This is a genomic window from Collinsella sp. AM15-2 (assembly GCF_003471985.1).
In the GTDB taxonomy this organism is placed as follows: domain Bacteria; phylum Actinomycetota; class Coriobacteriia; order Coriobacteriales; family Coriobacteriaceae; genus Collinsella.
The window spans coordinates 57,672-238,035 of record NZ_QRKO01000002.1; the positions used below are offsets into that span (position 1 = coordinate 57,672).

166 protein-coding genes, 7 tRNA genes, 3 pseudogenes and 1 riboswitch (1 of these 177 running past the window's edge) are annotated in these 180,364 nt (G+C 59.8%); of the genes and pseudogenes, 41 read left to right on the forward strand and 135 right to left on the reverse strand.

Features of this window, described 5'->3' with window-relative positions; genetic code table 11:
• Window positions 1-793, reverse strand: the 5' portion of a protein-coding gene (locus tag DW171_RS01325) for a U32 family peptidase (RefSeq protein WP_158567775.1). It extends 1,166 nt beyond the left edge of the window; only the first 793 of its 1,959 coding nucleotides appear in the window; it begins with the start codon at window positions 791-793; its stop codon lies beyond the left edge, outside the window.
• Between the two features lie 162 nt (window positions 794-955).
• Here DW171_RS01325 and DW171_RS01330 point away from each other — a divergent pair, with 162 nt between their 5' ends.
• The gene (locus tag DW171_RS01330) at window positions 956-3,166 is read left to right on the forward strand and encodes a transglycosylase domain-containing protein (RefSeq protein ID WP_118270224.1); all 2,211 of its coding nucleotides are present in this window, start codon (window positions 956-958) and stop codon (window positions 3,164-3,166) included.
• Window positions 3,167-3,350: 184 nt separating this feature from the next.
• On the opposite strand, the gene DW171_RS01335 is transcribed toward DW171_RS01330, so the two are convergent.
• The 24 genes from DW171_RS01335 to yqeB form a co-directional block, all read right to left on the reverse strand.
• Window positions 3,351-3,788, reverse strand: coding sequence for an arginine repressor (locus tag DW171_RS01335; RefSeq protein WP_006235280.1), 438 nt, complete (start codon window positions 3,786-3,788; stop codon window positions 3,351-3,353).
• Window positions 3,789-3,920: 132 nt separating this feature from the next.
• A complete protein-coding gene (locus DW171_RS01340; RefSeq protein WP_147357331.1) occupies window positions 3,921-4,919 on the reverse strand; it encodes a glycosyltransferase in 999 nt (332 codons plus the stop codon).
• A gap of 203 nt (window positions 4,920-5,122) precedes the next feature.
• Window positions 5,123-5,947, reverse strand: coding sequence for a tRNA pseudouridine(38-40) synthase TruA (gene truA, locus DW171_RS01345; protein ID WP_118270226.1), 825 nt, complete (start codon window positions 5,945-5,947; stop codon window positions 5,123-5,125).
• 92 nt (window positions 5,948-6,039) lie between these two features.
• On the reverse strand, window positions 6,040-6,507 hold the full coding sequence (rplQ, locus tag DW171_RS01350) for a 50S ribosomal protein L17 (RefSeq protein ID WP_006235277.1): 468 nt from the start codon (window positions 6,505-6,507) through the stop codon (window positions 6,040-6,042).
• 30 nt (window positions 6,508-6,537) lie between these two features.
• Window positions 6,538-7,479, reverse strand: a complete 942-nt coding sequence (locus DW171_RS01355; protein ID WP_006235276.1) for a DNA-directed RNA polymerase subunit alpha — start codon at window positions 7,477-7,479, stop codon at window positions 6,538-6,540.
• Window positions 7,480-7,511: 32 nt separating this feature from the next.
• Window positions 7,512-8,108: a 30S ribosomal protein S4 gene (rpsD, locus tag DW171_RS01360; RefSeq protein ID WP_006235275.1), complete on the reverse strand. Its 597-nt coding sequence runs from the start codon at window positions 8,106-8,108 to the stop codon at window positions 7,512-7,514.
• Between the two features lie 19 nt (window positions 8,109-8,127).
• Window positions 8,128-8,532 carry a 30S ribosomal protein S11 gene (rpsK, locus tag DW171_RS01365; RefSeq protein WP_006235274.1) on the reverse strand — a complete coding sequence of 135 codons (405 nt, stop codon included), beginning with the start codon at window positions 8,530-8,532 and terminating at the stop codon, window positions 8,128-8,130.
• A 14-nt stretch (window positions 8,533-8,546) separates the two neighbouring features.
• On the reverse strand, window positions 8,547-8,921 hold the full coding sequence (gene rpsM / locus DW171_RS01370) for a 30S ribosomal protein S13 (protein ID WP_022094275.1): 375 nt from the start codon (window positions 8,919-8,921) through the stop codon (window positions 8,547-8,549).
• A 14-nt stretch (window positions 8,922-8,935) separates the two neighbouring features.
• Window positions 8,936-9,049: a 50S ribosomal protein L36 gene (gene rpmJ, locus DW171_RS01375; protein ID WP_006363204.1), complete on the reverse strand. Its 114-nt coding sequence runs from the start codon at window positions 9,047-9,049 to the stop codon at window positions 8,936-8,938.
• 150 nt (window positions 9,050-9,199) lie between these two features.
• On the reverse strand, window positions 9,200-9,418 hold the full coding sequence (gene infA, locus DW171_RS01380) for a translation initiation factor IF-1 (protein WP_035137443.1): 219 nt from the start codon (window positions 9,416-9,418) through the stop codon (window positions 9,200-9,202).
• Between the two features lie 145 nt (window positions 9,419-9,563).
• Window positions 9,564-10,352: a type I methionyl aminopeptidase gene (gene map, locus DW171_RS01385; protein WP_118270227.1), complete on the reverse strand. Its 789-nt coding sequence runs from the start codon at window positions 10,350-10,352 to the stop codon at window positions 9,564-9,566.
• Window positions 10,349-10,975, reverse strand: a complete 627-nt coding sequence (locus DW171_RS01390) for an adenylate kinase (protein ID WP_118270228.1) — start codon at window positions 10,973-10,975, stop codon at window positions 10,349-10,351. The genes map and DW171_RS01390 overlap by 4 nt, the downstream gene beginning before the upstream one ends.
• An 18-nt stretch (window positions 10,976-10,993) precedes the next feature.
• Window positions 10,994-12,280, reverse strand: coding sequence for a preprotein translocase subunit SecY (gene secY / locus DW171_RS01395; RefSeq protein WP_118270229.1), 1,287 nt, complete (start codon window positions 12,278-12,280; stop codon window positions 10,994-10,996).
• Window positions 12,274-12,723: a 50S ribosomal protein L15 gene (rplO, locus tag DW171_RS01400; protein WP_006235267.1), complete on the reverse strand. Its 450-nt coding sequence runs from the start codon at window positions 12,721-12,723 to the stop codon at window positions 12,274-12,276. Before rplO ends, secY begins: the two co-directional genes overlap by 7 nt.
• Window positions 12,724-12,726: 3 nt before the next feature.
• Entirely contained in the window at window positions 12,727-12,909 is a 183-nt protein-coding gene (rpmD, locus tag DW171_RS01405) for a 50S ribosomal protein L30 (protein WP_006235266.1), read from the reverse strand.
• A 2-nt stretch (window positions 12,910-12,911) separates the two neighbouring features.
• The gene (rpsE, locus tag DW171_RS01410; protein WP_118270230.1) at window positions 12,912-13,436 is read right to left on the reverse strand and encodes a 30S ribosomal protein S5; all 525 of its coding nucleotides are present in this window, start codon (window positions 13,434-13,436) and stop codon (window positions 12,912-12,914) included.
• 14 nt (window positions 13,437-13,450) lie between these two features.
• On the reverse strand, window positions 13,451-13,819 hold the full coding sequence (rplR, locus tag DW171_RS01415) for a 50S ribosomal protein L18 (RefSeq protein WP_118270231.1): 369 nt from the start codon (window positions 13,817-13,819) through the stop codon (window positions 13,451-13,453).
• A gap of 75 nt (window positions 13,820-13,894) precedes the next feature.
• Entirely contained in the window at window positions 13,895-14,431 is a 537-nt protein-coding gene (gene rplF, locus DW171_RS01420; protein ID WP_118270232.1) for a 50S ribosomal protein L6, read from the reverse strand.
• A gap of 33 nt (window positions 14,432-14,464) precedes the next feature.
• Window positions 14,465-14,863 carry a 30S ribosomal protein S8 gene (rpsH, locus tag DW171_RS01425; RefSeq protein WP_006235262.1) on the reverse strand — a complete coding sequence of 133 codons (399 nt, stop codon included), beginning with the start codon at window positions 14,861-14,863 and terminating at the stop codon, window positions 14,465-14,467.
• A 119-nt stretch (window positions 14,864-14,982) separates the two neighbouring features.
• Window positions 14,983-15,168 carry a type Z 30S ribosomal protein S14 gene (locus DW171_RS01430; RefSeq protein ID WP_022094280.1) on the reverse strand — a complete coding sequence of 62 codons (186 nt, stop codon included), beginning with the start codon at window positions 15,166-15,168 and terminating at the stop codon, window positions 14,983-14,985.
• Between the two features lie 79 nt (window positions 15,169-15,247).
• Window positions 15,248-15,805, reverse strand: coding sequence for a 50S ribosomal protein L5 (rplE, locus tag DW171_RS01435; protein WP_006235260.1), 558 nt, complete (start codon window positions 15,803-15,805; stop codon window positions 15,248-15,250).
• A 321-nt stretch (window positions 15,806-16,126) separates the two neighbouring features.
• Complete coding sequence (locus tag DW171_RS01440; protein WP_158570993.1) at window positions 16,127-17,440, reverse strand: uracil-xanthine permease family protein; 1,314 nt, start codon at window positions 17,438-17,440, stop codon at window positions 16,127-16,129.
• 200 nt (window positions 17,441-17,640) lie between these two features.
• Entirely contained in the window at window positions 17,641-18,684 is a 1,044-nt protein-coding gene (locus tag DW171_RS01445; RefSeq protein ID WP_118270234.1) for an XdhC family protein, read from the reverse strand.
• 9 nt (window positions 18,685-18,693) lie between these two features.
• The gene (yqeB, locus tag DW171_RS01450) at window positions 18,694-19,488 is read right to left on the reverse strand and encodes a selenium-dependent molybdenum cofactor biosynthesis protein YqeB (protein ID WP_118270235.1); all 795 of its coding nucleotides are present in this window, start codon (window positions 19,486-19,488) and stop codon (window positions 18,694-18,696) included.
• Window positions 19,489-19,590: 102 nt separating this feature from the next.
• Here yqeB and yqeC point away from each other — a divergent pair, with 102 nt between their 5' ends.
• Entirely contained in the window at window positions 19,591-20,325 is a 735-nt protein-coding gene (gene yqeC, locus DW171_RS01455) for a selenium cofactor biosynthesis protein YqeC (protein ID WP_118270236.1), read from the forward strand.
• Window positions 20,326-20,443: 118 nt separating this feature from the next.
• Here the strand turns inward: yqeC and hydA are convergent, their stop codons facing one another.
• From hydA to dpaL, 5 genes are all read right to left on the reverse strand, one after another.
• Complete coding sequence (hydA, locus tag DW171_RS01460) at window positions 20,444-21,811, reverse strand: dihydropyrimidinase (RefSeq protein WP_118270237.1); 1,368 nt, start codon at window positions 21,809-21,811, stop codon at window positions 20,444-20,446.
• Window positions 21,812-21,820: 9 nt separating this feature from the next.
• A complete protein-coding gene (locus tag DW171_RS01465; RefSeq protein WP_158570994.1) occupies window positions 21,821-22,435 on the reverse strand; it encodes a nucleotidyltransferase family protein in 615 nt (204 codons plus the stop codon).
• A gap of 151 nt (window positions 22,436-22,586) precedes the next feature.
• Entirely contained in the window at window positions 22,587-23,789 is a 1,203-nt protein-coding gene (ygeW, locus tag DW171_RS01470) for a knotted carbamoyltransferase YgeW (protein ID WP_055252229.1), read from the reverse strand.
• 201 nt (window positions 23,790-23,990) lie between these two features.
• Complete coding sequence (locus DW171_RS01475) at window positions 23,991-25,376, reverse strand: YgeY family selenium metabolism-linked hydrolase (RefSeq protein ID WP_099432046.1); 1,386 nt, start codon at window positions 25,374-25,376, stop codon at window positions 23,991-23,993.
• A 72-nt stretch (window positions 25,377-25,448) separates the two neighbouring features.
• Entirely contained in the window at window positions 25,449-26,663 is a 1,215-nt protein-coding gene (gene dpaL, locus DW171_RS01480; protein ID WP_118270239.1) for a diaminopropionate ammonia-lyase, read from the reverse strand.
• A 277-nt stretch (window positions 26,664-26,940) separates the two neighbouring features.
• On the opposite strand from dpaL, the gene DW171_RS01485 reads away from it, so the two are divergent.
• On the forward strand, window positions 26,941-27,594 hold the full coding sequence (locus tag DW171_RS01485) for a transcriptional regulator (protein WP_118270240.1): 654 nt from the start codon (window positions 26,941-26,943) through the stop codon (window positions 27,592-27,594).
• A 123-nt stretch (window positions 27,595-27,717) separates the two neighbouring features.
• Complete coding sequence (locus DW171_RS10125) at window positions 27,718-28,704, forward strand: hypothetical protein (protein WP_158570995.1); 987 nt, start codon at window positions 27,718-27,720, stop codon at window positions 28,702-28,704.
• Window positions 28,705-28,741: 37 nt separating this feature from the next.
• Here DW171_RS10125 and DW171_RS01500 read toward each other — a convergent pair whose 3' ends face one another.
• Window positions 28,742-30,064 carry an ATP-binding protein gene (locus DW171_RS01500; protein ID WP_118270243.1) on the reverse strand — a complete coding sequence of 441 codons (1,323 nt, stop codon included), beginning with the start codon at window positions 30,062-30,064 and terminating at the stop codon, window positions 28,742-28,744.
• 269 nt (window positions 30,065-30,333) lie between these two features.
• Window positions 30,334-30,424, forward strand: a riboswitch (SAM riboswitch).
• 8 nt (window positions 30,425-30,432) lie between these two features.
• Between DW171_RS01500 and DW171_RS01505 the strand changes: the two genes are divergently transcribed.
• Complete coding sequence (locus DW171_RS01505; protein ID WP_118270244.1) at window positions 30,433-30,966, forward strand: hypothetical protein; 534 nt, start codon at window positions 30,433-30,435, stop codon at window positions 30,964-30,966.
• Window positions 30,967-31,387: 421 nt separating this feature from the next.
• A complete protein-coding gene (gene xerA / locus DW171_RS01510) occupies window positions 31,388-32,371 on the forward strand; it encodes a site-specific tyrosine recombinase/integron integrase (protein ID WP_118256648.1) in 984 nt (327 codons plus the stop codon).
• Here xerA and DW171_RS10415 read toward each other — a convergent pair.
• A complete protein-coding gene (locus tag DW171_RS10415) occupies window positions 32,340-32,891 on the reverse strand; it encodes a restriction endonuclease subunit S (protein ID WP_118270245.1) in 552 nt (183 codons plus the stop codon). The genes xerA and DW171_RS10415 overlap by 32 nt on opposite strands.
• Before the next feature lie 130 nt (window positions 32,892-33,021).
• On the opposite strand from DW171_RS10415, the gene DW171_RS01520 reads away from it, so the two are divergent.
• Genes DW171_RS01520 through DW171_RS01540 form a run of 5 tightly spaced genes read left to right on the forward strand, consistent with a single transcriptional unit; the run spans window position 33,022 to window position 40,580 of the window.
• The gene (locus DW171_RS01520; protein ID WP_118256650.1) at window positions 33,022-34,521 is read left to right on the forward strand and encodes a class I SAM-dependent DNA methyltransferase; all 1,500 of its coding nucleotides are present in this window, start codon (window positions 33,022-33,024) and stop codon (window positions 34,519-34,521) included.
• Window positions 34,511-36,001, forward strand: a complete 1,491-nt coding sequence (locus tag DW171_RS01525; protein ID WP_118256651.1) for a class I SAM-dependent DNA methyltransferase — start codon at window positions 34,511-34,513, stop codon at window positions 35,999-36,001. The genes DW171_RS01520 and DW171_RS01525 overlap by 11 nt, the downstream gene beginning before the upstream one ends.
• Window position 36,002: 1 nt before the next feature.
• Entirely contained in the window at window positions 36,003-36,542 is a 540-nt protein-coding gene (locus DW171_RS01530; RefSeq protein ID WP_199586795.1) for a restriction endonuclease subunit S, read from the forward strand.
• Window positions 36,539-37,675 (forward strand): restriction endonuclease subunit S, encoded by a 1,137-nt coding sequence (locus DW171_RS01535; RefSeq protein WP_118256653.1) that lies wholly within the window; start codon window positions 36,539-36,541, stop codon window positions 37,673-37,675. The genes DW171_RS01530 and DW171_RS01535 overlap by 4 nt, the downstream gene beginning before the upstream one ends.
• On the forward strand, window positions 37,668-40,580 hold the full coding sequence (locus tag DW171_RS01540; RefSeq protein ID WP_118270246.1) for a type I restriction endonuclease subunit R: 2,913 nt from the start codon (window positions 37,668-37,670) through the stop codon (window positions 40,578-40,580). The genes DW171_RS01535 and DW171_RS01540 overlap by 8 nt, the downstream gene beginning before the upstream one ends.
• Before the next feature lie 224 nt (window positions 40,581-40,804).
• Here DW171_RS01540 and DW171_RS01545 read toward each other — a convergent pair whose 3' ends face one another.
• Entirely contained in the window at window positions 40,805-41,539 is a 735-nt protein-coding gene (locus DW171_RS01545) for a 3'-5' exonuclease (RefSeq protein WP_118256655.1), read from the reverse strand.
• A 258-nt stretch (window positions 41,540-41,797) separates the two neighbouring features.
• On the opposite strand from DW171_RS01545, the gene DW171_RS10375 reads away from it, so the two are divergent.
• Window positions 41,798-41,923: a hypothetical protein gene (locus tag DW171_RS10375; protein ID WP_255413317.1), complete on the forward strand. Its 126-nt coding sequence runs from the start codon at window positions 41,798-41,800 to the stop codon at window positions 41,921-41,923.
• Window positions 41,924-42,062: 139 nt separating this feature from the next.
• On the opposite strand, the gene DW171_RS01555 is transcribed toward DW171_RS10375, so the two are convergent.
• Window positions 42,063-42,674 carry a DUF4143 domain-containing protein gene (locus tag DW171_RS01555; RefSeq protein ID WP_233539067.1) on the reverse strand — a complete coding sequence of 204 codons (612 nt, stop codon included), beginning with the start codon at window positions 42,672-42,674 and terminating at the stop codon, window positions 42,063-42,065.
• A gap of 841 nt (window positions 42,675-43,515) precedes the next feature.
• On the opposite strand from DW171_RS01555, the gene DW171_RS01560 reads away from it, so the two are divergent.
• Window positions 43,516-44,514 carry a hypothetical protein gene (locus DW171_RS01560; RefSeq protein ID WP_118270247.1) on the forward strand — a complete coding sequence of 333 codons (999 nt, stop codon included), beginning with the start codon at window positions 43,516-43,518 and terminating at the stop codon, window positions 44,512-44,514.
• A 469-nt stretch (window positions 44,515-44,983) separates the two neighbouring features.
• Here the strand turns inward: DW171_RS01560 and xdh are convergent, their stop codons facing one another.
• From xdh to DW171_RS01590, 5 genes are all read right to left on the reverse strand, one after another.
• The gene (xdh, locus tag DW171_RS01570; RefSeq protein ID WP_118270249.1) at window positions 44,984-47,761 is read right to left on the reverse strand and encodes a selenium-dependent xanthine dehydrogenase; all 2,778 of its coding nucleotides are present in this window, start codon (window positions 47,759-47,761) and stop codon (window positions 44,984-44,986) included.
• 12 nt (window positions 47,762-47,773) lie between these two features.
• Window positions 47,774-48,253 carry a 4Fe-4S binding protein gene (locus DW171_RS01575; RefSeq protein WP_118270250.1) on the reverse strand — a complete coding sequence of 160 codons (480 nt, stop codon included), beginning with the start codon at window positions 48,251-48,253 and terminating at the stop codon, window positions 47,774-47,776.
• An 11-nt stretch (window positions 48,254-48,264) separates the two neighbouring features.
• Window positions 48,265-51,264: a putative selenate reductase subunit YgfK gene (ygfK, locus tag DW171_RS01580; RefSeq protein WP_118270251.1), complete on the reverse strand. Its 3,000-nt coding sequence runs from the start codon at window positions 51,262-51,264 to the stop codon at window positions 48,265-48,267.
• 150 nt (window positions 51,265-51,414) lie between these two features.
• Complete coding sequence (ssnA, locus tag DW171_RS01585; RefSeq protein ID WP_118270252.1) at window positions 51,415-52,770, reverse strand: putative aminohydrolase SsnA; 1,356 nt, start codon at window positions 52,768-52,770, stop codon at window positions 51,415-51,417.
• Between the two features lie 195 nt (window positions 52,771-52,965).
• The gene (locus DW171_RS01590) at window positions 52,966-54,360 is read right to left on the reverse strand and encodes a uracil-xanthine permease family protein (protein ID WP_089572468.1); all 1,395 of its coding nucleotides are present in this window, start codon (window positions 54,358-54,360) and stop codon (window positions 52,966-52,968) included.
• A gap of 351 nt (window positions 54,361-54,711) precedes the next feature.
• On the opposite strand from DW171_RS01590, the gene DW171_RS01595 reads away from it, so the two are divergent.
• The gene (locus DW171_RS01595; RefSeq protein WP_233539068.1) at window positions 54,712-55,368 is read left to right on the forward strand and encodes a transcriptional regulator; all 657 of its coding nucleotides are present in this window, start codon (window positions 54,712-54,714) and stop codon (window positions 55,366-55,368) included.
• Window positions 55,369-55,480: 112 nt separating this feature from the next.
• Here DW171_RS01595 and DW171_RS01600 read toward each other — a convergent pair whose 3' ends face one another.
• Window positions 55,481-55,858, reverse strand: coding sequence for a RidA family protein (locus tag DW171_RS01600; RefSeq protein WP_035137477.1), 378 nt, complete (start codon window positions 55,856-55,858; stop codon window positions 55,481-55,483).
• Between the two features lie 298 nt (window positions 55,859-56,156).
• Between DW171_RS01600 and DW171_RS01605 the strand changes: the two genes are divergently transcribed.
• A complete protein-coding gene (locus DW171_RS01605; RefSeq protein WP_118270253.1) occupies window positions 56,157-58,652 on the forward strand; it encodes a U32 family peptidase in 2,496 nt (831 codons plus the stop codon).
• Between the two features lie 15 nt (window positions 58,653-58,667).
• The gene (locus DW171_RS01610) at window positions 58,668-59,327 is read left to right on the forward strand and encodes an RluA family pseudouridine synthase (RefSeq protein WP_233539069.1); all 660 of its coding nucleotides are present in this window, start codon (window positions 58,668-58,670) and stop codon (window positions 59,325-59,327) included.
• 451 nt (window positions 59,328-59,778) lie between these two features.
• On the opposite strand, the gene DW171_RS01615 is transcribed toward DW171_RS01610, so the two are convergent.
• Entirely contained in the window at window positions 59,779-60,525 is a 747-nt protein-coding gene (locus DW171_RS01615) for a DeoR/GlpR family DNA-binding transcription regulator (RefSeq protein WP_117778548.1), read from the reverse strand.
• A gap of 3 nt (window positions 60,526-60,528) precedes the next feature.
• A complete protein-coding gene (locus DW171_RS01620; RefSeq protein ID WP_118270254.1) occupies window positions 60,529-61,608 on the reverse strand; it encodes a Gfo/Idh/MocA family protein in 1,080 nt (359 codons plus the stop codon).
• Window positions 61,609-62,240: 632 nt separating this feature from the next.
• On the opposite strand from DW171_RS01620, the gene DW171_RS01625 reads away from it, so the two are divergent.
• A complete protein-coding gene (locus DW171_RS01625) occupies window positions 62,241-62,477 on the forward strand; it encodes a DegV family protein (RefSeq protein WP_117817123.1) in 237 nt (78 codons plus the stop codon).
• 116 nt (window positions 62,478-62,593) lie between these two features.
• Here DW171_RS01625 and DW171_RS01630 read toward each other — a convergent pair whose 3' ends face one another.
• The 8 genes from DW171_RS01630 to DW171_RS01665 all read right to left on the reverse strand — a co-directional run bounded on the left by DW171_RS01630 (window position 62,594) and on the right by DW171_RS01665 (window position 70,600).
• Complete coding sequence (locus DW171_RS01630; protein ID WP_197032763.1) at window positions 62,594-63,478, reverse strand: ROK family protein; 885 nt, start codon at window positions 63,476-63,478, stop codon at window positions 62,594-62,596.
• A 79-nt stretch (window positions 63,479-63,557) separates the two neighbouring features.
• A complete protein-coding gene (locus DW171_RS01635; RefSeq protein ID WP_172676343.1) occupies window positions 63,558-64,682 on the reverse strand; it encodes a glycoside hydrolase family 172 protein in 1,125 nt (374 codons plus the stop codon).
• A 12-nt stretch (window positions 64,683-64,694) separates the two neighbouring features.
• The gene (locus tag DW171_RS01640; RefSeq protein ID WP_089572475.1) at window positions 64,695-65,093 is read right to left on the reverse strand and encodes a PTS sugar transporter subunit IIA; all 399 of its coding nucleotides are present in this window, start codon (window positions 65,091-65,093) and stop codon (window positions 64,695-64,697) included.
• 26 nt (window positions 65,094-65,119) lie between these two features.
• The gene (locus DW171_RS01645; RefSeq protein WP_089572476.1) at window positions 65,120-65,953 is read right to left on the reverse strand and encodes a PTS system mannose/fructose/sorbose family transporter subunit IID; all 834 of its coding nucleotides are present in this window, start codon (window positions 65,951-65,953) and stop codon (window positions 65,120-65,122) included.
• Between the two features lie 2 nt (window positions 65,954-65,955).
• On the reverse strand, window positions 65,956-66,741 hold the full coding sequence (locus DW171_RS01650) for a PTS sugar transporter subunit IIC (RefSeq protein WP_089572477.1): 786 nt from the start codon (window positions 66,739-66,741) through the stop codon (window positions 65,956-65,958).
• 9 nt (window positions 66,742-66,750) lie between these two features.
• Window positions 66,751-67,224: a PTS sugar transporter subunit IIB gene (locus tag DW171_RS01655; RefSeq protein ID WP_089572478.1), complete on the reverse strand. Its 474-nt coding sequence runs from the start codon at window positions 67,222-67,224 to the stop codon at window positions 66,751-66,753.
• A 123-nt stretch (window positions 67,225-67,347) separates the two neighbouring features.
• Window positions 67,348-70,089, reverse strand: a complete 2,742-nt coding sequence (locus tag DW171_RS01660; RefSeq protein WP_117736585.1) for a PRD domain-containing protein — start codon at window positions 70,087-70,089, stop codon at window positions 67,348-67,350.
• Between the two features lie 193 nt (window positions 70,090-70,282).
• Complete coding sequence (locus DW171_RS01665; RefSeq protein WP_158548906.1) at window positions 70,283-70,600, reverse strand: hypothetical protein; 318 nt, start codon at window positions 70,598-70,600, stop codon at window positions 70,283-70,285.
• Here DW171_RS01665 and DW171_RS10275 point away from each other — a divergent pair.
• Window positions 70,557-70,664, forward strand: a pseudogene (locus tag DW171_RS10275) (hypothetical protein); the annotation flags it as partial. The gene DW171_RS01665 and the pseudogene DW171_RS10275 overlap by 44 nt on opposite strands.
• A 292-nt stretch (window positions 70,665-70,956) precedes the next feature.
• Window positions 70,957-71,058, forward strand: coding sequence for an IS3 family transposase (locus DW171_RS10280; RefSeq protein ID WP_231501554.1), 102 nt, complete (start codon window positions 70,957-70,959; stop codon window positions 71,056-71,058).
• A gap of 767 nt (window positions 71,059-71,825) precedes the next feature.
• On the opposite strand, the gene rplX is transcribed toward DW171_RS10280, so the two are convergent.
• From rplX to DW171_RS01795, 25 genes and pseudogenes are all read right to left on the reverse strand, one after another.
• Window positions 71,826-72,131 (reverse strand): 50S ribosomal protein L24, encoded by a 306-nt coding sequence (gene rplX, locus DW171_RS01675; RefSeq protein WP_006235043.1) that lies wholly within the window; start codon window positions 72,129-72,131, stop codon window positions 71,826-71,828.
• A 13-nt stretch (window positions 72,132-72,144) separates the two neighbouring features.
• The gene (gene rplN, locus DW171_RS01680; RefSeq protein WP_006235041.1) at window positions 72,145-72,513 is read right to left on the reverse strand and encodes a 50S ribosomal protein L14; all 369 of its coding nucleotides are present in this window, start codon (window positions 72,511-72,513) and stop codon (window positions 72,145-72,147) included.
• A 118-nt stretch (window positions 72,514-72,631) separates the two neighbouring features.
• Window positions 72,632-72,892 carry a 30S ribosomal protein S17 gene (gene rpsQ / locus DW171_RS01685; RefSeq protein WP_006235040.1) on the reverse strand — a complete coding sequence of 87 codons (261 nt, stop codon included), beginning with the start codon at window positions 72,890-72,892 and terminating at the stop codon, window positions 72,632-72,634.
• A gap of 16 nt (window positions 72,893-72,908) precedes the next feature.
• A complete protein-coding gene (rpmC, locus tag DW171_RS01690) occupies window positions 72,909-73,124 on the reverse strand; it encodes a 50S ribosomal protein L29 (protein ID WP_006235039.1) in 216 nt (71 codons plus the stop codon).
• Between the two features lie 107 nt (window positions 73,125-73,231).
• Window positions 73,232-73,627: pseudogene (gene rplP, locus DW171_RS01695) on the reverse strand (50S ribosomal protein L16); the annotation flags it as partial.
• The gene (gene rpsC, locus DW171_RS01700; protein ID WP_006235037.1) at window positions 73,627-74,337 is read right to left on the reverse strand and encodes a 30S ribosomal protein S3; all 711 of its coding nucleotides are present in this window, start codon (window positions 74,335-74,337) and stop codon (window positions 73,627-73,629) included. The gene rpsC and the pseudogene rplP, both read right to left, overlap by 1 nt.
• Before the next feature lie 6 nt (window positions 74,338-74,343).
• A complete protein-coding gene (rplV, locus tag DW171_RS01705) occupies window positions 74,344-74,715 on the reverse strand; it encodes a 50S ribosomal protein L22 (RefSeq protein ID WP_006235036.1) in 372 nt (123 codons plus the stop codon).
• 14 nt (window positions 74,716-74,729) lie between these two features.
• The gene (gene rpsS / locus DW171_RS01710) at window positions 74,730-74,990 is read right to left on the reverse strand and encodes a 30S ribosomal protein S19 (RefSeq protein ID WP_006235035.1); all 261 of its coding nucleotides are present in this window, start codon (window positions 74,988-74,990) and stop codon (window positions 74,730-74,732) included.
• Window positions 74,991-75,022: 32 nt separating this feature from the next.
• Window positions 75,023-75,853, reverse strand: a complete 831-nt coding sequence (gene rplB / locus DW171_RS01715; protein ID WP_055250219.1) for a 50S ribosomal protein L2 — start codon at window positions 75,851-75,853, stop codon at window positions 75,023-75,025.
• 179 nt (window positions 75,854-76,032) lie between these two features.
• Window positions 76,033-76,320: a 50S ribosomal protein L23 gene (gene rplW / locus DW171_RS01720; protein ID WP_022094197.1), complete on the reverse strand. Its 288-nt coding sequence runs from the start codon at window positions 76,318-76,320 to the stop codon at window positions 76,033-76,035.
• On the reverse strand, window positions 76,321-76,947 hold the full coding sequence (gene rplD / locus DW171_RS01725) for a 50S ribosomal protein L4 (protein ID WP_006235032.1): 627 nt from the start codon (window positions 76,945-76,947) through the stop codon (window positions 76,321-76,323). It abuts the gene before it with no gap.
• 46 nt (window positions 76,948-76,993) lie between these two features.
• Window positions 76,994-77,614 (reverse strand): 50S ribosomal protein L3, encoded by a 621-nt coding sequence (gene rplC / locus DW171_RS01730; protein WP_035137484.1) that lies wholly within the window; start codon window positions 77,612-77,614, stop codon window positions 76,994-76,996.
• 449 nt (window positions 77,615-78,063) lie between these two features.
• Window positions 78,064-78,690 carry a histidine phosphatase family protein gene (locus tag DW171_RS01735; protein WP_118270256.1) on the reverse strand — a complete coding sequence of 209 codons (627 nt, stop codon included), beginning with the start codon at window positions 78,688-78,690 and terminating at the stop codon, window positions 78,064-78,066.
• A gap of 39 nt (window positions 78,691-78,729) precedes the next feature.
• Window positions 78,730-79,884, reverse strand: a complete 1,155-nt coding sequence (locus tag DW171_RS01740; RefSeq protein WP_118270257.1) for a cation diffusion facilitator family transporter — start codon at window positions 79,882-79,884, stop codon at window positions 78,730-78,732.
• 149 nt (window positions 79,885-80,033) lie between these two features.
• Window positions 80,034-81,248 carry a PTS fructose transporter subunit IIB gene (locus DW171_RS01745; RefSeq protein ID WP_118270258.1) on the reverse strand — a complete coding sequence of 405 codons (1,215 nt, stop codon included), beginning with the start codon at window positions 81,246-81,248 and terminating at the stop codon, window positions 80,034-80,036.
• 40 nt (window positions 81,249-81,288) lie between these two features.
• The gene (gene accD, locus DW171_RS01750; RefSeq protein WP_118270259.1) at window positions 81,289-83,013 is read right to left on the reverse strand and encodes an acetyl-CoA carboxylase, carboxyltransferase subunit beta; all 1,725 of its coding nucleotides are present in this window, start codon (window positions 83,011-83,013) and stop codon (window positions 81,289-81,291) included.
• Window positions 83,000-84,343 carry an acetyl/propionyl/methylcrotonyl-CoA carboxylase subunit alpha gene (locus tag DW171_RS01755; RefSeq protein ID WP_118270260.1) on the reverse strand — a complete coding sequence of 448 codons (1,344 nt, stop codon included), beginning with the start codon at window positions 84,341-84,343 and terminating at the stop codon, window positions 83,000-83,002. The genes accD and DW171_RS01755 overlap by 14 nt, the downstream gene beginning before the upstream one ends.
• 10 nt (window positions 84,344-84,353) lie before the next feature.
• Complete coding sequence (fabZ, locus tag DW171_RS01760) at window positions 84,354-84,776, reverse strand: 3-hydroxyacyl-ACP dehydratase FabZ (protein WP_022094192.1); 423 nt, start codon at window positions 84,774-84,776, stop codon at window positions 84,354-84,356.
• 9 nt (window positions 84,777-84,785) lie between these two features.
• Window positions 84,786-85,259, reverse strand: coding sequence for an acetyl-CoA carboxylase biotin carboxyl carrier protein (gene accB, locus DW171_RS01765; protein ID WP_117759510.1), 474 nt, complete (start codon window positions 85,257-85,259; stop codon window positions 84,786-84,788).
• 3 nt (window positions 85,260-85,262) lie between these two features.
• The gene (gene fabF, locus DW171_RS01770) at window positions 85,263-86,510 is read right to left on the reverse strand and encodes a beta-ketoacyl-ACP synthase II (RefSeq protein WP_118270261.1); all 1,248 of its coding nucleotides are present in this window, start codon (window positions 86,508-86,510) and stop codon (window positions 85,263-85,265) included.
• Window positions 86,511-86,549: 39 nt separating this feature from the next.
• Window positions 86,550-87,323 (reverse strand): 3-oxoacyl-[acyl-carrier-protein] reductase, encoded by a 774-nt coding sequence (gene fabG, locus DW171_RS01775; RefSeq protein WP_118270262.1) that lies wholly within the window; start codon window positions 87,321-87,323, stop codon window positions 86,550-86,552.
• A 30-nt stretch (window positions 87,324-87,353) separates the two neighbouring features.
• Entirely contained in the window at window positions 87,354-88,280 is a 927-nt protein-coding gene (locus DW171_RS01780) for an ACP S-malonyltransferase (RefSeq protein ID WP_118270263.1), read from the reverse strand.
• Window positions 88,268-89,212: an enoyl-[acyl-carrier-protein] reductase FabK gene (gene fabK / locus DW171_RS01785; protein WP_117563768.1), complete on the reverse strand. Its 945-nt coding sequence runs from the start codon at window positions 89,210-89,212 to the stop codon at window positions 88,268-88,270. Before fabK ends, DW171_RS01780 begins: the two co-directional genes overlap by 13 nt.
• A gap of 2 nt (window positions 89,213-89,214) precedes the next feature.
• Window positions 89,215-89,451 carry an acyl carrier protein gene (locus tag DW171_RS01790; protein ID WP_006235019.1) on the reverse strand — a complete coding sequence of 79 codons (237 nt, stop codon included), beginning with the start codon at window positions 89,449-89,451 and terminating at the stop codon, window positions 89,215-89,217.
• Window positions 89,452-89,503: 52 nt separating this feature from the next.
• Window positions 89,504-90,463: a 3-oxoacyl-ACP synthase III family protein gene (locus DW171_RS01795; protein ID WP_117646091.1), complete on the reverse strand. Its 960-nt coding sequence runs from the start codon at window positions 90,461-90,463 to the stop codon at window positions 89,504-89,506.
• 174 nt (window positions 90,464-90,637) lie between these two features.
• On the opposite strand from DW171_RS01795, the gene DW171_RS01800 reads away from it, so the two are divergent.
• Window positions 90,638-91,414, forward strand: coding sequence for a biotin--[acetyl-CoA-carboxylase] ligase (locus DW171_RS01800; RefSeq protein ID WP_117635351.1), 777 nt, complete (start codon window positions 90,638-90,640; stop codon window positions 91,412-91,414).
• Window positions 91,415-91,530: 116 nt separating this feature from the next.
• On the opposite strand, the gene rpsJ is transcribed toward DW171_RS01800, so the two are convergent.
• The 12 genes from rpsJ to DW171_RS01860 all read right to left on the reverse strand — a co-directional run bounded on the left by rpsJ (window position 91,531) and on the right by DW171_RS01860 (window position 109,199).
• Window positions 91,531-91,839, reverse strand: a complete 309-nt coding sequence (gene rpsJ / locus DW171_RS01805; protein ID WP_022094184.1) for a 30S ribosomal protein S10 — start codon at window positions 91,837-91,839, stop codon at window positions 91,531-91,533.
• Between the two features lie 60 nt (window positions 91,840-91,899).
• Window positions 91,900-93,999, reverse strand: coding sequence for an elongation factor G (gene fusA, locus DW171_RS01810; RefSeq protein WP_022094183.1), 2,100 nt, complete (start codon window positions 93,997-93,999; stop codon window positions 91,900-91,902).
• 19 nt (window positions 94,000-94,018) lie between these two features.
• Window positions 94,019-94,492, reverse strand: coding sequence for a 30S ribosomal protein S7 (rpsG, locus tag DW171_RS01815; RefSeq protein WP_006235013.1), 474 nt, complete (start codon window positions 94,490-94,492; stop codon window positions 94,019-94,021).
• Window positions 94,493-94,565: 73 nt separating this feature from the next.
• The gene (gene rpsL / locus DW171_RS01820; protein WP_006235012.1) at window positions 94,566-94,943 is read right to left on the reverse strand and encodes a 30S ribosomal protein S12; all 378 of its coding nucleotides are present in this window, start codon (window positions 94,941-94,943) and stop codon (window positions 94,566-94,568) included.
• A 270-nt stretch (window positions 94,944-95,213) separates the two neighbouring features.
• Window positions 95,214-96,290, reverse strand: a complete 1,077-nt coding sequence (locus DW171_RS01825) for a DUF4179 domain-containing protein (RefSeq protein ID WP_118270264.1) — start codon at window positions 96,288-96,290, stop codon at window positions 95,214-95,216.
• Window positions 96,241-96,759 (reverse strand): RNA polymerase sigma factor, encoded by a 519-nt coding sequence (locus DW171_RS01830; protein WP_118270265.1) that lies wholly within the window; start codon window positions 96,757-96,759, stop codon window positions 96,241-96,243. Before DW171_RS01830 ends, DW171_RS01825 begins: the two co-directional genes overlap by 50 nt.
• Before the next feature lie 308 nt (window positions 96,760-97,067).
• A complete protein-coding gene (locus DW171_RS01835) occupies window positions 97,068-101,546 on the reverse strand; it encodes a DNA-directed RNA polymerase subunit beta' (RefSeq protein WP_195644174.1) in 4,479 nt (1,492 codons plus the stop codon).
• 6 nt (window positions 101,547-101,552) lie between these two features.
• Window positions 101,553-104,981, reverse strand: a complete 3,429-nt coding sequence (locus DW171_RS01840) for a DNA-directed RNA polymerase subunit beta (RefSeq protein WP_233503781.1) — start codon at window positions 104,979-104,981, stop codon at window positions 101,553-101,555.
• A gap of 350 nt (window positions 104,982-105,331) precedes the next feature.
• Window positions 105,332-106,240 (reverse strand): UTP--glucose-1-phosphate uridylyltransferase, encoded by a 909-nt coding sequence (locus tag DW171_RS01845; RefSeq protein ID WP_117786148.1) that lies wholly within the window; start codon window positions 106,238-106,240, stop codon window positions 105,332-105,334.
• Window positions 106,241-106,554: 314 nt separating this feature from the next.
• Window positions 106,555-106,932: a 50S ribosomal protein L7/L12 gene (gene rplL, locus DW171_RS01850; RefSeq protein WP_006235005.1), complete on the reverse strand. Its 378-nt coding sequence runs from the start codon at window positions 106,930-106,932 to the stop codon at window positions 106,555-106,557.
• Between the two features lie 102 nt (window positions 106,933-107,034).
• Window positions 107,035-107,556, reverse strand: a complete 522-nt coding sequence (rplJ, locus tag DW171_RS01855) for a 50S ribosomal protein L10 (protein ID WP_055250258.1) — start codon at window positions 107,554-107,556, stop codon at window positions 107,035-107,037.
• Between the two features lie 506 nt (window positions 107,557-108,062).
• Complete coding sequence (locus tag DW171_RS01860) at window positions 108,063-109,199, reverse strand: pyridoxal phosphate-dependent aminotransferase (RefSeq protein ID WP_118270266.1); 1,137 nt, start codon at window positions 109,197-109,199, stop codon at window positions 108,063-108,065.
• Window positions 109,200-109,291: 92 nt separating this feature from the next.
• On the opposite strand from DW171_RS01860, the gene DW171_RS01865 reads away from it, so the two are divergent.
• Complete coding sequence (locus DW171_RS01865) at window positions 109,292-109,954, forward strand: hypothetical protein (protein ID WP_118270267.1); 663 nt, start codon at window positions 109,292-109,294, stop codon at window positions 109,952-109,954.
• A gap of 1 nt (window position 109,955) precedes the next feature.
• On the opposite strand, the gene DW171_RS01870 is transcribed toward DW171_RS01865, so the two are convergent.
• From DW171_RS01870 to DW171_RS01890, 5 genes are all read right to left on the reverse strand, one after another.
• On the reverse strand, window positions 109,956-110,519 hold the full coding sequence (locus tag DW171_RS01870) for a uracil-DNA glycosylase family protein (RefSeq protein ID WP_117765078.1): 564 nt from the start codon (window positions 110,517-110,519) through the stop codon (window positions 109,956-109,958).
• Window positions 110,520-110,522: 3 nt separating this feature from the next.
• The gene (locus tag DW171_RS01875) at window positions 110,523-111,899 is read right to left on the reverse strand and encodes an alpha-amylase family glycosyl hydrolase (protein WP_117765080.1); all 1,377 of its coding nucleotides are present in this window, start codon (window positions 111,897-111,899) and stop codon (window positions 110,523-110,525) included.
• Between the two features lie 153 nt (window positions 111,900-112,052).
• Window positions 112,053-113,249: an MFS transporter gene (locus DW171_RS01880; protein ID WP_118270268.1), complete on the reverse strand. Its 1,197-nt coding sequence runs from the start codon at window positions 113,247-113,249 to the stop codon at window positions 112,053-112,055.
• Window positions 113,250-113,424: 175 nt separating this feature from the next.
• Window positions 113,425-114,177, reverse strand: coding sequence for a hypothetical protein (locus DW171_RS01885; protein ID WP_117583083.1), 753 nt, complete (start codon window positions 114,175-114,177; stop codon window positions 113,425-113,427).
• Between the two features lie 165 nt (window positions 114,178-114,342).
• Window positions 114,343-115,716, reverse strand: coding sequence for a 6-phospho-beta-glucosidase (locus DW171_RS01890; RefSeq protein ID WP_117583084.1), 1,374 nt, complete (start codon window positions 115,714-115,716; stop codon window positions 114,343-114,345).
• A 175-nt stretch (window positions 115,717-115,891) separates the two neighbouring features.
• Between DW171_RS01890 and DW171_RS01895 the strand changes: the two genes are divergently transcribed.
• The gene (locus DW171_RS01895; RefSeq protein WP_158550125.1) at window positions 115,892-116,644 is read left to right on the forward strand and encodes a MurR/RpiR family transcriptional regulator; all 753 of its coding nucleotides are present in this window, start codon (window positions 115,892-115,894) and stop codon (window positions 116,642-116,644) included.
• 62 nt (window positions 116,645-116,706) lie between these two features.
• Here the strand turns inward: DW171_RS01895 and DW171_RS01900 are convergent, their stop codons facing one another.
• The 5 genes from DW171_RS01900 to DW171_RS01920 form a co-directional block, all read right to left on the reverse strand.
• Window positions 116,707-118,371, reverse strand: a complete 1,665-nt coding sequence (locus DW171_RS01900; protein WP_158551292.1) for a PTS transporter subunit EIIC — start codon at window positions 118,369-118,371, stop codon at window positions 116,707-116,709.
• Window positions 118,372-118,685: 314 nt separating this feature from the next.
• Window positions 118,686-121,046, reverse strand: coding sequence for a ferrous iron transport protein B (gene feoB / locus DW171_RS01905; protein ID WP_118270269.1), 2,361 nt, complete (start codon window positions 121,044-121,046; stop codon window positions 118,686-118,688).
• 121 nt (window positions 121,047-121,167) lie between these two features.
• Window positions 121,168-121,488 carry a hypothetical protein gene (locus DW171_RS01910; RefSeq protein WP_117637613.1) on the reverse strand — a complete coding sequence of 107 codons (321 nt, stop codon included), beginning with the start codon at window positions 121,486-121,488 and terminating at the stop codon, window positions 121,168-121,170.
• Window positions 121,489-121,952: 464 nt separating this feature from the next.
• Complete coding sequence (locus DW171_RS01915; protein WP_117876633.1) at window positions 121,953-123,416, reverse strand: basic amino acid/polyamine antiporter; 1,464 nt, start codon at window positions 123,414-123,416, stop codon at window positions 121,953-121,955.
• Between the two features lie 109 nt (window positions 123,417-123,525).
• Complete coding sequence (locus DW171_RS01920; protein WP_117583089.1) at window positions 123,526-124,302, reverse strand: dimethylarginine dimethylaminohydrolase family protein; 777 nt, start codon at window positions 124,300-124,302, stop codon at window positions 123,526-123,528.
• 255 nt (window positions 124,303-124,557) lie between these two features.
• Between DW171_RS01920 and DW171_RS01925 the strand changes: the two genes are divergently transcribed.
• Complete coding sequence (locus DW171_RS01925; protein WP_117583090.1) at window positions 124,558-125,208, forward strand: GntR family transcriptional regulator; 651 nt, start codon at window positions 124,558-124,560, stop codon at window positions 125,206-125,208.
• Window positions 125,209-125,321: 113 nt separating this feature from the next.
• On the opposite strand, the gene DW171_RS01930 is transcribed toward DW171_RS01925, so the two are convergent.
• Entirely contained in the window at window positions 125,322-126,224 is a 903-nt protein-coding gene (locus tag DW171_RS01930) for an alpha/beta hydrolase (RefSeq protein WP_118270270.1), read from the reverse strand.
• A 244-nt stretch (window positions 126,225-126,468) separates the two neighbouring features.
• Here DW171_RS01930 and DW171_RS01935 point away from each other — a divergent pair, with 244 nt between their 5' ends.
• The 12 genes from DW171_RS01935 (at window position 126,469) to DW171_RS01990 (ending at window position 140,410) form a co-directional block, all read left to right on the forward strand.
• Window positions 126,469-127,032, forward strand: a complete 564-nt coding sequence (locus tag DW171_RS01935; RefSeq protein ID WP_118206428.1) for a PTS glucose transporter subunit IIA — start codon at window positions 126,469-126,471, stop codon at window positions 127,030-127,032.
• Between the two features lie 181 nt (window positions 127,033-127,213).
• Entirely contained in the window at window positions 127,214-128,617 is a 1,404-nt protein-coding gene (asnS, locus tag DW171_RS01940; protein WP_117635367.1) for an asparagine--tRNA ligase, read from the forward strand.
• Window positions 128,618-128,866: 249 nt separating this feature from the next.
• Window positions 128,867-129,652: a hypothetical protein gene (locus DW171_RS01945; protein ID WP_117646067.1), complete on the forward strand. Its 786-nt coding sequence runs from the start codon at window positions 128,867-128,869 to the stop codon at window positions 129,650-129,652.
• A 160-nt stretch (window positions 129,653-129,812) separates the two neighbouring features.
• Entirely contained in the window at window positions 129,813-130,793 is a 981-nt protein-coding gene (locus DW171_RS01950; protein ID WP_118270271.1) for an ABC transporter substrate-binding protein, read from the forward strand.
• A gap of 204 nt (window positions 130,794-130,997) precedes the next feature.
• Complete coding sequence (locus tag DW171_RS01955; RefSeq protein ID WP_022093886.1) at window positions 130,998-131,921, forward strand: ABC transporter permease; 924 nt, start codon at window positions 130,998-131,000, stop codon at window positions 131,919-131,921.
• Window positions 131,914-132,708: an ABC transporter ATP-binding protein gene (locus tag DW171_RS01960; RefSeq protein WP_022093887.1), complete on the forward strand. Its 795-nt coding sequence runs from the start codon at window positions 131,914-131,916 to the stop codon at window positions 132,706-132,708. The genes DW171_RS01955 and DW171_RS01960 overlap by 8 nt, the downstream gene beginning before the upstream one ends.
• 157 nt (window positions 132,709-132,865) lie before the next feature.
• The gene (locus DW171_RS01965; RefSeq protein ID WP_118270272.1) at window positions 132,866-134,893 is read left to right on the forward strand and encodes a bifunctional UDP-sugar hydrolase/5'-nucleotidase; all 2,028 of its coding nucleotides are present in this window, start codon (window positions 132,866-132,868) and stop codon (window positions 134,891-134,893) included.
• Window positions 134,894-135,021: 128 nt separating this feature from the next.
• The gene (locus DW171_RS01970) at window positions 135,022-135,789 is read left to right on the forward strand and encodes a mechanosensitive ion channel family protein (protein WP_118270273.1); all 768 of its coding nucleotides are present in this window, start codon (window positions 135,022-135,024) and stop codon (window positions 135,787-135,789) included.
• 93 nt (window positions 135,790-135,882) lie between these two features.
• Window positions 135,883-137,799: a BMP family ABC transporter substrate-binding protein gene (locus DW171_RS01975; RefSeq protein ID WP_118270274.1), complete on the forward strand. Its 1,917-nt coding sequence runs from the start codon at window positions 135,883-135,885 to the stop codon at window positions 137,797-137,799.
• Complete coding sequence (locus DW171_RS01980; RefSeq protein ID WP_118270275.1) at window positions 137,796-138,506, forward strand: metallophosphoesterase; 711 nt, start codon at window positions 137,796-137,798, stop codon at window positions 138,504-138,506. The genes DW171_RS01975 and DW171_RS01980 overlap by 4 nt, the downstream gene beginning before the upstream one ends.
• 232 nt (window positions 138,507-138,738) lie before the next feature.
• Entirely contained in the window at window positions 138,739-139,299 is a 561-nt protein-coding gene (locus DW171_RS01985) for an RNA polymerase sigma factor (RefSeq protein ID WP_117583099.1), read from the forward strand.
• Window positions 139,280-140,410, forward strand: a complete 1,131-nt coding sequence (locus DW171_RS01990; RefSeq protein ID WP_118270276.1) for a DUF4179 domain-containing protein — start codon at window positions 139,280-139,282, stop codon at window positions 140,408-140,410. The genes DW171_RS01985 and DW171_RS01990 overlap by 20 nt, the downstream gene beginning before the upstream one ends.
• 351 nt (window positions 140,411-140,761) lie before the next feature.
• Here DW171_RS01990 and DW171_RS01995 read toward each other — a convergent pair whose 3' ends face one another.
• From DW171_RS01995 to DW171_RS02055, 13 genes and pseudogenes are all read right to left on the reverse strand, one after another.
• Window positions 140,762-141,412, reverse strand: coding sequence for an isocitrate/isopropylmalate family dehydrogenase (locus DW171_RS01995; RefSeq protein WP_233502585.1), 651 nt, complete (start codon window positions 141,410-141,412; stop codon window positions 140,762-140,764).
• Window positions 141,336-142,055 (reverse strand): annotated as a pseudogene (locus DW171_RS02000) (hypothetical protein). The gene DW171_RS01995 and the pseudogene DW171_RS02000 overlap by 77 nt, the downstream one beginning before the upstream one ends.
• 312 nt (window positions 142,056-142,367) lie before the next feature.
• The gene (gene rplA, locus DW171_RS02005; protein ID WP_117736544.1) at window positions 142,368-143,075 is read right to left on the reverse strand and encodes a 50S ribosomal protein L1; all 708 of its coding nucleotides are present in this window, start codon (window positions 143,073-143,075) and stop codon (window positions 142,368-142,370) included.
• Window positions 143,076-143,192: 117 nt separating this feature from the next.
• On the reverse strand, window positions 143,193-143,621 hold the full coding sequence (gene rplK, locus DW171_RS02010; protein ID WP_022093893.1) for a 50S ribosomal protein L11: 429 nt from the start codon (window positions 143,619-143,621) through the stop codon (window positions 143,193-143,195).
• 120 nt (window positions 143,622-143,741) lie between these two features.
• Window positions 143,742-144,278: a transcription termination/antitermination protein NusG gene (gene nusG / locus DW171_RS02015; RefSeq protein ID WP_006234984.1), complete on the reverse strand. Its 537-nt coding sequence runs from the start codon at window positions 144,276-144,278 to the stop codon at window positions 143,742-143,744.
• Window positions 144,279-144,281: 3 nt separating this feature from the next.
• Window positions 144,282-144,620 carry a preprotein translocase subunit SecE gene (secE, locus tag DW171_RS02020; RefSeq protein WP_089572519.1) on the reverse strand — a complete coding sequence of 113 codons (339 nt, stop codon included), beginning with the start codon at window positions 144,618-144,620 and terminating at the stop codon, window positions 144,282-144,284.
• Between the two features lie 76 nt (window positions 144,621-144,696).
• Window positions 144,697-144,772, reverse strand: a tRNA-Trp gene (locus DW171_RS02025).
• Window positions 144,773-144,785: 13 nt separating this feature from the next.
• Window positions 144,786-144,935, reverse strand: a complete 150-nt coding sequence (rpmG, locus tag DW171_RS02030) for a 50S ribosomal protein L33 (RefSeq protein WP_022093895.1) — start codon at window positions 144,933-144,935, stop codon at window positions 144,786-144,788.
• Between the two features lie 279 nt (window positions 144,936-145,214).
• Window positions 145,215-146,405 (reverse strand): elongation factor Tu, encoded by a 1,191-nt coding sequence (tuf, locus tag DW171_RS02035; RefSeq protein WP_089572520.1) that lies wholly within the window; start codon window positions 146,403-146,405, stop codon window positions 145,215-145,217.
• 96 nt (window positions 146,406-146,501) lie between these two features.
• A tRNA-Met gene (locus DW171_RS02040) sits at window positions 146,502-146,578 on the reverse strand.
• Between the two features lie 3 nt (window positions 146,579-146,581).
• Window positions 146,582-146,657, reverse strand: a tRNA-Thr gene (locus DW171_RS02045).
• Between the two features lie 10 nt (window positions 146,658-146,667).
• Window positions 146,668-146,749: transfer RNA gene (locus tag DW171_RS02050), tRNA-Tyr, on the reverse strand.
• A 430-nt stretch (window positions 146,750-147,179) separates the two neighbouring features.
• Entirely contained in the window at window positions 147,180-148,013 is an 834-nt protein-coding gene (locus tag DW171_RS02055) for a MurR/RpiR family transcriptional regulator (RefSeq protein WP_158550121.1), read from the reverse strand.
• A 151-nt stretch (window positions 148,014-148,164) separates the two neighbouring features.
• Here DW171_RS02055 and DW171_RS02060 point away from each other — a divergent pair, with 151 nt between their 5' ends.
• Both DW171_RS02060 and DW171_RS02065 read left to right on the forward strand, forming a co-directional pair.
• Complete coding sequence (locus DW171_RS02060; protein WP_117646059.1) at window positions 148,165-149,583, forward strand: glycoside hydrolase family 1 protein; 1,419 nt, start codon at window positions 148,165-148,167, stop codon at window positions 149,581-149,583.
• Between the two features lie 9 nt (window positions 149,584-149,592).
• Complete coding sequence (locus DW171_RS02065; protein ID WP_117563793.1) at window positions 149,593-150,993, forward strand: PTS transporter subunit EIIC; 1,401 nt, start codon at window positions 149,593-149,595, stop codon at window positions 150,991-150,993.
• A 533-nt stretch (window positions 150,994-151,526) separates the two neighbouring features.
• On the opposite strand, the gene DW171_RS02070 is transcribed toward DW171_RS02065, so the two are convergent.
• The 7 genes from DW171_RS02070 to disA all read right to left on the reverse strand — a co-directional run bounded on the left by DW171_RS02070 (window position 151,527) and on the right by disA (window position 157,293).
• Window positions 151,527-151,601 (reverse strand) — tRNA-Thr (locus DW171_RS02070).
• A gap of 197 nt (window positions 151,602-151,798) precedes the next feature.
• Window positions 151,799-152,476: an NYN domain-containing protein gene (locus DW171_RS02075; protein WP_006234978.1), complete on the reverse strand. Its 678-nt coding sequence runs from the start codon at window positions 152,474-152,476 to the stop codon at window positions 151,799-151,801.
• 3 nt (window positions 152,477-152,479) lie between these two features.
• Window positions 152,480-153,400 carry a 23S rRNA (guanosine(2251)-2'-O)-methyltransferase RlmB gene (gene rlmB, locus DW171_RS02080; RefSeq protein WP_118270277.1) on the reverse strand — a complete coding sequence of 307 codons (921 nt, stop codon included), beginning with the start codon at window positions 153,398-153,400 and terminating at the stop codon, window positions 152,480-152,482.
• Window positions 153,401-153,543: 143 nt separating this feature from the next.
• Window positions 153,544-155,010 (reverse strand): cysteine--tRNA ligase, encoded by a 1,467-nt coding sequence (gene cysS, locus DW171_RS02085; protein WP_118270278.1) that lies wholly within the window; start codon window positions 155,008-155,010, stop codon window positions 153,544-153,546.
• 3 nt (window positions 155,011-155,013) lie between these two features.
• Window positions 155,014-155,508, reverse strand: coding sequence for a 2-C-methyl-D-erythritol 2,4-cyclodiphosphate synthase (gene ispF / locus DW171_RS02090; protein ID WP_006234975.1), 495 nt, complete (start codon window positions 155,506-155,508; stop codon window positions 155,014-155,016).
• Entirely contained in the window at window positions 155,498-156,226 is a 729-nt protein-coding gene (gene ispD / locus DW171_RS02095; protein ID WP_117799683.1) for a 2-C-methyl-D-erythritol 4-phosphate cytidylyltransferase, read from the reverse strand. Before ispD ends, ispF begins: the two co-directional genes overlap by 11 nt.
• Window positions 156,226-157,293, reverse strand: a complete 1,068-nt coding sequence (gene disA / locus DW171_RS02100) for a DNA integrity scanning diadenylate cyclase DisA (protein ID WP_089572525.1) — start codon at window positions 157,291-157,293, stop codon at window positions 156,226-156,228. The genes ispD and disA overlap by 1 nt, the downstream gene beginning before the upstream one ends.
• Window positions 157,294-157,642: 349 nt before the next feature.
• Here disA and DW171_RS02105 point away from each other — a divergent pair, with 349 nt between their 5' ends.
• The 3 genes from DW171_RS02105 (at window position 157,643) to DW171_RS02115 (ending at window position 160,086) form a co-directional block, all read left to right on the forward strand.
• A complete protein-coding gene (locus DW171_RS02105) occupies window positions 157,643-158,221 on the forward strand; it encodes a manganese efflux pump MntP family protein (RefSeq protein WP_117635969.1) in 579 nt (192 codons plus the stop codon).
• 128 nt (window positions 158,222-158,349) lie between these two features.
• Window positions 158,350-158,781: a helix-turn-helix domain-containing protein gene (locus tag DW171_RS02110; RefSeq protein ID WP_158551009.1), complete on the forward strand. Its 432-nt coding sequence runs from the start codon at window positions 158,350-158,352 to the stop codon at window positions 158,779-158,781.
• Window positions 158,782-160,086 (forward strand): type II toxin-antitoxin system HipA family toxin, encoded by a 1,305-nt coding sequence (locus DW171_RS02115; protein WP_117816901.1) that lies wholly within the window; start codon window positions 158,782-158,784, stop codon window positions 160,084-160,086.
• Between the two features lie 128 nt (window positions 160,087-160,214).
• Here DW171_RS02115 and DW171_RS02120 read toward each other — a convergent pair whose 3' ends face one another.
• The 17 genes from DW171_RS02120 to asnB form a co-directional block, all read right to left on the reverse strand.
• Window positions 160,215-161,672 carry an aminoacyl-histidine dipeptidase gene (locus DW171_RS02120; RefSeq protein WP_118270279.1) on the reverse strand — a complete coding sequence of 486 codons (1,458 nt, stop codon included), beginning with the start codon at window positions 161,670-161,672 and terminating at the stop codon, window positions 160,215-160,217.
• Window positions 161,673-161,998: 326 nt separating this feature from the next.
• Window positions 161,999-164,641, reverse strand: a complete 2,643-nt coding sequence (locus DW171_RS02125; protein WP_118270280.1) for an ATP-dependent Clp protease ATP-binding subunit — start codon at window positions 164,639-164,641, stop codon at window positions 161,999-162,001.
• Window positions 164,642-164,827: 186 nt separating this feature from the next.
• Window positions 164,828-165,421 carry a DUF2798 domain-containing protein gene (locus tag DW171_RS02130; RefSeq protein ID WP_117639661.1) on the reverse strand — a complete coding sequence of 198 codons (594 nt, stop codon included), beginning with the start codon at window positions 165,419-165,421 and terminating at the stop codon, window positions 164,828-164,830.
• 314 nt (window positions 165,422-165,735) lie between these two features.
• On the reverse strand, window positions 165,736-167,304 hold the full coding sequence (locus DW171_RS02135) for a threonine/serine exporter ThrE family protein (protein WP_199586797.1): 1,569 nt from the start codon (window positions 167,302-167,304) through the stop codon (window positions 165,736-165,738).
• Window positions 167,305-167,669: 365 nt separating this feature from the next.
• A complete protein-coding gene (gene lysS / locus DW171_RS02140; protein WP_118270281.1) occupies window positions 167,670-169,634 on the reverse strand; it encodes a lysine--tRNA ligase in 1,965 nt (654 codons plus the stop codon).
• A gap of 79 nt (window positions 169,635-169,713) precedes the next feature.
• Complete coding sequence (gene greA, locus DW171_RS02145; protein WP_006234960.1) at window positions 169,714-170,184, reverse strand: transcription elongation factor GreA; 471 nt, start codon at window positions 170,182-170,184, stop codon at window positions 169,714-169,716.
• 106 nt (window positions 170,185-170,290) lie between these two features.
• Window positions 170,291-170,566: a twin-arginine translocase TatA/TatE family subunit gene (gene tatA / locus DW171_RS02150; protein WP_022094895.1), complete on the reverse strand. Its 276-nt coding sequence runs from the start codon at window positions 170,564-170,566 to the stop codon at window positions 170,291-170,293.
• A 112-nt stretch (window positions 170,567-170,678) separates the two neighbouring features.
• Window positions 170,679-170,755 (reverse strand) — tRNA-Pro (locus tag DW171_RS02155).
• A 49-nt stretch (window positions 170,756-170,804) separates the two neighbouring features.
• Window positions 170,805-171,701, reverse strand: coding sequence for a 4-(cytidine 5'-diphospho)-2-C-methyl-D-erythritol kinase (gene ispE, locus DW171_RS02160; RefSeq protein ID WP_233506758.1), 897 nt, complete (start codon window positions 171,699-171,701; stop codon window positions 170,805-170,807).
• Window positions 171,702-171,703: 2 nt separating this feature from the next.
• Window positions 171,704-172,000, reverse strand: coding sequence for a Veg family protein (locus tag DW171_RS02165; protein WP_006234957.1), 297 nt, complete (start codon window positions 171,998-172,000; stop codon window positions 171,704-171,706).
• A 114-nt stretch (window positions 172,001-172,114) separates the two neighbouring features.
• Window positions 172,115-172,561, reverse strand: a complete 447-nt coding sequence (gene dtd, locus DW171_RS02170) for a D-aminoacyl-tRNA deacylase (protein WP_117563802.1) — start codon at window positions 172,559-172,561, stop codon at window positions 172,115-172,117.
• A 3-nt stretch (window positions 172,562-172,564) separates the two neighbouring features.
• Window positions 172,565-173,206, reverse strand: coding sequence for an RdgB/HAM1 family non-canonical purine NTP pyrophosphatase (gene rdgB, locus DW171_RS02175; RefSeq protein ID WP_117635961.1), 642 nt, complete (start codon window positions 173,204-173,206; stop codon window positions 172,565-172,567).
• 143 nt (window positions 173,207-173,349) lie between these two features.
• Window positions 173,350-174,075, reverse strand: coding sequence for a ribonuclease PH (rph, locus tag DW171_RS02180; protein WP_117563804.1), 726 nt, complete (start codon window positions 174,073-174,075; stop codon window positions 173,350-173,352).
• 54 nt (window positions 174,076-174,129) lie between these two features.
• Window positions 174,130-175,014 carry a glutamate racemase gene (murI, locus tag DW171_RS02185; protein ID WP_117563805.1) on the reverse strand — a complete coding sequence of 295 codons (885 nt, stop codon included), beginning with the start codon at window positions 175,012-175,014 and terminating at the stop codon, window positions 174,130-174,132.
• A 51-nt stretch (window positions 175,015-175,065) separates the two neighbouring features.
• Entirely contained in the window at window positions 175,066-175,977 is a 912-nt protein-coding gene (locus DW171_RS02190; protein WP_117563806.1) for an HAD family hydrolase, read from the reverse strand.
• 107 nt (window positions 175,978-176,084) lie between these two features.
• A complete protein-coding gene (locus DW171_RS02195; RefSeq protein ID WP_117855787.1) occupies window positions 176,085-177,647 on the reverse strand; it encodes a Mur ligase family protein in 1,563 nt (520 codons plus the stop codon).
• Between the two features lie 112 nt (window positions 177,648-177,759).
• Entirely contained in the window at window positions 177,760-179,640 is a 1,881-nt protein-coding gene (asnB, locus tag DW171_RS02200; RefSeq protein WP_117855786.1) for an asparagine synthase (glutamine-hydrolyzing), read from the reverse strand.
• Window positions 179,641-179,827: 187 nt separating this feature from the next.
• Here asnB and DW171_RS02205 point away from each other — a divergent pair.
• A tRNA-Val gene (locus tag DW171_RS02205) sits at window positions 179,828-179,903 on the forward strand.
• Window positions 179,904-180,364 lie beyond the last annotated feature (461 nt).

The following is a 180,364-nucleotide window of genomic DNA, read 5'->3' on the forward strand; positions in this document are numbered from 1 at the left end:
CCTCGATCTTGAGCGACGCAACGCCAGCATCTACAAGCTCGGGCAGATGCGCAATACCCAGATAGTCATGCGGACACAGCAGACGATCCCCCTCAACGGCGACAACGCTCTGCCCCGCCTCGTCCACTAGGTCGTACGCCAGACGGCACGGCTGCGTGCAGTCGCCGCGCATCGCCGATCGTCCACGCCGCAGGGCCGAGAACTCGCACGCCCCCGAATAGCCGATGCAAATCGCACCGTGGCAGAATACCTCGATGGGCACGCCCGTGGCACATAGCGCCGCAATCTCGTCGACCGTCAGCTCGCGTGCCGTCGTCACGCGCTCGACCCCCAGCTCATCGGCGGCAAGCCGCACGGCACCCTCGCTATGAGCGCCCGCCTGCGTGGACAGGTGAATCTCGACCCCGGGAATCGCCGCGCGCAGCGCGCAGGCCAACCCGGCATCGGCGACAATCAGAGCATCGGCGCCCAGCTCCAGTGCATGAGCTCCCAACGCCACCGCGTCGGACAACTCATCGTCAAACACGAACACGTTGAGCGTTACGTACACACGCACGCCATGGGCATGCGCCACGGCGCAGCCGCGCGCAAACTCGTTATCCGTAAAGCCATGGGCGCTCACACGGGCGTTAAAGCCGCCCAACCCCGCATAGATGGCATCGGCGCCCGCGGCGATGGCCGCAAGCATCTGGTCGAGCCCGCCCGCCGGCGCCAGCAGCTCGGGCAGCGCCGCACCGGCAGCATCCAATCCAGTCTCGTATTGTCCGCTCGGCCCCATCGTCCGAATCGCCATCGACAAACTCCTTACCAAGGTATGCATTCACTCTGAAAAATGCCGTCTTCCAGCATACACGAGGCCTCGCGCGCCCCGTTTGGTTTATCGTGTAATAACTTATGTCCATCCTGCCCCGACGGCACATCCACCGTCTGGCACGACATACCTGGAGGTCAATATATGGGTCCTCGCCAACGACAGGGACACAGCCGTTCAAAGACGCACGCCCTGCCCATAATCCTGCTCTCGTTTTTGGGCTTTCTGCTGATTGCGGGCGTGGCGTTTGGCATCGGCATGCTCGGTAACGTCAACCGCTGGCTGTCCGATCTGCCCGACTACACCGACGCCAACGCGTATCTGGTGAGCGAGCCCACCGAGATCGTCGACTGCAACGGCAACAAGATCGCGAGCTTCTACACGCAAAACCGCAAGTCCATCACCAAGGACGAGGTCTCCCCCTACGTGCTGCAGGGCACCGTTGACGTCGAGGACGAGCGCTTCTACGAGCACGGCGGTATCGACCTGTGGGGTATCGCGCGTGCTGCGGTGGCAACCCTCGGCGGCGGGCACGAAGGCGCCTCGACGATCACCCAGCAGCTTGTGCGCAACACCATCCTGCAGGAGGAGCAATTCGACTCGACCATTGAGCGTAAGGTGCGCGAGGCCTACATCGCCATCAAGATGGAGGACATGTACTCCAAAGACGAGATCCTCATGATGTACCTCAACACCATCTATTACGGCCACGGCGCCTACGGCATCGAGGCCGCAGCCGAGACCTATCTGTCCAAGAGCGCCGCCGACCTCACCCTGAGCGAGGCCGCGCTGTTGATCGGCCTTCCCAACTCGCCCTCGCAGTACGACCCCACGGTCAACCCCGACCTGGCGCTGTCCCGTCGCAACAAGGTCCTCGACAACATGTTGCGCCTGGGCCACATCACCCAGGAGGAGCACGATGCCGCACAGGCCGAACCCATCACCCTCAATGTGACCGAAATCTCGGGCAGCGGCGTCGACGTATACTCGCAGCCCTACTTTGTCTCCTACGTCAAGCAGCTGCTGGAGCAGGAGTTCTCGACCGACGTGCTCTTTAAGGGCGGCCTGACCGTCAAGACCACCATCGACCCCACGATGCAGCAGGTGGCAGAGAATGCCGTCCGCGAGCAGCTCGACACGCTCTCGCTTGACGGCCTGGACATGGGCATGGTCGTCGTCGACCCCAAGACCGGCTACATCAAGTGCATGGTGGGCGGCTACGACTACAACGCCGACGAGAACCACGTAAACCATGCCACGGCCAAGCGTCCCGTCGGCTCCACCTTTAAGGCCTTTACGCTGGCAACTGCCATCCAAAACGGCATGAACCCCAACGTCACCCTCAACTGCAACTCGCCGCTCAAGGCCAAGGGCACCACGACCGAGGTCCAAAATTACGCCAACCAGAGCTATGGCAACATCACGCTTAAGCAGGCGACGGCATACTCCTCCAACACCGGCTACATCCAGGTGGCGGAAGCCGTCGGTAACAGCAAGATCATCTCGCTCGTCAAAAAGCTCGGCATCGACCCCGCCAAGGACAACATCGAGGACGTTCCCGTCATGACCCTCGGCACCGGCTCGATCTCGCCGCTCGAGATGGCCGCCGCCTACGCGACGTTTGCCAACGGCGGCTACTATCGCCAGCCGATCGCCATCACCGAGATTGACTCTCGTACCGGTTCGGTGCTGTACCAGCACACCGACAATCCCTCACAGGTGCTTACCGAGGGCGAGGCCGCCGCGGTCACCGATGTTCTGTCCGGCGTCATGAAGGGCAGCGGTACGGGTGCTGCCGGCGCTCTGAGTGTCAACCAGCCCTATGCCGGCAAGACGGGCACCACCGACAACACCACCAACCTGTGGTTCTGCGGCTATACCCCGCAGCTGGCGTGCGCCCTGTGGACCGGCTATTCCGCGGGCGAGATCCCCATCCAAAAGTACGGCACGGACCTGCTGGGCGACAGCACCAACCTGCCTGTCTTTAAGCGGTTTATGAACACCGTTCTGACCGGTACCGAGCGCGAGGAGTTTGCGACCGGAACGGCGCCCACCTACAAGAACAACAGCGTCTGGAAGTTCTACGGCACCAACAACACCAAGAAGTCGGAGAACGACGACAAGGACAAGGACGAAGAGGAAGAGGAAACCACCACAACGACTACCACGACGACCACGACCACCGAGACCACGGGCGGCGACACCACCGGCGGCACCGGTACGACCGGTGGCTCGACGGGTGGCTCCACTGGTGGTTCGACCGGCGGCGATGGCGGCACGCCTACGCCTACGCCTACGCCTACGCCTACGCCCACTCCCGACCCCTCGCCCACGCCTGACGATACGGTCGGCTAAGAAGTACGCGACTAAAGCCAACAAGGCCCCGAGCAGCTTATTGAACTGCTCGGGGCCTTTTAGTTTGAAGCGACCTGGTGGGCGGTCTTTATACCGGCAAACAAAAAGGGGTACCGACCAACGTCGATGCCCCTTACAAGCCACTATGTCAGCGCACACAATGCCGAGCGCACGACCCGCACACCTACTTGCGAGAATTGCTCAACTTATTGATCAGCGCCTCGAGACGCTCGCCGTCCTCGGCCGTCTGGGCAATAACCAAAATCGTATCGTTGCCGGCAAGCGAGCCAAGCACATCGGGTAACTCTGCCGCATCAACGGCGGCGGCGATGCCGGAAGCCGTGCCAGGCTGAGCCTTGATCATAACCAGATTATCAGTACGCAGAACGCCCGTTACGAGCTCGGAAACCATACGCTGCAGGTGCAGGTCCTCTGCCAGAACATAGATGCCCTCAGGGAGCTTACGCAGCCCCATATCGGCAATATCGCGAGAGACAGTCGCCTGCGTGCAATCAAAGCCCATAGCACGGAGCTCATCGACCAGCACGCGCTGCGTGCGGACATCCTTATTGCGCACAATATCTCTAATGGCATCCTGGCGCCCATTGCGTTTTTTAGCCATACAAACCCTCTCTCCAAAAGATGGCGGAGACAATCAATCAGTGATTGAATAGTTTAACGCTATTTGAAGGCTTTTGTGTATAAGAACGCATTTCGAAACAATTCTATGCAAGTTTGTTTCGTAATGAGCCGTTTAGGCGGTTTTTGCGCCCGTCCGGTTAAGAAAAGCTGCCAGATGCGTACACATCACGCAGCGCGCGGGCTTGGCGCTGGCGATCGGCCCAAACAACAGACCGAGTCCCCGATGGTTATCCTTGAGCGCGGCGACCATCTGACGGGTTCGAGGCGCCTCGAGCATATCACGCATGCGGGCGGAACGCTCGATTGACGACACCCCATGCGGGCTCAGACACAAATTCTCGATGCAGGCGACCAGTCCGACAAAGTAGAACTTTTGGCTTGCCAGCTTGAGCCGACCACCGCTATCTGCTTCCGAGAGTGAGTCCGCAAGCTCGTCGAGCGCTCGGGTGTCATCGGATACCTTGGCATACATGGTGGGATCAAAGGCATCTGTAAGCTTAGGCGCCACCGCGTGGAAACAAGCGTTGCCGCATCCGGAGACGCGCTGCGCCTGCGAGAGCGCGCATGCCATAAACCCAACTGTGCGAAACGCCTTGTCGCACAAAAGGCATGCCTCAAACAGCGGACGGCTATACATCACGCCAGAGACTTGAGCAACCAAGCCGCCTAAAATCAACTGGGGCAGCCCGGCCACCATCGAAGATTTGGTATCAATGGAAATATGAGTAGCATCCAAGACGCGCGAATGGCGCTCTCGATGTGCATCATAGCGGTCGAGCGACACCGTGGGGAACACTATGTCTGCCGCAGTATCGCACGCGATATCGACCATCTTGGAAAGGGATTGCGGAGCAAACCACTCATCGGCGTTCATGGCGATGATTTGAGAGCCGCGCGAGGCAGCAAAACCGGCACGAAGACACGCGCCGCGCGTCGCGTCCTCGACGTCAATCAAATCAATATGGATGTCCCTGTCAGCAGCAACTTGAAGCGAATGGCGCACACCGGGCGCAGCATCGCGACAGACAACGACAATCTGCAAATCGTAGAGGTCTTGGTTCTGGATACTCTCGAGCGCACGCATCGCATAGCTGGGCGAACCTTCTACCACAAGGATCACCGAAAGTCGCGGATGCGAGCCACGTCGAACCAAATTATCCGTCCTCTCGACAGCAATGAATAAAACCGTGGTTCATGGTACACCCCGGCAATAAAAGCAATGAGACACCGGTTGTATTGCACGCCAAGAACAGATGTTGCACACGCGCAGCCCACAGATGGCAGGTGTCGACGCACGAGACGTCGAGCCCTCCCCTAGTCGAGCACGACAAGCTCGGCGGGATCGTAATCCACGCCCATAAACGTAAGGCCGCAGGCAGGAGCCGTGGGGCCCGCAGCGGTACGGTCGCAAGCATCGATGACCTCGCGCATCCACTCGGGTTCACGGCGATGCATGCCAATCTCGACAAGCGTGCCCACGATCGTACGGACCATCGAATGCAGAAACGCATTGCCCTCGATGGTGAACGTCAGGATATCCTCGCCAAAAGCGACCTCGTGGCCAAACTCGGCACGCATCACGCAGCGATGCGTGGGCTTGCCCACGGCAGATGCCACCTTGCAAAAGCTCTTAAAGTCCTGCTCGCCCAAAAGCGCAGGGCAGGCGGCCGCCATCGCATCGACGTCGAGGGGATAGCGATGCCACCACACAGCGCCGCGCGAGAGCACGGGGCGCGCATCGCGATCGGCAATACGGTACGTATACGTACGGGACCGCGCGTCAAAGCGAGCAGAAAAGCCTTTACGGGCCCTGTAGACCTCGTTTATGGCGATATCTTTGGGCAACAGGGCATCCATAGCCCTCAGCCACCTACGGCGCGTACACGCAAGCTCAGCGTCCGTTACGGGCACGCTAATGTACTGAGCCACCGCATGCACGCCGGCATCGGTACGCCCCGCACACGTCAGATCGATCGGGCGGCGCAGCAGCGTCTCGATAGCGCGGCGCAACTCGCCCGCAACGGTCGTCTGACCCGGCTGCTCTGCAAATCCGCTATAGGACGAGCCATCATAGGCAACACGGAATACGAGCGTGGCATCGAGCTCTGGAATCGAATTGAAATCAGACGGCGCGGTCATGGACGCTCCCAACAAACAATCAACGGTATTGCGACAAAAAAAGAGGGGTACGCGAACGTACCCCTCGAATATAGCCTATGCAGACGGATTGTCTACTCAGCGGTCTCCTCAGCAGGAGCCTCCTCGACGGCCTCGACCTTCTTAGGAGCAGCGGCCTTCTTGGGGGCCGGAGCAGCCTTCTTGGCCTTAGGCGTGCAAGGCTCGGTGACGAGCTCCATGATAACGATGGGAGCGTTGTCGCCCTTGCGGTTACCGAGCTTCATGATGCGGGTGTAACCGCCGTTGCGGTCCTGCCACATGCCCTGAGCAGCCTTGTCGAAGATCTCGGCAACGAGCTGCTTATCGCCGAGCTTGGCGATGGCCAGACGACGAGAGTGCAGGTCGCCCTTCTTGGCCCAGGTGATGATCGGATCGACGACCGAACGCAGCGCCTTAGCGCGGGTCTCGGTGGTCTTGATGCGGTCGTTCTCGAAGAGGGCCTTAGCAAGGCTCTTCTTCATGGCCTTGGTGTGGCTCGCATCGGTGCCGAGCTTCAGGCCCTTCTTAACGTTGTGACGCATGGTCTAGTTTCTCCTCAAATATGCGAAGCATTAAGCCTTCAGGCTCAGGCCCATGGACTCTAGCTTGTCCTTCACTTCCTCGATCGACTTAACACCGAAGTTACGGATGTTGAGCAGATCGTTCTCCGAGAACTCAACGAGCTGACGGACCGAGTGAATGCTGGCGCGCTTAAGGCAGTTGTAGGAACGGACGGAAAGGTCCAGATCCTCGATCTGCTTGTCCAGCTCGGCGTTGTCGTTGGTGACCTCGGGAGCGAAGATCGAAGCCTCCTCCTCGACCTCGGGGGTCTCGGCAAGGTTCATAAAGGCAGCCATATGCTGGTTGATGATATTGGCAGCCTGGACCACGGCGTCGCGCGGAGCGATGGAGCCGTTGGTCTCGATCTCGAGGACAAGGCGGTCGTAGTCGGTGTGCTGACCGACACGGCAAGCCTCAACGAGCTTGGCGCAACGGGACACCGGCGAGTACAGCGAGTCGACGTGGATCACACCGATGGGATCGTTGTCGCGCTTGTTAGCCTCGCCAGAGACATAGCCGCGGCCATAGCCGATGCGCATGCTCATGGTGAGATGGCCACCCTCGGTGAGCGTAGCGATGTGCTGCTCGGGGTTGACCAGCTCAAACTCGGACGGAATAAAGAAGTCCGCACCGGTGACCTCGCAGGGGCCGTCAACAGAAATAGTGGCGGTCGCCTCGTCGGTCGTGCCGAGAGCCCTGAAGACAAGACCCTTGACATTCAGGACGATGTCGGTGACATCCTCGACCATGTTAGGGATGGTCATGAACTCGTGCTGCGCGCCATCGATCTGAATAGCCTCGACGGCGGCACCCTCGAGCGAGGACAGAAGAACGCGACGAAGGGAGTTACCCAGCGTATCGCCGTAGCCACGCTCGAGCGGCTCAACGGAGACACGAGCAGACGTCTCGTTAATCTCTTCGACCTGAACCTGAGGCCTAATGAATTCTGACATGTATTACCTCCAGCCTCAGCAGCCCGGATGGACTACTTAGAGTAGAGCTCGACGATGAGCTGCTCGTTGATATCACCGCTGATCTGCTCACGCGTCGGCAGAGCGAGCACGTTACCAGACAGCTTCTCGATATCGACCTCGAGCCAGCCAGGGACCTCGAAACGCTCGGAGGAAATCAGGGCCTCCTTGATGGGGAGGAGGTCACGGAACTTCTCGCCGACAGCGACGACGTCGCCGGCCTTGACGCGGTAGGACGGGATGTCCACGCGCTTGCCGTTCACGGTGAAGTGACCGTGACGGACGGACTGACGAGCCTCTTTGCGGGTGCGGGCGAAGCCAAGACGGAAGACGACGTTGTCGAGGCGAGACTCAAGGATGATCATGAGGTTCTCACCGGTGACGCCGTTCATCTTACGGGCCTTGTTGAAGTAGCCGTGGAACTGCTTCTCCAGAACGCCATAGATGAACTTGACCTTCTGCTTCTCGCGCAGCTGCATGCCGTACTCAGATTCCTTGCGACGGCGCTTGGGCTGACGGATAGATTCCTTCTTGCTGCTGTAACCGAGCTCAGCGGGATCGATCCCGAGCTGACGGCAGCGCTTAAGAACAGGAGTCCTGTCGATTGCCATATTGATACGATCCTTTCAGTTACACGCGGCGACGCTTCTTGGGGCGGCAGCCGTTGTGCGGGATGGGGGTCTTGTCCTGGATGCTCGAGACCTCGAGGCCAGCAGCCTGGAGGGAGCGGATGGCGGTCTCACGACCGGAGCCGGGGCCCTTGACGAAGACGGAAACCTTCTTCATACCGTGCTCCATGGCCTGCTTGGCAGCAGCCTCGGCAGCCATCTGGGCAGCGAACGGCGTGGACTTACGGGAGCCCTTGAAGCCCACCTGGCCAGCCGACTTCCAGGAAATGACGTTGCCCTGGGGATCGGTGATCGAAACGATCGTGTTGTTGAACGTAGAACGAATGTGAGCCTGGCCCACGGAAATGTTCTTACGGTCCGCGCGCTTCAGACGGGCAGCGCGAACGTTCTTCTTAGCAGTAGCCATCTATCTAGCGCTCCTTATTTCTTCTTCTTAGCACCGATCTGACGCTTCGGGCCCTTGCGGGTACGAGCGTTAGTGTGGGTGCGCTGGCCGCGGACCGGGAGGCCCTTGCGGTGACGAAGGCCGCGGTTGCAGCCGATGTCCATAAGGCGCTTGACGTTCTGGTTGCGCTCACGGCGGAGGTCGCCCTCAACCATGATCTGGTTCTTGTCGATATAATCGCGGATGGCGTTAACCTCATCCTCGGTGAGGTCCTTAACGCGCGTATCCACGTTAACGTTGCACTCGACGCAAATCTTCGTCGCAGTGGTGCGGCCGATGCCGTAAATGTAGGTCAGACCGATCTCAACGCGCTTCTCACGCGGGAGGTCGACACCATTAATACGGGCCAACGTAGTCTCCTCTCTTAACCCTGACGCTGCTTATGACGGGGGTTCTCGCAAATGACGAGGACCTTGCCATGGCGCCTAATGATTTTGCACTTATCGCACATCTTCTTGACCGAAGGACGTACCTTCATCGTTCTTCCTTTCGGTAGCGCTCAAACTACTTCCCTACTATCTACTCGCCCAGCCGCAGGCGTTTAAAACTATGGCTGGTCTTCACACACAATCCGACCGTAGGTTGAGCTAAGCCTGCAGTCGGAAAAGGAGTGCGTGTATGCGTGCCGCTATTTATAGCGATAGGTGATGCGGCCGCGGGTCAGGTCGTACGGGGAAAGCTCCACGACAACCCTGTCACCGGGGAGAATACGGATGTAATTCATTCGGATCTTGCCAGAAATGTTGCACAGAACCGAATGACCGTTCTCGAGCTCAACCTTAAACATGGCGTTGGGCAGCGGTTCCTTTACCGTACCCTCGAGCTCAATTGCGTCTTCCTTCTTCACAAGCAATCATCTTTCTCTAGAAAACGACAGCGATTGAGTATTCTACAATACGCGTGCACGTATCGTAATATCTTCGTAATGGCTCCACAACTAAGTGAAACTAGTTACTTTGAAATGTAAATGCCGGAGAATTTGAACGCGGCCTCTACATCTCGCCTCCTTGCAAGGAACACCAGGCGCCTTGCGCGTCGGTAGTAAGAATCACCGGGCCGTCATCGGTGATGGCGACGGTGTTCTCATAGTGCGCGGCGGGCAGGTGGTCGTTGGTCGTGACGATCCAACCGTCGGAGCCCGTGCTCACATGATTGGATCCCATCGTGACCATCGGCTCGATAGCAATGACCATACCAGCCTGGAGACGAACGCCCCTCCCCTTCTTTCCGTAATTCGGAACGTTGGGGTCCTCGTGCATCACATGGCCAATACCGTGCCCCACATAATCGCGAAGCACGCCATAGCCGTGAGACTCGGCGAGGGACTGGACGGCATAACCAACATCCCCGATATGGTTACCGGGAACAGCCTGCTCGATGGCAGTCTTAAGGCAATCGCGCGTAACCTCGCACAGGGCCTTGGCCTCGGGCGTGGGGGTACCGACGAAAAACGTCCAAGCATTATCGCCGACCCAACCGTCGACAACGGCACCCGTATCGATGGAGATGATATCGCCATCGCGCAGGATCATGTCGGGATTGGGAATACCGTGCACCACGGCATCGTTAATCGATGCGCAAATGGTACCGGGAAACCCGCCGTAGCCCTTAAAGGCCGGGGTGCCACCATGCATGCGGATAATCTGCTCCGCAAGCTGATCAAGCTCAAAGGTCGAAACACCAGGGCGAACCATGGCTCCAACGTGGCGGAGCGCCATCTTAGATAGCGCTCCTGCCTTCTTCATCTGCTCGATTTGCGTTGCAGACTTAATCTTGATCATAGACCGAGAGCCTCTTTGACATCCCCGTACACGGTCTCGCGAGCCTGGTCACCGTTGACCGACTTGAGCAGACCCTGGCCACGATAGTAGTCGACGAGCGGACTCGTGGACTTCTCGTAGACGTCGAGACGGTTCTTGATGGTCTCGGGCTTGTCGTCGTCGCGCTGATACATCTCGCCGGCGCACTTGGGGCAGGTGGCATCGGCAGCAGTGCCGGTGTAACCGCAGGCGCGGCAGGTGCGACGCGAAGACAGACGGTCGATGATGACCTCGGGGGCCACGTCGACCAGAAGGGCGCAATCGATCTCGCGACCCATGGTGGAGAGCTCGGAATCGAGCGTCACAGCCTGGGCGGTGTTGCGCGGGAAGCCGTCGAGGATGAAGCCCTGCTGGGCGTCATCGGCGGCAAGGCGCTCCTTGACAAGGTCGATCACGAGCTGGTCGGGAACGAGCTCGCCAGCGTCCATGTACTTCTTAGCCTGAATACCAAGCTCGGTGCCACCCTTGACGGCAGCACGCAGCAGGTCGCCCGTAGAAATGTGAGCGACGCCAAACTCGGCGACGAGCTCCTGTGCGACGGTGCCCTTACCGGCACCCGGAGCTCCGAGCAATACGAGGTTCATGAGCAATCCTCCTCTAGCCTATTTAAAGAATCCATCGTAATCATACATCTTGATCTGGCCTTCGAGCTTATCGACCGTGTCGAGCACGACGCCGACCATGATGAGGATGGACGTGCCGCCAAATGCCTGGATCAGATGGTTACCCGTAAAGGAGAAGATGATCGAAGGCACGATGGCGATGAGCGCCAAAAAGACAGCGCTGGGAAGCGTGATCTTGTTGAGCGCGTTCTTGATGTAGGCCGCGGTAGCCCTACCCGGACGCACGCCCGGAATAAAGCCGCCCTGTTTCTTAAGGTTGTCGGCCGTGTCATCGGGGTTGAACACCATGGAGGTGTAGAAGTACGCGAAGAACACGATGAGGACAACGTTAAGCACCCAGTTGAGCCAACCGGTCGAAAGCGCGGAGGCAACTGCCTGAATCCAGCCGATGCCGGGGAAGAACACGGCAATCTGGGCCGGGAAGTACAGCAGTGCCGAAGCGAAGATAATCGGCACGACGCCCGCGGTGTTGACCTTGATGGGCAGGTAGGTGGTCTGGCCACCCATCATGCGACGGCCCACGACGCGCTTGGCGTAGGAGACCGGGATGCGGCGCTGGCCGCGCTCAAGGAAAACGATCAGCGGGATGACCAGCAGGATGATGGCGCAGATGATCACCATGGTGATGATGCCACCGGCGTTACCCTCGGTGCTGGAGAAGATCGCCTGCGGAAGACCGGCCATGATGTTCGCGAAGATGATAAGCGACATGCCATTGCCGATACCGCGCTGGGTGATGAGCTCACCAATCCACATGATCAGCATGGCGCCCGCAGTGAGCGTACCGACGATCATGAGGTCAAAGATGATCTCGGGAGCGCCGGCGCCGTTGAAGCTAATGCCGAAGCTCTTAAAGAGGAAGAGGTAACCCACGGAGTTGAGGATAGCCAGAGCCAAGGTGAGGTAACGCGAATACTGCGTAATCTTGGTCTGACCGACCTCGCCCTCGCGGGCAAGCTCATGCAGGGAAGGCACGACGGCCTGGAGCATCTGGAGGATAATCGAGCTCGTGATGTACGGCATGATGCCCAAAGAGAACACCGAGACATAGCTCAACGCGCCACCAGAGAAAAGATTCAGGAGGGCCATAGCACCTGCGGCGACCGAGTTGCTCCCGGTCGAGAAAAGGCCCAGCATCCCCTGGAAGGGAATGCCGGGCACAGGAACGTGCGCACCAATGCGGTACACGACGAGCATAGCTATGGTAAAAAGAATCTTTTCGCGCAGTTCTTTGATGCGGAAAGCATTCTTAAGACCATTTAGCACGGCAGCTCGACCTTTCCGCCGGCGGCCTCGATCTTGGCCTGCGCAGAAGCGCTGACCTTGTCGACCTTGACCGTGAACTTCTTGGTGAGCTCACCATTGCCGAGCACCTTGACGGGCTCGAACTCGCTCTTGGTGATGCGAGCAGCCTTAAGAGCGGCACCGTCGATTACAGCGCCGTCCTCGAACTTACGCTCGAGACGCTCAACGTTGACAGCGGTGTACTCGATACGACGGGGGTTGCGGAAGCCCGGAAGCTTGGGCAGACGCATAGCCAGCGGAGTCTGGCCACCCTCGAAGCCGGCACCCTTGGTGCCGCCAGAGCGGGAACCCTGGCCCTTCTGGCCGCGGCCAGAAGTGGTGCCGTGACCCGAAGAATTGCCACGGCCGACGCGCTTGCGGTTCTTGGTGGAACCGGGCGCGGGAGTAAGATCGTGAAGCTGCATTTGCTACTCCTCTACAATCTCGACAAGGTGCTTGACCTTGAAGATCATGCCGCGGACGGACTCGTTGTCAGCAATCTCGCGAACCTCGCGGATCCTGTGGAGACCGAGGGCACGGACAGTACGGACCTGGTCCTGCTTGCAACCGTTGGTGCTGCGGACCTGCTTGATCTTGATGGTGTCAGCCATGCTTAGTTCTCCTTACCGACGAACATCTCGGAGACCGTCAGGCCACGGCGAGCCGCGACGTCCTCAGGGCTGGAGAGCTCCTTGAGGCCCTCGACGGCAGCCTTGATGATGTTAAGGCCGTTGTCGGTACCGAGGGACTTGGACAGGACGTTCTTGATGCCAGCAAGCTCGAAGAGGGGACGCACAGCGCCGCCGGCGATAACGCCGGTACCCTCGACAGCGGGCTTGATGATGATGCGGCCGGCACCAAAGTGACCGAGAACCTCGTGCGGGATGGTGCCCTCTTCGGTCACCGGCACGTGGAACATGTTCTTCTTGGCATCGAGAGACGCCTTGGAGATGGCCAGGGGCACCTCAGCGGACTTGCCCATGCCAACGCCGACGTTGCCCTTGCCGTCGCCAACGACGACGAGAGCGACGAGGCTCATGCGACGACCACCCTTGACGGTCTTCGACACGCGGTTGATGTAAACGACGCGCTCCTCGAACTCGGAGGCCTCGCGCTGCTGCTTCTGATTACGAGCCATGTGCTACATACCTCCTAGAACTCGAGACCGGCGGCACGAGCACCGTCGGCGAGGGCCTTTACGCGGCCATGGTAGATACGGCCACCGCGATCGAAGGCGACCTTGGTGATGCCGGCCTCGATGGCGCGCTTGCCAACGAGCTGACCGACCTTCTCCGCAGCCTCCTTGTTCGAGGTGTGGGTGCCCTTGAACTCGGCCTCGAGGGTCGAGGCGGAGACGAGCGTCAGGCTGGAGCCCTTGCTGTCGTCGATGATCTGGGCATAGATGTTGGCGTTAGTACGGGTCACGCGAAGACGCGGACGCTCGGCGGTACCCGAGATCTTGCCGCGAACACGACGCTGACGACGCTTGAGGCCTTCCAGCTTCGCCTTATGCTTGTTCATACGTAAACTCCTAAAAAGGTTGATCTTGCCAGCACCTGACGGGGTGCTGGTCTTATGCGAGTGAGTCGGTTACGACTACTTGGCGGCCTTACCCAGCTTGCGGCGGATGTGCTCGCCAACGTAGTGGATACCCTTGCCCTTGTAAGGCTCGGGAGGACGATGGCCGCGGATCTCAGCGGCGATCTGACCGACCTGCTGCTTGTTGATACCCTTGACGTTCACGTGGGTGTTGTCGGGAACCTCGAAGGTGATGCCCTCGGGAGCCTCGACGATCACGGGGTGCGAGAAGCCCAGGGAGAACTCGAGGTTCTTGCCCTTCTGCTGCACGCGGTAACCGACGCCGGCGAGCTCGAGCTTCTTCTCGAAGCCCTCGGAAACGCCAACAACCATATTGTGGATGAGGGCGCGGGTGAGGCCGTGGCGGGCACGGGTCTCACGCTCGTCGTCGGGACGGGAAACGGTGAGGACGTTGTCCTCGACGTTGATAGCGAGCTTCTCATAGACATCGAGCTCGAGCTGGCCCTTGGGGCCCTTGACGGCAACGTTGTTGCCGTTGACTGCCACTTCGACTCCGGCGGGAATCTGGACAGGCTTATTACCGATACGAGACACGGTGATCTCCTTTCCTTCTACCTACCGAGCGAATTACCAGACGTAAGCGATGATCTCGCCGCCGACGTTGTGCTTGCGAGCATCGCGGTCGGTCATGACGCCATGGCTGGTGGAAATAATGGCGGTACCAAGGCCACCGCGAACGCGGGGCATGTCGGCAACGCCGGTGTACTTACGCAGGCCCGGCTTGGAAATGCGGCGGATGCCGTTGATGACCTTGGCCTTCTTGGGACCATACTTAAGCGTGATGTGCAGAGTCTTCTGGGGAACGGTGTCCTCGACATCGTAGCCCTCGATGTAGCCCTCCTCGTGCAGAACACGAGCGATCTCGACGAGCTTCTTGCTGCTCGGCATGGAGACCGTGGCCTTGTTCACAGAGTTAGCGTTACGGATGCGCGTAAGCATATCTGCGATCGGGTCTGTAAGGTTCATACAGATTCTCCTTCGTTCTTGATGAACACGTGCTCTTGGTTCTTCGCCGCCCTTAACGGCAAAGCCTAACTAGCGCGTTTTCCCTGTTCCAAACGGATGCTTGAAACGCTGGTAGTGACTTACCAGCTGGCCTTCTTAACGCCGGGAAGCTCGCCCTTGAGTGCAAGCTCGCGGAAGCAGACACGGCACAGGCCGAACTTGCGGTACACAGAGTGCGGACGGCCGCAGCGCTGGCAGCGCGTGTACTCACGAGTAGAGAACTTCTGCTTGCGATTGCACTTGACGATCATCGATGTCTTAGCCACTTATATCCTCCTCACATAGAGTATTGTTCGCCCCAAGCGCCGCCCCCTTGTGGGAACGGCGCTTATAGGGCAGGTGAACCTATTTCTTGAACGGGAAACCGAAGGCGTCCAGAAGGGCCTTGGCCTCCTCATCGGTGTTGGCGGTGGTCACGAAAGTGATGTCCATACCACGCTGGTGATCGACGGAATCGAAGTCGATCTCGGGGAAGATGAGCTGCTCGGTGACGCCCATGGAGAAGTTACCACGGCCGTCGAAGCTCTTGGCGGAGATGCCGCGGAAGTCGCGGATACGAGGGATCGCGACGGAGGTCAGACGATCGAAGAACTCCCACATACGGTCGCCACGCAGGGTAACCTTGCAGCCGATCGGCATACCAGCGCGCAGGCGGAAGGTAGCGATGGACTTGCGGGCACGGGTGATCATCGGCTGCTGGCCGGTGATGGCGCGCAGGTCGCGCACGGCACCGTCGATGGCCTTGGAATCGGTAGCGGCCTCGCCGACACCCATGTTCACGACGATCTTCTCAAACTTGGGGATCATCATGACGTTCTCGTACTGGAACTTGTCCTGAAGCTGCTGCTTGACCTCGTTGTTGTACTTGGTCTTCAGACGCGGCACATACTTCTCTTCTGCCATTGTTCACTCCTTCTTGGGGTTTTAAGCACGGGGCGTGGCCACGGTGGGTTGTCCTCGTGCCTCCTGGCTGCATCCGCGCCGCTCATGGCATTTCGCGGTTTGGACTCGACGCAGCAGGAGCCGACAAAACAATCGGTACTATACGCGCATCGGGAGCGTATTTCCAGAAAAACCTCGTCTGCCTGCACAACTCCACAACTCCCCCGCACAAATTGATCCCTAGAGGACGGAGGAAAATGGCAGTTGCGGTGAAATAGAGACTGTTTGATGGCTTAACAAGCTTAAACAGTCCGTATTACACCGCAACTCATATATGGGGCGTTATTTTTGGCGCGGGAGAACCAGGTTGAGGATCACAGCAACGAGCGCGGCGACGGCAATGGAGGATCCGCCAAAGACGGTGCCGACCCATGTGGGGAATCCAGCGCCGGCAAGCGCGCCGGCCGTGCGCTCAATGCCCGTGCCAAAGGCGATGGAGAGGCCCATGAGCGTGGTATCGCGCTGAGACAGGCCGTGGCGGGCAAACATGACCACACCGTTCATGCCGATGGTTGCGAACACGCCGATCGTAGCGCCGCCGATTACCGGCTGCGGAATGGACGTGAGCACTGCCGCGCACTTGGGCAGCAGGCCCGCGATGAGCAAGATGGCGGCGGCAAGCGTAAAGACCATGCGGTTGACGACCTTGTTCTCGGCGATAATGCCCACATTCTGGCCAAAGGTTGCCGTGGGGACGCCGCCCAAAAAGCCCGACAGCATACCGACCAGGCCGTTGGCGATCAGGCCACCCGAGATCTGGCTATCGGTCGCAGGGGTATCGAGCGCGGCGGACGACACGGCGGCAAACTCACCCATGACCTGTACTGCGTTGACAATGGCGACAACGCCCACAACGGCGCACGCGGCCGGGTCGAACACCAGGCGATGGGCGCCCAGGGCCGGCGGGGCGAACCAGCTGGCGGTCGCGATGGCCGAGAAATCGACCATGCCCAACACCGCAGCAAAAACAAAGCCCGCGCAGATACCAGCCAGGATGCTGCCCAGCCTAAGCGCGCCCTTGCCGTAGTTGCCAGCCATAAAGGTGACGACGAACGTCACAAGTGCGACGGCCCAGTTGGTGACACTGCCAAAATCGGCCGCGCCCTCCCCGCCCGCCATGGAGGCAACTGCCACTGGGCATAGCGACAGGCCAATGACAAAGATGACGGTGCCAAGCACCGGGGCCGGAAACAGAAAACTCACGCGCCTAAACAGTAGGCCGAAGAGCGCGACGAGCGCGCCGCCGATTACCTGGGCGCCCAGCACGGCCTCAAAACCAAGCTCAAGACCGACTGCCTTGAGCGCCGGCACGAAGGTAAAGCTCGCACCCATCACAATGGGCAGGCCCGAACCGACGACACCTTTTATGGGGAACTGTTGAAGGAAAATGTCGAGCGCCGAGAGGACGAGCGACGCCTGGATGACGGAGGCCTCCTCCTGAGGGGTAAAGCCGCAGACCGACGCAATGATGATGGCGGGCGTGACGATGCCCGCGAACGCCGCCAGCACATGTTGCAATGCATGGGGCAATACCTGCACAAACGATACTTTTTCCGTTCGCTCGAACAGGGCATCCCCTGCTGCCGACTCTGCCATTTGCGCCTCCCATACCCTAGGCAGCGGCCCCATGCCGCTCAACGGTCGGACATTATAGGGCATATGGCACAGGTAGCATTTTGGCCCGCAATCCTGCATCCCCGGGGTCAAACAGCAGTTGCGGTGAAATAGTTCCTGGCTGACCGCCCGTCAGGCTTATCTAGGAACTATTTCACCGCAACTCATATATGGGGATGCGACTAGCGCTTGCGGGGGACGAGCTTGGTGCGGCGCAGGTGGATCATCTCGGCGGCGATGGAGATAGCGATCTCCTCGGGGTCCTCGGCCTCGATGGCGACTCCGATCGGCAGGTGCAGCTCGCCGATTTGCTCCTGCGTAAAGCCCTCCTGCTCCAGGCGGGCACGCACAAAGGCCGTCTTACGGCGCGAGCCCAAGCAGCCCAGATAGGCGGGTTTGGCGCGCATGGCCTGAATCACCACGTCGATATCGGACTTGTGGCCTGCTGTGGCAACGACCACCAGGTCGCGCGGGCCGATGGGGCACTGCTCGCTCAGGTTCTTGTAGTCGACCAGACGACGGTCGTAGACACCGGGCACCCATTCGGGGGTCAGCGTGCCGGGGCGGTCGTCGCAGGCCACGACGGCAAAACCCGCCGCCGTGAGCACCCGCGCCGTCGCAGCGCCCACGTGGCCGCAGCCAAAGATATAAGTCAGGCCCTCGGGGCAGAGCGTCTCGACGTGCGCCACGGGAATCTCGGAGGCCGCGTTGGTGTAGCTGACCTTACTCCCCTCCTCCACCAGCGAAAGCCCGGGGCAGCCCGCAATGGTGCGGCGCGATTCCTCGCCATGGTACTCGGCCACATCGCCCTCGAGCGCGCTCGCGACAAACGGCTCAAAGTCGATGACGAAGTCGCCGATGCGCCGATAGGCCAAGACGTCGGCAATTTCCTGGAACAACGGTGCCTGAGTCGCATCCAGATGCAGGTAGCACAGGCATATGGCTCCGCCGCAGATCATGCCGGTATCGGAGTTCTCGCCGCCCATGGTGTAGCGGACCAGACGCGACTGTCCCGCGCTCAGGAGCTCGCGCGCCTCATCCAGCGCAAAGAGTTCAATCTTGCCACCGCCGATAGTGCCCGCCTGGCTGCCATCGGCAAAGACGGCCATCCAGGCGCCCACGCCGCGCGGCGACGACCCCGCCGTACCGGCCACGACCACGAGCTCGCACGTCTCGCCAGCACGCAGGGCGGCAAGCGCCGCATTCACAACATCGAGCTTTTCCATTGCCGCCTTCTATCCTCTAAAGACACCGGTGAGCATAGCGAGCGCCTCGAGCACGCCGCCGCCAACCGACATCGCCTTGTCCGAAATGTAGTTGATATAGCTGGCATCGCCGCGCGGGTCGACGTCGGCACATTTAAAGCCCTCGGTCACCTGAACGCCGTCGGCCAAAAGGCCGCGCAAGCAGCCATCGATCTGCGTATACATGGGCGTATCGCCCGCGTAGCCAATCACGTCTCCGGCGCTCACGATGTCGCCGATTGCGCGGTCGGACCGAAACACGCCGGCGGCGGGGCTATGGATAACGCGCTCCTTGCCATAGCCGCCGATCAAGCCCGGCACACCCGTGTTGGGCTGGGGCGAACCTTGGGTAATGACACGTCCGAGAAAATGCCCGCGCATGGTCTCGACCACGACGTCGCAGTCAACCGGCGCGGTAAAGCCCGGCCCCACGGCGATGACGGCAGGCGCCATGTCGCGCGTAGTGCCCAGGTTGCGCTTGGCCAAAATCGCGTCGACCACAGCCGCGGGTTTAAGCTCATCGAGCATCTTGGCCTGAGGGTCCACCACGACGGCAACATCCCCCGCTTGGGTAATCTCGAGCGCCTCTGCCGGCGTCTGCGCCAAGCGAGCGCGAATGCCCTCGACCTGGACCTCGCCCAGGCGAATGGCCTCGCAAAAACTGATTGTGCGACGGATGCACGTGGGAACCGCGATATCGGCCATAACGACCGACACGCCGGCGCGCACCAAGCGAGCGGCGACGCCCGTGGCGATATCGCCGGCGCCGCGAACATAAACGAGCATTCCTGGGGCACCTCCCTGTGCTACGGTTTGAGCAGAGCAAAAGCGGTTCGACCGCCACTCTGATGATTATTTATTATCACAATATTATACGGCGGTGAACAGATGGAAACGGTTAGTGGCAATCTTGCCTCGGCGCTCAGGATCGAGCCGGGCATTACCGCGATTATCGGCAGCGGCGGCAAGTCGACCTTGCTCAAGACGCTCGGCCTTGAGCTTATGCGCGCTGGCGGCCGCGTGCTCCTCTGCACCACCACGCACATGTTTCCCGTCGCCGGCGTGCCATGGGACGGGTCGATCCGTCGCCTGGACGCCGCGCCTTGGAAGCCGGGGGCCCTGCATGTTCCCGGCTGCACCTGCGAGGCCTGCGCGGGACTTGTCCGCGGAAGCATCTGTCAGGCAGGTGTTTTGGACCCGGAGACAGGCAAGCTCTCCGCCCCCGCTGAGCCGCTCAACGAGCTGGCGCAGCGCTTTGACTATGTGTTGGGCGAAGCAGATGGCAGCAAGCGACTCCCGCTCAAGGCGCACGCCGCCTGGGAGCCGGTAATTCCCGCCGCCACGGCAAACGTTGTCTGGATCGTCGGCGCCTCGGGGCTGGGCAAGCCCGTCGCCAAGGTTGTCCACCGCCCCGAGCTCTTCTGCGAGCGGTGCGGCTGCGAGCTCACCGACATCGCCACGGCCGAGCGCGTCGCCCAGGTGCTCAATGCCGAGATGCAGGCGCTGGGACTCTGCACCGCACGCGTCATGCTCAACCAAGTCGACACGCTCAGCGACCCCACGATGGCCGGCCGCTTCGAGACAGCTCTCGACCGCCCCATCGTCGCCACCAACCTCAAGTAGCCGGCGCTGCCCCACCAGACCTATAAGTTGCGGTGGAATAGTTCCTGAAACGGCCTATTTGGCGGCTAAACAGGAACTATTTCACCGCAACTGCGGAGGGGACACGACATCTTTGCTGCTAGCGGGGGACGTAGCGGCCGGGCTGGGCTCCGGTGGGCTCGCCGTCGCGCGCAGCCAGTACGCCGTTCACAAACACGGCCTTGGCGCGGCCGTGCGCCTCAAGGCCCTCGAGCGGCGTGTAGTCCACAGCCTGATGCTGCGTCGCCGCGCGAATGGTCCAGCGCGCCTTGGGATCCCACACGCACACGTCGGCATCGGCACCCTCGGCAAGACAGCCCTTGCGCGGATACATGCCAAAGACGCGCGCCGGGTTCTCGCTCATCAGGCGGCACAAATCCTCGGGGCCCAGCTGTCCCTCAAAGCTCGTGGCGATCGCGACGGGGCGATGCTCCACACCGGGTCCGCCGTTGGGAATCGCGCGGAAGTCGTCGCGCCCGCGGTCCTTTTGCCCGTGCAGATTAAAGCTGCAGTGGTCGGTGGCGATGGTATCGATCTCGCCGGCCACAAGCGCCTCGCGTAGAGCCGCACGGTCGCCGGCATGGCGCAGCGGCGGACTCATCACATACTTGGCACCCGCAAAGCCGTCCTCCCCCTGCTCCAGATAGCAGGTATCGTCGAGCATCAGATATTGAGGGCAGGTCTCGACATAGATATTCTTCTGCCCGCGCGCCTTGGCAGCGCGAATGGTCTCGAGCCCCAGCTTGGTCGAAAGGTGCACCACGTTGACCGGGGCGTCCCCGGCCAAGTGCGCCAGATACAGCAGACGGCTCACTGCCTCAGCCTCGCACACATCCGGACGGCTGAGCGCATGGCCCTCGGGCCCGTGGATACCCTGCTCAAACACGCGCTTCTGCAGCTCATTCACCAGCGTACCGTTCTCGCAATGCACGCACAGTATGCCGCCAATACGCTTGAGCTCCTCGAGCACCTCGAGTGTCTCGGCATCGTCCAGGCGCAGGTGGTCGTAGGCAAAGTAGGTCTTAAACGACGAAACGCCCGCCTCGCGCATGGCCGAAAGATCGGCGCGGTTGCGCTCGTTCCACTCGGCGAGTGCCATATGAAAAGCATAGTTAGCCGTGCAGGTTCCATCGGCACGCCGGTGCCACTCGGCCAAGGCATCGGGCATGGTCACGCCGCGATCGGCCGTCGCGTAGTCCACGATGGTCGTCGTACCGCCGCAGGCAGCCGCACGCGTACCGGTCTCAAAGCTATCGGCCGTCCAATCCATGCCAGTCCAGCACTGCATGTGCGTGTGGCCGTCGATAAAGCCGGGGAACACCCAACAGTCGGTGGCGTCCTGGACAGTATCGCCCTCGCCCGGCTCGATTGCCGCGGCAATCCGCACAATCTTGTCGCCCTCCATGGCAAGGTCGGCGCGACGAAGCCCCTGTGGCGTCACGAGCGCGCCGTTTTTGATGATGATCATAATTGCTCCTTATTGATTGATGCAGTTTGCCACGTGATCAAAATACGAGCAGGCGGCGATATGCTCCGTTATGCGCCGCTGTCCCTTGGCGGTATCGACATCCCACAACTCGTACGCACGCGCCTCGACCAGCGCAACGTCGACGCGACCTTTGAGGATCGAACCGCCGCCGTCCTTGCCCTCAAGACACATAAGCGCATCGAACAGTTCCGCCGGAAAGAGCACCGGGCTCGAAGGCTCGCCGTTGCACGCAAGACGCACCGGATGCTTGCGGCCACGCTCGTCAAATGCACGAACCATAGCCTCAAAAGAATCCGAACTCACAAGTGGCTGGTCGCCCGGCAAAAAGAGGCAACCTTTCCAGTTGCGATCGACCCCCCACGAAAGGCCCGCACGGACGCTTTCGCTGCGCAGCTCGGCATCGTGCAGCACGCACGGGCAATGCCTGTCCTCGCAAATCTGGGCGACCTCGGGCCAACGCGTCGAAACCACAACGTCAAAGCCCCGGGGGACCGAATCGATAGTCCGGGCAATCAGCGGCTTGCCATAGATATCGGCAAGCATCTTGTTAGAGCCAAACCGCTTGCCCTCGCCCGAAGCCATAATGACGCAACCAAGTTTCATGGCGATACCTCCCCTGAAACCATCGTACCCATAACTCGCGCCGCGGGGCATCTGCATCGAAAGCGCTTATCCCGCACGCCCACGATGCAAAAAGGGGGCACCCCGCCGGTTGGCAGAGTGCCCCCTTTACATGGCTTACCTCAGCCCGGCTCTAGGCCTGGAACCAACGGGCGGTGTTGCGCTCGTCGAGGGCCTTGAGGGTAGCGGCGGGATCGGCAACCTTCTGCAGGAACATCATGGCTGCGATGGCGTACGGCTTGTAGCTGGCCTCCTTGTACATGCCCACACGATGCATGTCGAAGACGTCGGCGTTGACCTCACCGTGCTCGCAGGAGACACCGGAGATGTCGGCGGGCAGCGGATGCATAAAGATGGTGTCCTGGCCGTTGGCGGTCTTCTCCATGAGCTCGGTCGTGGAGCACCAGTCCTGATGGGTGGCGTTCTGGGCGAGCAGCTCCTTCTCGAGCGCTGCGATGCCGGCGTCGTCGCCCTCGGCGTACAGGTTGGTACGCTTCTCCATGGCGGCAAACGGAGCCCAGCTCTTGGGGATCACGATGTCGGCGCCCTCGAAGGCCTCGGCCATGGTGTTGACCTGCTTAAAGGTGGTGCCGGACTCGGCGGCGTAGCCCTTAGCGCGCTCGACGACTTCGGGCATGAGGTCGTAGCCCTCGGGGTGGGCCAGGGTGACGTCCATGCCAAAACGGGGCAGCAGGCTGATCAGCGACTGCGGGCAGGACAGCGGCTTGCCGTAAGAGGGCGAATAGGCCCAGGTGACGGCAACCTTCTTGCCCTTGAGGTTCTCGAGGCCGCCAAACTCGTTGATGAGGTAGAGCATGTCGGCAGAGGACTGCGTGGGGTGATCGGAGTCGGACTGCAGGGAGATGAGCGTGGGACGGTGATCCAGAACGCCGTCCTCGTAAGCCTGCTGGACGGACTCGGAGACCTCGGCCATGTAGGCGTCGCCCTTGCCGATGTACATGTCGTCGCGGATGCCGATGACGTCGGCCATGAAGGAGATCATGGTAGCGGTCTCGCGGACGGTCTCGCCGTGAGCGATCTGGGACTTCTTCTCGTCCAGGTCCTGCAGCTCAAGGCCGAGCAGGTTGGCTGCCTTAGAGAAGGAGAAGCGCGTACGGGTGGAGTTGTCGCGGAACAGGGAGACGGCCAGACCCGAATCGAAGATCTTGGACGAAACGTTGTTCTCGCGCAGCTCGCGCAGGGCGTCGGCGACGATGTAGAGCGCCTTGAGCTCATCGGTGGTCTTATCCCAGGTGTGCAGGAAGTCGCTGCCGTACATGCCCTTAAAATCGAGGCCGTTCAGCTGCTCGACGAGCTCGGTAAACTTGGCGTCCATGTAAATGTCCTTTCCAAAGATGAAACGATCGCAATGAGTAGATGTGCTCCGGCATGCGCGTGTGGCTAGAACATGCAGAGCACTATGACGAGGACCCGCTACCGTTGAGGAAGCATGGGAGATAACGACCGCGGGCCCCAAGTCAACAGGGGGTGCCGGGGACACGAGCTGTCCCCGGCTCAACAAGATCGAGGAATGGGACTAATCGATCTTGTTGTTGGTCAGACCGGCGCGGAACACGGTGGCGTCGCCATCGGCCTGGCTCGGATCGTAGAGGTTCAGGGCAGCCACATACATGGCGGCAGCGGTGACCAGGTCGTCCTTGTAGGTGACCTCGTTGGGAGCGTGAGCCTGAGACTCGGCACCCGGGCCGAAGCCGACGCAGGGGATGCCATAGCGGCCCTGGATGGAAACGCAGTTCGTGGAGAAGGTCCACTTGTCGCACAGCGGACGACCGGTGCGCTTGTCCATGCTGGGCTCGCAGCCGATGCGCTCGTCACCGAACATGGCCTTGTGGGCGTCGACGAGGGCCTTGACGTGCGGAGCGGTCTCCTTGTTGATCCACGTGGGGAAGTAAGCCTCGGTCTCGTAAACCTCGCCGGTCCAGGACGGACGGTCGTACATGTACATGGAGACCTTCACGTCGTCGCCGTACTTCTTGGCGGCCGGCAGGTTGCGAATCTCGTCCAGGCAGGACTCCCAGGTCTCACCGGCGGTCATGCGACGGTCGATGGAGATGGCACAGGAGTCGGCCACGGCGCAACGGCTGGGGCTGGTGTAGAAGATCTGGCTGACGGTGCAGGTGCCGCGGCCCAGGAAGCGGGCATCCTCGAAGTGCTCGGGGTTGTACTTAGGGTCGAGCATCTTGACGAGGCCCTTGATGTCGGTCGACTCGTCGCAGCCGTTGTTGTTGAGGGCGCGGACGTCGGCGATGATGTCGGCCATCTTGTAGATGGCGTTGTCGCCGCGGTCGGGAGCGGAACCGTGGCAGGAGGTGCCGTGAACGTCGACGCGGATCTCCATGCGGCCGCGGTGACCGCGATAGATGCCGCCGTCGGTGGGCTCGGTGGAAATGACGAACTCGGGCTTAATGCCGTCCTTGTTGTAGATGTACTGCCAGCACATGCCGTCGCAGTCCTCTTCCTGGACGGTGCCGACGACCATGATCTTGTAGCCCTCGGGGATGAGGCCCATGTCCTTCATCATCTTGGCAGCATAGGTAGCAGAAGCCATGCCACCCTCCTGGTCGGAGCCGCCGCGGCCGTAGATGATCTCGTCGGTCTCGTAGCCCTCATAGGGATCGGCATCCCAGTTCTCGATGTTGCCGATGCCGACGGTGTCGATGTGGGAGTCGATGGCGATGATCTTGTCGCCCTCGCCCATAAAGCCCATGACGTTGCCCAGGCCGTCGACCTTGACCTCGTCATAGCCAAGGCTCTCCATCTCGGCCTTGATGCAAGCGACAACCTCACCCTCCTCGCAAGACTCAGAGGGGTGGGAGATCATAGCGCGCAGGAAGCGAGTCATATCAGCACGATGGGACTCAGCAGCAGCCTTGATAGCGTCGAAATCGAGTTCTTTAGTCATTGTTCATAACCTTTCAAACGAAGGAATCTACCTGTGAGGTGGCGGAGCGATACCTATTTACTCCGCCCAGTATTAGCAAGTGGGGTATTCGCCCTCCCAGACGATGCGACGGTACTGATCCGGATCGGTGTCGCCCTCGGTGGAGAAGCAGAGCACGGAGCTCGTCTTGTCCAGGCCGATGAGCTCCTTGAGCTCGGCGTACTCGGGATCGAGCATGAGGGTCTCGACCAGGCCGGTGGTCACAGCGCCGGACTCGCCGGAGATGACGCGCGGGTCGCCCTTCTCGGGAGCACCCAGGGTGCGCATGCCGCGAGCGGTAACCCAGTCGGGGCAGGACACGAACGCGGTGGTGTGGTTGCGCAGGATATCCCAGCCCAGGATGTTGGGCTCGCCGCAGCACAGGCCGGCCATGATGGAGGGCATGTCGCCGTCCACGATGCGCGGGTCGCCGTCGCCGGCGGCAGCGCCCTTGTACAGGCAGGCGGCAGGCGCGCACTCGACCACGACGAAGGTGGGCGGGTTATCGGGATACAGGTTGGTGAAGTAGCCCACCACGGCGCCAGCCAGCGAGCCCACGCCAGCCTGGACAAAGACGTGCGTCGGGCGGTTGATGGCCATCTCGCGCAGCTGCTCGGCAGCCTCGGAAGCCATGGTGCCGTAGCCCTCCATGATCCAAGACGGGATCTTCTCGTAGCCCTCCCAGGCGGTGTCCTGAACGATAACGCCGCGCTCGCAGGCATCGGCCTCGGCGGCGGCCATGCGCACGCACTCGTCGTAGTTGACCTCTTCGATGGTCACCGTGGCGCCCTCGGCGGCGATGTTGTCAAAGCGGGGCTTGGTGGAACCCTTGGGCATGTGCACGACGGCCTTCTGGCCCAGCTTGTTGGCAGCCCATGCCACGCCGCGGCCATGGTTGCCGTCGGTGGCGGTAAAGAAGGTAGCCTGGCCAAAGTCCTCGGCCAGCTGATCGGAGGTCAGGTAGTCGAAGGTGCACTCGGCAACGTCCTTGCCGGTCTCGTCGGCAATGTAGTTGGCCATGGCAAACGATCCGCCCAGAACCTTAAAGGCGTTGAGGCCAAAGCGATAGCTCTCGTCCTTAACGCACAGGTTGGACAGACCCAAGCGCGCGGCCTGGCCATCCAGGCGGGCAAGCGGAGTGACGGTGTACTGGGGGAACGACTGGTGGAAGGCACGGGCCTTCTTCACGTGGTCGAGGCTCATGATTCCCAAGTGCATGTCATCGCTCTTGGGCATCGTGTTGCCCGCCCACTGGATCTTATCGGCCATACGGTGAACTCCTTAAGTCCTCTCTTGCCGGCCCCCGCATACGCGTTTCAGCCCACTCCCATTCATGCGACTGAACTTTTATGTGGATGCCAAACAAAAAGTTTGTTAGCACTGTTCTATCACACTTTTTGATTGGCAAACCTAACAAATTGTTTGTTGCCGTAATCGGTACCTTTTCGCCGCCGAACGGTCACATAACGCAGCAACGCTTTCGTTATTTGCGAACAAGTGTGGTTTATGGCAAAGTGTGCCCAAACTAATTTTTAGGAAGGCACCCATGACCCCCGCACAGATTGAGTTTTACAAGCGCCTTGCACACGGTCTGGCGCTCCAATTTGGCCCCAACTGCGAAGTCGTCGTCCACGATCTGGAGACCGAGGACGTGGACCACTCCATCGTAGTGATCGAAAATGGCCACGTCAGCGGGCGCAAACTGGGTGACGGCCCCAGCCATATCGTGTTTGAGTCCATGCACGAGGGCACCGCCGACGTACACGACCGCGAGCCGTACCTCACTAAAACCACCGATGGCAAGCTGCTCAAGTCCTCGACCATCTTTATCCGCAACGACGAAGGCAAGCCCGTCGGCATTTTGGGCATCAACTTTGACATTACGCTTATGAAGGCATTTGAGCGCTCGCTCGACGCCTTTACCGGCACCGGCGGCACGGGCTACACCGAGCCCGAGCCCATTACCAAGAACATCGGCGACCTGCTCGAGGACCTGCTGCACGAGTGCGAGCAGTTTGTGGGCAAGCCCGCGGCGCTCATGACCAAAGATGAGCGCATTCGCGCCATTGGCTACCTCGACCGTCGCGGCGCCTTCCTCATTTCCAAGTCGAGCGAGCGCGCCTGCGAGTTCTTTGGCATCTCCAAGTACAGCTTCTATAGCTACCTCAATGAGGCCAAGGCGGCGGCCGACGACAAGTAGGCACTCGCCTGGATTGTCCCTCCCCTTTTGGGCGCGAGTTCTGGAAAGCATGAATCCAAGACCGAGCCGCTTGGGAAGTTCCATATAATCGATGTCATTAGTATTTCGAAAGGGTGGAACAGAATGGCGTTGAGCAAGGCATCATGCACCGGTCGCGGATTGATTCCGGCAATTGGTGGACATGTGCACCGCATGTTCGATGAGAGTGAAGACGACCTGTTTTCGCTGAGCCTTGACGACGTGATGGATGATCGCCCGTGGACCGCCGACGAACTCATGGGCGGCGGGGCTCGCCCGTCAAGCCCCAATCCCGCACTTGCGCCTAAGCCCGCATCTGCGCCGACTCCTGCGCAGCCGCCTGTTTCGACGCCCGCGTCTACGCCCGCACCCATTTCGGCGCCCACACCCGCTCCCCGCCCCGCAAGCGACCCGTCCGAGACGGCGGCGTTTCTCGCTGCGGCGACGCGGAGCAAATCGGCCGACAGCACCGTTATGTACAGCGCCCAGCAGTTGCCCGTTCCTGCGGCACGCAAGTCTCCGGTCACAAGGCTCGATGAGCCCGTTGCCCATCAGGTTGCCTACGATTCCTGGGCTGCAGCCGATCTGGATGAGACCTCTACCGGCATGCCGGCGCTCGACGTTCCAGTTAACCCGCTTTTTGCCGCCAACACGAGCGCCGCGGACTATGAGGGCGGTGCGGCATATTCCGATTATTCCGATGGCTATGCTGACGCCGGTCGCATCGAGACCGAGGATTATGGCACCGCATCGAGCGATTATCTTAACGATCCGTACGCTGCCACGCCTGCACCGGAATATGACCCGGAGGCCGCGTCCGCACCGGCGTATACCAAAAGCACGGGCGAAGAGCGCTTCGCCGATTATTACGCCGAGGAAAAGGCGCTGCGTTTCTCGGAATTTCCGCAGGCAGTCAAGGTTGCCTTTATCGCCATTGTCATTGCCCTGCTCGGTGTCATTGCGTTTGAGGGATTCCGGCTGTTCTCCGGCCCCACCCAAGCGGAGTCGGAGACCCAGCAAAAAGAGGACGATAACGAGTATCTGGACATCAACACCCTCAAGGGCGACCCCAACGACGGGGACGATGAGTAGCGAGGGTTAAGGGAGGGCCGGAAGAGCCAGCGGCATGTTACGGCTCCAAAAGCCCTGCCATAAAGATGGGCAGATACAGCACGTCACCATCGCGGTGAAGATTACATTCCGCAAGTACCAGGGCGCGATCGATTCCGTAGCCCTTCGTCGCGAGCGCGTTGTCGAGCGCCGCATGGGACTTAAAGCTCTTGCCCGACTTGACCTCGATGGCAAGGACCTCCCCATCGAGCGTCTCCTCCACAAAATCGAGCTCGCCGACTTTTTTAGACGTAAAGTAGCGCAATCTGAATCCGTGGGCTTTGAGCTCTTGGGCAACGAAGCCCTCAAACGCCGCCCCCATGTTCATGCCAAAGGCGTCTTCCGCCTCCCCATCAAAAACGCCTTGGGCGACCCTTTTGGAATACGACGACATGAGCATTCCGGTGTCCAAGTAAAACAGCTTGAACAGATTTCGTTGCTCCCCCAATAAAAGGGGTGCCACGGGCGCCGTTACGTTATACACGGGAAGCGCGACACCCGCCTCCGATAGCCAGAGAAAATGATCTGTCACCTGCGAAAAACGTTTGACACCGTTAATCGATGACAGTTTGAATCGCTTGTTTTTGGAGCCGGCCTCGCTGGGAATCAGATCATAGATATCGCGAATAACCAAGCGTAGCTCGGGCGGAGCGTACTTTGCGATGTCATCGCGATACAGGGCGTGAAGATCGCGATGGATGTTTCGAACCTCGTCGACATTGCGCGTCGCCAAGAAGGAATTGACCGCGTCGGGCATGCCCCCCACCACCACATACTGATGGAACAGATTGAGCAAGCGGTCATACAGATAGCCGGGGAGCTCCTTTTCGTCCTTTAGACAACCCCTGAGCATGTCAAACGCTCCGGCAGCAACGCCGCTTGCCCAGCAGAACTCCTCAAAGTCGAGCGGGTACATCTGGACCTGCTCGACATACCCCACCGGCAGGGAATCGATGCCCTCGAGCTCAACGCCAAGGAGCGATCCGGTAAGGATGTATCGAAAGTCGCCGCGCTGGACCAGGTATTTGATAAACGTCACTACGTTGGGGCATCGCTGCACCTCGTCGATAACCACAACGGTCTTGTTCGCAACCATCGGCTGCGTTGCAGCAATAGACATGCGCATAAGCAGGTCATCCGCGCTTTTTGCCGCCAAAAACGAATCGCGCACGGACGCGTCGGCGATAAGGTCGAACGTCACGACATTTTCGAACGATTCGCTTGCAAAGATGTTGACCAAATATGACTTTCCTACCTGTCGGGCGCCCTTGACCAAAAGAGCCTTGTTAGGCGACGAGGCAAGCCAGGATTCAAACTGTGCTTTTGCTTTTCTTTGCAGCATAAGCGTACCCCTTATTACGTGCTGTTTTAGCACTATGATACACTTTTCCGTGGTTGCTAGGTGCTCATTTCGACACTTTTTCGAGATTTTGAAGTGTGTATTACGACACTTTTCCGTACTTTTACACGGGATATTTCGACACTTTTTCGGATTTAAGCCTAACAGCAGCCGGCGAAATCAAGCGCCGTCTGCACATCATTTCGCAGGCGGCGCTTGATTTGTGTCCGCGCACGCTGATAGACTCCATCGTGCCCGCAAGGAGCGGGCGCGTTTTATCCAGAGTCGGGGTAGAGAGTTGGCTCCACGATCCCGACGCCAACCGGCCAAGAGGCACGGTGGCCCTGCCAACATCGATGAAAGGAGTCCGTATGGACAATTTCTCTGTGCGCAGCGAGCGCAACTTCCACAACCTGGCAGCCAAACCAAAACGAATACATCTTCTGGACAAGCCGAGCGGCTACGCCTCGTCCATGGTCAAGAGCAGCCTCTCCCACCAGATGCGCTTTACGGTACAGAAGCTCGAGGAGGAGCTCTGCGTTGCTGGCAATTCGCATGTGTTGCAGATTAAGCTTCTTGGAGATGACTCGCGTGAGCCGTCCAGCTGGAAGCTCTTCGCCGACGGCGCGTGCGTTGCGGACGGATCCGGCGCCTTTGTTATGGATGCTATCGACCAGGGCATGATACAAGCCTGTAAGACATGGGGAGATCACGACGCATTTGCCGACATCGCAGAGGCAATCGTTCTAAGCAAAGCTGCATTTGATATCAAGGAGCGCGCTTATCAGATGCTTTCATATATCGCATGGACAGTTGGTCGGTTCCACGCCCAGCACCTGATCGAGGGCATGGTCGCCGCCGGGGTAGACCCGATGCTGGAAGATCTTCTCAGCGCTCCCGCGTAGATTAATCGAGCGCTCTATCGACAAAGATGCATCTACCATAACGGCATGGGGCGTGCTCGCCTTGTACCGACCCCAACCAATCCCGTCGGCGCGACTGCAGTCTCAAACAACCACCGGCACCATCCATCCGCACACGAGAGGCGATGGGCACAGGCGAACCCCTCAACCTCGCTATTCGTAAACTTCATCAGTGTTTCCACATCCCCATCAAAAGAATCCGAAAGACATCCCCCGTTAATAAAACGCTTCTGAACATCTCACTCTGCAGGCAAAGCCGCACCGGAGTGATGCGGAGGTCTGCGCGGGGTTTCACGGGTTCCCTTGACGCGGCCCAGCGGAAGTGCCACCCGGCATCCCTTCCATAACGCACGGGTAAACAAAGGGAAATAGCGCCACCCACCGTGCAAGGAAGGACGCCACCATGGATCTCACGAAAACGGCTAGAGAAATTACCCGTCTCATGCTCCCCTACCTGACCACGCAGCAGAACCGCCAGCTCAAAAAGGTTTTATCGCACTGCCTTTTCGATGAAAGCCAATTAGCTGAAGACTGCGGCGACGGTGAAAGCGAATCATTCCTGGATCTTTTTCTGTCTGCAAAACGCCTCGAAGGCTGCTCGGATAGGACCATCTCCTACTACGAAACCACCATCAATAAAATGCTTGAATCATTCGATACACCAGCTTGCGACCTGGGAACCGAAGAGATTAGGTCCTATCTTTCCGACTATCAGCAAAAAGCCGGCGTCAGTCGCGTCACCGTCGACAATGTCCGAAGAATCATCTCAAGCTTCTACTCATGGCTCGAAGACGAGGACCATATCATTAAGAGCCCGGTTAGACGCATTAAAAGAGTCAAGGCTCCGCAACCCATAAAGGAAACGTATAGCGATGAAGTCGTTGAGATTCTTTGCGATAACTGCGGGTCGCCCCGAAACCTTGCCCTGATCGACCTGTTGCGCTCCACGGGCATGCGTGTGGGCGAACTTGTCTCGTTGGACAGGAGCTCCATCGACACCATCAATCGTGAGTGCATCGTACACGGCAAGGGAAATAAGGACCGCATCGTATATTTTGACGCAAAGACTAAAGTCCATATTGAGAATTACCTGTCAACCCGAATGGACAGCTCGGAAGCACTCTTCGTATCGAGCAAGGCGCCACACGAGAGGCTACAAATTGGCGGCGTCGAGGCGCTGCTTAGAAAACTGGGGCGCGAGCTTGATTTAGGAAGGGTCCACCCTCATAAGTTCAGAAGAACGCTTGCTACAAAGGCAATCGACAAAGGAATGCCCATCGAACAAGTCCAGGTGCTCCTTGGCCATAAAAAAATAGACACCACATTAAGGTACGCGATGGTCGACCAGCGCAACGTCAAAGCATCCCACCGCAGGTACCTAACTTAAATTTCGATTTGTCGACCTGGGCGACGAAGTCAGCGAACTCCTGCTGGAGGGAAAACGGGGGAACCGGGACCTTCATTTCCTTGAAACTCTTCAAAGTTACGGTTCGTTGGGCGGCGCCTTTTGCGCACCGATCCATATATCTTTGTGCGTCCTCAGAAAGTAAGGCAGCGTGTAGATAATTGCTGTCGATCAAATCATGCCGAGGCTTTAGGTATGCGATATGGCGCTGAAAACAAAATGGCCTATCGTCTTCGACAATCGCAGGATGGCCAAACGAGCCCACGGCAGAAACAAGGACATCACCGACCTCAATCGGAGTTCGACGGATAAGCTGCTCATGGTCTTCTACGGAAATGAACTTATTCGTATCGTAGTTAACAGTATCTGAGGTGATATTGCTGACAAAAAGAAACGGGATTCCCCTGTCAACGAACTTCGGGGGCTGGTGCGTTCCATCAGTAATAATTGAACACACATCCTTGAGAGGCTTCAAGTCCGTGCTATTCAGACGTCCGAACATCTCGACAAATTGTGATTTACAGGCGCAGGATGTCTGAATGGTCGGCGATGCTCAGCTCATTTACCTCGGCAAATATGACGGTATAATCACAAGAGCTGTAATTTGTATTTTTAAGCTCATAGGTACCTGAATGACTGAAGAACCGATAAGTAAATCCGAGCTGGGAAACCACTTACTCGGAGCCTGCGATATCCTGCGTGGCCCCATCAACCAGGACGAGTACAAGAGCTACATCACGCCGTTGCTCTTCTTCAAGCGCATCTCAGACGTCTACGACGAGGAGGCCGCCGAGGCTCTAGAGATGTCGGGCGGAGACGAAGACTACGCCGCCCTGCCTGAAAACCACAGCTTCGCGGTGCCGGACGGCTGCCATTGGCAGGATGTGCGCAACACCGGCGCGAACGTCGGCAAAGCAATCGTTGACGCCATGGTGGGTATCGAGCGCGCTAACCCCGATACCCTCAGCGGCCTCTTCAGCAGCTTCGACGACGCGAGCTGGACGGACAAGGGCAAGCTCTCCGACGAACGCCTGAAAGACCTCATCGAGCATTTCTCTGCAAAGAAGTTCGGCAACAGTAGCTATAACGCCGACATGATGGGCGACGCCTACGAGTACCTGATCAAGAAGTTCGCCGACATGCAGAAGAAGAACGCCGGCGAGTTCTACACCCCGAGGGAGATCGTGAAGATGATGGTCTCCCTGCTCGAGCCAAAGCCCGGAGAGACCGTCTATGACCCCGCATGCGGCACGGGCGGCATGCTCATCGAGGCAGTACGTCAGATGGACAACTCGAGGCTCGCCTACGGCAAGCTCTACGGCCAGGAGAAGAACCTAAGCACGTCTGCCATAGCACGCATGAACCTCTACCTCCACGGTGCGAAGGACTTTCGCATCACCCAGGGGGACACCCTGCGCGACCCCGCCTTCCTTGCCGGGAATGCCCTCAGGACATTCGACTGCGTCCTCGCCAATCCGCCCTTCTCCCTTAAGAACTGGGGATCCGCAGAGTTCTCCTCGGACCCGTGGGGCCGCAACATCTGGGGCGTCCCCACGGACAAGTCGGCGGACTTCGCATGGGTGCAGCATATGGTCTGCTCCATGGACGAGAAGAGCGGTCGCTGCGCTGTAGTGCTGCCCCAGGGCGCACTGTTCCACGGCGGCAAGGAGGGCACCATCCGCAAGGAGTTGCTCAAGTCGGACAAGGTCGAGGCAGTGATCTCGCTCGCGAGCGGCGTCTTCTACAGCACCGGTGTCTCCGCCTGTGTGCTGTTTCTCAGAAACGAAAAACCCGCCGAGCACCAAGGGCGTGTCTGCATCATCGACGGCAGCAAGATCTTCACTGCTCAGCGCGCGCAGAACGTGATCTCGGAAGAGAATGCGCAGGAGATGCTCTCCCTCTATCGCTCCTACGAGCCCGTCGTCGAAAAATGCGCCATAGCAACGCTCGCTGACATCGAACGCGAGGGATACGTGCTCTCGGCGAACAACTACGTCGAAAGAAAACGCGAGAAGGTCGAGCCGCCGACGGAGACAAGAAAACGCTTCTACGACCTCCTCCAGCAAACGAAGGAATCCGAGGAGAGGCTCCTCGATCTGCTAACGAAGGGAGGCTATGTCGATGGAGAGTAGAATCCCCCAGGAAGAGCTAAACAACCATCTATGGAACGCGGCCGTTCTGCTACGCACCTACATCGATGCCGGGTCGTACAAGCAGTACATCTTCCCGCTGCTGTTCTTCAAGCGTCTCTCCGACGTCTACGACGAGGAGACCGCCGAAGCGTTGGAAGCCTCCGGCGGAGATGCGGAGTTCGCAGCCCTTCCCGAGAACCACAGCTTCGCAATCCCGGACGGCGCCCACTGGTGCGATATCCGTGAGGCAACGGAAAACGTCGGTAAGGCGATCGTAGGCGCCTTCCGCGTCATCGAGACGGCCAACGGCTCCAAGCTGCGTGGCATCTTCGGCGACGCCGCCTGGACTAACAAGAAACGACTTCCCGACCGCCTGCTCAAGGACCTCATCGAGCACTTCAGCGCTATAACGCTCTCCATCGCCAATTGTCCCGAGGACGAACTCGGTCAGGGCTACGAGTACCTCATCAAGAAGTTCGCAGACGACTCAGGGCACACGGCACAGGAGTTCTACACCAACCGCACGGTCGTCCATCTGATGACCGAGATCCTCCAACCCAAACCGGGCGAGTCCATCTACGACCCCACCTGCGGCAGCGCCGGCATGCTCATCTCCTCCATCGCCCACCTCAAACAGCACGGAGAGGAATGGCGTAACGTTCACGCCTACGGACAGGAGATCAACCAGCTATCCTCCGCCATCGGACGCATGAACCTATTCCTGCACGGCGTCGAGGACTTCGAGATTGCAAACGACGACACGCTGCGGCACCCAGCCTTCCTCGAGGCGGGAAAGCTACGCACCTTCGATATGGTGCTCGCTAATCCTCCCTATTCGATCAAGCAATGGGACCGCGAGGCGTTCGCGTCGGACCCCTACGGCCGCAACTTCCTCGGCACCCCGCCGCAGGGGCGGGCCGACTATGCCTTCATACAGCATATCCTCAAGAGCATGGACCCGAGGAGTGGAAGGTGCGCCATCCTTCTTCCCCATGGCGTACTCTTCCGCAACGAGGAATCGGAGATGCGCGAAAGGCTCGTGAGAAGCGATCTCGTTGAGGCGGTCATCGGACTCGGCGCAAACCTCTTCTTCAACTCGCCCATGGAGGCCTGCATCCTCATCTGCCGCAGCGAGAAAGCGCCGAATCGAAGCAAGAAAATACTGTTCGTAGACGCCTCTGCCGAGGTAACCCGCAAGAACGCGCAAAGCTACCTTGAGCCTCAACACATCAAGAGAATCGTCGATGCCTACCGATCTGACGAGGACATCGAAGGTTTCTCATCCCACGCATCGTTTAGTGAGCTCGAGGACAACGCTTTCTCGCTCTCCATCCCTCTGTACGTGAAGCCCGCCAATGATGAAAATGCTGACGATAGAAGCATCGAGGAGACGGTAGAAAGCTGGAGAGCCGCCTCCACAGAGGCCGCGTCCCTGCTCGATAATATTGCTGCGAAATTGCATGAAAACGATGGTGAGTAACATGACCCACGTTTGCCTGGGCGATGTGGCCCGCGAAATAAAACAGAAGGTCCCTGCGGGGCAAGAGCTGCCGACGGTCGGCCTTGAGCATCTAGACCCCGGCGAGGTCGAACTCGCCCACTGGGACGAAGGTGTCAGGACCACCTTCACTAAGGCTTTCTCAAAGGGGCAGGTGCTATTCGGGCGTCGTAGGGCCTACCTACGTAAAGCAGCCGTCGCCCCATTCGACGGAATCTGCTCCGGAGACATCACCGTCATCGCCCCCAAGGACAACCTCTCTCCGAGACTGCTCCCGTTCATCATCCAGAATGACGCCCTATTCGAGCACGCCGTCACCAATTCGGCAGGCTCCCTCTCGCCAAGAGTCAAGTGGCAGAGCCTTTCGCAATTTGAGTTCGAGCTCCCCAACATCGCTAAGCAAGAAGAACTTGCCGACATACTCTGGACCGCACAAGAAACGCGGTCTCACTACAGGCAGCTGCTTACAGCCTGCGATGACGTCGTCAAATCACAATTTAGCTGCTGGGGGTGCGCGGCATGACAAGGTATAGATTCGACCAGATAGCCGAGAACAGCACCGCCAAGAAAAAACCCGAGGAAAGCGATCGCAACCGGTACGTTGGACTGGAGCACCTTGATCCGGGCACTCTTGAGGTGACCCGCTGGGGCGCCGAGGTTACTCCCAAGGGCGACAAACTGCTCATGAAGAAAGGCGATGTCCTGTTCGGCCGCCGAAGGGCCTATCAGAAGAAGGTCGGCATAGCACCCTTCGATGGCATCTTCTCGGCTCACGGGATGGTGCTGCGCCCGAAGGCCGATGTCGTCGATCCGATGTTCTTCCCGTTTTTCATCAGCTCCGACATGTTCCTTGACGAGGCAATACGGGTCTCCGTCGGCTCTCTTTCGCCGACGGCAAACTGGAAAGATCTCCGGACCTTGGAATTTGACTTGCCCTCGCCGGGAAAACAACGCGAGCTTGCCGGCATCCTCTCGGAAGCCGAGAGCCTCAAGGGGCATTATCGTAAGCTGCTCACGACCTGCGACGACGTCGTCAAATCACAATTTGTCGAAATTTTTTCCAAGAAAGAGTTTCCGCTGATTCCCCTCTCGCAAGCATGCACGAAAATTACTGATGGCACCCATAAAACGCCCCAATATCAAGAAGCTGGAATTGCATTCATTTCTGCGAAGAATGTCACATCAGATGGCAAGCTAGATTTCAGCGACATCAAGCATATAAGCACGGATGAATATGAGTCCATTCAAAACCGTTGTGAAACCCAAATCGGCGATGTGCTTCTTACAAAAAGTGGATCACTTGGTATGCCGGCTATTGTCGATGTCGATTTTCCAATCGGTCTATTCGAAAGTCTCGCTGTCCTCAAATACCGTCGCGACATTCTTGATGGAGTATTCCTACGAGAACAACTAAAAAGCGCAAGAGTGCAGGACCAATTTACAGGCGGCGTTAAGGGGATTGCTGTAAAACACCTCCATCTAAACGTAATTGGAAGGACGAGCATTATAGTTCCCCCGCTCGAACTCCAGGAGGAGTTCACCGACTTCGTGCTTCAGGTCGACAAATCGAAATTTGCCGTACAAAAGGCCCTCGATGAGCTAAACGCCACGACGAAGAAAATCTTGAACCAGGAGTTAGGACTCGGAGATGTTTAACGAGGACAACACCATCGAGCAAATGAGCGTCGAGGCGCTTGCCAGCCTTGGCTGGAGATACGTTGCTGCCGAAGACCTCCCGCGCCGCCATGCCGACGTCATGGTCGAGCCCATGGTCAAGGACGCCCTCATCAGGCTTAACCCGGAGATCGCAGAAGACCCCGATCGCGCCGACGAGATCATCTACCGACTCAGGGCCCTCATTCAGTCCACAAGTCCGCAGAACCTGGTCTCCACCAACGAGCGGTTCAAAAAGCTCGTCATCGAGGAGAACTCATTCCCCTACGGCAAAGACGGCCGCATGGTCCCCATCCGCTTCTTTGGCACGGCGGCGGACGGCGATCTTGACAAAAACGAGTACATCGTCACCAACCAGTGGGTCTACCCCCAGGAGCAGGGCGGCAAGCGCCTCGACCTCGTCCTTCTTGTCAATGGATTTCCGCTCGTCATCGGCGAGTTCAAGACGCCGGTGCGCGATTCGATAACCTGGCTCGACGGCGCTGGCGACATCGCTAAATATGAGAAGAGCATCCCGCAGATGTTCGTCTGTAGCGCCATCAACTTCGCCAGCGAAGGAAAATGCTATCGCTACGGGTCGGTGAACATGCCTCCCGAGATGTGGGGACCCTGGCATGAGGGCGACAAGAAGAGCGAGGGCACACTTGCCGACGTCAAGAGAAGCATGGCGTCCATGCTAACCCCCACGAACGTCATGGACATCTTCCAGTTCTTCACGCTCTTCGCCACCGACAAGAAGCATCGACGCATCAAGCTGATCTGTCGTTACCAACAGTTCGAGGGCGCGAACCTCATCGTGGACCGCGTCCGCGCAGGATACCCGAAGCGTGGCCTCATTTGGCATTTCCAGGGCTCAGGAAAGTCACTGCTCATGGTATTCGCTGCCCAGAAGCTGCGCATGGTCCCCGAACTCAAGAACCCGACCGTCGTCATCGTGGATGACCGAATCGACCTCGAGACCCAGATCACGGGGACCTTCAACGCATCCGACATCCCCAACCTCGCAAGCGCCGGCAGCAAGGAGGAGCTTGAGTCCTTCTTCAAGCAGGACATGAGAAAGATCCTCATCACCACCATCTTCAAATTCAGCGAGGTTGCGGGGACGCTCAACGAGCGCGAGAACATCATCCTCATGGTCGACGAGGCGCACCGCACCCAAGAGGGCGACCTCGGCGAGAAGATGCGACTCGCCTTGCCAAACGCCTTCTTCTTCGGCTTGACCGGCACGCCCATCAACCGAACCGACAAGAACACGTTCCACACCTTCGGCGCCAAAGAGGACAAGTCCGGCTACATGAGCCGCTATTCCTTCGCCGACTCCATCCGCGACCACGCCACATTGCCGCTCCATTTTGAAACCGTTCCCGTCGAGCTCCACGTCAACCAAGAGGTCGTGAACGCCGCCTTTGACGAAATGACCCGAGACCTCAGCAAAGAGGACAAGGCGGAACTCACCAGGCGCGTCAAGATCGAGTCCGTCATGAAGGCCCCCGACCGCATCCACAAGGTATGCGAGCACATCGCCAGGCACTTCAAGTCAAAGGTTGAGCCCGACGGCTTCAAGGCGCAGGTAGTCTGCTACGACCGAGAGTGCTGCCTGCTGTATAAGGAGGAGCTCGACAAGCTCTTGGGCACTGACGCAGTCACCATCGTCATGGACACGAACAACGACAAGGAAGACCGCTACAAGGCATACCGTCGAGATCGCGATGCCGAGGAAAAGCTCCTTGACCGTTTCCGCGACCCGGACGATCCGCTCAAGATTCTCATCGTCACTGCAAAGCTGCTCACGGGGTTCGATGCGCCCATCCTGCAAACTCAGTACCTTGACAAGCCCTTGCGCGACCACACGCTGTTGCAGGCAATCTGTCGAACCAACCGCGTCTACAACGACAAGAAGACATTCGGTCTCATTGTCGACTATATCGGCCTCTTCGACAACGTCGCCAAGTCTCTGCACTTCGACGAGGCCGAGGTGCAGAAGGTTATAACCAACATCGACGAGGTAAAGGCCGAGCTACCCGGGCTTATGCATTGCTGTCTTGAGTACTTCTCAACGGTCAGAGACCGCCGCAGCGCGGATTGGGAGTCACTTCTCGAAGCTCAACAATGCCTGCCAACGACAAAGGTGAAAGACCAGTTTGGGGCCGACTTCTCGGTCTTGAACAGAGCGTGGGAAGCCCTTTCGCCCGACCCATGTCTCAATCCCTACAAGCCCGATTTCATCTGGCTCTCGCAGGTCTACGATTCCGTGAGACCGGTAGACAATCGCGGGAAGCTCATCTGGGCAGCGCTCGGGCCCAAGACAATCGAGCTCGTGCACGAGAACATCACCGTCGAGAGAGTCCGAGACGATGACGACATCCTTGAACTCGACGAGGACATGATCGAGCACTTCATCAACGACAAGAGCAATACCGAGAAGATCACGCGTAAGCTGGAGATAGATCTCGTCGCCCGAATCCGCAGGCACGATAAGAATGGCAAGTTCCAGAAGCTCGGCGAGCGCCTGGAGGACCTGAGGGAACGTCACGAGCAAGGTCTCATCAACAGCGTCGAGTTCCTCAAGATGCTCATCGACCTCGCCAGAGAGGCTCGAGCGGCCGAAAAGGAAGTCGTGCCCGAAGAAGAGGAGGACAAGGGCAAGGCGGCCCTCACAGAACTCTTCAATGGTGTAAAGAATGGGGACACGCCAATCATCGTCGAAAACATCGTCGGCGACATCGACGAAATCGTTAAGATCACCCGATTCGACGGTTGGCAGGCAACCACAGCAGGCGTCAAAGAAGTCAAGAAGCAGCTACGCGCCATTCTTTGGATGCGCTACAAGCTCAAAGACCAGGCTCTTTTTGATAAGGCGTATTCGTATATTGAACTCTACTATTAGGCAACAGAAGACAGGTCTCTAGGGACGCTCCGCATCAACCATTTCATCGGATGCGGAGCGTCCCAATTTGAACGAGCGACGTCTTGCGACGGGTGAACACTGCAACCCCAATGGCCCGCTAACCCTTTCATAATCTGGTGGTTAAGTCTTCACTAGAAGCCATCCACACTTTGTAGTTAATTGATTCCTTCTTCGCAGGCGAAAACGACAATGATGTCCGCCCCCTACCTTCCCTCCGCCTTCAGCTTTAGCAGCAGGTCGCCCAGCTCGGGGCACCTGCTGGAAAGGCGCGTCTGGGCTCGCTCGCCCATCCCCCACCGCTGGCGGATCTCCTGGGCGTGCGGGCTCACACGGTAGTCCCCGTCCATCATCTGCTTGAGCAGCTTGGCGGTTACGCGCGCATCGGCAAGGGCGCTGTGGGCGTGGCCCGTCGACTCGTCAAAATCGATGCCAAACCACGCTGCCGCGTCACTCAAAGAGACGCGCCCGTGGCTGCCCACGTCCATGATCGAGGTGTAAAACGCCTGCAGGTCGGCCCAGTCCGCAGGAAATGCGGAAAGATCGATGTGCTTTGCCTGGCACTCGGTCAAAAGCTGTCGACGGTCCGCCCCGCTCCAACAGACCACCTGGGCGGAGTAGCGACCGATCCAATCGCTGAGCCTTTTGATCACCATGTAGAGCGGATCGGCCATCGCGGTGTCCACGGCCGATATCCCCGTAAGCTCGCGAACGGGGAACGCAACGCCTTCGGCATATTCCGTCTGCACAAACTGCGAGAACTCGCCCATCACGTTGCCGCGGTTATCGAGCTTAACCGCGCCGACCTCGATAATCTCGTTGCGCAACCCGCGGCGCTGGCGCTGCCTTGACACCGGCGCAAACTCGAAGTCGAGCACAATCTGACGCGCAAAGTTCGTCGTATCGATAGCCGAGATACACGGCGTCTTTTTGTCTGGCACGGTGAGGGCCTTTCTCCGTCAACTGCCGCCTGTTTCACAGGCAGCTACATTGCCGTAAGGATAAGTGTCCGTGCGGACATGAAATCGCACAGTGCAGCTTTCCGACATCCTTGCGTAAGGCTGCGCTTTGAAATGGTCACGTCGTTGTTATTATCGAACATATATTCGTATTTATGGCTGCAGTTTGATAGACTGGTTATTGTTGACGGCAGTTCCATGTGCCGGGCAGCGCCCTCCATGCGACGGGAGGTGATGCCCATGACCGATCTGACTGATTTCGTGAAGCTCCTGACCGCTTTGGTCTCGCTCCTCACGGCGCTTATCGGACTTACCGAGGCACTCAAGCAGCGTACGAAGCATAAAAAGAGGGGTCGACGCCGCTAAGGCGATGACCCCTTAATCCAAGCAACGGCGCTGCCCAGCTCTTCACTACTTGGGCTGCCGTCGACCTTATTTTACCCACGGGCGCCGGGTTTACCAAATGGATTTTCGGTAAAGGAAGCACGGCACGCCCGCAAAACCGCTACGCCCCAAGTGCCGCCATGGGGATCACCGCCACGCCGTCGTCGCGTGTGTAGGCAATGCTCCCCTTTCCAACCACGACCGCCAAAAACGCCGGCGCGGCATTCTGGGCGGCAGGATTGGAGAGCACTTTCCTCTCCAGCGCCTTGAGATTTCTCGCTCCATCGTCTGCTTTCGCATCACTCAGCTTGACCTCGATAGCTCCCCAGCGCCCGTCGTGCTCAACGATCAGATCGACCTCAAGGCCCTTCTCATCTCGGAAATAATGGACACTGTTGTCGACACCGCCGTAGGTGGAAAGGAACACGCGCACGTCGCGCAGAACGAGGTCCTCAAAGAGCATCCCCAGCGTTTGCATATCGCCAAGCAGCCGCTCAGGGGTAGCCCCCAGCAACGCCGCCGCAAATGACGGGTCGCAGAAGTAGCGCTTGGGGCGCACGCGAACGCGAGCCTTCGAGCGCATGGGCGGCTCCCATCCGCACAGGTCCTCGATCAGCTTGAGCCTGTTGAAGAGATCCAGGTGCGCAGCGATGGTCCTCTCGTCGGGGCCCGCCTCACCGTACGAGGCGTCCTTTATGAGCGTCTTGTACGTGACAGCCTGGCTCTCGTTCATGGCAAGAGCTCGCAAAAGGCCGTGTGCAAGCTCGGGCGATCATGCGATATACGAAATTACGCCATTCTCAATGCGGATTTTACGCTACTTCCAATGTAGTTTTTACGCCGTTGCGGATGTAGTTTTTACGCTATGTTCATTGAAGGTTTTACGCTTGGCATCCTTAGCGCGACGCTCGCTCAACCCCTGACCACCGGATTGCCCGAATTCCGGGATGCTGCCTCCGCTCCAAACAAAAGGCCCAGCTCGCGATGAGCTGCCTCCCATTTCTTGAACATTAGAAATGGGAGACTTTCCACCCCATGCCTCTATCGGAAACGGCATCCCGTCCTGAGCATCGAATCCGGGACGTAGTTTCCGCATGCGGCTTCGTTAGGAAAGCATGTTCCACTCTGAGCGCTCATTCCGGGGTGCAATTTCCGCCAGAGACACCGCCGGGAAAGCACATCCCGGTTTGGAGCCGAAATCTGGGATGTAGTTTCCGCTTGAAGGGCGATCCGGAAAGCACATCCCATTCCGAGTGACAATTCCGGGTCACAGTTTCCGCAGATACAAGGCGACAGGCCGCTGCCCTTATCACATGCCTTCAAATATGCGATCCAGAAACACAAAACAGCAGATAGAATGCTCTTTTTCAAAAAAGCACACGTCCCTAAACTTACCAAGGTTTCATATCTAGCTACCGTTCACGGTCGCCGATTACCGCCCACCGATTCGAATGTAAAAATGTCGCCGAAAACAGGTCATCTGCCTGCATGGTTAGATTTTGGTCAGCTTTTGGTCAGCTGAGCGGCAAGTTCCAGCTGATACGTTTTTGCTACCCAAAAGGAGGCGGTAGCTCATGACCCATTGCAATGACCAACTCATCGACCAACTGCTCACTCAAGCCGAACAAGAGGGGCGTTGTCTGATTCCCCCAAGCGCGGCGATCCGAAAAGCGCTCCTTCGGCGCATCGGCAGCGCGATCGTCTCGCCCATGCCGGGACTGTTCGCACGCAAAATGCGCTGGGATGAACTCAACCGGGCACAGCGTCATTGTGAGACTATTCGCGCCCTTGCGATCATCCACCCCGATTGGACGTTCTGCTCGTTTTCGGCCGCCTGTCTGCTGGGGCTCGAGGTCTCGTGGCGACACCTGAACGTCGTGCATGTTTGCAGCTCGACAAAACTATCGGCTCGCCCGGGCGCGCATATTCAGCGGCATCAGATCGAGCCGGCCGGAGCAATCCGTCTATCCAGCACATCGGTAACGCCGCCCATCCAAACGGTCACAGATTGTCTGCTGCAAACTGGCTTTGCCGACGGCATGCCCATTGCCGATTCGGCGATCTCAAAACTCGGCCTTACGCGGGAACAGCTGATGGAGGCCGTTGAGCAACGAGCGACTGCCCGCAATGGTCGCGCGATTCGCACCGCCCTCACAACGCTTCGATATGCCGACGCCCGCGCCGAGAGCGGCGGGGAATCGGTCGCCCGAGCCGTCATGATCGAGACGGGCTTTGCGCCCGACTGGCTTCAATACGAGTTGACGGACCCCTTCAATTCGGCCAAGCCCATACGAACGGACTTTGCCTGGGAGCGCCAGGCGCGGGAACTCACGCTGGGCGAACTCGACGGGCTCATCAAATATACCGACCAGACCATGCTGGCCGGACGCACCACCGCCGAGGCGCTCGTTGCCGAACGACAGCGCGAGGCGCATCTATCGCTCTACGGTCACCCTCTGCTGCGCTTTACCATGAACGAGGTCCACTCGGCAGGAATGCTCGCCAAAAAGCTGCAGACGGCAGGCATCCGGCAGACCGCTCTGCCGGCATGGCTCAACGAGGTGGAGTTGTAGGAGCTGCTGAGCTTATGCCCGTCTGCCTGCCAAACCGGGACACGCTTTCCGGTTGGCAGTACCCGCGGAAACCATGTCCCAGACTGAGTGCTCAAAATGGGACATGGTTTCCCGACGAAGCTCCTTGCGGAAAGCGTGTCCCAGAATGAAGACTCGGAATGGGATGCAATTTCCGCCTGAAGGCGATTCGGAAAGCGCATCCCATTCTGAGCATCGATTCCGGGTCGCAGTTTCCGGTTGAGGGCCGTTCCGGAAAGTGTGTCCCATTCCAGGCGCGGATTCCGGGATGCGCTTTCCGTTTGAAGCTCCAACCGGAAAGCGCGTCCCATTCTGAGCGCCAATTCCGGGACGCAGTTTCCGCTCCAAACAAAAGGCCCCGGCTCGCGATGGAGCCGGGGCCAAAGGCGCAGCATATGCAGTTGATGCTGAGCATGGACGGCTCGTTAGTAATGGCCGTTCGCGCTCCACCCTACCCGCGGTGACGGGCGCGGCTGTACGGCGTATCCACCATGGGCAGATCCGGACGCAGCTTGCCGTCAAACGCGCGGTAGGCATTCTGCACGGCGGGCGCCGTGGGGATCGTTGCAATCTCGCCGATGCCCTTGCCACCATATGCCACGGGCAGCAGCTCGTCCTTCTCCACGTAGATGGCGTGGATATCCGGAATCTCGGGCGCACGGAACAGCCCGAGCGTGCCGTACCTTGCCTGGGGTACGCAGTCCTTGAGCGGCCAATCCTCGGTAAGCGCATAGCCCATACCCATGAGCACGCCGCCTTCGATCTGACCCTGGATGGAGATGGGATTGACCACCTTGCCGGAATCGTGCGCGGCATAGACCTCGCTCACGCGGCCGTCATCATCCAAAATGACCACATGCGTGGCAAAGCCGTAGCAGATGTGGCTCTTGGGGTTGGGAACGTCGGCGCCCAGCTTGTCGGTCGGCTCCAGGTACACGTAGCCAAACTCGCATCCCTCGAGCGCCTTGATGGCGGCCGTGGGATCCTGAGGATGCATGCCCTGGCCGGCGACGAGTTCCTGCGTGCGCAGCTGATAGGCGCGACCGTCGTCGTACTCGATCTTGACGCCGTCGCCATGCGCACTCACGGGAGTATCGGGTGCAGGCTTGCCGGCCTCGATGTCAAGCATGGCATCGCGCAGCAGGAAGGCGGCACCGCGCACAGCCTCGCCAGTCACGACCGTCTGACGCGAGCCAGACGTGGTGCCGGAGTCGGGAGCGTTCTCGGTAGAGCACTCGCCGTTAGCGATGCAGCTCAGCGGCAGACCGCACGCCTCGGCAACGTCCTGCAAAAAGACGGTGTTGCAGCCCTGGCCGATGTCGGACGTGGCGGCATAGACCACGGCCACGCCGTCCTCGACGCGAATCTTGCAGCGGCCGGCATCGGGCAGGCCCACACCCACGCCGGCGTTCTTCATGGCGCAGGCGATACCGGCGTGCCCGGGATGCGCATAATAGGCGTCCTTGACCTCGAGCAGCGTCTCCTTCAGCGCCGTGGAGCAATCGGCGATCTGGCCGTTGGGCAAAACCTCGCCCGGCTCGATGGCGTTACGGTAGCGGATCTCCCACGGGTCCAGGCCGACCTTCTCTGCCAGCAAGTCGATCAAGCTCTCGAGCGCAAACTCGGACTGACAGACGCCAAAGCCGCGGTACGCGCCGGCGGGCGGGTTGTTGGTGTAGTAGCCAAAACCGCGAATGTCGGTGTTCTGGTACTTGTAGGGGCCAACGGCATGCGTGCAGGCGCGCTCGAGCACCGGGCCGCACAGCGACGCGTAGGCGCCGGTGTCAAAGTTGATCTCGCAGTCCAGGCCGGTAAAGTTGCCCTCGGCGTCGCAGCCCAGCGTAAAGGTGCCGTCCATGGCATGACGCTTGGGATGGAACGCAAGCGACTCAGCGCGCGTGAGCTTGCACTTCACAGGACGCTGGAGCTTATAGGCAGCAAGCGCGGCCAGGTGTTGGATGGACACGTCCTCCTTGCCGCCAAAGCCACCACCCACGAGCATGGTCTCGACGACCACGCGCTCGGGCTCGTTGTCCCAGCCAAACATGTGGGCACACTCTTTGCGCGTGTCGTAGGCACCCTGGTCGGTCGACTGCACCTTGACGCCGTTCTTGTACGGGAAGGCAACGGCGCACTCGGGCTCCAAGAAGGCATGCTCGGTAAAGGGCGTGGTAAAGCGCTGCGTCACGGTGAACGCGCTCTCTGCCAGCGCCTTGGCGGCGTCGCCGCGCGTCACGTGACGGCTCTGGCACACGTTGTCCTTGAGCTCCACCGTGTTGCCAAAGGCAAAGAAACTGTCGTGCAGGCGCGGGGCGTCGGCAGCCCTGGCCTCGACAATGTTACGCACGGGCTCCAGCGGCTCGTAATCGATCTTTACGAGCTTCTTGGCCTTCTCGAGCGTCGCCTCGTCCTCGGCTACCACCAGCACAATGGCATCGCCCACGCAGCGGGTGATATCGCCCGCCGCGATCATGACGTCCCAATCCTGGATAAGGTGGCCGACCTGGTTGACCGGCACATCCTCGGCGCGCAGGATGCCCACCACACCGGGCAGGGCCTCGGCCTTGGAGGTGTCGATGGAAAGCACACGGGCGCGCGGATACTTGGAGCGCACGGCGCTGGCATAGGTCAGGTCCGGCTGATCGAGCTCGTCGATGTCATCGGGGTACTTGCCCTCGCCGAGCACCTTCTTGCGCACGTCGATACGGAAGGCGCGCTTGCCCACGCCGTAGTCGTCGCCGCGCTCCAGGTCCTCGTCGATCTGCTTTTCGCCGCGGAGCACCGCAGCGGCCAGCGAAATGCCCTCAATAATCTTCTTGTAGCCGGTGCAGCGGCAGACGTTGCCGCGGATGGCGTACTTGATCTGCTCCTCGGTGGGCTCGGGGTCCTCGGCGATCAGCGCCGCGCCTGCCATGACCATACCGGGGATGCAAAAACCGCACTGCACGGCGCCCACGGCGCCAAAGGCGTACACAAAGGCCTCGCGCACGTCCTCGGGCAGGCCCTCGACAGTCACGATGTTGCGGCCGGCGGCAAGGGCGGTGGTCAGCACGCAGGCCTTGACGGCCGCACCGTCCACATGAATGGTGCAGGTGCCGCAAGCACCCTCGGAGCAGCCGTCCTTGGCGGAATGGATGTGCAGGTCGTCGCGCAGGTAGCGCAGCAGCGGTTTGTTTTGGGTCGTCGTGTGCTCGACGCCGTTAACGGTAAAAGTGAATTCCTGTGCCATGGTGATTCCCTTCTACACGCCGGCGGCGATGCCGGTGCGGTCGTGGATGGCGCCATGCGGGCAAACGACGGCGCACATGCCGCACGACAGGCAGTCCGCACCGTCGATGTGGGCACAGTTGTCCTCGATGCGGATAGCGCCGGCAGGGCATTTTTTGGCGCACATGCCGCAACCGATGCAGCTCGTGTCGCAAATCTTGCGGGCGATGGCGCCCTTATCGGTGTTGTTGCAGCGCACCAGGATGTTCTGGTAGCCGGGAACAAAGGCAATCACGCGCTGCGGGCACGCCATGCCGCACAGGCCACAGCCCGTGCACTTGGAGCGGTCCACGCGGGCGATGCCATCAATCAGTGCAATGGCGCCGTGGGGACAGGCCGTGACACAGGTGCCACAGCCAATGCAGCCTTCGCTGCAGCGGGCGTCGCCGCCTGCGGAGGCGCAACCGCTTCCGCAGGCAACGTAGGCCACGTTATGTTGAATGGATTTGGCCATAAGAGACTCGCCTATTTCTTAAGGAGATACGGATAGCTGTCGCGCACGGCCTTGATGGTCAGGCGGACGGCCTCGGGCAGACCGGTGTTGACGGCATCGACCGAGACGGTGCGGACCGTGCCGGCGACGCGGACCTTAAAGTGGTCCTCGTCCACGGCCAGGAAGCCCTCGTTCTCGGAGTTCTCCATGTCCTGATCGCTCCAGAACAGGGTGAGCTTGTCCTTGTAGGGACGACCCTCCTGGTAGGGGCAGAACACGGCGCAGTTGCCGCACTCGTTGCACATGCCGTCGATGTGGACGACCTGATGCTTGGCGAGACCCGGCACCTTAATTGCCACGTTGGCGCGGTTGGGGCACACATCGCAGCAGACCTCGCACACCGAGCCGCAGCCCAGGCAGCGGGTCTTGGTGCAGTTGCGCTTGTCGCGGCACAGCGATCCCTTGCGCTCGTAGCAGGTGTCCTCGCGGCCGGCCTGCTCGTTGCAGTCGGCGTACTTGTTAAAGTCCACGCCGGCAATGGCACGGGCGACCTCGGCGGCGTCGGCGATAGCCTCGACCACGGTAGCGGGACCGCGGCGGCAGTCACCGGCAGCCCAGACGCCCTCGACGCCGGTGGAGGTGGCGGCAAGGCGGCCGCGACGGTCGTGCTCGACGCCCGTGGCGTCGTACAGGCTGGCATCGATGCCCTCGCCCACGGCGCAGATCACCGTGGTGGCGGAAAGCTCGACGGTCTCGCCCGTGGCGACGGGGCTGCGACGGCCGCTTGCATCCGGCTCGCCAAGTTCCATGACGTCGCAGGTCAGCACGGCGCCGTTGAGCGCCTTGGGCGCCAGCAGCTCGCAGAACTCAACGCCGTCGGCAAGAGCAAGATCGAGCTCTTCCTCGTCGGCGGGCATCTGCTTCTTGGTGCGGCGATACACCAGGCGCACGTTCTTCACGCCAGCAAGGCGCTTGGCCACGCGGGCCGCGTCCATGGCGGTGTTGCCGGCGCCGATGACCACGACGTCCTCGCCCAGCTCGAGCTTCTCGCCCTTCTTGGCGGCCTCGAGGAACTCCAGCACGTCGAGCTCGACACCCTCGCCCAGGCCCGCAGAGCCGGGCATCCAGGCACCAGTGGCCACGACTACGTCGGTAAAGCCCTGGGCCTTGAGCTCGTCAATGGACTCCACGCGGGCGTTGAGCTGAACCTTGGCACCAAAGGCCAGGCAAAGCTCGGCGTCGTGGGAGATATCGTCGCTGGCAATACGGAACTCGGGGATCACGTGACGGACCACGCCGCCGAGCGAGTCGCGGGCCTCGAAGATGGTGACGGGCACGCCGGCGCGCGTCAGGAAGAACGCCGTCGCCAGGCCGGCCGGGCCGCCGCCGATAACGGCAACGTTGCGCTCGCCGTCGTTGGCGATGGCCTGGGCGCGCAGCTTGGGCAGCACGGCGGTCATGGCCTCGCGGGCGGCCTTGAGCTTGCTGGCGCGAATCTGGGCGCCCTCGGGCTCGTAGAATGCACGCTCGCAGGCACGGCCGCAGGGATGCGGGCAGATGGTGCCGGTAATGAACGGCAGGGCGTTGCGCTCGATGATGATGTTGAACGCGTCCTCGTAGCGACCCTCGTCAACAGCCGCCAGGTAGGCGGGAATATCCTGCTGGATGGGGCAGCTCGTGCGGCACGGCGTGGTAAAGCAGTCGGAAAGCGGGCTTTTGCCGGCGACCTTGCGGTCGGGCAGCGGGCGCAGCGGCTTCTTGTAGAGCGGGTTGGTGAGCGAGTCGGTCTGGATCGCAGTCACGGCCTCGAGCGAGACGCCCGCGAACGGCTTGCCGTCCAGGTCGGCAAACTCGCCGGCCATCTGGCTAAAGCGCTCGTAGCCACCGGGCTTGAGCACGTCAGTCGCCAGGGTAACGGGCCAAATGCCGGCGTCATACAGGGCACGGATGTTGTAGACCGTGGCACCGCCGGAGTAGCTGATGCGCAGCTTGCCATCGAACTGCTCGGTAATGCGGCGGGCGGCCTCGATGGTCAGCGAGAACAGCGAACGACCGGACATGTACATCTCGGTGGAGGGCAGCTCGTTCCTCGTCACGTCGACGGGGAACGTGTTGGTCAGCTTGACGCCAAACTCCAGGCCGCGCTCGGCGCACAGGGCAATCAGGCGCTCGAACATGGGCACGGCGTCGGCCCACTGCAGGTCCTCGCGGAAGTGCGTGTCATCGAAGACGATGTAGTCAAAGCCCAGCTCGTTCAGGCGCTGGCGGGCAAACTCATAGCCCAGCAGCGTGGGGTTGCACTTGATGTAGGTGTTGAGGCCCTTCTCGGTGATCAGATAGGTCGCGATGCGCTCGATCTCCGCTGGCGGGCAACCGTGCAGGGTAGACTCGGTGATAGAGTTGGAGACGCGCGCCGGGATGGACTCGACAAACGCGGCGTCGACATGCTCAAACTTGTCCAGGTTGGCGAGCGCCCATGCGCGGCACTCATTCCAGACGTCAGAGCCGCTGGCGTCCTTCATACCCTCGATGTAGGCGTCGACCTTGGGGCTCTTAATACCCTCGAGGTCATAACCCACGGACATGTTGAAGACAAAGCCGTCCGGGCTACCCAGGCCGTACTCGCGAGCGATCAGGTGGCAGGCGAACCATGCCTTCACGTACTCGGCAAAAGCCTGCGGAACCTCGAGTTCGGTCGACCACTCGCAGTTGTAGCACTCATCCTGCGCCACAATGCAGGGTTTGTTCACACACTTGGAGAGCTCCTCGCCGTCCATAACCTGGACGGTCTTGAGCTCAAAGAAGCGGGAACCAGCAACATAGGATGCCACGATGTTCTGGGCAAGCTGCGTATTGGGGCCGGCGGCCGGGCCAAACGGGGTCTCGATGCGCTCATCAAAAATGGGAAGCGCACCCTCCTGGTTGGTCGTGACCATCTTGCGCACGCCAAAGATGGCGTCCTGGGTCTTGTGCTCCTCGATGATCCAGTTCATCAGCTGCGAAAACGGGATCGGCCTCATGATGTCGCTCATAGTGAGCTCCTCTCTGTAACGCCCGGCGAGACCGCGCGGCGGGCGCAAATACGGTGTAGCGCTAGCACAGCGCCGGCGACCCCGCGGAGGCCGCCTATGCGCGCGTCGGATGCAGCGAAACATCCGACGCGCGCGAATCTCCAATTGGAATTAGTACACGCGATCGTTGAGCGTGCTCCAGAGCTTCTTGGACTCGGCCATGGTCCACGCGTTGATCTTGTCCTCATCAATCCCAACGAACTCGCGATCCTTGTACAGGACGCGGCCGTTGATGATGGTAGTGCGGCAGTTTTTGCCCATCATGCCAAAGAGCATATGGCCGTCGATATTCTCCTCGCTCAGCGGCGTAAAGGGCTTGTAGTCCATGACGATGACGTCGGCGGCGGCGCCGGGCTCAAGCACGCCGAGCTTGCGATCGAAGTACTTGCTCGCCATCTTGGCGTTGTTCTCGAACAGCATCGTCATGGCCTCGCACCAGCCCACGTTGGGCATAGCGGCGTTGTGGCGCTGAATGATCAGGAAAACCTTAAGGCTCTCGAGCATATCGTGGGTGTAGGCGTCGGTGCCCATGCACACGGGGATGCCGCGGCGGAAGAATTCGAGCACGGGGGCGCAGCCCACGGCGTTGCCCATATTGGATTCGGGGTTGTTGACGAGCCAGGTGCCAGACTCCTTGACGATATCCATCTCGGCGGGCGTCACGTGGATGCAGTGGCCGAGCATGGTGTCGGGACCCAGCAGGTTGTGCTGCAGCAGGCGCTCGACGGGACTGATGCCACCGCGGTTGAGGCGGGAGTCCCACACGTCATTCATGCCCTCGCACACATGGATGTGGAAGCCGGTCAGGCCGTTGTTGGCCTCGGCCATCTTGTCCATGGTCTCGTCCGACAGCGTAAAGGTGGCGTGACCGCCAAACATGGCGGCGATCATGTGGTTGTCGTTATCGCGACGCTCCTTGGCGGCCCACTGGGCAAATTCGGCGTTCTCGGCAATGGCCTGGTCGCATTTTTCCTGGCCGCGGCGATCGGAGACCTCGTAGCACAGGCACGAACGCATGCCCAGCTCCTGAGCTGCATCCTTAATGGTAAAGAGGCTTCCCGGGATTTCGCAGAAGCTCGCATGATGATCGAAGATCGTGGTGACGCCATCGCGGATGGAGTCAAGAATCGTGGCATAGGCGCTGGCCTTGGTGCCGTCGAGCGTCAGGTTGTCATCGATCTTCCACCACTGCTGCTCAAGATTCTCCAGGAAGTTGGTGGGGTTGCAGCCCTTAATGGCAAGGCCGCGGGCCAGACCCGAGTAGATGTGGGTGTGGCAATTGATGAGTCCGGGCATGATGAGGTTGCCCTGGGCGTCGACGTACTCGGCATCCGGGTACTTGGCCTTGAGCTCGCACTCGGGACCTACTTCGACGATCGTATCTCCGTCAATGGCGACCGCGCCGTTGGGAATGAACGGGGTCTGAGCGTTGCGGGTAAAAACGGAACCGTTAGCGACCAGAAGCATGAATGCTCCCTTCAACATCAGGGGCGGGGTTTGACACCTCTGACATGGCGGAGTGCGAAGCGCCGGCCTACACCGGAAACGGGCCCTCTCCCGTCAACGCTTCACCAAAGGGACAAACCCTTTGAAGTGCGGCTTGGCGCCGCATGGCGTCGGCGGACGAGGCGATGCGCCCGCCGACGAATAGCACCGAATTGGTTACTTCTTGCTCTCGGGCAAGACCAGATCCACGGCAGCGTCCTTGGCAGCATCGATGTGTTGAGCCACGACCGGCGTCTGCGGAAGGATCAGGTTAAGGACAATGGCCATGATGGCGGTGGGGGTTACGGCATTGGAACCGATGACGGTGGACACCCAGGCGGGCATACCCTCGCCGGCAAGGCAACCGCTGGCCATCCAGATACCCAGGCCAAAGACGACGGAGGTGCCGACGATGGTGGTAGTGCGCTGCGTGAGGCCCTCGCGGGTGAACATGCGCACGCCGTTCATGGTGATGGTGCCAAAGACGCCGACGGTCGCGCCGCCGATGACGGGCTGCGGGATAGCGGAAAGGACGGCAGAGAGCTGCGGGAACAGACCGGCGATGGCAAAGACGGCCGCGATGATCACAAAGACCCACTTGTTGACGACCTTGTTGGAGCAGATGATGCCCACGTTCTGGCCAAGGGCGCTGGTGGGAAGACCGCCCAGCAGGCCGCCGACCATAGAGGTGAGGCCCTGGGACACGATAGCGCCGGAGAGCTCGCGCTCGGTAGGCATACGGTCGATGGAGCCCAGGCAAGCGGCGGAGACGTCACCGATAACCTGGATGGCGACCATGGGGAACACGACGGCGAGGGTAATGCAGACTTCGGGATCAAACTCGAGCGCGTAGGGCATGAGCTTGGGAAGGGCGAAGACCTGAGCGGTGGCGACGCTGGAGAAGTCGATCATGCCAAAGGGGATCGAAACGATCATGCCAACGATCATGCCAAAGAACACGGAGCCCAGCTTGAGCGTGCCCTTGCCAAAGTTGGCGAGCGCAAAGACCACGGCGAAGGTGATAAGAGCGACGCACCAGGCCTGCGGGGTGCCCCACAGCGGCGTGCCCATGCCGCCGGCCATGTACTTGACGGCCGTGGGATAGAGAGAGACGCCAATGGAGAAGATGACCGTACCGGTCACGACGGGCGGGAACAGCCACTTAATCTTGCTGTAGGCCAGACCAAAGAGGACCGCAACGGCGCCGCCGACGATCTCGCCGCCCAGCAGCGCACCAAAGCTAAAGCCCGAGGCGCCCATGGCCTGCAGGGCCGGCAGGAACGCGAACGAAACGCCCATGACGATGGGCAGGCCGCCGCCGATGCGACGAAAGGGAGCGAAGGCCTGAAGGGCCGTGTCGATCGCCGAAAGAATGAGCGCGACCTGAATGATGTCGGTGCTCTGCTGGCTATTAAAACCGTAGACGCCGGCCATGATGACAGCCGGGGTGATGATACCGGCAAACGAAGCCAGTACGTGCTGAAGGGCACACGGGATCATTTCTTTAACGGGAGGCATGCCTTCACGAGTGAACAGGGCTTCAGTGCCGTTCTTAACCGTCTCCTGGGTCATTTGACCACCAATCCTCGAAATAGTTGTTTTCGCATCTAACGCTCTATTGTGACGCAGTGCGGGGTTGAGGTTGTGCCTTCGTTGCATATCGTATTAAAGATGATTCTCATTCTCAATAATAATTTTTTGTTATTAGACTATTCTTCAGCTGAAATAATGCATTTCCGCAGGTCAGGAAAGTGTCTGGTCAAAATAACATCTAACTTTTCTTTTGGTCAACCGTTTACCGCCAAATTCCTACCGTTCGTCTGTATTACGCAATGTACCTGCGGATATACGAGATGAAGAGTAGCGTGTTACCATGAGAAAAAATTGTTATGAACCTTCCGATTTCACCCAAAGGAGTTGCCCGTGAACGAGACCGTACGTCGCTTTTTGCCGATGGTCGATTTCCTGGAGCAGATACTCGGTAAGAACAGCGAGATCGTCCTGCACGATTTCTCGGATCCCGACCACGCCATCGTCGATATTCGCAACGGCATCGTGAGCGGCCGCAAGGTCGGCGGTCCCGCCACCGATCTGGCGCTCAAGATCATGCACGACGCCAAGTATCGCGACCTGCCGTTTATTACGGGCTACGAGGGGCGCGGCGCCGGTGGCAAGACGCTGGAGTCAGCGACGTACTTTATCCGCGAGGATGACGAGATCGTCGGTATGCTCTGCGTCAACACCGACCTCTCGACCGTACGCTCCATCAACGCCATGGCGCAGCAGCTCATGGCGTGCTTCGACGCAGCGCCGACGCGCACGGAGCCCGCCCCTATCGAGGTCGAAAGCCTTTCGGAGTCCACCCAGGAGCTCATCGACCGCAGCATTGCCGAGTTGCTGAGCGCGCGCGGGCTGGATGTAGCGTCGCTTGGTCAGAGCGACCGCGTGGACGTCATTCGCCACCTCAACGGCAACGGGGTGTTCATGCTCAAGGGCGCCGTGGCCTGCGCTGCCACCGCGTTGGGCATCTCGGAGCCCAGCGTGTACCGCTACCTGCAAAAAGTCCGCAAGGAGGGCTAACGAGCAAAATGGAGCGCGGCTCCACAAGCGATTCGTCACTTGACAAAAGACCCTGCAGCTCGAACGCGCTGCAGGGTCTTTTTGCATGTCATGTTTAGTTGTGGTCAACGCCTTAGAGAGCGGCGACGACCTCGATTTCGACCAGACCGCCAGCCGGAAGGGCGGCAACCTGGAAAGCGCTGCGCGCGGGGAACGGGGCCTCGAACTTGGAGGCGTAGATCTCGTTTACGGCAGCGAAGTCGGCAATGTCAGCCAGGTAGACTGTGGTCTTGACGACATCGGCAAAGGTGGCGCCGGCAGCGGTCAGCAGGGCCTCGACGTTAGCAAGGGACTGCTTGGCCTGGGCCTCGACGCCCTCGGGCATCTTGCCAGTTGCGGGATCGATGCCCAGCTGGCCGGACAGGAACACCATGTTGCCGGTCTGGATACCAGGGGAATACGGGCCGATGGCTGCGGGTGCGTTATCGGAAGACACGACGGTCTTGCTCATGTTTTTCTCCTTACAAGTAAAAGGGAACGGGAGCGCGGCGTTCACACCGGGAGGCACAGTTCGGTCTGAACACCGCGCTTGATTGGGATAGTACTCAAGGTTTCCGCGCGATGCAAGATTATTATCACGTTGCGAGAATATTTTATCGCCCAACGGTTTCCCCGGACCGCTGAACGGTTCTCATGTGAAGCAGCCAGTCCAAGCTGCTGAAGACTTTATCCCGCTTAGAGCACGGGCATCGCCTGCCGCGACGGCACCACTATACTTTTGATTATCTGAGCATTTTGAAAGGCAGGATATGACCGCAACCGCCAGTCGAACCACCAACCGCAGACCCGAGCTTTTGGCGCCCGCCGGAGGGCCCGAGCCCTTTGCCGCCGCACTCGCCGCCGGGACAGACGCCATCTACTGCGGCATGGGCAGCTTCAACGCACGCCGCAAGGCAACGAACTTTACCGACGAGGCCTTTGAGCAAGCCTGCCGCGCTGCACACCTGGCCGGCTCGCGCGTCTACGTCACGGTCAACATCGTCATCAAGGAATCCGAAATGAGCGATGCACTGCAACTCATCCATCGCTGCTCCACGCTGGGCGCCGACGCCTTTATCATCCAAGACTGGGGCCTGTTCTTTGAGGTCAAGCGCGCGATGCCCGGCATCGAGACACACATCTCGACCCAGGCGAACATCCATGACGACCGCGGAACCATCTGGTGCCGCGAGCAGGGTGCCGACCGCGTGACCCTCTCGCGCGAGCTCTCCATTGACGAGATCGCCACCATCCACGATGCCGCGCCCGATGTGGACCTTGAGGTCTTTAGCCATGGCGCCATCTGCTTTTGCTACTCGGGCCTGTGCCTGCTTTCGAGCTTTGCCATGGCGGGCCGCTCGGCCAACCGCGGCATGTGCGCTCAACCCTGTCGCCTGCCTTACGAGCTGATCGACGAGAACGGTCGCTCGCTCTCCCCTGCCGGTCGCGAGCGCGCGCTGTGCCCGCGTGACACCAACACCTCACAACTTGTTCGCCGCCTGTATGACGCCGGCGCCGCGTCGCTCAAGCTCGAGGGCCGCATGAAGGCGCCCGATTACGTGTACTCCATCGTCGATGTGTATCGTCATCAGATTGACGATATGCTGGCCGATGTTTCGACCTCTAAGGACGAGGAAGCCGCCCGTCAGCGCCAGCTCAAGCGCTGCTTTAACCGCGACTTTACGCACGCCTATCAGGACGGCACCTCGGGCGACGAGATGATGAGCTATGAGCGTTCCAACAACCGCGGACAGATCGTGGGCACGGTGCTGGGCAGCCGCCCGGCCAGCCGCGATGTGCGCGGCCTCAAGCCCGACGACCGCCGTCGCCGCGCCGCCATCGCCCGCATTGAGCTGTTTGAGCCCGTGGGCAAGGGCGACCTGCTGGAGCTTCGCCACGATAACGAGTTTGACCAGTTCCTGACCACCATTGCCGCCGATGATGCCGCTGCCGGCGATGTTATCGAGTGTCGCGTGCCCCGTAGCATGCCCGAGGGCTGCCGCGTCCGCGTGATTCGCAGCCAGCGTGCCATCGACGCTGCCAGCGCCGCGCTCAAGCGCGATGTGCTGCGCCGCCGAGCTGTTGATGTATCCGTCGTGGCGCGCCTGGGCAAGCCGTTTACTGTCACGCTCACCTGCTGTGACGACCCCGCGCTCACCGCCACCGCCACGGGCTTCACCGTCGAGGCCGCCAAGACCCGCGCCGTCGAGGCATCCGATCTGGTTGAGCACGTCGGGCGCATGGGCTCCTCTCCCTTTGAGGCCGCGAGCTTTGACGTGGCCCTCGACGAGAGTTGCGGCATGGGCTTTTCCGCCGTGCACAAGGTGCGCGCCGCCGCTTGTAAGGCGCTGGAAGAGGCCATTCTGGCACCGTACGAGGAGCGCGCCCGCACGCTCGAGCTACCGGCGATTGTCACCAATGATTCCCGCCCCGCGCCCGAGCACTACCGCGATGAGCCGCAGATCTGCGCTACCGTCACCTCGCTCGAGGCCGCCGAGGCCGCTCGCGCGGAGGGTGCAACGCGCATCTACATGACCACCGACGCGCTCGAGGCTGTCGGACTCTCCCCTGCCGATGCATTTGAGCAGGGTATTGTGCCCGCACTCGACGAGGTCTGCCGCGCCGTTGACCACGTCCGCGTTGACCCATGGGTTGTTGCCGGCGCCACGGTCGCTATTGGCAACATCTCTGAGCTTGCCCTGGCCGCCCAGGTTGGCGCCACGGCCGAGATTCGCTCTTGCCTGCCGGTGCACAACACGCCCTGCATGGAGGCGCTTGCCGAGCGCGGAGCCGGTGCGTTTTGGCTCTCGCCCGAGATCACGCTCGACGAGATTGTCTCGCTCGGCGCCGCCGCGCCCGCGGCTCTAGGCATCACCGTCTTTGGCCGCCCGCGCGTCATGACAAGCGAGCATTGCATTCTGCAGGTTGCCAACGGTTGCATCCACGATTGTGCCAGCTGCCGCCTGCGTGCCCGTAAGCTCTCGCTCAAGAATATCGACGGAAAGGTCATGCCGGTGCGTACCGACATCCACGGCCGCTCACGCTTGTACGACGCCTACCCCATCGACCTCACGCCGCAGGTACCACAGCTGCTCGACGCCGGCGTCCGTCGTCTTATGGTGGACGGCACACTGCTCGAGACGGATGAGGTGGGCCGCGCCACCGCTCGCGTCCGCCGCGCCGTCGAGGCAGCGCAAGCCGGCCGCAAGCCCGCCGCCCGCCTGCGCGGTGCCACCTCGGGCTGCATGTTTGTGGGAATCAGCTAACCGAAAGGCTTACACGTGAACGAAGAACCTCAAGTCCTCTACTGCGACGCCTGGCTCATGGCCATCGACAAGCCCGCCGGCATGATCGTCCACGGCGACGGCACCGGCGAGCGCACGCTCACCGACTACGCCAGCGACCTGCTGCTGGCGATGGGCGGCGGCTTTGCCGCGACCGACATGCAGCCGCTCAACCGCTTGGACCGCGACACCACCGGCGTGGTGCTGTTCTCACTCGACAAGCAGACGCAGCCCGCCTTTGACCAGATGATTATCGACCACGCGTTCGAAAAGCACTACCTAGCGCTCGCCGAGGGCAAAATCGACTGGAACGAGAAGCTCATCGACAAGCCTATCGCCCGCGACCGCCACGATAGCCGCAAGATGCGCGTTGGCGCCAGCGGCAAGCCGTCTCAGACGCGCGTCAAGGTACTCAAGCGCCTTAAGAGCCGCCGTGGCCTGCCTACGCGCTCGTATATTGATGTCGAGCTGCTCACCGGCCGCAAGCACCAGATCCGCGTGCACCTGGCAAGCGAGCATCATCCCTTGATTGGCGACGACCTGTACGGAACGCCGCGTCCCTGCGGCCTGATGCTCCACGCCCACAGCGTATCCTTCACGCATCCCGTAACTGGCGAGCACATCCACATCGAAGCCCCCTGCCCCTGGGAGCCCTAAATCCTGCCAAAAAGGGACAGGTTTATTTTGACAGGTTTTATCTGGTCAAACGTCATGCCGCCACGATGACTCAGCCGCGGTCCCAAAACGTCTCGATCTGTAACAGTTAGAGCCCATTTTCCGGTCTATCTGTTACAGATCGAGACATTCGAATCCCCCTCAAGGGAAAATCTCAATCTGTAACAATAACTCGGCAAAATCGATCCCAAATGTTACAGATTGAGACAAAGGAACGGCGCAATTCGGAAGTATTTCAATCAGTAACACCTAGCCCACTTTAAGCGGTCCAGTTGTTACAGATTTAGACTAAACCGGTAGACAACGAAAGCGGCAACGCCCGTAATGGACGTTGCCGCTTTTCTATTGAGAAAACTACTCAGTTTTCATTACTAACCACCACAATGGGGACGGGCACCTTCGCGGTGGTTTTGGCCTTAGCCCGTCCCTGCCGTTAGACCGTGACGACGTTGTCCATTGCCCGGTACTTGGCGGGGACCTCGCCTGCGGTAATAATCGTTGCATCGCGGAAGTCCGCGAACTTGACGGGCGCCACCATGCCAAATTTACTGGCGTCCGAGATTACGAAGCGCTTGGCCGTATGGCGCATCGAGATACGCTTTACTTGCGCCTCCTCGATATCGGGCGCCGTGAAGCCCTGCTCGGCGGCAATGCCGTTAGAGCCCCAAAAGCCGCAGTTGAAGTTGTAACGGTCTAAGGTTGCCAAGGCATCGGGGCCAACGAGCGCCTCGGTCTCGGGTTTGAGCTCGCCGCCCAGCACCACGGTACGCATGCCGCGCAAAGCGAGATGCTGAGCATGGAGCACGGAATCAGTCACATAGGTGACACCTTCAAGGTGTGGAAGATGCTCGATGAGCCTGAGCGTCGTCGAGCCCGAGTCGATGTACACAAAGCTCTCGGGCTCCACCAGCGCCGCCGCACGGGCGCAGATACGTTCCTTGTCGTCGTTATGGAGATCGCTGCGCTCATTAAGCGTTAGGTCGCGCGTCACGTGCGCGCGCTCAAGGCTCGTCGCCCCACCGTGCACCTTGGCGATACGGTGTGCGCGATTGAGCGTCTGCAGGTCGCGCCGAATGGTAGACGCCGTCACGCCCAGGGCCTCAGCAAGCTCCGGTACGGTAACCGAGCCCGTCTGCTGCACCATCGACACGATTGCGTTGAGCCTATCTTCCGCAAGCATCGCTTACTCCTCCTCGGGGTACACGACTCCCCAATCGGCGCGAAACTTGGTCATAAGCTCCATAACATCAGAAGCATAATCCAGAAGCTCGCGCTTGGAGTCGTCGCCGGCAACGGCCTTCTCAAGATCGGCCATCTCATAACACAGGGCGTAAGCCTCGGTGCCTGCGTGGACCTCCTCGCGGTGGCCGTCCGCAGTCCACACGATGGTCGCGTGATCGGCACGCGGATATTCGTTGACCTCGATGTAGCACTTGTCAAAGCTGATGACCGAGCGCTTGGGCTGCTTGGAGTGAAGCGTAAGGCTCACGACGCCCAGCTGCTGCTCGGCATTGCGGCAGACGATGCCGCCCGCAACATCGACTCCAGTCTCGCAGGTGTTGCCTAGAGACACGACCTCGGCGGGCTGGCTCGCCATAAACAGGCGCATGACGGACAGGGCATACACACCAATATCGAGCATGGCACCGCCGGCAAGGTTGCGATTGTAGAAACGGTTGGTCAGGTCGCCGTACTCCTTGTAGCTACCAAAGTTGAGCTGAGCGAGGTTCATGCGGCCGAACTCGCCGGCATCCATGCGGCGACGCAGCTCTTGATACAAGGGCATGTGGAGCACCGTGGTAGCGTCCATAAGGACCACGTTGTGCTCGGCGGCAATGGCACGGGCCTCATCGAGTTCAGCGGAATTGAGGGTAATGGCCTTCTCGCAGAGCACGTGCTTGCCGGCTGCCAGGGCAGCGCGCAGATAGGTGATATGAGTGTTGTGCGGGGTAGTGATGTAGACGGCGTCGATGCCAGGATCGGCGTAGAGGTCCTCAACCGTGTCGTAGACCTTCTCGATGCCATACTGCTCGGCAAAAGCCTGAGCCTTGGACGGCGTACGGTTGGCGACGCCCGCAAGCTTGCGACCGGCAAGAGCAAGGGACTGAGCCATCTGGTTGGCGATAACGCCGCAACCGATGACGGCCCAATGGAGCTCGGGAGCCGTAAAAATATCGTCGGGGAACGGCTTGTCCTGGACCGAAGCGAACGCTGCTTTGGCGGCTGCCGCGGCGTCGAGCGGAGCCTGCTTGGAATCTGCCATTATGTGCCTCCTGTGTCATAGAACGCCTTGCTTTCTGACAGCTCTATATTCGCACAAACACGCGCTTCTGTGCGCGTTTTTGCGTATCTCACCGCTAAACGGTCATTTTTATCCCGTAAACGGCGCATCTATACGCATATTCACGCAATACCACGCACGTAAATGCGCACAAATGCGAACCGGTCATTGCTCAGAGACAGGGGCTTATGCTTAGAACTCAAAAGACAGGATGATCCGCTTCGCCTCGTCGCTCATGGCGCGCTGCAGCTCTAAGGACCGTCCCAAACTGCCGACAGAAAAGGAACGTTCCAAACTGCAGACAGAAAAAGAACGTCCCCAGGCGCCGGCATTTCAAGAGCACTCATTTAAGTCTGTCCCCAATGAGTGGGAGTAATCAGAGACCCTTTGCGAGGGAGGCCGGACGTGGCCTCCCTCGTTTTTATTCATGGACTTTAGTCCGTGCCGCGCGGCACGCGCGGCATAGAAAGCCACCCGCTCAGCGGGTGGAGGCCAATTTCCGCTACGCGACAAAAACCTTCCCCCTAGCATGAGGATTGTTCAGGTCATCATACTAGGGGGAAGGTGATTGCTGTGGCCCAGAAAGCCAACAGCTTCGCGCACACGAAATGGCTGTGCAAGTACCGCATCGCACCGAGGCCAAGCTCATCGCCGCCATCGTCGAGAAGCACCCCGAGGTGCGCTTTGCCGCGAGCCGCACCTCGGCCCACGCCGACCTCTACGACCGCATGGAGCAGGCCCTGTGCGAGCGCGTGGCCAACGCGGTGGATGTCGTCCGCTCCGACATCAGCCCCGCGCTTCTTGTCCACACCGGTCCAAACCTCGTGGGTGTGGCGGTCCAGGGACTCTAGTGGAGGCGGGGCGTCCTGCCCCAAAAACAAATGCAAAAGACGAGCACTTCTTGCCGCTCAATTGGCAAGAAGCGCTCGTCTTTTCTTAACGCGTTGTATGGCGGAGAGAGCGCAAGTTACGCGAGCGCCCTTCTTGCCAGCTCGGCCGCGCCGAGGATTCCTTGGTCGCCGCCGCAGCCCGGGGCGCAGATGTAGCTCTCCATGTCCTTAAGCTCGGCGGTCTGGATGTAGCCACCCAGATATTCGAGGGTCTTCTTGCGGACGATGCCGTAGAGCTGCTCCTGGTGCATCACGCCGCCGCCGAGGACGATGCGGCGAGGCGAGTACATGAGCACGAGGTTCGCGCACATCTGCCCCAGATAATCCCCCTCGAGCGCCCACACCTCATCGTTGTCCGCGAGCTCGGCCGCGGGCTTTCCCCAGCGCGCGGCGATGGCGGGGCCGGAGGCGAGCCCCTCGAGACAGCTCGCGTGGCTCGGGCAGACGCAGCGTCCCTCCTCGGTGGGACGGGTCCTTACCAGCATGTGACCGGCCTCGGGGTGCAGCATGCCGTGAAGGAGTCTGCCCGCGCACATGACGCCCGCGCCCACGCCGGTGCCGATGGTCACGTAGACGGCGTCCTCGAGCCCCTTGCAGCAGCCGAAGACCACTTCGCCGAGGCAGGCAACGTTCACGTCCGTGTCGTAGGCCACCGGAATCCCGAGGGCGTCGGCGAACGCGGCGCGAAGACCATGGCCTCGCCACGCGAGCTTGGGCGTCTGGAGGATGGAGCCGTAGCGCTCGTCGTTGGGGTCGACGCAGGTCGGGCCGAAGGCGCCGATGCCCAACGCGTCCACATCGCGGGCGGTGAACCACTCGATCATCTGCGGGACGGTCTTGGCGGGCGTAAGCGTCGGGGTCTCCATACGGTCGAGGACCTCGCCGTCGCCGGACACCACGGCACAGACCATCTTGGTCCCGCCGGCTTCGAGGGCGCCGAGCCTCATTTGCTTTTCGCTCATGTGATCCTCCTTACAAAGGGACGCCCGCAGTCATGGTCAACCGCGGGCGCCCATAACGTTGGCTTGTTTCGAGGCGACCCTACCTGGGCACGCGGTCCTGCCTTGCGGCAAACGGGGCGAGCACGGCGTGCGGCTCGCTTTGGTACCAGTAGGCGACGGTGGAGATGTCGTCCTCGCGCTCGTAGAGCTTGATGTCGTCGTTGCCGAGGTCCTGGAACGTCACGCGCAGGTCCTCCTTGAACGAGATCGGGTCGGGAAGGTGCCACCTGTAGAGGCCGTGCCTGGGCAGCGCGTCGTCGTTAGTCGCGAGCATCGGATTCGGGTTCGGCTTGCCCGCGCTGAAGCGGTCGCGCGTGGCGTCGCGCGTCGAGCGGTACGGGTAGCCGGCGAACAGCGTGTTGAAGCACTGCGCCTCGGGCAGCGCGTGGGGCGGCCTGTCGAGGAAGGCCCAGGCACCGCCGAAGTAGTCCTCGGCTCCCGTCGAGGTGACCGTGGGGAACTCCTCGTCGCCGTCGAGGAAGAACTTCATCTCGCCCTCGCCCCACCAATAGCGCTCCAGGGCGCACAGGGCCATGTAGGTGCCGACGTAGTAGCCCTTGCCGCGCACGCCGTCGAGCACGGTGTAGTCGACGCCCCTGCGGGTGCTGCGCTCGCGGTTAAAGCGGGCGTGGAAGTACATGGCGTCGTCCGGCACGTCGGTGAGCGCGTAGTTGAACGTGTAGAAGATGTACTTAATGAACCCGGGGTGCTCGCTCGTAAGCGTGACCTTGGCGTGCTTCCTGAAGGGCATCTCGAAGTAGCAGTTCATGCCGCCCGTCGGGTTCACGCAGATGGGCATCGAGTTGACGATGGCGCGCTCACCGAAGCCGTTGCAGAAGAAGTCGCCGACAGGGCACTCGACCGAGGGGGTCTCCTCGTCGTCCCAGTAGAAGCGCAGCACGAGGTCACGCATGACGAAGCTGCCGGCGGCGGTCTTGTCGGGGACGGTCATCCAGATGTGGCGGATGATGCCGGGGCCCTCGATGTCCGCGAGCGTGATGGTCTCGCCGGACTCAAGGGGCACGCAGCACGAGCCCTTGCGGCCGACGCCGAGGTGGCTGGCCGACATGGCGGCGCGGCCCTTCTCGCCCGTGATGTTCTCGGGGGTGATGGCGCGGCTTTCCTCACCGCCGTGCATCCACACGTCCTTAAGGAACTCTCTCATCGTCGACCTCCTCTATTCGTCGTCGTCGCACTCGGCGGAACTGGCACCGTTCACGTAGATGATCTGCTGGCGCGCCTCGTTGACGAGGGCGTCGAAGTCGAGTTTCTCGTCGGGGCGCGCGAGCGCGACCGTCATGGCGAGCGGGAGGTTGACACCCGCGATCACGTGGATCCGGTCGGAGGCGAAGCGGGAAAAGCGCTGGTTCACGCTGCCGCCGTACGCGTCGGTGAGGACGACGACCTCGTCAGTGCCCGAAAGAGCCGCCTCGACCGCCGCGTCGAGCCCCTCGCCGTTGTCGTTCACGTAGGCGCACACGGCGTTGACGGCGTCGCCCTTACCCGTAAGGAACTCGAGGGTGTCCTTGAAGCCCTGGGCGAGAAGGGAATGGCTCGCCACAACTATCTTTCTCATTGATTCACCAATCTCTTGGGTCGAAGCTAGGCGAGGATGCCGGCGGCGGAGGCGACCATCGCGAGGACGATCACCACGAGGATGAGGGCCGTCATGCTCGCGTTCTTCTTGGTAAGAAGGTAATACGCGCTTCCCGTGATGGCGGCGGGGATCATGGCAGGCAGGATCTTGTCGAGCAGCGGCTGAATCTCCATCGCGACGTCGCCGAAGCTGAAGCTAATCGGGCAGGTGACGCCGATGACCGAGGCGATGAGGCAGCCGACCACGGTGAGGCCGAGCACGGAGGCGGCGGCAGTGAGGTTGGGAAGCTTCTCGCTGAAGTCGGTGACGAGCTTCACGCCCTGCTTGTAGCCGAACTCGAGGGCGTGCATGCGGACCCAGAAGATGGCCAGGATGAGCGCGAACCAGATGCCGGCTCCCACGGGGTTGCCCTCGATGGCCATGTAGGCGGCGATGGAGCCCATGATGGTCGGGATCATGGTCATGAGCAGGGAGTCGCCGACGCCGGCGAGCGGTCCCATGGTGCCGATCTTCAGGTCTTGGACGGCGTCCGCCGCCGCTAGGCCGTCGCGCTCCTCCATGGCCACGCAGGCGCCAAGAATGATGGCGGCGAGCCAAGGCTGGGTGTTGTAGTAGCGGAAGTGGTTGTTGAGCGCTTGCTTATAGTCCTCGTCGTTCGTGTAGATCTTCCTCAGGACCGGCGAGAGGGCGTAGGCGACTGAGGCGCCCTGCTGGGTCTGGTAGTTGAAGGTGCACACGCTCATGAGCCAGCGCCAGTTCGCGTTGCGCAGGTCCTTCTTGGTGACCTTGTAGCCGGAGGGCTTGCCCTCGGCGACGGCGGTGATGTTCTCGTTTTCCATGGTTACTCATCCTCTCCGATGAAGGCGTCTGCGGAAGCGTGGGCGGCGAGCTCGGTGTCCCTCTCGGCACGCTGGTAGAACGCAATCGCGAGGGCAACGCCGACGATGGCGGCGCCGATGATGGGCACGTTCAGGAAGGCCGAGAGGAAGAAGCCGGCGAGCAGGTACTGGAAGTACTTGGCGGTTGGCATGTAGCGGAGCAGCATGGCGATACCGACGGCCGGGAGCATCTTGCCGGCGAGGGTGAGGCCGGAGAGGAACCACTGGGGCATGACCTCGAGGAGCCAGTTGACGGCGGGCTGGCCGAGCGTCACGGAGACAAAGACGGGCAGGGCGGCGCACAGGCCGAAGAGCGCGGGGCAGACCCACAGGATGGCGTTCATCTGATTGAACTTACCCTCGTTGCAGAACTTCTGGGACTTCTCGACGACAAAGCCGTTGAGGATCTTGGCGACGACGTCGAGCTGGATGCCGAGCATGCCGACCGGCAGGCCGATGGCGAGGCCCGTGTCGGAGCCCAGGGTCACGCCGTAGGCGGTGGCGATGATGGCCATCGTGCCGTAGTCGGGAATGGAGGAGCCGCCGAAGCCCGCGACGCCGAGCTGCATGAGCTGAATGGTGCCGCCGATGACAAGGCCGGTCTTCCAGTCGCCCATGACGACTCCGGTGATGAGGCCCCAGAAAACGGCGTAATTGACGAAGATCATCGGGATGCCGTAGTAGTCCACGTGCTTGATGAAGGCCAGCAGGGTCAAAAGGACGACCTGCAGGATAGTGAAGTTGACCATATTTCCCCCTTAGATGAGGTCTGCGACGGAGACGGGCTTGTCGGCGGGCACGAACTGGGCCGTCACCTTGACGCCACGGGCGATGAGCGCCTTGTAGCTCTGGACGTTCTCGGCGGAGGCGTAGGCGCGCTGGGTGAGCTGGATGCCGTCCTCCTTGACGAGCGAGCCGCCGACGACCAGCGACGGGAGCTCGACGCCCGACTCGACCAGGCGAAGCATCGTCTCGGGCTCCTTGGCGATGACGAAGACCTTCTCGCGGTCGTACTTGCCCGCGGCGAAGTTCTTGAGCGCGGTCTGCTCGGAGATGATCGAAACGGCCATGCCCGCGGGGCGCGCCATCCTCATGGTGGACTTCAGGACCTCGTCGCCGGCGACCTTGTCGTCGATGACCATGACTCGGGTCGCGCCCGACACCGGGGCCCACTGCGTCACGATGATGCCGTGAAGCAGGCGATTGTCGATTCGTGCCATAACAACACTCATGTTTGCTCCTATCAAATGAAGTTTTGCGTTCGGTACCGCCTCGGCACTATCCGGATTCGCGCCGGGCAAGGGGTTATCGGATTATTGAGGACGCGCGGTCAGCTTGCGGCGGCGCGGGGAAGGTCATTCGTCGAGCAGGAGGTCCGAGGAGCCGAGGCGCTCTTCTCGCGCCGGGGCGGCGCTCACGCTTATGTAGTCGAAGACATATGCGATCTCGCTTACGGGAACCTCTACGCGATAGCGCGTCGAGATGCTCGAGAAGCTCTGCCTGAAGGACTCGATGAAATCGGCGCGTTCCTCCTCGAAGCGGTCCTGGCCAACGTAGGTCTCAATGGGGTTTCTGGTAACAAGGCGCTCGACGAGACAGCAGAGGTGAACGTAGAGCCCAATGATGGCGTTGCTGCCGATCTTCTCGCCTGTCCTGCGCTGAAGCTCGTGCACGGCGCTCTCGATCTCATGGAATAGCCGCTCCGGGTCGAGGATGGTGATGGAGCGGATGACGTTCTGCAGCGTCATGTTCGAGAGCAGCTTCTCGTGGAAAGAAGAGAGCTCGGAAGCGTCAAGCCACCTGCCGAACACGGCATCAACCTTAGAGGCGGACGCCGTCGACATGATGTCCTCGAGGGCGACGAAGGGGACGGAGGCGACCCCGGGGTCTCCCGTGCCGATGACGGCGCAGACGCGGTGCTCGGAGAAAACGGCGTCGTTCGACCCGTTCGCGACGAGCTGCTTGAAGGGCCTCGTGAGCAGGCGCGCGCCTATGGTGCGCGGGAGGCTCTGCGAGACGAGCTGGCGTATCCTCTCCGCGGCGTCGACCCCGGACTCGGAGCAGAAGACGATGGCGTCCTCACGGTTGACGCGCTCGATCACCTTGCAGTGCGTCACGCACGCGGCGGTCGCATCGCCAAGAACCTCGGCGATGGACTTGCCGCCGAGCAGCCCAACCCCGATCTCGAGCGCAAGACCAGTAGAGACGTTGTTCACCACGCCGATAGTGGAGTCGGTAACGTTCTCGAGGGCCTTATAGGCCTCCTCCAAGGAGCCCATGTCGACGAGGAACACGACCCCGGTACAGTAGGAATGGCGGTCGACGAGGCGCTGGAGCGGACCGACGATGTCCTTCAGCTGCTGGTCGTAGGGCATGTCGACAGCCTCGTACACATGCATGCCGAGCATACGGTTCGCCGCGTCGGCGATGCTCGTCGCCGTTGAGTAGCCGTGGGACAAGATGACGCAGAGCGTCCGAAGGGCCTTCGCATCGCGAGACTCCGATGCGACGCACAGCGTCAGAAGCGTCTTCGTGAAGTGATCGAGCGAGATTCCCAGCGCCCCTTCCACGTCTGCGGCGACCTGATCGGAGACACTCGAGGCAAACGGCAATTCGGAGGTCACGGCACCGAGGAGATGGGAGATTTGCTCCGCACAGGCAGACTTTCGCTTAGCCAGGCCGATACCCGGCCACAACTGCAGGCAAATCTCCTGGGCCAGTAGAAAAGCGACCTTCCTCGAAAGCTCGATGCCATAAGAAGAGCCTGCGTCGGCAAGGACCGCGCCCACGACGCGCTCGAAGGCGCGCGACCTCGAGGAGGCGACGCCGTGGTCGAAGATCAAGTGATCCTCAACGCCGCGCACAGCGGAGACAGCTTGCGAGACAAGCTCGGAGACAGAGAGCTCCCCGGCGCAGAATCGCTCATCGAGGGAGCACAGGGCATCGAGCGCCTGCTCGACCGGCCCTGTGCTCTCGGCGGCATCCAGAGACGCGTCGATCAGAACGCCATCGTCGGGCTGTTGATCGATCTGCGCGGAGGAGAGGAGCCCGCTGGGAAGAAGATACGGGCGAACGACGACGTAGTCGCCCTCGCGATTGAGGAACGCTTTGGCACAGCAGTTCGTCACGCAGGCGCGCAAGCCGGCGATGTTATCGGAAAAGTCCGCGTTCACGAGGCAACGGTATGCGCCGCGGCTGATCTTCACATCAGAACCGATTCGGCACCCCTCGCTGCGCAGGAAGCTCAAGATGAGATCCTCGCGCTCCTCGGGGGTCCGCTCCTTGAGTGAGGGGACGCGGGCACAGATGGGCATTTTGCTGTAGGCCGAGGAAACCTTCAGGTCATCGGCGGAAAGCGTCGTCGAAAGAACGAGGCGAGCGCGCGGCGCATCCTGGGAGGCATCGAGCCCGAGGGCCGTCGCAAGGCAGTGCTCCATCGCAGAGGGAGAGAGTGCCTCGATGCCGTTGACAAAGACCACACCCCCGCGCGCTTTCGCGATCGACTCGTCAAGAAGCCCGTTGAACGAGGCGGCGTCCGGGACCCCGGCGCAGTCGATGCGCACATAGGAGGAGTCGCGGGACAGCAAGCCCTGGTTCTTGCCGTACTCGTACACAAGGCGAGAAAGGAAAGACTTACCGACACCCACGCCGCCGCTCAAGAGGATGGGCAGGCCAAACGGAGGGTACTGAACCGCAGCCTTGCACTGCTCGACAACGGAGCTGAGGCTCATGTCGAAGCCCACGGCACGCGCGAAGTCGCGGTGATCGGCGATTCCCGTCGCCTGGATGAGGTCGGCGAGCGAGGCATACTCGCTTGCAGAGAGCTTTACCTGAAAACGCTTCTGGAACGCGCGGCGATGAAAATAACGGACAGGCCTGCCCGCCACCTTAACCACAAGACCGGCGCGAACAAGGTCGTTGAGGTACTGGCTCGCCAGGCTCCTGGAGATGATGAGCGTCTCGGCGATGTCGGAGGTGGACAGACGGGCAAGGTCGTCGAGCGAGACGGCAGAGGTGAGGGCCTCGAGATGCTCGAGAATCCTGTCCCTCATGTCGACGGGTTTCTTTGCCAAGCTGTCCTGTGTGGTCTTGTCCATGACTTCTTACCTCCTCGTACAAGGAGTATAAGGGGAGAACAGAGAACGGAAGGGGGCGCGTGGGGGAATCAACAGCTCCGAGGAAAAGTCCACCACTTGAGGGGCAGAAAACAACGGCCATTGAACATTCAGGGCCGACGCTCAACACTTCGGCTCGACACTTCGCTTTGGAAAGGGCCCCGGCGCGCCGGGCCTAAAGCTTAACCATGCGCGCGGCGATGCGGGCGCAGTCGCAGGCGGCCTTCTTCTCGAAGGTGTTGTAGTCGACGACCCGGCCCTCGGCGCAGGGCTTGTCGCTGATGGCGCGCACGACGACGAGGGGCACGCCGTTGAGATAGGAGGCCTGCGCGATGGTGCAGCCCTCCATCTCGCAGCACAGGTCGCCGAAGGCCGCGAGGATTCGCTCCTTCTGTTCCGCGGGCGAGACGAACTGGTCGCCGGAGACGACGCGGCCCTTGAGGACCTTAATGTCGGGGGCGACGGCGGCCGCGGCGGCGCACGCCGCCAGCAAGGGCCGGAACGGATCGCGCAAGATCAAGGCGTCGCCCGGGAGGTCGGGCGTTACCGTCAGCCGGCGCCGCGCCTGCCGCATCATGAGGGAGAACGGCCTGGCCGGCGCATACGGCAGGAAGAGGTTCAAGGTGCACCCCGGGGCGGTCAACGAGGCCGACGTGTCGAACGTCGTCGCGCGCGGCTTCGGCGGCAGGGCGCCGTGCACCCATATATGCAGCGACTTGGCCTGCGTGCGCGTCGGGGCGTCGTGGAACTACGTCTGCCTGCTCGTCGACCTCTGCAACGGGGAGATCGTCGGCCACTCCGAAGGACCGAGGAGGGACGCGCGAGCTCCGAGCCAAGCTCTTGGATTACGTGCACTGGTACAACAACTTCAGGATCCACTCGACGCTGGGCTACATGTCGCCGGTCGAGTTCAGGGAGGCGGGGCCGTCCCTCCCGGAATCGTCCAAATAAGTGTTGCCAATCCATAGCCAATCCAGCCATCATCTTCGCGAAGGCGGACGTCAGGAAAAGCTCGGCTTGAGCTCGGTCGGACGCGGTCTGTGGGGCATCATTCAGGCTCAGGGGGTCTCCTTGTCTTCTTCGGTCGCAACCTGAATGATAGGGACGGCCCCTTCTCTCTTTCCCCTTCGTTTTCGACGCGTCACCCTCTCGGCGGGCTTAAGGCCCGCGCTCGCGGGTGCAGGGGCTACGCCCAAACCCCAAAAACGTAACGCCGTGCTCGAAGCGTTTCCGGACGTCAGCGTAATCTCAAATCCCGTTCGTCAACTCATGGGCAAGCCACCTGAGACTACTCATTTCTCCTACTGGCAATGAAGACCTGCGACCTGCAGTTTTGCAAACTGCTTGAAAGCCACCTGCGTTGATTCACTTCCTATTGCAGCTGGCGGCTTGCACGCGAAAAGGCATTTAAGTTTCAAAACGGGCGTTTTCGGCGCTATCGAGCCTCCAAAGGCATCCCGCCGCGCCCTTTGGGACAAAAACAAAAACTCAAAGCCCTGAGTTCGAAAATAGTTTTTGGAGTTGTCCCGACTTTTGTCCCCGAAGCCGACGAAACGCGACAGGGTATCACCTGGCGGCACTCGATTCGAGACGGCACCGAAAACTGGATGCAACCGGAATGACGGGACGGCAGAACCGAAGCCATCGAGTGGGGATAGAAAAAGGCCCGGGTGCCGTGGCATCCGGGCCTTTGCTAGCAACTTGATGTTGCGGGCAGCTTAGAACTTGTGGCCGCACTTCTTGCAGACGCGCAGCTTGTTCTTGCCGTCCTTCTCGTGACCGACGCGGGTAACCTTACCGCACTCGGGGCAGACGAGATTGACGTTGGAGGCGTCGATGGGAGCCTCCTGCGAAACGATGCCGCCCTGCTGGTTGGCAGCGTTGGGCTTGACGGCCTTCTTGACGACCGAAACGCCCTCGACAACGACCTTGTTCTCGGCGGGGAGAGCACGCAGGACAACGCCCTGCTTGCCGCGATCCTTACCAGAGAGAACCTGGACCTTATCGCCCTTCTTGATATACATATATCTCCCCTAACTACAGGGTCTCGGGAGCGAGCGAGACGATCTTCATGTACTTCTTGTCACGAAGCTCGCGAGCGACGGGCCCGAAGATACGGGTGCCGACGGGCGAACCATCGTTGTTGATGACAACGCAGGCGTTCTCATCAAAGCGAATGTAGGAGCCATCCTTGCGGCGGATCTCCTTAACGGTGCGAACGACGACGCAACGGACAACGTCCTTCTTCTTGACGTTGGCGCCAGGGGTAGCCTCCTGGACAGCACCGATGAACACATCGCCGATGCCTGCATAACGACGCTTGGAACCGCCAAGCACCTTGATGCAGCGAATCTTGCGAGCGCCGGAGTTGTCGGCGACGTTCAGCATGGTTTGCATCTGAATCATGGTAGATGTTCCTCCGAACTAAGAACCGAAGAGAGGTGCGCAGCCTTTATACGGCCCGTGGTATGCAAGCCAGGCATACGCACATCTTCGGAAACGTACAAGTCGTAAGAGCGACTGCTTATTTAGCGCGCTCGACGACCTCGATGAGGCGCCAACGCTTCATCTTGGACATAGGACGGGTCTCCATAACGCGGACGGTGTCGCCCACGCCAGCCGTGCACTCCTCGTCGTGAGCGTGCAGCTTCTTGGAGCTGGTCATCATCTTGCCGTACTTGGGGTGACGCTTGCGCTCGGTGATGGTGACAACAATGGTCTTGGCACCGGAGACGGAGGTAACGACACCCGTACGGACCTTACGCGAGTTACGCGAATCAGTCATGTTCTCTCCTTAGGTCCTACTCGGCGACAGCGGACTTCTCCGCTGCGATCTCGCGGGCGCGCTGCTCCGTGAGGACGCGAGCGATGTCCTTCTTCACGGTGTTGACGCGAGCGGTGTTGTCCAGCTGGCTGGTGGCCATCTGGAAACGAAGGTTAAAGAGCTCGGCGCGCATTTCCTTCAGCTTCTCAACGAGCTGAGCGTCCGAGAGCTCACGAATCTCTGCGGGCTTCATTAGTTCTCCTCCTTGGCGGCGGCGGCGTCCTCAGCAGCCCACTTGGCCTCGAGAGCGGCCTCCTCAGCCATCTCCTTCTCGATGCGCTGCTCAGCGTTCTTAGCAGCAACAATCTTGGTCTTGATGGGAAGCTTGTGCTGTGCAAGACGCAGAGCCTCGCGAGCGACCTCCTCGGGCACGCCCTTGACCTCGAACATGATGCGGCCGGGCTTGACGACGGCCACCCACTCCTCGGGGTTACCCTTACCAGAACCCATGCGAGTCTCGGCAGGCTTCTTGGTGATGGGCTTATCGGGGAAGATCGTGATGTAGACACGACCGCCACGCTTCATGTAGCGGGTCATGGCAATACGAGCGGCCTCGATCTGACGGTTGGTGATCCAATGGGCCTCGAGAGCCTGGATACCAAACTCGCCGAAATGCAGCTCGGTATTACCCTTGGCCTGGCCCTTCATGGAGCCACGCTGCACCTTGCGGTGAAGAATACGCTTAGGGGCAAGCACTACTGACCCCTCCTCTCGGAGTTACGACGACGAGGACGGGAAGAGCCCTCGAGTGCAGGGTTGGGAACAGGCTGGCCCGGGAGCTTCTCGCCCAGGTAGATCCAGACCTTCACGCCGCAAGCGCCCATGGTGGTGCTGGCGACAGCCGTGCCGTAGTCGATCTTGGCACGGAGGGTGTGCAGAGGCACGCGACCCTCGCGGTACCACTCACGACGGCCCATCTCGGCACCGCCGAGACGACCGGAGCACTGGATACGGATGCCCTTAGCGCCGGCCTTGCGGGCAGACTGGACAGCCTTGCGCATAGCGCGACGGAAGGCAACGCGGCCCTCGAGCTGCTCGGCGATAGACTGAGCAACGAGGTTGGCGTCGAGCTCGGGGCGCTTGATCTCGACAACGTCGACGGAGAGCTGGCCCTTGGAGACGCCGGCGACCTTCTCGAGCTCGGTGCGGAGGGTATCGATCTCGGCACCCTTCTTACCGATGACAACGCCGGGGCGAGCGGTGAGGATGATGACCTTCACCTTGTCGCCAGCGCGCTCGATCTCGACGCGGGAGACAGCTGCGCGGGAAAGACGCTTCTCGAGGTACTTGCGGATCTCGAGATCGTTACCGAGGGTCTTAGCGTAATCCTTCTCTGCGAACCAGCGGGAGCGCCAGTTCTCGGTGATGCCAAGACGGAAGCCGGTGGGGTAGACTTTCTGACCCATACAGCTTTACGCCTCCTTTCGAGGAGCAACGACGACGGTGATGTGGGAAGTACGCTTCAGAATGCGAGAAGCGGAACCCTTGGCGCGGGGACGGATGCGCTTAAGCGTCGGACCCTCGTCAACATAGGCAGCGGCGACAACCAGGTTGTCGGCACGCAGACCGTTGTTGTTCTCGGCGTTCGCAACGGCGGAACGGAGAACCTTCTCGACATCCACGGCGACGGCGCGGTCGCAGAAGTGGAGGATGTCGAAGGCCTGAGCGACAGGCTTGCGGCGGATCAGATCGACCACCAGGCGGGCCTTGCTGGGGGAAACACGCACGTACTTAGCGACGGCGCGAACCTCGGTGGCCTCAGTTTCAATAGACTTAGTTGCCATTTACGGTTAACCCCCTATTTGGCCTTGTGGCCACGGAACGTACGAGTCGGCGCGAACTCGCCGAGCTTGTGACCAACCATGGACTCGGTAACATACACGGGCACATGCTTGCGGCCGTCGTGGACGGCGATGGTGTGACCAACCATCTCGGGGAAGATGGTGGACGCGCGGGACCAGGTCTTCACGACGTCCTTCTTGCCAGCCTCGTTCATCGCGGTGATACGCGAGAGAAGGCGAGTCTCCACGAACGGGCCCTTTTTGAGACTTCTGCTCATAAGTGCTTTCTCCTAAAACTCGGTATCCGAAATTACTTCTTACGGCGACGAATGATGTGCTGGTTCGAGACCTTCTTCTTCTTGCGCGTACGAAGGCCCTTCGTCGGCTTACCCCAGGGGGTAACAGAGGGACGACCAGAGGTGTGGTTCTTGCCCTCGCCACCGCCGTGCGGGTGGTCGACAGGGTTCATGACGGTACCGCGGACGGTCGGGCGCACGTTCATGTGACGCTTACGGCCGGCCTTGCCGATGACGATGTTGGCGTGATCGGCGTTGCCGACCTCACCGACGGTGGCGCGGCAGGTAACGAGGATGCGGCGCATCTCGGAGGAAGGCATACGGACGATAGCGTACTTGCCCTCCTTACCCATCAGCTGGCAGGAGTTACCGGCGGAACGGGCGATAGCAGCGCCCTTGCCCGGCTGGAACTCGACGGCGTGGATGAGCGTACCGACGGGGATGTCGGCGAGGGGCAGAGCGTTGCCCGGCTTGATGTCGGCGTCAGAACCGGACATGATGGTCTGACCGACCTCGAGGCCCTTGGGGGCCAGGATGTAGCGCTTCTCACCGTCAGCGTAGTGCAGCAGAGCGATGCGAGCGGAACGGTTCGGATCGTACTCGATCGTGGCAACCTTGGCGGGCACGCCGTCCTTGTTGCGCTTGAAGTCGATCACGCGGTAACGACGCTTCACGCCGCCGCCCTGGTGGCGGGTGGTGATGCGGCCGTTGTTGTTACGACCGGCCTTCTTGGGCAGGGGCTCGAGAAGAGACTTCTCGGGCTTGGTGCAGGTGATCTCGGAGAAGTCGGAGATCGTCTGCCAACGCCTACCAGCGGAGGTCGGCTTAAGGTGCTTTACAGCCATTACAATCCCTTTCAATAGGAATCCGTTAGCCATCGCAGACAGGGATTCGAGGTTCTGCCTCGGGTGCGATGACACCGGACGTATACACGGTTCCGGGCGTGTCCATTTTATACGCCCAAAACCTTGAGCTCCCGCCTCCCCTATTTGGGAGGCATGAGCTCACTCAACAGCAGCGAGTCTTAGGCCTGGTTGCCAAAGACCTCGATGGTGTCGCCCTCGGCCAGCGTGACGATGGCCTTCTTCCAAGAACGGGTCTTGCCGGCGACATAGCGCACGCGCTTGGTCTTGGGCTTGACCGTCAGGGTGTTCACGCGAACGACCTTGACGCCGAAGATCTCCTCGACAGCGTCCTTGATCTGATACTTGTTAGCATCCTTGGCGACCTCGAACGTGTACTTGTTCAGCTCCATGCCGGAGAAGGAACGCTCGGACACGATCGGACGGATGATGATCTCGTGGGCGGTCATTTATGCAAGCACCTCCCCGAAGTGAGCGGCGATGTCGGCGGGCATCAGCACAGCGTTGTTGTTGACGAGATCGTAGGTGTTGGCCTCGTCGGCAGTGATGATGAACGTCTTGGGAATGTTGCGGAACGACAGGTAGGCGTTGACGTCCTCATCGCGAACGATGATGGTCAGACGCTTGCCCTCAAGGCCGAGAGCCTTGAGCATGGCGACGGCAGCCTTGGTGGAAGGCTTCTCGAAGCCGTAGTCGTCGACGAGCACGAGCTCGCCATCGGCCAGCTTGGCGGACAGCGCGGAGCGCATAGCCAGCTTGACCTCCTTGTTGTTCATACGCTTAGCGTAGGAACGGGGCTTGGGGGCGAAGACAACGCCACCGTGACGCCACTGGGCAGCACGGATGGAACCCTGGCGGGCACGGCCGGTGCCCTTCTGACGCCAAGGCTTCTTGCCGCCACCGGAAACCTCAGAGCGACCCTTAGCAGACTGGGTGCCCTGACGCCAAGAGGCCATCTGGCACTTGACGATGTGGTGCATAACGTGGATGTTCGGCTCGATGCCGTACACCTCAGCGGCGAGCTCGGCCTCGGCGACCTTCTTGCCCTCGCTGTTCTTTACTTCAAACTTTGCCATTTAAGTGTTCTCCTTGGTATGACGCTGGGCTAAATGGGCTGGGCCCTTAGGCCATACGGATGGCGACGAGACCATTCTTGGCACCCGGGACAGCGCCCTTGACCAAGATGAGGTTCTGCTCGGCATCGATGCGGACAACGGAAAGGTTCTTGACGGTAACGCGCTCGTTACCCATGTGACCGGCCATCTTGACGCCCTTGAGGACGCGCGCAGGATAGGCGCACTGACCGATAGAACCGGGGTGACGCTGGAAGTGAGAACCATGCGTCATAGGACCGCGGCGCTGACCCCAGCGCTTGATGCGACCCTGGAAGCCCTTACCCTTGGAGGTACCGATGACGTCGACCTTCTCGACATCAGCGAAATCAGCGACGGTGACGACCTCGCCGACCTTGTGCTCCTCGCCGTTCTCGACGCGGACCTCACGAAGGAAACGGACAGGCTCGACGCCAGCCTTGGCGAAGTGACCAGCCATGGGCTTGTTCACGTTCTTGGCCTTGATGTCGCCGAAACCGATCTGGACGGCGTCATAGCCGTCGGTTGCCTGAGTTTTAACCTGCGAGACAGCGCAGGGGCCAGCCTGGATGACCGTGACGGGAACGACGTTATCGTCCTCGTCCCAAACCTGGGTCATGCCAATCTTGCGGCCGAGAATCATGCTGATCAAGATATGATCCCAACTCTCGCGTGGTCTTGGGACAATGCGTACACCACCGAGCGTACGCCCCTAGAGGACCACTACTTACACGACGTGCTCCCCAGCCTTGTATTGCGTCCGGACTACCTGACAACCCTATTAAGCAGGCATTTTGTCCAGCCAGAATACTCCCCTGGTTACACACAGCTGTTTAGTATACACGGCTGCGGGCGTATCCATCGAGATTCATATTTCACTCACATTGTTTACGCAGGTAAAGTGCGTGGATGGCTCCCGAGCACGGCGGAGGGCCGGAGAAATATATTAAGGTCCCTGCTCTACAGTCCTGCGCAAGACGGAGAGCACATTAAGTGCTCTCCTTTGCGTGCGGAACTCGCGATGACCTTAATATATTTCTCCGGCCCTCCGCCGTGCTCGGGAGACGACACGTTGATGTCTGCTTAACTCTGCTCGCTCAGCTAATTACTTTGTTGGGGGTCCACTATTTGCTGGAGGGTGAACTTGCATTGCATTGGCTCGCCTTCTGCTTGTGGCTTTTCCTCGTCAAAAACGAAGATCATGATGGCGCAATTAGGGAGTTTTGCTGGGAGCTCGAAGCTCTCTGGGGCTGCATCCTTGATGAATTGGCGGCTGGCGCTGCCGTGGCTTACTGCTAGAAGGGTTTCGATATCCTCGGCGCTTATGAGATTGGTGAGGGTGGCTACCATGCGTTCTTGCAACGCTTTGCTTCCCTCTCCTCCAAAGGGGACCAAATCCTCGCCGGGGTCCCAGACGTCGGTGGGTAGCGCGTCGTGGGGGCCTTCTTCGAAGGTGCCGTAGCCGCGCTCGATAATGCCTTCGCAGGGCTCGACTGCTGCATCCCGGCCGAGGAGTTCGGTTGCGACGAGACTTGCCGTGTTCATGGCTCGGCCTAAGGGTGATGAGACCACTTTGTCGGGGACGACGCCGTGGGCTTTGAGCCACGCGGCTGCCATTCCCGCTTGTTTGCGGCCCAGGTCGGTCAGCGGTGAATCGCAGCGGCCCTGGACCAGCTTTTTGACGTTGAACTCCGTCTGACCGTGGCGGAGTAGATACAGCTTCTTCATGCTCTCCCCTTCTGCATAACCTGCTTTGCCGGCGCAGCCTTACTCGTGGGTATGGCCTACGTAGTCTTCGTCGATCGTGATCTTGGCAATCGACTTGGAATATTCGAATTCCACCTTTTTTGCCAACGTACGCTTTAGGTCCTCGGCGCTCATCTGCAAATCCGAGGGACGCACGCAGTCAAAGATCACGTTGGTGTGCGTAGGACCCGGCACACAGCGTAGGTCATGAATCGAGAGGCGGCTATCGATCTGTTGAGCCATGGCGTTAATGCGTAAACGCATGCTCGCCACCTTGGGGTCATCGGTCACGATGGGATCGTAGTGAAGCGTGACGATCATGCCGTCTTCGACCCTAAACGACTGCTCGATGTTATCGAGTGTGTCGTGACTTTCCAGCGGGCTGGTCTCGGCCGCCATCTCGGCGTGCGCACTTGCAAACTTCCTGCCCGGACCATAATCGTGAACCATAAGGTCGTGGACGCCCAAAACGCCGGGATAGCTCATGATCTTGTCTCGAATATGCTTGACCAGCCTGGGATCGGGCGCCTGGCCCAAAAGCGGGCTCACCGTATCTTGGATAAGCTCAAAACCACTCCAGCCAATATAGGCGCCAACGGCAAGGCCGACCCATGCGTCAAGATTGATGTGCGTCACCTGCGAAACAATTGCGCACGCTAACACGGCGCCCGTAGCAAGAACATCGTTCTTGGAATCCTGCGCGGTCGCATGCAGCGTCTCGGACTCAATGCGATCGCCGAGCTTTTGGTTGAGGACCGCCATCCAGAGCTTTACAACCATCGAAAGCGCTAGAACTGCCACCAGGGCAAGCGAGAACTCGACAGGTTCGGGGTGGATGACGCGCTCGATCGAGGACTTCACCAGTTCGATGCCAATAAGCAGCACGAGCGCCGCCACCACCAGACCCGAGAGATACTCGTAGCGGCCATGTCCGTAAGGATGCTCGGGGTCGGCCGGCTTGCTCGCCAGCCTAAAGCCCAGCACGCTCACGATATTCGAGCTGGCATCGGACAGGTTGTTCATGGCATCCGCCACGATCGAAACCGATCCCGACAGCACGCCAATTACGCCCTTCGCAGCACAAAGCGCAACATTGGCGAGAATACACACCACGCCCGTCAACGTGCCCACGCGCGCACGGTCGCCCTGCGCACGACGAACAATCCACTCAACCATCTATATCCGCCCCCACGGTACTACCTATATATCTATTGCTCAAACGGATTGTAGTGTAGCCACTTTGCCCCACAGATACAAAAAGGCCGCAACCCACACGGGCCACGACCTTGGAACATGACAAAGAAATCGCCCTTTGTCGCACAGGTTTATGCGCTTGCTTCGGCCACGCTCTTCGAGGTTTCGGGTGAATCAGCTCCGTCCTCCGTCGCCTGCCCCTTCGCCGGCGCCACGCCAAAGCAGTAGCTCAGCGCCGCAGACACCGCAAATGCCACACCGCTGGCAGCGCAGCACCACAGCAGGTTCGAGATGCCGCCCGTGGCAAAGCCAATGACCATGAGGACATTCGTCATGCCAATGGTATAGGCCGTAACGTGGCCCACGGCTGCAACAAGGCCTCCGACGGCGCCGCCAATGGCCATGCACGTCAGGCACCTGCCATATTTAAAGCCGCAACCGTACAGCGCCGGCTCGCTTACGCCGCCAAGAACACCCGAGATTGAATAGCCCAGTATGAGCGCCTTCTCGTCCTTATCCGCAACGCGAAGCGACGCGCCAAAAGGCATGCCCCAAACGGCGAACGTCGCCATCGTCGCGGCAATCAGGATGCACGAATCCGTTCCCACACTCATAAACTGCGCGTACGCAAGCGATAGGACAACGTTGCTGATACCCGCGATCTTAAGAAACTCCCAACCCGCGGCAAGCCCCATGAGCGTGAGCAGCGACACGATGCCACCGGAATTGCCAAGCATAAACATAAGCTGGCCCAACAGCATGCCCAGATAGCTGCCCGCCGGCGCTGTAATACACAGCGAAACCGGAACCATGACGAGCATGGTTGCAAACGGAACAAACGAAAACGCCACAGCCTGAGGGATAGTGCGCTTAAAGAAACGCTCCACCTGCCATAGCACGGGCACCGAGATGAGAACCGGAATAACAGTCGTCGTGTAATCGTTGACCGGCGCGGGAAGCAGACCATACACGGAAGTCATCGATGCCCCCGCCGTCGATGCGGCATCGACGAGCTTAAGCAGATCGGGCGCAATCAATACGCCGCCCAGCATCATGCCCAGTTGTTCCGAGCAACCGAGCTGGCGGGCAGCCGCCCAACCAAGATAGATGGGCAAAAAGTAGTAACCGGCGTTATAGAGCCAACTGTAGAACAGGCGATAGATTTCGGAATCGGCAGGCCACAGGCCCAGCATGCCTTCGCCCATAATGACGGCGACGGTGCGGAACAACGCCGCGCAGACAATAAAGGGCAGCGCCGACATCATGCTTTTGGACAGATAGTCCACCACGGCCATGGCGTTTGATGAAACCGTCGTTGTAAACGAGGTGTTAGAAACTTGTGACATGGAACGCCTTTCCCAATGTGACATGCGGACTGCCCCTTTGTCACATCGTGCGGTACTGACCGATTGCGCGGTACTTTTCGTAGCGGAGGTTTGTGAGGGTCGCGTCGTCGAGCTGCCCAAGCGTATCGAAGGCATCAAATGCCGAGGACATGACGGCACCGGCGATCTCCTCATGCGACAGGCCCCTATCGTCAACAATGCCGTCGATGATGCCGAGCGCCAACAGATCGGGGGCCGTGAGCTTAAGCGCTTCGGCGGCCTCATTCGCGCGGTCGGTATCCTTCCACAGGATCGACGCACAGGCCTCGGGGCTCACGACCGAATAGGCCGAGCTCGAGAGCATCAGGATGCGGTCGGCCACGGATAGCGCCAGCGCACCACCAGAGCCGCCCTCGCCAGTCACCACCGAGACAATCGGCGTCTTAAGGCCGCTCATCTCCATGAGATTCTGGGCAATCGCCTCGCCCTGGCCGCGTTCCTCGGCACCGATGCCGCAAAACGCGCCCGAAGTATCGACCAGGCACAGAACCGGTCGACCAAACTTTTCGGCCTGGCGCATAAGGCGACGCGCTTTGCGGTAGCCCTCGGGATGTGCCATACCAAAGTTGCGACGCATGCGCTCTTTGGTCGTGGTGCCGCGTTCGATGGCGATGACCGTTACGGGGCATCCGTCTTTCCAGCCAATGCCAGCCACCACAGCAGCGTCGTCACCAAAGTAGCGGTCGCCGTGCAGCTCCACAAATCCATCCAGGCCCAGCGAGATCATCTCGCCTGCCGTGGCGCGATCTGCCGAGCGGGTCTGCTTAACAATCTCGAGCGCGGTTTTTGGTGCGGCCGAGCGCTTGAACAAGTGTCCCAACTTTTTGCCGCGGCGACCCGTATGCACGATCTCATGCGGTGCCCCCAGGCCGGGCGCGTGCCCTTCGTGCAGCGCCAACAGCTCGCCTACCGTGAGCGCAATCTCGCCACGCGGAACAACGGCATCGCAAAAGCCGTGCTCCAGCAAAAACTCGGAGCGCTGGAATCCCTTGGGCAGGCGCTTGTGCATGTTCTGCTCGATCACGCGCGGGCCGGCAAATGCCGTCAGGGCATCCGGCTCTGCCAGGATAATGTCGCCCTCCATGGCAAAGCTCGCGGTTACGCCTCCGGTCGTGGGGTCGGTGAGCACCGTGATATACAGGCCGCCCACCTCGCTGTGGCGCCTAACTGCCGCAGAAATCTTGGCCATCTGCATAAGCGAGGTCACGCCCTCTTGCATGCGCGCACCGCCCGAAACGGTAAAGCCGACAACTGGCAATCCCAGCTCGGTCGCTCGCTCAAATGTGCGACAGATCTTTTCGCCCACCACAGAACCCATCGAGCCCATCATAAAGTTGGCGTCCATAAAGAAGAGAGCTGTATCGCAACCGCAGATTTTGCCCCTGCCGCACACAACGGCATCGCGCTCGCCCGAACGCTCGCTCACGCTCTTGAGCTTGTCGGCATAGCCGGGAAACGAGAGGAAGTCCTCCGACGCCAGATTGGCATCCCATTCCTCAAACGTGCCCTCGTCGACCGTCATGCGCATGCGCGCGCGACCGCTCACGCGAAAGTGTTTACCGCAACGGGGGCAGACCTCGAGGTTGTCGTGCAGGCGTGCCTCATCGATCACACGGCGGCACTCCGGGCACTTGATAAACACGTGGCGCGCGGGAAACTCGGCGCACGACTCGGTTATCGGCCCCTCGAGGACGTTGACCGTCTTCGCTTTTCTATTCATCAGCATAGAGATGCCCCATCAGATCGGTGTGATACATGCCCGACAAGAACTCGTCGTTTGCCAGCACGTCGAGCTGAAGCTCGCTGTTTTCGCTCACGCCCTCAATCACGAGCTCGCCCAGGGCCGAACGCATCTTGCGAATGGCGCCGTCACGCGTGGGCGCACACACGATGAGCTTGCCAAGCATGGAGTCGTAGTACGGCGGAACGTTCGCACCGGTAAACATGGCGGAATCCCAGCGCACGCGCGGACCACCCGGCACACGCAACGCGGTGACCGTTCCGCATGACGGCAGAAAGTCCGGCGTTTCGGCATTGATGCGGCACTCCATGGCGTGGTTGCGAACCGGCATGTCCTCCTGCTCAAAGGGCAGAGGCTGGCCGGCTGCCACGCGTAGCTGCCACTTGACCAAGTCGGTATCGGTCACAAACTCCGTAACCGGATGCTCCACCTGCAAGCGCGTGTTCATTTCCATGAAGTAGAAATTGCCGTCATCCGAATACAGGAACTCGATGGTACCGGCTCCTTCGTAGCCGACGGCACGAGCCAGGTCACGCGCTGCCTTGTGCATGCGAGCACGAATGTCGTCGCGTCCGTCGAGGCACGGCGCGGGGCTCTCCTCGATCAGCTTTTGGTTGCGACGCTGAACCGAGCACTCGCGCTCGCCGAGCGAAAACACATGGCCCTGTTTATCGGCCATAATCTGCACCTCAACGTGGTGCGCCGGCGCGACGAACTTCTCCATGTAGCACTCGCCGTCGCCAAAGACGGCCTCGCCCTCGGCACGTGCCTCGATGAACGCCTTTGCCGCATCTTCCACGCGCTCGACCTTGCGAATGCCGCGACCGCCACCGCCGGCGCGCGCCTTAATAAGCACGGGGCAGCCAATGCGCTCGGCCTCGGCCGTTGCCTCCTCGGGACTTTTGAGCAAATCGCAGCCCGGCACGATGGGCACGCCCGCCGCGGCGGCCGTTCGACGCGCGGCGTCCTTGTCGCCCATGCTGTCGATCACCTTGGCCGAAGGACCGACAAACGCCAGGCCATACTTGTCGCAGTCGCGCACGAAGCTCGCCTTCTCGGAGAAAAAGCCATAGCCGGGATGAATTGCCTTTGCCCCCGACTTCACGGCACAGGTGAGCACGGCATCGTCGTTGAGGTAGCTCTCGGCAAGACGCGGGCCGCCGATGCAATACGCCTCGTCGGCAAGCTGCACGTGCAGCGCGTCCGCATCGGCCGTGGAATAAACGGCGACGGTCTTGATGCCCATATCGCGGCACGCGCGGATAACACGGACCGCGACTTCTCCGCGGTTGGCGATGAGCACTTTGTCGAACATGAAGCCTTCCTTAACTTTCGTGCATGAGTGCAAAAGACATATCGGCGCGGCAGCAAACCTCACCGTTGACGCTCGCAGTACCCGTCGCAAAGCGGAACGGCCCGCGCGCACGCGTGATGGTGCACACCAGATCAACCGTGTCGCCCGGGCGCACCGGACGCTTAAAGCGCACCTTATCGAGGCTCGTATAGAACGGCGTCGCACCGCGCGCCTCCTCGTCGCCCATCAGCAGCACGCAACAGTTTTGGGCGAGCATCTCGCACTGAATCACGCCGGGGACCACCGGGTTTCCCGGAAAATGCCCCTGCAAAAAGTACTCGTCACCCGTAATCGTGATCTTGCCGTGGGCCTCGTCGCCCACCAGCTCGGCCTCGTCGAGCAAAAGCATCGGTTCGCGATGCGGCAACAGCTTCTTGAGCTCTTCTTTGTTCATGGACATCACCTATCCGATCCTCATAAGGCAACTGCCAAACTCCACGAGGTCGCCGTCGGCCACGCAGATCTCGAGCACCTCGCCATCCGCCTCTGCCGTCACCTCGTTGAGAACCTTCATGGCCTCGATGATGCAGAGGGTCTCGCCGGCCTTGACCTTGGAGCCCACGTGCACAAACGGCTCGTCGCCCGGCGCCGGGGCAGCATAGAAAACGCCGACCATGGGAGCAGTCACCTCGGTGCCCTTAGGCTCCGGCGCGGCGGCAGGTGTCTGCGCGGCGGGTTCCGGTGCGGCAGGCGCGACTGCGGGAGCTGCAACTGGAGCGGCCATGGCACTCGGCATAGGCATGGGCACGGCAACCGGCTGCGCCGCACTCGCGCGCTCGAGCTCGACCGCGGTGCCATCGGGCTCCTCAACACGCACGCGCGTGAGGCCACGGTCCTCCATAACATCGGCTATCTCGGCAAGTCTTTTGGAATCCATGCTCTAGCTCCTCGTATATCTACGCAGCGCGATGGCGGCGTTGTGCCCGCCAAAGCCCAGGTTGGTCGAAAGCGCCCAGGTAAGGTCGGCGCGAACCGCTCGATTAGGCGTGTAATCAAGATCGCAGGCGGGATCGGGCGTGCGGTAGTTAATGGTCGGGGGCACCACGCCCTGCTCGAGCGCCATGGCACAGGCCATGACCTCGATGGCACCCGTGGCACCGATCATGTGCCCGGTCATCGACTTGGTTGACGAGACGTGCGCGGCGCGTGCCGCGTCCTCTCCGAGCGCACGCTTAATGCCCGCCGTCTCGGACGAATCGTTGAGCTTAGTCGAGGTGCCGTGAGCGTTGATGTAGAAGCCCTCGGAAGGCTTGACGTCGCCTTCGGCCACCGCCAGCGATATCGCACGGGCAATGCCGGCAGCCTCGGGATCGGGGCTCGTGATGTGATAGGCATCATCGGTGTTGCCGTAGCCCACGACCTCGGCATAAATGTGCGCGCCGCGCGCCTGCGCATGTTCCATGCTCTCCAGTACGAGCACGCAGGCGCCCTCGCCCATCACAAAGCCGTCGCGATTCGCATCGAACGGACGACAAGCCGTCGCAGGATCGGGATTGGTAGTGAGTGCACGGCAGGACGTAAAGCCCGCAACGGCATCGGGGATGATGGCCGCCTCGGCACCGCCGGCGAGAATCGCATCGGCATAGCCATGCTTGATGGCGCGGAACGCCTCGCCCACGGCATGAGCCGAGGTCGCGCACGCGGTCACCACGGGCAGGGTCGGGCCTTTTGCCTTGTGGCGGATCGCGATATTGCCCGAAGCCATATTGGGAATCATCATCGCAATCATGTAAGGCGATGCGCGGCGGGGCCCACGGTCGGCAATCGTATGGACGTTGTCGACAAGCGTCTGCATGCCGCCCACGCCTGAACCCACGTAGACGCCCAGGCGCTCGCGATCGATGGCGCCTTCGACATCAAAGCCCGCATCGTGCATGGCCTCGTCCGACGCCGCCAGTGCAAACTGAACGCAGGGGTCTAAGTGCTTGGCATCGTGCTTGCCAAAGTAGTCGTTGCCGTCAAAGCCCTTGACCTCGGCCGCCACCTTGACGGCAAACGCATCCGTATCGAAGTGCGTAATCGGGCCGATGCCACAGGTCCCGGCACACATGGCCGCCCAGGTGGCAAGCGCGGTGTTGCCAAGCGGCGACACGGCACCGATGCCGGTGATTGCAACTCTCTGTTCCATCATGCTCTCCTCATTCAAGCCGTTCTTCGGCCCTGGTTTCTACATCGCCATTCCGCCGTCGACGCGCACGACCTCACCCGTAATGTAGGCAGCCGCATCACTCGCCAAAAAGCGCACCACGCCGGCCACTTCCTCGGGGCGTGCCATGCGCTTAAGGGGAATCTGTTCCTCGGTTGCCGTACGCACCTTCTCCGAGAGCTTTGCCGTCATATCTGTCTCGACAAACCCGGGAGCGACCGCATTAACCCTCACGCCGCGGGGCGCAAGCTCGCGTGCCACCGCCTTGGTAAGCCCTATCACGCCCGCCTTGGAGGCAGCGTAGTTGGCTTGCCCGGCATTGCCCATTAGGCCCACGACCGAGCTCATGTTGATGACGCAACCGCCGCGCTGACGCATAAAGGTCTTGGTGAGCGCGCGCGTCGTGTTGAACGTGCCCTTGAGATTGACATCGAGCACGCGGTCGAAGGCATCGTCGCCCATACGCATGAGCAGGCCATCGCGGGTGATGCCGGCGTTGTTGACAAGCGCCCAAATGGAGCCAAAGTCGTTGAGGACCGTCTCCACGCACGCGTTGACGGCATCGGGCTCGGCCACGTCACATTGATATGCGCGCGCCGTGGCGCCAGCCGCCTCGCAGGCTTCGCACGTCTCACGCGCCGCATCGACGCTTCCGGCATAGATGACGGCGATATCAAAGCCGTCCTCCGCCAGGCCCACGGCACAAGCGCGACCGATACCGCGCGAGGCGCCCGTGACCAGCGCCACGCGACGCGAGTCGATGCGCTCGAGCGCGCCGTTGTTCAAGTTGCCCATGTCATTCCTTTCGGGTTACAGCCCTATGGGCTATGCGAGCTCGTTGGCAATAGCTGCGACCTGTTCTGCCGTTTCGCACGAATACACGCGAACGTCGCTCAACGTACGCTTGACCAAGCCGGACAGCGTTTTGCCAGGGCCGACCTCAATAAACGTGTCGATGCCCTGATTCTGCAGAGTATGCAGCGTGTCGACCCAACGAACGGCATGACTCACCTGATTGGCCAAGACATCCGATGCCGCTCGCGGGTCCGCCGGATAGGGCGCCGCCGTCATGTTTGCCATGACCGGAATCAGCAGCGGTGACGGCGCGTGGCCGGCTTGGATATACGTCGCCAGCCCCTCAGTCGCCTCGGCCATATAGGGGCTATGAAATGCGCCCGACACCGCGACTTTCATAGCGCGGCCGCCAGCCTCTTTTACTAGGACGTCGAGCTCCTGCAGCGCCTCGGGCGCTCCGGCAACAACCGTCTGCTGCGGACTGTTGTAGTTGACCGGCCAGCAGTCCTCGCCGGCCTGTTTTGCCAGGTTCTCGACTTGCGCCGCATCGAGCTTGATGACGGCGCGCATGCCGCCCGGATGGCGCTCGGCAGCCGCGGCCATCAGCGCCGCGCGCTCGCACACGAGCTCAAAGCCCGCTCGCGTATCGAACGCCCCCGCAAAGGTGAGCGCGGCGACCTCGCCAAGCGAAAAACCCGCACAGGCGGCAGGTACCACGCCGCGCTCACGCAGGGCGGCAGCCGCTGCCAGATCGTGAACGAACACGCACGGCTGCGTGTTCTCGGTCTGCGAGAGTTCCTCCTTGGAGGCGCTTCGGCACTGCTCACTGGTCCCCGGGCGCACCTCGTCGACAATGGCGAACACCTCGGCGGCCGCCGGCGATGCCTCGATCAGGTCGACGCCCATCGCGGGGTGCTGGGCGCCCTGGCCGGCAAACAGAAACGCTACGCCACCCATGCGCACGCACCCTTCAGGACGTGCTCGGCGCCATCGACTAGGTCGTCAACGATTTCACGTGCACTTTGGCGCTCGTTGACCATGCCGGCAATCTGTCCACACAAAAACGAGCCCTCTTCGTAATTGCCGTCCTTGGCGGCCTTGCGAAGGGCGCCCGTGCCCATGGCCCCGAGCTCCTCGACGCTTACGCCCGCCGCCTCGCTCTTGGCGTAGGCGTTAGTGAAGGGGCTCTTGAGGGCACGCACCGGGTGTCCCGTCGAGCGGCCGGTCGCACGCGTCGAGGTGTCGTTGGCCTTCAGGACCATCTCCTTGTACTGCTCCGATACGGTGCACTCATCTGCGATCAGAAAGCGCGTACCCACCTGCACGCCGGCGGCGCCCAGCATAAAGGCGGCCGCCACGCCGCGGCCATCGGCGATACCGCCAGCCGCAACCACGGGAATATCGACCGCATCGACAACCTGTGGCACCAGTGCCATCGTCGAGGTCTCGCCAATATGGCCGCCTGATTCGGTACCCTCGGCAACCACGGCAGTGGCTCCACGACGCGCCACGAGACGCGCCAGCGCCACCGAGGCAACGACCGGGATGACCTTGATGCCCGCCTCGTTCCACGCCTTCATGTACTTGGTGGGATTGCCGGCACCCGTCACGACGACCGGCACCCGCTCGTCAATCACGACCCGCGCGACCTCGTCGGCAAACGGGCTCATGAGCATGACGTTGACGCCAAAGGGCTTATCCGTCCTGGCGCGCAGCTCATGAATCTGGTCGCGCAGCCAGTTGGCGTCGGCGTTCATGGCCGCGATAATCCCTAAGCCGCCCGCCTCGGACACTGCGGACGCCAGCGAGGCGTCGGCGATCCAGGCCATACCGCCCTGGAACACGGGCTTTTCGATGCCGAGCAGATCGCAGAGAGGAGTCTTGAGCATCTCTACTTCTCCAATGCCGCCTCGACCGTATCGGCGAACTCGCCGACCGTCTTGGGGTTCTCCTCGGTATCGAGCTGGATGCCAAACTCGTCCTCAACGGCGACGAGGATCTCGACGGTGCCCAGACTGTCGAGACCAATCTCCTCGAGCGTGGACTCGGGCTTCATCTCGACGTCGTCAAGACCGGCGGTCTCGCGGATAACATCGCAAACGCGCTCGAAGGTCTTCTGATCTGCCATGGTAGTTCTCCTTTGTTTGTGCCCTAGGGGCGTTTTTATTTCCTATGTGCGACTACTTCCAACGAAGTAGATAGCCACCTATATCCAGACCGGCGCCAAATCCAACGAGGGCGATGGTGTCGCCCGTGTGAAGTGCACCGGCGTTTGCCAGCCGGTCGAGGGCAAGCGGAATGCATGCGCTCGAAATGTTGCCGGTCTCGCGCAGCGTTCGAACCACGCGCTTGTCTGGCACACCGAGGCGCTTGACCGCCTGACTCAGGATTCGTTCGTTAGCCTGATGGAATACAAAATGGTCGATGTCCTCGACCGAAATGCCCGCATCGCTCGCAAGCTTATGGACCGTGTCGCAAATCGCGTTGACGCCGAACTTGAACACGCGGCGGCCATTCATGGACAGCACGCTCTCGCTATCTGCGGAGGCCTTAAACGGCGAGGTGCCGACCAGACCGGGAACGCACAACGTCTCGACGTCGGGCGCCGTCGAAAGCTCAACGGCAAGGGGGCTGTCTCCCCCAGCCTCAATCACCGCGGCGCCTGCCCCATCGCCAAAGAGCACACAGGTGGCGCGGTCGGTCCAGTCGAGCGCGCGCGTCATCTGCTCGGCGGCAACGACAAGCACATGCTTGGCTCGTCCTCGGGCGATATAGCCCTCGGCAACATCGAGCGCAAATACGAAGCCGGCGCAGGCAGCCGAGACATCGAAGGCAGGGCACGTCGCGCCCAGTCGCTCAGCAACGGCACACGCCTCGGCGGGAACAAGGTGGTCACCCGTCGTCGTCGAGCAGACGATCAGATCCAACTGGCTCGCGTCGATTCCGGACACCTGAAGTGCCCGCTCGCTCGCCGCTACGGCAAGGTCGTCAAGTGACTCGGTGGTGCAGACGTGGCGACTCTTAATACCTGTGCGGGTAAAAATCCACTCATCCGAGGTATCGAGGAACTCGGACAGCTCGTCATTGGAAACACTGCGCTTGGGAAGCGCCGAGCCTGTTCCAAGAATCGTGAAACCCATCACTAACCTCCTTTGAGTTGTTGACGCGTTTACATCGACCAAGAGAGGATAGCGCATTTCAGTCGTTGTTAACGTGTTAACATTAAATTGTCCAAATGCGACAAAGGCTTCACATTGTGTCTCTCTCGACACCATTGCGTTATTCACTTATTCATTAAGGAGGTAGCAGCCGTTATGGATGCCAAATTAACGATAGTCGACGTAACCGGATCGACCAACGATGACCTGCTCGAAGCAGGAAAACAGGGAGCGCCGCACGGAACAGGACTTGCCGCCCGGGCTCAGACAGCAGGACGCGGCCGGCGCGGCCACAAGTGGGATTCAACCGCCGGCAACCTATTGCTTTCGATTGTCCTGCGTCCATGCGTTAATCCTGCGAAGTACTCTGGTCTTGCTGCCGTCAGCGGCCTAGCGGTGCTCGAGGCGCTCGAAAAACAGGGTCTTGCAAACGAGATTGGCCTCAAATGGCCCAACGACCTGGTCGCGCGTGGACGCAAACTCGGCGGCATTCTGGTCGAGGCCGCACGCGATAACGAAGGCAAACCTTTCGCCGTCTGTGGCATTGGTGTCAATGTGAACTATGCGCCCCAAGAGGTGCCCGATGGCGGCCTGCCGGCAATCGGTCTCTCGGACCTTAACGAGAACGTTCCAGCTGTCGACATGCTCCTCGATGAGGTCTATCACGCAGTTATAGACGCTATAGATGCCTGGGCAGAACGCCTCAACGCCATGGAAGAAAACACCGGACCGCTCGCGCCCGTCCACGGCGAATATGTCGCTCACCTCAATTGGATTGGAAAGCACGTTATCGCCCGCTCCCCTGCCGGTGACGAGCTGGCGCGAGGCATCTTTAAAACGGTCGATGGCTTTGGTCGTGCGTGCATCGAAACAGAAGACGGCTTGCGATCCTTCCATTTTGAGGAAGCGTCATTGCGCCCCTTGAGTGAGTAGGTCGCCACAGCCAGCCGCTCGGCAGCCTTACCCGGCGATCCAAACCCATCATGCAAAACAAAAGGGCCCCGCTACCGTAACGGCAGCGGGGCCCTTTAAGCTATGAGCGATATCGCTTAGAGCTTGATGTCGATGTCGACGCCAGCGGGGAGGTCGAGACGCATAAGCGAATCAACGGTGCCCGAGGTGGGGTCGAGGATGTCGATGAGGCGCTTGTGGGTGCGCATCTCGAACTGCTCACGGGAGTCCTTGTTCACGTGCGGCGAGCGGATAACCGTGTACAGGTTGCGCTCGGTGGGCAGGGGGACAGGACCGGAAACGCGAGCACCGGTCTTCTGAGCGGTCTCGACGATGAGCTTCGCGGACTGATCGACGACCTCGTGATCATAGCCCTTGAGGCGAATGCGGATCTTCTGGGTAGCCAACTTAAACCTCCAAAGAGTGCGAGAGATGTTCTCGCGGATTACGTAACAGGGAGCTCGAACTTAGGCGTTCTTGCTCATGACCTCGTCCACGATGGACTTGGGCGCGGGCTCATAAGAGTCGAACTGCATCGTGTAGGATGCACGGCCCTGGGTCTGGGAGCGAAGGTCGGTAGCGTAACCGAACATCTCGCCCAGCGGCACCTTGGCACGGATGAGCTTGCTGTTCTTGCGATCCTCCATGCCCTCGATCTTGCCGCGGCGACCGGAGAGGTTGCCCATAACGTCGCCCATGTACTGCTCGGGGGTCTCGACCTCGACAGCCATGATCGGCTCGAGCAGCTGCGGATCGGACTTCTTGAGGGCGTCCTTGATAGCCATGGAACCGGCGATCTTGAAGGCGGCCTCGGAGGAGTCGACCTCGTGGTAAGAACCGTCGAACAGGGTGACCTTGACGTCGAGGACCGGGAAGCCGGCGATAACACCGGTGTTCAGGGCCTCCTGGATGCCCTTGTCGATGGACGGGATGTACTCCTTGGGCACGACGCCGCCGACGATAGCGTTGACGAACTCGTAGCCGAAGCCCTCCTCCATCTTCTCGAGCTTGATGACGGCGTGGCCGTACTGACCGCGACCACCGGACTGACGGACGAACTTGCCCTCAGCCTTCTCGACGTCGTGACCAGCGGTCTCGCGGTAGGCAACCTGGGGCTTACCGACGTTAGCGTCAACCTTGAACTCGCGGAGCAGACGGTCGACGATGATCTCGAGGTGCAGCTCGCCCATGCCGGCGATGATGGTCTGGCCGGTCTCGTGGTTGGTGGACACCTGGAAGGTCGGGTCCTCCTCGGCGAGCTTGGTCAGAGCCAGGGACATCTTGTCCTGCTCGGCCTTGGTCTTGGGCTCGATGGCAACGTCAATAACGGGCTTAGCGAACTCGATCTTCTCGAGGACGATCTCCTTGCCCTCGGCGCACAGGGTGTCACCGGTGGTGGAGTTCTTGAAGCCGACGCAAGCGACGATGTCGCCGGCGGCAGCGTCGTCACGGTCGATACGCTCGGCGGCGTTCATCTCGAGGATGCGGCCGAGACGCTCGCGCTGACCGTTGGAAGCGTTAACAACGTAGGAGCCGGACTCGGCACGGCCGGAGTAAACGCGGACGTAGGTGAGCTTACCGACGAACGGGTCAGTCATGATCTTGAAGACCAGGCCGGAGAAGGGCTCGTCGAAGGAAGGATGACGCTGGATCTCCTCGCCGGTGTCCGGATCGGTACCGGTGACGGCCTCAACGTCGAGCGGGCTGGGCAGGTAGTCGACGACAGCGTCGAGCAGCTCCTGGACGCCCTTGTTCTTGTAGGCGGAACCCACGAAGACGAGGTTGAGCTCGTTGGCCAGAACGCCCTTGCGCAGAGCAGCCTTGAGCTCCTCGACGGTGAAGTCCTCCTCCATGAGGATCTTCTCCATGAGCTCGTCGTCAAAGCTGGCAGCAGCGTCAAGGAGCTCCTCGCGCTTGGTGGCAGCGATGTCGGCAAACTCAGCCGGGATCTCGTCCATCGGCTCGGGGTAGGTCATGCCCTTCTCGTCGGCCTTGAAGTCCCATGCAGTCATGGTAACGAGGTCGATGACGCCCCAGAAGTTGTCCTCGGCGCCCATCGGGACCTGAGCGGCCACGGCGTTAGCGTCGAGACGATCCTTCATGGTCTCGATAGCGTTGAAGAAGTCAGCGCCCACGCGGTCATACTTGTTGATGAAGGCGATGCGGGGGACGTTGAAGGTGGAAGCCTGACGCCAAACGGTCTCAGACTGGGGCTGAACGCCGGCAACGGCGTCGAAGACGGCGACAGCGCCATCGAGGACGCGCAGGCAGCGCTCGACCTCGGCGGTGAAGTCAACGTGGCCCGGGGTGTCGATGATCTGGATGCGGTAGTCCTTACCGTCCTTGTTCCAGAAGCAGGTGGTAGCAGCGGAGGTAATGGTTACGCCGCGCTCCTGCTCCTGAACCATCCAGTCCATGGTGGCAGCGCCCTCATGGACCTCACCGATCTTGTGGGTCTTACCGGTGTAGTAAAGAATACGCTCGGTCGTGGTGGTCTTACCAGCATCGATGTGGGCCATGATGCCGATGTTACGGGTATCGGAAAGCTTGTACTTAGGCTTAGCCATGTTAGTTCCTTACCTTAACTTACCAACGATAGTGAGAGAACGCGCGGTTGGCCTCGGCCATCTTGAAGACGTCCTCACGCTTCTTGACGGAAGCGCCCAGGCCGTTGGAAGCGTCGAGGATCTCGTTGGCGAGACGCTCGGCCATGGTCTTCTCCTTGCGAGCGCGGGAGAAGTTGACGATCCAGCGGATACCCAGAGCGGTGGAACGACGGGAGTTGACCTCCATCGGGACCTGATAGGTAGCGCCACCGACACGCTTGGGCTTAACCTCGAGCGTGGGCTTGACGTTGTCCATAGCCTTCTTGAAGGTAGCGAGAGCGTCGCCACCCTCGGACTTCTCGGCAACGATCTCGAAAGCGGTGTAAACGATGCGCTCAGCGGTGGCCTTCTTGCCGTCAAGAAGGACCTTGTTGATGAGCTGAGTCACCAGGCGGTTGTTGTAAACGGCGTCAGGCTGAACCTCACGACGATTAGCTGCTGCACGACGCGGCATGTGAAATCTCCTTAAGTGTCTACCGTGCGGCCCTTAGGCGGCACACGGCGAAAGTATCAAAACGTTATCTGGCTTATTTAGCCTTGGGGCGCTTAGCACCGTACTTGGAACGGGCCTGCATACGGTTCTGGACCGGAGCAGCGTCGTAGGCGCCACGGATGACGTGATAACGGACACCAGGGAGGTCACGGACACGACCGCCGCGGACGAGCACGATGGAGTGCTCCTGCAGGTTGTGGCCCTCACCCGGGATGTAAGCAGTAACTTCGATGCCGTTGACAAGGCGAACACGGGCAACCTTACGAAGAGCCGAGTTCGGCTTCTTGGGGCTCGTGGTGAAGACGCGGGTGCACACGCCGCGCTTCTGGGAGTTGTGCTGCAGAGCAGCGTTCTTGGACTTCTTGGGCACGGAACGACGGCCCTGGCGAACCAGCTGGTTAATAGTAGGCAAAGCGTACTCCTTCTCGAATGATTCCAGCTTTCTGTAAAGTGCAACGGCTTGAATCGAGGGGTCAGCATCCCCCTACGAAACACGCAGTTCGATAGGATACGTGCCGTTAGCTGTGTCGTCAACAGACCACGCCGCCGGGCGTATCCCAAAATAGCTATATTTCCGCAAAGCCTCCATAAAAGGAATCCCCGCCTGTGCGCAAGTGCCCATTCCAGCCGTCCATGTAACGCAAAAATGGCCGCTTCCCCTAGTGGGAAGCGGCCTCAAGTCTTACGAATAGACGATGGTAAAGGGTACTTCTGTTTCGGTCTCTCCTGTTGATGTGTACCTCATGCCCTCAAGGGTTACCGAGACCACTTGATTGACATTGATCAGCTTTGTCGGAACCGAGATGTTCTCCCCGCTATTGCGCGTCAGCGAAAAATAGGAATTGTACGCGCCTGCAGCATCGTCTTCGATAATCTGCTCCGATCCATCCTTGTAGGTAACGGTCAACTTTTTCGTGACTGCGTCAATGCCCAGATCATCGATGTGCGTCTGGATGGAAAACGGGCTGATCTCGAGAGGCGTGTCATCGGAGCGGAGTTCCTTAGTATCGACGTACGCTCCAACGCTAAACTCGGGTGTCGATGCCTCGAACGGCTTCGCATCCTCTCCTTCGCCCTCGGTCCACGAGATATTCCAGGTGACCGCATGTTGAAAACCTCGCTCGCGATCCATAGAAGCAAAGTACATCGTGCCATTAATGACAGTATCGCTTGATGTGTCCTTATCAATGGTGCAGCGTGTATCAGCCCATTCCTCGCCGAAGTTCATGCTGGGTGTACCGATGCCTTGTTCTTCTTCACCATAGAGAACAAGTTCGCCTGTCTCTGCTGCCGGCTTGTAGTAGTTAACACCATTTGGATTGGACAGCGTAAACGTCACAGCACCGCAGCCGTTTTGGTCGATAGCCATATCATGAATGTCGAGTGTATAGCCGTTGCCCTCGACGGACAGATTGACCTTCTGTACTGAACCCTCCAAGCTTTGGGGCGCGATACCATCACCAAACTCTCTGGTGTAGGTATATTTAGTCCCCGACGAGCCACCTTGAGTCCAGGTAATGGACTCTCCGTTGCCATGGTTTCCCCAGGCAGAGGCAAAATAACTGGAATTGACGACGGCGTAGGCGACCCCTCCGGTCGCCAGCACTCCGGCAAGGCATCCGATTACGGCAACATACAGAGGCTTCGCGTGACCCTTTCGACGAAGCGGCTCACCCGCAGCGGCATTAAGGACACGATCGGCAAGATCGCTATCGGCTTGGACGGACTCGAAGGCCTGTTTGATTTGGTTGGATTTCACGGTCGCCCTCCTCTAGGATGAACTTGAGTTTCGATCTGCCGCGAGCTAAACGCGTTCGAACTGTCGCGGCTGGTACGTGCAGCAACTCGGCAATCTCTGAAGTCGAGAAGCCCAGATAGTAATAGAGCACGATGGGGATACGGAATCGTTCCGGAAGCCGCATGACATCTGACAGGACGGCCTTGGTCTCATCCTGCGCTGTCGAAAGCGACTCGGCCAGGTTCTCAATATCCTCCACACGCCTCCATGGCTTTCGAAAGAGAGATTTGCATTCATTGATCGTGACCCGGATAAGCCATCGACGAAGATGTTCCCAGCTTTCAAATTGCGCATCGCCTTTGAGTAACTTCAGAAAGACGTCTTGAGCAACATCGTCGGCGTCAGCGCGATCGCGCAGATACGTCAAAGCGATCCGGAACACGACATCCCGGTGGTCTTCGACCGCCTGTCTAAATGCTTGTTCTTCCATAATCACCTCCCGGTGACATTGATGGTTCTTGATGAGGCCCTCACCATAGATACGCTTTGACCGAACGGAATGTTTCAAATTCAAGCAGGAAAAACTACCAAAATAAACCTGTCCTTTTTTGCAAGTGATCAACGGAACGCAACAAGTTGAGCATACGCAAGCGAGCGGCCCCCAGAGCGTACAAGGTGGCATGAAAAAGGCAGGGCATTGACCTTTTGGTCATGCCCTGCCTTTTGAATGACAGATTGTAGCTCTGGGGGCCGCGCAGCGACGGAGGTCGCCGCCGTTCGTTAGAACGGCGGAACTAGTTACTCCTCGTCGTTGTCCTTGGCCTCTTCGGCGTCATCGGTGTCCACGAGCTGGTTGAGCAGCTCGTCGAGGGAAGCCATGTCCTCGTTGATGGCGCCGTTGGCGGGAGCCTTCTTGTCGTCGATCGGAGCGCCCAGGAGCTCCTCGTCGGCGTCGGCGTGATGCGTCGGCGTGGCGGAGGTGCCCAGCAGGATGTCGTCCGGACCGTCGGGGCTAAAGACCATCTGCAGCAGCTGCGAGAGGTCTTCCTCGTCGGCAACGTCGTCGTTGTTCTCGAGGATGTAGAGCAGGTCGTGGGCCTCCAGGCCGTCACGGAGCTCCTCGATCGCCTTGGCACCGATACCATCGATACGCAGCAGATCCTCCTCGGACTTGCCGACCAGGTCGCCGACCGTCTCGATGCCGACCTCGCTGAACTTGTTGGTCCAGCGCTGCGACACGCCCAGGTCGTCGAACAGGTACAGGCGAGCCTTCTCGGCAGAGATGGTGTGGCCGTTGCGGGTGAACGAACCGTCAGCACCACCGAACTCGTCGTAGCCGGCCCAGTCGAGCTGCTGCGGGAGCTGCTCGTCCAGATCCTTGAGCTCCACAGGAGCCCACTCGGGCAGCGACTTGGCGTTGGGCGAAGCCGGGCCGTCGATGTCCACGTAGCCGTCGGCCGTGCGATACGTCAGCTTGGCGTTGGCGTACGGCTTGAGGCCGGTACCAGCCGGGATCTTCTTACCGACGATGACGTTGGACTTAAGGTCGAGCAGGTGGTCGACCTTGCCCTCGATGGCAGCCTCGGTAAGGACGCCGGCGGTACGGATGAACGAAGCGCTCGACAGCCAGGAGTCGATGTTGGACGCGACCTTGAGCGTACCCAGGATGACGGGCTCGGCCACGGGAGCCTGACCGCCCAGACGGGCAACGCGCTCAACCTCGTCGGCGAACTCGTAGCGGTCGACGTACTGACCAAGCAGGTACTTGGAGTCGCCGGGGTTGGTGATCTGAACGCGACGCAGCATCTGACGTGCGAGCACCTCGATGTGCTTGTCGTTCAGGTCAACGCCCTGGCTGGTGTAGACGTCCTTAACGCTCTCGACGAAGGTGTGCATCGTCGACTCGATGTCGGTCAGCTTGCGCAGGTTGCGGAAGTTGACGAAGCCCTTGGTGATCTGGTCGCCAGCGCGAACCTCGCAGCCGTCCTCGATCTCGGGCATGAAGCGCACCGAAGCGGGGACGCGACGCTCGTCGAGGACACGGGTGTGATCCTCGGAGTCGGTGAGCGTCAGCACGTACTCGGACTTCTCGGGCTTAATCGAGAGGTGACCAGAGTACGGAGCCAGCTCGGCCTCGCGACCCAGGATCTTCTCGTTGACGTTGCCGACGATATCGAACATACGGCTGACCGTAGGCAGACCCTGCGTAATATCGTCGACGCCAGCGACGCCGCCGGAGTGAATGGTACGCATCGTAAGCTGCGTACCGGGCTCGCCGATGGACTGGGCGGCAATAATGCCGACCGCGGTACCGATGGCGACCGGACGACGGGTGGAAAGATCCCAGCCGTAGCACTTCTGGCACACGCCGTACTTGGAGCGGCAGGTGAGCAGCGCGCGAAGCTTGACCTTCTTAAGGCCGGCATCGACCATCTTCTGGATGTCGGCGACCTTCTCGATGTAGCCGTCCTGCTCAAAGAGCACGGTGCCATCGGGGGCCACGACGTCCTCGATGAAGCAACGGCCGACGAGGTCGGTGTTGAGGTCGGTGGTGCCGGGGATGATGAGGTTGTAGGTGACGCCCTCGTGCGTACCGCAGTCCTCCTCGCGGACGATGACGTCCTGGGCCACGTCGACCAGACGACGGGTCAGGTAACCAGAGTCCGAGGTGTGGGATGCGGTATCGACCAGGCCCTTACGGGCGCCGTAGGTCGAAATGAAGTACTCGAGCGGCAGCAGGCCCTCGCGGAAGTTCGCCTTAATGGGAAGGTCGATCGTCTCGCCGGACATGTCTGCCATCAGGCCACGCATGCCGCCGAGCTGACGCAGCTGGGTCTTAGAACCACGGGCGCCGGAGTCGGCCATCATGTAGAGCGGGTTCTCCTCGTCGAACAAGTCGAGCATGAGCGCTGCGACCTTATCGGTACAAGCGGTCCACTCGTTAACGACTTCGATGTGGCGCTCCGTCTCGTTGATGAAGCCCTCCTCGAAGTACTCGTTGATCTGGTCGACGTTGGCCTGGGCGCGATCGAGCAGCTCCTGCTTCTCGGCAGGGATGAGAGCGTCCCACACCGAGATGGTGAGGCCGGCGCGGGTAGCGTAGTGGAAGCCGGAGTACTTGATGGCGTCGAGGATCGGACCGACCTTGGCCTCGGGGTAACGATCGCAGCAGTCCGCAACCAGCTTGGCCACGTCGCCCTTGACCATCTTGTAGTTCATGAACTCATAGTCTTCGGGCAGGCACTGGCGGTTGAAGATGATGCGGCCGATAGAGGTCTCGAAGCGCGCGGTCTTGTTGCCGGTGACGTCGTAGTCGACAAACTCGTTCTTGCCGTTCTTGACGCGGAAGATACGGGTGCCGTCCTCGTTGATGACATTGGCGTCGGCAGCGGACACGCGGACCTGAATCTTGGCCTGCATGTCGACCTCGGAGCGGCAGTCATAGGCGTGCAGCGCGTCGTCGAAGCTGGCGAACACGTGGTTCTCGCCCGGCAGACCGTCGCGGACCTGGGTCAGGTAGTACACACCGATGATCATGTCCTGCGAGGGGATGTTAACCGGCTTGCCGGATGCCGGCGAGCGCAGGTTGTTCGCAGAGAGCATAAGCACGCGAGCCTCGGCCTGAGCCTGGCTGGACAGCGGCACATGGACAGACATCTGGTCGCCGTCGAAGTCGGCGTTGAAGGGCGAGCAGACCAGCGGATGCAGGTGGATAGCCTTGCCCTCGACCAGCACCGGCTCAAAGGCCTGGATGGACAGACGGTGCAGGGTCGGTGCACGGTTGAGCAGCACGACGCGGCCGTCGATGACCTCTTCGAGGATATCCCACACAAAGGTGGCACCGCGGTCGATAGCGCGCTTGGCGCCCTTGATGTTCTCGACCTTGCCGAGCTCGACCAGGCGCTTCATGACGAAGGGCTTGAAGAGCTCCAGCGCCATGGTCTTGGGCAGACCGCACTGGTGCAGCAGCAGCTTGGGGTCGGTAACGATAACCGAACGGCCGGAGTAGTCGACACGCTTGCCCAGCAGGTTCTGACGGAAACGACCCTGCTTGCCCTTGAGGGCCTCGGCGAGCGACTTGAGCGGGCGACCGCCACGGCCAGAGACCGGGCGACCACGGCGGCCGTTGTCGAACAGGGCGTCCACAGACTCCTGGAGCATGCGCTTCTCGTTGTTCACGATGATCGCAGGGGCGTCCAGGTCGAGCAGGCGCTTGAGTCGGTTGTTACGGTTGATCACGCGACGATACAGGTCGTTGAGGTCGGACGCGGCAAAGCGACCGCCGTCGAGCTGGACCATCGGGCGCAGATCGGGCGGAATGACCGGGATGACATCCAGGATCATGTTCGCGGGGCTGTTGCCACCCTTCAGGAAGGCGTCAACGACCTCGAGGCGCTTGACGGCCTTCTCGCGCTTCTGCTTCTGGGAATCCTCGTCGGCAATGATGGCCTTGAGCTTCTCGGCCTCGGAAGGAAGGTCGATGGCAGCGAGCAGGTCGCGGACGGCCTCGGCACCCATGCCACCCTTGAAGTACATGGAGTAGTAGCGGGTCATCTCGCGGAACAGCGGCTCATCGGAGATGAGGTCGCGCTCGGTGAGCTTCATGAAGGCGTTGAAGGCGTCCGTGCGGAGCTGCTTCTCGTCCTTGCACTCTTCCTCGATGTCGACGATGCCAGAGGCGATCTCCTCGGGGGTCAGCGGCTCCTCGTCGGAGAACTCGTCAAAGTTCTCGGGGTCGCCCTGCTCCTTGAGGGACTCGATCTGGCGGGCGCACTCGGCATCGATCTCTTCCAGATCGGCGGCGAGCTCCTCGCGCAGGTCGTCAGCGTCGGCCTCGCGAGCCTCGTAGTCAACCTCGGTGATGATGTAGCTGGCAAAGTACAGAACCTTCTCGAGGTCCTTGGACTTGATGTCGAGCATACGGCTCATCGGGAAGCTCGTGGGGCTCTTGAAGTACCAGATGTGGGACACGGGAGCGGCGAGCTCGATGTGGCCCATGCGGTCGCGACGCACCTTGGCCGAGGTGACCTCGACGCCGCAGCGCTCGCAGACGATGCCCTTAAAGCGGATGCCCTTGTACTTGCCGCAGGAGCACTCCCAGTCCTTGGCGGGACCGAAGATCTTCTCGCAGAACAGGCCGTCCTTCTCGGGCTTGAGGGTACGGTAATTGATGGTCTCCGGCTTCTTGACCTCACCGTGCGACCAGGAACGGATCTGGTCGGCGGAGGCAAGGGAGATCTTTACCGAGTCAAAATCAGTAGCTTCGAAATCTGCCACAGTCAACTACTCCTTATCAGTGGTCGTGGCGGCGACAGCCTCGGGTGCCTCGGCGGTCTCGGCATCCTCGGCCTCGACGTCGGTGTCAACGCCGGCGAGCGCAGCCAGGTCGTCGAGAGCAGAGGTCTCCTCGGCGGTCACAGGGGCGGAGGCGTCCTCGTCGGCATCGTGCATGGGCTCGATGTCCAGCGCGAGGGAGCGGATCTCCTTGACGAGAACCTTGAAGGACTCGGGGATACCCGGGACAGGAACGTTCTCGCCCTTGACGATGGACTCGTAGGTCTTGACGCGGCCCACGGTATCGTCGGACTTGACGGTCAGGATCTCCTGCAGGACGTTGGAAGCGCCGTAAGCGTACAGTGCCCAAACTTCCATCTCGCCGAAGCGCTGGCCGCCGAACTGGGCCTTGCCGCCCAGAGGCTGCTGGGTAACCAGGCTGTAAGGGCCAGTCGAACGGGCGTGGATCTTGTCGTCGACCATGTGGCCGAGCTTGAGGATGTAGGACGTACCCACGGTAATGGGCTCGCGGAACTCCTCGCCGGTACGGCCGTCGAACAGACGGGTCTTGCCGCGCTCGTCAAGCTGGGTGACGAACTCGGGGCGCATGTGATCGCCAAAGGCAGCGGTGGCCTTGTTGAGCATGTTCTTGTTGGCACGACGGATGACCTCGGCGATCTCGTCCTCCTTGGCGCCGTCGAAGACGGGCGTCGCGGTGAAGAACGGACCGGGGACGTACTTGTCGGAGTCGGCCTGCTCGGTATCCCAACCGCAGGCAGCAGCCCAGCCAAGGTGGCACTCGAGCAGCTGGCCGACGTTCATACGCGAAGGAACGCCCAGCGGGTTGAGGATAACGTCGATCGGGGTACCGTCAGCCATGTAGGGCATGTCCTCGACCGGCAGAACGTTACAGATAACACCCTTGTTGCCGTGGCGGCCGGCGATCTTATCGCCCTGCTGGATCTTACGACGCTGGGCGACGTAGACGCGCACCTGCTCGTTGACGCCGGGGGCCAGGTCGTCGCCGTTCTCGCGGCTAAAGCGGACGACGTCGATGACGCGGCCGTAAGCGCCGTGAGGCATCTTAAGGGAGGTGTCACGGACATCGTGGGCCTTGGCACCGAAGATGGCGCGCAGCAGGCGCTCCTCGGCGGTCAGAGCGCTCTCGCCCTTAGGCGTGACCTTACCGACCAGGATGTCGCCAGGGCCGACCTCGGCGCCGATGCGGATGATGCCGTCCTCGTCGAGGTTGGCAAGCATGTCCTCGGAGAGGTTCGGGATCTCGCGGGTGATCTCCTCGGGGCCGAGCTTGGTGTCGCGGGCGTCGATCTCGTGACGGGTGATGTTGATGGTCGTCAGCAGGTCCTCGGCCACCAGGCGCTCGGACACGACGATACCGTCCTCGTAGTTAAAGCCTTCCCACGGCATGTAGGCCACGGTGAGGTTCTGGCCCAGTGCGAGCTCGCCGTGATCGGTCGAAGGACCGTCGGCCAGGGGCTCGCCCTGCTCAACGGTGTCACCGACGCGCACGAGCGGACGGTGGTTGATGCAGGTGGACTGGTTGGAGCGCTGGTACTTGGCCAGGTGATACTCGTCCATGCCGCCGGCATGCTTGACGATGATCTTGGCGGCGTCGGCAAAGATGACCTCGCCGGCGTTCTTGGCCAGGGTGACCTCGCCGGAGTCCAGAGCGGCGCGACGCTCCATGCCGGTACCGACATAGGGAGCGGCGGGGTGAACCAGCGGCACGGCCTGACGCTGCATGTTAGCGCCCATCAGCGTACGCTTGGCGTCGTCGTGCTCAAGGAACGGAATCAGCGTGGCTGCGACGGACAGCATCTGACGCGGCGAGACATCCATGTAGTCGACGTCCTCGACAGGCACGTCGGCGGGAGCGCCGAAGGAGCCGTCGAAGTCGCGGGTACGGGCGATCACGGTGTGCGGACGGACGATCTTGCCCTCGGCATCGGTCGTGATGAACTCGTTGGTCTTGGGATCGAGCGGCGTGTTGGCCGGCGCGATGACGTGCTTCTCTTCCTCGTCAGCGGTCATCCAGTCGATCTGGTCGGTGGCAACGCCGTTCTCGACGCGACGGAACGGGGCCTCGATGAAGCCATACTCGTTGACGCGGGCGTAGAGGGCGAGCGAGCCGATCAGGCCGATGTTGGGGCCTTCGGGGGTCTCGATCGGGCACATGCGGCTGTAGTGCGAGTTGTGAACGTCGCGGACGGCCGTCGGCACGTTGGTGCGGCGGCTGGAGCCGGACTTGTGGCCGGCAAGACCACCAGGGCCGAGTGCGGACAGACGGCGCTTGTGGGTCAGACCGGTCAGGGGGTTCGCCTGGTCCATGAACTGCGAGAGCTGCGAGGAACCGAAGAACTCCTTGATGGAGGCCACGATCGGGCGGATGTTGATGAGCGACTGCGGGGTGATCTCGTCGATGTCCTGGGAGCTCATGCGCTCACGGACGACGCGCTCCATACGGCTCATGCCGATACGGAACTGGTTGGCGACGAGCTCGCCGACGGTGCGGATGCGGCGGTTGCCGAAGTGGTCGATGTCGTCGACCTTGAAGCCCTGCTCGCCGGCAGCGAGGGACAGGAGGTAGCGCAGCGTCGCGACGATATCCTCGTCGGTGAGCACCGTGACCTCTTCTTCGGTGGTGAGGTTGAGTTTCTTGTTGACCTTGTAACGACCGACGCGGGCCAGATCGTAGCGCTGCGGGTTAAAGAGCAGGCCCTCGAGCAGGCTGCGGGAAGCGTCCACGGTGGGAGGCTCGCCCGGGCGCAGGCGACGGTAGATCTCGATGAGGGCGTCCTCGCGGGTAAGGGCGGTGTCGCGCTCCAGGGTGCGCTTGATCACATCGGAGTTGCCGAGCAGCTCGATGATGTCGTCGTTGGTGACGGCGATGCCAAGGGCGCGCAGGAACATCGTGGCGCTCTGCTTGCGCTTACGGTCGATGGAGACCATGAGCTGGTCGCGCTTGTCGACCTCAAACTCAAGCCAGGCACCGCGGGACGGGATGATCTGGGCCTTGTAGATCTGCTTGCCCGAATCCATCTCGGAGCTGTAGTACACGCCCGGGGAGCGGACGAGCTGCGAGACGACGATACGCTCGGTACCGTTGATGATGAAGGTGCCCTGATCGGTCATCATGGGGAAGTCTCCCATGAAAACGAGCTGCTCCTTGATCTCGCCGGTCTCCTTGTTGGTGAGACGGACGTCGGTCAGAAGCGGAGCCTGATAGGTCATATCCTTCTCGCGGCACTCCTCGACGGTGTGCGCGGGGTCGCCGAACTGATGCTCGCCGAAGGTAACCTCGAGAACATGGTTCTGGCTCTGGATGGGGCTGGATTCCTTGAACGCCTCACGAAGGCCCTCGTCCTTAAAACGCTCAAAGGATTCCCTTTGAACAGAGATAAGGTTGGGGAGCTCCATGGCCTCCGGGATTTTCCCGAAGCTGACGCGCTTGCGCTCAGTGGCAGTGTATGCGTAGGTCACCAGGTTTTTCCTCCTTCACGGAAATGCTCGGTGGGTTGGCGAGGCATAGCTTCGCCAGTTATCGCAACCTAATAGTTTATCAGGTACCGACCGTTGGGCAAGAAAAGCCTTGACGCGATTGAGTTTTTGGAGTAGCAAAGTTTTTCGGCAGAAAATATGCAGGTAGATGTATGTGTATCGAACATCTGTTCATATATTTTCTGTGAACAGAGAGCCAGCAATCGCAGCTCTTATAAAAAACGGGCGCGAACCGAGGTCCACGCCCGTAAATGTCGGTGCCCGAAGGCTTACTTGCGCATCAATCCGCCGCGCTCGTCGATGGCGTCCCAGAAGGCATCGGCAAAGCGGGGGTCGTTTGCAGCCATGAGGGCGTTAGTGGCCATCCAACCAGAGGGAGTGCCAGTGTCGTAGCCCGACAGCGGGTCGATGACGACGGCGTACATGGCCTCGCGGTCGAGCGAACGGGCCATGGCGTCGGTGAGCTGGATCTCGCCGCCCTTGCCGGCCTGCTGATCTGCCAGCAAGTCCATGACCAGCGGGCTCAGCAGGTAGCGACCGACGATGTACAGGTTGGACGGAGCCGCCTCGGGAGCGGGCTTCTCAACCAGACCGCCGATACGCCAGACAGCGCCCGGCTCGGCATCGGCAACGCCCTCGGCGCCCTCGAGCGAACCGACGCGCTCGCCGGCGATAACGCCGTAGCGGCTGACTTCCTCGGGCGAGCAAGCAGCGACGGCGATAACCGAAGCGCCACCGTGCTCCTTGGAAACGGCGAGCATCTTGTCGCAGATATCGCGGTTAGGCACAACGTAGTCGCCCAGAAGAACCAGGAAGTTCTCCCCTGCCACGGCGTCGGCAGCAGAGCGAATAGCATGGCCGAGGCCCTTGGGCTCGTACTGATAACGGAAGTCGACCGGCATACCGCCAGCGTGGGCGACGGCATCGGCATAGGCGTTCTTGCCGCGCTCGCGCAGCAGGTTCTCGAGCGAGCGATCGGGCTGGAAGTAGTTCAGTAGCTCGGGCTTACCGGGAGAAGTAACGATGATGGCATCGTCGACCTCCTCGGGCTCGAGCGCCTCCTCGACGACGTACTGAATGACGGGCTTGTCGAGCACCGGCAGCATCTCTTTGGGCGTGCACTTGGTGCCAGGCAGAAAACGCGTGCCAAGACCGGCGGCGGGGATGATTGCCTTCATGTTATTCAAAGATCCTTTCGCAGGCGCAAAAGCGCCCCATGCGTGCGGCACACAGCCGCAGACCAAATTGCGATACTCAAGCATCTTACCGCTGGAACTATATGTCGCTACAAGGCAGAGACAATTCTTCAGCAGGTCAACGCAAATTATTGCTCGAATGGTGCAATTTTATTGCCCAACGGCAGGGCACCCGATACGACCCAAATCACAGAACATGGCAGTTTGAGCAACCGATGCCGAGGGACCGATAAACAAAAAAGACGGGGCTCGCAATGCGAACCCCGTCTGCAAAGGAATCTGGCGAGAAAGCCTGATTACTTGAGGGTGACAGCAGCGCCAGCAGCCTCGAGCTTCTCCTTGGCAGCCTCGGCGTCCTCCTTCTTGGCACCCTCGAGAACAGCCTTGGGAGCGCCCTCGACGACCTCCTTGGCCTCCTTCAGGCCAAGGTTGGTGAGCTCACGGACGGCCTTGATGACCTGGATCTTGTTGTCGCCGAAGCCCTCGAGCACGACGTCAAACTCGGTCTTCTCCTCGGCCTCAGCAGCGCCAGCAGCGGGAGCGGCGACAACAGCAGCAGGAGCAGCGGCGGAAACGCCGAAGGTGTCCTCGATAGCCTTGACGAGCTCGGAAGCCTCGAGAAGGGTCATTTCCTTAAGAGCATCGATGATCTCATCGGTGGTAAGCTTAGCCATTTCTAAGTCCTTTCGGTTTCCGTGCGGATGCACGGAGATCAGTTAAAACACGGCGCGAATGCGCCAGGGGTGCGGCGTTGCCGCCGCGGGTGAAAACAGCAACTAGGCTGCCTTCTGCTCGGAGACCTGCTGGATCGAACGAGCGAGACCAGAGGAAACGCCGTTGACGCAGACAGCGATGTCGCGAGCGAAACCGGAGATGAGACCGGCGATCTGGCCGAGAAGCTGATCCTTGGTGGGCAGCTCGGCGATAGCCTTAACATCATCAGCGGAAACGGCCTTGCCGTCGGAGATACCGCCCTTGATCTCAAGGACGCCCTTGGACTTAGCAGAGAAGTCCTTAAGGGCCTTAGCGGCCTCGACCGGCTCGGTCTCGTAGAACACATAAGCGACGGGGCCGGCGAGGATCTCGTCGATCTCGGGCTGCTCCTGGTTCTTGAGAGCGATCTTGACCAGGTTGTTCTTGTAGACCTTCATCTCGGCGCCGCACTCGCGAAGCTGATGACGCAGCTCCTGAGCCTGCTTAACCGTCAGACCGTTGTAGTTGACGACGAACAGACCGGCGTTCTCGGCGATACGGGACTCGATCTCTGCAACCTTGTCGATTTTGTACTGCTGGGGCATGAATTACACCTCCTCGAATTCTTTCCGGGCACGGTCCGCCACAAGGACGTGACGGGGGCATGTCCAAAAAGAAAGCCCCCGCGCTGCATGAGCGACGGGGGCGAGAAGACATATCTACTCGACCACCTCGGCTGGCGGGATATCCCATTAAGCTCGCGGGCGATGCCCGTTTGCACCGGCTGTCTCTGGCAGCGGATTCGTGCGTGAACCGAAAGTATTATGGCGGGGACCCCGGCGTCGGTCAACGGGAAACCGGGCTGCACACAATTCCACCATCCGGCCGCGCCGCCGAAGGCCAGGCGCAAGGTTTTCGCTCGGTCAGGTCCTGGGCTCGCACGAAGAGCACATTAAGTGCTCTTCGGCTCGTGCGGAATCTACGAAAACCTTGCGCCTGGCCTTCGGCGGCGCGGCCTGCGGTGACTTTGGGGCAGCCCGGTTTCCCGTTGGCCGGCACCCCCACTCATAAGCCTTAAGTCGGTGGGCTGATGATTTTGGGTCCCGTTGGGCTACAGAGTTGAAACGAAGGTGGACAGGCGGCGGAGACCTTCGTCCAAATCCTTGTCGGAGACGCAGTAGCTGAGGCGGATGTGGCCTTCGGTGCCGAAGCAGTCGCCCGGGACTAGGGCTACGTTGGCCTCTTTGATGGCTTTGATGCAGAAGTCTTCGCTGGTTAGGCCGAACTTTTTGATGCTCGGGAAAGTGTAGAAGGCTCCTGCGGGCTCTACTACGTCGAGGCCCATGGCGTTTAAGGCTGCGAGTACGCGTTCGCGGCGGGCTCGGTAGACTTTGAGCATGGGGGTTGGGTCGACGGTCAGGGCTCGGGCTGCGGCGTCCATTTCGAAGGAGACAGCACTCGATACTAAGTATTGGTGAGCCTTTGCGATCTCGGCGATGACGGGGGCTGCCGCTGCGAGCCAGCCCAAGCGCCAGCCGGTCATGGCCCAGGGCTTGGAGAAGCTCTCGATGACGACCGTCTGCTCACGCAGCTCCGGGTGGCGCTGGGCAAAGCGCTCGTAGCCATCCACATAGACCAGACGGTTGTATACGTCGTCGCAGACTACGTAGATGCCCGCCTGCTCTGCCACGCGCGCCACGGCGTCGAGCGATGCCGTGTCGAGGATGCAACCCGTGGGATTGTTGGGCGAGCAGATGACGATGGCCTTGGTCGCCGGCGTCACGCAGGCGCGAAGCGCGTCCTCGTCAATCTGAAATTGCGCAGGCTCCGTATCCAGAAAGACCGCCTTGGCGTGGTTGGCCACGACGATGCTTTCGTACAGGCCAAAGGCCGGCGTGGGGATGACGACCTCGTCGCCGGGGTTGAGCATAGCCATAAATGTTGCCGACAGGGCCTCGGTCGCACCGTCGGTCAGGACGACCTCGTCGGCCGAAAACGCAAGGCCCGCTTCGCCCATATATGCGGATAGCGCCTCGCGCAGGGCGGGGCGACCGTTGTTGGGCGGATAGTGCGTGTCACCGCGGTCCAGTGCGGCGGTTACCTCGGCGCTAATCACGTCGGGCGTGGGAAAATCAGGCTCGCCAAGCGCAAGCGCGATGCATCCTGGGTGCTGGGCGGCGAGCGCGTTAATCCGACGGATGCCGGAGGGCTTAAGCGTGGCAAGCGAGGTGTTCATAGGCAGACGCATGGCGTTCCTTTCGTAAGGGTTGCACTAGGATAGCGCGCCCAGCGCCACCAGACGGTGTAACCTAAACGGAAACGAGCCGGAAAGGAGATGGCATGGAGACGACCGCGCGCGGCGATGTACCAAAAACACTGCACACCATTGCGTATATCAGTATTCCCAATAGCGCCGATCTTGATTTTTTGCTCTGGGACCTGCAGGATGCCATCGCCGCCTATGCTCAACTTTCCGGCACCGCACTCCCCCGCCCGGTCGACTTGAAGGCAAATGACGCCGGCAGCGTTGCCGATGGCATCGTGCTGGCCATTGAAGATGTGGCTGACGATGAGACGTTGACAGCTATCGAGCAGACGCTTGAGCGCTTTGGCGGTACGGGAACGCGCGTCTATGCCGCGATTCGAGCCGCACAAGAGGGCACTGAGCAGGCGCGTGGGGCCGCCGTTCGCCTGCACAAGGCATGTGAGCGCCATGACCAATTGTGGTGTGGCGGCGTTGCCATCTGCGCCGGCAGCGGCATCGCAGCGCTTCGCCATTCCCCACGCATGGGACTCTTGCGGCGACCATTTTCGGAAGCGATGGATAAGCTTGTGGGCGCTGTGCGCATGGGCTGCTCCGTCGAGCATGCACAGCGACTTGGCGGCGGCAATGCCGCCAACGTCGACGCCGACGGCATGGTTTGCGCCGAGCCAGCCGTGCCCGCGCCGGTCTGGCGAGGCGTTCTGAAACACCTCGGCGCCCACACTCAATCAATAATCTAAATTAATGAGCTGCCCAGTCAACGGCTTCACTCCAACGCTCGACAAGCCGCTCCAAACGCCACGCCGCGTTGGCAGGACTTGTCGAGGGCAGGACGATGGCGGGCAGCCCCGTCCGATCTTGCAAGTAGCGTTTGTAGAGTCGCCCTGCCGTGCCGCCGTTACAGACAACGGCCTCGATCGGCGCGGCATCGGTAATGCACTCGATATGTGCCGGCACAACGTTGCGAATGCTCGCGTCACTCGAGCCCTTAATGTCGCAGCCCTCAATCACATCCCACAGGGCTACGCCGCCGTTCAGCAGCATGGATCGCTTGGCGGCAATCGAGGCGTCGAGCGTCGCAGGCTCGCTGCCTGCCAAAGGGTCGCCCTCGTTGGGCGGCACGGGCACACCGAGACACGCGGCCATCACGCGCCAAAAGCGATTCTGAGGGTTGCCGTAATAAAAGGCATTGGCGCGCGAAAGCACCGAGGGAAACGACCCCAGCACCAAAACGCGCGAGTGCTGGTCGAACACGGGCTCAAACCCATGCTCAATATGTTGATAGCCCACGTCGGACGCAGCCATGGCCTAGGCCCTCAACAGATAGCGCACCTCGTAGGGCGCAAGCTCAAGGGAGCCCGCCAGCTCGACCGTGGGCACGCCGTCGCCAAGCAGGTCGACGAAGGAGCCGTTGAGCTCGCCGGCGCCAAAGGTGTAAGGCTCGTCCACGGCGTTCACCGCCACGAGCACCGTCGCGCCGTCACAGGCGCGCTCGAACAGCAGCTGCTTGTTCTGGATCACCACGTTGCGATAGGCACCGTAGTTGAGAGCACGGGCAGCCGCGTCGTCGGCCGAGCGAAGGTGCGCAAGCCGCGTGATGAACGCCGTCAGCTCGTTGGGCGCAGGCTCATCGAGCGCAGGGCGCAGCGCCCAGTCGCCATCGGGGCCGCCCTTTTCGCCAGCAATTCCCCACTCGCTGCCATAGTAGACGCACGGGATGCCTGGCATGCCAAAGAGCATGCCGTAGGCAGGACGTAGACAGGACTTGTCGGTGAGGATGCTCGCCAGGCGCGGTACATCGTGGTTGTCGACAAACGACAGCAGATGTTTGCCGCGGTAGATGCACCACGGATCGCCGCCAAACTGGCGGTGCAGCGAATGGGCGATCTCGAACATATTGACCGAGTTAAAGCTGGAGTACAGGCCCTTGTAGCACTCGTAGTTGGTGCAGGAGTCGAGCATCTCGTCGTTGACGATCTGGTTGTAGTCGTCGTGGAGCGTCTCGCCGATCAGCACAAAGTCGGGCTTGAGCTCACGGGCAAAGGCGTGCAGGCGGCGCATAAAGTCGCGGTCGAGCATATAGGCAACGTCCAGGCGCAGGCCGTCGACGCCAAAGACGTCGGCCCAACGGCGCACAGACTCGAGCAGGTAATCGACCACAGCGGGATTTTGCAGGTTGAGCTTCACAAGCTCAAAATGGCCTTCCCAGCCCTCGTACCAAAAGCCGTCGCCATAGCAGGAATCTCCGTCAAAGCTAATATGGAACCAGTCCTTGTAGGGCGAGTCCCACTTGCGCTCCTGCACATCGCGGAAGGCCCAAAAGCCGCGACCGACGTGGTTGAAGACGGCATCAAGCACCACGCGGATGCCATGGGCGTGCAGCGTGTCGCATACGGCGGCAAAGTCGGCGTCCCCACCCAGGCGACGGTCGATATGGCGCAGGCTGCGCGTGTCGTAGCCATGGCTATCGGACTCAAGCGGAGGGTTGATCAGCACGGCACCGATACCGAGCTCCTGCAGGTAATCGGCCCATTGGGCGATTTTCATGATGGGGGCATCGGGATTGGACGCGGTACCGGCAGCTTGGGAGAGCTCGTCCTCGGCAACGGGCGCGACGTTCTCGCGCGGAGCTCCACAAAAACCCAGCGGATAGATCTGGTAGAACGTCGTCTCGTATGCCCACATAGCAACCTCCCGGTAAGCCCAACACAACGACATCCATTGTATGCCCAGCTTGTATCCTCTCCCCCAAAATAAGTTGCGGTGGAATAGTTCCTGCTTTGGCCTTCAGAGGCCTTAAACAGGAACTATTCCACCGCAACTGATGAGAGGACGTGATTAGGCAACGGGTTTGGCACGGCGTATGGCCGGGAACAGTACGGTGATGGCGAGGATGACGCCCACGACGGTAATCGCCCCGCCCACGAAGCCAATCCAAGCGATACCGGGACCCGAAACCACGGCTCCGCCGATCGCGGTGCCCGTGCCGATACCAAGGTTAAACAGGCCCGAGAAGATCGACATGGCGACGGCCGACGAGTCCGCCGGCGTGTACTTGATGAGCTCGGCCTGAAACGCCACGTTAAAGGCCGTGGCGCAGCAGCCCCATAGTGCGCAGACGGCAAGCACCAACACGAGCGCCGAGGCTGCGGGGGCCATAAGCAGCAGAGCCACCGGCACGCCGGAGAGCGTGATAGCCAAGAACGGGAAGCGATGCCCATCGAACAGGCGGCCAAACAGCCAGCTTCCGAGCAGACCAGAACAGCCAAACGCCGTCAGCGTCATGGTGATGGCACCCGCATCGACGTGCGCGACCTGCGCCAGGAAGGGCTCGATATAGCTGTAGCTTGCGTAATAGCCGGTCGCCATAAAGACCGTGACCGCGTAGAGCGCGATCAGGAACGGGTTCTTGAACAGCTCGGGCAGCTGCTTAACGGTAAAGCGCTCACCCGCCGGCATGGCCGGGAACACCGCTGCCTGGTACACCACCGCGGCGGCAGAGAAGACCCCGACCACGGCAAACGTCATGCGCCAGCCCACGGCCAGGCCGATGGCACGACCGAGGGGCAGGCCGAAAATCTGCGCGATAGACGAGCCCGTGGCGATCATGCTGATGGCGAGCGCCCCGTGGCGGGCGTCAACCAGGCGCGAGGCCATAATCGAGGCGACCGACCAGAACACGGCATGTGCGCAAGCGACCACCAGGCGCGCACAGACCAGGATGGGATATGTCGGTGCCACAGCGGACAGGAACTGACCCAGAGAAAACACGGCGAGCACGCCGAGCAGCATCCACTTGAACTCAAAGCGCGAGGCAAACACCATGAGTGGCAGCGACAGCAGCATGACGCCCCAAGCATAGACCGAGATCATGATGCCTGCCTGGGCCTCGGTGAGCGAGAACGATGCGGCGATATCAGTCAGAAGGCCGATGGGCATAAACTCCGACGTGTTGAACACGAACGCGCAGCAGGCGAGCCCGATAAGCGGGAGCCACTGACTGAGTGCGATACCACCTTGCTTTGTTTGAGCCATATAGGAAAACCTCTCCGATCATCTAGAGCGGTGGGCGATTATAGCAATGAGAAGTCTATAAAATGAGCAACAAAAGAATTCTTGGAAAACGATCGTTAACAGATGGCGCGCCAATTCTGCTTAGAAAGCAAGGTACGCAGAAACTCAATGTCGAAAACGCGGCTTCATCTTCGGGCTATCGCGCCTGCTCGGATACGCACAAGGACACCCCCATGAGCACGTCAATTTCGAGCCAACTCGCAACCGCACAATGAACTAGCAAAAGCAGCATATAAGCAAACGCCCCATAATAAAGTCCCTCATGTACAAGCGCCGTCACTGAAAGTGCCGACGGCAGCGCCGCACTCGAAACTACCCATCCAACAAGAACCTGGATAGCGCAACTTGCAACCAGGTTCCATGCCACCAGCAGCGTTGCGGGACGCGCGATTTCCCTGCAGGAGGAACGAAGCACCGTGACCGAACGCATGATGTAGCGTGGTGCAAACCGAATGCCTCGTAGTCCCCTCTGCTCCACGTCCGCATCTTCAATTAACACGAATACGAACGACGCGGAAAGAAGCGTCACGATTACTGCCACCACAAGCGAGCACAACACCCCGAGCTGGCTGCTCGCAAGCGAGGCAAAGACTACAATTGCCGATAAAATCAAGTGAACCAAATAAATTAGCAGCGCCCCAGAAATCTGGAGGGGAACCGTCGAGGCCAAGAGATAAACCGGAGGGGTTCGAGCAGGTTGCACCGTCTCTTTGGACCGGTCGACGGCAAATAATGAAAAAGCCACATTCGATAGAAGCAGGTTTAAAAAGGCCGCGACCACAGTGCAAATAAGCGTAATGGACGGATTGATATAGGCGAGCTCAGTTGCAACGTTTGATACACCAATTTGAAGCGCGCTCATAACAAACAAGGGGATATATAACGCCATCGTGCAGCCACTCCGGCATCCCTTCGCCCGATCGCCCGATTCCAGAAAGACATTGAAGTTCTCTCGCAAGTTCACTCTATACCCGTTTTCTTACTAGGCAGGGCGAACGAGCGCCAATATAAACGCCGGTCCGCCCATCCATGATTTCTAGTTTTAACGTCCAGACTAGTCTGTCCAGCCGTCGATGTAGTCGCGGTTAAGCTCAAAGTACTGCGCGGCGATGTCTTTCGCCAAGGAGTACGAATTAACGAGCGGGTGCATCGCGAGGCTCTCGACAATGTCGCGCTTCGATCGGTTAACGATGCCACGCGCCACGGTGCGCTCGTAGTACTTGACGCGACGAATCAATTCGAGGTTTCCCGCGGGCACAGAATCGGCTTCGACGCGATGCGGTACACAGCCATCGGTGGAGATATCGCACGTTGACTCGATGACATCTGTATCGAGAAGGCCGGGGATGGCGCCATTGTTGGGGGTGCACAGGATCATCTGCTGCGTCTTGCCAGAGCGAGCAATATCCATGAAACGGAGCGCAACACCTGCGTATCCGCCAGCATCTTTGCCGTACACGTCAAACGTCCACGGCTTGTCGCGGTGAATACCTGTCTCGGCCGCCATGTAGTTGTTTTCGCGCATTCCGTACCACTTCTCAAAGCACGCGAGGCCCTTTTCGAAGTCGTTCTCAATATCGATAGATGCAAGCTCGCTCGTCATTTCTCGATTAATTTCTTCGATTAGTTCGCCGCGCGTCTGGGGCGAAGAGAGAACGTTGGCAACGGCGCGCTCGCGATAGTAGAAATAGTATAGGTACTCATTTGGCACGCATCCGCGATTTAGAACGAGATCCTTCTCGAAGAACCTAAGATCCGTATGAGCATATGCCCCGTCGTCGTGGATCAAGTCGGGCATGATGTCCTCGCCGTCAACCGTCACATTGCGGAAGAACGAGAGGTGGTTGAGTCCATAGCACTCGCCCTGAACCGATGCGGGATCAACGCCTTTATACTCGGCAAACTGATGCAACATGCCCGAGGGGGCATCGCAAATGCCATAAGTAAAATCGTAGCCCATATCGCGTAAGGCCTGAGATACGACGCCAGCGGGATTAGTAAAGTTAAACACCTTGACGCCCGGCTTTGCGTACTTCTTGATTAACTCGCAATACGAAGCAAGCGCAGGGACGGAGCGCATGGCAAAAGACACGCCGGCTGCGCCAGTCGTCTCTTGGCCAAGAACCCCATGTGAGAGAGCAATGCGCTCATCGCGAACGCGCATATGGTCCCCACCGACGCGAATCGTCGTGATCACGTAATCGGCGTCCTTAACGGCCTCGACTGCATCGCCCGTCAATGAAAAATTAAGCGTGGGGCAAAGCATGCCCGAGACATGGGCGGCAAGGCCACCGTAGATGCGCAGCTTCTCGGGATCATTGTCCATAAACACAAGTTCATCGATTCCAAGCGATGACGCCTGCTGGGCTATGCTCTTTGCCAAAAACATGGAGCGGACGCCACCGCCGCCTATGACCGTAAGTTTCATATCGAAACCCCCAATTAGCACATTCAATATTGCATGGTTCGCCTGTGTATGGATATTGTATCCAGCATGGAGGGCCGCTTCCCGCCCCGGCTGCAAGGCGGGAAAGGAATTCCCCAAGGAGTTATTATTTACGCAACGGAAGCGGCCACACACGTCCGGCGGGAAGGGAGCACCGATGGTTGATAAAAAGCAGATTTCCAAGCTCTACTCAGCCGCAAAGCTATCCGAAACCGAGCAAAGCGTACTCGAATACCTGCTCAACAATATCGACACCCTCGATGATATTGGCATAAAACCCGTCGCCATGGCATGCTTTACCAGCATGACGACAGTCATCAGGCTTTCGAAAAAGCTCGGCTACCGTGGCTACCGCGAAATGATGTACGATCTCAAGCACCTTCAGCATGTCTCCCGCGAAATGAATCAATCACTCAAAGACAGTAGCGTCCACTTCGTATGCCACACCGGAGATGTAGACGTATTCATCGCCGCACTGCATCGCAACAGAATGATCGGAGTAAACGGAGAGGGCTTCTCACGCATCGTTGCGCAGTACATGGCGACCAAGCTCGTTGGACTTGGCTTTTTGGCCGTCATACAGGACTTCCTAGAAACCGATCAGTTTGTCGAATCCAACCGAAATACGCTCAGCTGCATGATGCTCATATCCAAATCGGGCCAGACAGAAGCCATCCTGGAAACCGCAAGGGCATGCCACGACGCGGGCATTACGACCCTCGCGTTTACCGGCAACGAAGACAGCGAGCTCGCCAAGACGGCAGACGCGATCTTTACGATACATGACGATCACCCAATGGATCTTAAGAACGTTAAGCCTAACTGCTTTACCGGAAGTTGTATTCTCGCATTCGAAGAACTATTGAGTATCTGCCTTGACAATCTAAAACAAGAAGGCTTGGCTCCCTAAATCATGCGATAGGAAGCCAAGCCCTGGAATTGCGCTATGCAATTGAAAGCCACTTGCGCGTTTTACTCGTCACCGAGAACTTCGTGCACCTCAGAAGCGACTTCGCCGACACGAGGACCGTAAATGACCTGGATCGCCTTGTCGCTCAGGCGGATAACGCCCATAGCTTCAAGATTCTTGGTGAACACCTCGTCGTCTGCAACCTTAGAACCATCCTTGACAATCACGCGAAGACGTGAGATGCAGTTGTCAAGATCATCAATGTTGTCGGCTCCACCAAGCGCTTCGACAATGCCAACAGCAAGCGCGCTGTCCTTGGTCGCACGGCCCTGGACTGCCTTCTCGGGAGTGCTATCAGACTCGCCCTTTGCCTCAGCGGCCTTTGCCTCGAACTCGGCTCTGCTGTTGATCAACTCAATATCGTCACCATCGTCTCGACCGGGCGTCTTGATATCGAACTTAGTAATAAAGAACCGGAAGAGGAAGAAAGCTGCCAGGAAAAAGGCGGGGAGCAGAATAAGGTACGGAAGCAGATTAAGCTTCTCGGGGCGGAATAAGAATGGGATCAGGTCCTTGATATTTCCCTGGTACACCGAAACGCCCATTGCCTCCGAGAGAACTTCACCCAGTCCGGAAAGCGGAGCGTAAACGCCAAAGTAGAGCCAGGGGGCGGCAAACAGGAACGTAAAGAGAATAGGCTCCGTAACGCCAAAGAAAACAGTCGAAATCACTGTGGGGATTAAAAGACCAGCAACCTTCTTGCGGTTCTGGGGCTTGGCACAAGACCACATAGCAAGGGCGATGCCCGGGAACAACGCGTAATCGTTAATGCCATAGCCAGCCATGAAGGCCCTAACCAAGAGCTTGTCGCTACTGGGAGAAGCGAGCTGTGCAAGCTGAATAGCGCTATTGCCCACCACGCGCGTTCCGTCGACGACCATGGAGCCGCCAAGCTCAGTCCAATACATGGGCGTCTCGAGCAGCGGATGCAAGCCAAACGGCACAAGGCTCTCGAGCACCCAGCGATAGACAAACGTACCGACCAGACCGGAGCCTTTCACGAACGTCGCAATACCCGAGAAGCATCCACCGATGACGGGCCAAACGAAGTACATGATGCCGCCCAGGACGCCACCGGCGACCAGCGATACAATGGGAACCGTTCGACTGCCCGCAAAAAACGCCAGCGCCGTTGGAAGCTTGGTCTTGTAAAAACGGCCGGTGATCCAGGCGACCAGGCAGCCCACGATAATGCCGCCAAAGACACCAGAGCTGTAGCCAAAAAAGCCGAGCGAGGTAGTGTAGAGTGCGGACTGCTCACTCGCCTGAATGGACGTAAGGCCGACCTTCTGAAGAGCTTCCACCGTTGTATTGTCGGCAGCCAAGCCAGCTGCTCCAAGCAGAATCTCAACCGTCTTGAGCATGGTGAGATAGCAGACAAGGGCAGAAAAGGCAGCCCAGCCCTTCTCTTTGCGAGACAAGGAGAAGGCGCAGCCGACGGCAAACAAAACACCGAGGTTTCCAATGATTACCTCGCCGAGACCCTTAAATACCGAGAAGAACGTAAAGAGCGGCGAAGCGGCATACCAGTCCCAATTAACGCCAAGGGACACAAGGGTCAGTTCGGTCGTAAAAACGCTACCGATACCCAAAAAGAGACCGGAAATGGCAATGAGCGTAATCGGAACGAGCATTGCCTTTCCGAACGATTGGAATTTTTCTTTCATCAATTCCCTCCTCAATGAGCCTCTACAAACGACTATTGCACCCCACGTCCCCACACAGGCGAAACGGAAGACATGTTCGGCAATAGACACAAAGTGATTGTAGAAAGGGGCACACAAAATGCGCATCGGCATCGCGTAATGCGGTTAAATCGACCGACGATTGCAAGTATTTACGAATCCGTAAACGGCAGCAAATAGGCAGCGAACGGCAACCTGCAGCGTAGGACAGTCCCCGCAGGCCGACAATTACCGGTATTTTGGCTCATATTTATTGAATTGTTGCTCGCCCAAAAGCGCGGAGCATCAACGCGCCCCTAAGCCAACCCCAGCAATATGCCCGCCGAATGCACGACAAACGCCACGATCCAGGCGACCGTCACCTGAAACGCGAATACGGCCACGGCATAGCGCGCGCCCAACTCGCTCTTGACGGCGCCGATGGACGCCACGCAAGGCGGGTACAGCAGCGTAAAGACCAAGAACACGTAGGCGGTAAACGGCGAAAACATGGCTGACAGTGCCGCGGGAGAGGTTGCGCCCAAAAGCACCGTGAGCGTCGAGATGACGCTCTCTTTGGCAATAAGTCCGGTGACGAGCGCCGTGGATGCACGCCAGTCGCCAAAACCGAGCGGGGCCAGCATCGGCGCGATGATGCTACCCAGACCAGCAAGCAGGCTTTGCGACTGGTCGGCGACCACGTTAAAGCGGATATCGAACGTCTGCAGGAACCAGATGACCACCGTAGCGGCAAAGATAATGGTAAAGGCCTTGGTGATGAAGTCCTTGGCCTTATCCCATGCCAGCATCACCGTCGTCTTGACGCTCGGCAGGCGGTAATTGGGAAGCTCCATGATAAACGGAACCGGGTCGCCCTTAAATGCCGTGCGGTTGAGCACCAAAGCCGCGATGCAGCCGACCACGATGCCGATCAGATAGAGCGAGACCATGGCGGGAACTGTCGCTTGCGGGAAAAACGCCCCGCACAACAGACCGTAGACCGGCAGCTTGGCCGAGCAGCTCATAAACGGCGTGAGCATGACCGTCATCTTGCGGTCGTGCTCGGATGGGAGCGTACGGGTCGACATGATAGCCGGCACGGTGCAGCCAAAACCGACGAGCATGGGCACAAAGCTGCGGCCCGACAGGCCAAAACGACGCAGCACCTTATCCATGACAAAGGCAACGCGCGCCATGTAGCCCGAGTCTTCCAGAATGGAGAGGAACAAAAAGAGCACGACGATAATCGGCAGGAAGGTCAGCACGCTGCCCACGCCCGTAAGCACGCCGTCAACAGCCAGCGAGCGCACCACGTCATTGGTGCCGAACGCCTTGAGGCCCGCATCGGCCGAGGCGATGACGGCAGCGATGCCGTCCTCCATGAGCCCTTGCAACGCCGCGCCGATCACGCCAAACGTCAGCCAAAAGACGAGGCCCATGATCACCAGGAACGCCGGAATGGCTGTGTAACGACCTGTCAGGATGCGGTCAATCTTGACGGAGCGCACGTGCTCGCGGCTCTCGTGCGGCTTGACGACGCAACGCCCGCACACGTCGCCGATAAAGCTAAAACGCATATCGGCCAGCGCAGATAGGCGGTCGGTGCCGGCCTCGCCCTCCACCTGGGTGATGATGTGCTCGATAGCGTCGAGCTCATTGCGATCCAGGTGAAGCGCCTCGGTTACCAGCTCATCGCCCTCGACCAGTTTGGTCGCCGCAAAGCGCACCGGAATGTGCGCCGTCACGGCATGGTCCTCGATCAGGTTAGCAATACCGTGGATGCAGCGATGCAGCGCACCGCCGTCCGGACCGTCGGGCGCACAAAAGTCCAGGCGACCAGGGCGCTCGCGGAACCGTGCCACGTGCAGGGCGTGGTCCACCAACTCGCCGATGCCCTCGTTGCGGGCAGCGCTAATGGGGACAACGGGCACGCCCAACAGGCTCTCGAGCAAGTTGACGTCTACGGCGCCGCCGTTGGCGGTCACCTCGTCCATCATGTTGAGCGCGATGACCATAGGACGGTCAAGCTCCATGAGCTGCAGTGTCAGGTACAGGTTACGCTCAATGTTGGTGGCGTCAATGATGTCGATGATGGCGTCCGGGCGCTCGTCGAGGATGAACTGACGGCTCACGACCTCTTCGCCTGTGTACGGCGACAGGGAGTAAATGCCAGGCAGGTCGGTAACGCTCGCCTCGGGATGGTTACGGATGGTGCCATCTTTGCGGTCGACCGTCACGCCGGGAAAGTTACCGACGTGCTGGTTGGAGCCCGTCAGCTGGTTGAATAACGTGGTCTTGCCGCAGTTTTGGTTGCCAGCGAGGGCAAAGTGCAGCGGCGCGCCCTCGGGCACGGCCGTCTTTGCCGCACGGGGCGAATACGTCCCCTCGCCCAGGGCCGGATGCTCCGTCGTGCCGATTGCGGCGTTAGCGCGCGGACCCGTATCGGTGTCGTGAATACCCACGAGCTCGATGCGAGCGGCATCGTCCTTGCGCAGCGTCAACTCGTAGCCACGCAGGCGAATCTCGAGCGGGTCGCCCATGGGGGCGTACTTCATCATGGTGACTTCGGTGCCCGGCGTCAGGCCCATGTCCAAAATATGCTGACGGAGCGCCTGGTCGTCGGATGTCACCGATGCGACAACGGCGTCCTTTCCAATCTCGAGTGTATCGAGCTTCACGCGCTCATCCTTTCGTTAGACGCGGTTAACCGTTTACCGGGGTTAACCAACTCGTAACGACAAATGATAGCGCTCTGAACTATTTTATAAAGTCAAATACCGATGTTTACCTGCGCAAACTTTATGCGGTGCGCCCCGAAGGCTCTTTACGCATACCGCTCAGCGAGATCGAAACGGAACCCGACCGCGCGGTAGCAGTGAGTCGATCACCCTCGACCGACCCCGTGCATGTAAAGGGCGCCTTGCCCATCAAGACGTGGGAGATAGTACCCAAGAGCTCAAAGAAATCGCCCTCAGCACGGGCACTCGAGAGAGCGATATTGAGACCCCTGACGTTTAGTACTGCCCTGAGCGCGCCGTTCACCCCATGTGAAAACGTCACCTCGCCGCGTCTACTCCCCACCGGCGTCTGGGCCGAAACCACATACGTACCCTCAAGCATGGTTCCTCCTCTGAGTAGGCTTTTTGAAATGGCCATCTAGTCTACTTTGCTGCGAGACGGCTTGCCCAGAAACTGCAAGCACATAACGACGTTCAACCAACAGATTGCTGCAAGGAGGACAAGCGTGCAAGGGGGGGGGCAGATTACATTTGGCACCACTTGCGCCAACGGACGGGATGCGGAGCGACTGTGCAGGTGGATTCCGGATCGCCGCTTCCTCCGTCCCCCAGCGAATCAAAACAAGTTGCGGTGGAATAGTTCCTGTTTGATGCTTTAACCAGCAAAAACAGGAACTATTTCGCCGCAACAGCAAAAGCCCGCGCTGGCAACAAATGTCACCTGCGCGGGCTTGGCGGGCGCTCACAAAGGCACGTTACAGAGGCCCACGTCAGTTATGGATTACCGAACGGCACCGGCACGCGACGCCTCCGTCGGCTTACCAAGCGATGAAGCTTGCCGCAGTCTTAGACTATCGGCGCAATGCCGGCAAAGTGCAGATACAGCGAGATGACCGCCACGACAATGACCACCGCTGCGATCAGCTTGTCGTGCAGGTGCGGAAGTACCGGCTTACCGCGACCTCGCTCGCCCAGCATATAAACGGGAATGGCCGGAGCAAAAAGGATCGTCGTGATCATGACGCCCTGAAGGCCCGTCGACCACACAAGGAACAATGTGTAAATGAAGCCGAGCGTGCCGAAGAATCGCGCCTTGCCGACGCTTGGCGCATGCGGTCCGTCCAGATGCTCCTTCTTCCAACCAATCACCATGTAATAGGCAGCCGAGCAGACATACGGAACCAGAATCGTGTTAACCGCGCAGCTATAGAAGAACTGGTAGGTGCTCGCCGCCACATACGACACGATCAAGAAGAGCTGCGTGATTCCGGAGCTCACGAGAATCGTCACCACCGGGGCATCATGCTTGTTCGTCTTAGCAAACGCCAGCGGGAAGGAACCCTGGCGCGCCGCCTCGAACGGCGTCTCGGAAGCGATGATGACGTAGCCCAGCATCGCGCCGACCAGCGAGAGGATAACGCCAAGGTTTACGATGGCAGCACCAACCGGACCGATTGCGCACTCGAGAATTCCCGCCATGGAGGGCGTTGCGAGCTGTGCCATCTCCTCGCGCGGCATAATGCCGAGCGACAGCATCGAGATGATCAGATACAGCGTGAATACAGCCGCAAATCCGAGCGCCGTCGAGCGGCCGACGTCACGCACGTACTTAGCACGGCCCGAGATAACGACAGCGCCCTCGATGCCCGTGAAGACCCAGACAAGGGCGATCATGGTCGAGACAACCTGCTCGCCAAAGCCAGGACCAGCCGGCTCTCCCCAGAAGTTGTCCATAAAGATATCGACGTTGAACTTACCCAGGAGCACGATACTCAGCACAAAGAGCCCCAGCGGCACCAGCTTCGCCAACGTGACGATCGTGTTAATGCCCGCAGCCTCCTTAACACCACGAAGCACAAGGGCGGTAAGGAACCACAAAAACACGCTGGCGCAGACGATGGAAAGCAGGTTGTTACCCGCGCCAAACGCAGGGAAGAAATAGCCCAGCGCGCTAAACAGCAAGAGCGCAAAGCTCACGTTGGAAAGACATGCGCTGATCCAGTAGCCCCAGGCGGAGTTGAATCCAATGTAATCGCCAAAACCGGCCGCAGCGTATGCATAGATGCCGCCGGTCAGGTCGGGACGGGCCTGAGACAAACCGTTGAACACCATCATCAGCGCAAAGACGCCAATGAAGCAAATTCCCCACGAGACGATAACCGCACCGGTATTTGCCCCGCCTGCTGCCATATCGCCGGCAAGCGAAAAGATGCCGCCACAAATACTGGCGGTAATAACCATCATGGTCAGACGAAAGAGATCGAGGCCATTAGGGTCGATAATCTCTTCATTTTGAGCTTTAGAGGCCATTGTATGTGCACCCCCTTCATCATGTGATCGAACGAAAGATGGCCCGGACGTCCCGAATCGGGTGCCGGGCCATCGGTCAAGCGATCATCAGACTGTTACAGCTATCGCGTTAGAAGCGCAGCGACAGGCAAGAAAGGCCGCCGTCGACCTTGCGATACTCGGAGGTGTCAACGACGAGTGTCTTGTAGCCCAGATCCTGCACGGCCTTGAGCACGGTCGGATAGCCCTCGGCAACGATGACCGTACCGTTGACCCAGATGCAGTTGGCGCCGTAAGCCTCGTCCTCGGGCACGACGATCTTGTTGTACTGGGCAAAGTCGGGCTTATCGATGAACTCACCGGAGACGAGCATGTTGTTGTCCTCGATGTAGTTGACGCCCGTCTTGAGGTGCAGGACCTCCTCCAGCGGAACCTCGGAGCCCTCGAGGCCCCAGCCTTCAAGAATCTCGCAGAACTGGCGGATACCCTCTTCGTTGGTACGAGCGGAGCGACCGACGTAGAAATGGTCGCCGACCATCATGACGTCGCCGCCGTCGAGCGTGCCCGGAGAAACGATGTGCTTGACATGCTCGTCGTCAAAGAAGCGACGGACGGCCGGCTCGATCTCGTCCTTCTCGCCGTTGCGGCTGTCGGCGCCGGGGTTGGTAATGATGGCGCCGCAGCGAGTGATAACGGCCGGATCTTCGACGAAGCAGCTGTCGGGATACTGCTCGAGTGCCGGCAGTACCGACACGTCAACGCCGCACTGCTCGAGCGCATGCTCGTAATCGTAGTGCTCCTCGATGGCGCGCTCGTAGATGGGCTGGCCAAGCTCGGGGGCACTCGTGATGCCATTGCTCAGGGACTTGCCGGGGCGGCGGATGATGACGTGGCTGAACTTGGTCATGATGATCCTCCTTGGATCTCTTGGCAGAGAGCGGGACTTCTTTGCGCCCGCCTTCCTTTCGATGGCTTTATCTTAGGGCGGTTTTCTTGTTTTGTATATTGTATACAATCCTGAACGGTAGATATTCCTCGGTAAGCGTATTCTTACGTATCGGCGCAAAGTAGCACGATTTAACTGGTCGTTCTATAATTCGACTGAGCTATTCAAGCGAAACGTATTTGCTTTTAGAAATATACCGTTAAGGAACATAGGCTCATGGAAACGCTCAGAAAGCCCCTGAAGGACCACGTATACGACTATATTTCGAGCCGTATTGACGCCGGCGAGTTGTCCGCCGGCGACCGGCTGAGCGAGCAGGCGATCTGCGATGCCATGGGCGTGTCGCGCACGCCGGTCCGCGAAGCGCTCATCCAGCTGGCAAGCGACGGCTACCTGGACAATCTCCCCCGCCGCGGATTCCGCGTCCGTGGGTTCGATCAGCAAAACGCCGTTGAAGTCTTTGAGATTATGGGGCCGCTCGACGGGCAGGCCGCATATCTCGCCTGTCCGAATCTAACTGACGACGATATTACGCAGCTGAAATTTCTCGTCGGCTCCATGGACCTCGCGATCCAAGGCGGTCTCATCCGTAAGTATGACGACATTCAGCGAGACTTTCACCTTACGTACTTCAACCGCTGTGGCAACGACCGTCTGCGCGATATGATCTCGCAGCTCGAGCGTTGCTTTATCAAGCGCGATTACGAGACTGTTGACCAAGAGACGGCTTGCAAACTGCTCAATAAAGCCAACAACGAACATGCTCATATTCTTGAGTTGTTCGAAGCACGAGACGCGACGGGCGTGCGCGACTACGTTCGCGATGTCCATTGGAACACGGAAAACGCCCAGTTCACCGTCTGGTAGGAAAGCAACAAGGAAAGCTATCAGACGCCCATCTCACGAGAGTGGATAATCCCCCGTTTTTGTCGAAAAGCAGACCAAAAAATGGGAGATTATCCACTCTCGTGCTGCGCGGTCTAGAAGCCGTGGCGCTCCAAAAAGCGGAAGGCCAGGCGGATCCAGGGACGGACCGCCACCTGCTTGTCCTCGTTGTCGACTGCGGTATTGGCGTTGCCGAGCGAAAGGCCGTGACCACCCTGGTCAAAGACGTGCATCTCGCATGCAACGCCCTCCTCGGCCATGCGCTGCGCAAACGGGTAGACCTGCGCGATCGGTGCCGTCTTGTCGTCGGACACGCCCCACACAAAGGTCGGCGGCATCTGACGCGAAACATGCGTGGTGGGGCAGATATCGGCCAAATGCTCGTCAGTTGCCTCGCCACCCGTCACCATCGACAGGTAGTCGTTGAGCAGATCGCGCCCCGTCTTGCCGCCCGTCTTGGGCACACGCAAGTCAATGCGCGGATCGCGCGTCTGCATATCGCGCACATAGGCAAAGTCGAGCAGCGGATAGCCCAGCACCACGGCATCGGGACGAATGTCGTCCGGACGCGCCCCGGCAAGTGCCGCGAAGGGGCCGGTCTTCCACTGCGTTGCCAGCGAGGCACAGATCATGCCGCCCGCTGAGAATCCCACGACGCACACGCGCTTAGGATCGACATGCCACTCGTCGGCGTTGGCGCGCACCGTGGCGACCATCTTGGCAAGATCTGCCTGGGGGTGCGGAAAGCTCACGTCACCCGTGCCACTCGTCACATAGTTGAGCACAAAGGCCTGGTAGCCGCGGTCCAAAAACGCAAACGCCACCGGGTCCTGCTCGTGCGGAGCGATATGCGTAAACCCGCCTCCGCCGCAGATGATCACCGCGGGGCGGCGGCCATTGGGCTTGTCGGGCAGCGGCTCGGCACCCAAATACGTAAACGTCGCCGGATAATCCTCGGTCGGCTCCTCGCCCCACAGCGCATGGTTCTCGACAATCATATGTGCTCCCTTCGCGCAAATTATGCGCACTCTTTTTTCGCATCTAAGCGTACCCCAGTTGGGTGCAGGACGCAGAAACTCTCCGGCAATAAGTTTCCCTCCAACTGATATATCACATAATCCCAGCTCAGAGGTATCGCTGAGCAGCGTAGAATAGGGGGCGTTGACCAAGCCGCGAAACACATATGAAACGTTTCCGGCAAACCAAACGCGCGATATGCGCCTATTTAAGTTGGAGGCAACTATGGGTCTGCTCGATTCGCTTAAGTCCACCTTCACCTCGACCGGCGAGGCGTCCGTTCCGCCCGCAGCAAGCTTCGCCACCCGCGAAGGCGTCATCTATGCCCCCGTCAATGGCGTACTCGTCAACCTGGACGAGGTTCCCGACGAGACGATCGCCTCGGGCATGCTTGGCCAGGGCTATGGCATCGAGCCCATTACCGGCACCATCTATGCGCCCGCCAACGGTCGCATCGGCGCCACCACCGTCACCAACCACTCCATCGGCATGATTACCGAGGACGGTCTTCGCGTGTTCATCCATGTCGGCCTGGGCACCGTGGAAATGAACGGCAAGGGTTTTGCCCGCTTTGTTGAGATGGGCGATGAGGTCAAGGCCGGCCAGCCGCTCATCAGCTTCGACCGCGACGCCATTAAGGCCGCCGGCCACGAGGACATCGTGACCGTCATCGTCTCCGAGCTCGATCGTCTTAAGAGTATCGACCATGTCGGCGAGTCTGGCACGCTTATCGGCGGCAATCCGCTCGTCAAGCTCGGCGATCCGCTGTTGGTTGCCAAGACCAAGTAGCAAGGCCCCGCGCCACACAGCCAAAAGGCACCTCGTCAAGCGCCCGCGACCATTTGGCCGCGGGCGCTTTTCGTTTGAAAAACCATCCCGCCAATGCCTTATCTGTATAGCCCAAATGAGCCGAGCTGCTAGAATATCGAACTGTATGGATAACTATCATTCAACCGTTATGGGAGGATACGTGAACCGCACCAAAATCGCGCAGCTCTATGCCGATGCCGAGTCGCTCGGCGGCCAGACCGTCACCGTCGCCGGCTGGGTCAAGTCCGTCCGCGACATGAAGAACTTTGGCTTTGTCACGCTCAACGACGGCAGCTGCTTCCGCGACCTGCAGGTCGTCATGAACCGCGAGGCGCTCGACAACTACGACGAGATCGCCCATCAAAACGTCTCGGCCGCACTCATTTGCACCGGCACCGTCAAGCTGACCCCCGATGCGCCCCAGCCCTTCGAGCTTTCTGCCACCTCCATCGAGGTCGAGGGCGTCAGCGCTCCGGATTACCCGCTGCAGAAGAAGCGCGCAACCGTCGAGTTCCTGCGCACCCAGCAGCACCTGCGCCCGCGCACCAACCTGTTCCGCGCCGTGTTCCGCATCCGTTCTGTCGCGGCTGCCGCCATCCACCGCTTCTTCCAGGAGCAGGGCTTTGTCTACGTCAACACCCCCATCATCACCACGAGTGACTGCGAGGGCGCCGGCGAGATGTTCCGCGTGACCACGCTCGACCCCAAAAATCCGCCCCTCACCGAATCCGGCGAGGTTGACTGGAGCCAGGACTTCTTTGGAAAGCACGCGAGCCTTACCGTATCCGGCCAGCTCAACGCCGAGAACTTCGCCATGGCCTTTGGCGACGTGTACACCTTTGGCCCCACCTTCCGCGCCGAAAACTCCAACACCACGCGCCACGCCGCCGAGTTTTGGATGATCGAGCCCGAGATGGCCTTTGCCGACCTGAACGACTACATGGATAACGCCGAGGCCATGCTCAAGTACGTCCTTAAGGACGTTATGGCCACCTGCCCCGACGAGCTCAATATGCTCAACAAGTTTGTGGACAAGGGTCTGCTCGAGCGCCTAGACCACGTGGCAAACTCCGACTTTGCCCGCGTTACCTACACCGAGGCCGTCGAAATCCTGGAGCAGGCCGTCGCCGCCGGTCACAAGTTTGACTATCCCGTGAGCTGGGGCATCGACCTGCAAACCGAGCACGAGCGTTTCCTGACCGAGGAGCACTTTAAGCGCCCGACCTTCGTAACCGACTACCCGGCCGAGATCAAGGCGTTCTACATGCGCATGAACGAGGACGGCAAGACCGTCGCCGCCGCCGACTGCCTGGTGCCGGGTATCGGCGAGATTATCGGCGGCTCCCAGCGCGAGGAGCGCCTGGATCTGCTCGAGGCCCGCATCAAGGACCTGGGCATGAATCCCGAGCAGTACAAGTACTACCTTGACCTGCGCCGCTACGGTTCCTGCAAGCACGCCGGCTACGGTCTGGGCTTCGAGCGCTTGGTCATGTATCTGACCGGCGTGGGCAACATCCGCGACGTCCTGCCGCACCCGCGCACCGTGGGCAACGCCGACTTCTAATCGCCACAGCGCCACCAAACACGTTCCAGCGCATCACGCCAGCGCCTCTCGGCAAGCCGAGGGGCGCTTTTTTCAACAGCATCCGTCAAGCTTTTGGCAAGTTTTTGGTCAGTTGAGCAGGGCTGTTGAAAACTCGACCCGCCGTTTGCCGACGACTACCGACCGCCCAGAGCGCCCTGCGCCCCTGGGAAAGCCCCACGTCCTAGGCTCCATACCGTCGCCACCCAAAACGGAAAGGACGTGGGCACCATGACCGAAGCCGCTGTTGAAACCTACGACACCACGACGAGGGGCGCCGCCTCGATGGCAGCCTATCGCGCCGTTCGCATCCTGCAACTATTAAGCGAAAACACCGGCGAGGACAAGGCCATGCTTTCCGATGAGTTGATCCGGTGCCTCGCCCATCCCGACGACCCCGCCCGCATGCCCATCTCGGCGGCGCGGCGCAGCATCTACACCGCCATCTCCGCGCTTCGCCATGCCGGATACGAAATTGAGTACAAGCGCGGCGTGGGGTATCGGCTCTTGACCCGTCCGCTCACCGACGAAGAGATCATCCGGCTCCACGGCATGGTCATGCGCAACCGCTCTACACCCATCGCCATTCGAAAAAGCATGGCGCAGCACCTGGTTGCCATGGCGAGTGCCGACGTTCGCGGCTACCTCGATGCGCCCGAGCCTGCTCCAAGCGCAGACGGCAAATCCACCAAGGCCACACGCACGCCCGTCAAGCGCATCGATGCCTGCGAGCTCATCGAGCAGGCCATCGACCACGGAACCACGGTGAGTTTTGATATTTCGAGTGTCACGGCACGCGGAGAGGTCGAAGTGGCGCGGATGACACTCCGGCCCTTTGCCATCAAGCAACGAGACGGCATCTCGTATGTGCTGGGAACGGTCTATGACGCGCGAGGCGCCGATGACACGTTGCGTACCGTAGAGATCGGCCGAATGAGAAACGTCACCACACGTCTCCTCGACGGCAAGAAGCTCTTCGCCGCCCTGGACGAGGACGACGCCTCCTCCGCCGCATAAGACCCTCCGCCGCCCATTCGACTACCCGTACCGCCCATCCGATTCTGTATTAAAAAACCCGCCAGGCTGTTGTAAAAATGGACATCAGCGCTACTATAGTCCCACTTGCACTTTGTCCCAGTGCAGTGTTTCCAGCCATTTTTATACTGGGGGTAATGATATGAAGGACATCACCATCAGCCGCAGGAGCCTTCTGGTCTCCGCCGGCCTGCTCGCGCTCGCCCCGCTCGCCGGATGCGGCGGCAACTCTGGTTCCGGCTCTGCTGCCGCCGGTTCCGACTACACCATCGGCGTTCTGCAGCTCACCGAGCACTCCGCACTCGACGCCGCCAACGATGGCTTTGTCAAGGCCATCAAGGAGAGCGGTCTTAAGGTCAAGATCGATCAGAAGAACGCCCAGAACGACCAGTCCACGTGTAAGTCCATCGCCGACAAGTTTGTGGGCGATGGCGTCGACCTGATCTATGCCATCGCTACGCCCGCCGCGCAGGCTGCCGCCGGCGCCACCGCTGATATCCCCATCGTTGGCTGTGCCATCACCGACTACGCCGCTTCCGGCCTGGTCCAGGACAACGACAAGCCCGGCACCAACGTCACCGGCGCCTCCGACCTCACCCCGGTCGCCGAGCAGCTCGAGATGATGCAGAAGGTCCTGCCCGACGTTAAGAAGGTCGGCCTGCTCTACTGCACCGCCGAGTCCAACTCCGACGTCCAAATCAAGGCCGCCAAGAAGGAACTCGACAAGCTTGGCCTGGAGTACACCGACTTCACCGTCTCGAGCTCCAACGAGATTCAGTCCGTCGTCGAGTCCGCCGTGGGCAAGGTCGACGCACTCTACTCCCCCACTGACAACACCATCGCCGCGGGTGCTTCGCAGGTCGGCCAGATCTGCAAGGAGAACAAGCTCCCCTTCGTGACCGGCGAGGAGGGCATGTGCACGGCCGGCGGCCTGTTCACCCTCTCCATCAACTACGAGGACCTGGGCTACGCTGCAGGCGAGATGGCCGTTAAGATCCTGAAGGGCGAGGCCAAGCCCGAGGATATGCCGATCAAGCACCTCTCGAGCAAGGACCTGGTCGTCTTCAAGAACGACGAGATGGCCGAGGCCCTAGGCATCGACCTTTCCGCTCTGGACGAGTAGCGCCATGCGCGGGAACGCGTCTAGGGCCCGCACGCGCGTCACAGCCGCGTTATTCAATATCTGAGTCCTTGGGGCGAACGCTAAAGACCGGCGTTCGCCCTGCTTGTTTCGGATGAGACAAAACATCCGTCCGCCGCTCTTTTATGCATTGGTACCGCTATTATGGAAAATCACGTGTCCACCCTATCCTAGGAGGTATGAAGCATGCTCATTGCATTGCAGGGCGCCGTTTCGCAGGGCGTCCTCTGGGGCATCATGGTGCTTGGCGTGTTTATCACGTTCCGTCTGCTCGACATCCCCGATATGACCTGCGACGGCAGCTTTGCCCTCGGCGGCTGTGTCTGCGCCGTGCTCATCGTCAACAATAACGTTGACCCCTTGCTCGCCGTGCTGGCCGGCATGTGCGCCGGCGCCATCGCGGGCGCCGTCACGGGCATCTTGACCACCGTCTTTGAGATTCCCGCAATCCTCGCCGGAATCCTCACCCAGATCAGCCTGTGGTCCATCAACCTACGCATCATGGGCAAGTCCAATACGCCCATCCTTGCCAAGGGCACCATCTTCTCATCCGTCAGCCACATGACGGGCCTGCCGCAGTCCACTGTTGCCATTATCCTGGGCATTGTGCTGGCCGTGGCCATCGTCGCCATCCTGTACTGGTTCTTTGGCACCGAGATCGGCTCGGCGCTGCGTGCCACCGGCAACAACGAATACATGATCCGCGCCCTGGGCGTCAACACCAACTCCACCAAGATGATCGCCCTCGTGCTCTCCAACGCCCTTATCGGCCTTTCGGGTGCGCTCATCTGCCAGAGCCAGAAGTACGCTGACATTGGCATGGGCACCGGCGCCATCGTTATCGGTCTTGCCGCCATTGTTATCGGCGAGGTGCTCGGTCGCCTGCTGCCCGGCGGTCTGACGCAGTTTAGCGTCCGTCTTGCCTCTGCCGTCTTTGGCTCCGTGGTCTACTTCCTCATCCGCGCCATCGTGCTGCAGCTGGGCATGGACGCCAACGACATGAAGCTGCTCTCCGCCGTGATCGTTGCCGTGGCCCTGTGCGTGCCCGTGGTTTGGGAGCGCTACAAGCTCCGCAGCTCCTACACGAAGGGAGATGAGGCAGATGCTTAAGCTCTCGCACGTCAAGAAGACCTTTAACAAGGGCACCGTCACCGAGAAGCGCGCACTCACCGGCGTCGACCTTACCCTGAATGATGGCGACTTTGTAACCGTGATTGGCGGCAACGGCGCCGGCAAGTCCACGCTGCTCAATATGATCGCCGGCGTGTATCCGCTTGATTCGGGTGTTATTGAGCTCGACGGCACCGACATCTCGCGTCTGAGCGAGTCGCAGCGCGCCAAGTACCTGGGCCGTGTGTTCCAGGACCCCATGCGCGGCACCGCAGCCGACATGCAAATTGCCGAAAACCTGGCCCTCGCCAAGCGCCGCGGCCAGCGTCGCGGTCTTTCGTGGGGCGTCACCAAGGCCGAGAAGGACGAGTACGTTGAGCTGCTCAAGCGCCTGGACCTCGGTCTGGACACGCGCCTCAACGCCAAGGTCGGCCTGCTCTCGGGCGGCCAGCGCCAGGCACTCACCCTGCTGATGGCCACGCTCACCAAGCCGCGCCTGCTGCTGCTCGACGAGCACACGGCGGCCCTCGACCCCAAGACGGCCTCTAAGGTGCTCAACCTGACCGAGGAGATTGTCGACGAAAACCATCTGACCACGCTCATGGTTACGCACAACATGAATGACGCTATCCGTCTGGGCAACCGTCTGATCATGATGCACGAGGGCCATGTGATCTACGACGTGGCCGGCGACGAGAAGAAGTCGCTCACCGTAGCCGACCTGCTGCAGAAGTTCGAGGAGGTCTCGGGCGGCGAGCTCGCCAACGACCGCATGCTGCTGAGCTAAACCTACCAAAAAGGGACAGGTTTATTTTGGCAGGTTTTATCTGCGCAAACGTCAAAACCGCCGCAAAGGGACAGACGCCCTTGCGGCGGTTTTCGCATATTATGTCGATAATCCGATATTCAACCAGACTTTCTGGCTAAGGACTAAGGAAACTGCCATGAAAAGACTCCCCCGCCTTGCGTTAGCCGCCGCGTTGTTTGCCGGCGCGCTCGCAGGCATCCCAAGCCTCGCTTTCGCAGGGAACCTGCCCGCCGCTATTGACGGCTCCGTGGCCGTCATGCACACCAACGACATCCACGGCAGCTACAAGTACAGCTACAACGAAAGCAAGGGCACCGGCACTGTGGGCTTTGACGGACTGGCGGTTCTCTATAGCGCCCAAAGCAGCGCCCCCGATCTTTTGCTCGATGCGGGCGACACCTTCCACGGACAGTCCTTCGCCACCATGAGCGAGGGCAAGAGCATCGCCGAGCTCATGGACACCTTCTACGCCGACGGCTACGACGCGACCACGCCAGGCAACCACGACTGGAGCTACGGTACGGACAAACTCCGCACCATAACCGGCTACAGCACCACCGGCACGCCCTTCGCCATGCTCTGTGCGAATGCGAAGTCTACGAGCGGCGTATGGAGCTCGAGTATCACCAAGACGCTCGATCGCACCTGGGAGGATAGCGAAGATCACTCCACATTCGACTACAAAATCAAGGTCGGCGTCGTGGGTGCCATGGATGAGTCGCTGGAATCCTCGCTGCGCGCGGACCTGGTCGCGGGTACGTCGTTCTCGAGTGCCGCGAACGCCATCAATGCCGAGGCCAAGCGACTGCGCGAGACAGAGGGCTGCAACGTTGTCGTCTGTATCGCGCACACGCTCAACGCCAAGACCTTTGCTGCAAAGCTCGTTGGGGTCGATGCACTGGTCGCGGGCCACGAGCACATCAACTTAGACGAAAACGTGACGGGGGCTGACGGCAAGTCGGTCCGCGTCGTCGAAGCGGGCAGCGCCTTTGCCGAGGTGGGGCTGCTTTCCATTCCGTACAAGTACGACACGAATGGCACCGAGACGACCGACGATGACACGGTCACGGTCCCTGCAGACGGCAGTGACGAGAAGCTCTACACCGCCAAGAACGTCAACGACCTTTTGGCAGACCCCGACAAGGGCTCCGACTACCAAAGCCGCCTTGAAGCCGTCCGCAACAAGATCAAGCCGCTCGACGGGGCTTTTGAAAACGAATCGAACAAGGTGCTCGGCACATCCACCACCAACTATTTCTACGGCGAGGACGCCGCAGGCACGCATGGTTGGGAAATGGTGCGCACCACCGATTTCCGCCCCAGCAAGGAGGGCGACACCACCAAGGCCCAGACCATCGGCCATGTGATCTGCGGCTCCTATCTTGACCTGACGGGCGCAGACCTTGCCATCGAGAACGCGGGTGGCATCCGCGGCGGCATCGCTGCAGGCGATGTGACCGCAGGCAACGTCATCGCTATCTCGCCCTACGGCAACACCGTGGAGACCTGGACCATGACCGGTGCGGACTTCCTCGCAGCGCTCGAGCATTCGCTGCAGATCAGCGACGAGTGCAATCACAGTTATGAGCTTCAGCAAGCCTACGTGGCAGCCGGCCATACCGAACAGGAAGCGCAAGACAAGTACAAGTGGCGCGATGACTCTGGCAGCGTTCTCTCCTTTGGCGGCATCAACGTGACGATTGATTGGACGCAGCCCGAAGGCAAGCGCATTGTGAGTGCCACACTCGCCAAGGACGGCAGCACGCTCGATCCCACCAAGACCTATACCGTCGCCACCAACAACTACATCATTACCAACACGACCGACTTCCCCACCTTCGCACACGCCACCAAGCGCACCGAGTGGGGCACGTGTGAGGCGGCGCTGAGGGCGCTGATTGGGCAAAACGGCTGGGAGAGCAAGATGGCCGGACTCGCCGGCACCATCAGCTTCGGCTCCGCAGCCGTGGACCCCACGCCCACACCGGCCCCGACGCCTAAGCCCTCGCCTAAGACGGGCACGACGACCACGAAGGTCATCACCAAGAAGACGACCGGCAAGCTCGCCGCAACGGGAGACCGCACGCTGGCAGTAGTTGGCACGTGCCTTATCGGCGGCATCATCGTCATCATTCTCGGCATTATCTGGAAGCGTCGACGCTAAGCTACACCGCCGGGCCTTGCAGCCCCGCTGCATAAACCTTATATCGAGCACAGAAGCCCGTCCGAATTTGATCGGACGGGCTTCTTGGTGGGTATCATGGTTGGATGATCATGAGGAGGTTTCCCTACATGGAATTGTTTGAGCCAATTCTTCATTTCTTTGCACAACGATGGGTCCACAACATCATCTGGGCCGGTATCTTGGCCATCGGCACCGCCGTTGCCGCCAAAATCGCGTCCAAGACCCTGCACCACCTGCTTAACCGCGATGATAACCCGCTCCCAGCATCGAGCATCTTCATCAACATCACACGCGCCGTCATCTGGATGATCGGCGGCAGCTTTATCCTCGACAACTGTTTTGGAATTAATGCAAACGCCCTCGTCGCCGCTCTTGGCGTCGGCGGCATCGCCATCTCGCTCGGCTTTCAGGACACGCTGTCGAACCTTATCGGCGGTATGCAGGTGACCTTCATGGGCATCATCAAGCCCGGCGACAATATCGAGGTCGGCGGCGTGTCGGGCGTGGTCCAAGACATCACCTGGCGCCACACGACCATCGAGGACGCCTGCGGGCAGACCATCATTGTGCCCAACTCCAACATCTCCAAGAACACGCTCGTACATCTGATGCCCTTTGGGCGCGTGGCCGTGCCCGTTGCCGTAAAGGACACGTCTAAGTGGGCTTCCCTTGACGCGCTGGCAGACGAGCTCACGAGCGCAACCAAAACGGCCGTCTCGCCCATCTCTGGCTTTGACAAGGAGCCGTACGTGCTCTTTAGCGAGATTGGCGACTTTGGCATTAAGGGCAAAATCATCTTTATCGTCAGCGACGATAGCACCACTTTTAAGGCAGCCGACGCCTGCATTCGTGCCATCGCCCCCATCATCGCCTAAACTGCCACAAAGGGGACAGGCACCTTTGTGGTAGTTTCGCATCGTGGTACCATGGTTCATATCGTTGTTTAAACGACTAAGGGAGTTGACACCATGGAAGAGGCCTATCGTCAAGCACGCAAGCGCGGCGAGCAGGGACGCCGTCGCGCCATCAGCCAAAGCGAGCATCCGTACCTCACGGACCTCGACAGCTTGGTTGCCCAGCTCCCCTTAGGTCAGCGAGAGAGCGTCGGCCTGCGGGATATTCCGCTCGAAATGGTCGTCGGCACGGTTACCAAGGGCCGTCAGTCTGCCTTTTCGTGCAACTTTATGCCCCTGTTGCCATTTAGCACCGAGTTCGCCCGCAAGTGGTCCAACCTCTACGACATCCAGGTGACCGAGGGCTATCGCGACCCCATCATCGTCACCGAGTTCATGCATCGGTTCTACGTCCAAGAGGGCAACAAGCGCGTCAGCGTCCTCAAATTCCTGGACGCCCCGACGGTTTCGGCCAAGGTCACCCGCCTCTACCCTGGAAAATGGGATTCCGTCGAAAGCCGCCTCTATGGCGAGTTCTGCGCGTTTTGGCGCGTCTGCCCCCTATACGAGATCGAGTTCTCGCGTGAGGGAAGCTACGAAACGCTCGCCAAGATGCTCGGTCAGAATCTTATCGAAAAATGGCCGCAGAAAAAGGTCGACTACCTGCGCCACACCTTCCTGCTCTTTAAGCGCGCCTACCTGCGCGCCGGCGGCGACCATCTGGACATTACGCCCGCCGACGCTATGCTCGTCTACCTCAATGTGTACAACCAGGACCGCCTGCTGGATACGCCGACGGATATCGTCGTAAACCGCCTGTGCAAGATTTGGCGCGAGTTGGTCATTGCCGGCAAAAGTGATGAGGAGAAAGTCGATCTTGTCGAGGCACCGAGTGTCGATGAGGAAGAGGCGCCCGCCAAGTCCACCTCCGGCGTGCTCAACTTCTTTATGGGCAAGACCGTCTACTCAGCGGCCAGCCCCCTGCGCATCGCCTTTATCCATGAGTTCCCCTGTGCGACGTCGAGCTGGGACAGCCTGCACGACCAAGGGCGTCAGTATCTCGATGAGCACTTTGGCGGTATCGTGCGCACCGAGGCGTTCGAGGACTGTCACAATCCGGACGTGTTCTACGCCGCCGTGGAAACGGCTGTCAAACACGGAGCTAACGTCATCTTCTCGACCTCGCACCGCCTGATGGAATACACGCTCAGAGCTGCCGTTGAGTATCCCCAGACTCGGTTCCTTAACTGCTCTATCGGCCTTCCCCACCAAAGCGTCCGTTCGTACTTTGGCAAGATGTACGAGGCCAAGTTCCTCCTGGGCGCCCTTGCCGCCAGCATGGCGGACAACCACCGTATCGGCTACCACGCGTCGGTCTTCGCCTCGGGCGCGCTTAGCGAGATCAACGCCTTTGCCATCGGCGCCTCGCTGCTCGACCCCCGCGCGCAAATTATCCTGACCTGGGGCGATGTGCCCGCCGGAGGCCTTGCCGAGGCCATGTGCCGCGAAGGCGTGAGCGTCATGACCGGCGCTGACATGTCAAAGTCGCTCGTAGACCCTACGGCCTACGGACTCCATCGCCTGGTCGATGGCAAGGTCGTCGGCATCGCCATGCCGGTCTGGAACTGGGGCCGATACTACGAGCTTATCGTTCGCAGCCTTCTGCACGGCACGTGGGACGAGACCAGCGACGACAACCAAGTGCGCGCCGTCAACTACTGGTACGGAATGAGTTCCGGCGTTATCGACATCCGTTACGCTCCGGGCCTACCCTACCAGACGCGCAAACTCGTGCAGTTGCTCCGCAACGGCATTGTCGAGGGCTCCATCAACCCCTTTGGCGGCGAGCTCCACAGCCAGAACGGCGTGGTACAGATCGAAGGCTTCCCTCCGCTGCCGAGCACGCAGATTGTCGAGATGAATTGGCTGGCGGACAACGTGGTGGGCACCATTCCGCAGCTCGACGATGAGCCGAAAGTCCCTGCCCTATGAAAATCCTTGCCATAGCCGATACCGAAGAACGATGCCTTTGGGAGTGCTTTCGCAAGGAACGCTTTGAGGGTGTCGACCTGATTTTGTCCGCCGGCGATCTGGACCCGGACTATCTTGAGTTTTTGGTTACGGTCATCAACAAACCGCTCATCTACGTGCGCGGCAATCACGATGACCGCTACGCACGTCATGCACCGGGCGGATGTATCTGCGTGGAAGACAGCGTGTACACGTACCGAGGGATTCGCATTGCGGGCCTTGGCGGGTCCATGCGTTATCGCGACGGCGCCAACATGTATACCGAACGCGAGATGTCCAAGCGCATACGTAAGCTGTCGCGTAAGGTTAGGATGGTCGGCGGGTGCGACATTCTGCTTACCCATGCACCCGCCGCCGGTATGGGTGATCTGGACGATCTGCCGCATCGAGGGTTTGAGTGCTTTAACACGGCGCTTGAGTCCTGGGGGGCCGACTACATGGTGCATGGGCATGTACACCAAAGCTACGGTTACGATTTTCAGCGCGAGCGGCAGCATGTGTGTGGAACGACGATCATCAACGCCTGCGGCTATACGCAGTTTGAGCTCGACCAGACGCGCTACCCCATCCGTGGCTGGCAGGCAGCCTGGCTCAATTCGCAAACCATGCGCCGCGAGCTCAAACGCCACGAGGCCATCGAGTCCTCGACCGCCAGAACCCCCTGGTAACTGCCAACAACCACCACGAAGGGGATAGGCACCTTTATGGTGGTTTTGCTGACTCGTCCGACCTGTCCATCACGGTGCTTGTGTAATTAACGAGAACACTCATTGTTTTGTAAGGACGGCGCTCACGTGCCGTCTTTTTTTGTCAACTTATGCAGTCTCGACCGTGTTGTATGTAGAGGGACCTCGCGAGACGCCTTCCCTATATCCACCACGACCAATTGGAGGTGACACTATGCCTGCACGCCGTAACCGCAATAGCACGCTCCGATGCGATGCCGATCAGATCGAGCGGGAAGCAAAGCGCTTGGTCGACACGTATTCCGACCTCATCCTTCGATTGTGCTATTCGGCCCTTGGATCCGCTGACGACGCTCAAGACATCTGCCAGGACACGCTGATCAAGATTCTCCAACGCACTCAACCGTTCGACTCGCTCGAACACGAACGTGCTTGGGTGATCCGAGTCGCACTGAACGCATGTCGCGATATCGGCCGTACGCACGCGAATCACCCGGTTGTCGACCTCGATTCGCTCCCCGATTTCTGCGCACCCGTAACACATACCGAGCAAGAATTCGCGCAACGCGACTGCGCCATTCTTTCCGCTGTCACGGCCCTGCCTCAAGCACAGCGCATCGCCATCTTTTTGCACTACTACGCAGGCATGAGCATCAGGGAAATCGCAGACGCCGTTCACGCGACGCCAGCTGCAACCGCCCAGCACCTTAGCCGCGGACGTGCGTCACTTCGGCTTTCCTTGAAAGGAGACCACAATGACTACGAATTCGAATGACTATCGCCACGCCCTGGAGCACATTTCGTTTACCGATAATGCGAAGCAGCACATGGCAAACTCGATTGCTCAGTCCGTCGCCTCAAGCGATGCGGCGACCGCTCAAAGCAACTTTAATGGCACGCGACGCAAGCCGCGCATCGCCCGCCATCCCGTAAGAACAGTCGCTCGCATTGCCGCTGTAACGGCAGTCCTCGCTATCGTCATTGGAGGCGCTGGCACGGCTATGGCAACAGGCGTCCTGCCGCTTCCTTCTGACATGCTTTCCGACATCTTTGACGGACCTGCTTCTCAAACCGAGATCATCGACCGTATTGGCCGGCCCGTCGGTGCTAGCTGCTCCAACAACGGAGTCACCGTGACCGCCGACGCCATCATGGGCGACAAGGATATGGTTACCATCGCCTATACGCTTACGTTCGACGATCCCGCTGCCCTGAAAAAGCTTTCCGAGCCGGGCGAGAACGGAACTATCGCCGGAAGTGTCGATGGAAACGTATACGTTGATGGCGAGCATGGCGGCCAAGGCCAATCATGGCTCATTGACAAGAACCCCAATGACTCCAGCATTCAATACTTTGCACAGTTCAGCGTTGAATCACCCGGCCTTATGGGCAGGACCGTCCGCACGCATATCAGCTCTCTCGTTGTGCCACGTGCTAGCAAAGAGCTTCCCGAGTATAAGAAAATACTTACGGGCCCATGGGATCTTAAGTTCCAGCTGAATTACGAAGATACATCCGTTACGATTCCCGCGCCCAAATCGGTCAACTTTAACGGCACCAAGGCGACGATTCAAGAGGCCACCGTATCCTGCGTTGGCGTTTCAGTCCGCTACAACATAGATCGTTCCATCGAACGCGACAACAACAGCGGCAAGATGTCTCAAAACATGGAGGAGTCTATGGATGCCGTTGGCAACATACCCCTCATCGTGACGTTCAAAGACGGTCATGTTGAGGACGCAACCAGCCACAGCGGCTATTTCGCAAATAAACTGGATAACGGCACCACTGATGTCCACAAGACCTGGCCGTTCTCGCAAGTTTGTGACACAGACAAGATTGCAAGCGTACAAATTGGCGATACGGTCATTCCCATGAATTCGTAACGCTACGCGGCTCGTATATGCACCCGGTTCCGCACTTCGCGTCTAAAGATGCGCTGTCATCGAGCAGCGTGAGCGCAAGGCCGCCCGTATGGTCGGCTGGGAACACCTCGTTGCGCTAAAAACCACCACGAAGGGGACCGGCACCTTTGTGGTGGTTTTGCTGACTCGTCCGACCTGTCCCAACGGTTTGTCTCAATCTGTAACAGGTAGGGCCCAAATAATCGGTTAGCTGTTACAGATCGAGACAGACCACGGATGCTCAGCCGAAAATCTCAATCTGTAACAGGTAGGAACGATTTTGCCCCTTAGATGTTACAGATTGAGATATTTGACAGCTTGAATCGGCATCGCCTACAGCGCGGCGACGACCTTGTCGCCCATCGTCGTGGTGCCGAGGATCTTATCTGCCGGGGTGTTGACATCGGCGATGTCACGGGTGCGCCAGCCCTCGTCGAGCACGCGCGCCACGGCGCTCTCGATCCACGCGGCTTGCTCGCCCATGTCGAGCGCGTAGGTCAGCAGCATCGCCACCGACAAGATTTGAGCCAGCGGATTGGCCACGCCGAGCCCCGCGATGTCAGGAGCGCTGCCAGCGCTCGGCCCAAACAGCGATACGCCATCATCCAGCGAGGCAGAGGCAAGCATACCGAGCGATCCGGTAATCTGAGCCGCCTCATCGGACAGGATGTCGCCGAACATGTTCTCCGTCACCACGACGTCAAAGTCTGCCGGTCGACTGATGAGCTGCATGGCGGCGTTGTCGACGAGCAGGTCCTCAAGCTCCACGTCGGAGTACTCCTCGTCTTGCACGCGATGCACGATCTCGCGCCACATGCGGCTCGTCTCCAGCACGTTGCGCTTATCAACGCTCGTCACCTTGCCGCGACGTTTGCGCGCCGCCTCAAATGCCTGGCGCGCAATGCGCTCAATCTCGTACTCGCGATACTCCATCACGTCGACCGCACGCTGACCGGCCGCACCCGCAGCGCCCGCGCAGGTCACGGATGCGGGCGCCAAAGTCCCACGGCATGTTGTAGCCCATCGTATCGGGGATGTTCACGACCGTGGCACCGGCCTTTACGGCCGCCTCGATAATGCGCACCAGAAACTCCTGATCGGAGCGGCCGGCATCCTCGGCATAAAACTCAACATCGTCAACGAACTTGCGAGCATGTTTGATGGCATGGATCGCTCACTCAATTGCCCTTTCCTCAGTCATATGGAGCTTGTCGCGCAGGTGACTGGTGCTCACACCCAGCCCTGTATGGATACGGGGCCTCTGGGCCGTTTTGAGCGCCTCTGCAGCCACTTCGATATCCCTGTCGACAGCGCGCGTCAGGCCGCATACCGTGCATCGGTCGCCCGCAATCTTGCCAATCTCCTGTACGGAGCGAAAGTCACCAGGACTCGAGATGGGAAAGCCCGCCTCGATAACGTCCACGTTCATGCGCACCAGCTGGCGGGCGATGAAGAGCTTTTCCTCGGTATTCATGCTGGCGCCCGGCGACTGCTCACCGTCGCACAGGGTGGCGTCAAAGATTGTGATTTTGCGGCTTATATGTTCCTCCTGATTGACCGTTTTATGACAGATGGCTTTCAGGAGAGAGAGAAGGCCTAGAGATAGAAAAATACCCGTGTCGCTCATCACGCCTGAAAGCGGCAGACGATAGCGCACCCGGGTACAACAAATCGTTATAGCGAGATTACAACCCTAGCGCGCTATCCAATCTAGTAGCGCTAGGCCTAGGAGCTGTTGCGTGTTCTTAAACATGTTGGGCTCCCTTCGGCCTCGGGTAGTACTACATCGCGCTAAAGTACAACACAAGTAAAACCACCACAAGGGTGCCTGCCCCCTTCGTGGTGGTTTCGTTGACTCAAAAGCAAGAGACCCGGTCTTGCACGAGGCAGAACCGGATCTCTTTAGCAATGCTTGCTTTGCTCAGGCAGTAACTGTTAGTTACTCAGCCAGGAAGTCGCGCTGGATAGCGGGATCGACCTTGACGCCAGGGCCCATGGTGGAAGACACGGAGATGGACTTGACGTACTTGCCCTTAGCAGAAGAGGGCTTGACGCGCAGGATCTCGGTGTACAGGGCAGCGTAGTTCTCGACGAGCTGCTGCTCGGTGAAGGACTTCTTGCCCAGGGGCACGTGGCAGATGCCGTAGCGGTCGGCGCGGTACTCAACGCGGCCAGCCTTGAGCTCGGAGACCATCTTGGCGACGTCCATGGTCACGGTGCCGAGCTTGGGGTTCGGCATGAGGCCACGGGGACCAAGGATCTTACCGATGCGGCCAACCTTGGCCATCATGTTCGGCGTAGCGATAGCGGCGTCGAAGTTGATCTCGCCCTTCTGAATCTGGGCGACAAGCTCGTCGGAACCGATGATGTCGGCGCCGGCAGCCTCAGCCTCGCGGGCCTTCTCGCCCTCGGCGAAGACGGCAACACGAACGGTCTTGCCGGTGCCGTGGGGCAGGGAGATGGAACCACGGATGTTCTGGTCAGCCTTACGAGTATCGATGCCCAGACGGAAGTGGGCCTCGACGGTCTCGTCGAACTTGGCGGTGTCGAGCTCCTTAATGAGCTTGGCAGCCTGAAGGGGGGTGTAGAGCGTGGCGCGATCGATCTTCTCGGCAGCGGCGTTATAGCTCTTACCATGCTTAGCCATGTGCATTACCTCCTGTGGTTAAACGGGCGTGAGCCCTCCCACATCGTATCGTGTGCCCTATTGCACACATTTAACGGGCGCCCAGGTCGGAGCACCCGTCGTTACCATAAGAAATCGCTACTCAGCGATGGTGACGCCCATGGAACGGGCGGTACCGGCGATGATCTTCTTGGCGGCGTCAATGTCGTTGGCATTGAGGTCCGGCATCTTGATCTCGGCGATCTTGGTGAGCTGCTCCTGGGAGAGCTGACCAACCTTGTCGGCCTGGGGCTTAGCGGAACCAGACTTGAGGTTCAGCTCCTTCTTGATGAGGTGAGCCGCCGGCGGGGTCTTGGTGATGAAGGAGAAGGACTTGTCCTCGTAGACAGAGATCTCAACGGGGATGATGTCGCCCTTCTTGTCCTGCGTCTCGGCGTTAAAGGCCTGGCAGAACTGCATGATGTTCACGCCAGCAGCGCCCAGAGCGGGGCCGACGGGAGGAGCGGGGTTAGCTGCACCAGCAGGAATCTGGAGCTTAATGACGTTGGCAACCTTCTTCTCAGCCATGGTCATTCCTTTCGAATCACGAGTGTGAAGTACTTGCTATATCGTAAGCACGCACGTGTTAGAAGCACTCCTGAGATGAGCAGTCACAGAAGAAGCACGCTCGCGCGAACGGACGAAAACTTAAGCGATGACAGCGACCTGGTTAAAGTCGAGCTCGACCGGCGTCTCGCGGCCAAAGATCATCAGCGTGACCTTGAGCTTGCCAGCCTCGGTGTTAACCTCGGAGACCTTGCCATCAAAGTCGGTAAGCGGGCCATCGGTGACGCGGACGGACGTGCCGACCTGAATATCAACCGAGGTGCGCTTGGGCGAATCGCCCTTACCGGGACGACGAGTCATCTTGTTGTACTCGTCGCGGGAAAGCGGAGCGGGCTTGCCGTTGCCGCCCAGGAAACCGGTGACGCCAGGCGTGTTACGAACGCACGTCCAAGCATCGTCATCCATCTCCATGCGGACCAGGACATAACCCGGGAAGATCTTGGAATCCTTGGTCTCACGCTTGCCACCCTCTTTAATCTCGGTGACGCGCTCCATAGGAATCTCGATATCAAAGATACGGTCCTGCATGCCCATAGTCTCGATGCGATGCTCGAGATCGGACTTAACGCGGTTCTCGTATCCAGAGTAAGTGTGAACGACGTACCAACGCTTAGACATGGTTTAGCCCCTCAATCCAGAGAACAGAGCAAGAGCCTCGCCAAAGCCAGCATCGAGCAGAGCGATGACGACGCCGACGACGATCAGAGAAGCGCAAACGACGACCGAGTAGTTCACGAGCTCCTTCTTATCGGGCCACGTGACACGCTTCATCTCGGACTTCACCGAAGCGAAATACTTCTTGGTGCGGGCGAAGAAACCAGGCTTCTCGTTCTTCTTAGACTTCGCAGCCTTCTCGCTCTTCTTGGCAACGGCCTTCTTGGCCTCAACCTTGGAGTTGGCGGCAGCGTTGTTGGCAGGCGCCTGCTGCTGTGCCTTCTTCTTGTTCTTCTTGTTGGCCATTTGGGTTACCTCCGCGCAATGCGCTTATACATGAGTAAACCGTAAGCCCCCAAGTGGGAGCTTACGGAATAATGACTGGCACGCCAGGAAGGACTCGAACCCTCAACACTCGGTTTTGGAGACCGATGCTCTACCAATTGAACTACTGGCGTATATGACTAGAGACTAGCGAGTCTCTTTGTGCAGCGTGTGGTGACGGCACCAGGGGCAATACTTCTTGATCTCCATACGATCAGGCATGGTCGACTTGTTCTTGGTGGTCGTATAGTTGCGGCGCTTGCACTCAGTGCACGCAAGAGTAACTAGAGTACGCATGTATCCTGAACCTTTCATTTCCGCCCCGTACGGGCACGAGTTGTTACTTTATCAGCTCCACGTAAGTGCTGTCAATGAAAACCTCGAGTCAATTGGTTCTCGGTGGATCCATTCATATTTGGAACACATCAATGAAGCCATCGAGATCTAATCGACGGTGCATCCAGGACCATTATCGATCCTCTCGACACCAGCAACGGCTCAATATCCATTGCAGAAAAGAACCCGGCACCCAAATAAGTGCCGGGTTCTCTAAGTCAGCTATATCAAAGAGCTAATTTACTCAATGATCGTGGAGACGATGCCCGAACCGACGGTGTGGCCACCCTCGCGGATAGCGAAGCGCAGGCCCTCCTCCATGGCGATCGGGTGGATGAGGTCGCCCTCGATGGTGATGTGGTCACCAGGCATAGCCATCTCGGTGCCCTCGGGGAGCTTGACCGTACCGGTAACGTCGGTGGTACGGAAGTAGAACTGAGGACGATAACCATCGAAGAACGGGGTATGACGGCCGCCCTCCTCCTTGGTCAGAACGTAGATCTCACCGGTGAACTTGGTGTGCGGGGTAACCGAACCGGGCTTGCAGAGAACCTGGCCGCGCTCGATGTCCTCGCGCTTGATGCCGCGGAGCAGCAGACCGACGTTGTCGCCAGCCTCGCAGAAGTCCATGGACTTACGGAACATCTCGATACCGGTAACGACGGTGTTCTGGGTATCCTTGATGCCGACGATCTCGACGGGCTCGTTGAGCTTGAGCTCACCGCGCTCGACACGGCCGGTAGCAACGGTACCACGGCCGGAGATGGTCATAACGTCCTCAACGGCCATCAGGAACGGAAGGTCGTTGTTACGAGCAGGCGTCGGGATGTACTCGTCGACGGCGTTCATGAGCTCGCGGATAGCGTCCATCCACTTGGCGTCGCCCTCGAGAGCGCCCAGAGCGGAACCACGGATGACGGGGATGTCGTCGCCGGGGAAATCGTACTCGGAGAGGAGCTCACGGGTCTCCATCTCGACGAGGTCGATAAGCTCGTCATCGTCGACCATGTCGCACTTGTTCAGGAAGACGACGATGTAGGGAACGCCGACCTGACGGGCGAGCAGGATGTGCTCGCGAGTCTGAGCCATGGGGCCGTCGGTAGCAGCGATGACCAGGATAGCGCCGTCCATCTGAGCAGCGCCGGAGATCATGTTCTTGACGTAGTCAGCGTGGCCCGGGCAGTCAACGTGAGCGTAGTGACGGGAAGCGGTCTCGTACTCGACGTGGGAGACGGAGATCGTAATGCCGCGCTCGCGCTCCTCGGGAGCCTTGTCGATGTTCTCGAACGCAGTGAAGTCAGCCTTGCAGCCCTCGGTCTCGGAGAGAACCTTGGTGATGGCAGCGGTCAGCGTGGTCTTGCCGTGGTCGACGTGACCAATGGTGCCGATGTTAACATGCGGCTTAGTGCGCTCAAACTTCTCTTTGGCCATAAAGCCCTCCTCTTAACAGGTCGTCCCCGGACGGGACTTTGCCTTTATACCATAGTGGCCTCTCAACATACTATTGAGAAGCCACCGTGTTACCTATGGTAGCGGTGACTGGATTCGAACCAGTGACGCCACGGGTATGAACCGTGTGCTCTAACCAACTGAGCTACACCGCCGGATGGAGCCTGCAACCAGACTTGAACTGGTGACCTCTTCGTTACCAACGAAGTGCTCTACCGACTGAGCTATACAGGCACTTGACGGGTGGGAGCTATAGGATTCGAACCTATGTAGGCAGAGCCAACGGGTTTACAGCCCGTCCCCATTAACCACTCGGGCAAACTCCCAATCGTTCAAGTATCCGCAGGTCCTTTGGTCTTTTGGACCGCCGCCCCCGCGAACGAAAAAGATAATACGATGCAACCTTGGGGGCTGTCAACGAAAACCTCTAGATACACGGTTCCGGGCGTATCTATATAGCCGTGACCTGCGGTTTTATTGAGTTTGGATATGAAGGACGGTGGTTTTGGATACAGAGGTGACATTTCCCAAGGTAACACTTTGGCGTAGTGGAGTACACCTTCAGGATCGAACTTCGATAACAGCCTATTTGCACCTATATATAGGTCGAGATCGGGCTTCCTTGGCAAATTCGAGCGTGGATATTCTCCCGTTTGAAATCGAGCGTGGACAATCTCCCACTTTTGGCGTGCCACTGGGCCCAAAGTGGAAGATTATCCACGCTCATTCTCCAGGCGGGAGAACTATAGAGCCGAACTACTCGGGCCAGGCCAAAGTAGACCCATAGAGCGGCTCCCCCTTGGTGCAGGGGTAGCGACTCAAGTAACACGACGATAGCAAGTCGAAGAAATAAGTCATGGCATATTTCGAATAAACGCCGAGTCGGTCAATTCCGTTTCCCGCATTACCAAGACGATATACACGGTCAAAAGACCTCGATTTGTCATCGTTGCTAAACGCAGTAATTAGAATCTTCCTGCCCGAACGGCAATCAAGATACTCACGTGCCTGTGACGCAAATAGCCCGGAGACCGATACGAGAATTATCAATGACTGCGAAACGTCTCCCATGTTTTTCAATTCCGCGACGTTAGCCCCAGCAACTATGCGAACTATCTTGCCCGCATAAAACATTTCCTGCTGAAATCGTACGAGATTGGCGCTCACATTATTGGTGCACCAGATTTCAACGTTTTTATGTCCATCAATTTCGTCGGCAAGGTGCTTAATAGCGATATCGGACACGCCGCTTTCAACCTCAGCGAACATCTCGATCATGCGAACGTCGAGCTCTGCCCTGTACTCCTCGTAGCCAAATTCCTCCTCTCGATGGCTTAAGTCGCTTGGAAAGACTGATTGAGTAAATGATTCTTTCAAATCGCTAAGAGACTGGTAGCCCAATCGATTGCAGAAACGACGAACAGCGGAACGGGTCACGAATGCATCGCGGGTTATTGCGGCAACATTGATTTCGCTCGAACGCCTAATGTGAGCGATGAGATATCGAGCGATGGCGGCATCGTTTGACCCAAACTCGCTGTTGATGATTGAGCTAATGCGATTGAGCACATCGAAGTCATTGATATTCACGTGATCCCTCTTTCCGCTCTCCTCGAAATCATGGTTCATTTATTGAATCAAACAGCTTTGGTCGTTCTCCTATGATTCAAATCAGTTGACGTCATCTTAATCGTAATTCCGCCACACGTATCCACCGTGTTGAATGATGGAAAGGGGATTCATGGACAACGTGAACAACATGCCGTTTCTCTGGGGTTCCGCCACGGCGTCTTATCAGTGCGAGGGTGCCTGGAACGAAGACGGCAAAGGCCTTGGCGAGTGGGATTTCTTTAGCCACACAAGCAATAAGAACATCAACCATGTTGACGGTGATGTATCTTGCGACTTCTACCATCGCTATGAAGAAGATATCCGCATGATGAAAGAAGGCGGACAAAACACTTATCGCTTCTCTCTTTCATGGAGTCGAATCATCCCCACGGGTATCGGCGAAGTGAATGAAGAGGGTATCGATTTTTATAATCGGGTCATTGATTGTTGCCTCGAAAATGGCATAGAGCCCAACGTTACGCTGTTCCATTACGATCTACCATTCACGCTTGCTTGCAAAGGCGGATGGCTGAACAACGACATGGCAGAGTGGTTCTGCAAATACGCCAAGATTTGCTTTGAGCGCTTTGGAGACCGCGTCAAAATCTGGGCTACCGTTAACGAGCCGCATTTCTACAGCTACTGCGTAAACATGTTGGGCAACTATCCCCCCAATCGATCGCTCGACGTTCAGTCGTACATGCAGTTTCAGTACAACCTGATGCGCGCGAGCGCACTCGCAGTCCGAACATATCGTCAAATGGGCTACGACGGCATCATCGGCGCCGTCCACGATGGCGGCGTTGTCGAACTCGACCCGGCAACCGAGCACCCTGATGACGTATTTCGATACGCAGACTTTTTCGCCAATCGCATGATTCTGGCACCAGCGCTTCAGGGTCAACTGCCGCCAGAAATGGACGAAATCCTTGAAAAACTTGGCGTCTCGCTCTATCGATCCCCAAATGACGTAGAAGAATTCAGAGACGGTAAAGTCGATTTTATTGGACTCAACGTGTATTGCCGAGAGTATGTAACCGACTGGCACGGTGGAGAGCTTGCCGTTTCGGCGAACAATAAGGGCGGTTCGAGCAAAAAGGTCGAAGGAAAATGCATTGCGCCCTTGTTTGAAAGCGCCCGCGACAGCAATGTTCCCCGCAATAAATGGGGCCGCGAAATACTCCCAGGTTGCATGTATTCAACCATCATGGATGTCCACGAGCGCTATGACGCGCCCCGCATCTTTATTACGGAAAACGGACATGGCGCCTATGAGCAACCAGACGCAGACGGAATGATCCACGATGATGACCGCATCGAGCTTCTGGGCCAGTTCATCGAGCACATGATGAGGGCTAAGCGCGACGGCGCGCGCGTTGAGGGCTACTACCTCTGGTCGACGATGGATCTGTATAGCTGGATCAACGGCTACGAAAAACGATACGGACTTGTCCATATCGACTTCGAGAACAATCTGGAGCGCACCCCCAAAAAGAGCTGGTATTGGTACCGAGACCTTATCTCGAAGTATCAGGAGCAGGAAGGTTAGGAGAAAGAGATGAAATATCAGGCAATGTCCGAAACAGTCCTAAAGGCTGTTGGCGGCAAAGAGAACATTACATCGGTAACTCATTGTGCGACGCGCCTTCGCATCGACGCACGAGACACCTCGATCATCGATCTCCAGCTCGCCAAATCGGCCGATCAGGCGCTCGGGGCAGTAGTCAGCGGTGGCCAGCTTCAGGTGATCATCGGCCCCAACGTCACCGAGGCTTACAACGACTTCCTCGACTTCGCGGGAATCGAAGTCGGCGGTGGCACGGTTGCCGACGATGCCCAAACCGCCAAAGACCTTGCAGAAGGCATTAAAAGCGGTAACACCGCCATGGGCTTGATTGAGAAATTCGGGAACGTCTCTGCACAGGTATTCATGCCCATCGTCCCGGCGCTCATCGTTGGCGGACTCATTCTTTCGATCAAGAATCTCCTGGTCAATTATTGCGGATTGAGCACCGATAGCGGAACCGCCCAGGTCCTGTTGGCGATCTTTAGCGCTTCGTTTAGCTTCTTACCCGTTTATCTTGGTTATCAGCTCGCAGCCGTCATGAAGATGCAACCCATCATGGGCGCATTGCTGGGCGCGTTCATGATCAGCTCGTCCATTAGCGGTGCCGAGGGTCTCGACTTTCTTGGTATTCCCATCCCGACGAACGACTATTCGAGTACGGTAGTGCCCATCGTACTGGGCGTTGTATTCATGTACTTTGTCGACCGCGGCCTTCAGAAGATCATTCCCGACGTTACCAAACTGTTCTTGAAGCCGCTGCTCACCATGATCATCGTCGTGCCCGTCGAGCTTATTATCCTTGGCCCCGCCGGCAGCATGATGGGCTACGCGCTGAGCGATGCCGTCACGTGGCTTATGGACAACGTGGCATTTATCGCTACTCCGATCCTGGCAGCCCTTAACCCCTATTTCGTCATGCTCGGTCTCGATAAGGCTTACATCGCAATCGAAGTTACGAGCCTGGCGCAGCTCGGTTGGGCACCCATTATCTTTGGATTCATCTCGAACCTCTGCATTGGCGGCACGAGCCTCGCCCTGGCAACTGCCATGAAGGGAAACAAAGAGAAGAGGGGTATGGTCACCACGGTTGCCGTCACCGCACTCTGTGGCGTAACCGAGCCCGCGTTCTACGGTTGCCTCATCGAGCGTCCCCGCCTGCTTGTCGGCACGGCAATCGGCGCGCTCTGCGCTGGACTCCCTGCAGGCATCTTTGTTCTGAAAGAGTATGTTGCGGGAGCATGCCCCGGCCTTCTTTCGGCACTCATCTTTATCGCTCCCGATGGGTCCATGGGTAACTTCGTGCTGGCATGCGTTGTCGCCATCATCGCCATCGTCGTCTCCTTCATCGCTGCACGCGTGATCATCAAGAAGAACCCCAGCTATATTGAGTAGATGCCCGCTGTTTGCATTGGGGACATCCTCGGCAGACCATTAGCAAGAACCCAAGAAGTTCCTTAGGAGCTCGATTAATCCATTCGGATTCCTGAGGCACAAACGACCCCGATTCCACAATGAAATCGGGGTCGTTGTTTCTAAAGCCGTCGATAGACAATCGGTGTTTACCTTAGCTCCCTATCCAAGTTAATTATCCACGCTCGTTCTCCGGTCGGGAGATTTTCTTAGCTCGCGTATCCAGAAATCCACGCTCGAGCAGGACATCCAGATCCGCGTCCGCCCTTGTCTCGATCTGTAACAGCAAGAGGCCTATTCCGCTTCTACATGTTACAGATCAAGATATTCCTAAAACACCCTAAGTTTCATCTCAATCTGTAACAGTTAGATGCCGAATATCGGTCTTGGTGTTACAGATTTAGACAAACTGGAGGACGAGACAAACCAAAAACGGGATGGGCGCTAACCCGATGGCGCACCACCTAAATAGAAACGGGCTCTGTCCCTCTTGGAGACAGAGCCCGAAACTCTCATGGAGCCAGTGACAGGAATCGAACCTGCAACCCACTGATTACAAATCAGTTGCGCTACCGTTGCGCCACACTGGCACACTTGGCGCTTTCGCGCGAAGCCAATTAAGAATAAAGGAATTGCTGACGAGGCGCAACAGACCCTTCGACCGACCACATCTCAAAACTATTCGCCAGAACGAATAGTTTTATCTGTTCGCCAAAACAAAAAACTATTCGTTTTGGCGACGGCAACGGGCTGGCCAATTGGGAAACGGGTCTCTATAGATACTCCCCTACCTCCCGCGAAGGGCCTTGAGCTTGGCCAGGGCATCGGGGCTCAGGCGGCTGCCCAGGGTCATCTTGATCTGCGGAGCTTCCTCTGCCTCGTGAACATCGTTATCTATCTGCTTGATCTCGTCCACCAGCATGCGGCTCGAGATGCGCGTAACGCCCTTACCCATGACGACGGCCTGGATCGTGCCGTCGCTCGACACCACGGAGCACGCGCGGCCTTCCTCGCGCGCCTCGATGCAGAGCTTCTGCACCACGGTGTCGGCCGATACGCCCGTCGGCGAAAACTCGATGCGCACGCCGCGGGCCGGCAGGTTGGGGCGCTCGCTGGAGATATTGCCCGCGCCGTCAAACACGATTACGGCCTCGTAGCGGCCCTGGGCAAACGCGGCAACATCGTTGATGAGTGCCGTGCGCGCCATATCGTGAACGTCGCTGGAATACGGATCATCGGAATGGTCGTAGACGAGCTTTTCGTAGCGCGGCGTGCAGTGGATCACGTTGTAGCCGTCGACCACCAGCAGCTCGGGCTTATTGGAGTGCACCGTCGAGACCGGGTCGGCGATGGCCTGCGCAAACGCATTGCCGCCCACGCCATAGGTCGCGGCCGAAACAATCGGCTTGGCCGAGCCTTCGCCAAAGCGCTTGGCCTTGGACTTGGCGCGGTTCTTCTTGGACATGCGCTACTCCTCCCCCATGAGCTCGCCGGCATTGCGGCGCAGCCACTCAAAGCACAGCGCGGTGGTCGCCTGGGCCACATTGAGACTCTCGGTCATGCCGCGCTGGGGAAGCTTGGTCAAAAAGTCGCATTTCTCGAGCACCAGGCGCGAGATGCCGTCGCCCTCGGAGCCCATGACGAGCGCAACGCGGCCCTCGAAGGGAGCATCCCAGCAGCTGCCCTCGGCGTGCTCGGAAGCACCGCCCACCCAAAAGCCGGCGGCCTTGAGGTCGTCAAGCGCTCGGGCGATATTGGGAACCTGCGCGATGGGCAGGTGCATGACGGCACCAGCGGAGGTTTTGTAGCTGCCTACGGTCACACCGGCGGCGCGCTTGTTGGCAATGATGACGCCCGCTGCGCCCACGACCTCGGCAGAGCGCACGATCGCACCAAAATTGCCATCGTCGGTCACATGGTCGAGCACGACGACGAGCGCCGGTCCTTCACCCGCGCGATCGAGAATATCGGCGATATCGGCATAGGGGAAATTGCCCACCTCGAGCGCAATGCCCTGGTGAGCGCCATGGCTCGACAGCGCATCGAGCTGCGTGCGCGGCACATACTTAATGCGGACGTCCGCGGCGTTGAGGTCGTCGACCAGGCGCGACAAGGCGGCATCGCGCTCCCCGCCCTCGGCGATGAGCGCGCACTTGACGGGAAAGCCGGTACGCAGTGCCTCGGCGGCAGCACGACGACCTTCGATAAACTCGCCCTTGGGAACCTGAACGTTGTCGCGGTTGCGATCTCGCTGCGAACGCGCAGCCTGGGCTTGGGAGCGCTCGCGCTGGCCCTTGGGAGTGGCAGCGCGGTCGTTGCGGCGAATCGGACGCGAGCCAGAAGCAGCCTGCTTGCCTCCACGCGGTGCACGTTTGCGATTGTCGGCCATAAAACGGCCTCCTTAAATAGATAACGAACAAGAATCGACCGTCCGAGCCACGGCACCTTGCCTTTCAATCGTTGGGCATGACCACCAGGTCTATGCCCTCCTCTTTCAAGGCAATCTGCCGCACCTCGAACGGTCGACAAATACTAGAGACTCTTAATACGAGTACCCGCGGCCGTATCTTCAATCGTCAGGCCCAGGTCCTTGAGCTGGTCGCGGATGGCGTCGGCCAGATCCCAGTTCTTGGCGGCACGGGCCTCGGCACGGGCCTCGAGAATCTTGGCAGCGGCCTCGTCCACGTCGTCACCCGTGTAGGCGACCAGGCCGGCGGCAACGCCCAGCAGGCCCAGCGGCAACTCGACCTTGGGCTCGGGGAGCTCGACGCCAAACGTATCGAGCAGCTCGACCAGCGTATCGGCAGCAGCAAGCGCAGCGGCCTTGTCGGCAGCATCGCCCGCCTGCTCCAGGTACTGGTTGCACTCGGTCACAAAGCCAAAGACAGCACCCATGGCACCAGCGGTATTAAAGTCGTCGTCCATGCACTCCTTAAAGGTGGCACGGGTCTCGGCGGCCTTGGCGGCAAACGCCTCAGATGCTGCCTCATCGGCATCGGCCGCCGCATGGTTCGCGGCCCAGCGCAGGTTCTCGACCGTACCGGCGATACGCGTAAGCGAGTTCTCGGCACCCTCCAGGCGCTCCCAAGAAAAATCGAGCGGCGAGCGATAGCTCGTCTGCAGCATCAGCAGACGCAGAGCAGCAGCGGAGTGCTGCTCGAGGACCTCGGCCAGCGTAAAGAAGTTGCCGAGCGACTTGGACATCTTCTCGCCGTCTACCAGCAGCATGCCCGTGTGCATCCAGGTGTTGGAGAAGCCCTGGTGCCAGGCGCAGGTGGCCTGGGCGCACTCGTTCTCGTGATGCGGGAAGGCAAGGTCGGAGCCGCCGCCGTGGATGTCGATCGGGGTGCCCAGGTAGCGATGCACCATGGCGGCGCACTCGGTGTGCCAACCGGGACGGCCTTCGCCCCAGGGGCTCGGCCAGCTGGGTTCGCCGGGCTTAGCGGCCTTCCACAGGGCAAAGTCGAGCGGGTCGTTCTTGTCCTCGTTCTCCTCGATGCGCGCGCCAACCATAAGGTCGTCGATGTTGCGGCCCGAGACCTGACCATAGTTGGGATCGCTGCGCACGGCAAAGTACACATCGCCGTTATCGGCTGCGTAAGCGTGGCCCTGCTCGATAAGCGTCTTGATCATAGCGATCATGGGGCCGATCTCCTTGGTGGCGCGGGGGCGCACATCGGGATCGAGCACGTTGGCGGCGCGCATGACGCCGATGAACTTGTCGGAGAACTCCGTCGCGACCTCGGCGGCCGTACGGCCCTGCTCGTTGGCGCGCTTGATGATCTTGTCGTCGACATCGGTGAGGTTCTGGGCGAACGTGACCTCGTAACCGCTCGCGATGAGCCAGCGGCGAATCACGTCAAAGCTGATGAACGTGCGGGCGTTGCCGATATGGATGTTGTCGTAGACCGTGGGGCCGCACACGTACATGCGAACCTTGCCGGACTCGATGGGCTGGAACTCTTCCTTTTTATGGGTAGCGCTGTTGTAGATACGCATTCGTTACTCCTTAACGGTTTTCTGTAGCAGGCAGACGGCCCAGGCGCCAATTCCCTCGCCTTGGCCTTCCCAACCGAGCTTTTCGGTCGTGGTGGCGGCGACGCCCACGTTTTCCACGTCGACGCCCAGGGCATGGGCAAGGTTGGCGCGCATGGCATCGCGGTGCGGAGTGATCTTGGGTTGCTGACAGGCAATGGTGCAATCGGCATCGACAAACTCAAAGCCCAGCTCGCGCGCATAGTCCATCACGCGGGCGAGCAGTACCATCGAATCGGCACCCTCGTAGGCGGGATCGGTGTCGGGGAATAGCTTGCCGATATCTCCCCCGCGGCAGGCGCCCAGAATGGCGTCGGCCAAGGCGTGCGCGAGCACATCGGCATCCGAGTGGCCCAGCAGGCCGCGCTCGTAGGGAATGTCGACACCGCCGATGATACATCGACGCCCCTCCACCAGACGGTGAACGTCGTAGCCATGGCCAATGCGCAGGTTACTGAACATGGGGAAGGTCCTCTCCCTCGGCCATGCGGCCAAGCAGAATCGCGGTTACGGGACGCAGGTCCTCGGGTACCGTCACCTTAAGGTTATCGCGCGGGCTCTGGACACAGCGGACGCGCCCGCCCATGCGCTCGACCAGCGATGAATCGTCGGTACCGATAAAGCCCTCGGCGATAGCAGCGGCGTGAGCGCGCTTCATGGCGTCGACGCTAAAGATCTGCGGCGTCTGCGCGGCCCAGTACAGCTCGCGCGGCGGCGTCTCGACGATGTTGTCGCCATCGACGATCTTGAGCGTGTCGATCGCGGGCTGACCGCACACGATACCGTCGAGAGCACGGTCGCTCACGAGCACGTCGACCGCATGATCGATGGCCTCGGTCGTGATGAGCGGACGGGCGCCGTCGTGGATGGCGACATATTCGAAACCCGCCGGTACCGCATGCACGCCGGCACGGGTGGAGTCCTGGCGGGTGTCGCCGGCATCGGCAAAACTGATGGGCGTGTCATAGTCAAACGGGTCGATGGCCAGGCGGCGCATCTCGGCACGGCGCTCGGCAGGGCACACCACCACGATGTGGCCGACCTTGTTGCTACGATCGAACGCGCGGATGGACCAGCTCATGAGCGGACGGCCCGCCACGTTAACGAGCTGCTTGCCGCCGGGATTTCCAAAGCGCTGGCCGCTGCCGCCGGCAACGACCACGGCGCATACGGGCGCCATTATGCGTTCCCCTGTTTGGTACCCTTCATGCGGTACAGGGAGTCCGCAAGAATGGCAGGGTTGTTGACGCCAAAGTCGCCCAGGCGCTCCGGATCCTCGCTGATGTCATCCATGAGCTCCTGCAGCGAGCCGTACTCGTCGACGATCTTCTCGGCCACGCCGTCGCGCACGACGGACACGCGCGAAAGCGTGCGCAGGCCCAGCGGCGTCATGACGGAGTCCTCGTCCAGGTCGTCGTAACCCAGAACCGCCGCCACATGCTGTGGGTCGGACAGGTCCTTAGGCGTCATACGGCTCAGGTTGGCGCGGATCTTTTCGGCATTGGCCTCGGAGGAATCACTCGCATAGTCGCGAATCATCAGGTCGTACTCGGTATCCATGCTGGAGCCGGCGAGCTGCTCGAGCTGCATCTGCACGAGCTTGCCCTGGTTGCCCAGCTTGACAATGCAATCCTTAAGCTCAGTCTTTGCCTGCTGCATGATCTCGAAGCTCGAGAAAATCCCGGTGATATCGGCGAGCGTAACGTAGTCATCGAGCTCGAGGGCCGTCAGACGCAGCAGGGAGCGGTCGAGCGACTGACGGGTGGTCTGAAGCGTGGCGACGAGCTGGTTGACCGAGCTCATGATGGTGGTGACGGGCTGGATCTCATAGCTCTTGCCGTGAACGTACACGTTGACGACGGCACGACGGGCCGAGACCGAGATCACGATGGCATCGGTGAGCACCGACATGCGAGCGGCAGTGCGGTGACGCATGCCCGTCTCGCTCGTGGCAAGCGAGGGATCGGGATTGAGGTGGAAGTTGGCGCGCAGGATCTGGGTGAGGTCGCCGTCGATAACGATGGCACCGTCCATCTTGGAGAGCTCGAACAGGCGGTTCGAGGTGAACGAAATGTTGAGTGGGAAGCCGTCGTTACCGGCAGCGAGCACGTTTTCGGTGTCGCCGACGCAGATAAGGGCACCCAGGTGACCGGCGATGATCATGTCGAGGGCGGTGCGGATCGGCTGACCAGGTGCCGTCAGGCGGATGGCCTGTTCCATACGCTTTTGCAGCTCGTTCTTATCCAAGGCATCGCTCCCATCGCATACGCTCCATAAACGCTAAATAGTTTCTCACGGTTTGTCCCCGCGGCGCTCGCGAAATCCGATGCTTACAGAATGAGCGAACACCGCTGAGAGCCTCAACCCAAATGAGCTGTTCATGTGGTAGCATCGGGATTCACATGAATGAGGGAGTAGTCGCGTGACCGGGTTCGCCTCCGGTGGCGCGGCAAGTCAACATACTGGCCGACACGGTCTGGCTTGCCTTAATGAACGAGACTCGTGGTTGTACGCGCGGCGCGTACGCCACGGGTCTTTTTTGTTGCTCCCCTGTCAGAAGTACACGCGGGTTCGCCCGCAAGGAGGGAGCCAAACCATGGGACTCGTAGAGCTCGTGCTGCTCGCCATTGGCCTTTCGATGGACGCCTTTGCCGTATCCATCTGCAAGGGCCTTGGCATGAAGAAGATCAACCTTAAGGTCGCCGTAGTGCTCGGCCTGTTCTTTGGCGGCTTCCAGGCCGGCATGCCCGTGATCGGATGGGCGCTTGGCAGCCAGTTTATGGGCATCATCGGCCCCATCGACCATTGGATTGCCTTTATCCTTTTGGCCTTCATCGGCGGCAAAATGCTGTGGGAGGCTTTTACCGAGGACGAGGATGAAGGCGACGGCAAGAATGCCGAAAAGATTGAACTGAGCGAGTACCTGATCCTCGCCATCGCCACTTCAATCGACGCCCTGGCCGTGGGCATCTCGTTCGCCGCGCTTTCGGTCGACATCGTTCCCGCTGTATCGCTTATCGGCGTCACAACGTTTATCTTCTCCGTCGCCGGCGTAGCGATCGGCCACACCTTTGGCGCGCGCTACGAAAAACCTGCCACCATCGTGGGCGGCATCGTGCTCATCCTCATCGGACTTAAGATCTTGCTTGAGCATCTGGGGATTTTGGCGCTGTAACGCCAAACACAATCGCTCAAAACTCAACGCCAGTACAAGGCCTCATGCAAAGTTTTGCATGAGGCCTTTTCGTGCAGACTTTTGCATGTCATACTGATATGCAAAAGTCTGCACGTTAGGAGATCGCCGTGAATACCCTTCCCATCACCACACCGCGCCAAGCTGGCATCTACGTGCGCCAGGCACGCGAGGCTCAGGGTCTCACCCGTGCCGCCCTCGCCAAAACGGCCAGTGTTTCAGAGCGCCTGCTCGCATCGCTCGAGCTAGGAGACGCCACCGGCATTCGACTCGACAAGTTGCTGTCCGTCTTTAACGCACTCGGCATAGGTCTCTTTGCGCAAAGCGATAACGACTCCATCGCATCGCCCTCCGAACATCCGACGACGAAAGCGGACCTCCCTATCGCGAACTCGAATGCCCTGCCAAAGCCAAGCGTAGGCAGACGACCCGCTCGACAGGGAACGCCATCTTCCTATGGTGCCTTGCTGGCCCAAATCGCAGCCGAGCAAGGCCTTTCCGACACTTCAGACCTCTCCTTTGACTGTAAGGTTGTGAAATAAATGGCAGAGATGGAGCTTGCGACCCTCATTTGTGGCGAAATCGCAGGCACTCTCCGGCAAGACGAGCATGGACTCTGCAGCTTTGTATACGCCCCAACCTATCGCGGAGCACCACTATCGCTTACAATGCCGCTTTCCAATCGCACGTATGGCCATAACATCGTCCGCCCGTTCCTATTTGGCCTTTTGCCCGACAGCCAAGAGCAGCGTCGCGCTATTGCCGCCGAGCATGACGTTGCATCCAACAACCCCGTCGCCCTCTTGTGCCATATCGGTCTTGACTGCGCAGGGGCCGTTCAGTTTTGTCGAACCGATCAATTAGGCGCCGCCCGCGGCAGGGTCTCGGCATACCGCCCGCTTACCAATTCTCAAATCGCTCACAAGCTCAAAGCAATTCGCGATGACGAAAGAGAGACATGGATGGGCTCCAACGAAAGCTGGTCCCTGGGCGGCAACCAAGGCAAATTTGCACTAGCTTGGCATGATGGCCAATGGTGCGAATGTCTAGGGTCATCCCCCACTACCCATATCTTCAAAAATGGTGTCGTTGGGTTCAAACATCAGGCCTTAAACGAATTCGTCTGCATGAAAACGGCTCGGCGTGTTGGCATTCCAACTGCCAACGTCTCCTATTGCACATTTGAAGACGAAGCCGCGCTCGTCGTTGAACGGTACGACAGAATTGTCAATAGCAGCGGAAATATCGAAAGGCTGCATCAGGAGGACTTTTGCCAGGCGCTCGGTGTATTGCCAAGCCAGAAATACACCGCCGACGGAGGACCAACCACACGAGACATCCAAGAACGACTGATTAACACAGTCCCCCACCACATGAATCTTGTGCTTTTTACCTATATGTTGTTCTATAACGCCATTATCGGAGCGCCTGACGCACACGCTAAAAACTACTCGCTCATCCTAGGTAAAGGCACAAACGCAGCGCTCGCACCCATGTACGATGTCGCATCGGGCTTGGCGTACGAGCGTATGCGCCGCCGGGCGCGCCTTGCCATGAGCGTTGGCGGCGAAAATCGAGTGGGGCGCATCGGTCCAGGCGCTATCCGCCGATACCACGGTATGGGCGACCCCGCGCTGGAGGCGGCGCTCACCGATGCCGGGCTATCCGAGAAGTTTTGCTTTGCGACCATGATGGATCTCGCCTACGAGGTGCCCATTTGTATGGAAGAGATCATGGACGAATACGCCGACCTGCCCGGCATGGCGGACCTGCGCGAGCATATGCTCGGCCCCGTCCGCGAAAACTGCCAGCGCACCCTCGACCTCATCAAGGCGGATATGGGCTAGGCGCCAATCAATCCACATTTCTTAAAAGAAGAGGGGGGGGGCACCCGTCGCAAAAGTTCGGATGCCCCCTCTCGTAATGTCATTTGCAATCCGCTAGCACGTGGCTCGAACTGCTGCTAGCGCGACCCTTACGCGGCAAGGCGCTTGAGGACGTCGATGAGCAGCTCGTAGAAGCGCTCGGCAGAAGCGAGCTCCATGCTCTCGTCCGGGGTGTGGACATCGGAGAGCGTCGGGCCCACGGCGATGGCGTCCAGGCCGTGCAGGGCCTCAGCAAACAGGCCGCACTCAAGGCCAGCGTGAATGGACTCGATGCGCAGCTCGGAGCCAAAGAGCTCGCGATAGCTCTCGACAAAAACGTCGCGGACCGGCGAATGCTCGGCATAGCTCCAGCCGGGATACTCGAACTCGAACTTGGCGTCGAAGCCCAAGACATCGGCCAGCGTCTGGAGGCGGTCCTTGAACTCGTTCTGCAGCGAGGTGATCGAGGAGCGCGGGGACAGCATGATCTTGACCTCGTCGTCAGAAGTGGCGACCACACCGATGTTGGAGGAAACCTCGACGGAGCCGTCGGTGGCGACGTTGCGGCGAATCACGCCGTTAGGGGCAAGACGCAGAGCGCGAATGAGGGCAAGTGCGGACTTCTGGTCCATGGCCTCGACCTCGGCGTCGTCGGCAATCTCGACGGTGCAGGTAAAGCCGGGATCGAAGACCTCGAGCTCGGCAGTGACGTCGGCGATGATGCCACGGGCGATCTGGGCCGCGGCCTCGGCGGCAGCGTGGTCGGCGTAGACCAGAACAGCCTTGCACTCACGGTTGATGGCGTTATCCTTAGTGCCGCCGTTAAAGCTAACGATGGCGGGCTCGCCGGCGACCATCAGGCGGTCGATGATGCGGGCCATGATGAGGTTGCCGTTGCCGCGCTCCAGGTTGATATCGTTGCCGGAATGACCACCCAGTAGGCCGGAGATGTCGAGCGTGAGGGTGCTGCCGGTCTTGTGCTCGCGCACGATGGGGCAGGTGTAGGTAACAACGACGCCGCCGGCGCAGCTGACGGTGGCAACGCCCTCTTCCTCGGAGTCAAGGTTAATCATGGTGCGGGCGCTAATCTGGGACTTGTCGAGCGTCTCGGCGCCGACCAGGCCAGTCTCCTCGTCGGTGGTGAATACGCACTCGAGGGCGGGGTGAACGATCGAATCGTCGTTGAGCACAGTAAGCATCAGAGCGACAGCAATACCGTTGTCGGCGCCCAGGGTGGTGCCGTTAGCGGTGAGGACGCCGTCCTTCACGACCAGGTCGATACCGTCGGTCGTAAAGTCGTGCTCAACAGAGCCCAACTTGTCGCACACCATATCGATGTGGCCCTGCAGCATCACAGTCGGGGCATTCTCGGCGCCGGCAGAAGCGGGCTTGCGAATGATGACGTTGTAGACCTCGTCCTGGTACACATCGAGGCCGCGCTCCTTGGCAAACGCAACCAGGAAATCGCTGATGCCCTTCTCGTTGCCAGACCCACGGGGGATCGCGCTGACCTCCTCAAAGAAATGGAACAGCTGGGCGGGCTCGTAGCCGGTGATCTTGTAATCCATGGTGCCTCCTTGGCGCAACTGGTTAGACAGTAAGACATGCGCCTTGTATATTCCCAGACTTTGCGTGCATAAACCAGTCGAAAACGCCGAGCGCCCTTGCATCATCGGCTAACGGCGGGGAAACGCTACTTTATTAGAATAAAGTAGGTTAGACGGGCCGCGCCAAAGGGACGTTGGACCCTTCAACCAACCTCAACGCTTGATCAACGTTTATGCATACGCCATTGATATGTTTAATGAGATCTACTTTGAACGAAGGGTCCTTTTTCAACAGAAAAAGGGCGCTCCTTTGGAACGCCCTCGTGGACACAAGGTTTTGTTACGCCCTACAGCGCGCCAGAGCCGGTTTGCATCATGCCGCCGGGGCCCGAGGTCACGCCGCCGCTCACGGGCGCGGCGTTGCCGGTGTGCGGTGCCGCCGGGGTGGTATCGCCACCGAGCGTGCCCGCCGGACGCGGTGCCGGGATCTCGCCCGTACCGTGGCTAAAGACAAACTTGCCATCGGCCACGTCGCACAGGACGGTATCGCCCTCGCCCCACTCGCCGGCCAGCAGCTCCTCGGACAACGGGTCCTCGATGAGCTTTTGGATGGCACGGCGCAGCGGACGCGCGCCATTGGTGAGGTCGGTACCCTCGGCCACGATCTTGTCATAGGCCGCATCGGTGAGCTTGATGTTCATACCGTTGGCGATCAGACGCTGACGTAGGTCGTCCACCAGCAGGTGCGCGATCTTGGTCAGATTCTCGCCCGAAAGCTTCTGGAACACCACGATGTCATCGATACGGTTGAGCAGCTCGGGGCGGAACAGGCGCTTGAGCTCGCCCATCGCGCGGCCGCGGATCTCGCTCGAGGTAAGACCCTGCTCGCCCGTGGTACCAAAGCCCACGCTTGCATCCTGCGCAATCTCGCGGGCGCCCACGTTGGACGTCATGATGATCACAGTGTTGCGGAAGTCGACCGTCTTGCCCTGGCTATCGGTCAGACGACCCTCTTCCAGCACCTGCAGCAGAATGTTGAAGATATCGGGGTGCGCCTTCTCGATCTCGTCGAACAGCACGACCGAGTACGGGTGGCGACGAACGGCCTTGGTGAGCTGGCCGCCCTCGTCGTGACCGACGTAACCCGGAGGGCTACCGATGAGCTTGGAGACCTCGAACTCGCTACCGAACTCGGACATGTCGAAGCTGATGAGCGCGTCCTTGCTGCCAAAGAGGTACTCGGCGAGCGTCTTGGCGAGCTCGGTCTTGCCCGTGCCGGTGGGACCCAGGAAGATAAAGCTGCCGCCGGGGCGACGCGGATCCTTGAGCGGCGAGCGGCTGCGGCGCACGGCCTTGGCAACTGCCTCGACAGCCTCATCCTGACCGATAATGCGGGTCTTGAGCACGCTTTCGGCCTGCAGCAGGCGACGGCTCTCGCTCTCGGTAAGCGAGGACACCGGCACGCCCGAGGTCACGGACACGATATCGGCGATCTGGGAGACATCGATGGTGAGCGGGTTGGCGTCGAGCTCGGCCGTCCAGGCAGCCTTGGCCTCGGCGAGCTCAATCTCGGCAGCCTTCTGCTGCTCGGTGATCTCGGCAGCCTTGTTCATGTCGTCGCTCTCGGTGGCCTCCTGCGCGGCGGCCTTGAGCTCCTCTATGCGATGCTCGGCCTCGCGCACCGGCTCGGGCGCGCGGTTAGCGGCGATGCGGGCGCGGGCACCGGCCTCGTCAATGAGGTCGATGGCCTTATCGGGCAGGAAGCGATCCTGGATGTAGCGGTTGGAAAGGTTCGCGGCGGCCTCGATAGCACCCTGCGTATAGCGCACATGGTGGTGCTCCTCGTAGCGCGGCTTGAGCGCGGTCAGGATCTTGACCGTGTCCTCGACGCTCGGCTCCTCGACATCGATGGTCTGGAAGCGACGCTCGAAGGCCGGGTCCTTGGTGAGATACTTGCGGAATTCCTCGGCCGTGGTGGCGCCGATAATCTGGAAGGCACCGCGCGCGAGCACGGGCTTGAGCATGGAGCTCGCGTCGATGGAGCCCTCGGCAGAACCGGCACCGATGATGGTGTGCATCTCATCGATAAACAAGATGACGTCGTCGGCCTCGGTTGCCTCCTGGATCACGTTCTTGAGGCGCTCCTCGAACTCACCGCGATACTTGGCGCCCGCAACGAGACCCGGCAGGTCGAGCGTCCAGATATTCTGGTTCATGAGGTTCTCGGGCACGTTGCCGGCAGCAATCTGTTGCGCCAGTCCCTCGACGATGGCCGTTTTGCCCACGCCGGGATCGCCCAGGATAAGAGGATTGTTCTTGGTGCGGCGCGAAAGGATCTCCATCATACGCTGGACTTCCTTTTCGCGGCCGATCACCGGATCGAGTTCGCCGTCGCGCGCCTTCTGCGTAAGGTTGGTCGCGAACTGCTTAAGTGTATCGGTGCCGCTCCCCTTTTGCTGGGAGGCATCCGAGCCGCTAAAGAACGGCAGGCCCGTACCGGGACGACCAGCACCGGCGCCAGCGAGCGGGCGCTTCTTATCCTGGTCCTTGGCGGTGAGTTTCTCGATAGCCTTTTTGATGGAGGCGGACGACACACCCAGGCGCATGAGGATGTCCATGGCCATGCCGTTGCCCTCTTCGACGATGCCGATCAGCAAGTGCTCGGTCGACACGTAGGTCTGGTTGTTTTCACGCGCCACGCGGAATGAACGCTCCATCACGCTAATGACGAGCGGCGTAAAGGCGAGCTTGGCCGCCTCGGTCTCCTCACTGGGCTCGGGAACCGTGGTCTGGACCTCTTTAAGAGTATCCATGATGTCGTCGTAGGAGATATCGAGCGAACGCAGTGCCTCGGCGGCAATGCCCTCGTCCTCCTTGGCGAGTGCGAGCAGCAGGTGCTCGGTACCCACCTTATTTGAGTGAAGATCGAGCGCTTCTTGCTTGGCCATGGACATGACCTTGCGCGCGCGATCGGTAAAACGGTCTAACATGCTAGTTCCTCTTAGACGAGCTAGTTTTTTCAAACGCAAAGCGCCGCCCGCGGCAGCGCTTTGGTCTCTTTACCCATATGGAGTATATGTTAACCGTTGGGACCTTTCCTGCCCGTAGCCGCGCGACAACGTCTACAAAAAAGGAATTGCTCGGGTCCGTTTGGCGGTTTGGTTTTGAGCTGCTGTCTAGCAGGCGGGCTCGGCGTCCATGCTCTCGGCAACGTCATTGACGGCATCGGCAACGGGAGCGCCCGGCATGCGCACGAGCTCCATGTGCGGCTCGGCAAAGACCGTGCCCATGGGGAAGGCGCGGCGGAAGACAAAGCGAGCAACCGGACCGGCCACCAGCAGGTTCCAGGGCAGGGCCATGATAAAGTTGCGCGGAATGTTAACGAGCCACATCATCGGCAGCAGCTGCAGGTTGGCGAGCGGGCCGCCGGGCATGTGGAACAGGCCCTCGCACGCACCGTAGAGCGACATGATGATGACCATAGGAACGACCATGCAGGAGCTGACGGCGAGCGTCATGGCAATCGGCGAGCTCTTGCCCGGCGTGACCAGGAATTTAAAGGCGAAACCCTTGGCGAGCGGGCTGGCGACAAACCAGTCGCAGCACATGGCAAAAACGTAGGCAACGGGGAAGCCGAGCCACGCGGCGGCAACAACCTCGCCGTTGATGGCCCCATGCTGCAGGGCAACGTTGTAGATGCTCATCCAGAGCACCATGCAAAAGCACATGATAAAGGTGAACAGCAGGCTCTCTCGTTTGTTGATAGGCATAAAGGGCATGGTCCTTTCTGTGTTACGCCGCTACGCCACGCAACAAAAACGGGCGGGCAAGATGGAGCTGTTGGGACTTCATCTCGCCCGCCCGTGATACGTGCGTCTGCGACTACTTATGTGGTGGAACCAGCCTAGCACGAAAACCCCGCGCTTCGTAAGCGTTGAGTTTATGGAGATGCAGGGCACCAATAATCCCCCGACCCCATAAGTTGCGGTGGAATACGGACTGTTTTGACCCTTTAAGCAGCAATTCAGTCCCTATTTCACCGCAACTCATTTGGTGCAAAGTAACCTGTCCCCCCTTGCACCAATTAGCTGGTGTGGCGCCAGCGAGAGTCGGTGAGGGTTCTCGCCACGCCCAGGCCAACGGGCAGAAACGCCACAATGAGCACTGCACGCACAAACCAGCCGAGCATATTGACCGTGTCGAAGGTACACATGTAATACATCGAGCGATACAGATACAAGCCCGGCACCATAATGACAATCGATGGTACCGTGAGGGCGATACGTGGGTAGGTGAGCTTGATTTCGGCTAAGCTCGCGAGCAGCCCCGATACCAGCGCGCCGGTAAACGCCGCCGCCTCGGGAGGCATGCCTGCACTCAGGCCCAAGAAGGGAAGCAGCGTCGGTGCATCGACGAGCGTAAGGCGCAAGGTATTAGATACGGCGCCGATGAGCCCTGCCGCCGCGGCCATCTTTATCGGACTGTTGAACATAACCGAGAAGCCAAATACTCCGACAAAGCTCATCACCACACGCAAGAGTGTAAAAGCCAACGGTGAGAGCCCGAGCGGGGCAAAGTCATCCGGCGCCAGCCCCACACATTCGGCAACCATCCAGCCTACGAGGGTCGCCATCACAATAATTGACACAGCATACGAAAGACGCTCGATGCCGCTTCGCATATCGAGCTTTGCGATGTCGAGACCTGCCGTAATGAGGGGAAAGCCGGGAATCACAAAGAGCATGGCGCCGATATAGCCTTCTTGGTGCGACATTGCCCCCGGTATGACCTGGCCAAGGCCAAGCAATGCCAGCAGATACGAGACACAAGCGAGTGCAACGCCGATCGTCAGCGCGCTAAACTGGCCAAGGCCCTGCTTGAGAATATGGGAGCGCGCAAAGTTGCCGACACCAGCGCCCACAAATGCACAGGCCATCTCGATAGGGCCGCCGCCGAGCAAAAAGACGAAGGCGCCGCAAGCACAGGCTGCCGCAAGGCCCTGTTGCCAGGGAGAGTAATCGGGCTTTGAGCTTTCAACGGTCTTGAGCATCTCGTGGTACTCGTGCACGGTAAACCGGCGCCCGTAAATCTCGATTTCCTTTAAGAAGCTCTCCATCATCCAAATGCGATGGGTATTGACTCCCGTTGTGGGCAGGCTGACAACCTCGTTAAAGCAGTGACCATCTTCGATGCAGGTGCACTCAAACGATAGGAGACTCAGGTCGACGTGAATCGTGACGCCGAGTACAGCGGCGACGCGATTCATGGTATCGCGCACACGCCAGGCACCTGTTCCGCTTGCCAGCATAAGCATGCCGGTGCGGCAGATGATGGATGACTTATCGGTGAGCGGCGCATCGACGGCAAGCTCATCGCCTGCCGTCACGATCTGGCACCAGTCGGTTTTCATATGGAGGGCGCCGGCACGAACACCGTGGTGCAGAGGGACTCTTGAGAGCAACGAATCATGGCGCGAAGGCTGTGGTGGTTCCGTTGATTCGACCTCGTCCTCGTCGGGCCCTTCATCAACAAGGTCGAAAGCATCGAGCGCCGCCGGCTCGCGACGATCGATCAATTCCTCGTCCTCATCATCAAAATAGTTGAACTGATCGAGCATATCCTCTTCGATTGCGCGATCGCTCGCGTCGTCCATACAGACGCTCCCTTCCTACCGACTAACCCCCATCCTAGGCAGCGACGGCTAAAGGAAACATAAAAGAGACGACTGTCATGCGAGCCACGTGCGCAATATCCGTTGGGTAGTCGTCTCCCTTGCACCAATCGCTTGACAAGGACTGTCCCCAAGTGCCGGCAGAAAAGGAACGTCCCTAAGTGCCAACCAGGGCAACACCGCAGATAGAGGACGGACAGCGAGCGACGTCCAGAGCGAACAAGTTGGCATGAAAAAGGCAAGGCATAGACCTTTTGGTCATGCCTTGCCTTTTGAATGACAAATTGTCGCTCTGGGCGGCGCGCAGCGTCGAGCCGTTACGGCGTTTGGTAAAACGCCGTAACCCCCTAGTACATCTTTGCGCCGGCGGGGATGGAAGCGTCGAGCTGGATCAGATTGAGACGCTCCTCGCCCTCCTCCTCGTGGATAGCGCTGATGAGCATGCCGCAGCTGGGAATGCCCATCATCTTGCGCGGAGGCAGGTTGGTGATGGCGAGCAGAGTCTTGCCGACCAGGTCCTCGGGCTCGTAGTACTCGTGAATGCCGGAGAGGATGGTGCGGTCCGTGCCGGTGCCGTCGTCGAGCGAAAAGTTCAGCAGCTTCTTGGACTTCTTGACGGCCTCGCATGCCTTGACCTTCACAGCGCGGAAATCGCTCTTGGAGAAGGTATCGAAGTCGACGAACTCCTCGAACAGCGGCTCAACGGCGATCTTGGAGTAATCGAGCGTGGGCTTAAGCGACTTAACGAACGGGCTCGCGGCGTTGCCGGCCTCGGCAGCCTTGGCGGCAGCGGCACCGGACTGGAAACCCTTCTCGGGCTTCATGTGCGGGAACAGCAGCACGTCGCGGATGGAAGCCTGGTTGGTGAGCAGCATGACCACGCGGTCGATGCCGATGCCGATGCCGCCCGCAGGAGGCATACCGTACTCGAGGGCGCGCACGTAGTCCTCGTCGTACTCCATGGCCTCGTCGTCGCCGCCAGCTTTCTCGGCCATCTGGGCAGCAAAGCGCTCGGCCTGATCGACCGGGTCGTTGAGCTCGGAGAACGCGTTGGCGTACTCGTGGCCGGCAATAACCAGCTCAAAGCGGTGCGTCAGGCGCGGATCGTCCTCAAAGCGCTTGGCAAGCGGGCTGACCTCGATGGGGTAATCGCACACGAACGTGGGGTTGACGATGGTGTCCTCGCCCAGCTCATCGTAAATCTCGGCGATGATCTTGCCAGCAGTCCACTCGGGCTTGATCTCCAGGCCCTTCTCGCGCGCGGCGGCAGCAAGCTCCTCGACCGGCGTGTCGATGGTGACCTGCTTGCCGAGCACGTCGGAGACGATGTCGGTCATGGGACGGCTGGCCCACTCACCGGACAGGTCGATAGTCTGGCCCTGGTACTCGATGACCTCGGGGTTGCCGATGGCCTTGTTAGCCGCCTTAATGACGCCCTGGGCGAGCGCCTTCATGCCCTCGAGGTCGGAGAAGGCACGGTAGGCCTCCATCGTGGTGAACTCGGGGTTGTGGGTAAGGTCCATGCCCTCGTTACGGAAGATGCGGCCGATCTCGAACACGCGCTCAAAACCACCGACGATGCAGCGCTTGAGGTGCAGCTCGGTGGCAATACGCAGGTAGCACTCCTGATCGAGCGCGTTGAAGTGGGTAATGAACGGCTTGGCCGTGGCACCACCCTGGATGGTCTGCAGGATGGGGGTCTCGACCTCCATGTAGCCGTCGGACTCCATAAAGCGACGGAAGGTGGAGAGAATCTGCGAACGCTTACGGAAGGTCTCGCGAACGTCGTCGTTGGCGATCAGGTCGACATAGCGCTGGCGATAGCGGGTCTCCTTGTCGGAAAGACCGTGGAACTTCTCGGGCAGCGGACGAACGGCCTTGGAAAGCAGGGTCGCGCTCTTAGGGGCAACGGAAAGCTGGCCGCGCTGGGTGCGGACAACCACGCCGGTCACGCCCAGGATGTCGCCCAGGTCGAGGGACTTGAGCGTATTCCAGGCAGCCTCGTCCATGTCGTTGATGCGGCAGAACAGCTGAATCTCGGCAGTCGCATCGCGCACGACGATGAACATGATCTTGCCCTGACCGCGCTTGGCGACCACACGGCCGGCGATCTTCACGACGTCCTCGGTGTCCTCGCCATCGGCAAGCTCGGCGTACTTAGCCTCGATATCGGCAACGTAGTCCTCAAGCTCAGAGTGCTCGGGATAGGGGTTCTGGCCCGCCTCGAACAGGGCGGCGCGCTTGGCCAGGCGGGTGGCGCGCTCGTCGTTGAGCGTCGATGCCTGATCTGCGGCGTTCTGGTTCTCTGCCATAAGTTAGCTCCTCAAACTAAAACGCTCCCCAGGATTCGGTCCCAGGGAGCGAAAACATACCTTTACGCGGGACCGTGGTCTAGCGTGCAATCTTGGCGATGGTGTAGACGCGAGTCTTGCCGGAAGGCGTAACGACCTCGACGGAGTCGCCCTCGCCGTGACCGATGATGGCGTGGCCGACCGGAGACTCGTTGGAAATCTTGTGCTCGAGCGAGTTGGTCTCGGTGGTACCGACGAGCGTGACTTCCATGACCTCACCGTTGGGATCAATCAGAGAAACGGTGGAACCGATGGAGACGGTCAGATCGCCCGTGGTGGCAGCAACCTGAGCGTTGGCGAGGATGGCCTGGATCTCGGCAATACGAGCGGCGTTCTGGGCCTGCTTGTCCTTAGCGGCGTCGTACTCGGAGTTCTCCGAAAGGTCGCCGAACGCGCGGGCTTCCTTGATGTCCTCGACGATCTCCTTGGCGTAATCGCCCTCACGCCAAGCGAGCTCCTCGACGAGCTTCTGGCGGCCCTCAGCGGTCAGTACGATCTGGCTTGCGTCCATACGGATATCTCCCCAACTCTGATCAAACAATCAACTGTCAACAAAACGAAAAAGACCGGCTAGCCTGCGGGCAAGCCGGTCAGGTGCTCACCCCAAAGGGATGGGACTACTCTGCGTCCGCGTCGCTGTCCTCTGCCTGCTTCTTCTTGGCAGCAGCGAGCTTGGCCTCGAGCTCAGCGATCTCCTTGTCCTCCTCGGACTGCTCGACCACGACCTCCTCGGCCTGCTTGGTCTCGGCCTTATCGTCGCCCTCCATACCCTCACGGATATTCTTGACGGTAGAGCCGAGGGACTTGCCGAGCTTCGGCAGGTTCTTGGGCCCGAAGATAATCAGGACAACGACGAGAATAATGATGAGCTCAGGAGCCCTCAGTCCAAACATGTAGACCTCCACAATACAGCGAGACAAGCTCGAATGAGTATACCGCGGGTATCGCGGTATCACAACAATAGCTAAAAAAAGGGACCGCAAGAAGCGGTCCCTCCTCATGCTCTGGTCGGGTTGACTGGATTTGAACCAGCGACCCCTGCGTCCCGAACGCAGTGCTCTACCAAACTGAGCCACAACCCGTTAGCTCGACTATAGTAACAAAGATTTTCGCCGCGTGCTAGATAAATTTTTATTTCTTTGGCGCGTCGATTTGAACCGTGTTGGGAATGAGCTCCGTCGCGCAGGACCACCAGCCGTTTTGCTGGGCAGCGTCGGCAAGCCTTTCGGCCGTGGCGGCGGTGTCGCAAATGGCAAATGAGCAGGCACCCGATCCGCACACATCTACAGCAACGGTGCCGTCCTGTTTACGCAGCCAATCGAGAACCATTTGAATCTGCGGCTCCATCTGTGCGGAAATGGCACCCAGGTTGTTGTGGACGAGCGCGTAGGCCGCCTCTGCGTCTCCCGAGCGAAGGGCAGATGCGATCGCGCCGGGCTTGTCTGCAGGCACCGGAGCCTCGTCAAAACGTCGATAGGCTTCAATTGTCGAAACGCTTGCCTCGCGCGGCTTGACCAACACGCCGGGCGTTGCGGGCAGCGCGGGATACTCAGTTGCCAACACGTCTCCCCCACCTACGTAGAACGCAGGGCTCGCGTGCAAAAAGAACGGGACGTCAGCACCAATACCCCGCGCAATGTCGTCGAGCGCGGGGTCGGTGCGATCAATTCCCCAGAGCTCCGCCAAGGCGACAATGACCGCGGCCGCATCCGTCGAGGGGCCGCCCAAGCCGGCGCACAATGGAATGCGCTTCTCAATCATCACGCAGATGTTTGCCTCGCGACCATAATGCTCGGCCATAGCAACCGCAGCCCGATACGCCGTATTCTTTTGCATGGGAAAATCTGATGCCGGAACCGTCTGGACGGTCAGCGCCTGCGCCGGCGCGACCGTCACGGAATCGGAAAGACCGACGGCTGCCATCAGGGAATCGACCCTGTGGTAGCCGCGGTCATCGCGCTCGGTATGAACCCCCAGGTAGAGGTTAATCTTTGCCGGCGCGGAAAGAGTCAGGGACCGATCGGTCACCGTTAGTGCTCCTCGAGCTGATTGCCGAGCGGGGTAAAGATATGCTCGCCGCTCTCGGGGTCGAACAGCTCGACCTGCCCGGTGAGGACATCGATATACTGGTAGGACTGACGCGACTTGCGGCCGCGACGTTCGTCAACCTCGACGATAAAGACGGCGGGGTGGACGCTCTTGATGGTGCCCATGCGCTCGACGACGCGGGTGCGGCCCATGTTGGCCTTCACCTTGACGCGATCGCCCACCATATCGGTCAGCTTCTCGTGGATGTCGTCGACGTGATTGACTTCCATCTCTTCCATGAACAGGGCCTCCAGAAGGTGCAATTCAAAAAGGGGATAATACCCCTAAGATAGACAAAACTCTAATACTATAGCACCCTGTTGCGACCACGCGCAAGTAGCTAATTTGGCTACTTACAGATTGTCGGTATCGAGGACGATGGTGAACGGACCGTCGTTGACCAAGTCGACTTTCATATCGGCGCCAAAGATGCCGTGCGCCACGTGTTCGACATCTTTGCGAACGAGCGTCAAGAAGTACTCGTAGAGCTCGTTGGCAACATCGGGGGCGCCGGCATCGGTAAACGATGGGCGGCGGCCGTGACGGCAATCGGCGAACAGCGTGAACTGCGACACTACGAGAACCTCGCCGTCGACATCGGCAAGTGCCAGGTTGGTCTTGCCGTTCTCGTCCTCGTTAATGCGCAAGCCGCGGAGCTTGCCCCACAGCTTATCAGCCTCGGCGCGCGTGTCGCCGTGGCCCACGCCCAACAGCACCAGATAGCCGCGCCCAATTTTGCCCACGTACTCGCCGTCGACCGTCACGCCGGCGTTGAGCACGCGCTGAACCACCGCACGCACGGCCTACTCCTCGCCCGTCAGTTTGGCGGATAGGTGCTCGAGCGCATGGAATCGATGGCTGATGGCGTTCTTCTCGTCCGCCGTGAGCTCGGCCATAGTCTTGCCCGGCGTATCGACCGGCAGGAACAGCGGGTCGTAGCCAAAGCCGTGATCGCCGCGGCCCTCGTGCGCGATAACGCCCTCACAGGCGCCCTCGCCATAGGTGACCAGGCCGTCCGTATCGATGAGCGCAACGACGCTCATAAAGCGCGCGGTGCGGTCCTCGTCTGCCACGCCTTCCAGATTCACGAGCAGCTTGGCATTGTTGGCGGCATCGTCGCCGTGAACGCCCGCGTAGCGCGCGCTATACACACCGGGCTCACCGTCCAGCGCGTCGACGACCAGGCCCGAATCGTCGGCAATGGCCATGAGCCCCGTCTCTTCGACGGCAGCCTGCGCCTTGATGATGGCGTTCTCCAAAAACGTCGTGCCGTTTTCCTCGGGGTCCTCAAATTCGCCCAGCTGGCCGAGCGCCACAAAGCGCACCTCGGGCATGACCTTGCCCAAAATGGCCTCGATCTCGGTGAGCTTATGGGCGTTGCCCGTTGCCACGACAATGGTCGCCGCCGGGTCGAGGGTGTCGATGTCGATCTTCTCAAGTGCCATGAGTGGTCTCCTTGTCTCTATAGCAATGCCGCGCCGAGGGCGACGAGGGCCTCCGCCTCTCCCCTCTCAATCAACGGCAGTCTTATACTTCGACGTTTTCCCAGATAAAACCTGCCAAAATAAACCTGTCCCTTTTTGGCAGGTTAGGCGATGGCTTGGCGCTGAAGCTCGATGAGCTCGGCGATGCCTTTGTCGCCCAAGTCGAGCAGGGCGTTGAGGCGCTTACGGTCAAAGGGCGCCTGCTCGCCAGTGCCCTGGAGCTCGATCATCTCACCGGTGTCGGTGGCGACGAGGTTCATGTCGACTTCGGCATGGCTGTCCTCGGAATAATCGAGGTCAAGCAGCGTATTGCCGTCGACAACGCCCATGGAGATGGCGGCCACCTGGCCGGTAAGTGGGATGCGCTCGATCTTGCCCGCCTCGACCCACATGGCGAGGGCGTCGTGCAGTGCCACCCAGGCGCCGGTAATGCTCGCCGTACGCGTACCGCCATCGGCCTGAATCACATCGCAGTCGACGGTGACGGTGTACTCGCCGAGCGCTTTCATGTTGACGACGGTACGCAGGCTGCGGCCAATGAGGCGCTCGATCTCCATGGAGCGGCCCTTGCGGTTGGCGTGTTCGCGCTTGCAGCGCTTGCCGGTCGACGTCGGCAGCATGGCGTATTCCGCGGTCACCCAGCCGGCCTTAGCTCCCTTTCGCCAGCCCGGCACGCCCTCCTCGATGGTGGCGGCGCACAGCACGCGCGTGTCGCCGAACTCGGCCAAGCACGAACCGTGGGCGTGCTTCATGACGCCACGGGTGAGCTTAACGGGACGCAACTCGTTGGCGGCGCGGCCGTTGGCGCGGTTGACCTGCATGTACTCCATAGAAATATCCTTTCGGCAAAAGATGTGGCGAAGGCTTTGGCGGCTGCCTTACATCTATTCCAGCTCATCGATATCGATATGTTCGATGCTCTTGAGCGGCTGACCAAAGATAAAGCTGCCCGCCACCGCAAACTCGGCAATGTTATCGGCCGTCGTGGCAAAACGATGCTGCGGCTCGGCGGCGTCACCCGCCAGCTGCTCGCGGCGCGTGAGGATATCGGTCAGCTCTCGTGTGGTCTCCTCGGCGGAACTCACGACGCGCACCCCAGACCCCAGCGCATGGCGGATAGGTCCCACCAACAGCGGAAAATGCGTACAGCCGAGCACCACGGTATCGATACCGTGGTCGCGCAGTGGCTCAACCGTGGCACCCACCAGCGCACGCACGGCAGGCGTATCGAAGATGTCCTCGTTCTCAAGCCACTGCTCTTGCAGATGCGCACCCGAGGCGAGCTCGTGTTCGACAACCTCGACAAAGCTCGAGGCGGGGCAGCCGTATACGTCGACGCCGGCATCTAGATCCTGAATGGCGCGCGTGTAAGCGCCCGAGCGAATGGTGAGGTTGGTGGCGAGCACGCCCACGCGACGCGAACGGGTGCTGTTGATTGCCGCACGGGCACCCGGCGCGATCACGCCGATCACGGGAACGTCGAGCACCTGCTGGGCCAGACGTAAGGCCGCAGCTGTCGCCGTGTTGCAGGCGATGACCATAATCTTGACGTCGTGCTTCGACAGCCAACGGCCCGCCTGCAACGCAAACGAGCGCACCTCATCCTCGGTGCGCGTGCCGTAGGGGCAGCGTTTGGTGTCGCCGAAGTAGTAGACGGACTCGTGCGGCAGCGCCGTCGCGATGGCGCGCGCAACCGTCAGACCGCCCAGGCCAGAATCGAACACACCGATCGGGCGCGTGTCGCCTGCCGGATTCTCGATATCGGACATTACCTCACCAGTCTCTCTCGAAAAGACATATCCAAGTGCGGCGACGCCGCGCTACGAACGCGCCGCGACCAGCAGCTCTGCCGTCGCCGCCCAACCGTCGACAATTTTGCCGCGCGTAACGAAAGCGTTCTCGCAAGCAGCCAGGAACTCGGGCGCGCCGGCGCTCGTCAGGCCATTCTCGACCAGACAGAACGTGCCCACGTGATCGGCCATGTAGAAGTCGGACTCGGAGTCGCCGAGCGCGAGCGTCTCCTCGCGCTCGATCCCCAGGTGCTCGCAGAAGCGCGCAATGGCGACGCCTTTGTTGAGACCCGCGGGGTTGATGTTGAACGCGCGACCGTCCTCGACGCGATCGAGCTCGAGCGTCGTCGGCTTGGACAGATGCGTCAGGTGACCGTTACAGGCCCACACCAGGCCGCAGCCGGCCTCGTCGAGGATGGCCTGGACCTCATCGTCGGGCACATCGCCGCGCATGCCGACGGTGACCTCGCGGTACTTGTAGCCGGTCGACATGTCGTTGTGATACTCGATCTTGTGCGGCCAGCGGGCGAGGATCTTCTCGCACACGCCGGTCTGCTCGATCACCTGGTGCGGAGTAAGGCCGCAGACGGGGTCGTAAGGCATGTCGCCAGTCAGATACTCCCAATCGTTGGCTTTGAGGTCGTACATGACCAGGCCGCCCATCTCACCAATGTAAGAGTTGAGGCCGAGCACGCGCGCGTCCTCGTGGATCATGGTACGGTTGCGGCCCGAGGTGGGAACCACCTGAATACCAGCGCGGGCAAGTGCCACGACGGCCTCGACGAGTTTGGTCGAGGGGTTGCCGTCGTTGTCGCACAGCACGCACGAGCCGGGTGCGAGCATCGTGGCATCCAGGTCGGTAAAGACGTACTTGACCTTGGCCAAGCGCTCGCGCATCTCGCCCGAAAGCTCGGCAACGGTCGGCAGGGTGTTGTGGGACATGGTTACTCCGTTTACGTAGAAGGGTTTGGACTTGGACGGCATGTTTTGATTGAGGGAACACGCTTATGGCGACAGCGCACTCAGGGCGCCGCCGCCATCATGGTTCATTAGTCAAACTGGGTAACATCGATCAGGCGATTGGCCAACGAAAGGTCGCTCTCGATAGGCACGAACTCGTCACCCACGTGCATGAGCTCCTCGTCACCCTTTGCCAGCAGCAAGACAATGGTGGGAGCATTGGGGCTGACGTACTCCTCGCGCGCCGCCTTGAACGCCGCATGCACAGCGGCTTCGCGATCGAGGATGATCTCGTTCGGCGTATCGTCGGGAACATGCTCGGCAAGCTCGCGACAGACCTTCATCGGGTCCTCGTGAGCCGGGTCCTCGTTGGCAAAGATCATCAGGTCGGAATATGGTGCGGCCTCGCGCGGAAGCTGCTCGCGGCGCTCCTGCGCCTTGCCGCCGGCAGCGCCAAACACTGCAATGACTGGACTAGTGGGAAACGCGCGCTTGACCGACGAGAAAAGCGAACGGAACGAAAGCTGGTTGTGCGCATAGTCAACGACGCAGATCACGCGGCCGTCCTTCGACTCCACGACCTCCATACGGCCCGGCACACGCAGTTTGGAGAGGCCCTTCTTGATGGCATCGATACCGATGCCGATCTCGTGCGCAGCGGCGATAGCGACCAGCGCGTTTTCCACGTTAAAGTCGCCCGCGATGCCCAGCAGGACCTTCTCCCCCGCCTCGGACTCGTCGGCACACAGGCCATGCAGGTTAAACTCGATGTTAAAGCCGACCATGCGCACATCGCTCGCCCACAGGCTTGCCTCGGGATGCTCGACGCCAACGGTCACCAAGCGCTCGGCCGTCGACGCTGCCTCCAACACACGGTCAACCTCTTCGGTGCCCAGATTCACCACGGCGGTCTTCGCCTGGTCAAAGATCCTGAGTTTGCTCTCAAAATAATCCTCAAACGTGGGGTGTTCGATCGGCGAGATGTGGTCACGGCCGATGTTGAGGAAGCACGCCACGTCAAACGGCAGATTCTCGACGCGTTGGTACTTGAGTGCCTGGCTCGAGACCTCCATGACCATGGACTGGCGACCGGACTCACGGCAGTTGGCGATATGGCGCCAGACCTCGGGGGCCTCGGGCGTAGTATTGGTGCTCTCGTAGCACTCGATACCATCGTCGGTGTTCACCGAGCCGATCATGCCGCAGGACTCGCCCGCCGCCTTGATGATGGACTGGAGCATAAAAGCGGCCGTGGTCTTTCCCTTGGTACCGGTGATGCCCACGATCTTAACGTCGTGGTCGGGACGGTCGTAGACCTCGGGCGGCAACAGCGCCATCGCCGTGCGTACGCTATCAACAACCAGCATCGCAGCACCGTTCTCTTTCACCAGCGGCTCCAGAGACTCGACCAGCGACTCTTCGCACACAAATGCGACGGCGCCCGAATCGAGCGCCATGCTCAAAAACGCAGGCTTAAAGGCAGCGCCCTTGCAAAAGAACACGTCCCCTGCCGAAACCGCGCGCGAATCAAACGAGCAGCCGGTCACGGCACGCCCGTCAACCTGCTCCGATGCGCGCAGCTCGCCGCACACATCGAGAAGCTTGGCAAGCGTATCGACCGTGGTCACGGTCGCGGAATCCGAATGGTGCATCTTTCGCCTTTCTCAGCCATTTGGCAGGGACGGTTTTCATAGTAACTGAAACATGCTCGCGCAAAAACGGCTCCCGGAGGAGCCGTTACGCGCAGGCGTTCGTAAGCCGAGGCTAGGCAGCCTGAACAGAAGGCTGGCCCTCGTCGATAAAGAAGCGCTTGTACCACACCAAGAACACGAGCGGCGTATAGATCTTGCGCTGGAAATCGCCCTTGCCCGCAAAGTGTAAGTCGAGCAGATGCATGAGCTCGTCGGTGTCGAAAAACTCGCTTGCCCACGGCGCGGTGAAGTACTCCTTGACGTAGTCGTACCACTTTTGCTCGCGCAGCCAGTAGACGATCGGCACCGGGAAGCCCACCTTGGGACGGGTAGCCCACTCATCGGGCAGCGACTTGTTGGCGGCGTGGCGAAGCACCTGCTTGTTGCCGTTCTCGTTGATGCGGTAGCGGTCGGGAATGTGCTCGGCGAACTCCATGACCTTGCGATCCAGGAAAGGCACGCGCAGCTCCAGCGAGTGCGCCATGCACATCTTGTCGGCCTTGAGCAGAATGTCGCCCGGAAGCCACATGTTCATGTCCAGGTACTGCTTCTTGACCAGTTCGGGCTGGCCCTTCACGCGTGCATAGATGGGTACAGCGAGCTCAAAGGCGCCATCGCCGGTGTTGTACTCGGGCTTGAGCACGCCGTCGACCTCGCGCTCCGGCCATACCAGAGCCTGTCCCAGGAACGACTTCTCGGGGATCTCGGCACCCTTGACCAGGAAGTTATGTCCCTTGAAGTACGGCATATGCAGCGCCAGGTTACCGAGCGCGCGACGGATGGGCAGCGGCACCATCTTTTTGTACTTGCGCACCGGGACCGTGTCCTCGTAGTAGGCGTAGCCGCCAAAGAGCTCGTCGGCGCCTTCGCCCGAAAGCACGACGGTAACGTCCTTGCGGGCCATCTCGGCCAAGAACCACAGCGGCACGGAAGACAGGTTGGACTGCGGCTCGTCCATGTGATACTGGATGTCCTCGAGCGCACCGAAGAACTCGTCGGCGGTAATCATCTTGCGAACGTTCTCGACGCCGAGCTTATCGGAAAGTTCCTTGGCGTAGTTGGTCTCGTTGAAGTTCTTGTAGTCAAAGCCCACCGAGAAGGTCTTGTCGGGCATGAGGCAAGCGGCGATGTAGCTGGAGTCGACGCCACCGGAGAGGAACGACGCGACCTTGACGTCGGCGATGCGATGGGCCTCGACACTCTCGTGCACGACCTCGTCCAGCTCATCGACATACTCTTCGAACGGCTTCTCGACGGCAGAGTAATCGCAATCCCAGTAGCGCTCGATGTTCATCTTGCCGGTCGGGATATCGACGGTAAAGTAGTGCGCCGGCGGCAGCTTGTAGACACCCTCGAAGAAGGTCTCCTCAGTCGCCGAATACTGCAGCGTCATGTACGGACGCAGAGCCTTTTTGTTGACCGCCTTGTGGAAGTGCGGGTAGTCCAGGAAGCTCTTGATCTCGGAACCAAAGAGCACGCCCGGAGCGCCGTCGCCCGCATCGGCCATGGGATAGTAGTAGAGCGGCTTGATGCCAAAGATGTCGCGGGCGCCAAAAAGCTTGTTCTTCTTCTTGTCCCAGATGACGAAGGCGTACATGCCGCGCAGGCGATCGAGTACGGCCTCGCCCCACTCCTCGTAGCCGTGCAGGAGGCTCTCGGTGTCGGCTCCACAGTGGAACTTATAGCCCTTGGCCTCGAGCTCGGAGCGAAGCTCCTGGAAGTTGTAGATCTCGCCGTTGAAGACGATAACGACGCTGCCGTCCTCATTGGCCATGGGCTGAGCGCCGGCCTCGGTCAGGTCGAGGATCGACAGGCGGCGGAAGCCCAGGGCAACGCGGCCGTCGATAAACTGGCCGCCCATGTCGGGACCACGATGGACGATGCGGTCCATCATCTTGGTGAGCACCTCGGATTGGTTATCCGTCCCACCGACAAAACCGACAAAACCGCACATATACTATCCCCTCTGCTGTTGCTGGGTATCAAATCGAATCAGTAGCTTTTGAGTATACCCGAGGGTGCAAAGAGGGACGGAATGTTCAGGCAATCTCAACTGAATCAGCTCCGCTGTGACACGCGCCGGTTACCTTTAATGGATATGAGGTGAATGGGGCGATTGTTTTGCTATACTCTCTCCGCACGGGCGATTGGCGCAACGGTTAGCGCAGGTGCTTTACACGCACAAGGTTGGGGGTTCGAATCCCTCATCGCCCACCACTGAATTGGAAACGGTCCTCGCAAGGGGACCGTTTTTGTTTGGGCCCAGCGCATGGGATTCGAACCCGACAGGGTGCGAAGCTGAGGAAACGCGAAGCGTTTTCCAGCGCAGCACGCGAGGGCCGCAGGCCCGAAGCGAAAGCGGGCGGCGTCAGCCGCACGCGACATCCCTCATCGCCCATCACTGATTTGATAGGCTTCCAGCTATGGGGGCCTTTCTTTTTTGGGCCCAGCGCGTGGGATTCGAACCCGCCAGCACGTCCGTCACAAAGGCCGTGGCCAAAAAATGGCAAAAATGAGTACTGCTACCTTGCTTACAACATATCAAAAGATAGTATTTGCTTAAGTTACGCAACATATGTCCATTATAAGGACTAACAATTGGATCAAAATCGTGCATTCATCGCCATTTCGACGGTAGCGCGCAGAGATGTGGTGTAAGAGGCGGGGAATGCCCCGCC

What these genes read in the sequence shown, in the direction of transcription:
- DW171_RS01895 (WP_158550125.1), top strand. Translation starts at nt 115,892, where the DNA reads ATGGTTGATAAAAAGCAGATTTCCAAGCTCTACTCAGCCGCAAAGCTA.
- DW171_RS01655 (WP_089572478.1), bottom strand. Translation starts at nt 67,224, where the DNA reads ATGAGTGTTGTTATGGCACGAATCGACAATCGCCTGCTTCACGGCATC.
- ispD (WP_117799683.1), bottom strand. Translation starts at nt 156,226, where the DNA reads ATGGCGCCCGTATGCGCCGTGGTCGTTGCCGGCGGCAGCGGCCAGCGC.
- truA (WP_118270226.1), bottom strand. Translation starts at nt 5,947, where the DNA reads ATGACCGCGCCGTCTGATTTCAATTCGATTCCAGAGCTCGATGCCACG.
- rpmD (WP_006235266.1), bottom strand. Translation starts at nt 12,909, where the DNA reads ATGGCTGACACCATCAAGATCAAGCAGGTCCGCAGCACCAACGGTTGC.
- DW171_RS02105 (WP_117635969.1), top strand. Translation starts at nt 157,643, where the DNA reads ATGGGACTCGTAGAGCTCGTGCTGCTCGCCATTGGCCTTTCGATGGAC.
- DW171_RS01355 (WP_006235276.1), bottom strand. Translation starts at nt 7,479, where the DNA reads ATGTCAGAATTCATTAGGCCTCAGGTTCAGGTCGAAGAGATTAACGAG.
- DW171_RS01620 (WP_118270254.1), bottom strand. Translation starts at nt 61,608, where the DNA reads ATGGCAGATTCCAAGCAGGCTCCGCTCGACGCCGCGGCAGCCGCCAAA.
- DW171_RS01930 (WP_118270270.1), bottom strand. Translation starts at nt 126,224, where the DNA reads ATGATTGTCGAGAACCATGCGCTGTGGGGCGAGGAGCCGACCGAGGAT.
- rlmB (WP_118270277.1), bottom strand. Translation starts at nt 153,400, where the DNA reads ATGGCCGACAATCGCAAACGTGCACCGCGTGGAGGCAAGCAGGCTGCT.
- tuf (WP_089572520.1), bottom strand. Translation starts at nt 146,405, where the DNA reads ATGGCCAAAGAGAAGTTTGAGCGCACTAAGCCGCATGTTAACATCGGC.
- DW171_RS01535 (WP_118256653.1), top strand. Translation starts at nt 36,539, where the DNA reads ATGACAAGGTATAGATTCGACCAGATAGCCGAGAACAGCACCGCCAAG.
- DW171_RS01845 (WP_117786148.1), bottom strand. Translation starts at nt 106,240, where the DNA reads ATGAAGGCAATCATCCCCGCCGCCGGTCTTGGCACGCGTTTTCTGCCT.
- DW171_RS01890 (WP_117583084.1), bottom strand. Translation starts at nt 115,716, where the DNA reads ATGAAACTTACGGTCATAGGCGGCGGTGGCGTCCGCTCCATGTTTTTG.
- ssnA (WP_118270252.1), bottom strand. Translation starts at nt 52,770, where the DNA reads ATGCTTCTGGTCGCTAACGGTTCCGTTTTTACCCGCAACGCTCAGACC.
- DW171_RS01740 (WP_118270257.1), bottom strand. Translation starts at nt 79,884, where the DNA reads ATGGTTGAGTGGATTGTTCGTCGTGCGCAGGGCGACCGTGCGCGCGTG.
- rplV (WP_006235036.1), bottom strand. Translation starts at nt 74,715, where the DNA reads ATGGCAACTAAGTCTATTGAAACTGAGGCCACCGAGGTTCGCGCCGTC.
- DW171_RS01880 (WP_118270268.1), bottom strand. Translation starts at nt 113,249, where the DNA reads ATGGCTCAAACAAAGCAAGGTGGTATCGCACTCAGTCAGTGGCTCCCG.
- DW171_RS01945 (WP_117646067.1), top strand. Translation starts at nt 128,867, where the DNA reads ATGACCGAAGCCGCTGTTGAAACCTACGACACCACGACGAGGGGCGCC.
- DW171_RS01575 (WP_118270250.1), bottom strand. Translation starts at nt 48,253, where the DNA reads ATGGCCAAATCCATTCAACATAACGTGGCCTACGTTGCCTGCGGAAGC.
- accD (WP_118270259.1), bottom strand. Translation starts at nt 83,013, where the DNA reads ATGCTGATGAATAGAAAAGCGAAGACGGTCAACGTCCTCGAGGGGCCG.
- DW171_RS01865 (WP_118270267.1), top strand. Translation starts at nt 109,292, where the DNA reads ATGGAGACGACCGCGCGCGGCGATGTACCAAAAACACTGCACACCATT.
- yqeC (WP_118270236.1), top strand. Translation starts at nt 19,591, where the DNA reads ATGGAAACGGTTAGTGGCAATCTTGCCTCGGCGCTCAGGATCGAGCCG.
- DW171_RS01840 (WP_233503781.1), bottom strand. Translation starts at nt 104,981, where the DNA reads ATGGAGCTCCCCAACCTTATCTCTGTTCAAAGGGAATCCTTTGAGCGT.
- tatA (WP_022094895.1), bottom strand. Translation starts at nt 170,566, where the DNA reads ATGTTTGGACTGAGGGCTCCTGAGCTCATCATTATTCTCGTCGTTGTC.
- rplR (WP_118270231.1), bottom strand. Translation starts at nt 13,819, where the DNA reads ATGAACAAGCATAAGGCGAAGCTGGAAGGCCTCAAGCGTCGTCAGCGT.
- DW171_RS01985 (WP_117583099.1), top strand. Translation starts at nt 138,739, where the DNA reads ATGCCTGCACGCCGTAACCGCAATAGCACGCTCCGATGCGATGCCGAT.
- rpmC (WP_006235039.1), bottom strand. Translation starts at nt 73,124, where the DNA reads ATGAAGCCCGCAGAGATTCGTGAGCTCTCGGACGCTCAGCTCGTTGAG.
- DW171_RS01445 (WP_118270234.1), bottom strand. Translation starts at nt 18,684, where the DNA reads ATGGAAAAGCTCGATGTTGTGAATGCGGCGCTTGCCGCCCTGCGTGCT.
- DW171_RS01920 (WP_117583089.1), bottom strand. Translation starts at nt 124,302, where the DNA reads ATGACCAAGTTCAGCCACGTCATCATCCGCCGCCCCGGCAAGTCCCTG.
- DW171_RS01660 (WP_117736585.1), bottom strand. Translation starts at nt 70,089, where the DNA reads ATGGACAAGACCACACAGGACAGCTTGGCAAAGAAACCCGTCGACATG.
- DW171_RS02190 (WP_117563806.1), bottom strand. Translation starts at nt 175,977, where the DNA reads ATGTCCCACAACACCCTGCCGACCGTTGCCGAGCTTTCGGGCGAGATG.
- DW171_RS01540 (WP_118270246.1), top strand. Translation starts at nt 37,668, where the DNA reads ATGTTTAACGAGGACAACACCATCGAGCAAATGAGCGTCGAGGCGCTT.
- rpmJ (WP_006363204.1), bottom strand. Translation starts at nt 9,049, where the DNA reads ATGAAGGTACGTCCTTCGGTCAAGAAGATGTGCGATAAGTGCAAAATC.
- DW171_RS01500 (WP_118270243.1), bottom strand. Translation starts at nt 30,064, where the DNA reads ATGCTGCAAAGAAAAGCAAAAGCACAGTTTGAATCCTGGCTTGCCTCG.
- rplB (WP_055250219.1), bottom strand. Translation starts at nt 75,853, where the DNA reads ATGGCTGTAAAGCACCTTAAGCCGACCTCCGCTGGTAGGCGTTGGCAG.
- rplE (WP_006235260.1), bottom strand. Translation starts at nt 15,805, where the DNA reads ATGGCAGAAGAGAAGTATGTGCCGCGTCTGAAGACCAAGTACAACAAC.
- rplL (WP_006235005.1), bottom strand. Translation starts at nt 106,932, where the DNA reads ATGGCTAAGCTTACCACCGATGAGATCATCGATGCTCTTAAGGAAATG.
- DW171_RS10415 (WP_118270245.1), bottom strand. Translation starts at nt 32,891, where the DNA reads ATGTTCGGACGTCTGAATAGCACGGACTTGAAGCCTCTCAAGGATGTG.
- rplO (WP_006235267.1), bottom strand. Translation starts at nt 12,723, where the DNA reads ATGCAGCTTCACGATCTTACTCCCGCGCCCGGTTCCACCAAGAACCGC.
- DW171_RS01885 (WP_117583083.1), bottom strand. Translation starts at nt 114,177, where the DNA reads ATGGCGTTATATATCCCCTTGTTTGTTATGAGCGCGCTTCAAATTGGT.
- asnB (WP_117855786.1), bottom strand. Translation starts at nt 179,640, where the DNA reads ATGTGCGGTTTTGTCGGTTTTGTCGGTGGGACGGATAACCAATCCGAG.
- DW171_RS02065 (WP_117563793.1), top strand. Translation starts at nt 149,593, where the DNA reads ATGAAATATCAGGCAATGTCCGAAACAGTCCTAAAGGCTGTTGGCGGC.
- rpsH (WP_006235262.1), bottom strand. Translation starts at nt 14,863, where the DNA reads ATGAACCTTACAGACCCGATCGCAGATATGCTTACGCGCATCCGTAAC.
- rph (WP_117563804.1), bottom strand. Translation starts at nt 174,075, where the DNA reads ATGGAGTACATGCAGGTCAACCGCGCCAACGGCCGCGCCGCCAACGAG.
- DW171_RS01960 (WP_022093887.1), top strand. Translation starts at nt 131,914, where the DNA reads ATGCTTAAGCTCTCGCACGTCAAGAAGACCTTTAACAAGGGCACCGTC.
- DW171_RS01790 (WP_006235019.1), bottom strand. Translation starts at nt 89,451, where the DNA reads ATGGCAGATCAGAAGACCTTCGAGCGCGTTTGCGATGTTATCCGCGAG.
- DW171_RS02115 (WP_117816901.1), top strand. Translation starts at nt 158,782, where the DNA reads ATGGCAGAGATGGAGCTTGCGACCCTCATTTGTGGCGAAATCGCAGGC.
- DW171_RS02075 (WP_006234978.1), bottom strand. Translation starts at nt 152,476, where the DNA reads ATGTCCAAGAAGAACCGCGCCAAGTCCAAGGCCAAGCGCTTTGGCGAA.
- ygfK (WP_118270251.1), bottom strand. Translation starts at nt 51,264, where the DNA reads ATGAGCGACATCATGAGGCCGATCCCGTTTTCGCAGCTGATGAACTGG.
- DW171_RS01860 (WP_118270266.1), bottom strand. Translation starts at nt 109,199, where the DNA reads ATGCGTCTGCCTATGAACACCTCGCTTGCCACGCTTAAGCCCTCCGGC.
- DW171_RS01955 (WP_022093886.1), top strand. Translation starts at nt 130,998, where the DNA reads ATGCTCATTGCATTGCAGGGCGCCGTTTCGCAGGGCGTCCTCTGGGGC.
- fabZ (WP_022094192.1), bottom strand. Translation starts at nt 84,776, where the DNA reads ATGAACAAAGAAGAGCTCAAGAAGCTGTTGCCGCATCGCGAACCGATG.
- fabF (WP_118270261.1), bottom strand. Translation starts at nt 86,510, where the DNA reads ATGGAACAGAGAGTTGCAATCACCGGCATCGGTGCCGTGTCGCCGCTT.
- murI (WP_117563805.1), bottom strand. Translation starts at nt 175,014, where the DNA reads ATGTCCGATATCGAGAATCCGGCAGGCGACACGCGCCCGATCGGTGTG.
- DW171_RS02165 (WP_006234957.1), bottom strand. Translation starts at nt 172,000, where the DNA reads ATGGAAGAGATGGAAGTCAATCACGTCGACGACATCCACGAGAAGCTG.
- DW171_RS10125 (WP_158570995.1), top strand. Translation starts at nt 27,718, where the DNA reads ATGGCGTTGAGCAAGGCATCATGCACCGGTCGCGGATTGATTCCGGCA.
- DW171_RS01925 (WP_117583090.1), top strand. Translation starts at nt 124,558, where the DNA reads ATGGAAACGCTCAGAAAGCCCCTGAAGGACCACGTATACGACTATATT.
- DW171_RS01640 (WP_089572475.1), bottom strand. Translation starts at nt 65,093, where the DNA reads ATGAGAAAGATAGTTGTGGCGAGCCATTCCCTTCTCGCCCAGGGCTTC.
- DW171_RS01735 (WP_118270256.1), bottom strand. Translation starts at nt 78,690, where the DNA reads ATGAAGAAGCTGTATCTACTCCGCCACGGTCAGACGGAGTTCAACGTC.
- fusA (WP_022094183.1), bottom strand. Translation starts at nt 93,999, where the DNA reads ATGGCTAAGCCTAAGTACAAGCTTTCCGATACCCGTAACATCGGCATC.
- DW171_RS02120 (WP_118270279.1), bottom strand. Translation starts at nt 161,672, where the DNA reads ATGGATTACAAGATCACCGGCTACGAGCCCGCCCAGCTGTTCCATTTC.
- DW171_RS01970 (WP_118270273.1), top strand. Translation starts at nt 135,022, where the DNA reads ATGGAATTGTTTGAGCCAATTCTTCATTTCTTTGCACAACGATGGGTC.
- DW171_RS02195 (WP_117855787.1), bottom strand. Translation starts at nt 177,647, where the DNA reads ATGCACCATTCGGATTCCGCGACCGTGACCACGGTCGATACGCTTGCC.
- DW171_RS01935 (WP_118206428.1), top strand. Translation starts at nt 126,469, where the DNA reads ATGGGTCTGCTCGATTCGCTTAAGTCCACCTTCACCTCGACCGGCGAG.
- rpsE (WP_118270230.1), bottom strand. Translation starts at nt 13,436, where the DNA reads ATGGCTCGTAATCAGAAGCAGCAGCGCGAGGCCTCCGAGTTCGAGGAG.
- cysS (WP_118270278.1), bottom strand. Translation starts at nt 155,010, where the DNA reads ATGCGTATCTACAACAGCGCTACCCATAAAAAGGAAGAGTTCCAGCCC.
- DW171_RS02130 (WP_117639661.1), bottom strand. Translation starts at nt 165,421, where the DNA reads ATGCCTATCAACAAACGAGAGAGCCTGCTGTTCACCTTTATCATGTGC.
- DW171_RS01915 (WP_117876633.1), bottom strand. Translation starts at nt 123,416, where the DNA reads ATGGCCTCTAAAGCTCAAAATGAAGAGATTATCGACCCTAATGGCCTC.
- ygeW (WP_055252229.1), bottom strand. Translation starts at nt 23,789, where the DNA reads ATGGACGCCAAGTTTACCGAGCTCGTCGAGCAGCTGAACGGCCTCGAT.
- rplJ (WP_055250258.1), bottom strand. Translation starts at nt 107,556, where the DNA reads ATGCCCCAGCAGTACAAAATCGACAAGGTTGCAGAGATCGAGTCCCGT.
- rpsS (WP_006235035.1), bottom strand. Translation starts at nt 74,990, where the DNA reads ATGAGCAGAAGTCTCAAAAAGGGCCCGTTCGTGGAGACTCGCCTTCTC.
- DW171_RS01950 (WP_118270271.1), top strand. Translation starts at nt 129,813, where the DNA reads ATGAAGGACATCACCATCAGCCGCAGGAGCCTTCTGGTCTCCGCCGGC.
- rplN (WP_006235041.1), bottom strand. Translation starts at nt 72,513, where the DNA reads ATGATTCAGATGCAAACCATGCTGAACGTCGCCGACAACTCCGGCGCT.
- DW171_RS01505 (WP_118270244.1), top strand. Translation starts at nt 30,433, where the DNA reads ATGGACAATTTCTCTGTGCGCAGCGAGCGCAACTTCCACAACCTGGCA.
- greA (WP_006234960.1), bottom strand. Translation starts at nt 170,184, where the DNA reads ATGGACGCAAGCCAGATCGTACTGACCGCTGAGGGCCGCCAGAAGCTC.
- DW171_RS01795 (WP_117646091.1), bottom strand. Translation starts at nt 90,463, where the DNA reads ATGGGTTTCACGATTCTTGGAACAGGCTCGGCGCTTCCCAAGCGCAGT.
- rdgB (WP_117635961.1), bottom strand. Translation starts at nt 173,206, where the DNA reads ATGGCACTTGAGAAGATCGACATCGACACCCTCGACCCGGCGGCGACC.
- DW171_RS01745 (WP_118270258.1), bottom strand. Translation starts at nt 81,248, where the DNA reads ATGTCACAAGTTTCTAACACCTCGTTTACAACGACGGTTTCATCAAAC.
- DW171_RS01800 (WP_117635351.1), top strand. Translation starts at nt 90,638, where the DNA reads ATGGATGCCAAATTAACGATAGTCGACGTAACCGGATCGACCAACGAT.
- rplX (WP_006235043.1), bottom strand. Translation starts at nt 72,131, where the DNA reads ATGTATATCAAGAAGGGCGATAAGGTCCAGGTTCTCTCTGGTAAGGAT.
- fabG (WP_118270262.1), bottom strand. Translation starts at nt 87,323, where the DNA reads ATGGGCAACTTGAACAACGGCGCGCTCGAGCGCATCGACTCGCGTCGC.
- DW171_RS01755 (WP_118270260.1), bottom strand. Translation starts at nt 84,343, where the DNA reads ATGTTCGACAAAGTGCTCATCGCCAACCGCGGAGAAGTCGCGGTCCGT.
- DW171_RS01560 (WP_118270247.1), top strand. Translation starts at nt 43,516, where the DNA reads ATGACCCATTGCAATGACCAACTCATCGACCAACTGCTCACTCAAGCC.
- DW171_RS01465 (WP_158570994.1), bottom strand. Translation starts at nt 22,435, where the DNA reads ATGAAACTTGGTTGCGTCATTATGGCTTCGGGCGAGGGCAAGCGGTTT.
- DW171_RS01870 (WP_117765078.1), bottom strand. Translation starts at nt 110,519, where the DNA reads ATGGCTGCGTCCGACGTGGGCTATCAACATATTGAGCATGGGTTTGAG.
- rpsC (WP_006235037.1), bottom strand. Translation starts at nt 74,337, where the DNA reads ATGGGTCAGAAAGTCTACCCCACCGGCTTCCGTCTTGGCATCACCGAG.
- DW171_RS01485 (WP_118270240.1), top strand. Translation starts at nt 26,941, where the DNA reads ATGACCCCCGCACAGATTGAGTTTTACAAGCGCCTTGCACACGGTCTG.
- DW171_RS01645 (WP_089572476.1), bottom strand. Translation starts at nt 65,953, where the DNA reads ATGGAAAACGAGAACATCACCGCCGTCGCCGAGGGCAAGCCCTCCGGC.
- yqeB (WP_118270235.1), bottom strand. Translation starts at nt 19,488, where the DNA reads ATGCTCGTTTATGTTCGCGGCGCCGGCGATATCGCCACGGGCGTCGCC.
- rpsG (WP_006235013.1), bottom strand. Translation starts at nt 94,492, where the DNA reads ATGCCGCGTCGTGCAGCAGCTAATCGTCGTGAGGTTCAGCCTGACGCC.
- lysS (WP_118270281.1), bottom strand. Translation starts at nt 169,634, where the DNA reads ATGGCAGAGAACCAGAACGCCGCAGATCAGGCATCGACGCTCAACGAC.
- DW171_RS01525 (WP_118256651.1), top strand. Translation starts at nt 34,511, where the DNA reads ATGGAGAGTAGAATCCCCCAGGAAGAGCTAAACAACCATCTATGGAAC.
- DW171_RS01530 (WP_199586795.1), top strand. Translation starts at nt 36,003, where the DNA reads ATGACCCACGTTTGCCTGGGCGATGTGGCCCGCGAAATAAAACAGAAG.
- ispF (WP_006234975.1), bottom strand. Translation starts at nt 155,508, where the DNA reads ATGTTCAGTAACCTGCGCATTGGCCATGGCTACGACGTTCACCGTCTG.
- DW171_RS01440 (WP_158570993.1), bottom strand. Translation starts at nt 17,440, where the DNA reads ATGGCAGAGTCGGCAGCAGGGGATGCCCTGTTCGAGCGAACGGAAAAA.
- rplW (WP_022094197.1), bottom strand. Translation starts at nt 76,320, where the DNA reads ATGACCGCCCACGAGATCATCATCCGTCCGATCGTGTCCGAGCGTTCC.
- DW171_RS01330 (WP_118270224.1), top strand. Translation starts at nt 956, where the DNA reads ATGGGTCCTCGCCAACGACAGGGACACAGCCGTTCAAAGACGCACGCC.
- DW171_RS01780 (WP_118270263.1), bottom strand. Translation starts at nt 88,280, where the DNA reads ATGGGTGGCGTAGCGTTTCTGTTTGCCGGCCAGGGCGCCCAGCACCCC.
- DW171_RS01875 (WP_117765080.1), bottom strand. Translation starts at nt 111,899, where the DNA reads ATGTGGGCATACGAGACGACGTTCTACCAGATCTATCCGCTGGGTTTT.
- DW171_RS01630 (WP_197032763.1), bottom strand. Translation starts at nt 63,478, where the DNA reads ATGAGCGAAAAGCAAATGAGGCTCGGCGCCCTCGAAGCCGGCGGGACC.
- DW171_RS01600 (WP_035137477.1), bottom strand. Translation starts at nt 55,858, where the DNA reads ATGAGCAAGACCGTCGTGTCTTCCGATAACGCACCCGCAGCCATCGGC.
- DW171_RS01635 (WP_172676343.1), bottom strand. Translation starts at nt 64,682, where the DNA reads ATGAGAGAGTTCCTTAAGGACGTGTGGATGCACGGCGGTGAGGAAAGC.
- map (WP_118270227.1), bottom strand. Translation starts at nt 10,352, where the DNA reads ATGATCAAGATTAAGTCTGCAACGCAAATCGAGCAGATGAAGAAGGCA.
- xerA (WP_118256648.1), top strand. Translation starts at nt 31,388, where the DNA reads ATGGATCTCACGAAAACGGCTAGAGAAATTACCCGTCTCATGCTCCCC.
- rpsD (WP_006235275.1), bottom strand. Translation starts at nt 8,108, where the DNA reads ATGGCAATCGACAGGACTCCTGTTCTTAAGCGCTGCCGTCAGCTCGGG.
- DW171_RS02125 (WP_118270280.1), bottom strand. Translation starts at nt 164,641, where the DNA reads ATGTTAGACCGTTTTACCGATCGCGCGCGCAAGGTCATGTCCATGGCC.
- rpsK (WP_006235274.1), bottom strand. Translation starts at nt 8,532, where the DNA reads ATGGCTACTGCTAAGAAGAACGTTCGCGCTGCCCGTCTGAAGCGCGCG.
- accB (WP_117759510.1), bottom strand. Translation starts at nt 85,259, where the DNA reads ATGGATTCCAAAAGACTTGCCGAGATAGCCGATGTTATGGAGGACCGT.
- secE (WP_089572519.1), bottom strand. Translation starts at nt 144,620, where the DNA reads ATGGCCAACAAGAAGAACAAGAAGAAGGCACAGCAGCAGGCGCCTGCC.
- DW171_RS10375 (WP_255413317.1), top strand. Translation starts at nt 41,798, where the DNA reads ATGACCGATCTGACTGATTTCGTGAAGCTCCTGACCGCTTTGGTCTCG.
- rplK (WP_022093893.1), bottom strand. Translation starts at nt 143,621, where the DNA reads ATGGCTGAGAAGAAGGTTGCCAACGTCATTAAGCTCCAGATTCCTGCT.
- DW171_RS01830 (WP_118270265.1), bottom strand. Translation starts at nt 96,759, where the DNA reads ATGGAAGAACAAGCATTTAGACAGGCGGTCGAAGACCACCGGGATGTC.
- DW171_RS01520 (WP_118256650.1), top strand. Translation starts at nt 33,022, where the DNA reads ATGACTGAAGAACCGATAAGTAAATCCGAGCTGGGAAACCACTTACTC.
- DW171_RS01390 (WP_118270228.1), bottom strand. Translation starts at nt 10,975, where the DNA reads ATGAACCTCGTATTGCTCGGAGCTCCGGGTGCCGGTAAGGGCACCGTC.
- rplA (WP_117736544.1), bottom strand. Translation starts at nt 143,075, where the DNA reads ATGGCTAAGCATGGTAAGAGCTATAACGCCGCTGCCGAGAAGATCGAT.
- DW171_RS01975 (WP_118270274.1), top strand. Translation starts at nt 135,883, where the DNA reads ATGGAAGAGGCCTATCGTCAAGCACGCAAGCGCGGCGAGCAGGGACGC.
- DW171_RS01590 (WP_089572468.1), bottom strand. Translation starts at nt 54,360, where the DNA reads ATGACCCAGGAGACGGTTAAGAACGGCACTGAAGCCCTGTTCACTCGT.
- rplQ (WP_006235277.1), bottom strand. Translation starts at nt 6,507, where the DNA reads ATGCGTCACAACGTTAAGAAGGGCCTGAAGCTCGGCACCGATGCGAGC.
- DW171_RS01650 (WP_089572477.1), bottom strand. Translation starts at nt 66,741, where the DNA reads ATGGTCAACTTCACTATCCTGCAGGTCGTCCTTTTGACCCTGCTGGCC.
- fabK (WP_117563768.1), bottom strand. Translation starts at nt 89,212, where the DNA reads ATGCTCAAGACTCCTCTCTGCGATCTGCTCGGCATCGAAAAGCCCGTG.
- DW171_RS01990 (WP_118270276.1), top strand. Translation starts at nt 139,280, where the DNA reads ATGACTACGAATTCGAATGACTATCGCCACGCCCTGGAGCACATTTCG.
- rpsQ (WP_006235040.1), bottom strand. Translation starts at nt 72,892, where the DNA reads ATGACTGATTCGCGTAACTCGCGTAAGGTCCGTACGGGTGTCGTTACC.
- rpmG (WP_022093895.1), bottom strand. Translation starts at nt 144,935, where the DNA reads ATGCGTACTCTAGTTACTCTTGCGTGCACTGAGTGCAAGCGCCGCAAC.
- DW171_RS01965 (WP_118270272.1), top strand. Translation starts at nt 132,866, where the DNA reads ATGAAAAGACTCCCCCGCCTTGCGTTAGCCGCCGCGTTGTTTGCCGGC.
- DW171_RS01615 (WP_117778548.1), bottom strand. Translation starts at nt 60,525, where the DNA reads ATGCTTGCGGAAGATAGGCTCAACGCAATCGTGTCGATGGTGCAGCAG.
- dpaL (WP_118270239.1), bottom strand. Translation starts at nt 26,663, where the DNA reads ATGGCCGATAAGATCCAGTGGGCGGGCAACACGATGCCCAAGAGCGAT.
- DW171_RS01475 (WP_099432046.1), bottom strand. Translation starts at nt 25,376, where the DNA reads ATGACTAAAGAACTCGATTTCGACGCTATCAAGGCTGCTGCTGAGTCC.
- hydA (WP_118270237.1), bottom strand. Translation starts at nt 21,811, where the DNA reads ATGATCATCATCAAAAACGGCGCGCTCGTGACGCCACAGGGGCTTCGT.
- nusG (WP_006234984.1), bottom strand. Translation starts at nt 144,278, where the DNA reads ATGTCTAAGCGTTGGTACGTCGTTCACACTTACTCTGGATACGAGAAC.
- DW171_RS01335 (WP_006235280.1), bottom strand. Translation starts at nt 3,788, where the DNA reads ATGGCTAAAAAACGCAATGGGCGCCAGGATGCCATTAGAGATATTGTG.
- DW171_RS01980 (WP_118270275.1), top strand. Translation starts at nt 137,796, where the DNA reads ATGAAAATCCTTGCCATAGCCGATACCGAAGAACGATGCCTTTGGGAG.
- rplD (WP_006235032.1), bottom strand. Translation starts at nt 76,947, where the DNA reads ATGGCAAAGTTTGAAGTAAAGAACAGCGAGGGCAAGAAGGTCGCCGAG.
- DW171_RS02060 (WP_117646059.1), top strand. Translation starts at nt 148,165, where the DNA reads ATGGACAACGTGAACAACATGCCGTTTCTCTGGGGTTCCGCCACGGCG.
- xdh (WP_118270249.1), bottom strand. Translation starts at nt 47,761, where the DNA reads ATGGCACAGGAATTCACTTTTACCGTTAACGGCGTCGAGCACACGACG.
- DW171_RS01605 (WP_118270253.1), top strand. Translation starts at nt 56,157, where the DNA reads ATGACCGCAACCGCCAGTCGAACCACCAACCGCAGACCCGAGCTTTTG.
- DW171_RS01910 (WP_117637613.1), bottom strand. Translation starts at nt 121,488, where the DNA reads ATGCTTGAGGGTACGTATGTGGTTTCGGCCCAGACGCCGGTGGGGAGT.
- DW171_RS01555 (WP_233539067.1), bottom strand. Translation starts at nt 42,674, where the DNA reads ATGAACGAGAGCCAGGCTGTCACGTACAAGACGCTCATAAAGGACGCC.
- DW171_RS01900 (WP_158551292.1), bottom strand. Translation starts at nt 118,371, where the DNA reads ATGAAAGAAAAATTCCAATCGTTCGGAAAGGCAATGCTCGTTCCGATT.
- DW171_RS02135 (WP_199586797.1), bottom strand. Translation starts at nt 167,304, where the DNA reads ATGGACGACGCGAGCGATCGCGCAATCGAAGAGGATATGCTCGATCAG.